This is a genomic window from Gemmatimonadota bacterium, from assembly GCA_016719105.1.
Lineage (GTDB): Bacteria > Gemmatimonadota > Gemmatimonadetes > Gemmatimonadales > Gemmatimonadaceae > SCN-70-22.
The window spans coordinates 461,372-692,057 of record JADKAQ010000001.1; the positions used below are offsets into that span (position 1 = coordinate 461,372).

The 230,686-nt window shown below is 69.0% G+C and carries 205 protein-coding genes, 4 tRNA genes, 1 other RNA gene and 3 pseudogenes (2 of these 213 cut by a window edge); 174 read left to right on the top strand and 39 right to left on the bottom strand.

The genetic code is table 11. The features are described from left to right. From secA to tatA, 27 genes are all read left to right on the top strand, one after another. Nucleotides 1-26, top strand: partial view of a preprotein translocase subunit SecA gene (secA, locus tag IPN47_01955; protein ID MBK9406812.1) — the 3' end only. It extends 3,298 nt beyond the left edge of the window; the window shows 26 of its 3,324 coding nt (coding positions 3,299-3,324); the start codon falls outside the window, past its left edge; its stop codon occupies nt 24-26. 321 nt (nt 27-347) lie between these two features. Then, nucleotides 348-956, top strand: coding sequence for a DNA repair protein RadC (gene radC / locus IPN47_01960; GenBank protein MBK9406813.1), 609 nt, complete (start codon nt 348-350; stop codon nt 954-956). After that, complete coding sequence (locus tag IPN47_01965) at nt 953-3,133, top strand: bifunctional (p)ppGpp synthetase/guanosine-3',5'-bis(diphosphate) 3'-pyrophosphohydrolase (GenBank protein MBK9406814.1); 2,181 nt, start codon at nt 953-955, stop codon at nt 3,131-3,133. Before radC ends, IPN47_01965 begins: the two co-directional genes overlap by 4 nt. Nucleotides 3,134-3,229: 96 nt before the next feature. Continuing rightward, nucleotides 3,230-5,287, top strand: coding sequence for an excinuclease ABC subunit UvrB (gene uvrB, locus IPN47_01970; GenBank protein MBK9406815.1), 2,058 nt, complete (start codon nt 3,230-3,232; stop codon nt 5,285-5,287). A 2-nt stretch (nt 5,288-5,289) separates the two neighbouring features. Beyond that, complete coding sequence (gene tsaE, locus IPN47_01975) at nt 5,290-5,703, top strand: tRNA (adenosine(37)-N6)-threonylcarbamoyltransferase complex ATPase subunit type 1 TsaE (GenBank protein MBK9406816.1); 414 nt, start codon at nt 5,290-5,292, stop codon at nt 5,701-5,703. Further along, the gene (gene tsaB, locus IPN47_01980) at nt 5,696-6,172 is read left to right on the top strand and encodes a tRNA (adenosine(37)-N6)-threonylcarbamoyltransferase complex dimerization subunit type 1 TsaB (protein MBK9406817.1); all 477 of its coding nucleotides are present in this window, start codon (nt 5,696-5,698) and stop codon (nt 6,170-6,172) included. The genes tsaE and tsaB overlap by 8 nt, the downstream gene beginning before the upstream one ends. Before the next feature lie 17 nt (nt 6,173-6,189). Next, on the top strand, nt 6,190-6,444 hold the full coding sequence (locus tag IPN47_01985) for a hypothetical protein (GenBank protein MBK9406818.1): 255 nt from the start codon (nt 6,190-6,192) through the stop codon (nt 6,442-6,444). Next, entirely contained in the window at nt 6,441-6,911 is a 471-nt protein-coding gene (gene rimI, locus IPN47_01990) for a ribosomal protein S18-alanine N-acetyltransferase (protein MBK9406819.1), read from the top strand. The genes IPN47_01985 and rimI overlap by 4 nt, the downstream gene beginning before the upstream one ends. 100 nt (nt 6,912-7,011) lie before the next feature. After that, complete coding sequence (locus IPN47_01995; GenBank protein ID MBK9406820.1) at nt 7,012-7,542, top strand: single-stranded DNA-binding protein; 531 nt, start codon at nt 7,012-7,014, stop codon at nt 7,540-7,542. Beyond that, nucleotides 7,505-8,986: a LysM peptidoglycan-binding domain-containing protein gene (locus tag IPN47_02000; GenBank protein ID MBK9406821.1), complete on the top strand. Its 1,482-nt coding sequence runs from the start codon at nt 7,505-7,507 to the stop codon at nt 8,984-8,986. The genes IPN47_01995 and IPN47_02000 overlap by 38 nt, the downstream gene beginning before the upstream one ends. A 125-nt stretch (nt 8,987-9,111) precedes the next feature. Further along, the gene (locus tag IPN47_02005; protein MBK9406822.1) at nt 9,112-10,077 is read left to right on the top strand and encodes a GDP-mannose 4,6-dehydratase; all 966 of its coding nucleotides are present in this window, start codon (nt 9,112-9,114) and stop codon (nt 10,075-10,077) included. Next, nucleotides 10,074-10,793, top strand: coding sequence for a MotA/TolQ/ExbB proton channel family protein (locus tag IPN47_02010; GenBank protein ID MBK9406823.1), 720 nt, complete (start codon nt 10,074-10,076; stop codon nt 10,791-10,793). The genes IPN47_02005 and IPN47_02010 overlap by 4 nt, the downstream gene beginning before the upstream one ends. A 6-nt stretch (nt 10,794-10,799) precedes the next feature. Beyond that, nucleotides 10,800-11,207, top strand: coding sequence for a biopolymer transporter ExbD (locus IPN47_02015; GenBank protein MBK9406824.1), 408 nt, complete (start codon nt 10,800-10,802; stop codon nt 11,205-11,207). A gap of 46 nt (nt 11,208-11,253) precedes the next feature. Then, nucleotides 11,254-11,958 (top strand): TonB C-terminal domain-containing protein, encoded by a 705-nt coding sequence (locus IPN47_02020; protein ID MBK9406825.1) that lies wholly within the window; start codon nt 11,254-11,256, stop codon nt 11,956-11,958. Beyond that, entirely contained in the window at nt 11,958-13,295 is a 1,338-nt protein-coding gene (locus IPN47_02025) for a PD40 domain-containing protein (GenBank protein ID MBK9406826.1), read from the top strand. Before IPN47_02020 ends, IPN47_02025 begins: the two co-directional genes overlap by 1 nt. Before the next feature lie 43 nt (nt 13,296-13,338). Continuing rightward, the gene (locus IPN47_02030; protein MBK9406827.1) at nt 13,339-13,941 is read left to right on the top strand and encodes an OmpA family protein; all 603 of its coding nucleotides are present in this window, start codon (nt 13,339-13,341) and stop codon (nt 13,939-13,941) included. Then, a complete protein-coding gene (gene ybgF, locus IPN47_02035) occupies nt 13,941-14,735 on the top strand; it encodes a tol-pal system protein YbgF (GenBank protein ID MBK9406828.1) in 795 nt (264 codons plus the stop codon). Before IPN47_02030 ends, ybgF begins: the two co-directional genes overlap by 1 nt. A 17-nt stretch (nt 14,736-14,752) precedes the next feature. Then, the gene (gene tatC / locus IPN47_02040; protein MBK9406829.1) at nt 14,753-15,544 is read left to right on the top strand and encodes a twin-arginine translocase subunit TatC; all 792 of its coding nucleotides are present in this window, start codon (nt 14,753-14,755) and stop codon (nt 15,542-15,544) included. Beyond that, complete coding sequence (locus IPN47_02045; GenBank protein ID MBK9406830.1) at nt 15,541-18,918, top strand: LPS-assembly protein LptD; 3,378 nt, start codon at nt 15,541-15,543, stop codon at nt 18,916-18,918. The genes tatC and IPN47_02045 overlap by 4 nt, the downstream gene beginning before the upstream one ends. A gap of 99 nt (nt 18,919-19,017) precedes the next feature. Next, nucleotides 19,018-20,547 carry a histidine ammonia-lyase gene (hutH, locus tag IPN47_02050; GenBank protein ID MBK9406831.1) on the top strand — a complete coding sequence of 510 codons (1,530 nt, stop codon included), beginning with the start codon at nt 19,018-19,020 and terminating at the stop codon, nt 20,545-20,547. Between the two features lie 34 nt (nt 20,548-20,581). After that, a complete protein-coding gene (gene hutU, locus IPN47_02055) occupies nt 20,582-22,264 on the top strand; it encodes a urocanate hydratase (GenBank protein ID MBK9406832.1) in 1,683 nt (560 codons plus the stop codon). Nucleotides 22,265-22,271: 7 nt separating this feature from the next. Continuing rightward, nucleotides 22,272-23,243, top strand: coding sequence for a radical SAM protein (locus IPN47_02060; protein MBK9406833.1), 972 nt, complete (start codon nt 22,272-22,274; stop codon nt 23,241-23,243). Between the two features lie 103 nt (nt 23,244-23,346). After that, on the top strand, nt 23,347-24,600 hold the full coding sequence (locus tag IPN47_02065; GenBank protein ID MBK9406834.1) for an imidazolonepropionase: 1,254 nt from the start codon (nt 23,347-23,349) through the stop codon (nt 24,598-24,600). A 4,005-nt stretch (nt 24,601-28,605) separates the two neighbouring features. After that, on the top strand, nt 28,606-29,988 hold the full coding sequence (locus tag IPN47_02070; GenBank protein MBK9406835.1) for a tetratricopeptide repeat protein: 1,383 nt from the start codon (nt 28,606-28,608) through the stop codon (nt 29,986-29,988). Continuing rightward, on the top strand, nt 29,985-30,989 hold the full coding sequence (locus tag IPN47_02075; GenBank protein ID MBK9406836.1) for a polyprenyl synthetase family protein: 1,005 nt from the start codon (nt 29,985-29,987) through the stop codon (nt 30,987-30,989). The genes IPN47_02070 and IPN47_02075 overlap by 4 nt, the downstream gene beginning before the upstream one ends. Beyond that, on the top strand, nt 30,989-31,270 hold the full coding sequence (locus tag IPN47_02080; GenBank protein MBK9406837.1) for a DUF4321 domain-containing protein: 282 nt from the start codon (nt 30,989-30,991) through the stop codon (nt 31,268-31,270). Before IPN47_02075 ends, IPN47_02080 begins: the two co-directional genes overlap by 1 nt. A gap of 8 nt (nt 31,271-31,278) precedes the next feature. Beyond that, entirely contained in the window at nt 31,279-31,539 is a 261-nt protein-coding gene (tatA, locus tag IPN47_02085) for a twin-arginine translocase TatA/TatE family subunit (GenBank protein ID MBK9406838.1), read from the top strand. A 112-nt stretch (nt 31,540-31,651) separates the two neighbouring features. On the opposite strand, the gene IPN47_02090 is transcribed toward tatA, so the two are convergent. Next, nucleotides 31,652-33,478, bottom strand: a complete 1,827-nt coding sequence (locus tag IPN47_02090; GenBank protein MBK9406839.1) for a peptidyl-prolyl cis-trans isomerase — start codon at nt 33,476-33,478, stop codon at nt 31,652-31,654. Nucleotides 33,479-33,678: 200 nt separating this feature from the next. Here IPN47_02090 and IPN47_02095 point away from each other — a divergent pair, with 200 nt between their 5' ends. The 23 genes from IPN47_02095 (at nt 33,679) to gmd (ending at nt 60,038) form a co-directional block, all read left to right on the top strand. Further along, nucleotides 33,679-36,537 carry a tetratricopeptide repeat protein gene (locus IPN47_02095; GenBank protein ID MBK9406840.1) on the top strand — a complete coding sequence of 953 codons (2,859 nt, stop codon included), beginning with the start codon at nt 33,679-33,681 and terminating at the stop codon, nt 36,535-36,537. Beyond that, the gene (gene aroQ, locus IPN47_02100) at nt 36,534-36,974 is read left to right on the top strand and encodes a type II 3-dehydroquinate dehydratase (GenBank protein MBK9406841.1); all 441 of its coding nucleotides are present in this window, start codon (nt 36,534-36,536) and stop codon (nt 36,972-36,974) included. Before IPN47_02095 ends, aroQ begins: the two co-directional genes overlap by 4 nt. Beyond that, on the top strand, nt 36,916-38,055 hold the full coding sequence (locus IPN47_02105; protein MBK9406842.1) for an aminopeptidase P family protein: 1,140 nt from the start codon (nt 36,916-36,918) through the stop codon (nt 38,053-38,055). The genes aroQ and IPN47_02105 overlap by 59 nt, the downstream gene beginning before the upstream one ends. Before the next feature lie 34 nt (nt 38,056-38,089). Then, nucleotides 38,090-38,593, top strand: coding sequence for an acetyl-CoA carboxylase biotin carboxyl carrier protein (accB, locus tag IPN47_02110; GenBank protein ID MBK9406843.1), 504 nt, complete (start codon nt 38,090-38,092; stop codon nt 38,591-38,593). After that, nucleotides 38,586-39,773, top strand: a complete 1,188-nt coding sequence (locus IPN47_02115; protein MBK9406844.1) for a type IV pilus twitching motility protein PilT — start codon at nt 38,586-38,588, stop codon at nt 39,771-39,773. The genes accB and IPN47_02115 overlap by 8 nt, the downstream gene beginning before the upstream one ends. Nucleotides 39,774-39,798: 25 nt before the next feature. Then, nucleotides 39,799-41,157 (top strand): acetyl-CoA carboxylase biotin carboxylase subunit, encoded by a 1,359-nt coding sequence (accC, locus tag IPN47_02120; protein ID MBK9406845.1) that lies wholly within the window; start codon nt 39,799-39,801, stop codon nt 41,155-41,157. Nucleotide 41,158: 1 nt separating this feature from the next. Continuing rightward, nucleotides 41,159-41,905, top strand: a complete 747-nt coding sequence (locus IPN47_02125; GenBank protein MBK9406846.1) for a 2-phosphosulfolactate phosphatase — start codon at nt 41,159-41,161, stop codon at nt 41,903-41,905. A gap of 1 nt (nt 41,906) precedes the next feature. Further along, nucleotides 41,907-44,246, top strand: coding sequence for a DNA translocase FtsK (locus tag IPN47_02130; protein ID MBK9406847.1), 2,340 nt, complete (start codon nt 41,907-41,909; stop codon nt 44,244-44,246). Between the two features lie 311 nt (nt 44,247-44,557). Then, nucleotides 44,558-44,932 (top strand): YraN family protein, encoded by a 375-nt coding sequence (locus tag IPN47_02135; GenBank protein MBK9406848.1) that lies wholly within the window; start codon nt 44,558-44,560, stop codon nt 44,930-44,932. A 107-nt stretch (nt 44,933-45,039) separates the two neighbouring features. Further along, on the top strand, nt 45,040-46,083 hold the full coding sequence (gene recA, locus IPN47_02140; GenBank protein ID MBK9406849.1) for a recombinase RecA: 1,044 nt from the start codon (nt 45,040-45,042) through the stop codon (nt 46,081-46,083). Between the two features lie 418 nt (nt 46,084-46,501). Continuing rightward, entirely contained in the window at nt 46,502-47,140 is a 639-nt protein-coding gene (locus IPN47_02145; protein MBK9406850.1) for a regulatory protein RecX, read from the top strand. 119 nt (nt 47,141-47,259) lie between these two features. Continuing rightward, nucleotides 47,260-50,025 (top strand): alanine--tRNA ligase, encoded by a 2,766-nt coding sequence (gene alaS, locus IPN47_02150; GenBank protein MBK9406851.1) that lies wholly within the window; start codon nt 47,260-47,262, stop codon nt 50,023-50,025. Next, on the top strand, nt 50,022-50,426 hold the full coding sequence (locus IPN47_02155) for a hypothetical protein (protein MBK9406852.1): 405 nt from the start codon (nt 50,022-50,024) through the stop codon (nt 50,424-50,426). Before alaS ends, IPN47_02155 begins: the two co-directional genes overlap by 4 nt. Further along, nucleotides 50,423-51,175, top strand: coding sequence for a hypothetical protein (locus IPN47_02160; GenBank protein MBK9406853.1), 753 nt, complete (start codon nt 50,423-50,425; stop codon nt 51,173-51,175). The genes IPN47_02155 and IPN47_02160 overlap by 4 nt, the downstream gene beginning before the upstream one ends. Before the next feature lie 38 nt (nt 51,176-51,213). After that, nucleotides 51,214-51,810: an SIS domain-containing protein gene (locus IPN47_02165; protein MBK9406854.1), complete on the top strand. Its 597-nt coding sequence runs from the start codon at nt 51,214-51,216 to the stop codon at nt 51,808-51,810. A gap of 173 nt (nt 51,811-51,983) precedes the next feature. Beyond that, nucleotides 51,984-52,739: an SDR family oxidoreductase gene (locus IPN47_02170; GenBank protein ID MBK9406855.1), complete on the top strand. Its 756-nt coding sequence runs from the start codon at nt 51,984-51,986 to the stop codon at nt 52,737-52,739. A gap of 32 nt (nt 52,740-52,771) precedes the next feature. Beyond that, nucleotides 52,772-53,704 carry an asparaginase gene (locus IPN47_02175; protein MBK9406856.1) on the top strand — a complete coding sequence of 311 codons (933 nt, stop codon included), beginning with the start codon at nt 52,772-52,774 and terminating at the stop codon, nt 53,702-53,704. Between the two features lie 10 nt (nt 53,705-53,714). After that, nucleotides 53,715-55,118 (top strand): CCA tRNA nucleotidyltransferase, encoded by a 1,404-nt coding sequence (locus IPN47_02180; GenBank protein ID MBK9406857.1) that lies wholly within the window; start codon nt 53,715-53,717, stop codon nt 55,116-55,118. Between the two features lies 1 nt (nt 55,119). Further along, nucleotides 55,120-55,677: a hypothetical protein gene (locus tag IPN47_02185; GenBank protein ID MBK9406858.1), complete on the top strand. Its 558-nt coding sequence runs from the start codon at nt 55,120-55,122 to the stop codon at nt 55,675-55,677. Beyond that, on the top strand, nt 55,674-57,044 hold the full coding sequence (locus IPN47_02190; GenBank protein ID MBK9406859.1) for a replication-associated recombination protein A: 1,371 nt from the start codon (nt 55,674-55,676) through the stop codon (nt 57,042-57,044). The genes IPN47_02185 and IPN47_02190 overlap by 4 nt, the downstream gene beginning before the upstream one ends. A gap of 1 nt (nt 57,045) precedes the next feature. Beyond that, nucleotides 57,046-57,525 carry an LEA type 2 family protein gene (locus IPN47_02195; protein ID MBK9406860.1) on the top strand — a complete coding sequence of 160 codons (480 nt, stop codon included), beginning with the start codon at nt 57,046-57,048 and terminating at the stop codon, nt 57,523-57,525. A 161-nt stretch (nt 57,526-57,686) separates the two neighbouring features. After that, the gene (hflX, locus tag IPN47_02200; protein ID MBK9406861.1) at nt 57,687-58,988 is read left to right on the top strand and encodes a GTPase HflX; all 1,302 of its coding nucleotides are present in this window, start codon (nt 57,687-57,689) and stop codon (nt 58,986-58,988) included. A gap of 42 nt (nt 58,989-59,030) precedes the next feature. Next, complete coding sequence (gmd, locus tag IPN47_02205; protein MBK9406862.1) at nt 59,031-60,038, top strand: GDP-mannose 4,6-dehydratase; 1,008 nt, start codon at nt 59,031-59,033, stop codon at nt 60,036-60,038. 88 nt (nt 60,039-60,126) lie between these two features. On the opposite strand, the gene IPN47_02210 is transcribed toward gmd, so the two are convergent. Next, nucleotides 60,127-60,200 (bottom strand) — tRNA-Val (locus IPN47_02210). Nucleotides 60,201-60,431: 231 nt separating this feature from the next. Here IPN47_02210 and IPN47_02215 point away from each other — a divergent pair. Beyond that, on the top strand, nt 60,432-61,829 hold the full coding sequence (locus tag IPN47_02215; protein ID MBK9406863.1) for an OFA family MFS transporter: 1,398 nt from the start codon (nt 60,432-60,434) through the stop codon (nt 61,827-61,829). A gap of 241 nt (nt 61,830-62,070) precedes the next feature. On the opposite strand, the gene IPN47_02220 is transcribed toward IPN47_02215, so the two are convergent. Then, a tRNA-Ile gene (locus tag IPN47_02220) sits at nt 62,071-62,144 on the bottom strand. 114 nt (nt 62,145-62,258) lie between these two features. Further along, complete coding sequence (locus IPN47_02225; protein MBK9406864.1) at nt 62,259-63,278, bottom strand: D-glycero-beta-D-manno-heptose-7-phosphate kinase; 1,020 nt, start codon at nt 63,276-63,278, stop codon at nt 62,259-62,261. 142 nt (nt 63,279-63,420) lie between these two features. Here IPN47_02225 and IPN47_02230 point away from each other — a divergent pair, with 142 nt between their 5' ends. The 24 genes from IPN47_02230 (at nt 63,421) to rsmA (ending at nt 85,700) form a co-directional block, all read left to right on the top strand. Beyond that, nucleotides 63,421-64,113 (top strand): asparaginase, encoded by a 693-nt coding sequence (locus tag IPN47_02230; protein MBK9406865.1) that lies wholly within the window; start codon nt 63,421-63,423, stop codon nt 64,111-64,113. Continuing rightward, complete coding sequence (locus IPN47_02235) at nt 64,020-64,412, top strand: asparaginase (GenBank protein MBK9406866.1); 393 nt, start codon at nt 64,020-64,022, stop codon at nt 64,410-64,412. The genes IPN47_02230 and IPN47_02235 overlap by 94 nt, the downstream gene beginning before the upstream one ends. Beyond that, nucleotides 64,409-65,098: a carboxymuconolactone decarboxylase family protein gene (locus tag IPN47_02240; GenBank protein ID MBK9406867.1), complete on the top strand. Its 690-nt coding sequence runs from the start codon at nt 64,409-64,411 to the stop codon at nt 65,096-65,098. Before IPN47_02235 ends, IPN47_02240 begins: the two co-directional genes overlap by 4 nt. Next, nucleotides 65,088-66,191 carry a GTPase ObgE gene (gene obgE / locus IPN47_02245; protein MBK9406868.1) on the top strand — a complete coding sequence of 368 codons (1,104 nt, stop codon included), beginning with the start codon at nt 65,088-65,090 and terminating at the stop codon, nt 66,189-66,191. The genes IPN47_02240 and obgE overlap by 11 nt, the downstream gene beginning before the upstream one ends. Then, entirely contained in the window at nt 66,100-67,380 is a 1,281-nt protein-coding gene (gene dprA / locus IPN47_02250) for a DNA-protecting protein DprA (protein ID MBK9406869.1), read from the top strand. The genes obgE and dprA overlap by 92 nt, the downstream gene beginning before the upstream one ends. A gap of 23 nt (nt 67,381-67,403) precedes the next feature. Next, on the top strand, nt 67,404-68,537 hold the full coding sequence (hemW, locus tag IPN47_02255; protein ID MBK9406870.1) for a radical SAM family heme chaperone HemW: 1,134 nt from the start codon (nt 67,404-67,406) through the stop codon (nt 68,535-68,537). Between the two features lie 10 nt (nt 68,538-68,547). Then, nucleotides 68,548-69,594: a heat-inducible transcription repressor HrcA gene (gene hrcA, locus IPN47_02260; protein MBK9406871.1), complete on the top strand. Its 1,047-nt coding sequence runs from the start codon at nt 68,548-68,550 to the stop codon at nt 69,592-69,594. Nucleotides 69,595-69,608: 14 nt separating this feature from the next. Continuing rightward, a complete protein-coding gene (gene dnaJ / locus IPN47_02265; protein ID MBK9406872.1) occupies nt 69,609-70,754 on the top strand; it encodes a molecular chaperone DnaJ in 1,146 nt (381 codons plus the stop codon). After that, entirely contained in the window at nt 70,751-71,572 is an 822-nt protein-coding gene (locus IPN47_02270; GenBank protein ID MBK9406873.1) for a 50S ribosomal protein L11 methyltransferase, read from the top strand. The genes dnaJ and IPN47_02270 overlap by 4 nt, the downstream gene beginning before the upstream one ends. Continuing rightward, the gene (locus tag IPN47_02275) at nt 71,545-72,297 is read left to right on the top strand and encodes an RsmE family RNA methyltransferase (GenBank protein ID MBK9406874.1); all 753 of its coding nucleotides are present in this window, start codon (nt 71,545-71,547) and stop codon (nt 72,295-72,297) included. The genes IPN47_02270 and IPN47_02275 overlap by 28 nt, the downstream gene beginning before the upstream one ends. Then, nucleotides 72,287-72,628 (top strand): histidine triad nucleotide-binding protein, encoded by a 342-nt coding sequence (locus tag IPN47_02280; GenBank protein MBK9406875.1) that lies wholly within the window; start codon nt 72,287-72,289, stop codon nt 72,626-72,628. Before IPN47_02275 ends, IPN47_02280 begins: the two co-directional genes overlap by 11 nt. Nucleotides 72,629-72,663: 35 nt before the next feature. Next, nucleotides 72,664-73,107, top strand: a complete 444-nt coding sequence (locus IPN47_02285) for a GatB/YqeY domain-containing protein (protein ID MBK9406876.1) — start codon at nt 72,664-72,666, stop codon at nt 73,105-73,107. A 61-nt stretch (nt 73,108-73,168) separates the two neighbouring features. Then, nucleotides 73,169-75,562, top strand: coding sequence for an endonuclease MutS2 (locus IPN47_02290; GenBank protein MBK9406877.1), 2,394 nt, complete (start codon nt 73,169-73,171; stop codon nt 75,560-75,562). A 40-nt stretch (nt 75,563-75,602) separates the two neighbouring features. Beyond that, nucleotides 75,603-77,261, top strand: a complete 1,659-nt coding sequence (gene dnaG, locus IPN47_02295) for a DNA primase (GenBank protein ID MBK9406878.1) — start codon at nt 75,603-75,605, stop codon at nt 77,259-77,261. After that, a complete protein-coding gene (locus tag IPN47_02300) occupies nt 77,146-77,532 on the top strand; it encodes a hypothetical protein (GenBank protein ID MBK9406879.1) in 387 nt (128 codons plus the stop codon). Before dnaG ends, IPN47_02300 begins: the two co-directional genes overlap by 116 nt. Before the next feature lie 166 nt (nt 77,533-77,698). Then, nucleotides 77,699-78,403, top strand: a complete 705-nt coding sequence (locus tag IPN47_02305) for a hypothetical protein (GenBank protein ID MBK9406880.1) — start codon at nt 77,699-77,701, stop codon at nt 78,401-78,403. Between the two features lie 36 nt (nt 78,404-78,439). Further along, entirely contained in the window at nt 78,440-80,161 is a 1,722-nt protein-coding gene (recJ, locus tag IPN47_02310; GenBank protein ID MBK9406881.1) for a single-stranded-DNA-specific exonuclease RecJ, read from the top strand. Between the two features lie 2 nt (nt 80,162-80,163). Next, nucleotides 80,164-80,793: an RsmD family RNA methyltransferase gene (locus tag IPN47_02315; GenBank protein ID MBK9406882.1), complete on the top strand. Its 630-nt coding sequence runs from the start codon at nt 80,164-80,166 to the stop codon at nt 80,791-80,793. Nucleotides 80,794-80,832: 39 nt separating this feature from the next. Continuing rightward, complete coding sequence (coaD, locus tag IPN47_02320) at nt 80,833-81,318, top strand: pantetheine-phosphate adenylyltransferase (GenBank protein ID MBK9406883.1); 486 nt, start codon at nt 80,833-80,835, stop codon at nt 81,316-81,318. Between the two features lie 2 nt (nt 81,319-81,320). Next, nucleotides 81,321-82,352 (top strand): phosphate acetyltransferase, encoded by a 1,032-nt coding sequence (gene pta / locus IPN47_02325; GenBank protein ID MBK9406884.1) that lies wholly within the window; start codon nt 81,321-81,323, stop codon nt 82,350-82,352. Then, nucleotides 82,349-82,681, top strand: a complete 333-nt coding sequence (locus IPN47_02330) for an STAS domain-containing protein (GenBank protein MBK9406885.1) — start codon at nt 82,349-82,351, stop codon at nt 82,679-82,681. The genes pta and IPN47_02330 overlap by 4 nt, the downstream gene beginning before the upstream one ends. 106 nt (nt 82,682-82,787) lie before the next feature. Beyond that, a complete protein-coding gene (locus IPN47_02335) occupies nt 82,788-83,249 on the top strand; it encodes an ATP-binding protein (protein ID MBK9406886.1) in 462 nt (153 codons plus the stop codon). After that, complete coding sequence (locus IPN47_02340; protein MBK9406887.1) at nt 83,246-84,847, top strand: SpoIIE family protein phosphatase; 1,602 nt, start codon at nt 83,246-83,248, stop codon at nt 84,845-84,847. Before IPN47_02335 ends, IPN47_02340 begins: the two co-directional genes overlap by 4 nt. A 22-nt stretch (nt 84,848-84,869) precedes the next feature. After that, nucleotides 84,870-85,700: a ribosomal RNA small subunit methyltransferase A gene (gene rsmA / locus IPN47_02345; GenBank protein ID MBK9406888.1), complete on the top strand. Its 831-nt coding sequence runs from the start codon at nt 84,870-84,872 to the stop codon at nt 85,698-85,700. Nucleotides 85,701-85,754: 54 nt separating this feature from the next. Here rsmA and IPN47_02350 read toward each other — a convergent pair whose 3' ends face one another. Next, nucleotides 85,755-86,432, bottom strand: a complete 678-nt coding sequence (locus tag IPN47_02350) for a redox-sensing transcriptional repressor Rex (protein MBK9406889.1) — start codon at nt 86,430-86,432, stop codon at nt 85,755-85,757. Nucleotides 86,433-86,811: 379 nt separating this feature from the next. On the opposite strand from IPN47_02350, the gene IPN47_02355 reads away from it, so the two are divergent. The 16 genes from IPN47_02355 to recN all read left to right on the top strand — a co-directional run bounded on the left by IPN47_02355 (nt 86,812) and on the right by recN (nt 103,642). Continuing rightward, nucleotides 86,812-87,780: a 3'-5' exonuclease gene (locus IPN47_02355; GenBank protein MBK9406890.1), complete on the top strand. Its 969-nt coding sequence runs from the start codon at nt 86,812-86,814 to the stop codon at nt 87,778-87,780. Nucleotides 87,781-88,329: 549 nt separating this feature from the next. After that, nucleotides 88,330-88,845, top strand: coding sequence for a translation initiation factor IF-3 (locus IPN47_02360; protein ID MBK9406891.1), 516 nt, complete (start codon nt 88,330-88,332; stop codon nt 88,843-88,845). A gap of 7 nt (nt 88,846-88,852) precedes the next feature. Next, nucleotides 88,853-89,050, top strand: a complete 198-nt coding sequence (gene rpmI / locus IPN47_02365) for a 50S ribosomal protein L35 (GenBank protein ID MBK9406892.1) — start codon at nt 88,853-88,855, stop codon at nt 89,048-89,050. A gap of 12 nt (nt 89,051-89,062) precedes the next feature. Then, nucleotides 89,063-89,425, top strand: a complete 363-nt coding sequence (gene rplT / locus IPN47_02370) for a 50S ribosomal protein L20 (protein MBK9406893.1) — start codon at nt 89,063-89,065, stop codon at nt 89,423-89,425. 250 nt (nt 89,426-89,675) lie between these two features. Beyond that, nucleotides 89,676-90,680, top strand: coding sequence for a phenylalanine--tRNA ligase subunit alpha (gene pheS / locus IPN47_02375; protein MBK9406894.1), 1,005 nt, complete (start codon nt 89,676-89,678; stop codon nt 90,678-90,680). 10 nt (nt 90,681-90,690) lie between these two features. Beyond that, nucleotides 90,691-93,204: a phenylalanine--tRNA ligase subunit beta gene (locus tag IPN47_02380; GenBank protein MBK9406895.1), complete on the top strand. Its 2,514-nt coding sequence runs from the start codon at nt 90,691-90,693 to the stop codon at nt 93,202-93,204. Further along, a complete protein-coding gene (locus tag IPN47_02385; protein ID MBK9406896.1) occupies nt 93,182-93,526 on the top strand; it encodes a hypothetical protein in 345 nt (114 codons plus the stop codon). Before IPN47_02380 ends, IPN47_02385 begins: the two co-directional genes overlap by 23 nt. Then, nucleotides 93,523-93,840: a cell division protein ZapA gene (locus IPN47_02390; protein ID MBK9406897.1), complete on the top strand. Its 318-nt coding sequence runs from the start codon at nt 93,523-93,525 to the stop codon at nt 93,838-93,840. The genes IPN47_02385 and IPN47_02390 overlap by 4 nt, the downstream gene beginning before the upstream one ends. Before the next feature lie 286 nt (nt 93,841-94,126). After that, on the top strand, nt 94,127-95,713 hold the full coding sequence (gene rny / locus IPN47_02395; GenBank protein MBK9406898.1) for a ribonuclease Y: 1,587 nt from the start codon (nt 94,127-94,129) through the stop codon (nt 95,711-95,713). A 13-nt stretch (nt 95,714-95,726) separates the two neighbouring features. Then, on the top strand, nt 95,727-96,614 hold the full coding sequence (locus tag IPN47_02400; protein ID MBK9406899.1) for a bifunctional 5,10-methylenetetrahydrofolate dehydrogenase/5,10-methenyltetrahydrofolate cyclohydrolase: 888 nt from the start codon (nt 95,727-95,729) through the stop codon (nt 96,612-96,614). Next, nucleotides 96,611-97,906: an exodeoxyribonuclease VII large subunit gene (gene xseA, locus IPN47_02405; protein ID MBK9406900.1), complete on the top strand. Its 1,296-nt coding sequence runs from the start codon at nt 96,611-96,613 to the stop codon at nt 97,904-97,906. Before IPN47_02400 ends, xseA begins: the two co-directional genes overlap by 4 nt. Next, nucleotides 97,903-98,121 carry an exodeoxyribonuclease VII small subunit gene (gene xseB / locus IPN47_02410; protein MBK9406901.1) on the top strand — a complete coding sequence of 73 codons (219 nt, stop codon included), beginning with the start codon at nt 97,903-97,905 and terminating at the stop codon, nt 98,119-98,121. Before xseA ends, xseB begins: the two co-directional genes overlap by 4 nt. 13 nt (nt 98,122-98,134) lie before the next feature. Continuing rightward, nucleotides 98,135-99,019, top strand: a complete 885-nt coding sequence (locus tag IPN47_02415; protein ID MBK9406902.1) for a polyprenyl synthetase family protein — start codon at nt 98,135-98,137, stop codon at nt 99,017-99,019. A gap of 140 nt (nt 99,020-99,159) precedes the next feature. Then, nucleotides 99,160-101,043: a 1-deoxy-D-xylulose-5-phosphate synthase gene (locus IPN47_02420; protein MBK9406903.1), complete on the top strand. Its 1,884-nt coding sequence runs from the start codon at nt 99,160-99,162 to the stop codon at nt 101,041-101,043. Next, the gene (locus IPN47_02425; GenBank protein ID MBK9406904.1) at nt 101,043-101,897 is read left to right on the top strand and encodes an NAD(+)/NADH kinase; all 855 of its coding nucleotides are present in this window, start codon (nt 101,043-101,045) and stop codon (nt 101,895-101,897) included. Before IPN47_02420 ends, IPN47_02425 begins: the two co-directional genes overlap by 1 nt. 11 nt (nt 101,898-101,908) lie before the next feature. Further along, nucleotides 101,909-103,642, top strand: a complete 1,734-nt coding sequence (gene recN, locus IPN47_02430; GenBank protein ID MBK9406905.1) for a DNA repair protein RecN — start codon at nt 101,909-101,911, stop codon at nt 103,640-103,642. Between the two features lie 21 nt (nt 103,643-103,663). Here recN and IPN47_02435 read toward each other — a convergent pair whose 3' ends face one another. Continuing rightward, complete coding sequence (locus IPN47_02435) at nt 103,664-105,391, bottom strand: hypothetical protein (GenBank protein ID MBK9406906.1); 1,728 nt, start codon at nt 105,389-105,391, stop codon at nt 103,664-103,666. 127 nt (nt 105,392-105,518) lie between these two features. Here IPN47_02435 and IPN47_02440 point away from each other — a divergent pair, with 127 nt between their 5' ends. The 30 genes and pseudogenes from IPN47_02440 to IPN47_02585 all read left to right on the top strand — a co-directional run bounded on the left by IPN47_02440 (nt 105,519) and on the right by IPN47_02585 (nt 136,713). Further along, the gene (locus tag IPN47_02440) at nt 105,519-107,297 is read left to right on the top strand and encodes a hypothetical protein (GenBank protein MBK9406907.1); all 1,779 of its coding nucleotides are present in this window, start codon (nt 105,519-105,521) and stop codon (nt 107,295-107,297) included. Next, nucleotides 107,294-108,463 carry a galactokinase gene (gene galK / locus IPN47_02445; GenBank protein ID MBK9406908.1) on the top strand — a complete coding sequence of 390 codons (1,170 nt, stop codon included), beginning with the start codon at nt 107,294-107,296 and terminating at the stop codon, nt 108,461-108,463. Before IPN47_02440 ends, galK begins: the two co-directional genes overlap by 4 nt. A 74-nt stretch (nt 108,464-108,537) precedes the next feature. After that, nucleotides 108,538-108,610 (top strand) — tRNA-Gly (locus IPN47_02450). Between the two features lie 121 nt (nt 108,611-108,731). Continuing rightward, nucleotides 108,732-108,814, top strand: a tRNA-Leu gene (locus IPN47_02455). A gap of 45 nt (nt 108,815-108,859) precedes the next feature. Further along, complete coding sequence (locus IPN47_02460; protein MBK9406909.1) at nt 108,860-109,855, top strand: M20/M25/M40 family metallo-hydrolase; 996 nt, start codon at nt 108,860-108,862, stop codon at nt 109,853-109,855. Continuing rightward, nucleotides 109,855-110,940: an aspartate-semialdehyde dehydrogenase gene (gene asd / locus IPN47_02465; GenBank protein MBK9406910.1), complete on the top strand. Its 1,086-nt coding sequence runs from the start codon at nt 109,855-109,857 to the stop codon at nt 110,938-110,940. Before IPN47_02460 ends, asd begins: the two co-directional genes overlap by 1 nt. Continuing rightward, a complete protein-coding gene (gene lysC / locus IPN47_02470; protein MBK9406911.1) occupies nt 110,937-112,295 on the top strand; it encodes a lysine-sensitive aspartokinase 3 in 1,359 nt (452 codons plus the stop codon). Before asd ends, lysC begins: the two co-directional genes overlap by 4 nt. Nucleotides 112,296-112,300: 5 nt before the next feature. Then, nucleotides 112,301-113,041: a 4-hydroxy-tetrahydrodipicolinate reductase gene (locus IPN47_02475; GenBank protein MBK9406912.1), complete on the top strand. Its 741-nt coding sequence runs from the start codon at nt 112,301-112,303 to the stop codon at nt 113,039-113,041. Further along, nucleotides 113,038-113,931, top strand: coding sequence for a 4-hydroxy-tetrahydrodipicolinate synthase (locus IPN47_02480; protein ID MBK9406913.1), 894 nt, complete (start codon nt 113,038-113,040; stop codon nt 113,929-113,931). Before IPN47_02475 ends, IPN47_02480 begins: the two co-directional genes overlap by 4 nt. Then, complete coding sequence (locus IPN47_02485) at nt 113,928-114,788, top strand: 2,3,4,5-tetrahydropyridine-2,6-dicarboxylate N-succinyltransferase (protein ID MBK9406914.1); 861 nt, start codon at nt 113,928-113,930, stop codon at nt 114,786-114,788. The genes IPN47_02480 and IPN47_02485 overlap by 4 nt, the downstream gene beginning before the upstream one ends. 2 nt (nt 114,789-114,790) lie before the next feature. Then, nucleotides 114,791-116,071: a 3-phosphoshikimate 1-carboxyvinyltransferase gene (gene aroA / locus IPN47_02490; GenBank protein ID MBK9406915.1), complete on the top strand. Its 1,281-nt coding sequence runs from the start codon at nt 114,791-114,793 to the stop codon at nt 116,069-116,071. Continuing rightward, nucleotides 116,058-116,822 (top strand): (d)CMP kinase, encoded by a 765-nt coding sequence (gene cmk / locus IPN47_02495; protein ID MBK9406916.1) that lies wholly within the window; start codon nt 116,058-116,060, stop codon nt 116,820-116,822. The genes aroA and cmk overlap by 14 nt, the downstream gene beginning before the upstream one ends. A gap of 266 nt (nt 116,823-117,088) precedes the next feature. Continuing rightward, on the top strand, nt 117,089-118,867 hold the full coding sequence (locus tag IPN47_02500; protein ID MBK9406917.1) for a 30S ribosomal protein S1: 1,779 nt from the start codon (nt 117,089-117,091) through the stop codon (nt 118,865-118,867). Nucleotides 118,868-119,101: 234 nt separating this feature from the next. Beyond that, nucleotides 119,102-120,646, top strand: coding sequence for an acyl-CoA carboxylase subunit beta (locus IPN47_02505; GenBank protein MBK9406918.1), 1,545 nt, complete (start codon nt 119,102-119,104; stop codon nt 120,644-120,646). Nucleotides 120,647-120,728: 82 nt separating this feature from the next. Further along, nucleotides 120,729-122,295: pseudogene (gene accC, locus IPN47_02510) on the top strand (acetyl-CoA carboxylase biotin carboxylase subunit). Further along, entirely contained in the window at nt 122,296-123,525 is a 1,230-nt protein-coding gene (locus IPN47_02515; GenBank protein MBK9406919.1) for a class I SAM-dependent RNA methyltransferase, read from the top strand. Beyond that, on the top strand, nt 123,526-124,026 hold the full coding sequence (locus tag IPN47_02520) for an acetyl-CoA carboxylase biotin carboxyl carrier protein subunit (GenBank protein ID MBK9406920.1): 501 nt from the start codon (nt 123,526-123,528) through the stop codon (nt 124,024-124,026). Between the two features lie 173 nt (nt 124,027-124,199). Continuing rightward, nucleotides 124,200-125,684: a TonB-dependent receptor plug domain-containing protein gene (locus IPN47_02525; protein MBK9406921.1), complete on the top strand. Its 1,485-nt coding sequence runs from the start codon at nt 124,200-124,202 to the stop codon at nt 125,682-125,684. Further along, nucleotides 125,665-127,242: a TonB-dependent receptor gene (locus IPN47_02530; protein MBK9406922.1), complete on the top strand. Its 1,578-nt coding sequence runs from the start codon at nt 125,665-125,667 to the stop codon at nt 127,240-127,242. Before IPN47_02525 ends, IPN47_02530 begins: the two co-directional genes overlap by 20 nt. A 12-nt stretch (nt 127,243-127,254) precedes the next feature. Then, complete coding sequence (locus IPN47_02535; protein MBK9406923.1) at nt 127,255-128,502, top strand: hypothetical protein; 1,248 nt, start codon at nt 127,255-127,257, stop codon at nt 128,500-128,502. Nucleotides 128,503-128,847: 345 nt separating this feature from the next. Next, nucleotides 128,848-129,294 (top strand): 50S ribosomal protein L13, encoded by a 447-nt coding sequence (rplM, locus tag IPN47_02540; GenBank protein ID MBK9406924.1) that lies wholly within the window; start codon nt 128,848-128,850, stop codon nt 129,292-129,294. Between the two features lie 2 nt (nt 129,295-129,296). After that, nucleotides 129,297-129,692 (top strand): 30S ribosomal protein S9, encoded by a 396-nt coding sequence (gene rpsI / locus IPN47_02545; GenBank protein MBK9406925.1) that lies wholly within the window; start codon nt 129,297-129,299, stop codon nt 129,690-129,692. Between the two features lie 144 nt (nt 129,693-129,836). Then, nucleotides 129,837-130,766: a 30S ribosomal protein S2 gene (gene rpsB, locus IPN47_02550; protein MBK9406926.1), complete on the top strand. Its 930-nt coding sequence runs from the start codon at nt 129,837-129,839 to the stop codon at nt 130,764-130,766. Between the two features lie 156 nt (nt 130,767-130,922). After that, entirely contained in the window at nt 130,923-131,819 is an 897-nt protein-coding gene (gene tsf / locus IPN47_02555) for a translation elongation factor Ts (protein ID MBK9406927.1), read from the top strand. Between the two features lie 6 nt (nt 131,820-131,825). After that, complete coding sequence (locus tag IPN47_02560) at nt 131,826-132,545, top strand: UMP kinase (GenBank protein MBK9406928.1); 720 nt, start codon at nt 131,826-131,828, stop codon at nt 132,543-132,545. Then, nucleotides 132,542-133,096, top strand: coding sequence for a ribosome recycling factor (frr, locus tag IPN47_02565; GenBank protein ID MBK9406929.1), 555 nt, complete (start codon nt 132,542-132,544; stop codon nt 133,094-133,096). Before IPN47_02560 ends, frr begins: the two co-directional genes overlap by 4 nt. Before the next feature lie 83 nt (nt 133,097-133,179). Continuing rightward, nucleotides 133,180-133,989 (top strand): phosphatidate cytidylyltransferase, encoded by an 810-nt coding sequence (locus tag IPN47_02570; GenBank protein MBK9406930.1) that lies wholly within the window; start codon nt 133,180-133,182, stop codon nt 133,987-133,989. Beyond that, nucleotides 133,986-135,125 carry a 1-deoxy-D-xylulose-5-phosphate reductoisomerase gene (locus tag IPN47_02575; GenBank protein ID MBK9406931.1) on the top strand — a complete coding sequence of 380 codons (1,140 nt, stop codon included), beginning with the start codon at nt 133,986-133,988 and terminating at the stop codon, nt 135,123-135,125. The genes IPN47_02570 and IPN47_02575 overlap by 4 nt, the downstream gene beginning before the upstream one ends. Beyond that, nucleotides 135,119-136,321 (top strand): site-2 protease family protein, encoded by a 1,203-nt coding sequence (locus IPN47_02580; protein MBK9406932.1) that lies wholly within the window; start codon nt 135,119-135,121, stop codon nt 136,319-136,321. Before IPN47_02575 ends, IPN47_02580 begins: the two co-directional genes overlap by 7 nt. After that, on the top strand, nt 136,318-136,713 hold the full coding sequence (locus IPN47_02585; GenBank protein ID MBK9406933.1) for a hypothetical protein: 396 nt from the start codon (nt 136,318-136,320) through the stop codon (nt 136,711-136,713). The genes IPN47_02580 and IPN47_02585 overlap by 4 nt, the downstream gene beginning before the upstream one ends. 132 nt (nt 136,714-136,845) lie before the next feature. On the opposite strand, the gene IPN47_02590 is transcribed toward IPN47_02585, so the two are convergent. Beyond that, the gene (locus IPN47_02590; GenBank protein MBK9406934.1) at nt 136,846-138,489 is read right to left on the bottom strand and encodes a serine/threonine protein kinase; all 1,644 of its coding nucleotides are present in this window, start codon (nt 138,487-138,489) and stop codon (nt 136,846-136,848) included. Between the two features lie 99 nt (nt 138,490-138,588). Here IPN47_02590 and rpsO point away from each other — a divergent pair, with 99 nt between their 5' ends. The 20 genes from rpsO to IPN47_02690 all read left to right on the top strand — a co-directional run bounded on the left by rpsO (nt 138,589) and on the right by IPN47_02690 (nt 161,539). Beyond that, the gene (rpsO, locus tag IPN47_02595) at nt 138,589-138,849 is read left to right on the top strand and encodes a 30S ribosomal protein S15 (GenBank protein ID MBK9406935.1); all 261 of its coding nucleotides are present in this window, start codon (nt 138,589-138,591) and stop codon (nt 138,847-138,849) included. 85 nt (nt 138,850-138,934) lie between these two features. After that, nucleotides 138,935-141,145: a polyribonucleotide nucleotidyltransferase gene (locus IPN47_02600; GenBank protein MBK9406936.1), complete on the top strand. Its 2,211-nt coding sequence runs from the start codon at nt 138,935-138,937 to the stop codon at nt 141,143-141,145. 33 nt (nt 141,146-141,178) lie between these two features. Beyond that, nucleotides 141,179-142,435: an insulinase family protein gene (locus IPN47_02605; GenBank protein ID MBK9406937.1), complete on the top strand. Its 1,257-nt coding sequence runs from the start codon at nt 141,179-141,181 to the stop codon at nt 142,433-142,435. Nucleotides 142,436-142,466: 31 nt separating this feature from the next. Further along, nucleotides 142,467-143,582, top strand: coding sequence for an alanine dehydrogenase (gene ald, locus IPN47_02610; GenBank protein MBK9406938.1), 1,116 nt, complete (start codon nt 142,467-142,469; stop codon nt 143,580-143,582). 149 nt (nt 143,583-143,731) lie between these two features. After that, complete coding sequence (dut, locus tag IPN47_02615; GenBank protein ID MBK9406939.1) at nt 143,732-144,265, top strand: dUTP diphosphatase; 534 nt, start codon at nt 143,732-143,734, stop codon at nt 144,263-144,265. 352 nt (nt 144,266-144,617) lie between these two features. Further along, nucleotides 144,618-145,655 (top strand): rod shape-determining protein, encoded by a 1,038-nt coding sequence (locus IPN47_02620; protein MBK9406940.1) that lies wholly within the window; start codon nt 144,618-144,620, stop codon nt 145,653-145,655. Nucleotides 145,656-145,665: 10 nt separating this feature from the next. Further along, a complete protein-coding gene (locus IPN47_02625) occupies nt 145,666-146,790 on the top strand; it encodes a rod shape-determining protein MreC (GenBank protein ID MBK9406941.1) in 1,125 nt (374 codons plus the stop codon). Between the two features lie 2 nt (nt 146,791-146,792). After that, nucleotides 146,793-147,275, top strand: a complete 483-nt coding sequence (gene mreD / locus IPN47_02630) for a rod shape-determining protein MreD (protein MBK9406942.1) — start codon at nt 146,793-146,795, stop codon at nt 147,273-147,275. Continuing rightward, the gene (gene mrdA, locus IPN47_02635) at nt 147,272-149,044 is read left to right on the top strand and encodes a penicillin-binding protein 2 (GenBank protein MBK9406943.1); all 1,773 of its coding nucleotides are present in this window, start codon (nt 147,272-147,274) and stop codon (nt 149,042-149,044) included. Before mreD ends, mrdA begins: the two co-directional genes overlap by 4 nt. Next, nucleotides 149,041-150,303, top strand: coding sequence for a rod shape-determining protein RodA (gene rodA / locus IPN47_02640; GenBank protein MBK9406944.1), 1,263 nt, complete (start codon nt 149,041-149,043; stop codon nt 150,301-150,303). The genes mrdA and rodA overlap by 4 nt, the downstream gene beginning before the upstream one ends. Before the next feature lie 87 nt (nt 150,304-150,390). Next, complete coding sequence (locus IPN47_02645; protein ID MBK9406945.1) at nt 150,391-151,254, top strand: acetyl-CoA carboxylase carboxyltransferase subunit beta; 864 nt, start codon at nt 150,391-150,393, stop codon at nt 151,252-151,254. Beyond that, a complete protein-coding gene (locus tag IPN47_02650; protein MBK9406946.1) occupies nt 151,239-152,540 on the top strand; it encodes a bifunctional folylpolyglutamate synthase/dihydrofolate synthase in 1,302 nt (433 codons plus the stop codon). Before IPN47_02645 ends, IPN47_02650 begins: the two co-directional genes overlap by 16 nt. Before the next feature lie 9 nt (nt 152,541-152,549). Beyond that, nucleotides 152,550-153,863 carry a histidine--tRNA ligase gene (locus IPN47_02655; GenBank protein ID MBK9406947.1) on the top strand — a complete coding sequence of 438 codons (1,314 nt, stop codon included), beginning with the start codon at nt 152,550-152,552 and terminating at the stop codon, nt 153,861-153,863. A gap of 81 nt (nt 153,864-153,944) precedes the next feature. Beyond that, nucleotides 153,945-155,411: a proline--tRNA ligase gene (locus IPN47_02660; protein ID MBK9406948.1), complete on the top strand. Its 1,467-nt coding sequence runs from the start codon at nt 153,945-153,947 to the stop codon at nt 155,409-155,411. Then, nucleotides 155,411-156,676, top strand: a complete 1,266-nt coding sequence (gene lysA, locus IPN47_02665) for a diaminopimelate decarboxylase (protein ID MBK9406949.1) — start codon at nt 155,411-155,413, stop codon at nt 156,674-156,676. Before IPN47_02660 ends, lysA begins: the two co-directional genes overlap by 1 nt. Further along, on the top strand, nt 156,676-157,200 hold the full coding sequence (locus IPN47_02670) for a YfcE family phosphodiesterase (protein ID MBK9406950.1): 525 nt from the start codon (nt 156,676-156,678) through the stop codon (nt 157,198-157,200). Before lysA ends, IPN47_02670 begins: the two co-directional genes overlap by 1 nt. Further along, complete coding sequence (guaA, locus tag IPN47_02675) at nt 157,200-158,756, top strand: glutamine-hydrolyzing GMP synthase (GenBank protein MBK9406951.1); 1,557 nt, start codon at nt 157,200-157,202, stop codon at nt 158,754-158,756. The genes IPN47_02670 and guaA overlap by 1 nt, the downstream gene beginning before the upstream one ends. Beyond that, nucleotides 158,753-159,676, top strand: a complete 924-nt coding sequence (locus IPN47_02680) for a DUF3667 domain-containing protein (protein ID MBK9406952.1) — start codon at nt 158,753-158,755, stop codon at nt 159,674-159,676. Before guaA ends, IPN47_02680 begins: the two co-directional genes overlap by 4 nt. Continuing rightward, complete coding sequence (locus IPN47_02685) at nt 159,673-161,088, top strand: MATE family efflux transporter (protein ID MBK9406953.1); 1,416 nt, start codon at nt 159,673-159,675, stop codon at nt 161,086-161,088. The genes IPN47_02680 and IPN47_02685 overlap by 4 nt, the downstream gene beginning before the upstream one ends. 88 nt (nt 161,089-161,176) lie before the next feature. Then, nucleotides 161,177-161,539, top strand: a complete 363-nt coding sequence (locus tag IPN47_02690) for a hypothetical protein (protein MBK9406954.1) — start codon at nt 161,177-161,179, stop codon at nt 161,537-161,539. 108 nt (nt 161,540-161,647) lie between these two features. Here IPN47_02690 and IPN47_02695 read toward each other — a convergent pair whose 3' ends face one another. Further along, nucleotides 161,648-162,100, bottom strand: a complete 453-nt coding sequence (locus IPN47_02695; protein ID MBK9406955.1) for a PTS sugar transporter subunit IIA — start codon at nt 162,098-162,100, stop codon at nt 161,648-161,650. Nucleotides 162,101-162,268: 168 nt separating this feature from the next. Between IPN47_02695 and dusB the strand changes: the two genes are divergently transcribed. From dusB to IPN47_02720, 5 genes are all read left to right on the top strand, one after another. After that, nucleotides 162,269-163,339: a tRNA dihydrouridine synthase DusB gene (gene dusB, locus IPN47_02700; GenBank protein MBK9406956.1), complete on the top strand. Its 1,071-nt coding sequence runs from the start codon at nt 162,269-162,271 to the stop codon at nt 163,337-163,339. Nucleotides 163,340-163,391: 52 nt separating this feature from the next. After that, nucleotides 163,392-164,090 (top strand): nickel pincer cofactor biosynthesis protein LarB, encoded by a 699-nt coding sequence (gene larB / locus IPN47_02705; protein ID MBK9406957.1) that lies wholly within the window; start codon nt 163,392-163,394, stop codon nt 164,088-164,090. 1,319 nt (nt 164,091-165,409) lie between these two features. Beyond that, nucleotides 165,410-165,772: a transfer-messenger RNA gene (ssrA, locus tag IPN47_02710) on the top strand. Nucleotides 165,773-165,985: 213 nt separating this feature from the next. Beyond that, entirely contained in the window at nt 165,986-167,164 is a 1,179-nt protein-coding gene (gene metC / locus IPN47_02715; protein MBK9406958.1) for a cystathionine beta-lyase, read from the top strand. Between the two features lie 45 nt (nt 167,165-167,209). Beyond that, nucleotides 167,210-169,330: a tetratricopeptide repeat protein gene (locus IPN47_02720; GenBank protein ID MBK9406959.1), complete on the top strand. Its 2,121-nt coding sequence runs from the start codon at nt 167,210-167,212 to the stop codon at nt 169,328-169,330. 38 nt (nt 169,331-169,368) lie between these two features. Here the strand turns inward: IPN47_02720 and IPN47_02725 are convergent, their stop codons facing one another. The 12 genes and pseudogenes from IPN47_02725 to truA all read right to left on the bottom strand — a co-directional run bounded on the left by IPN47_02725 (nt 169,369) and on the right by truA (nt 183,314). Beyond that, on the bottom strand, nt 169,369-172,041 hold the full coding sequence (locus tag IPN47_02725; protein MBK9406960.1) for a pyruvate, phosphate dikinase: 2,673 nt from the start codon (nt 172,039-172,041) through the stop codon (nt 169,369-169,371). 105 nt (nt 172,042-172,146) lie between these two features. Beyond that, nucleotides 172,147-173,541, bottom strand: coding sequence for an amidophosphoribosyltransferase (locus IPN47_02730; protein MBK9406961.1), 1,395 nt, complete (start codon nt 173,539-173,541; stop codon nt 172,147-172,149). 3 nt (nt 173,542-173,544) lie between these two features. Beyond that, nucleotides 173,545-175,850, bottom strand: a pseudogene (gene purL, locus IPN47_02735) (phosphoribosylformylglycinamidine synthase subunit PurL). Beyond that, the gene (locus IPN47_02740) at nt 175,850-176,164 is read right to left on the bottom strand and encodes a zf-TFIIB domain-containing protein (protein ID MBK9406962.1); all 315 of its coding nucleotides are present in this window, start codon (nt 176,162-176,164) and stop codon (nt 175,850-175,852) included. The pseudogene purL and the gene IPN47_02740 overlap by 1 nt, the downstream one beginning before the upstream one ends. Nucleotides 176,165-176,211: 47 nt before the next feature. Further along, a complete protein-coding gene (gene purQ, locus IPN47_02745; protein MBK9406963.1) occupies nt 176,212-176,904 on the bottom strand; it encodes a phosphoribosylformylglycinamidine synthase subunit PurQ in 693 nt (230 codons plus the stop codon). Beyond that, the gene (gene purS, locus IPN47_02750) at nt 176,901-177,158 is read right to left on the bottom strand and encodes a phosphoribosylformylglycinamidine synthase subunit PurS (protein ID MBK9406964.1); all 258 of its coding nucleotides are present in this window, start codon (nt 177,156-177,158) and stop codon (nt 176,901-176,903) included. The genes purQ and purS overlap by 4 nt, the downstream gene beginning before the upstream one ends. A gap of 5 nt (nt 177,159-177,163) precedes the next feature. Further along, a complete protein-coding gene (gene pssA, locus IPN47_02755) occupies nt 177,164-178,129 on the bottom strand; it encodes a CDP-diacylglycerol--serine O-phosphatidyltransferase (GenBank protein MBK9406965.1) in 966 nt (321 codons plus the stop codon). 2 nt (nt 178,130-178,131) lie between these two features. Then, nucleotides 178,132-178,755 (bottom strand): phosphatidylserine decarboxylase family protein, encoded by a 624-nt coding sequence (locus tag IPN47_02760; protein ID MBK9406966.1) that lies wholly within the window; start codon nt 178,753-178,755, stop codon nt 178,132-178,134. 26 nt (nt 178,756-178,781) lie between these two features. Then, nucleotides 178,782-179,711 (bottom strand): phosphoribosylaminoimidazolesuccinocarboxamide synthase, encoded by a 930-nt coding sequence (locus IPN47_02765; protein ID MBK9406967.1) that lies wholly within the window; start codon nt 179,709-179,711, stop codon nt 178,782-178,784. Continuing rightward, a complete protein-coding gene (locus tag IPN47_02770) occupies nt 179,708-181,084 on the bottom strand; it encodes an adenylosuccinate lyase (protein MBK9406968.1) in 1,377 nt (458 codons plus the stop codon). The genes IPN47_02765 and IPN47_02770 overlap by 4 nt, the downstream gene beginning before the upstream one ends. A 53-nt stretch (nt 181,085-181,137) precedes the next feature. Beyond that, nucleotides 181,138-182,547 (bottom strand): trypsin-like peptidase domain-containing protein, encoded by a 1,410-nt coding sequence (locus IPN47_02775; GenBank protein MBK9406969.1) that lies wholly within the window; start codon nt 182,545-182,547, stop codon nt 181,138-181,140. Next, nucleotides 182,544-183,314: a tRNA pseudouridine(38-40) synthase TruA gene (gene truA / locus IPN47_02780; GenBank protein ID MBK9406970.1), complete on the bottom strand. Its 771-nt coding sequence runs from the start codon at nt 183,312-183,314 to the stop codon at nt 182,544-182,546. The genes IPN47_02775 and truA overlap by 4 nt, the downstream gene beginning before the upstream one ends. Nucleotides 183,315-183,469: 155 nt before the next feature. Here truA and IPN47_02785 point away from each other — a divergent pair, with 155 nt between their 5' ends. Together IPN47_02785 and trpD are read left to right on the top strand one after the other, a co-directional pair. Continuing rightward, the gene (locus tag IPN47_02785; protein ID MBK9406971.1) at nt 183,470-184,783 is read left to right on the top strand and encodes a GAF domain-containing protein; all 1,314 of its coding nucleotides are present in this window, start codon (nt 183,470-183,472) and stop codon (nt 184,781-184,783) included. Next, nucleotides 184,773-185,810 carry an anthranilate phosphoribosyltransferase gene (trpD, locus tag IPN47_02790; protein MBK9406972.1) on the top strand — a complete coding sequence of 346 codons (1,038 nt, stop codon included), beginning with the start codon at nt 184,773-184,775 and terminating at the stop codon, nt 185,808-185,810. The genes IPN47_02785 and trpD overlap by 11 nt, the downstream gene beginning before the upstream one ends. Nucleotides 185,811-185,961: 151 nt before the next feature. Here the strand turns inward: trpD and lexA are convergent, their stop codons facing one another. Then, entirely contained in the window at nt 185,962-186,579 is a 618-nt protein-coding gene (gene lexA / locus IPN47_02795; GenBank protein ID MBK9406973.1) for a transcriptional repressor LexA, read from the bottom strand. Between the two features lie 192 nt (nt 186,580-186,771). On the opposite strand from lexA, the gene IPN47_02800 reads away from it, so the two are divergent. The 9 genes from IPN47_02800 to IPN47_02840 are packed head-to-tail and all read left to right on the top strand — an operon-like array spanning nt 186,772 to nt 196,505. Then, nucleotides 186,772-187,503: an indole-3-glycerol-phosphate synthase gene (locus tag IPN47_02800; protein ID MBK9406974.1), complete on the top strand. Its 732-nt coding sequence runs from the start codon at nt 186,772-186,774 to the stop codon at nt 187,501-187,503. Then, the gene (locus IPN47_02805) at nt 187,493-188,161 is read left to right on the top strand and encodes a phosphoribosylanthranilate isomerase (GenBank protein ID MBK9406975.1); all 669 of its coding nucleotides are present in this window, start codon (nt 187,493-187,495) and stop codon (nt 188,159-188,161) included. Before IPN47_02800 ends, IPN47_02805 begins: the two co-directional genes overlap by 11 nt. After that, nucleotides 188,158-189,372: a tryptophan synthase subunit beta gene (gene trpB, locus IPN47_02810; GenBank protein MBK9406976.1), complete on the top strand. Its 1,215-nt coding sequence runs from the start codon at nt 188,158-188,160 to the stop codon at nt 189,370-189,372. Before IPN47_02805 ends, trpB begins: the two co-directional genes overlap by 4 nt. Then, entirely contained in the window at nt 189,369-191,078 is a 1,710-nt protein-coding gene (locus IPN47_02815) for a HEAT repeat domain-containing protein (protein ID MBK9406977.1), read from the top strand. The genes trpB and IPN47_02815 overlap by 4 nt, the downstream gene beginning before the upstream one ends. Beyond that, entirely contained in the window at nt 191,075-192,595 is a 1,521-nt protein-coding gene (locus IPN47_02820) for an HD domain-containing protein (GenBank protein ID MBK9406978.1), read from the top strand. The genes IPN47_02815 and IPN47_02820 overlap by 4 nt, the downstream gene beginning before the upstream one ends. After that, the gene (locus IPN47_02825) at nt 192,573-193,364 is read left to right on the top strand and encodes a tryptophan synthase subunit alpha (protein MBK9406979.1); all 792 of its coding nucleotides are present in this window, start codon (nt 192,573-192,575) and stop codon (nt 193,362-193,364) included. Before IPN47_02820 ends, IPN47_02825 begins: the two co-directional genes overlap by 23 nt. A gap of 1 nt (nt 193,365) precedes the next feature. Continuing rightward, complete coding sequence (locus IPN47_02830) at nt 193,366-195,453, top strand: GAF domain-containing protein (protein ID MBK9406980.1); 2,088 nt, start codon at nt 193,366-193,368, stop codon at nt 195,451-195,453. A gap of 39 nt (nt 195,454-195,492) precedes the next feature. After that, nucleotides 195,493-196,068 (top strand): hypothetical protein, encoded by a 576-nt coding sequence (locus IPN47_02835; GenBank protein ID MBK9406981.1) that lies wholly within the window; start codon nt 195,493-195,495, stop codon nt 196,066-196,068. Beyond that, nucleotides 196,065-196,505 carry a LytR C-terminal domain-containing protein gene (locus IPN47_02840; GenBank protein ID MBK9406982.1) on the top strand — a complete coding sequence of 147 codons (441 nt, stop codon included), beginning with the start codon at nt 196,065-196,067 and terminating at the stop codon, nt 196,503-196,505. Before IPN47_02835 ends, IPN47_02840 begins: the two co-directional genes overlap by 4 nt. Here IPN47_02840 and rlmN read toward each other — a convergent pair. Then, on the bottom strand, nt 196,434-197,540 hold the full coding sequence (rlmN, locus tag IPN47_02845; protein MBK9406983.1) for a 23S rRNA (adenine(2503)-C(2))-methyltransferase RlmN: 1,107 nt from the start codon (nt 197,538-197,540) through the stop codon (nt 196,434-196,436). The two genes, IPN47_02840 and rlmN, sit on opposite strands and share 72 nt — an antisense overlap. Nucleotides 197,541-197,781: 241 nt before the next feature. Between rlmN and IPN47_02850 the strand changes: the two genes are divergently transcribed. From IPN47_02850 to IPN47_02915, 14 genes are all read left to right on the top strand, one after another. Then, a complete protein-coding gene (locus IPN47_02850) occupies nt 197,782-198,159 on the top strand; it encodes a VanZ family protein (GenBank protein ID MBK9406984.1) in 378 nt (125 codons plus the stop codon). A 14-nt stretch (nt 198,160-198,173) separates the two neighbouring features. Continuing rightward, the gene (gene aspS, locus IPN47_02855; protein ID MBK9406985.1) at nt 198,174-199,937 is read left to right on the top strand and encodes an aspartate--tRNA ligase; all 1,764 of its coding nucleotides are present in this window, start codon (nt 198,174-198,176) and stop codon (nt 199,935-199,937) included. 52 nt (nt 199,938-199,989) lie between these two features. Beyond that, nucleotides 199,990-200,937 carry a PhoH family protein gene (locus tag IPN47_02860; GenBank protein ID MBK9406986.1) on the top strand — a complete coding sequence of 316 codons (948 nt, stop codon included), beginning with the start codon at nt 199,990-199,992 and terminating at the stop codon, nt 200,935-200,937. Between the two features lie 80 nt (nt 200,938-201,017). Next, on the top strand, nt 201,018-201,449 hold the full coding sequence (ybeY, locus tag IPN47_02865) for an rRNA maturation RNase YbeY (GenBank protein MBK9406987.1): 432 nt from the start codon (nt 201,018-201,020) through the stop codon (nt 201,447-201,449). Beyond that, complete coding sequence (locus IPN47_02870) at nt 201,443-202,702, top strand: HlyC/CorC family transporter (GenBank protein ID MBK9406988.1); 1,260 nt, start codon at nt 201,443-201,445, stop codon at nt 202,700-202,702. Before ybeY ends, IPN47_02870 begins: the two co-directional genes overlap by 7 nt. Next, nucleotides 202,699-203,703, top strand: a complete 1,005-nt coding sequence (locus tag IPN47_02875; GenBank protein ID MBK9406989.1) for a DUF21 domain-containing protein — start codon at nt 202,699-202,701, stop codon at nt 203,701-203,703. Before IPN47_02870 ends, IPN47_02875 begins: the two co-directional genes overlap by 4 nt. A gap of 118 nt (nt 203,704-203,821) precedes the next feature. Continuing rightward, on the top strand, nt 203,822-204,817 hold the full coding sequence (gene meaB, locus IPN47_02880; GenBank protein MBK9406990.1) for a methylmalonyl Co-A mutase-associated GTPase MeaB: 996 nt from the start codon (nt 203,822-203,824) through the stop codon (nt 204,815-204,817). Further along, the gene (locus IPN47_02885) at nt 204,814-206,508 is read left to right on the top strand and encodes a methylmalonyl-CoA mutase (protein ID MBK9406991.1); all 1,695 of its coding nucleotides are present in this window, start codon (nt 204,814-204,816) and stop codon (nt 206,506-206,508) included. Before meaB ends, IPN47_02885 begins: the two co-directional genes overlap by 4 nt. Continuing rightward, a complete protein-coding gene (locus IPN47_02890) occupies nt 206,505-207,380 on the top strand; it encodes a methyltransferase domain-containing protein (protein MBK9406992.1) in 876 nt (291 codons plus the stop codon). Before IPN47_02885 ends, IPN47_02890 begins: the two co-directional genes overlap by 4 nt. Nucleotides 207,381-207,537: 157 nt before the next feature. Continuing rightward, complete coding sequence (locus IPN47_02895) at nt 207,538-207,948, top strand: cobalamin B12-binding domain-containing protein (GenBank protein ID MBK9406993.1); 411 nt, start codon at nt 207,538-207,540, stop codon at nt 207,946-207,948. After that, entirely contained in the window at nt 207,945-209,609 is a 1,665-nt protein-coding gene (locus tag IPN47_02900; GenBank protein ID MBK9406994.1) for an acyl-CoA carboxylase subunit beta, read from the top strand. The genes IPN47_02895 and IPN47_02900 overlap by 4 nt, the downstream gene beginning before the upstream one ends. Further along, nucleotides 209,606-210,967: a DUF1446 domain-containing protein gene (locus tag IPN47_02905; GenBank protein MBK9406995.1), complete on the top strand. Its 1,362-nt coding sequence runs from the start codon at nt 209,606-209,608 to the stop codon at nt 210,965-210,967. The genes IPN47_02900 and IPN47_02905 overlap by 4 nt, the downstream gene beginning before the upstream one ends. Continuing rightward, nucleotides 210,964-211,317 (top strand): hypothetical protein, encoded by a 354-nt coding sequence (locus tag IPN47_02910; protein MBK9406996.1) that lies wholly within the window; start codon nt 210,964-210,966, stop codon nt 211,315-211,317. Before IPN47_02905 ends, IPN47_02910 begins: the two co-directional genes overlap by 4 nt. A gap of 21 nt (nt 211,318-211,338) precedes the next feature. Beyond that, the gene (locus IPN47_02915; protein ID MBK9406997.1) at nt 211,339-211,515 is read left to right on the top strand and encodes a hypothetical protein; all 177 of its coding nucleotides are present in this window, start codon (nt 211,339-211,341) and stop codon (nt 211,513-211,515) included. Nucleotides 211,516-211,557: 42 nt separating this feature from the next. Here the strand turns inward: IPN47_02915 and hypE are convergent, their stop codons facing one another. The 17 genes and pseudogenes from hypE to IPN47_03000 form a co-directional block, all read right to left on the bottom strand. After that, on the bottom strand, nt 211,558-212,547 hold the full coding sequence (hypE, locus tag IPN47_02920) for a hydrogenase expression/formation protein HypE (protein ID MBK9406998.1): 990 nt from the start codon (nt 212,545-212,547) through the stop codon (nt 211,558-211,560). Nucleotides 212,548-212,714: 167 nt separating this feature from the next. Then, nucleotides 212,715-213,824 carry a hydrogenase formation protein HypD gene (hypD, locus tag IPN47_02925; GenBank protein MBK9406999.1) on the bottom strand — a complete coding sequence of 370 codons (1,110 nt, stop codon included), beginning with the start codon at nt 213,822-213,824 and terminating at the stop codon, nt 212,715-212,717. Continuing rightward, nucleotides 213,821-214,123 carry a HypC/HybG/HupF family hydrogenase formation chaperone gene (locus IPN47_02930; protein MBK9407000.1) on the bottom strand — a complete coding sequence of 101 codons (303 nt, stop codon included), beginning with the start codon at nt 214,121-214,123 and terminating at the stop codon, nt 213,821-213,823. Before IPN47_02930 ends, hypD begins: the two co-directional genes overlap by 4 nt. A 33-nt stretch (nt 214,124-214,156) precedes the next feature. After that, on the bottom strand, nt 214,157-215,311 hold the full coding sequence (locus IPN47_02935) for an NHL repeat-containing protein (protein ID MBK9407001.1): 1,155 nt from the start codon (nt 215,309-215,311) through the stop codon (nt 214,157-214,159). Between the two features lie 46 nt (nt 215,312-215,357). Further along, complete coding sequence (locus IPN47_02940; GenBank protein ID MBK9407002.1) at nt 215,358-216,236, bottom strand: NifU family protein; 879 nt, start codon at nt 216,234-216,236, stop codon at nt 215,358-215,360. 8 nt (nt 216,237-216,244) lie between these two features. Next, on the bottom strand, nt 216,245-216,622 hold the full coding sequence (locus tag IPN47_02945) for a hypothetical protein (GenBank protein MBK9407003.1): 378 nt from the start codon (nt 216,620-216,622) through the stop codon (nt 216,245-216,247). After that, nucleotides 216,622-217,869, bottom strand: a complete 1,248-nt coding sequence (locus IPN47_02950; GenBank protein MBK9407004.1) for a hypothetical protein — start codon at nt 217,867-217,869, stop codon at nt 216,622-216,624. The genes IPN47_02945 and IPN47_02950 overlap by 1 nt, the downstream gene beginning before the upstream one ends. 36 nt (nt 217,870-217,905) lie before the next feature. Continuing rightward, on the bottom strand, nt 217,906-218,136 hold the full coding sequence (locus IPN47_02955) for an AP2 domain-containing protein (protein MBK9407005.1): 231 nt from the start codon (nt 218,134-218,136) through the stop codon (nt 217,906-217,908). Nucleotides 218,137-218,146: 10 nt separating this feature from the next. Then, a complete protein-coding gene (locus IPN47_02960) occupies nt 218,147-218,455 on the bottom strand; it encodes a hydrogenase maturation protease (GenBank protein MBK9407006.1) in 309 nt (102 codons plus the stop codon). Next, a complete protein-coding gene (locus IPN47_02965) occupies nt 218,442-219,017 on the bottom strand; it encodes a hydrogenase maturation protease (GenBank protein ID MBK9407007.1) in 576 nt (191 codons plus the stop codon). The genes IPN47_02960 and IPN47_02965 overlap by 14 nt, the downstream gene beginning before the upstream one ends. A gap of 3 nt (nt 219,018-219,020) precedes the next feature. After that, a pseudogene (locus IPN47_02970) lies at nt 219,021-220,626 on the bottom strand (nickel-dependent hydrogenase large subunit). A 46-nt stretch (nt 220,627-220,672) separates the two neighbouring features. Further along, on the bottom strand, nt 220,673-221,644 hold the full coding sequence (locus IPN47_02975) for a hydrogenase (protein ID MBK9407008.1): 972 nt from the start codon (nt 221,642-221,644) through the stop codon (nt 220,673-220,675). Nucleotides 221,645-221,729: 85 nt separating this feature from the next. After that, on the bottom strand, nt 221,730-222,386 hold the full coding sequence (locus tag IPN47_02980; protein ID MBK9407009.1) for a response regulator transcription factor: 657 nt from the start codon (nt 222,384-222,386) through the stop codon (nt 221,730-221,732). Then, nucleotides 222,386-224,122 carry a GAF domain-containing sensor histidine kinase gene (locus tag IPN47_02985; protein MBK9407010.1) on the bottom strand — a complete coding sequence of 579 codons (1,737 nt, stop codon included), beginning with the start codon at nt 224,120-224,122 and terminating at the stop codon, nt 222,386-222,388. Before IPN47_02985 ends, IPN47_02980 begins: the two co-directional genes overlap by 1 nt. Next, a complete protein-coding gene (gene hypB / locus IPN47_02990; GenBank protein MBK9407011.1) occupies nt 224,119-224,814 on the bottom strand; it encodes a hydrogenase nickel incorporation protein HypB in 696 nt (231 codons plus the stop codon). The genes IPN47_02985 and hypB overlap by 4 nt, the downstream gene beginning before the upstream one ends. Then, nucleotides 224,811-225,158, bottom strand: a complete 348-nt coding sequence (gene hypA, locus IPN47_02995) for a hydrogenase maturation nickel metallochaperone HypA (protein MBK9407012.1) — start codon at nt 225,156-225,158, stop codon at nt 224,811-224,813. The genes hypB and hypA overlap by 4 nt, the downstream gene beginning before the upstream one ends. A gap of 6 nt (nt 225,159-225,164) precedes the next feature. Next, entirely contained in the window at nt 225,165-225,950 is a 786-nt protein-coding gene (locus IPN47_03000) for a DUF1641 domain-containing protein (GenBank protein ID MBK9407013.1), read from the bottom strand. A gap of 121 nt (nt 225,951-226,071) precedes the next feature. Here IPN47_03000 and hypF point away from each other — a divergent pair, with 121 nt between their 5' ends. From hypF to IPN47_03015, 3 genes are all read left to right on the top strand, one after another. Next, a complete protein-coding gene (hypF, locus tag IPN47_03005) occupies nt 226,072-228,402 on the top strand; it encodes a carbamoyltransferase HypF (protein ID MBK9407014.1) in 2,331 nt (776 codons plus the stop codon). Then, nucleotides 228,399-229,070 (top strand): sulfite exporter TauE/SafE family protein, encoded by a 672-nt coding sequence (locus IPN47_03010; GenBank protein ID MBK9407015.1) that lies wholly within the window; start codon nt 228,399-228,401, stop codon nt 229,068-229,070. The genes hypF and IPN47_03010 overlap by 4 nt, the downstream gene beginning before the upstream one ends. 156 nt (nt 229,071-229,226) lie before the next feature. Then, nucleotides 229,227-230,686 carry the 5' portion of a U32 family peptidase gene (locus tag IPN47_03015; protein ID MBK9407016.1) on the top strand. It continues 1,027 nt past the right edge of the window, so 1,460 of the gene's 2,487 nt are visible here — the first part of the coding sequence; it begins with the start codon at nt 229,227-229,229; the stop codon falls past the right edge of the window.

The following is a 230,686-nucleotide window of genomic DNA, read 5'->3' on the forward strand; positions in this document are numbered from 1 at the left end:
AGAAGTGTCACGGCGTGAACGCCTAGCCTCCACGCGTAGCGTCCACGCAGGTCGAAGGGTAGACGATGGGGGCGGCGCCGGTGGCGTCGCCCTTTTTCGCGACCGCTCACTTCGAAGCGGAGGCCGCGCCGTGCTGTGGTTCCGGTACGGGTGCAGTCCGAGGGTGACGCGGGGGGAGGCGAGACGGGCGATCGTCCGGGTCTCACGTTCCCGGAGCGGTCATGCGTGCAAAATCCCTGTCAGTCAGTCACTTACCTCGACAGTCTTCGCCGGTCGCGTTAAGTATCAAGGAGCTACCGGTCGGTGAGCGGCCACGAGAGCGGTTGGCCTCGCATGGGGCGACCCGCTTGAGTGCGATCGAGCTTCTCGCCATTGTGCTTGGGACGGGGCGAGGGGGCCACTCATCGATCGAGACGGCGCACGAGGTCTTGGCGCGCGCTGGGGGGTCGCTTCGTCGGATCGCCTCCGAACCGGTGGCGATGTTGACGGACGTCGCTGGGATCGGTCGCGCGCGGGCGGTAACGATCCATGCGGCGCTCGAACTCGGTCGACGGATGGTGCATGAGACACGTCAGGAGGGGATGGCGGTTCGCTCTCCGCGTGACGTGTACCGGCTCTTCGGGCCCCGCCTCGAGGACCTGCCGGTGGAAGAGTTCCACGTGGCGGTGCTCGATGCACAGCATCGTGTGGAGCGCGACATCACGATTACGCGCGGGATCCTGAATTCCTCGCTGGTGCATCCACGCGAGGTCTTCCGGGAGGCGATCGCTGAGCGGGCGGCGGCGCTGATCCTGGTGCACAATCATCCGAGCGGGGACCCGACACCGTCGCCGGATGATCAGATGGTGACCCAGCAGTTGGTGGCCGCCGGGCGACTGCTGGACATTCCGATTCACGACCACGTGATCGTCGGACGTGGGCGCTACACGAGCTTTGCCGAGGCAGGATTGCTGTGACGTCGACCGCCGCACCCTCCGTTCGCGAATCGCCCCAGTGGTGGCCTTCCGGTGACCCGATCCCGGAGCGCCTGGACCTGGCGCTGCTCACGCGCGCCTACGACTTCTCGGCCAAGGCGCATCAGGGGCAGTTCCGGAAGAACGGCGATCCGTACGTGTCGCACTGCATCGAGGTCGCCAAGATCCTGGCCGACCTGCAACTCGACACCGCGACGGTCGCGAGCGGGTTGATTCACGACGTGGTCGAGGACACGCCGATCACGATCGGTGAGATCGAGAAGGAGTTCGGTCGCGAGGTCTCGCAGATCGTCGACGGGCTGACGAAGATCGGCCACCTGCCGCTCAACTCGAAGGAAGACCGCCAGGTCGAGAACTACCGCAAGTTGCTGGTGTCGATCGCCAAGGACGTGCGGGTGATCATCATCAAGCTGGCCGACCGGCTGCACAACATGCGCACCCTCGACTGGTTGCCGGAGGAGAAGCGCGAGCGGATCGCCCAGGAGACGATGGACCTGTACGCCCCGCTGGCGCACCGCTTCGGGATGGCGCAGGTGAAGTGGGAGCTGGAGGACCTGGCGTTCAAGTACCTCGAGCCGGAGGCGTATCGCACGCTGGCCAAGATGGTCGCGGCCAAGCGCGGGGAGCGAGAGGCGCTCGTGCGCGCGCTCAAGGAGCCGCTGGAGCGGACGCTGGCGGCGGCGGGGATCGCCGACGTGGAAGTCACCGGGCGCCCCAAGCACCTGTGGTCGATCCACAAGAAGATGGAGAAGCGGCAGCGCCCGTACGAGGACATCTTCGACCTGCTGGCGATCCGCGTGCTGGTGAACACGGTCCCCGACTGTTACCACGCGTTAGGCGTGATCCATGACGGGTGGACGCCGGTGCAGGAGCGCATCAAGGACTACATCGCGCAGCCCAAGAGCAACGGCTACCAGTCGCTGCACACGACGATCTTCGGGCCGGGGCGTCAGCTGTACGAGGTGCAGATCCGCACGCGCGACATGCATCGCACGGCGGACTTCGGCATCGCGGCCCACTGGCGCTTCAAGGAGAGCAGCAAGTCGCAGGATGAGCTCGACCGGCACCTCGCCTGGTTCCGGCAGATCCTCGAGTTGCAGCTGGATGCCAAGGACCCGGCCGAGTTCCTGGAGTTCCTGAAGCTCGACCTGTACCAGGACGAGATCTTCGTCTTCACGCCGACGGGCGACGTGATCCAGCTCCCCAAGGGGGCGACGCCGATCGACTTCGCCTTCGGCGTGCATACCGAGATCGGGCTGCACTGCCAGGGGGCCAAGGTCAACGGCAAGATCGCCCCGCTGTCGCGCGAGCTGAAGAATTCGGAGACGGTCGAGATCATGACGTCGCCGAACGCGAAGCCCAATCGCGACTGGCTGGCCCACGTGCGCACGGGACGCGCGCGCCACAAGATCCGGCAGTGGCTGCGGCACGAGGAGGAGCAGTCGTCGGCAAAGATCGGGCAGGAGATCCTCGAGCGCGAGGTGAAGCGCCGTCGGCTGGCGAAGCTCGACGAGTCCCAGCTCGACGCCATCGCCCACACGCTCGGCCTCAACGACGCGCACCACGTGATCGCGTCGATCGGGCAGGGGGACATCAACGTCACGCAGGTCCTCAAGCTGCTCTATCCCGAGTTGGAGTCGCCGGAGCATTCGCCGCGACCCACCGCGATCGAGCGGTTGATGGACCGGGTGCGCGGGACGTCGAAGGGGGTGAAGATCCAGGGGGCCGACGGGCTCATGGTGCGGTACGCCCAGTGCTGCCAGCCCGTCCCCGGCGACCCGGTGGTAGGCTACGTGACGCGCGGGCGCGGCGTGAGCATCCATCGCGCGGACTGCCCCAACCTGTTGCAGCTGATCCACGAGCCGGAGCGCCGGCTGGAAATCGACTGGCAGGAGCAGCCCGGAGAGCGCTTCCTCGTGCGCCTGGCGATCGAGGCCAATGACCGTCGGTCGTTGTACGCCGACATCGCGGCGGCGGTGAGTTCGACCGGGACGGACATCCGTACGCTCGAGCTCAAGAGCGTCGACGGGCGGGTGACCGGCGCGGCTGTGGTCGAGGTCGAGAACCTCTCCCACCTGCAGAAGATCCTGAAGGCGGTGCGGCGGGTGAAGGGGATCAGCGACGTCGCGCGGCGGGAGCACATTCAGACGCAGGGGTAACGGCGGTCGGCCGATCGTGGCGGCGACGGGGGCGAGGCCTCTCGAGGCGCGTTTCGGGTCTTCCCGAAGACAACCCGATAGTGCTAGATTGCCCCCATGTCTTCGCGCGCCGACTTCCGCCTCGAATCGCCGTTTGCCCCCGCGGGTGACCAGCCCAGGGCGATCGCTGAACTGAATGCGGGCCTCGCACGAGGCGACCGCTTCCAGACGCTGCTCGGCGTCACCGGCTCGGGGAAGACGATGACCGTCGCCAACGTCATCGCCGCGCACGGCAAGCCGACGCTCGTCCTGTCGCACAACAAGACGCTCGCGGCGCAGCTCTACGGGGAGCTCAAGTCGTTCTTTCCCAGCAACGCGGTCGAGTACTTCATCTCGTACTACGACTACTACCAGCCCGAGGCCTACGTCCCCTCGACCGACACCTACATCGAGAAGGACGCGTCGATCAACGAGGACATCGACCGGCTGCGGCTGCGGGCCACCTCGTCGCTGATGGAGCGGGACGACGTCGTCATCGTGGCGACGGTCTCGGCGATCTACGGCTTGGGCGATCCGGTCGAGTACAAGGAGCGGATGGTGACGCTGGCCACGGGGCAGCGCATTGCCCGCGACCAGATCCTTCGCCTCCTCGTCGGGATCCTGTATTCGCGCAACGACGTCGCCTTCGAGCGGGGGACGTTTCGCGTGCGCGGCGACACGATCGAAATCCTCCCGGCCTACGAAGAACAGGGGGTGCGTGTCGAGATGTGGGGGGACGAGATCGAGCGCATCTCCAAGATCTCGGCCCTGACCGGCGAGACGATCGCGGTGCTCGACAAGGCGGCGATCTACCCGGCGAAGCACTTCATCACGAACCGCCCGACGCTGGTGAAGGCGGCCGAGTCGATTCGCGCCGAGCTGACGGATCGTTTGATGGTGCTGCGCAACGCGGGGAAGCTGCTCGAGGCGCAACGGCTGGAGTCGCGCACCAACTTCGACCTCGAGATGATGCTCGAGATCGGGACCTGCGCGGGGATCGAGAACTACTCGCGCCACCTCACGGGACGTGCCCCGGGCGAGCGCCCCGCCTGCCTCTTCGACTACTTCCCCGAGGACTTCCTCGTGGTGGTCGACGAGTCGCACGTGACGCTGCCGCAGGTGCGCGGGATGTACAACGGTGACCGGGCGCGCAAGGAAGTGCTGGTGGAGTATGGCTTCCGGCTCCCCAGCGCGCTGGACAACCGGCCGCTGGTCTTCGACGAGTTCCTGACGCTGACGCCGCGCGCCCTGTTCGTGAGCGCGACGCCGTCGGAGCTCGAGTTGCAGCTGTCGGATGGCGTCGTGGTGGAGCAGATCATCCGGCCGACCGGGCTGGTCGATCCGGAGATCGAGGTGCGCCCGGTGCGGGGGCAGGTCGACGACCTGCTCAACGAGATCCGGCTGCGCGAGCGGAAGGGGGAGCGCGTGCTGGTCACGACGCTCACCAAGCGCATGGCCGAGGACCTCACCGACTACCTGGCGCAGACCGGGGTGCGGGTGCGCTACATGCACTCCGACATCGACGCCATCGAGCGCATGGAGATCGTCCGCGGGCTGCGCCTGGGGGAGTTCGACGTGCTGATCGGGATCAACCTGCTGCGCGAGGGGCTCGACATGCCCGAAGTCTCGCTGGTGGCGATCCTCGACGCCGACCAGGAGGGCTTCCTGCGCAGCGACCGGTCGCTGATCCAGACGGTCGGGCGGGCGGCGCGCCACGTGAACGGGCGGGCGATCTTCTACGCCGACCGGATCACCGACTCGATGACGCGCTGCATGGGCGAGACGGGGCGTCGTCGACAGCTGCAAGTGGCGTTCAACACGGCCAACGGCATCGTCCCACGCGGGGTGGTGAAGTCGGTGGATGAGGTGCGCTTCATCACGCGTGTCGCCGATGCCCGCGAGGAGAAGGACGGGAAGGTGCGGAAGGTGGCGGAGGCCAAGGCCACCTATTCGGCGTCCGAGCTGGACGAGATGATCACGCGCCTGGAGCAGGACATGCGCGTGGCGGCCGAGGAGCTGGACTTCGAGGCGGCCGCGCGGCTGCGCGACGAGGTGTTCGAGCTGCGGGCGCGCCGCGACAGCGCCAACGTCTCGCGCAAGCGTGACGCGTTCGCCGACATCCGCGCGAGTCGTTAGGCGTGCTGCGCCTGTCGCTCGGCGAGCTGGAGTCGTGGGGGGAGGCGCTGGGGCGTGGGCTGCGTGCGCCGCGCGTCGTCACCCTCGGCGGCGACCTTGGGGCTGGCAAGACGACGCTCGTCCAGGCGATCTGCCGGGGATACGGCGTGACCGAGCCGGTCACCTCGCCGACCTTTGCGCTGGTGCACGAGTATCGCGGCGGGGAGACGTCGGTGTATCACCTCGACTTGTATCGCCTGCGCGACGCGCGCGACCTGCTGCAGCTGGGATGGGAGGAGATCATGGCGGCCGACGCGCTCATCCTGGTCGAATGGCCGGAGCGCGCCGGCGATGCGCTCCCGCCGGGAGCGCTCCACCTTGTGCTCGCCCACGTGGCGGGAGCGACCGATGTCCGGGACCTGCACGTCGATGGCTGACCTCGTCCTCGTCCTCGAGGCGTCTGCCGGGAGCGGTTCGCTCGCGCTGTTGCGCGGGGAGACCGTGGTGGCTGAGGCAGGGGTCCCGATGCGGGGGCACGACGGGGAGCGCCTGATGCCGACCCTCGTGCAGCTGCTGCACGACAGCGGGGCCGCGACCCACGACCTGCAGCGGATCGTCTGCGGTGCGGGGCCCGGGGGATTCACGTCGCTGCGCATCGCGGCGGCGATCGCCAAGGGACTCGCCGAGTCGTTAGGCGTGGAGTTGTGGGGCGTCTCGTCGCTGGCGCTCCTGGCCGCGGGGGAGCGGGGCGACGAAGGGGAGGCATGGCATCACGAGGCGGCGACAGGAGCGTGGCGGGGGGGCATCGCGCCGGGGCGCGTCGCCGCGACGTGCTGGCCGTGCTCGATGCGTTGCGGGGCGAGTGGTACTCGCAGCGATTCGGCTTCGGCCCGGACGGAACGGTGATGGCGGTGGATGCGCCGATGCGCCGCGATCGTGCCGCGCTGAACGCCGAGGCGGCGGCGCGCGGCGGTGCGCGCATCGTCGGCACGTGGGGCGATTCGTTCGGCGGAGGACGCCATGCGTCGCCCTTGGCGCGCGACGTCGCGCGCCTGCCCAAGGGGCCGCTGCTCCATCCCGTGGACGTCGCCCGCTGGGAGCCCGACTATGGGCGACTCGCCGAGGCACAGGTCAAGTGGGAGCAGGCGCACGGACGGCCGCTCGGGGCGCTGGGATGACGGAGGGCGCGGTCACGGTGCGCGCCGCGACGCTCGCCGATGTCGAGGGGGTCGTCGCGATCGAGCGTGCCGCGTTCTCCGATCCCTGGACGGCCAAGTCGTTTCGTGAGCTGGTGGGGCGGCCGGAGGTCCTCTTCGACGTGGCGGTTCGCCCGCTCGGCGAAGGGGAGGGGGACGAGGTGATCGGCTTCGTGATCGTGTACACCGTCGAGGGCGAAGGAGACCTCGCCAACCTCGCCATCGCAGCGTCGGCGCGCGGCCACGGGGAGGGACGTCGCCTCCTGCGGCACGCGATCCAGGGGGCGGTCGCCCGCGGGGTGCAGCTCCTGTTCCTCGAGGTGCGGGAGTCGAACGAAGCGGCGCGTGCGCTGTACGACTCGGAGGGGTTCATGGAGGTTGGGCGCCGCGCGAAGTACTATGTGCGGCCCGCGGAGGATGCGCTCATTTTGCGAAAGGAACTGCCCTAGCGCACACTTCCGGTACGACGCGGAATAGAATGGTGGCGCCCCCCTCTTGGGGCGTGCATACTGTCCATGGCGAGTCCATCACACTCGCCCAGGAGGAAATGTGAGTCGAAGCCTGAACAAGGTCATGTTGATCGGGAACCTCGGTAAGGATCCCGAGATCAAGTCGGTAGGGAGCGGCGGTCGCGTCGCGGAGTTCTCGCTGGCCACCACGCGCACGTGGAACGGTCCCGGCGGCGATCGGCAGGAGAAGACGGAGTGGCATCGCTGCGTGGCGTGGAACGCGCGCGGCCCCGGCGGCAGCGGGCTCGCCGACATCATCGAGCGCTACGTCCGCAAGGGCGATCGCCTGTACGTCGAGGGGAGCATCGAGTATCGCCAGTGGACCGACAAGGAAGGGCAGACGCGCTACACCACCGAGATCCGCGTGCGTGACATGGTCATGCTGAGCGGGAAGAGCGGTGGGGAAGGCGGCGGTGGCGGCGGTGAGTACAACGGCGGCGGGCGTTCGCGTTCCGCGGCCCCGGACCGCGCGCGGTCCTCCGCTGGGATGGCCCCGCCGTCCGGTGGCGGCGACGACTTCGAGGACTTCCCGAATGCCCTCGAGACGGATGAGGACGACCTCCCGTTCTGATCGGATGATCGGTGCGTGGCTCGCGACGGGAGCGCTCTTCGCTCCCGTCGCGCTTCACGCCCAAGCGACGCGGGGCGCGACCGATTCCGTGCGCGTTGCCTCGGCGTCCTCGCTGCAGACTCGCCCGGCGACAGGGGGAGGCGCGGCACGCACGCACGTCGTCGCCGAAGGGGAGACACTCTGGAGCCTGGCGACGCGCTATCTGGGCGACGGGCATCGATGGGAGGAGATCGCGGCGCTCAACCGCTCCGTGGTCGCGAGCGCCCGCGCCCTTCCCGCCGGAACGCGCCTCATCCTCCCCGGCGACGCGGCAGATGCGCTCCCCACCAAAGTGTCGAACGGTGTCGCCGAACTCCCCAAGGAGGGCGGAGCCTCGCTCGACGAGTTCTACGCGCGCTTCGCCGGCCGGACGGTCTTCTTCGGCGTCCAGCGCTCGACCGCGGTATTGGTTCCGCCACCCACGCTGGGGCTTCAGTCGGCAGGCGCCGGGAGCGAACCCTCGGTGGTGCGAGCGGCGCCCGCGGCTGAAGGCGTCAAGAACGCCGTCGGAGGCACTGTCGCGGGGGCAGGGGGGGCGAAGGGGGGCGCTCCTGCGCGAGCGGCTCTCCGCGCCGTGGCTCGACGACGATACGGTCGAAGAGCGCGCGGGCGCCGTGCGTCGTCGGCTCGATGTCCCGGCCGTCGCGGGGAATGCGGGGGGGCGCGAGTTGCACCTGTACGATCGCGTGTCGCTCTCGGCGCCGAGGGACGAGCCCGCGCGGGAGGGGCGCGAGTACCTCGCGATCTCGCTCGGCGACTCCATCGCGGGGGTAGGGCGGGTCGTCCTCCCCTTGGGGGTGGTGCGCGTGGTCCGAGCGGATTCGGCGGCGCGGGGGAGCGAGGGGGTGATCGTGGCCAAGTTCGGGACGATCGAGGAAGGCGTGCGCCTGGTCGTGCCGCCGGCGGAAGTGGCCGACCGTGGCGTCGGATCGGCGGATCACGACGCCGGTGCGAGCGGGGCGGTCGTCGCCGTGATCGACGGCGCGGTACTGCCCACCCTTCAGCACATGGTGCTGGTCGATGTCGGTGCGGCGCGAGGTGTTCGCGCCGGCGACCGCGTGACCTTCTACCGCGATCTCGAGGCGAGAGATCGCGAGGCGACGTCGGGCGAGGTCGCGCAGGGAATTGTGATGCGCGTCTCGTTGCGCGGCGCGAGCGCGCTGATCGTTCGGCAGTCGCAGCCGGCGCTGGGCGAGGGGACCCCCGTCCGGGTTGCCCGTCCGCTCCCCTGAGGGGTGCCCGCGAGGTTACATTGTGCGCGAAGCTCGCGTCCCATGCACGCCGACGACGAGATGTTAGGCTACGGCGCTGGGGAATCCCCGGCGCCGTTTGTCTAGCCGCCGGGTCGTCGGCGACCGATCGGAGTGTCGCTCGCCGACACACGCGTGGTGCGCCGGCTCGATAGGCCGGCCGTACATCTCTCGAACCCCATGAGGAAAGGATCGCCGTGACGCCACTCGCCCAGCTTCGCGTGCCGTGCGCCGCGGGCCGCCAGCCCGCCGCCCTCCCGCTCACTGCCGGAGCCCGCGCATGAGCCGCCGCGCCCTCGTCTCCGGCGGTGCCGGCTTCATCGGCTCGCACGTCACCGAGCTGCTCCTCAGTCGCGGCTATCACGTCGACATCGTCGACAATCTCTCGTCAGGCAAGCGCGAGAACGTCCCGGCCGGTGCCACGTTGCACGTGGCGGACATCGGGTCGGCTGACGCGGCGGCGCTGGTGCGCGGCGGGCGCTACGACGTCCTCTGCCACCTCGCGGCGCAGATCGACGTGCGCAAGAGCGTGAACGACCCGATGTACGATGCCGGGGTCAACATCGTCGGGACGCTCAACCTGCTCGAGGCGGTGCGCACATCGGGACACCAGACGCGCGTCATCTTCTCGTCGACGGGCGGGGCGATCTACGGCGACTTCGTGAGCGTGCCCACGGTGGAGTCGATGCCCAAGGATCCGCAGTCGCCGTACGGGATCGCGAAGCTGTCGGTGGAGTACTACATGGGGTATTACGCGCGCATTCACGGGCTCGACACCGTGGCGCTGCGCTACGCGAACGTCTACGGTCCGCGCCAGGATCCGCACGGCGAGGCGGGGGTCGTGGCGATCTTCTGCAACCGCATCCTGAAGGGAGAGGCGCTCACGGTGTTCGGCGAGGGGCTGCAGACGCGCGACTACGTGTATGCCGGCGACGTGGCGCGCGCCAACCTGGCCGCCGCCGAGGCGACGCTCCCCGCCGCCGCGCAGGTCGACGTGCGAGCCTACAACGTGGGAACCGGCGTCGAGACGACGGTGCTCGACCTCGCCGCGGCGCTGCAGGGGGCCGCCGGCTCCAACGTTCCGGTGCAGCACGCCCCGGCGCGCCTGGGCGAACAGCAGCGCTCCTCGGTCAACATCGACAAGGCCGCGCGCGAACTGGGCTGGCGGCCCGAGATGACGCTCGCCGAAGGGACGCGACGCACGTTCGAGTACTTCGCGGCCAAGGCGCGCGGGGGCGCGGCGTGACCTGGGCGCCCCTGGCGCAGATGGGGGGGGCGGTTCCCACCTCGGCGTGGGACCTCCTCCTCTCGACCGACCCGGTCACCAAGGCGGTCCTGGGGGTCCTCGCGGTGCTGTCGCTGGTGAGCTGGACGATCGTCCTGGCCAAGTGGCGCGAGTTCGGTCGCGTCACGCGTGCGTCGCGAATCTTCATGGACGGCTTCGACAAGGCCAAGGGGCTCTCCGACGTGGCGGCGCTCGCGCGCAAGGGCGGGGCGAGCCCGTTTGCCCATGTGCTGGATCGGGCGGAGCGCTTCATGTCCGACACGCGTCCGGCGATGGCGGCCACGACCGACCGCACGGCGCGTTTCAGCGCGTCGCAACTCGAGGCGTTGCGCCTGGTGCTCGACTCGCAGGCCGAGGCGGAGCGTGACACGCTGGCGCACTACGTCCCGTGGCTGGCGACGATCGGCTCGGCGTCGCCGCTGATCGGGCTGTTCGGGACGGTGCTCGGCATCATTCAGTCGTTTGTCGGCATCGCGACCAGTGGATCGGGCAGCGTGGCCTCGGTTGCCCCTGGTGTCGCCGCGGCCCTCACCGCCACGGCGGCGGCGCTCGCCGTCGCCATTCCCGCGGTCTTCGCGTACAACATCTTTGCCAATCGGCTGAATCGCATCGAAGGGGAACTCGAGGGATTCGGCTCGGAACTCATCGCCCTGCTGGTGCGCGAGGAGCGCATCTAGCCGTCGATGGCGCGCCGACGGGGCGAGCGCACGCCGCTCAACGCCGAGATCAACGTGGTGAGCCTCATCGACGTGATGATGCTCCTCCTGGTGATCTTCATGATCACGGCGCCCATGATGCAGGGCGGCGTCGACGTGCAGCTGCCGAAGGGTGAGGCCCGCGCGCTCGAGCCCAAGAGCGGACTCGTGGTCACGATCGACCGGAAAGGGAACGTCTTCGTCGACGAGACGAGGATGACGTTCGAGGAATTCAGCGCGGCCTACACCGCGCTGTCGGAACAGCGCGGGAAGCGCGGCGTCTACCTGCGGGCCGACGCCTCCGTGCCGTACGGCGTGGTCGCCCGTGTCCTCGGCGTGATGGTCAAGGCCGGGACGAGTGGTGTGGGGATGGTGGTGGAGCCGGAGAAGCCGTGACCGATCGCGCGAGAATGCCGACTGACCGTGCACCGGTACCGGGGGCGTGACGACGCGCACCCGACGCGCGGGGATGGGGCTTCCCGCCACGGTCTCCCTGGTCCTGCACCTCTCACTGGTGGTGCTGGCGGTCGTCGTGGCCCGGGACAAGCCGCTGGCCCTTCCGCCCGTGTACCAGGTGGACCTGATCGCCGCACCACCCGGACCGCGGGCGATCGGGCAGGTGTCGGAACAGGCGGCGGCGCCGGCGGCGGAAACGCCGCCGCCCAAGCGCGCCGAGGCGCCTGACGAGACCCCGGTGCCGATGAAGAAGGCGCCGCGCAAGCCGGCCCCGGTCAAGTCGACGCCGGTGCCTAACGCCAAGCCCGGACAGACGCGCAACACGCCGGCCCCGAAGGCGGGCGGCGGGGCCGAGGGGGGGAGGGGGACCGACGTCGCGAACGTCAGCGTGCAAGGGATCCCGTTTCCCTATCCGGGTTATCTGGAGAACATCGTCCGCCAGATCGCCCTGCGCTTCAAGCCGCGCGCCGGACAGACGCTGGTGGCCGAAGTGCTCTTCTTCATCCGACGGGACGGCAGCATGAACGGCTTCCAGTTCCGTCGTCGGTCGGGATCGTACGAGTTCGACCTCGAGGCCCAGGGGGCGGTAGAGGCCGCGGCGCGCTCCGGCGCGTTCGGTCCGCTCCCGGATGGATTCAGGGACGATGTCCTGACGGTTATTTTCAGCTTCGATCCGCAACTCATCCGCTGATGTCACTGCTGCGCCGTCGTGCGCCTTCGCTCGTCCCTCTCCTGGCCCTCGTGGCCGCGCTCGGAGCCTCGCTCTGTGCGCCGCTCACCGCGCCACTTCGCGCGCAGGACACCACTGTCGCGGGCGTGCGCATCGGGCTGGTCTACGCCGGCGCGCGTCCCGGCGTCCTCGTGCTCCCGGTCGATGGCACGGCGGGCGATTCGATTCGCGCGATCCTGCAGCGCGATTTCCAGCACGGCGATCGCATCGACGTCGTTGCCCTCGCCCCCTCGGCGATCCCGCCGTTCGGCAACGGGACGACGGCGAAGCCAAACTACGCGTTGTTCACGCGCCTGGGCGCGGCGGCCATCCTGCAGGTCACGCCGACCTCGTTCGGCATCCAGGTCGCCGTGCATAACGCGGCCAAGGGGGTCGTCGAGCGCGCGAAGGCCTTTCCGCTGCCGGCCGGAGCGCTCTCCGCCGACTGGCGCCTCGCGCTGCACGCGGTAGCGGACGAAATCGAGCAGTGGATCACGGGCGTGCGCGGCGTCGCGGCCACGCGGATCCTGTACGTGAGTGGGGGGCGCGTCTGGCAGGTCGACAGCGACGGGGCCAATGCGCTCGCAATCACCTCGGGGGGGACGGCGATGTCGCCCGTCTGGCACCCCAAGGCATCGCACATTGCGTACATGACGATGGGGCCCACGGGGCAACAGATCGTGGTCCGCGAGATTGGCGGGGCGACGCGGGTCCTGCCGACGCGCGCGGGGCTCAACATGACGCCGACCTTCGCCCCCGACGGCTACACGCTCGCCTACGCGCATGGCGGGGAGTCGGGGACCGACCTGTACGCCACGAACGCCTTCGGCACCGACCCGGCCCGACGCATCACGGTGGGACGCGGGAGCGACAACACCCAGCCGAGCTTCTCGCCCGATGGGCGTCGCCTCGCCTTCACGTCCGGAAGGCTGGGCCATCCCGAGGTGTATATTTCCGACGCCGATGGGACCAACGCCGACCTGCTGACGCGCGACTATGTCGACCAGCCGTATCGCGCCAATCCCGACTGGTCGCCCGACGGACGTCTCATCGCCTTCGAGGCGCAGCTTGGCGGCCGCATGCAGGTGATGTCGATCTCCCTTCGAGACCGTCTCGTCAAGCGGCACACGAGCGAAGGGGCGAACGAACAGCCATCGTGGGCGCCGGATTCGCGCCACGTGGTCTTCACCTCCGATCGCGGGGGCTCGCGGCAGTTGTGGGTCCTCGATGTGGAATCGAACACCGTTCGACAGTTGACGCGCGCCCCTGCCGGGGCGCGATTTGGTGCGTGGTCACCGCCGCTGCTTCGTACTCGCTGAACTCATACCCCACCTCCCCCAGCCCCAGCGAAAGGAACCTGTCATGACTCGTGGATCTCGCGTACTCGCCCTGTCGGTCTTCGCCCTCGCCGCCGTCTCCGCTTGCCGCAAGAAGCCGGAGACGACGCCGACGCCTGGCGCTGGCCCGACGCCGTCCCCGACGTGCGACCAGCGTTGCCGCGACAGCATCGCCCTGCGTGAGAAGCGCGTGGCCGACTCCATCGCCGCGGCCAATGCGGCGGCCGAGAAGGCGGCGTACGAGCGCGCCATCGCGGCGACCAAGGCGGCGCTCGCCGCCCCGGTGTACTTCGAGTATGACTCGGACGAGCTCTCGAGCGACGCACGGGCGACGCTGGACGCGAAGCTGCCGATCTTCCGTGCCAACCCGTCGCTGCGCATCCGGGTGGCGGGCCACACCGACGAGCGCGGCTCGGACGAGTACAACCTCGCGTTAGGCCAGCGGCGTGCCGCGGCGGTCAAGCGCTACCTCTCCGACCAGGGGATCGACGGCGGGCGCTTCGAGATCGTCTCGTTCGGCGAGGAACGCCCGGCGGTGACGGACGCGAACGAGGAGTCCTGGCGCATGAACCGCCGCGCCGAGTTCGAGATCATCGCCGGCGGCGACGCCCTCGTCGCGCCCAAGTGATGTCCGGGCGGCTGGTGCGTGCCGTGGCGCCGCTGGCCCTCGTGGTCACGGGGGGCTGCTTCGCCACGCGCAGCGACATGCGGGTGCTCCAGGGCGACATCCTGAACTTTCGCACCGAAGCCGCCCGCGCCGATTCGGCCCGGGCGCGCCAGGTGGCGGCGGTGGCCGCGGCGTTAGGCACGGTGGCGGACTCGGTGCGGGCGGCGAGCGACCGGCTCGCCCGCTTCCAGGGCGACACGCGTGGCGACCTGCGCAGCATCCAGCAGCAGCTGCTGCAGGTGCAGGAGCTCACCGGCCAGAGCCAGCGCCGCCTGCAGGAGTTGCGGGCGGAGATGGAGGCTCGGCCGCCGCAGGCGGTGGTGCCGCCGGTCGCCCCGGTGCCGGGGGACACGGCCGCCGCTGCCCCGGTCCAGGCCGCCCCGGGGCCGAACCAATTGTACCAGCTGGCGTATGATCAACTGCGGCGCGGGAGCTATTCCGCGGCGCGCGCCGGCTTCGAGGAACTGCTCCGGCTCTATCCCACCTCGGAACTGGCCCCGGACGCCCAGATCAACATCGCCGAGTCGTTTGCGGCGGAAGGGACGAACAGCGCGGCCGATTCCGCCTACGCGGCGGTCGTCGCCAAGTATCCCCGCTCGACGCGCGCGGCAACGGCGCTGTACAAGCTGGCGCTCTCCATGGCGCGCCAGGGGAAGCGCCCCGATGCGCGGAGCGCGATGGATCGCGTGGTGCGCGAGTATCCGCAGTCGGACGAGGCTGATCTCGCCCGCGAGTGGCTGCGCACGAATCGATAGGAGCGGACAAACTCAGGATGGCAGACGTTGGACAGCAGTCGGAGATGCCGTTCCTCGATCACCTCGAGGAGCTGCGGTGGCGCATCCTGCGCGCGCTGGTGGCGCTCATCGCCGGCGTGGTCGCCGCCTTCTCGCTCCTGCTGCGGTTCGACATCATCCTGATCCTCGAGCGGCCGATCCTCCCGTACCTGAGCGGGAACCAGCTGGTGTATACGCACCCGGCGGATCCGTTCAAGATCACGATGAGCATGGCGTTCGCCCTGGGCGCCATCTTCGCGTCGCCCGTGCTCGTCTGGCAGATATGGGGATTCCTCTCGCCGGCGCTCTACAAGCACGAGAAGCGGGTCATCATCCCCGTCCTCATCTTCGGCGCCTTGCTTTTTCTGGGTGGGGTGTCGCTGGCGTTCTTCGGGATCATCCCGATCACGCTGAAGATGTTCTACAGCATCCAGACGAATTCGCTTACCCCGATGATCACGGCGGGGGCGTACTTCGACTTCGTGGTCTCCTTGTCGCTGGTGCTGGGGGCGGTGTTCGAGCTGCCGATCGCGGTGCTCGCGCTCACCGCGCTGGGGATCGTGACGCCGGCGTTCCTCAACAAGTTCCGCCGCCACGCCACGGTGATCTGCCTCGTGACGTCGGCCTTCATCACGCCGGGGCAGGATCCGCTGTCGCTCCTGGCGATCGCCATCCCGCTCTACCTGCTGTATGAGCTGAGCGTGGTGTGCTCGGTCTTCGTCTACCGTCGCAAGCAGCGGCGTGAAGCGGCGCGCCTCGCCGAGGCCGAGGGGTCGGGAGCGGTCGCGTGACGTCGTGGCGCGGCGCGCGGGCGCCCGTGCTGGTGCGCGTGCTGACGCGCGTGCTGACGCGCGTGCTGACGCGCGTGCTGTCGCACGTACTGGCGGCACTCGCGGTGGTGCTCGGTGTGGCCGCGATGGCGGGGAGTGCCCAAGCGCAGCGGCCAGTCGTTCGCACGCCGGCGCGTAGCGAGGCCACACCCAGGTCGCGCGCCGACTCGATCAAGCAGGTGCAGCTGGAGGCGCTGGCGCGCGCGCGCGCCGACTCCATCGCCCGCACGCTCGCGGGCGGTGATACGCTCCGGGCCAGGGTGATCGCCGACTCGCTCTTTACGCTCGCCATGCGGACGGCGGGCGACACGCTGCGCGAACGCGAATCGATCGGGCGCGGCGGACTCGACTCGGCCAAGGCGCGCCTCATGGTGGAGTGGGACGCTCCCGACTCGGTGATGAGCGACCTCCTGACGCGGCGGGGCTTCAGCGTCACCCGCTACCAGGGGAAGAACGTCATCTTCAAGGCGCTCGAGCACACGATGAACCTGGTGGGGAAGCGCGCGGCGGTGCAGCGCGACTCGGCGACGCTCGTCGGCGACACCATCCAGTTCAACGACAGCACCAACATCGTCATCGCGCGTGGCGACACGCTGCTGCTGCGCGATCCGTCGCAGGGACAGGACGACATCCTCGCCCTGGGGAGCATTCGCTACGACGTGAACAACCGTCGTGGCGTGGTGCGCGACGTGACGACGTCGGTGGAGAGCGGGCAGCGCTGGATCGTCCATGGCAACGTGGCCGCCTTCAAGGGCGATTCGAGCGACACCGGACAGTCGGCGTTCTATGCGCGCGACGGGTGGCTGACCAGCTGTGAAGAGTTGGAGCCCCACTATCACTTCGCGGCGCGCGAGCTCAAGCTCGTATCGAAGAACGTGATGGTGGCGCGGCCGGCGATTCTGTACATCGCCGACGTCCCGGTCATGTGGCTCCCGTTCGTCTTCCAGGACATGCGGCCCGGGCGTCGCAGCGGGATCCTCGCCCCGCGCCTGGGCTTCAACCAGATCTTCCGGCAGAGCCCCTTCATGCGCCGGACGATCGAGGACATCGGCTACTATTTCGCGCTCAACGACTACGTCGATGCGCAGGTGTCGATGGACTGGCGCTCCGACGCGCGATCGACGGCATTCGACCCCGGCTACCTCAAGTTCACCGGGCAGATGCAGTACAAGTGGCGCGACCGCTTCATCAGCGGGACGCTGGCCTCGTCGTACCACTACCTGCGCAACGGCCAGACGAACATCCAGTACTCGCTCAACCACCAGCAGGAGTTCTCGCAGCGCACGCGGCTCAACGCCACGTTCAACTACGTCACCAACACCACGATCCAGCGCAACATCAGCTTCAACCCGCAACAGTCGTTGCAGACGATCCGCTCGTCGCTCAACTACACGACGGGACGCGGACCGGTGACGGTGAACATCGGCGGCACGCAGACGCAGTACCCGGGGCGCTCGCAGCTGGACCGCGACTTCCCGAGCCTGGGCATCACCACCAAGCCGATCCGGGTCGGGGAGAACTTCACCTGGTCGCCGGGGCTCAACATCACCAACTCGCAGAGCTTCGACATCGACCAGGTGGGCGACTTCGCCTATCGCTACCGCCGCGACTCGCTCACCGGGGTGCTGGACAGCACCAAGGTGCGACGCAACACGCGCCGCTCCACGATCAGCTTAGAGACGCCGGTGCAGATCTACGGCTTCAACTGGCGCAACTCGATCCGCATCAGCGACCAGCTCAACGACTTTCCGCAGCGCCGCACCATCTACACCAACGTCAACGACACGACGTCGCGCGTCGAGCGCGTCTTCGCCCGTGACTACGTGACGGGGCTCGACTGGGACACGGGATTCAACCTACCGTCGTTCTTCCAGGGGTCGTGGAACCTCACACCGTCCGTCTCGTTCCAGAAGGTCGATGGGCGCTCGCCGCTGGTGGTGCGCACCGAACGCACCGGGGGGAAGTTCCTTACGCAGTCGATGCGTCCCAGCTACGGCGTCTCGCTCGGTCCCAAGCTCTATCGCTTCTTCCCCGGCTTCGGCCCGGTCGCGGCCATCCGTCACTCGATCGAGCCGACGATGCAGTTCGCCTATACGCCGAAGGGGAATGTGTCGAACGAGTTCCTCGCGGCGATGGGTGACATCGCGCAGGGCTACCTCGGGAACAACGAGCAGAACACGATCTCGCTGGGGCTTTCGACCGTCTTCGAGGCCAAGCTGCGCGGGCGCGACACCGACGGCGACTCGGCGTCGGCTCGCCTTGCCGGGGGCGACTCGGCCGGCGCCCCGGGACTCCCCGGTGCGGTCGGAGGGCAGGGCTTTCCCAGCGGCACCGGCGGGTTTGGGGGGGCGGCCTCTAGTGGCGGCGTGGGGCCTGACAACGAGCGGAAGATCAAGCTCCTGTCGCTGACCTTTACCACGCTGTCGTACGACTTCGTGCGGGCGCGCAAGTCGACCGGCGGGACTGGGCTCAACAACCGCAACTTCGACTACACGGCGCGCTCGGACCTGCTGCCGGGCTTCGACTTCGGCGTGAGCTACTCGCTGTTCCAGGGTGACCCGGTCTCGGACACCGCCCGCTTCAAGCCCTATCGCGAGGGGATGCGCGGGACGCTCTCGCTCGACGGCAACTCGCCGCTGGTGCGCGGCATGGCGCGCATGTTAGGCATCCGCATGATGGACGAGGCCGAACGTCGCTCGCGCGAGACCCGCCAGGGGCAAGGGCCCGGCGGCATGCAGCAGCAGCGCGGCTCGGGTGGCATGGGGGGCGGATTGGTGGCCAACCGCCCCATTCAGGGGAGCGTGAACCAGGCGGCGCTGCAGATTCCGTCGGGGCAGGGGTGGCGCGTCAATCTCTCCTACTCGGCGTCGCGCCAGCGGCCGCCCACGGGGAGCAACGTCCAGTCGCTCGACCCCACCATCGTCTGCGAGCAGTTCCGGCTGTCGAATCCGCTGGGCTACGACGCCTGCGTGCGGCAGCAGCAGACCTCGGGCTCGGTGAGCAATCCGTACGAGAGCACCACGCGCGGGAGCACGTACTTCGTGTCGCCGCCGCAGTCCAGCGTCCAGGGCAACATGTCCTTCCACATCACCGAGAAGTGGGGCGCCCAGTGGCAGACCACCTACGACGTGCAGCGCAACGAGTTCGCCTCGCACGTCGTGAGCCTGCAACGCGAGCTGCACGACTGGGATGCGATCTTTGCCTTCTCGCGATCGCCGAACGGGAACTTCTCGTTCAACTTCTTCATCGCGCTCAAGGCACAGCCGGACATCAAGTTCAACTACGACCGCCCGCAGTTCCCGCGCGGCTACACGGGGAACCGTTCGATCCAGTAGGCGGCCCCGGAGTGTCCGGCGGCCCAGCGCATGACGCGCGCCGGGCCCGGCGTCCGTCGCGGGGTTGCGATGCCCGTTAGCCCCGTCGACATTCCGCCCATGGATTCCCCAACAGTCGTCCTCGACGGCCGCTCGCTGTCCATCGCCGACGTTGTCGCGGTCGCGCGACGCGGCGCCCGGGTCACCCTCGCCCAGGATGCGCGCGAACGCCTGGCCCGCGTCCGCGAGATCGTCGACGGGATCGTCGAGCGGAACGAAGTGGTCTACGGGATCACGACCGGCTTCGGCAAGCTCTCTGACGTGGCGATCCCGCCCGATCGACTGGCCGAGCTGCAGGTGAACCTGATCCGCTCGCATTCGTGCGGGGTGGGGCCGCGGCTGAGCGACGCGGAGACGCGCGCGATGATGCTCCTGCGCGCCAACTGCCTTGCGAAGGGATGCTCGGGGATCCGTCCCAGCGTCGTGGAGCAACTCCTCGCGATGCTCAACGCCGGGATCCATCCGCCGATTCCCGAGCAAGGGAGCGTCGGGGCGAGCGGCGACCTGGCTCCACTCTCCCATCTCGCGTTAGGGCTCATCGGCGAGGGGATGCTGGTCGAGGATGGCGTGGAACGTCCGGCCGCCGAGGTGATGGCCGCGCACGGCCTCACCCCGGTGACGCTGCAACCCAAGGAAGGGTTGGCGCTGGTCAACGGGACGCAGGCCCATACGGCGCTGGCTTCGCTCGCCCTGCACGATGCGCGCACGCTGTGGCGCGCCGCGCACGTCACGGGAGCGGCGACGCTCGAGGCGTTGTTAGGCACGCCGGTCGCCTTCGACGCGCGCATCCACGAGGTGCGCGGCCAGCCAGGGCAGCTGCGCTCGGCGGCGCTCCTTCGGGCGCTGCTCAGCGACAGCGAGATTCGCGAGTCGCACCGGCTCAACGACCCGCGCGTGCAGGATGCGTATGCACTGCGCTGCATCCCGCAGGTGCACGGCCCGATCCTCGAGGCGCTCGACTTCGCCGACGGGGTGGTGAGTCGCGAGCTCAACGCCGCGACCGACAACCCGCTCGTCTTCGAGGACGGGGAGATGATCAGCGGTGGCAACTTCCATGGGCAGTCGGTGGCGATGGTGTGCGACTTCCTGGCCATCGCCCTGACCAACCTCGCGACGATGTCGGAGCGCCGTATCGATCGCCTGGTGCATCCCGACCTCAACCAGGGACTGCCGCCATTCCTTACAAGTGACGCCGGGGTGAGCTCGGGCTTCATGATGGCCCAGGTGACGGCCGCGGCGGTGACGTCGGAGTGCAAGGTGCTGTCACACCCGGCGAGCGTCGACACGATCCCCACCGACGGTGGCAAGGAGGACGTGGTCCCGATGGCGATGGGTGCCGCGGTCAAGTTGCGTCGCATCGTGCAGAACGTGCGGCATGTGCTGGCCGTGGAGCTGCTTTGTGCGATGCAGGGGATCGACTATCGGCGCCCCCTGCGGTCGAGCGTGGCGGTGGAGCGGGCGTACTCGGCATTGCGCAGCGTGGTCCCACCGCTCGGGCGCGATCGGGTGCTTGCCACCGACATCAACGCGGCCGGCGCACTCATCGCGCAGGGCGCGCTCGACAGCTGCATGCCGGCTGTCCATGACTAGGGCAGCGGCTACCATTCTCTCTCGCGACGCCGCCATGTCCCCTACGGCCCGATCGGTCGCCGGCCCACGCCCCGTCCGCGCCCCGCGCGGGACGACGCTCTCCTGCAAGGGCTGGCAGCAGGAGGCGGCGCTGCGCATGCTGATGAACAACCTCGACCCCGACGTGGCCGAGCGCCCGGACGACCTGGTGGTGTACGGGGGGACCGGGCGCGCCGCGCGGAGCTGGGAGGCGTTCGATGCCATCGTCGCGTCGTTGCGGGCGCTGGAGCACGACGAGACGCTGATCGTGCAGAGCGGGAAGCCGGTCGCCGTCTTTCGCACGCAACCCGAGGCCCCGCGCGTGCTCATCGCCAACAGCAACCTCGTGGGGCGCTGGGCGACGTGGGATGTCTTTCGCGAGTTGGAGCGAAAGGGGCTGATGATGTACGGGCAGATGACCGCGGGCTCGTGGATCTACATCGGCTCGCAGGGGATCGTGCAGGGGACGTACGAGACCTTCGGGGCCGTGGCACGCCAGCACTTCGGTGGGTCGCTCGCGGGGCGTTTCGTCCTCACCGCGGGACTCGGCGGGATGGGCGGGGCGCAGCCGCTCGCCGCGACGATGTGCGGCGGCGCGATCCTCGGGGTCGAGGTCGACGAGTCGCGCATCGACAAGCGGCTCGCCACCGGGTACTGCGACCGCAAGACGCGCGAACTCGATGAGGCGCTGCGCTGGATCGACGAGGCGACAGCCGCCGGCACGGCGCTGTCGGTGGGACTCGTCGGCAATGCCGCCGATGTGCTTCCCGAGCTCGTGCGCCGCGGCGTGGTCCCCGATGTGGTGACCGACCAGACCAGCGCGCACGACATGCTCAACGGCTACGTCCCGGCGGGGATGTCGTTCGACGACGCGACCCGGTTGCGCCTGGCGGACCCGACGGAGTACGTGCGCAGGTCGACCGCGTCGGCGGTCGTGCACGTGCAGGCCATGCTCGACCTGCAGGCGCGCGGCGCGGTGACGTTCGACTATGGCAACAATCTGCGCACTGTCGCCTTCGATGCCGGGCTGGCAGACGCCTTCGCCTTTCCGGGCTTTGTCCCGGCGTACGTGCGTCCGCTTTTCTGCGAGGGGAAGGGGCCGTTTCGCTGGGTGGCGCTCTCGGGCGATCCGGCCGACATCCACCGCACCGACGAGCTGGCCCTCGCGCTCTTCCCCGACGACGAACACCTGCGCCGGTGGATCACGCTGGCCCGCGAGAAGATTCACTTCCAGGGGCTCCCGGCGCGCATCTGCTGGTTGGGGCAGGGGCAACGCGCGCGCTTCGGCGTGGCGCTCAACGACCTCGTCGCGTCCGGAGAGCTGTCGGCGCCGATCGCCATCGGGCGTGACCACCTCGACACCGGGAGCGTGGCTTCGCCATTCCGGGAGACCGAGTCGATGAAGGACGGGAGCGATGCCATCGCCGACTGGGCGATCCTCAATGCCATGGTGAACGTGGCGAGTGGGGCGTCGTGGGTCTCGTTTCACCACGGCGGCGGTGTCGGGATCGGCAACTCGCTGCACGCCGGGCAGGTGATCGTGGCCGACGGAACGCCGGAGATGCGCCGGCGCCTTGAGCGGGTGCTCACCAACGATCCGGGGATGGGCGTCGCGCGCCACGCCGACGCCGGCTACGAGCTCGCCATCGCCACCGCCCGACGCGAGGGACTCACGATTCCCATGCTCCCGCCGGGGTGAGCAGTCGATGTTAAGCAGCAAGTACAAGCCGTATCACATCCCGATGTTCCTCGCCAAGTACGCGTGGCTCGTGGCGCGCCGTCGCCCGGTCCTCGTGCACTTCGAGGTGACGATGCGCTGCAACGCGCGCTGTGGCTTCTGCGACTACTGGAAGACACCGGCCGACGCGCGCGAGACGGAGCTCAAGAGCTTTGCCGACGCGGCACGCTACTTCAACCCGATGCTGGTGACCTTCACGGGAGGCGAGCCCCTCCTGCGTCGCGATCTCGAGGACCTGGTCTCGACGGTGCGCGACGCCATCAAGCTCAACTACATCATGCTGATCACGCACGGCGGCATGCTCTCCGTAGAACGTGCGCGTTCGCTCTGGGAGGCCGGCGTCGATCAATTCAACATCTCGCTGGACTACCTCGATGGGCGCCACGACACGGCGCGCGGTATCCCCGGGCTCACCGAGAAGATCTTCAGCACCGTGGCCGGGATGCGGGCGGCCGGCATGCATGGGATTCGCTTCAACGCGGTGATCAAGAACGACAACCTGGACCAGCTCCTCCCGCTGGTGCATCGCGCGGCCGAGGTCGGGGCAGGGGTCAACTTCTCGGTCTACACCGACTTCAAGAACGGGAACCCCGATTTCCTGCTGCAGAACGGCTTCGCCCGGCAGGCGGCCGAGGTGATCGACGAGCTGCTGGCCTACAAGCGCAAGCGGCGCGGGATCATCACCAACTCCGACTACTATCTCGAGCAGATCCCCCGGTACCTGCGCGGGGAGCTGCGAGAGCCCTGCCAGTCGGGGATCCGGACGATCCATGTCGATCCCACCGGGCAGGTGAAGCGCTGTCCCGACTTCCCGACCGATTTCCACTGGACGGAGTTCGAGCAGTATCGCGAGATCGACTGCAACAAGTGCTATTACGCCTGCCGCGGCGAGGCCCAGGCTCCCCTGCGACTCTCGCGGGTCAAGGACGTCTTCGCCTGAACGGGGGGCTGGCGTTCGCTACCGCCGGCGGGGGCGTCCCCCTCTTTCGGGGGCTTCGGCGTTGCCTCACGTTAGGCCTACCCGTCCATCGCCGGAGCCCCCAATGCCCACACGCCTCTTCGTCAACGCCGCCCAAGTCGTCACCTGCGCCGGCCCTGCGCGCGCCCGGCGCGGGGAGGAACTCCGCGACGCCGGCGTGCTGTCCGGAGCCGCGGTGGCGGTGGAGGGGGCGAGAATTGCCGCCGTCGGGAACGAGGACGCGTTGCGTCGCACCTACAGCGACGCCGAGGTGATCGACTGCGGCCGCGGCGTCCTCCTCCCCGGCCTGGTCGATTCGCACACCCATGCGATCTTCGGAAAGGCGCGGTTCGAAGAGCAGGAAATGCGTGCCGCCGGTTACGACTACATGGACATCGCGCGGCGCGGGGGAGGGATCCACGCCTCGGTGCGCGACCTGCGCTCCCGCAGCGAAGATGAGCTGGTGGCCCTCGCGCTCCCGCGACTCCGGCGACTGGCCTCGTACGGCGCCACCACCGTCGAGGTCAAGTCGGGGTATGGGCTTACGCTCGACGACGAGCTCAAGAGCCTGCGGGCCATCCAGCGCCTGCAGGGGCTCCTTCCGCTGCGACTGGTCCCGACCTTCCTGGGGGCGCACGAAATTCCGCTCGAGTGGCGGGGGACCCCGGAAGGACGTGCCGATTACGTGGACTTGATCGTCAAGGAGATGATCCCACGGGTCGTCGAGGGTGGGCTCGCCCAGTTCGCGGACGTCTTCTGCGAGCCGGGGGTCTTCACCCTCGAGGAAACGCGGGCGGTATTGTCTGCCGCCCGTGCCGCCGGGCTGCGTCTCAAGCTGCACGCGGACGAACTGCGCCCCTCCGGGGGGGCAGAACTCGCCGCCCAGCTCGGCGCGACCTCGGCGGACCACCTCGCGGCGATCTCTGAACCGGGGGTTCGGGCGCTGGCCGCATCGGCGACCGTCGCCACGATGCTCCCGGGTACCATGCTGTTCCTCGGGAAGGAGCGACAGGCGCCTGCCCGGGCGCTCATCGACGGGGGGGCGGCCGTTGCCCTGGCAACGGACTTCAACCCCGGTACCTCCCCGACTCCGAACTTTCCGCTCATCCTCGCCCTTGCCGTGAGTCAGTTGCACCTGTCGGTATCCGAGGCCGTCATTGCCGCCACCGTGAATGGCGCGGCGGCGCTTGCGCTTGCCGAGGAGACCGGACAACTCGCCCCAGGCTACTCCGCCGACCTCGCCCTGTTCGACATCGAGGACGTGCGGGAGCTGCCGTATTGGTACGGCGACCGGCGCTGCCGGGCGACGTGGGTGCGCGGAGTGCCATGCGCGGCGTGAGCGAGCGCAGGCTGGTGAACACCGATCGAGGGCGCGCGTCCGTGCGCCCGGGGATTGTCGCGCGCTGATGGCCAATCCCAACATCGCCAAGCTGAAGAAGAAGGCGACCGACTTCGAACAGAAGAAGCAGTTCGATCGGGCGCTCTCGCTGTATATCCAGCTCCTCGAGGAAGCCGGCCGTGACCTCGACGACAGCGACCTGCAGCTCTTCAATCGCGTCGGCGACCTGCTCCAGCGGCAAGGGAACGTCAGCGAGGCGCTCGCCTACTACGAGAAGGCGGTCGACGTCTACGCCGAGCGTGGCTTCCTCAACAACGCCATCGCCCTCTGCAACAAGATCCTGCGCCAGTCACCGGCGCGGACGGCGGTCTACTACAAGCTCGGGAAGATCTCGGCGTCCAAGGGGTTCAAGAGCGACGCGAAGAAGAACTTCCTGGAGTACGCCGACCGCATGCAGAAGGCGGGGCACGTCGATGAGGCGTTCCGCGCGCTCAAGGAGTTCGCCGACCTCTGCCCGGACCAGGACGACATCCGCCTGATGCTGGCGGAATGGCTCAACAAGGAAAACCGGAAGTCCGAGGCGATCGAGCAGCTCGAGGTCCTGTACGGCAAGCTCGAGTCGGAGGGGCGTCAGGCCGAGGCGCGCGCGACCATCGATCGTATCAAGGCGATCGATCCGAACGTCACGCCGCGGCAGTCCGGGCAGTGGCATGCGCAGAAGTCGAACGACCTCGTCTTCCTCGACCTGGGGGCCAACGATCCCCCGGCCGCCAGGCGCAATGCCGAGCCGCCGCCAGAGGCAGCCCCTCCCGCCGCGCCCACCCCGCCGGCGGCGGCGCGCATTCCGGCGTTGGAGGGGTTGATCCTCACCTTCGACCCCGAGGTCGAGGAGGCAGTGCCCGCCGCGCCGATCGGCATAATCGGCTTCGAGGCCACCGCATCCGAGACGCTCGCCGCCGACGGCGACGTCGACGTCGGGGCGATCACGGGCTTCGAGGCGGGGGGAACGCCGATCGACGCGATCGTCGATCCGTCGCTCGATTCACTGATCGTCCAGCCCGTCGAATCGTGGACGACGTCGAGCGAGCCAGTTCCGCACATCACCGGGCTCGAGACACCGCGCATCTCGCTCTCCGGCGCACACCCGGTCCTCTCGCCGCTCCTCGACGAGCCGCCGCTCTCCGGGCGCGAGTTCGGGGCGCTGTCGCTCGACCCCGACGTCGAGCTCGCGCCTGCGGTCGATCGTCCCACCCACGACTTCGCCATCCCGTCGGATCTTCCGCTGCTGGACACGGACGATGCGTCGATCGACCTGCTGCGCATCATGCGCACGCCGGTCGGGATCCCGAGCTTCGTCGAGGCGAACGTCCCGGGGCTGACCCCGTCGATTGATCTCGAGGCCTTGCCGCCGCTGGGAGGGATCCTGGTGGGCGGGAGTCATACGTCGCCCCCCGTCACGGGGTCGGCCTCGCCGCTGGATCTCGACGTCCCCGAATCGCTGGAGCTGTCGCCGGCCGAAGGCTCGCTCGCGGCGTCGGAGCATCTGGTGTTGGCGGGCGATCCGGTCGACGGCATCCCGGGAGGGGGCGGCGATGACGCGACGCCGAACGGCAGGGGCGCCGAAGCCACGATCGCCGCCGCCGCGCACGACGTGCCGCCGGTCGAGGACTCGACAGCTGCAAGCAACCAGGCGCCCGCTGATCGCACGGAGCTTACGGGAGATGCGGCCGCGTCGCATCAGCGCCCGGACCGCGACACCTCCGAGTTGATCGCCCTCGACGCGACGGCGCGTGCGACCGACGAGATCCTGGTGGTCCCCTCGGAGGTCATTGACGAGGAGACCAAGCGTTCGCTGCGCCTCGAGTTCTCGCTGAACGGCGACGAGACGCCGGATGCGTGGGTCGAGGCGGCCCTCGCGGCTCCGGACGATCTCTCGCTCGACCGCTTCCTCACCCCGCTCGGCGTTCCGGCGATCCAGGAGGACGCGACGTCGTCCTCGTCCGATGACCTCGCCCCCGCGGTCGGGGAGCGAGTCGATGGCGACGCACATGACGGCGCGACGTTAGGCGGCGCCGCACCTGAGGGCGCGGCGGACGTAGCCGAGGCGCAGGAGCGCGCGGCGTACGAAGCCGAGGCGCAGTCGGGCGAGGAGCGCGAGGGCGTGGTGTCTCCGGCGCACGATGCTGGAGCGCTGAACGCCGAGAGCGTGGCGCTCGCCGCGGAGTCCGACGGTGCGCACGAAGCGCGGACGATCGAGGCAGGGGATGCCCCCCACGAGCCTGACGTCCACGACGACGCGCCGGCGGCCGTCGAGGCGCACGAGGCGCACGAGGCGCACGAGGCGCACGAGGCGCACGAGGCGCACGAGGCGCACGAGGCGCACGAGGCGCACGAGGCGCACGAGTTGTCGCTGACGGAGGCGTCCGACTTGGCGCTTCCCGCCGATGAGGTACACGTCGCCAGCGAGCAGCGGGATCCTGCGACCGAGCAGGGCGCGGACGACCTGCACACCGCGCACCACGTGTCGGCCACGCACGACGCGCCGGCCTCGGACGTTGAACGCGCGCCCGACGCGGGGCTCGCGCATGCCGAGGGTGCTGATGACCTCAGCGCTGCCGCTTCCGGCGAGCCCGAGGCCACGCCGGCCGACGCTGCGGGGCGCGATCCGATCGTCACCGCCGAGGGTGCGGCGGTTGACCCCGAGCCCGCGGTGGCCGCAGAGGAGCTGGAGCGCGTCGACGGAGAAGCGCAGCGCGATGTGGAGGCCGAAGCACCTAACGACGTGCGCAGCGAGGGCGGCTTCGGCGACGCGCCGCTCGCTCCCGACGTCCAGGACCAGGCGGCAGGCTCGGCGGAGTCTCCGTATGACATCCCGCCGCTCTCGCTCGAGTCGATCGGCGCTACCACGCCGCAGGCGGTGGGTGGCGACGTCTCGCTCGATGCCGACGACCTCGCCGCGTTAGGCGCGGCCGGGTGGGATGCGCCCAGTGGTCTGGATGAGATCGACCTCCTGGACGAGCTGACGCCGCCGTTCATGCGGCACGAGGAGGCGAGCGACGACACCGCCCTGGCGAGCGCGCTCGACGTCGAGGCGCTGCGTGCCCTCGTCGACGTGCGCGATGGGCGCGACGGTGGACCGCTCCCCCTTGATGGTCCGAACGCGGCCGAGCTCGAGGCGGCCTTCCGGGATCGCGCGGTCGACCTTCCGCTGCTCGATGTCGATGACCTCATCACGCCGAGCGTCGGGAACGCGCCCATCGAGTCGCTCGACATCGAGCCCTTCTCGGTCGACAGCCTGTTGTCGCAGGCGCCGAACTTCGACGAGACGGAGCCGCCGTCGTTCCTCCCCGAACCGCTGCTCTCTTCGGAGACGCTCGACGCACCGCACGAGACGCGGCAGTCGTCGGAGCCCGCGCCGATCGCGGACGAGACGACGCCCGCCGCGGCGACCGCTGGTGCGACCGACGAGTGGCCCGTCGACGCCGCGCCCGAGGTGCTGATCGACGGCGAGTGGCGCGACGAACACATGGGCGACCTCGTGTCGGGCGAGGTGAGCGCGATCGTCAGTCCGGGGAGCGACCGTCCGAATCGTACGGGGCCGCGTTTCGACGACCTCTCCGCCGCGCTCATGTGGCCCCCGTCCGACGACGACGCGGCGGCGCTTCCGTCCGCGCTTCACGGCACCGGCGCCTCGGATGCGTTCTTCACGCGGATGCACACGCCGCGCAGCACGCTGTCGTTTGGGGGGGCGAGGCGCAGCTGCGCCGACGCCTCGAGCTCGATCCTGGCAACCTGGTTCTGCGGCGCCAGCTCGGCGAGGCGCTGCTCGACCAGGGAGACCGGGAGGAAGGCTTGCTCGAGCTCGACCTCGCGATGCGGGGTTTCGAGCAGATCAACGACCTCGAGAGCGCGCGCGGCGTCGCTGACATCGTGCTGCGTCTCATCCCCACGTCGGTGCGCCATCACCAGAAGCGCGTCGAGTACGCCGTTCGCACCAACGATCGCTTGCGACTCGTGGAGGCGTACGTCGAGCTGGCCGACTCCCTCTTCCGTAGCGGTGAGCCCGAGAAGGCGCGCGTGGTCTACAGCCGGGTGCTGGAGCTGTCGCCGGGGAATGGGCGCGCCCGCTTCGCGCTCGGGATGCTGAGCACCGAGGAAGAAGCGGAGCGCGCGGAGACGTCACGACCGGCGGCCGGGTCGATCCCGATGTCGCCTGACTACGTGGTGACGCTCTTCGATCGGTCCGCGTCGGCCAGCGGAAGCGTCCCGGCGGCGTCTTCGTCTGATTCGCTCGCGTCGATCTCGGCGGACATCCCGGTCGTCTCCGATTCGCTGTTCATTCTGCCGCCGTCGTCGCCGGAGACGGGCGATGAACGTGGGGCGGGCGAGTCCGCGTCGACGGTCGACGTCGGCGACCTGGTGACGCAGGAGCGGGAACAGTCGGACTCGGCGGATGACGCGCGTGCGGCCGCCGATGCGAGCGGTGGCGCTGAGGCGCCCGCCGCGGTCGCGGATGTCGCCGGCACCGACGCCGACCAGGAAGAGGATGCGGGACAGGACGCGGAGGGGAGCGTGGCTCCCTTCCCGGCGCCCTCGCTCGACGACGAGATCGACGCCGCCTTCGCGACGCCCCCGGTCGTCGAGGCCGCCGTCGACGACGGCTTGCCGGGTCTCCCGGCGGCCGACTACGACTTCGCCGGGACGCCCCCGCTCGGCGCGGCGGCGCTGGCGACGCCGTTCTCCTCCGAGGAAATGCCGCTGGTCACGTCGCTCACCCCGCCGCTCGTCCCGGCGGTACCCGCGGCCTCCCGGCCGACACCGGTGGCGGCGCCGCTCGTCCAGCCGCCGTCAGGCGACGACGACTTCGTCGACCTGGGCAGCTGGCTCCGCGAGGACGAGCCGGTGCGCACCACCCGCATGGTCGCCGCCGAGGCGACCCCGACGGGCGACGAGCAGGCCGATTTCGACGAGATGCTGCGGCGCTTCAAGCAGGGCGTGGCCGCCAACGTCGACGAGGAGGACTACGACTCGCACTACGATCTTGGGGTCGCCTACAAGGAAATGGGGCTGACCGACGAGGCGATTGCCGAGTTCCAGAAGGCGCTGCGCGGCGATTCGCACCGGGTGCGGTCGTACGAGGCGCTGGGGCAGTGTTTTGTCGAGAAGGGACAGCTGCAGGTCGCGGTGACGCTCCTGCGCCGGGCGACCGAGACGACCGGCGCCGACGACCAACAGCTGGTGGGGGTGTTGTATCTCCTGGGGTACGCGAGCGAAGTTATGGCACGCCACGCCGATGCACTTGGTTATTATCAGCGTGTGTTTGCCGTCGACATCGAGTTCCGCGATGTCGCGCAGCGCGTGGCCGCCATGGAGCACGTGACCCAGTGACCGCTCGACCCCGCACATCTTCTCCCAGCCCCGCTTCGCTCAAGGACATTCAGGCCCCCGTCGAGGGCGCGCTGTCGCGCGTCCATGACGAGATGTGGCGCATCGTGGCCATCGACAGCGAGTTCTTTCGTGGCGTCAACGAGCACCTGATGCTGATGAAGGGGAAGATGGTGCGGCCGACGCTCCTCCTTCTCTCCAGCGAAATCGAGGGGGCAGGGGAAACGCGCGCCGCCGCGTACGCCGCCGTCCTCGAGCTGATTCATCTCGCCACGCTCGTGCACGACGACGCGGTCGATCACTCGGTCCTGCGTCGTGGGATGCCGACGATCAACTCGCTGTTCACGCACCAGGTGGCGGTGATCGCCGGCGATTTCCTGTACTCGCGCGCGATCCAGGAGCTGGTGCGGCTCGACGACATGGACGTGCTGCGCGTGATCTCCGACGCGGCGAACGAGCTGACCATCGGCGAGATGCGCCAGCTGGGGGCGCTGGACGCGCTGGCGTTCTCCGAGTCCGACTACGAGTTCCTGATCAAGTGCAAGACCGCCGCCCTGTTCAAGGCCGCGTGCGATGTGGGGGCGCTCTGCGGCGCCCCGCGCTTCCGCTCGCAGCTGGCGCGATTCGGCGAGCGACTGGGCATGGCCTTCCAGGTGCAGGACGACCTGCTCGACTACACCGAGGATTCCGGGACCACCGGAAAGCCAACGGGGCTCGACCTGAAGGAGCACAAGGTCACCCTCCCGCTCATCGAGGCGCTTCGACGGGTGAGCACCGATCAGCGTGCGGTCATCGAACGCCTCTTCGCCATGCCGGAGCCGAGCGACACCGACATCGCGCGCGTGGTGGAAATCGTCCGGGAGACCGGGGGACTCGACTTTGCCCGCCGGCGAGGTGAGGAGTACGCCTCGCAGGCAGAGGAGGCGCTCTACGACCTTCCGGACTCCCCGGCCCGTGCGGCGCTGAACGACGCGCTGGCCTACGTCCTCGACCGGCGCTTCTGATGGCCAAGGGAACGTCTTCGACCCGACGCCCGCTCTTTCACGGGCTCGTCCTCGCCTCCGGCTTCATCGTTGGCGGCTTCATGACCCAGTTTTCGCGACGATTTCTCCCCGTCGGCGCCGTCAAGGAATTCTTGACGACCGGGGTGACCCCGTCGCTGGGCCCCTTGCACGTTGACCTCGTTATCTTGAAGTTCGCATTGGGGCCGATCGCGCTCGATGTGTCACTTCTGAGTCTTGTCGGTGTATTGATCGCCTACCTCATCGCGCGATCGCTTTTCTAGGAGATCGTATGAACTTCGGGAACCTGGGCTTCATGGAGATCCTCCTGATCCTCGTGGTCGTGCTGCTCCTCTTTGGAGCGCGCCGACTGCCGGAGATCGGAGCGTCGTTCGGCAAGAGCATCAAGGAGTTCAAGAAGGGGATCTCCGACGTGGATCGCAGCATCCAGGAGGAGACGCGCAACGCCGCGCTTCCGCCGCGCCCCGCGGAGCCGCTGCGTCAGGACCAGGACGAGCCGGCGCGCCCTGAGCCCAAGCGCCTCATTTCCTGAGGTAGGGGAGGGACCACGACGGGAGCGAACGCACGCTCTCGGTCGGACTGCGTACTGGAACGAAAAAGGGCGCCACATCGTGGCGCCCTTTCCCTTTGCTGCTGGCGGACCGTCAGCTGGTCTGCTGGCGAGCGGCGGCGTTGATCTCCTTGCGATGATCCTCGACCTTCGCCCCCTTCCGCATCTCGTTGAGGAAGGTGCGCACGCGCAGCTGCTGGATCGAGCTGATCGCCTCGCGTCGCTGGCTGTCCTTCTGCGCTTCCCACGTCGCCTTGTTGGCGTCCACGCGGCGATCGACCCGGATCACGTAGACTCCCTGATCGGTGACGATCGGGGCGCTCACGGCGCCGAGTGGCAGGGTGAAGGCCGCACCGATCGCGGCATTGAACCGGCCGAGCCCCGCCACGAACTGCGGGCGGGCGAACGTCTCGGACTTGGTGACCGTGAGCCCCGCGGCGGCGGCCGCCGCTTCGAGGGTGGATCCTGCCGCGGCCTTGGCGAGTGCCTGAGCCTTCGGCACGAGCGTCTCGGCCTTCTTGCGCGAGATGAGCTGACGGCGAATGTCGTCTTTCGCCTGCTCGAACGTCGGAACCCCACCGTCGAAGAGCGAATCGAGGCGCGCCAGGTAGTAGGCGTCGTCCGAGTCGTACAGGTCGCTCGATTCGCCGACCTTGGGGCCGCTGAAGGCCCAGGCACTCACGCTCGGGATGCTCTTGCCGTCGTTCCCCATCAGCGGCTCGCCCTCGATGGCGACCATCGTGGTGGGGATGAGGCCCAGCACCTTGGCGGCGCTATCGAACTTCTCCTTGCGATCCTGCGACGCCCCGATGCGCGACAGCGAGTCGGCGCGCCGGTCGGAGCGAAGCGCCGACGAGTCGGACTGCTGGATGTGGACGAGGATGTGGCGCATGGTGAGAGTGTCACCCTGGCGCGCATCGACCTTGATGAGGTGATAGCCGAACTGCGTGAGGACGGGCGCTGAGATCTCGCCGACCTTCAGCGCGTACGCCGCATCCTCGAACGGCTTCACGAAGCGGTTCCGGCCCCCCGTTCCGAGCGATCCACCCTGCGCGCCGGAAATGGTGTCGGCCGACTCGCGCTTGGCCACATCCTCGAACTTGGCCCCACCGACGACCTCCGCGCGCAGCGTCTCGATGCGCTGGCGCGCCAGGGCCGAGTCGGCGGCCGTCACGGCGCGCGGAATCGACACCACGGAGAGCACGGCGCGGCCGGGACGGGTGAGCTGCTCCTTGTACCGATCGTAGAAGGCGCGCAGCTCGCTGTCCGGAATCTTGACGGATGAATCGGAGATCGCCGCCGCGTCAAACGCCACGAAGCTCACCTGCGACGAGTCGTTGAGGTCGCGATAGACCCCCCACAACTTGGCGTCAGAGACGAAGGCGTCACCGGCCAGCTGATCGAACAGCTTGGCCCGCGGGATCTCCTGCCGGTAGTAGTTCTCCAGCTGGACCAGCACCCCCTGCGAGCGAGCCGCCGAGCTGCCGATGAACCGGCGGTACTTGGCGATGTCGAAGCGACCGTCGGTCTGGAACTCGGGATTCTGCATGAGTTCCTGCGGCGGGCTCTGCTGCGACGCTTCGATGATCTCCTGGTCGGACACCGCAATCCCCCGACGCTTGTACTCCTGCTCCAGCAGGATGTTGGAGACCAGCTGCTCGAAGGCCTGATCCTCGACACGGCGCCGCTCATCGAGCGACAGTCCGCGCCCGCTATTCTGCTCTTCCTGCTGCGCCAACTGGTTCGATAGGTTGGCCCAGGTGAGGTAGGGCACTTCCACGCCGTTGACTTCGGCGACGGCGGTGGCGGTGGTGATCTGGGAACCGCCGATACCTAGAAGGCCCGAGGTTTCGGCGAAAAGGAAAACTCCCACGAAGCAGATGACGATGAACAGCCAAATCCACTTCGCGGAGCTCCGCATCTGTTGGAGCACGGGGCGGTTACTCCTGCTGGAACACGGGGTGTGGCGGGGGGGGATCGAGAGCCGCGAAAGCTATTTGTGATCTGCGCCTAAAATCAAGTTAGAGTGTCACTTCTGATCGACTCGCTCGTCTCAGACACTGAGTACCAAACTGTTCATCTTGAGCGCCACATCTGGCGCGACGACTTCGAGGGCTAGGCATGGCCACGTCCGCCCGACTCGACGAGCTGAAAAAGAAGTTTGACGAGAACCCGCGTCGGTATTTCGCGCCTCTCGCCAACGAGTACCGGAAGCTGGGGGATCTCACCCAGGCGATCGCGCTCTGTCGCGCGCACCTGCCCAACCAGCCCGGTCACATCAGCGGTCACATCGTCCTTGCGCAGGCGCTCTACGAGGCGCGTGAGCTTGGGGAAGCGCGCTCGTTCTTCGAGGCGGCGCTCGACCTCGATCCCGAGAACCTGATCGCCCTTCGCTTCCTCGGCGACATCGCCCGGGAACAGGGCGAGCCGCAGAACGCGCGCATCTGGTACGAGCGCGTCCTCGAGGCCGATCCGCGCAACGACGAGATCGCGCAGCTGCTCAAGACGATCGATGAGACCCCGGTCGCCGTCGCGGAGGCGCCAGCCGCGCCGGACTTCCTCCCCGCGATCGAACCCACCAGCTACGAGCTTCCGGCCACCGGCAGCGATGCCGCATCTGACGCGCCGGGCGACCTGGCCTCCGTTGGGCACGCGGACGTGCATGCCGACCTGCAGGGCGATCTACAGGGCAACCTGCAGGCGGACGTTCACGCCGACGTGCAGGAGAACTTCTCGACTGACTTCTCCTTTGCCAGCCATGGCGAGGTTTCGCTCGACAGCCCGGTGGAGCCCCCTCGGGGCGTGTCCGCCGAGTATGCGGCGATCACCGCCGATCCGGCCGAGCAGGACGTGTTGGCGTACGGCGTTCCCGGCGAGGACGTCTTCCCGGAGCCGGAGGCGATCGCCGCCGGTCACAGCGACATCGACGACCCGTTCTTCGGCTCCACGTCGCACGACGCGCCGATGGCGCTCGGCGAGCTCGAGGCCGTAGCCGAGCCGTCGGTTGACGACTGGTTCGGGGTTCCGGCGGCGGAGCCTGAGACCGCCATCGCCAGCAGCAACGATCCCGCGGCCGCCGAAGCGTTCGACGATTCGTTCTTCCCCGACCTGGCGTCGGCGACCCCCGTCGCGGTCCCCGCCGTCGCCGAGGCGGCGACCTTCTCGATCGAGCTCCCGGAAGCGATCGACGCCAAGGCGCCGCCGCCGCCATATGTGCGCGCCGACGAAGGGCGACCCGGGTCGATTCCCACCCCGCCGTTCCTCGCCGCGCTCGACGCCAACGACCCGATGCCGGCGGCCACGCTCGACACGTCCCTCCTGGCCGAGTCGGCCCCGGAGCCGACGCCGGCGTTCTCGTTCAGCGCGGCACCGACCCCCGTCGACTCCCCCGCGATTCTGTCGGCCAACGTCGTCGCTGATGAGGCAGAGGTGGCGGCACCCGTCGCCGAAGTGCGCGAGGAGGGAGAGGTCGCTCCCGAGTGGAGCGCCGGAGCAGATGCGTTCGACCTCGTCGAGACCAGCGCGCCGGCCGTTGCCAGCGCCGTTGTGGCCGAGGACGATTTGGCACCCGCGATCGCGTCTCAAGGCGAAGCGTTCGCGCCCGTCGCCGAGGCCGTCGCTGCGCCGGAGGAGGCGCTGGCGGCGATCGATGAGGCCTTCTCACCGTTCGACGAGATCGAGACCTCCGACCTCGCGACGGTCGAGGCGGTGGCCCCGGCCCCGATCGCCGACGAGGTCGAGGATCCCACGCTCGAAGTGGAGGCGATCGAGGAACCCGTGAGCGCCGTCGCCGAGGCTGTGGTGAGCGACCTCGAGGCCCCCGAGCCGATCGTCGCCGACGCGGCGCCCGCGTTAGGCATGCTCGACGGGATCGTGACGGAGGATCGCCTGGCCGACTACGCGCAGGAACTCGCCGCCGCCCCGGTTGCCGATGGGTTGGTCGTCGAGTACGGCGAGTTCGTCCCCCCCGCCATCGACGAGACGCCGTTCATCGCCAGCAGCATCTCCGTTCCGCTCGATGCGCCCGACGCCTACAGCGCGGGAGCGCCTACGCTGAGCGCGCACGAACCGTTCCCGATGGAGGCCGATGTCGTCCTCGGGGCGTCACCGACTCCGACGTGGAGCGCGCCCGTCTCGGCCGATCCGCTCGTCGTCGAACCGATTGCCGGGTTCGTCGCGCACGAAGTGCAGCAGGACCGTCTCGAAGCCCCGGTCGCGTCGGTCGATGACGCGCGAGCCGAAGACGTTCCAGCGGAGTCGCCGGCCTTTGTCACCGAGACGATGGCCGAGCTGTACCTGCAGCAGGGCTTCCACGACGAGGCGCTGTCGATCTACCGCCAGCTGCTCGCACAGCAGCCCGACGATCGTGCGCTGCGCGACCGGGTCGCCGCGCTGGAACGCGGCGCCTCGTCGACCGTCGTTGACGGGCTCGTCCCGCGCGACGCGGTCGACCGGGCCGGGCAGTCGGTGCGCGGCTTCTTCGCGCACTTCGCGCGGCGTGAGCCCCGACGGCAGGCGGCGCAGCAGCGCGGGAGCGACGATGACGCGGAGCCGGGTGAACCTGCCCCGTCGGCAACGATCGGGCGCGAATCGAGCTTTTCGGGGGTCGCGACACGCGAGGAGGCGCTGACCGTCCCCGATGCGCCGTCAGGGATGCCGACGCTGACGCAGCTCTTTGCGTCCGGCGCCGTGTCGGGGGCCGATGAGCACGCCGCATCGATGCTGGCCTCCGCTTTCGGCGGTGGTGAGCCGTCGCCGGTGGGGCCGGCGGGCGGGAGTGGCGAACGGGAGTTGTCACTTGAGCATCTCTTTCGCGATGTTCCTGCACGCTCGTCCGGCGCCGTGACGCTCGATGAGTTCTACGAAGGCTCGTCGTCAGGGGAATCAGACCCCGCCTCGCAGCATACCGAGGATGCCGATGAGCGCGGCGCGGACATCGAGCAGTTCACGGCCTGGCTCGAAGGCCTCAAGAAGAAGTGAGAATCGCAGTCCTCAACGGTCCGAATCTCAACCTCCTCGGCACGCGCGAACCCGCGCTGTACGGGACGACGACCCTGGCAGAAATCGAAGCCCGGCTTCGCGCAGTTGGCGCGGAGCTGGGCGTCGACGTTTTCTGCGCCCAGCACAATGGGGAAGGGGAACTCATCACCGAGATCCAGGGGCTGCGCGGTCATGCGCAGGGCGCCCTGATCAACGCCGGGGCATACTCGCACACGAGTCTCGCCCTCCGCGACGCCTTCGCCGCGGCCGAGGTGCCGTTCGTCGAGGTGCACCTGACGAACATCTACGCGCGCGAGCCCGAGCGGCGGCATTCGATGCTCGCGCCGGGGGCCCGCGCGGTGATCTGCGGCTTCGGTGCTGAGGGGTACGAGTGGGGGCTGCGCGGGCTGGTGGCGCTCCTCAAGGGCCGTGAGTAGCGCGCGCGAAGGCCGGCTCGCCGCCCTCGTCGATCGCCTGGTCGCCAATCACCTCGATGGGGTGCTGATCACGTCGCTCCCCAACATCCGGTACCTCACGGGCTTTTCGGGGTCGAACGCGCTCCTCTTCGTGTCGGCGCGCGACGTGTACCTGGTGACCGACTTCCGCTACGAGACGCAGGCGGCGGACGAGGCGGGTGACGTGGCGGACGTGCGCGTGGAGGCGAGCTCGCTCTGGTCGGGGCTCTGGACGCTCCTGGCCCCCCTGCCCGGGTTGCAGGCGCTCGGATTCGAGTCGGCCCACCTGATCCATCGCGATTTTCAGCGCCTTCTCGAACAGGGGGAACGCTACCATTGGCGCCCCTCCACCGAGCTGGTGGAGGAGCTCCGGGCACGCAAGGACGCGGACGAGGTGGCCCTCATCCGAACGGCCGGAGCGATGGCGATGGAGGCGTTGCGCGAGACGCTTGACGGGGTGCGCCCCGGGATGACCGAGCTGGCGGTCTGCGGGGCGCTGGAGCGCGCGCTCCGCCGCGCCGGCAGCGACGCCCATCCCTTCCCGCCGATCATCGCCTCGGGGCCGCGATCGGCACTTCCGCATGCACGGGCATCGGACCGGGCTATTGCGCCCGGAGAGTTTCTGTTGTTGGATTTCGGGGCGTCTGCGGGCGGCTATTGTTCGGACGTGACGCGGACCGTGGTGGTTGGACGGGCCGACGAGCGGCAGCGTGCGACGTACGAGGCGGTGCAGGAAGCGAACGCGGTGGCGCGGGAGGGTGTCCGGGCCGGTATGCGCGGGCGCGAAGCAGACGCGCTGGCGCGTGGCGTCTTGGAGGCTCGTGGGCTCGGAGAGCGGTTTGGCCACGGCTTGGGGCACGGGATCGGGCTGCAGGTGCATGAAGCGCCCCGGCTCTCGCGTTTGGCGGAGGAGGTGCTTCCGCTCGGCTCAGTGGTTACCATCGAGCCGGGGGTGTACGTGCCGGAGTGGGGGGGAGTACGAATCGAAGATGACGTTCATCTGAGCGCCGACGGGGCCGAGCTACTCACGCATTTCACGCGGGAGCTTCTCGAGCTGACCTGAGCGCTCGAGCCGGCGGACCTCAATGGCTGATATGATCGACTTACGCTATGTGAAGAAACTGATCGAGATGCTCGACGGCTCGTCCGTCGACTCCGTGGAGATCTCCTCGGACAAGGGGATGAAGATCCGCATCTCGAAGACGCCCCAGCAGCGCGGGGCGATGCAGATCCCGACGCCGGTGGCGATGCCGGCCCTCATGCCCGCGGCTCCGGTCGGTCGCCCCACGCCGACCGAGGCGATGCCGGCGATTGGTGACGCGGAGGCGGCCCCGCGTGCCGAGCCACCCAAGGCCAACCTGCTCGAGGTGAAGTCGCCGATGGTGGGGACGTACTACGCGCAGCCCGAGCCGGGGTCGAAGCCGTATGTCTCGGTTGGGCAGCGCATCGAGAAGGGGCAGACGCTGTGCATCATCGAGGCGATGAAGATCATGAACGAGATCGAATCCGAGTTCTCGGGCGTGGTCAAGGAAGTCGTGGCCTCGGACTCGCAGCCCGTGGAGTACGGCCAGGTCCTGATCCGCATCGATCCGAATGGGTAATCCGGTTCCGGCGCCCGAGTCCGCCCCCGCTGCCGCGTCGGCCGCCGGGGCGCCGCGCGCGCCGTTCAACTTCAAGGCGATCCTGCAGCAGATGGTGCAGCGGAGCGCGTCCGACTTGCACCTCAAGGTCGGGCGCCCGCCCACGCTGCGTATCAACGGGGATCTCTCGCCGCTTCCGCTCCCGGCTCTCCGACCGGAGGACCTGAGCACGCTGGCGAAGGAGATCATGACGCCGAAGCAGGTGAAGGAGTTCGCCGAGTTTCGCGAGGCCGACTTCGCCACCGGCGTGCCGGGGATTGGCCGCTTCCGGGTCAACGCGTACCAGCAGCGCGGGACGATCGCCTTCGCGATCCGGACCGTGCCGCACCAGGCGAAGTCGATCCAGGAACTGAACCTGCCGCAGATCGTCGACGATATCGCGATGCTCCCGCGCGGGCTGGTCCTGGTAACCGGGGTGACGGGGTCGGGGAAGTCGACCGCGCTCGCCTCGATGCTGCAGGTCATCAACGAGAAGCGGTACGCGAACATCATCACGATCGAGGATCCGATCGAGTTCCTCCATCGCGACATCAAGTGCCACATCAACCAGCGCGAAGTGGGGACCGATACGGGCTCCTTCGCGCAGGCGTTGCGGCGCGTGCTGCGTCAGGACCCCGACGTCATTCTCATCGGCGAAATCCGCGACCTCGATACGCTGGACACCGCGCTCAAGGCGGCGGACACGGGGCACCTGGTCTTCTCGACGCTGCACACGACCGACGCGACGCAGACGATCAACCGCATCCTGTCGTTCTACCCGCCGCACCAGCAGAACGAGGTGCGCTTTGCGCTCTCGAACGCGCTGGCGGCGGTGGTCTCCCTCCGCCTGGTGCCGCGCGCCGACAAGCCGGGGCGTGTGCCGGCGTGCGAAGTGCTCATCAACACGGCGGCGGTGCGCGAGCAGATCCGCGACGTCTCCAAGACGCTCAACATCCCCGACCTGATCAAGGAAGGGACGGTGCAGTACGGGATGCAGAGCTTCGATCAATCGCTCATGTCGTGGTACTCGCGCGGGACGATCTCGTACGAGAACGCCCTCTTCCACGCGACCAATCCCAACGAGCTGGCGCTGCGGGTACAGGGCGTGGCGGGATCGAGCGACACCTCCTGGGACGAGTTCCAGACCGACGAGACCGCGTAGTTCACGCCGGGCCCCGAGAATCTCCATGTTCAAGAAAGTCCTCGTCGCGAATCGCGGAGAGATTGCCCTCCGCGTGATTCGCGCCTGTCGAGAGTTAGGGATCCAGACGGTCGCCGTGTATTCCGAGGCCGACCGTGAGTCCCTGCACGTCCGCTTTGCCGATGACGACGTCTGCATCGGCCCCGCCCCCGCGCGTGATTCGTACCTCAAGATTCCGCGCATCATCGCCGCCGCCGAGATCACCGGCGCCGACGCCATCCATCCCGGCTACGGCTTCCTGGCCGAGAACGCCGAGTTCGCCGAGACGTGCGCGGCGTCGAACATCACCTTCATCGGCCCCACCGCGGAACAGATCCGCGTCATGGGCGACAAGGCGGCGGCGCGCAAGGCGATGATGGATGTCGGCGTCCCCATCGTCCCGGGAACTCCCGGGCCGGTCGACGATCCCGACGCCGCGCTCGAGTTCGCGAAGGAGATGGGCTTCCCGGTCATCATCAAGGCTGCCGCCGGCGGTGGTGGGAAGGGGATGCGCGTGGCGAAGGATGCCGACGAGTTCCTGCGCTCCTTCTCGCTGGCGCGCTCCGAGGCGCTGTCGGCCTTTGGCAACGGCGAGGTGTACGTCGAGAAGTACCTGGCCAGGCCGCGGCACATCGAGTTCCAGATCCTGGGGGACAAGCACGGCAACGTGATTCACCTGGGAGAGCGCGACTGCTCGGTGCAGCGGCGCCACCAGAAGCTCATCGAGGAAGCGCCGAGCCCCGCGATGACGCCGGAATTGCGCGCCCGCATGGGCGAGGCCGCCGTGCGCGGCGCCAAGGCGATCGACTACGTGGGCGCCGGGACGATCGAGATGCTGCTGGACGAGGACGGGTCGTTCTTCTTCATGGAGATGAACACCCGGATCCAGGTGGAGCATCCGGTCACCGAGCAGCTGACGGGGGTCGACCTCGTGAAGGAGCAGATTCGCGTTGCGGCTGGCGAGCCGCTGTCGGTGCTCGAGCTGCCGCCGCTGCGCGGCCATGTCATCGAGTGTCGCGTGAACGCGGAGGACCCGTCGCGCGGCTTCCAGCCGTCGCCCGGGCGCATCGACGTCTTCCATCCGCCCGGAGGCCCCGGGGTACGACTCGATACGCACGTGTATGCCGGCTACACGGTGCCGCCGTACTACGACTCGCTCCTGGCCAAGCTCATCGTGCAGGGACGCGACCGCGCCGAGGCGCTGCGCCGCATGCAGCTCGCTCTCGAGAGCTTCATCATCGAGGGCGTCACGACGACGGCACCGTTCCTGGCGCGGGTGATGGTGAACAAGGGATTCCAGGCGGGGCAGGTCGACACGAAGTGGTTGGAGCGCGAGATCGGCGGGATCCTCAAGGAAGGGGGCTGAGGTGCGGCTGGATGTCTTCTTCGGCGCCCACGGACTGACGAGCGCCGACGTGCAGGGACGGGTGGTGGTGGTGATCGACGTGCTGCGGGCGTCCACGACGATCGCGGTCGCCCTGGCCCATGGGGCGCGCACGGTCATCCCTTTCGAGAGCGCCGAGGAGGCCATCACGCGCTCCAAGTCGTTCGAGCGCGGCCAGTACAAGCTGGCCGGCGAGCGCAAGAACCTCATCATCCCGGGCTTCGACCTGGGGAACTCGCCGCGCGAGTACACGCGCGAGGCGATCGAGGGGAAGACGATCCTCTTCACCACCACCAACGGGACCGTGGCGCTCATCGCCGTACAGTCCGCGCGTGAGGTGCTCGTCGGCTCGTTCGTGAACTTCACGGCCGTGAGCGCGATGGTGCGCGCCGCCGCGCGCGCCCGGAGCGACATCGCGATCGTGGCCGCCGGGAGCGAGCGCCACCTGTCGTTGGAGGACACCGTCTGCGCCGGGCGCTACGTGCGGGCCATTCGGCGCGGGCTGTCGGACATCACCATGAACGATGGCGCGCACGCGGCGTTGCAGCTGGAGAAGAAGTACGGGAACGACCTGCCGCGACTGTTCGTGGATGCCTCGCATGGCCGGACGCTCACCGAGGCAGGCTTCGCCGATGACCTGGCGCTCTGCGCCACCCTCGATGCGCACCCGGTCGTCCCCGTGTACCAGGATCGGCAGGTGACCAAGCTGGGGCCCGACCGGGAGCGCTAGCGTGCCGCACAACCTCAAGCGCGAACTCGCGGGGATCGCGCTGATCGCCCTGGCGCTCTTCATTGGCGGGGCACTGCTGCTGCAGGACCTCCCGATCGAGGGGGGCTGCCTCGCCGCGCGTGGCGTCTTCGGTCCCGTGGGTGGGTGCCTCAAGGGGGCGCTGCTGTCCGTTGTTGGGGAGCCAGCCGCGTGGCTGCTCGCGCTGCTCCCGCTCGTCCACGGCCTGCGCCTGCTGGGGCGCATGCAGTGGGAGACCGACCGCCGCTGGCTGCTCTTTCTCGCCGGACTCGTCCTCCTCCTCCCGATCATGGTCGGGCTCGCGACCGGAACCGAGCGCCGCACCGACGGACCGGCGGGGCTCTGGGGCGGCTTCATCGCCTTCTACCTGGGCCAGACGTTAGGCACCGGTGGGGCGTGGCTGGCCGTGGCCGTGCTGGCCAGCGCGCTGACGGCCTGGTCGCTCCGCTGGAATCCGGTCACAGCGGCCATGCGCGCCCCGGGAGGAAAAGCGGCGCGCAGCGACCTGACGCCGGCGGCGCTGGCCATGGAGCCGCCCCCAGAAGAGATGCCGGCGATGGTGGATGGGAGACGGGAGACGGGAGAGGGGCGGCGTCGCGCGAAGCGCGCCGACGTGGTCGCGCTCCCCGAGCCGGCGGAGCCGGAACCGCTCCCCACCGTCGTGGCAACAAAGAAGGCGAGCGGCAAGGGCAAGGCCGAGACGCCGGCGATCGTCGAGGCACCGGTCCCGCCGTCCCCACTCGTCATCCCGGAGGCCGACGCGCTGGAGGATCGCATCCCGTCGCCCGAGTTGCTCACCCCCCCGCCTCCCGGCAACGTCGATGTGGGGCGGAAGGAGATCGAGGCGATGGGGGTCAAGCTCATGGAGGCGCTGCGCACCTTCAAGGTTGACGGGAGGCTGGCCGGGCAGACGATCGGGCCGGTTGTGACGCAGTTCGAGGTGGAGCCGGCGTCGGGCGTGAAGGTCCGGCAGTTCGCCAACCTCGCCAATGACCTTGCACTGGCGATGCGCGCCCCCAGCATCCGGGTCGTCGCGCCGATCCCAGGACGTGGGGCGGTCGGGGTGGAGGTGCCGAATCCGGTGCCGCAGATCGTCTCGTTCCGCGAGTTGATCGAGGCCCGCGAGTTTCAGCAGGCACGGATGGCGCTCCCCATCGCGTTAGGCAAGGACCTGGAGGGGAAGGTGGTCGTTGCCGACCTGGCCAAGATGCCGCACCTCCTCATCGCCGGCGCGACGGGATCGGGCAAGTCGGTCTGCGTGAACACGATCATCACGTCGCTGGTGTACCGGCACAAGCCGGACACCCTCAAGTTCCTGATGGTCGACCCCAAGATGGTCGAACTCTCGGCGTACAACGATCTCCCGCACTTGCTGCACAAGGTCATCACGGACAACCGCGATGCCGCGTATGTGCTCAAGTGGGCAGTCATCGAGATGCAGCGTCGTTACGAGATCCTCGCCGCCAACGGGGCGCGCAACATCCAGGACTTCAACAAGCGTGTGCTCGACGGCGCGTCGCTGGTGTTGCCCAAGCGCCCCGAGGTCGCCTTCGAGCGGCGCGAGTACACCGAGGGGATCCTGCCGTACGTCGTGGTCGTCATCGACGAACTCGCCGACCTCATGATGACGGTGCAGGCGGAGGTGGAAACGCCGCTGGCGATGCTCGCGCAGAAGGCGCGTGCCATCGGGATCCACATCATCCTGGCCACGCAGCGTCCGAGCGTGAACGTCATCACGGGGCTCATCAAGGCGAACTTTCCCAGCCGCATCGCGTTCCGGGTCGCGTCGCAAGTCGACTCGCGCACGATCATCGACGGCATGGGGGCCGAGTCGCTGTTGGGCAACGGCGACATGCTGTTCATTCCGCCCGGCAAGTCGGAGCCGCAGCGTCTGCAGGGGGCGTTCATCCCGGGTGATGACACCGAACGCCTGATGCACTGGTTCGACGCGCGCAAGATTGCGAAGCGCGCGGCGCTGGCGGCGAAGGGGTTGCCCGACGACGAACTCTCGCGCCCCGACATCATCGCCGAGGTGAAGGCGCAGGAGGCGATCGACAACGATGAGGAGGGCGAGGGGGGAGGGACCGGTCATGAGGACCGCGATCCGCTCTTCCGAAAGGCCGCCGAGACCTGCATTCAGCACCAACTCGGCTCCACGTCGCTGCTGCAGCGCCGACTCAACGTGGGATACGGACGGGCGGCGCGCATCATCGATCAGTTGCACGCGGCGGGTATCCTCGGGCCGTCGCGAGGGTCGAAGCCGCGCGACATCCTCGTGGGGCTCGAGGATCTCGATCGCCTCGCGGGTCCCGACGGGGCCTAGCGCACGCACCGTGGGTGGACGGGGCGAGCGCCGTGGCCCGCCGCCGCTGTCGTGACACCTAACAATCTGAAGCGATGTCTGGTCGCGCCGTCCCCCTGGGGGCGGCGCCTGCGACGCTGAGGCGATGTCGCGCGCCGGTGTCTGCGGCGCTGTCGTGCGCCGGTGTGGGCGGCGCTGTCTTGCGCCGGTGTGTGCGGCGCTGTCTTGTGCCGGTGCCTGCGGCGCTGCCGAGCGCCGGCGCCCGCAATGGAACGGTACGATGCGCGTGGAAATGGTGATGCGGCGGGCGCGAGGGGGGGTAGGTTCGCGGTGTGACGACGGAACGGCAGCGGTTCGGGGCGCTGGGGGAGACGATCGCCGAGCGATGGCTTCGGGGGCGCGGCTGGCGCGTGCTGCAACGGCGCTTCCGGAGTGGGCACCGTGACATCGACCTGATCGCGGAGCGCGAGGGGACGGTGGCGTTCGTGGAGGTGAAGGCTCGGCAGGGTGGGTGGTTCGGCGGACCGCTGGAGGCGGTCAACTGGCGTAAGCGCAGGGAGTTAGTGCGTTCAGCCTCGATCTGGATCGACCGGCATGGGCGGGTGGGGGAGAGCTATCGGTTCGACGTCATCGGGGTGATCCTGGACGAGCGGGGCGTGCGTGTACGCCATGTGGAAAACGCCTTCGGTGTTTCATCTCGTGCTTGAAAGCAAGCGTGGGGTTTCGTATTTTGTTCGGGGTATCGAATTGTTCACGCCACCCGGTACATTGCCCGCGTGGCCAGGGCCTCAACGACTCACCAACAGGGTGAATCATGGCGGTTTCGGCAGTGCAAGACGATCGTAGGAAGGCACTGGGTCTGGCCATCTCGCAGATCGAGAAGAACTGCGGCAAGGGATCGATCATGCGCATGGGGGCGGAGAATCGCGTCCGTGTGGAGTGCATCCCCACGGGGGCGATCAACCTCGATGCGGCGATCGGCATCGGTGGAATCCCTCGGGGCCGCATTACGGAGATCTACGGGCCGGAGTCGAGCGGCAAGACGACGCTCTGCTTGCACGTGGTGGCCAATGCGCAGCGGGCGGGTGGGGTAGCAGCGTTTATCGACGCCGAGCATGCGCTCGACATCGACTACGCCAAGAAGCTGGGCGTGGACGTGGACAACCTCCTCGTCTCGCAGCCGGACACCGGCGAGCAGGCGCTCGAGATCTGCGAGATTCTCGTGCGCTCTGGCGCGGTGGACGTGGTAGTGGTGGACTCGGTGGCCGCGCTCGTCCCCAAGGCGGAAATCGAGGGGGACATGGGTGATTCGCACGTGGGGTTGCAGGCGCGCTTGATGTCGCAGGCGCTCCGCAAGCTCACCGGTGCCATCGCTCGCTCGCGGACCTCGGTGGTGTTCATCAACCAGCTGCGCGAGAAGATCGGGGTGATGTTCGGGAATCCGGAGACGACCACCGGCGGCAAGGCGCTCAAGTTCTACGCCTCGCTCCGGCTCGATATCCGCCGCATCGGCCCGGTGAAGGACAAGGAAGAGGTGATCGGCTCGCAGGTGCGCGTGAAGGTGGTGAAGAACAAGGTCGCGCCTCCGTTCAAGCAGGCCGAGTTCGACATCATGTATGCCGAGGGGATCAGCCTCACCTCGCTGCTCGTCGACATCGGGTCGGAGTCGGGGATCATCGAGAAGTCCGGCGCCTGGTACAGCTACGGCGGCCAGCGCATCGGACAGGGGCGTGAGAACGCCAAGATGTTCCTCAAGGACAACGTGGCGATGATGAAGGAAATCGAGGAAAAGGTGAAGGTCGTGCTCGGCATCACGAAGGTTGAGGTGCCGGCCGAGATCGAGACCACCGAGGAATAGCAGGGCGTAGGATCGAAGGACGCAGGACACATCAGACGCCGGCAGGATATTGGGGCCGGAGGGTTGTCTTCTGAGGATGCTGGGGCCCGGTACCCCACGTTGCTCAGCGGGCCTCTCTCCGGCCTCTCCTCGTTTCAGGTCGAAAGTCGGAGGGGACGAAGACAGAAGGGGCCGGTGAGCAGGTCCCCGCGAACGCTGGGTCGAGGATCTCGGAGTGTGCGCCAACGTTTGGCTGGAGGCTGAAATGGGCGTCTGGGAAGACGACGAGGCGGCCGCAGAAGATCGCGCTGAACTCCACGAGGAGGGCGACGAAAGCCAGGCGCCCTCCGCACCGGCACGGCGAGGGCGGGCCGCCTCGTCCGCGAGTGGCGCGAGGACGGAACGGGGGCCTCGCAAGAAGCTCGGGGATGTCGAGGAGGTGCCCGCGGGGCGGGTGACGGCGATCCATGAGCGGCGCTCGGGGAGCGTGCGATACCTGGTCGCGATCGATGGGCGACCCGTGGCGACCGTGTCGGCGGAGCTGATCGCCGAACTCGGTCTGCGGGTCGGCGGTTCGGTCGACGTGGTGCTGGCCCAGCGGCTCCGCGCGGAATCGTCGCGGCTCGCGGTCTTCGACAAGGCGATCGACCTGCTCGCCGTGCGCGCGCGCAGTACGCGGGACCTGCAGATGCGCCTGCGTCGGGCGGGGGCGGTCGACGCGTCCATCGCGGCGGCGATCGAACGGCTGCAGCAGCTGGGATTTCTCGACGACGACGCGTACGCGCGCAATCTCGCGCGTTCGCGGGTCTTGAGCGGCGGCGTCTCGCGCCGACGCATCGGGCAGGAGCTGCAACGACGCGGTGTCTCGCGCGAAGTGGCGGACGGGGCGATCGCCGAGACGCTCGAGGAGGTGGAACTGGACGAGGAGGGGGCGGCGCGACTCGCGGGCGAGAAGCGGCTGCGTGCCCTGCGATCCTACGATGCCGCCACGCAGAAGCAGCGGCTCTATGCCTTCCTGGCTCGGCGCGGCTATGCGCCGGATGTCATCGCGCGAGTCGTCCGTGACTTGATGCGATAGGGCCTCCGTCACCGCTCCCCGAGTTCAGGGGGCGCGGGGTCGGAGGGGGCGCGGGGAGGGAGCGATGGTAGGACAGGGGCGCGCTCCAGAATCCGCGTCGAGGTCCGCTATATTGGGGGATGCGCGCATCCGACATCCGCTCCCGATTCCTGGCCTACTTCCAGCGCAACGCGCACGCCGTGTTGCCGAGTTCGTCCCTCGTTCCGGGCGACGACCCCACGTTGCTCTTCACCAACGCGGGGATGGTCCAGTTCAAGAAGGTCTTCCTTGGCCTCGAGGTCCCTGAGACGGGACGTCGCGCCACCACCTCGCAGAAGTGCGTTCGCGCCGGCGGCAAGCACAACGACCTCGAGCAGGTCGGGCACACGGCGCGACATCACACCTTCTTCGAGATGCTGGGGAATTTCTCCTTCGGCGACTACTTCAAGCGCGACGCGATTCGCTTCGCCTGGGAGTTCGTCACCGGTCCGCAGTCGGAGGGGAATCTCGGGATCGACGCGCGTCACGTGCGCGTCTCCGTGTTCCACGAGGACGATGAGGCGCGCGCGCTGTGGCGCGAGATTGCCGGGATCTCCGACGCCCGCATCTACGGGCTCGGCGCGAAGGACAACTTCTGGCAGATGGCGGATACGGGGCCGTGCGGCCCATGCTCCGAGCTCTACATCGACCTTGCCCACCTGACCAAGGACTGGGCTTTTCCGGCAGGGGCGAGTGGCGAGTGGACAGATCTCGAACGAACCGAGTTCTCCACCGAGGCCTTCGTGGAGGGGGCCGAGGCGGGGCGCTTCCTGGAGATCTGGAACCTCGTCTTCATGCAGTTCGACCGGCAGCCCGACGGGGCGCTCGTGCCGTTGCCGAAGCCGTCGGTGGACACGGGCGCGGGACTGGAGCGCATCGCGGCGGTGATGCAGGGGGTCACGAACAACTTCCATACCGACGTCTTTGCCCCGATGATGGCGGCGATCGAGGCGACGGTGCAGCGGCCGTACGCCGGCGTTGCGCCTGACGGATCGCGCCTCCTCGATGCCCATAGCGCGTCGTATCGCGTGCTGGCGGACCACGCGCGCGCGGTCTCGTTCCTCCTCGCCGACGGGGTCTTCCCATCCAACGACGGGCGCGGCTACGTGCTGCGACGCATCCTTCGCCGGGCGGTGCGCCATGCGTACCTGCTCGGGCGGCGGGAGCCCACGCTGGTGCACGTGGTGCAGGCGGTGATCGACAGCATGTCCGACGTCTTTCCCGAGCTTCGCCAACGGGCGACGCACGTCCTCGAGACGACGCGCGCCGAGGAGGAACGCTTCCTGGCGACGATCGAGGGCGGGATGTCGCGCTTCGAACAGCTCGCGCCCGCGGTGGGATCGACGCAGGGGTCGACGCACCTGCGCGGGTTGATCAGCGGCGAGGACGCGTTCAAGCTCTACGACACCTACGGCTTCCCGATCGACCTGACCGAACTGATGGCGCGCGAGCGCGGCTACGCGGTCGATATCGCCGGCTTCGAGGCGGCGTTAGGCGCGCAGCGCGTGCAGTCGCAGGAGGAGCGCAAGTCGAAGAAGCTGGGCGTGGTGGCCGACGAACTGTCCGACGCGGCACGGTGGGAGCGGACGAGCGGGACGTCCGACGAGGCGCCGGCCTTCGGCGAGTCGGAGTTCGTGGGGTACGAGGCGGTGGAGATCGAGTCGCAGGTAACCGCGGTGCGCCGCCTGGACGACAACCGCGTGGCGGTGATGCTGCGCGAGACGCCGTTCTATGCCGAATCGGGCGGTCAGGTGTCAGATCACGGCGAGATCGTCGGGCAGGGGTGGCGCGTGGACGTGGACGACGTGAAGAAGATCGAGGGGCGCGTCGCCGCGATCGGAAAGCTCAGCGGGACGATCGCCTTCGGGACGGCCACGGCCAGGGTCCCCGGCGATCGCCGCCGCGACACGGAGCGCAATCACACGGCGACCCACCTCTTGCATGCGGCGTTGCGGGAGGCGTTAGGCGATCACGTGCACCAGGCCGGGTCGCTGGTGGCCCCCGATCGCCTGCGCTTCGACTTCACGCACCATGGCCCCATCAAGCCGGAGGTGCTGGACGCGATCGAGCTGACCGTGAATCGCGGCATCTGGGCGTCGGTCGACGTGCGCACGGAGCAGAAGGGGTACAAGGACGCGGTGGCCGAGGGGGCGATGGCGCTCTTCGGCGAGAAGTACGGCGATGTCGTGCGTGTGGTGAAGATCCCGGGGCTCTCGGTCGAGCTCTGCGGCGGGACGCACGTGCGCAACACGGGGCAGATCTCGCTCTTCAAGATCCTGAGCGAAACCGGGGTCGCCGCGGGGGTGCGACGCATCGAGGCGGTGACGGGGCCGCGTGCCTTCGAGGTGATGCGCGAACGGGAGCGCACGCTTTCCCGCGTGGGGGAGCTGCTCAAGGCGACGCCCGACACGGCGATCAAGCGGGTGCAGGGGCTGCTGGACGAACGAAAGGCGCTGGAGAAGCGCCTCGACGAGGCGATGAAGGGCGGTGGCGACCAGGTGAAGGCGCTGGTGGCGTCGGCGCCGACGGTCGAGGGGCTCCGGCTGGTGGCCTCGATGATGACCGCGCCGGACGTCAAGACGCTGCAGGCGCTCGGCGACGCGCTGCGCGAACAGCTCGGCAGTGGAGTCGCGGCGTTAGGCGCCACCTTCGAGGATGGCAAGAGCGCGCTGCTGGTGGTGGCCACCGACGACGCGCGTGACCGCGGGGTGCGTGCCGATGCCGTCATCAAGGAACTGGCGCAGCTGGCGGGCGGGCGTGGCGGTGGCAAGCCGCACATGGCGCAGGCGGGGATCCCCGACGCCGCGCGCCTCCCGGACGCCCTCGCGTCGCTCGAGCGCACGGTGCGTGCGCTCCTGGGCGCGTGACGCACGAGGGAGTCGCGGCGCTGGAACGCTGGCTCGCCACCCGCGAGCCCGCGCCGCCGGCCGCCTTGGCGGCCCGGTTGCGCGAGCTGGCGCGCGCCGCCGAGGACGAGGACTGCGCTCCCGGCGTCGCGTCGTCCGGTGCATCGGATGCCGGGGCGTCGTCCGGCGATGGAACGCCCGCGGCGGCTACGCATGCGGCGACGCTGGTGCAGGCGACCGGTCGCGTGCTGGAGCGTCTGCTGCGCGCTCACGAAACGGCGCGGGGGAGTGCGCTGGAGTTGCTGGCCGCCGATGCGCTGGCGACGTATGCGATGGAGGCGCTGGGCGACGCCCCCGACGCGCTCGAGCATCGCTGCGAGTGGGCGATGCGCTACTTCGCCGGGATTGCGGATTCGGCGTGATCGACCTGCACACGCACCTCCTCCCGGGGGTCGACGATGGCTCACGCACGATGGACAACTCGGTGCGTGTGCTGGAGCGGCTCCTGGTGGAGGGGGTGCGGGAGGTGGCCTGCACGCCGCACCTGACGGCGTCGCGCGCGCACGAGGCGCCGGTGGACGAGTATGCCGCGCTGCGAGCCGAGTTGCAGCGATTGGCTCCGGAGGGGATGCGCCTGGCGGCCGGGTTCGAGATCATGCTCGATCGTCCGGGGTGCGACCTCACGAAGCGGGGGCTGACGCTCGGGACGTCGCGCGCAGTGCTGGTCGAGTTTCCACGATCGGGGCTGCCGGCGGGGGCCACGGCGGAGCTGATGCGCATTCGCACGAGTGGACTGGTGCCGGTGATCGCCCACCCCGAACGGTATCGTGGCATCACGCTCGCTGACGTCGAGGCGTGGCGCGAGGTCGGGGTGGTGATTCAGGGGGATGCGCTGATGCTGCTTTCGGCTGGGGAGATGGCACAGCTGGCGCGCGCGATGCTCGCGGGTGGGCTGTACGATATCCTGGCGAGCGACAATCACGGGGATCGTCGGTCGCTGGCGACGGTGCGGGAGTGGCTGCGTGAGGCGGGTGAGGACGGGCAGGGGGCGCTGCTCACCGAGGAGAATCCGCGCCGCGTGTTGGCCGATGAGGCCCTGCTCCCGGTGCCGCCGCTGCGGCGGGAGCGGTCGCTGTGGCAGCGGTTGCGCGCGATGATCGGTGGTCGTTAGGCATTCCACGTCACCACGAGCCAGGCGAGGGCGAACGGATGGACGGATTCGAGCGGGACGCGGGAGAGCGGGCGGTCACTCGGCTGCGCGACCTGGCGGCGTTGGCGACGCGGACGGCGGAGGTCCTCGCCCCCGAGATCGCCCGGGCGGCGGCGCTGGTGCAGCGCACGCTGGCCGGTGGCGGCACGCTCTTCTTCTGTGGCAATGGCGGCTCGGCGGCCGACGCGCAGCACATGGCCACCGAGTATGTCGTGCGATACATGCGCAACCGGCGCGCGCTGCCGGCGATCGCCCTGACCACCGACACGTCGCTGCTGACCGCGGCGGGGAATGACTTCGGCTTCGATGAGATCTTCGCGCGTCAGGTGGAGGCCCTCGTTCGTCCCGGCGACCTGCTCATCATCCACTCCACGAGCGGGAACTCGCCTAACGTTCTGCGCGCTGCCGACGTGGCCCGCGCCAAGGGGGCGCCGGTGCTCTCGCTCTCCGCCCGCGACGGCGGGGCGTTGCGGGCGCGGTCCGACATCGCGCTGGTGATTCCCACCGAGCGCACCGACCGCGCCCAGGAGATTCACCTGTGCGTGCAGCACCTGATCTGCGAGGTGGTCGAGGAGGCGTTAGGCGGCGACTCGTAGCGGTCGCCGCCGCTCGGCACCGTCCGCAATGACGGCGCCGGTGCGGCGCCGATGCGGCGCGAAGCGGTCGCACGCTCGGCTCCGGCACATGCATGCACGCACGCCCGTCTCGTCCCTCGCTCACCGTCAGTCCGCCCGTCTCGTTCGCCGTCTCCTCTCCCTCGCCCCCACACATGTTCTCCCTGATTGGCACGCGCGCACTCGTCACTGGTGGATCCCGCGGAATCGGCGGGGCGACCTCCCGGCTCCTGGCCCGGTGCGGCGCTGATGTGGTGGTGCACTATCGATCGCGCGCGTCCGAGGCGCAGGCGATGGTGGCCGAGATCGAGGGGATGGGGCGCCGGGCACTGGCGATCGCCGCGGAACTCTCCGATCGGGGGGCCGTGGATGCGATGTTCGCCCGCGTGCAGGAGGCGTGGGGTGGACTGGACGTCTTTGTCGCGAACGCCGGGATCTGGCCCGAGGAAGACGTCGCCGTTGCCGACATGCCTGACGCGCGCTGGGGACGCACGGTGGCGGAGAACATCGACGGGATGTTCTACTCGACGCGCGGCGCGTTGCAGCTGATGGGGGACGGGGGGCGCATCGTCCTCGTGAGCAGCACGGCCGGGCAGCGCGGCGAGGCGATGCATGCCGACTACGCGGCCTCCAAGGGGGCGATGATCGCCTTCACCAAGTCGGTCGCGATCGAGGTGGCGCGACGCGGCATCACCGTCAATTCGGTGGCGCCGGGGTGGGTGGATACCGAGATGTGCGAGGGGGCGTTTGCCGGGGACGGGCGGGCGCGGGTCGCCGCCGGGATCCCCGTCGGGCGCATCGCTACGCCGGCCGACATCGCCGCTCCCATCGTCATGCTGTGCATGCCCGAGTTGCGCCACGTGACCGGCGAGATCGTCAACGTCAATGGCGGCAGCGTCCTGTGCGGGTAGTCGCGCTGGTCTTCACGGGGGGGACGATCTCCATGCGTTTCGACACGGGGATCGGGGGGGCCGTCCCCTCGTTAGGGGCGGACGAGATCGTGGCGGCAGCGCGCGGCATCGAGCACGTGGCGTCGTTGCGGGTCGAGGAGTGGGGGCGCTTTCCCGGGCCACATATGACGGTGGAGCGCCAGTGGGCGCTACGCGCGCGCCTGCTCGACCTGGTCAACGATCCGCAGATCGATGGCGTCGTCGTCACGCACGGAACCGACACCATCGAGGAGTCGGCGTATCTCGCCACCCGGTCCATCGCTACGGAGAAGCCGATCGTCTTCACGGGGGCGATGCGCAACGCGAGCGAACTGTCGTGGGACGGGCCGGCGAACCTGTCCGACTCGGTGCGTGTGGCCGCGTCGGACGATGCGCGCGGCCATGGGGCGCTGGTCATGCTCAACGGTCGCGTCTTCTCGGCTCTCGACGTGACCAAGGCCCATACGCACTTGTTGGACGCCTTCGAGAGCCCGGGACTCGGGCCCATCGGTGTCGTCGACGATGGCGAGGTCGTCTTCCGGCGGTCGCTGCCGCCCTTTGGGCCGATCCTGGCGCCCCCGTCGCTGGGGACGCCGGTGGACATCATCACCGCGTACGCCGGTGCCGACGCGCGCTTCGTCGACGTGTCGCGCCAGACGGCGAAGGGGGTCGTCGTCGCCGCGTTGGGGCGCGGCAACGTTCCGATTGCCATGGCCGACGGACTGGGGCGCTGCCTGGCCGATGGCGTCCCCGTCGTCGTGGCGTCGCGCGCGCCGCGCGGGCGCGTGGGGACGACCTACGGATACGCCGGCGGTGGGCGACAACTGGCCAACCTCGGTGCCATCTTCACGGGCGCGAGGCGTCCGCAGCAGGCGCGCATCGACTTGATGCTGGCGCTGGGGGCCGGGCTTACCGGCGACGCGCTGCGCGCCGTCTTCGACTCCTGAGGGCATGGCCGTGACGTCCACGCGTGCGCGACTGGAACAATCGCCGGTCCTCGATCCGCCGCGCGAGGTGCGCGAGATCGCGCACGCGCTGGAGCAGGCGGGGTTCGAGACGTGGTGCGTGGGAGGCGCGGTGCGCGATGCACTCCTCGGCTTGCCTCACCTCGATTGGGACCTCGCCACGTCGGCGACGCCGCCGCAGGTCAAGCGGACCTTTCGCCGGACGATCCCGGTCGGCGAGCAGTTCGGGACGATCGGCGTGCTCGACCGGCACGGACGCCTGCACGAGGTGACGACCTTTCGTCGTGACGTGCAGACCGACGGCCGACATGCCGTGGTGGAGTTCGGGGCCTCGCTCGACGAGGACCTGGCTCGGCGCGACTTCACGATCAACGCGATAGCGTACTCGCCCTCGACCGAGCGGCTGCACGATCCGTTCAAGGGGCGAGACGACCTCTCGCATGGCGTGGTGCGCGCGGTGGGGCAGGCGCGAGAGCGCATGGTCGAGGATCGCTTGCGCGCCCTGCGCGCGCTGCGCTTCGCCGGCCGCTTCGGCTTTCGTATCGAGCCGGCGACCTGGGCGGCGATCGTCGAGAGTGCGCCGTTCCTGTCACGCCTCTCGCGCGAGCGAGTGAAGCAGGAGCTGGAAAAGTCGATGGAACAGGTCGCCGTGCCGAGCCGCACCACGACGCTCTGGCATGGGGCCGGTGCCCTGCGCGCATTGATCCCGGCCCTCGAGGCGCAGCCCGCGTGGGTGTTGTACGCGGCCGACTTCGTGGCCCACCCCGAAGCGACGCGCAGCGCGGGACGCAAGCGGCGGCGCACGCTGTTGCGGCTGGCGACACTGTTCGTGGGACTGTCGCACGACGTCGTGGTGCGCACGCTGCGCGACCTGCGCTTCTCCAATCGCGACGTCGATTGGCTGGCTGCCCTGGCGGTGCACGCCACAGCGCTCCGCGCTTCGGTCCGGGCGGCCATCATCAACCCCACACCGCCGGGTGACGCCGTCCTTCGACGCTGGGCGGCCGAGGCCGGTCGCACGCGCGTGCCCGATGCATTGCGCGTGGTGCTGGCCACGCTGAGTGCCGAGCTGGCCCATGGTCCGCGGGACGGCGAGGAGGATCCCTGGGGAGACGGCGGTGCGGTGGCGATGCGTGGCGCGGCACCGTCGCGCGCGGCGTCTCTCTACCGCCGGACATTGCGCGTGGCCTATCGGGACCCGGTCGAGGTGGCCGACCTTGCCGTGGACGGCGAGGACCTGATGCGCGAGGGTGGCGTGTCGCGGGGGCCGGCGTTAGGCACCGCGTTGCGGCGCTTGCGCGACGTCGTGGTCGAGGATCCAACGCGCAACGATCGGGCGACGCTCCTGGCGCTGGCGCGCGCGTGGAGTGCCGGCGCCGATGCCGGAGGCTCCTGAGATGGTCTTCATTCGCGGACCGCATCCCGAGGCGAGCATCTGGCGCCACTTCCGGGGCGAGGGCGACGGCTTCACCTTCGGCGAGCGCGAGGGGGTGAGCGAGGCGATGGTCATGGCCAACGCCGACCGGATTGTCGAGCTCTTCCTGGCGCTGGCCGAGCACCTGCCCCCGGCGGTGACGGTCGAGCTGCACGACGTGCGCGCGCAGCTGCACTGGCGCGGCGACGACACCGCGCTCGTCGATGCCCGCGATACCATCGCACGCATCAAGGGGACGCTGGCCATGCACGCGGGGGTGGAGCTCACGCTCGTGGGGGCCGACGACCAGCTGACCCTCACGCCGAACCTCGAGATCTTCGTGTACGCGCGCACCGATCGGTGGCTCTACCTGCTGCAGGGGAAGGGGCTTCGCCGACGGAAGCAGCTGCGCCCCCGCAGCTGGCGCCTGGCGCCGGGCGAGTTCGCGCCGGCCGCGGCGATGAGTGTGGCCGTGCGGGACGCCGCCGAACGGCTTGCGCTGCAGCAGGTGCAACGCGTAGCACCGGGCACGGCGTCATGAAGCCCAAACGCCCCTCGCGCGCCGAGGCGTCGCTCTTTGCCCCACCCGCGTCGGCGCAGCCGCTGGCGGCGCGCATGCGCCCGCGCACGCTCGAGGAGTACGTCGGACAGCAGCACCTGCTGGCCCCGGGGAAGCCGCTGCGTGAGGCGATCGAGCAGGGGACGGTCACGTCCATGATCTTCTGGGGACCGCCCGGCACGGGGAAGACGACGCTGGGCTTCCTCATCGCGCGTTACACCGATCGGGAGTTCGTCCCGTTTTCGGCGGTCACGGAGGGAGTGCCTCGCGTGCGGGAAATCATTGCCGAGGCCGAGGAACGGCTGGCGATGGGGCGGGGAACGGTGCTGTTCGTCGACGAGATCCATCGCTTCAACCGCGCACAGCAGGACGCCTTCCTCCCCGCGGTGGAGCGGGGCGTGGTGACGCTGGTCGGGGCGACGACGGAGAACCCGTCGTTCGAACTCAATGGGGCGCTGCTGTCGCGAGCGCGGGTCGTGGTGCTCCAACCGTTGGGAGAGGAGGCGCTGGAGCGGCTGCTGGCGGAGGCGGTGTCCGATCGCGAACGGGGGCTGGGCGCGTTGCAGCTCACGGCCGGCGACGGGGCGTTGGCGTGGCTGGCGCGCGAGGCCGACGGCGATGCGCGACGCGCGCTGAACGTGCTCGAGGCGGCGGCGGCGTTTGCCGGCGTCGGGGGGACGCTGACGGTCGAGGGGCTGCGCGAGGCGATGCAGCTGCGCGTGGCGCGCTACGACAAGTCCGGCGAGGAGCACTACAACCTCATCTCGGCGTATCACAAGGCGCTGCGCGGGAGCGATCCGCAGGGGGCGCTGTACTGGCTGGCCCGCATGATCACCGGGGGCGAGGATCCGATGTACATCGCCCGCCGGACGATCCGCTTTGCGGCCGAGGATGTCGGCCTGGCCGATCCGCAGGCGCTGACCGTCGCGCTCGCGGCGCGCGACACCTATCACATGCTCGGATCTCCCGAGGGGGAGCTGGCGCTGGCCGAGGCGGCCGTGTATCTCGCGACGGCGCCCAAGAGCAACCGTGTGTATGAGGCGTGGAAGGCGGCACTCGACCTGGCGCGCGAGCATCCCGCGGAGCAGGTCCCGTTGCACATCCGCAATGCGCCCACCCGGCTCATGAAGGAACTGGGCTATGGGAAGGGGTACCAGTACGCGCACGCCGTCCCGCACGCGTATGCGCCGCAGGAGTACCTTCCGGATCGGCTGAAGGATGTCGTGCTGTACGAACCCGGCCCCTTCGGGTTCGAGAAGGACATCGGAAAGCGCATGCAATGGTGGGCAGACCTCAAGACCCGGATGGGGGGCGGCGGCGATGCCGGTGCCGCTCCCGCGGAGGAATGACATGAGAGCCAGGTGGTCAGCTGCAATCGCCGGTGTGGTGCTGGTCGCGACCGCGGCCTGCGCGTCGTTGGGGCGCGCGAGCTTCAAGGATCCGGTGGTCACGTTCAAGGATGCCCGCATCACCGGGCTCGGCGTGGCGGGCGGGTCGATCGAGATCGTCCTCGACGTCTACAATCCCAACCGGTTCCGCCTGGAGGGGACGCGCCTGACGTACAAGGTGCTCGTCGACTCCACCGAGTTTGGCGACGGCGCCTACACCACCAAGTTCGGGGTGGATGAGGGACAGACCAATGAAGTGCGCCTCCCGCTCTCCTTCACGTACCGCGGAGTGGGGGCGGCCGGGCGCGCGCTCACGCAGACCGGAACCGTGCAGTACCGGGTGATCGGCGACTTCTCGGTTGCCACGCCGATCGGCAACTTCACCCGGCCGTACGACCAGACCGGGCGCTTTTCGACGCTGCAGGGGAACGCGCGCGACTAGCTCGCGCCCTTGTGCGCGTGCGGGGCGATCCCCGAGCTTGAACACGACGCGGGCACGACGCCCGCATACCGTCGCCAACCGGCGATGGCGCCCCATCGCCGACCGGCGACGGTACACCCTCGTCTTCCATCACCCGTCCTATCAGCCGCGACATCATCTCCCTGACTCCCCCTGTCGAGCGCGCGATCCTGGTCGGCGCGCCGCGCAAGGGAACGCAGGCCCGTCATCACGTCGATGAGCACCTCGAGGAACTCGAGCGGCTCGCCGACACCGCGGGCGCCCAGGTGATCGGGAGGCTGACCCAGCAGATCGATCGCCCGCACCCTGGGACGTACCTCGGGAAGGGGAAGATCGACGAGCTGCGCCAGCGCGTCTCGGACGAGGCGGCGACGCTGGTGATCTTCGACGACGAGCTGTCGCCGGCCCAGGGGAAGAACATCGAGGAGCTGGTCGGGAAGCGCGTGATGGATCGCGCCGAGTTGATCCTCGACATCTTCGCCACGCGTGCGCGCTCGCGCGAGGCGAAGATGCAGGTCGAGCTGGCGCAGCTCACCTACATGCTCCCGCGCCTCACGCGCATGTGGACCCACCTGGAGAAGTTCCGCGGCGGTATCGGCATGCGCGGCCCTGGTGAAACGCAGCTGGAGACCGACCGCCGTCTCATCGGCCACCGGATTCGCGTACTCAAGGAGCGATTGGCCGAGGTGCAGCGCACCCGTGAGGTGCAACGCCATGGGCGGCGCGGGGAGTTCCGCGCGGCCCTCGTGGGCTACACCAACGCCGGAAAGTCCTCGATCCTGCGCGCGATGTCGGGGAGCGACGACATCTTCGTCGAGGATCGCCTCTTCGCGACGCTCGACCCGCTCTCGCGCGAGGTCGATCTCGGGGAAGGGCAGCGTGTCGTGCTCACCGACACGGTCGGGTTCATCCGCAAGCTCCCGCACCACCTGGTGGCGTCGTTCCGCGCAACGCTCGAAGAATTGCACGAGGCCGACCTGCTGCTGCACGTGATCGACGCGTCGCACCCCTCGTGGGAGGAACAGCGCGAGGTGGTCGACGACGTCATCGCTGACCTCGGCGCGCACGAGAAGCCGATGCTGTACGTCTTCAACAAGAGCGACAACCTCACGCCGGGCGAGGTCGAGGGGCTGGGGACGCGCGTGCAGCATCTCTTCCCCCACTCCGTCGTGGTGTCGTCGGTCGCACCGGGGGGGCTCGATCCGCTGCGCGAGGTGCTGCGCGAACGCGTGCGTCGATTCAAGCCGATGGTCGAGCTGCGCCTTGGTCATGGCGACGGAAAGCTGCTCGCCGAGCTGCACCGGACGGGCGAGGTCCTGGCGCAGCGCCACACGGAAGAGGGGATGTTCGTCCAGGTTCGACTGGACGAGGCGGCGCTCGGCCGGGCGCTGCGGGCCGGGGCGTCGGTGGTCGGCGCTGGAACAACCGCTGGCGCCAGCGCCTGAGCCGACTGACCTCGGCCCGGGCGTCGCACTTACTTTTCGCACATGCCAAGAGCACTCATCACCGGGATCACCGGGCAGGACGGCTCGTACCTTGCCGAACTCCTGCTCGAGAAGGGGTACGAGGTCCACGGACTCGTGCGACGCGCGTCCACGTTCAACCGCGGGCGCATCGACCACCTCGCGGTGGGGCCGTCGCACACCACGGGACGGTTGCACCTGCACTACGGCGACATGGCCGACGGCTCGTCGATGCGTCGCGTCGTCGAGTCCACCATGCCCGATGAGGTCTACAACCTGGCGGCGCAGTCGCACGTCCGCGTCTCGTTCGACCAGCCGGAGTACACCGCGGACATCGTGGCCACCGGGACGTTGCGCCTGTTGGAGGCCGTGCGGGAGCACATCGACCGCACCGGACGCCAGGTGAAGTTCTATCAGGCGGGATCGTCGGAGATGTTCGGGGCGACCGCGCCGCCGCAGCGGGAAACCACGCCGTTCCACCCGCGCTCGCCCTACGCGGTGAGCAAGCTCGCCGCGCACTGGTTCTCGGTGAACCACCGCGAGGCGTTCGGGATGTTCTGCTGCAACGGGATCCTGTTCAATCACGAGTCGCCGCGGCGCGGCGAGTCGTTCGTCACGCGGAAGATCTCGCTGGCCGTGGCCCGCATCGCCACCGGGACGCAGCAGAAGCTGGCGTTAGGCAACCTGGATGCACGGCGCGACTGGGGCTTTGCGGGCGACTACGTAGACGCCATGTGGCGGATGCTGCAGCAACCGTGGCCCGACGACTACGTGGTGGCGACCGGCGAGTCCCATTCGGTAAAGGAATTCGTGCAGGCCGCCTTCGCCCACGTGAACCTCGAATGGGAACGCTACGTCTCGCTGGATGAGAAGTACCTGCGCCCGTCGGAAGTCGACCACCTGCTGGGCGACGCGTCGAAGGCGCGCGAGAAGCTGGGGTGGAGTCCGACTGTGAGCTTCGAGGGGCTGGTGTCGATGATGGTCGACGCCGACCTCAAGGTCGCCGAGCGGGAGGCGCGGGTCGGGCGCTGACCCGCGCCGGCGAGGGATTCACCCCGCCGGCGGCCGACGGATAAACGAAACGCCCCTCGAAGCCGAGGGGCGTTTGACGTATCGAGAGTGGTCGCACAGGGACTCGAACCCCGGACCTCTGGTATGTGAGACCAGCGCTCTAACCAGCTGAGCTATGCGACCGGAACCTCGCGCCGACCCGCCGCGCGAGGGATCGGTACGTTAATGGGTCATCGGGGAGGGTGGTAGTAGGGGCCGGCGCTTTCGTCTGCGGCGGTGGCCTCGGTGCGCCGGCGCACTCGGTGGGTCCTTCGTGCGTGTTGGCGGCGCAGGTCGGCGTGCGCCCTTTCGCACCACCTCGCGGCGGGGGAGATTGCCGCTCCCCGATGCCGTGTGCCCCGCGTATCACCCCCGATGGCGCTCCTCTCCTTCCTCGATCGCGACCGTACCATCGCGCCCGCCGGCTTCTCGCGGTGGCGCGTCCCCCCGGCGGCGCTGGCGATCCACCTCGCCATCGGGCAGGCGTACGCGTTCAGCGTCTTCAACCTTCCGCTGTCGACGCTCAAGGGGATCACGTCGCGCGCGCCCGGCGACTGGGCGTTGACGACCATCGGCTGGATCTTCTCCGTCGCGATCGTCTTCCTCGGGCTCTCGGCCTTCACCTTCGGGCGATGGTTGGAGCAGGCCGGGCCGCGCAAAGCGATGTTTGCGTCGGCGGCGTGCTTCGGCGGCGGTTTCCTCGTCGCGGCGCTCGGCGTGCAGCTGCACGAGTTCTGGCTCGTGGTGCTGGGCTACGGCGTGATTGGCGGGATCGGGCTGGGGCTTGGCTACATCTCCCCGGTGTCGACGCTGATCAAGTGGTTCCCCGACCGGCCGGGAATGGCGACCGGGATGGCGATCATGGGATTCGGTGGTGGGGCGATGATCGGCTCGCCGCTGGCGGTGGCGCTGATGGAGCGATTCAGGACCCCGACGTCGATGGGGGTGACCGAGACCTTCGTGGTGATGGGGATCGCCTACTTCGTCTTCATGATGTTCGGGGCCTTCACCGTGCGGCTCCCCGCACCGGGGTGGGCGCCGTCCCTTCCGCGGGGCGAGGGGGCGCTCCGGCGCGCGCCGGTTGCGGCTGGCGGTGACGTGCACGTCGATCGCGCGATCCGCACGCCGCAGTTCTGGTTGTTGTGGGCGGTGCTCTGCCTGAACGTCACTGCGGGGATCGGCGTGTTGGGGCAGGCCTCGCCGATGATTCAGGAGATGTTCCCGGGGACAATCGGCGCCGGGGCTGCTGCTGGTTTCGTGGGGCTGTTGTCACTGGCGAACATGGCGGGACGCTTCGCCTGGTCCTCGGCGTCCGACCACCTGGGGCGCAAGCGGACGTACATGATCTACTTCGCCCTCGGCGCGGTGCTGTATGCGAGCGTTCCGGCGACCGGGCGCGCGGGATCGGTCGTCCTCTTCGTCGGCTTCTATGCGGTGATCATGAGCATGTACGGGGGCGGCTTCGCCACCATTCCGGCGTACTTGCGCGACGAGTTCGGGACGATGCACGTGGGGGCGATTCACGGTCGCTTGCTGACCGCGTGGTCGCTGGCGGGGGTGGCCGGGCCGGTGCTCGTGAACTACCTCCGCGAGTACCAGATCGGGCGTGGCGTGGCCCCCCGCGACGCGTACTCGGTCACGATGTACCTGATGGCGGCGCTGCTCGTGCTCGGCTTCGCGGCCAACTGGTTCGTGCGCCCCGTGGGGGCCGAGCATCACTTTGCGCGGGGGGCAGGGCGCGATCCTGTCCCGCTCCGTGAAGGGAGGCACTAAGCGATGGCGCCCGGTGAACGCTGGAAGCTGGTGGCCGCCTGGTTGGTGGTGGGCATCCCCGCCGCGTGGGGGGTGGCGCAGGTCATCGCCAAGTCCATGGCGCTCTTTCGTTAGGCGCGGAGGCGCTACGAACACGCTTGGGTGGCGCGGGATCGGTCGCCGCACGCTGAATGCGTGGCCGAAAACGCCGCGCCCCGCCGCCCGAACGTCCGGGCAGCGGGGCGCGTCCTGACCAACGGCATGGGCCCTCTGGGGCTCGAACCCAGGACCGACGGATTATGAGTCCGCTGCTCTAACCGGCTGAGCTAAGGGCCCGTCTGTGCAACGATACTCGCCGGCTCGCCGCGCCGCAAAGGCGCCCCGTGCGCCCGGTCCTCCTCGCCGCGTCGGCGCCCCGCAGCGCCCGGCGCCGCAGGCCCGCGCTCGACGCTACCCCTCGTTGGCGTGCGCGTCGTACGCCTCGACGATTTCCTCGGGAGTGACGGTCGCCGCCCCCAGCTTCCCGACTTCCACCCCGGCGGCGAAGTTGGCCACCACCGCCGCCTCCATCGGCGTGGCCCCCGCGGCCAGTGCGGTCGCGAGGTAGGCGGTGACGGTGTCGCCCGCCCCCACCACGTCGTAGACCTCGCGCGCGGTGGTCGGAATGCGTTGCACCTGGCCGTCCGGCGAGACGAGCGCCATGCCGCGCTCGCCCAGGGTGAGCAGCAGGTGGCGCGCGCCGAGCCGCTCGAGCGTGGCGGGGAGCGCGCCGGCATCGTCGAGGTGGACCGTCGCGCCTAACGCCGACTCCAGTTCGCGCCGGTTTGGCTTGAAGATCGTCGCCCCGCGATACGCGAAGAAGTTGCGGAACTTGGGGTCGACGACGATGGGGATGTCGCGCGCCAGCGCCCGGGCGATCGCGTGCGCGATCACGTCGGGGACCAGCACGCCCTTGTTGTAGTCCTCGAGCACGAGGGCGTCGGCGGTCGCCAGCACGCGGTCCAGGGCGGCGAGCACCTGCGCGACGTCGTCTCCGCTCAGGTCCCGGTCGTCCTCCTCGTCGAAGCGCACCACCTGCTGGGCGCGGGCGACCAGTCTCGTCTTGGTCGTCGTCGGGCGCTCCACCGGGATCAGGGCGCCGTCCTCCGACCCGATCTCCCGCAGCATCCGCCGCAGGCGCTCTCCGCCCTCGTCGCGCCCCACGGCGGCGACCAGCGTTCCGACCGCCCCGGCCGCGGCGACATTCTGGGCCACGTTGGCCGCCCCGCCAAGGGCGTACTTCCGGTCGCGCACCCGCACAACGGGGACCGGCGCCTCGGGTGAGATGCGCTCGACGTCGCCGCGCAGGTAGACGTCGAGCATCGCATCGCCCACCACGGCAACGTGCCGCCGGCGCATCTGCTCGAGGAGGGTGATCAGGCGCGCACGCGACACGTGCGAGGCCGGCGAGCTGGGACGGGGAGTCGACATGGCGACGGAAGCTAGGAGGACGCGTCCCGCAGGGTCAACCAATGTCGGCGAGATCTCCCCAGCACCCCTGATCGGTTCACGCCCCGATTATCTTCCCTGCGACCAGTCCAACCGGGCCGGCGATTCTCCAACCGGCGCTCGCATGCACTCCTACCAACTCGACGTCATCGTCAGCCGAGGGAACGCGATCGAATCGCGTCACCGGGTGCACGCGGCGGTGTGGGATGCGTCCGCCGGGCTCGTGGGGAGCGCGCGGGATCCCTTTCTCGTCTCGCCGTGGCGTTCCTGCGCCAAGCCGTTCCAGGTCCTGCCGTTTCTCGAGACCGGCGGTTTCGACGAGTTGGTCTGGGGCGATGACGAACTCGCCCTGGCGTGTGCCTCGCACGGCGGTGAACCGGAGCACGTGGCAATTGCCGGTCGCATGCTGCAGACGATTGGCATGGAAGAAGGGGACCTCGCCTGCGGGCCGCACGAACCGCTGTCGCGCCGCGGTGCGCGTATCGTGCGCGAGGCCGGCTACTCTCCGACGCGCCTGCACAACAACTGCTCGGGGAAGCACGCCGCGATGCTCGCTCGGGCGCACGTCTCGGGGTGGTCGACCCACGGCTACGAGCGCGACGGGCATCCGGTGCAAGGCTCGGCCCTGGAATCGGTGGCGCGCTGGACGGGGTCCCCTCGGACAAGATCGAGCGAGCCATCGACGGCTGCGGGGTCGTCGTGTTCGGCCTGCCGTTGGCCAACATGGCGCGCGCCTACGCCATGCTCGCGGCGAGCGCCACACGTGGCGACGAGCTGCCGTCGCGCATCGCCCGCGCGATTCGCACCCGCCCCATGATCTTCGGCGGAACCGATCGGTTCGACAGTACCCTGGTGGAGGAGACGTCGGGGCGCGTCATCGCCAAGATCGGCGCCGAGGGGATCCACTCGGCGGCGCTGCTCGACCTGGGGATCGGGGCGGTGGTGAAGGTCGAGGACGGGTCGATGCGCGCGCAGTTCCCGGCGCTCCTGCGCCTGCTGCAGCTGCATGGCGCGCTCCCCGATCCGTTGCCGGCGCGCCTGCAGGACTTCGCGCGCACGCGCGTGAAGAACACGCGCGGCGAGGTGGTGGGCGAGGTTCGCGTCGTCGACGGATGACGCAATCGGATGGTACGACCGGGAACGGAATGATGACGCCCGGGGCGGGCACGCTGCCTAACGTTGCGGGACTCGACGCCGCGCACGTCGCGATGGTGCGGCTGGCGGCGGCCATCGCCGGGGCCGGCGAGCCGGCCGTGCGCGACGCGCTGGCACAGGCGCTCGAGGCGGTCCCTCACGAGTGGGTGGAGGAAGTGATCCTGCAGTCGTACTTGTTCGCGGGGTTCCCCCGTGCGCTCAATGCCGCGCGCGAATGGCGCCGGTTGTCGGGACGTGCGGCACCGGTCACCGACGAGGGCGAGCGCTTCGACCAGGCGGCGCAGTGGAGCGCGGCGGGGGAGGCAACGTGTCGCGTGGTGTACGGTGCCACCTACGAACGCCTGCGGCACAACATCCGGGCGCTGCACCCGGCGCTGGATGCGTGGATGATCGTCGAGGGTTACGGGAAGGTGCTGTCACGGCCGCAGCTCGACCTGCGGCGCCGCGAACTCTGCATCGTCGCGGCGTGCGCGGCCGCGGGGCAGGACCGTCAGCTGCACGCCCACCTTCACGGGGCGCTCCATGCGGGCGCCAGCGTGGAGGAGGTGACCGGCACGCTGGCCGCCGTCACCGATTACATGGCGCCGGGGAATCCCGCGCGCTACCGCCTACTTCTCGAGCGCGTGGTGCACCAGGATGTTCATTGATCTCGTCGTCGTTCGCGTCGCTGCCGGCACCGGCGGGTCGGGGTGCGTCTCCTTCCGCCGGGAGAAGTTCTACCCGATGGGGGGGCCAGACGGTGGCGACGGAGGGCGCGGGGGCGACGTCATCGTCCGCGCCGATCGCAACCTGGCCACGCTGCTCGACTACACGTATCGCGACCAGTGGATCGCCGAGCGCGGGCAGCACGGCAGCGGGAACAACAAGACCGGGCGCTCCGCCGACAATCTCGTCCTCCCGGTCCCGCCCGGGACCGTCATTCGCGATCACGACTCGGGCGAGCGCGTCGGCGAGGTGGTCGAGCACGGCCAGGAACTCGTCGTCGCCAAGGGGGGACGCGGTGGGAAGGGGAACGCCTTCTTCGCCACCGCCACCCATCAGTCGCCGCGCGAGTGGCAGCCGGGTGAGGAGGGCATCGCCCGCACGCTCGAGTTGGAGCTCAAGCTCATCGCCGACGTCGGGCTGGTAGGAAAGCCCAACGCGGGAAAGTCGACGCTGCTCTCGGTCATCTCGGCGGCCCGCCCGAAGATCGCGGACTACCCGTTCACCACGCTGCAGCCCAATCTCGGCGTCGTGGCCCTGACCGATCATCGCACGTTCGTCGTGGCCGATATCCCGGGGATCATCGAGGGGGCACATGAGGGGAAGGGGCTCGGACTCCAGTTCCTCCGCCACATCGAGCGGACGCGACTCCTCGCCTTCCTGATTCCCATCGACGCCGAGGACTGGCAGGCCGAGTACGATCAGCTCCGTCACGAGGTCGAGCAGTACTCGCCCGAACTGGCGGCCAAGCCGCATTGCGTCGTCTTCACCAAGCACGACTTGCTGGGGGAGGAGTACATCCCCGAGATCGAGACGCCGGGAGCGTTCGGCCGCTACTCGATCAGCGCGGCGGCGCGCCAGGGGCTGGATACGCTCAAGGCCGAGTGGTGGTCGCAGCTGCTCGAGATGCGCAAGGCGAATGAGCGCGCGACGGAGAAGGCGGGCGATGCGGCACCGTCGTCGCTCGACCGCCCGGACGAGGCCGACCACACCGACGCGCATTCCTCTGACGCCGCCGACGACGCTGTCGACGCCTGACGAGCGCGCCGCACGCGCGGCGCCTGACGAGCGCGCCGCCGGGGCGGCGCCCGACGAGCGCGCCGCCGGGGCGGCGCAGGACGAGCGCGTGGCGGCGCTGGCGATCGCCGGCATCGCCGGGCTGGGGCCGGTGCGGATCACGCGGCTCGTCGCCGACGCTGGAGACGTCGCATCGGCGCTCAGCCGGGCCGTGCCCGACGCGCGCGAGCGAGAAGCGCTGCTCGCGCGGGCGCGCGCGGAGCTCGCCGACTTCGCACGGCGCGGCATCGACGTCGTCGGCATTGCCGAGTCGCGCTATCCGGCGCCGGTGCGCGACCTGGAGGATGCGCCCCCGGTCCTGTATGCGTTAGGCGCGCTCGCGCACACGGTGCCACCGGCGGTGGCGCTGGTGGGGTCGCGCCAGGCGACGGCGTATGGGCGGCAGGTGGCGCGTGACTTTGCCCGCCGCCTCGCATCCCGCGGGATCTGTGTGGTCAGCGGGTTGGCGGCGGGGATCGACGCCGAGGCACACGCCGCGGCCCTATCGGCCGGTGGACCAACCGTCGCGGTGCAGGGGACGGGGGTGGACGTTGCGTATCCGCGCAGCAACACCGCCCTGCATGCGCGCATCGCCCGCGAGGGACTCGTGCTCTCCGAGCTCGCACCGGGACGGCCGGCCCATGCCGGCGCCTTTCCTCGACGCAACCGCATCATCGCGGCACTCGCCGACGTGGTGGTCGTCGTGGAGGCCGGGGTGCGCTCGGGGGCGTTGATCACCGCGCAGTTAGGCGGGGAACTCGGACGCACGGTCGCGGCCGTGCCCGGGCCGATCGATGCGGAGGCGTCGCGCGGGGCCAACCAGCTTCTCCGCGACGGTGCGCAGGTCATCGCCTCGTTCGACGATCTGCTCGGACTGCTGGCGCTCACGCGGCGTGGGCGCGAGGGTGCCGCCTTCGCCACGCCAACCGCCGTCGACGACGAGGTGGCGTGCCGGTTGCCGCCCGATGTGCGGCCCGACTCGCCGGAGGGACGCGTGCTCGCCGTCCTTGCCCGCGGCGCGCAGGGCACCGACGACCTCGTGCGCGCGTGCGCCCTCTCGCCGCGCGACGTGGCCACGGCGCTGTGTCATCTCGAGGTGCATGGCGAGATCGCCTTCGACCCCTCCGGCATGGTGCGGATCGTCTCGCGAACGGCAATGGCGGGACGATGAGCGGATTGGTCGATGCACGCGGGGTGACGTTTCGTCACGTGTATGTGCACGTCCCGTTTTGTGCGCGGCGCTGTTCGTATTGCGACTTCTCCATCGCCGTGCGACGCGTTGTCCCGGTCGAGGACTTCGTGCAGGCCCTGGCCGGTGAACTGGCGGCGCGCTTTGGCGAGCCGCCGGCCCTTTCGCATGAACGCACGCGGATCGACACGCTCTACCTGGGTGGAGGGACGCCGTCCCGACTGGGGGGCGACGGGGTCGTCGACGCCATCGCCGCGGTTCGGCGCTACGCAAGCGTCGACGAGTCGACCGAAGTGACGATCGAGGCGAATCCCGAGGATGTCACCGCCGCGATCGTCGCCCAGTGGGTTGGGGCCGGCGTGAACCGTGTCTCGCTCGGCGTGCAGAGCTTCGATCCGCAGGTGCTCGCGTGGATGCACCGCACGCACGACGTGGCGGCGGTGCACGCCGCCGTGGACGCGCTCGCGGCCGGCGGGATCGCCAATTGGTCGCTCGACCTCATCTACGCGCTTCCGGGCGAAGTGCCGCGCGATTGGGCACGCGATCTGGACGCGGCGATCGCGCTCGAGCCTACACATCTCTCGGCGTACGGACTGACCGTGGAGAGTGGAACCCCGCTCGCGCGCTGGCGGGAGCGGGGGGCGATTCATGACGCCGACGAGGAACGGTACGAACGCGACTTCCTGCTGGCGCACGAGCGTCTGGCGGCGGCGGGGTTCGATCACTACGAGGTCTCGAATTGGGGGCGCCCTTCGCTCGAGTCGCGCCACAATTCGTGCTACTGGCGTGGTGTCCCGTATCTCGGCCTCGGACCGGCGGCCCACGGCTTCGACGGCGACACACGGCGATGGAACGAGCGCGAGTACGTGCGCTGGCTGGAGCGAACCCGCACGGGGAGTGACCCGATGGGCGGCTCGGAACAGCTCACGGAGAGCCAGCGCGCGCTCGAGGCGGTCTACGTCGGCCTCCGCACATCACAGGGAGTGATGATCGCCCTGTCGGACGCGCTCGTGGTCGATCGATGGATCGCGGAGGGGTGGGGCTCCGTCGCCGAGGGGCGACTTCGGCTGACCCCGCGCGGCTGGCTTCGTCTCGATGCGCTCGTTGCTGCCTTGACTGAGCATCGAAGTCGTTACTAGGTTTGGACTTATGGCGTCCCCTGAGCTGTCCGACCGCGAGCGGCGGGTCCTCGAAGCGGTAATCCAGAGCTACGTCGAAACGGCGGAGCCTGCAGGGTCGCGCACGATTTCGAAGCGCTTCGGACTCGGCGTGTCTCCGGCGACGATCCGGAACACGATGAGCGACCTCGAGGAAAAGGGGTATCTCTATCACCCGCATACCTCTGCCGGGCGCATCCCGACGGACATCGCCTATCGCCTGTACGTCGACACGCTGATGCGCGCGCAGGTGGTCCCGCGTGCCGACGCCGACCGCATCTCCGAGCACCTGTCGCAGAGCGGGGCGTCGGCGATCGAGGCGATCCTGCGCAAGGCCGCGCAGTCGCTGTCGATCGTTACGCAGGAGTTGGGGGTCGCACTCGGGCCGCGTCTCGACAATGCGGTGCTGCAGCGCCTGGAGCTCATTCGCGTGTCCAACGAGCGCCTGCTCCTCATGCTCACGCTGGGAGGGGGGGCGGTGCGGACGATCTTCGTCGAGGTCGACGGGCAGATCGCCGAGAGCGCGGTCGCCGAGGTGATGGTAGTGCTCAACGAGCGCCTGGCGGGGCTGTCGTTGCGGACGATCCGCGCCACGCTGGGTGAGCGCCTGCGCGACTCGAGCACGACGGCGGGGGTGAGCGAGCTGCTCAACGTCTTCGTGCAGGAAGGGGAGACGCTGTTCGACGTCGCGGGCGCCGGGGATGACGACGGCGTCGTGCTCGGGCAGGCGTCAGTGCTCGCCGAGCAGCCTGAGTTCAGCAGCGGCGACGGGATGCGTCGCCTCCTCGCGCTGACCGAGACGCGCGCGCAACTTGGGCAACTCCTGCGCGGACGTTCGGCGTCGCCCGGGATCTCGATCACGATCGGCAACGAGCATGGCGATCCGCGGCTCGAAAGCTTCACGATCGTAACCGCCGAGTATCGGGTTGGGTCGCTGAACGGTGTGATCGGGGTCATCGGCCCGACGCGCATGCCGTACGACAAGGTGATCGCTTTGGTGCGGCATACGTCGCTCCTGGTCTCCGACATTCTTCACTAGCAGAGCCGAGGCCCATGGCCGATTTCTATACGACGCTCGGCGTCGCGCGTGGCGCGTCCGACGACGAGATCAAGCAGGCCTACCGGAAGCTGGCCACCAAGTGGCATCCGGACCGGAACAACGGCTCGAAGGATGCCGAGGAGAAGTTCAAGGAGATCACCGAGGCGTATGACGTGCTGCGCGATGCCGACAAGCGCGCCGCGTACGATCGTTATGGCGAGGCGGGGCTGCGTGGGGCCGCAGGCGGGGCCAACTACCACCACGTCGACCTCTCCGAGGCGCTCAACATCTTCATGAAGGACTTCGGGGCGTTCTCCGGGCTGGGCGAGTTCTTCCAGCAAGGAGGGCGGCAGCAGCGCGGTGGCCCGCGCACGGGCCAGGACGTGAAGATCACCGTGGAGCTGACGCTGGCCGAGGTGGCCGCCGGCGTGACGAAGACCTTCACCGTCAAGCTGCTCGACGCGTGCGACAAGTGCGCGGGGAGCGGGGCCGAGCCCGGGACCAAGCCGCAGACGTGCCACACCTGCGCGGGGTCGGGCGAGGTGCGTCGGGCACAGCGATCGTTCTTCGGACAGTTTGTCTCGGTCGTCCCGTGCCCGATGTGTTCCGGTGAGGGAGTCGTCGTGACGGCGCCGTGCAAGAAGTGTCGGGGCGAGGGGCGCGTGCGCGGCGAGCACACGATCCCGGTGCAGATCCCGGCCGGTGTGTCGTCGGGGCAGTACATGACGTTGCGCGGGCTCGGCAATGCCGGGCCGCGTGGCGGCGGTCGTGGCGACATCCTCGTCGTGTTCGAGGTGGCTGAGGACCAGCGGTTCGAGCGCGATGGCGAGGACCTGTACACCGAGGTCCTGGTCTCCTATCCGCAGCTGGTGCTTGGCGCCGACGTCGACGTCCCGACGGTGACGGCGACGATGTCGGTGCGCATCCCGGCCGGGACGCAGAGCGGGCACGTCTTGCACCTGCGCGGACGGGGACTGCCGCGCGTGAACTCCTCGGGCGTGGGCGACCTGCACGTGCGGGTGCAGCTCTGGACGCCCGACGGCGTGTCGCGCGAGGAAGAAGAGCTGCTCAAGAAGCTGCAGACGCTCGCGGCGGCGCCGCCGGAGCAGGGGCGCTCGAAGGGGTTCTGGACCAAGATGAAGGAAGCGTTAGGCGCGTGACGTGGACCTCGCTGCGGGTCCATGCCCCTGGGCGGCTGGCGGACGCGTCGACCGCGATGTTCGCCGCCGGTGCGCAGGGGGTGCACGAGGACGGCGCCTCACTGGTCACGCACTTCCCGCCGGAGACGGACATCGCCGCGGTGATCCGGCAGGTGCAAGCGGCCGTCCCCGACGCGGTCTGCGAGACGTCGGCGACCGAGGCCATCGACTGGTCGGTGCACTGGCGCGACAAGCTGCACGCCCAGCAGGTCGGGCGCCTCACGATCGCCCCCACCTGGCAGGCGGATGGGTTGGACCCGGCCACCACCGTCGTGATCGATCCGGGGATGGCCTTCGGCACGGGGGACCATCCGACAACCCGCGGCGCGACGCGCCTCATGCAGGAGGTCGTGCACCCCGGGCTCGTCGTCGCCGACCTGGGCGCCGGGAGCGCGGTACTGTCGATTGCGGCCGCCAAGCTCGGTGCCTCGCGCGTTTTCGCGGTGGAGTACGACGCCGACGCGATCTCGAACGCCGAGGAGAACGTCGAGCGCAACGCCGTCGAGGGCATCGTCCACGTCTTCGAGGGCGATGCGACGGTCTTCCTCCCGCTGGTCGCCCCCGTCGACGTCGTGGTCGCCAACATCATCTCGTCGGTGCTCGTCGAACTGCTCCCCGCGATGCACGCTGCCCTTCGGCCAGGCGGGCACGCGGTGCTGGCGGGGATCCTGCTCGAGGAGAAGGAGTTCATGCTCGAGGCGCTGCACTCCGATGGCTGGCGACTGGAACGCGAGGACGTGGAGGACGTCTGGTGGAGCATCACGATCGCGAAGGCGTAGCCGCCTTCTACGTCCCCGACGAGTCGTTTGCCCCCGGGGTCTCGGCGTCGTTAGGCGAAGGAGTGCTGCACCACGTGCGCGTGCGCCGGCTCGGGATCGGGTCGCGCGTCGCGCTGCTCGACGGGCAGGGGCATCGCGCCGAGGGGACGCTGGTGCGACTGTCGAAGGCAGCGGCCATCGTTGAGGTGGAGCGCGTCGAGAGCCTCCCGTCGCTCCCGCCCGTCCACCTCCTCGTCCCCATCGCCGACCGCGACCGGATGTTGTGGCTGGCGGAGAAGTGCGCCGAACTGGGCGCCACCAGCTGGCGCCCCATCCTGTACCGGCGCTCGCGCAGCGTGAAGCCACGTGGCGAGGGGCCCACCTTCGTCGGCAAGATCAAGGCGCGCATGGCGGCGGCGCTCGAACAGAGCGGGGGAGGCTGGCTCCCTGCGATGTACCCGGAGGCGACCTTGTCGCGCGCGCTGGGCGCGCTCCCCGAAGGGCCTCGCCTCGTCCTCGATGCCGCGGGGAGCGCCATCCTCGGTCAACGACTCGCCCCCCCGGTGACGGTCGCGGTGGGGCCTGAGGGTGGGCTGGAGGACGAGGAGTTGGAAGAGTTCGAGCGCGCGGGATTCACCCGCGTGGCGCTGGGGGGACACATCCTGCGTTTCGAGACGGCAGCCATCGCTGGCCTCGCCATCGCCCGAAGCGCGATCGCAACCGTGGAGGGCGCACATGGCGACTGATTGCCTGTTCTGCCGCATCGTGAGCGGCGAAATCCCGGCCGGCCGGGTGGCGGAGAACGCCCACTGCATCGCCTTTCGCGACATCAGCCCCAAGGCGCCGACGCACATCCTCGTCATCCCGCGGGCCCACGTCCCGTCGCTCAATCAGGTGGAGTCGGCGTCGCTCGCTGGGGAACTCCTCCTGATGGCCGCCGCCGTCGCCAGGGCGGAAGGAATCGCCGAATCCGGCTATCGCGTGATCCTGAATACCAACGCGGACGGCGGGCAGACGGTGTATCATCTTCATGCGCATGTGATGGGGGGCCGCGCGATGGATTGGCCCCCCGGGTGACCACCCCCGGCGCTCCCTCCTCCGAGACTCTTCTCATGTCCTCGCTGCTCGACCGCGTCCAGTCTGAACTCAACGCCGCCCGCAAGGCGCAGGACAAGCCGCTCCTCCTGCTGCTGGGGACGATTCTGTCGGACATCAAGAACCGGGAGATCGAGCTCAAGCGGGCGGTGACCGACGACGACGCCCTCGAGGTCGTCCGGCGCGGGATCAAGCGTCGGCGTGAGTCGATCGAGATGTACACGACCGGGGCGCGCCTCGACCTGGCGGAGAAGGAATCCGCAGAGGTCGCGATGCTCGAGCGCTATCTTCCCCCGCAGGTCGATCCCGAAGAGATCCGCGCCGCCGTCCGTGCGGCGATGGCTGGCGGGGCGGCCAACGTGGGCGCGATCATGGGAAAGGTGATGCCGGCCTTCAAGGGACGCGCCGAGGGCGGGCAGATCAGCGCCATTGCGCGCGAGGAGCTCGCCGTACGCGGGTGACCCGAGTCCCTGGATCCCCGGGAGGCCCCATGCCCGGCGCCCCGCCTGGAGTGATTGGCTGATGAACGCGCACGCCCTTGCCGTCCTGCAGTTCGCCTCGGTCCTCGACGTCGTGGCTGGATACGCCTCGTCATCGTTAGGTGCCGCGCGCGTGCGTGCCCTGGCGCCGGCGACCTCGCGCGAACGGGTGGAGCGCGAGCTGGGCCGCGTGGCGGCGATGCGGGCGATCGTGAGCTGCGACGAAGGGTGGATCCCCGCCCCGATCCCCGACGTCGATCGTGCGCTCGCCCGCCTGCGCATCGAGGGGACACGGCTCGACGGTCGCGAGCTGCAACAGGCCGGTGTCCTCCTCCGCTCGTCGCGCATGACCGCCGAGGCGCTCCGCAGCACGAAGCGACCGGCGATCGCCCTCTCGGTCCTCGCCCCGCTGCGCGAGCGCCTGCACACCAATCGCAAGGCCGAGGACGAGATAGCACGGGCCCTCGACGACGACGGATCGGTGCGCGACGACGCCTCGCCGGCGCTGCGCCGGGTCCGGCGCGAGCTGCGCGGCGCCCAGGGGGAGCTGGTCTCGCTGCTGGAGCGGATCATGCACCGCCTGGAGCCGCACCTGCAGGTCACCGATGGCTCGGTGACGGTGCGCAACGGGCGCTTTGTCATTCCCGTGCGACGCGAGGGGCGTGGGGCCGTGGGCGGGATCGTGCACGACGCGTCGGGGACGGGGGCGACGCTCTTCGTCGAACCGCCGGCCGCCATCGAGGCGTGCAACCGCATTCGCGAGTTGGAGGCCGAGGAGATGCGCGAGGTCGATCGCATCCTCCTGGCGCTCACCGACGCCATTCGTCCCGACCAGCCGCTCCTGCGCGATGCGCTCGAGGCGCTCGTCCTGCTCGATGCGCTGTATGCGCGGGCGCGCTACGCCGTCGCCGCCGCCTGCGGGCAGGCGCGCCTGCGCGAGGCCGGGAGCGGCTTCCGGATCCTCGACGGTCGGCACCCGCTCCTGCTGGCCCAGGGGGTCCCCGTCGTGCCGTTCACCCTGGCCATGGAGCCGGCGGAAAAGACGCTCCTCATCTCCGGCCCCAACACCGGCGGCAAGACGGTCCTGCTCAAGGCGCTCGGCCTCATGTCGCTGATGCTGCAGTCGGGGATCCCGGCGCCGGTCGGCGACGAGAGCGAGGTGGCGCTCTATGACGACGTCTTTGCCGACATCGGCGACGAGCAGTCGATCGAGGCGTCGCTGTCCACCTTCAGTGCGCACGTGAAGAACCTGGGCGAGATCCTGCGCTCGGCCACCGCGCAGTCGCTGGTCCTCGTCGACGAGCTGGGGTCGGGGACCGACCCGCTGGAGGGGGCGGCGTTAGGCGGGGCGATCCTCGAGGCGCTGACCACGCGCGGGGCGATGACCGTGGCCACCACGCACCTCGGCGCGCTCAAGGAACTCGCCACCGAGGTCCCCGGCGTCATCAACGCCTCGCTGCAGTTCGACGCCGTGGCGCTGGCGCCCACGTATCACCTCATCAAGGGGATCCCCGGGCGTTCGTACGGCATCAGCATCGCGCGTCGGCTCGCCCTCCCCGATGATGTGCTCGCCCGCGCCGAGGAGCGCATCCCGACGGTCGAGCGCGACGTGAACGCGCTGCTGCAGTCGCTCGAGGCACGCGACAAGCTCCTCGCCGAACGCGAGCGCGACGTGACAGCATCGCTGGCCAGCGCACAGGAGCGCGCGCATCGCCTGGCGGAGCGCGAGAAGGCGGTGCGCGAACGCGAACGATCGGTGGAGCGCGAATCGCGCAAGGACGCCCGCAAGTACCTGCTCGAGGCGCGCAGCACGATCGAGAAGACGATCCGCGACCTCAAGAAGTCGAAGGACGATGCCGTGCTCGAGGAGGCGGCGCGCACCGCCCGGCAGAAGGTCGAAGCGATGGCGACCAAGCAGGGCGAACGGCTCGAGCAGCTCGAACGCGAGTCGACGAACCAGCAGCGCCGCGCCCCTCGACCGCGCGACGACACGCCGATCGTCGCCGGCGATTATGTGCAGGTTCTTCCGCTCGACGGCCGGATTGCGCGCGTGCTGGAGGCGCGTCCCGGCGATGTGCTCGTGGCGATGGGGTCGATCAAGCTCACCTACCCGCGCGATGTGGTGCGTCGCGCGGCCCCCGAGCAACGCCCCGCGGCGACCGCCGTCGCCTTCACGGGAGACCTTCCCGAGGAGCACGTTCCGACGGAGATCGACCTGCGCGGCCAGCGCATGTTCGACATCGACGACCTCCTGCTGACGGCGCTCGACGCGGCGATTCGCGCCGACCTGCGATCGGTGCGCATCATCCACGGCAAGGGAACGGGGGCGCTGCGCGACCGCGTGTCGGAGATGCTGCGCAAGGATACGCGCGTGAAGAGCTTTCGCCTGGGGTTGTGGAACGAGGGAGGATCGGGCGTGACGATCGCCGAGCTGTGACGGTACCGCGCCTAACGCCGACGTCCCACGTGAGCGCCACGTGATCCCCGACGAGGAAGTCGAGCGGGTTCGCGAGGCCGCGGACATCGTCGCCATCATCGGCGAGTATGTCCCGCTCAAGGGGCGCGGGGGCAACTACCGCGGCCCGTGCCCGTTTCACCAGGGCGTCAACCGCAACTTCTCGGTCTCGACCACCAAGGGGAAGTTCTACCACTGCTTCGTCTGCAAGGAGTCGGGTGACGTCTTCTCGTTCCTGCAGAAGCGGCTTGGGGTAGACTGGCCGACCGCGGTGCGCATGGTGGCGGAGAAGAGCGGAATCGAACTGCACGAGACGAAGGCGCGGCGCGAGGGGCCCGACCCACGCGAACCGCTCTGGGAAGCGAACGCCGCCGCGCAGCAGTACTTCCAGCGGATCCTGTGGGAAGACGACCTGGGGGCCGCGGCGCGCGAGTATCTCGCCTCACGCGACATCAGCCGCGCCGTCGCCGATCGTTTCGGCCTGGGCTTCGCGCCGCGCGAGATCGGGCTGATGCGCGCCTACCTCGCCTCCATCGGCATCGAGGACGCGCGCATGCTGGAGGCCGGGCTCCTGGTCAAGCGCGACGAAACAGAAGAGCCGCGCCCGCGCTTCCGTGCCCGCCTCATCTTCCCGATCCACGACGTCTCGGGACGCATCGTCGGCTTCGGGGGGCGCCTCATCGGCCCAGGGGAACCCAAGTACCTCAACTCCGCCGAGTCGACGATCTACTCCAAGGGGCGGCAGCTGTACCACCTGCACCAGGCGCGCAACGCCATCCGCAAGGCCGACCGCGCCATCGTCGTTGAGGGGTACTTCGATGCGGTGCGGCTGGCGGCCGCGGGGGTCGAATCGGTCGTGGCGCCGTTAGGCACGGCGATGACGGCGGAGCAAGCGCAGCTGCTCGTACGCTACTCGAAGAACATCTACCTGCTCTACGACTCGGACCAGGCCGGGCTCAAGGCCACCTTCCGCTCGGGCGACGAGCTGCTGGCCGAGGGGGCGACGGTGCGCGTCGTCTCCCTCCCCGACGGCGACGACCCCGATTCCTTCGTGCAGAAGCGGGGGGGCGACGCGCTGGAACGGCAGGTCAAGGACGCCATCGACGTCTTCGAGCGAAAGATCCAGCTCCTGGAGCGCGGCGGCTGGTTTGCCGACCTCACGCGCCGCCGCTCGGCGGTCGATCGGCTGTTGCCGACCATCCGGGCGACCCGCGACCCGGTCATGCGCGACATCTACCTCGCACGGGCGAGCGAGGTCTCGCACGTGGGGCGCGACGTGCTGCAGCGGGAAGTGGAGGAGGGGGGAAGTGGAAGCGACGTTAGGCGGAGCTCCGCGCCGTCACGCGGCGCGCGTCCTCCGTTGCGGTCGTCCGGGCCCGATGACCGCGAGGGGCCGCCACCGCGCGAGGCGGAGGACGAGCCGCCGGCGGAATGGTCGGGCCCCGAGCCGCTCCGGTGGCGACCGCCGGGGACCCTCGCGCGGAAACGCCCCATCCGAGCGTCCGCCGCGCGTGACGGAGCGACGCATCGTCGCCGTCGCCGCCGAGCGCTACCTCGTGACGGCCATGCTGCGGTCGGCGGCGGCGCTGGAGCGGATCCTGGAACGACTGGGGGCGGAGTCGTTCTACGAGCCGCGCCTGCGGGAGATCGTCGAGACATTGCGCGACTTGGGGTCCAATGAGCACGTTGACCAGGTGGCCGAACGCCTGAGTGCCCCCGCGGTCGCCCTGATGGACGAACTCCTGTCCGTGCCCGACAACATCCTCAACCTCGATCGCACCGTGGAAGATTCGCTCGCGCGAATCGAGGAGCGGCGGCTGCAGGAGCGGAACAGCGAGATCGACCGGTTGATGACGCTGGCGACGGACGAGGAGAAGACCGCGCTCATGACCGAGAAGCGCGAGAATGCGCGCCAGGTCCGGGAGCTGTCGGCGTTCCGAACGAATGCCTAGCGAACGAATGTGGGAACGGTCGAGTGCACGCCACAGGCCCGGCGTCGGTCCGGTTGAGGCATGCAGAACGGAGTGGAGGAGCGTGGCGAAGGCGTAGCAACCGCAAGTCGAGTGCGACGTGTCCGCGTCGCGCGCGACTGGCGAGTGCCCCAACCCAGGAGGAGCTGTGCACGCGGAGCTGGTAGCCCTGTTGCAGTTGCAGACCGAGGATGACGTCGTGGACGGGATCGTCACGCGGATCGAGGCGATCGCCCCTCGCATCGCGGCGCTGGATGCGGCGCGCGCGAAGGCCGCCCGCCAGCTCGAAGTCACGCTGGCCCAGCTGGGCGAGGCGGAGCGCAAGCAACGCGAGGTGGCGAACCTCGTCGCCGAGCACCGCCAGCGGGTGGAGCGCAACGCCGCGCAGTTCGACCTCGTGAAGAACATGCGCGAGGCCACCGCCGCCGAGCAGCAGGTCGAGGCGGGGAAGCGCATGCTCAGCGAGGGTGAGGCCGGGCTTCGCGACATCGAGCAGACGGTCACTTCCATCCGCAACGCCGCCGAGGCGCATCGCGCCGCCCTGGCCGAGTTCGATGCGACGCAGGAGGAGAAGCGTGCGGTGATCGACGGCGAGAAGGCGGCGCTCGATGCTCAACTCGTGACGGCGCGCGCCCGGCGCGAATCCGCCGCCACCCAGGTCCCCGCGTCGATGCGCTCGACGTATGACCGCATTCGTTCTCGGCGCCACGGAAAGGTCGTCTTCGCCGTCACGTACGGTGCGTGCGGGTCGTGCGACACCTCGATCCCCGTCCAGCGCGGCAAGCAGATGCAGGCCAAGGGGACGATCGAACTGTGCGAAGGGTGCGGGATGCTCCTCTACGCAACGGAATGATGCGGCAGGCCGCGTAGCGCGCGTTACGTTTCGGCGATGACCGCCCCCGCCACCCGCGCCCGAATCGCCCCGCGCTGGCATCGTCCGGAGCCGCCCGACGGGCAGCTCGTGGCGGCGCTCGCCGACGCCCTCAAGCTCCCGCCCATGGTCTGCGAGCTGCTCGTGGCCCGTGGCCACGCCGACGCGGAGGAGGCGAAGCGATTCCTGCGCCCGCGGCTCGAGCAGTTGCACCCGCCGGGCGCGATGCTGGGGATGGACGCGGCGGTCGATCGGCTCGCACGCGCCATCACGGGCGGAGAGACGATCCTGGTGCATGGCGACTACGACGTCGATGGCATCTGTTCGACGACGATCATGGTGCGCGTGATTCGCCACCTGGGGGGCACGGCGATCCCGTTCCTCCCGCACCGCCTGCACGACGGCTACGACCTGGGGGACGCCGGGGTGAAGGCCGCCCGCGACGCCGGCGCGCGCGTCGTCCTCACCTGCGACTGCGGGACGAGTGCGCACGACGCGATCGACGCGCTCACCGCGAGCGGCATCGATGTCATCGTCTCCGACCATCACCTCCCCAGCCGGCCGGTGCCGACGTGCCTCGCGGTCCTCAACCCGCAGCAGCCGGGGTGCGCGTACCCCGACAAGGGACTGTGTGCCGCCGGTGTCGCCTACAAGCTCGCCGTGGCGCTGCTGGCCGCGTTAGGCGGCCACGAGCACGTGGCGTTGCACCTGCTGGACCTCGTGGCGCTGGCCACCATCGCCGACGTGGCGCCGTTGCGCGGCGAGAACCGGATCCTCGTCCGCTTCGGCCTCAAGCTCATGGCCGAGACGCGGCACGCCGGGCTGCGCGCCCTCATGGAGGCGTCGGGGCTCGAGGGCAAGGCGCTCACCGCCGGGCGGGTCGGATTCATCCTCGCCCCACGCCTCAACGCCGCCGGCCGCGTCGGGCACGCGATGCGCGGCGTGGAACTCCTGCTTGCGACCGACCAGGGCGAGGCCAACCGCATCGCCCGCGAACTCGAGGAGATGAACCGGGCGCGCCAGGAGCTCGATCGCGCGACGCTCGATGCCGCGCGCGCCATGGCCGATCGCCTCGACCTCGACGAGACCTGGGGGGTCGTCCTCGGCGCCGACGGGTGGCACCCGGGGGTCATCGGGATCGTGGCGTCTCGCCTCGTCGAGGAACTCGCGCGTCCGGTCTTCATGGTGGCCCTCGACCGTGGGGTGGGGAAAGGATCGGGGCGATCGATCAGCGCCTTCGACCTGCACGGCGCCCTCACCGCGTGCCGCGACCTGTTGGTGCGCTACGGCGGACATCGCGCGGCGGCCGGCATCACCATCGATGCCGAGCGCATGCCGGCCTTTGCCGAGCGCTTCAACGCCGTGGCGCGAGAACGGCTGACGCTCGACGACCTCGTCCCGCGTGTCCGCGTCGACCTCGAGCTCCCGCTCGAATCCATCACCGGCGACCTCGAGACGCTGCTCAAGCACTTCGAACCGTTTGGCGTGGGGAATCCCGCCCCGGTCCTTTCGTCGCGCGGCGTGAGGCTCGCCACGACGCCGCGCGTGGTGGGGCAGGGGGGGCTCAAGTTGCAACTGGCGAGAAGCGGGGGGACGCTCGAGGCGATCGGCTGGGGGATGGGAGAGCTGGCTCGCGACCTGTCGCCGGCGTCGCCGGTCGACGTCGCCTATCGCCTGGAGCGCGATACATACGGTGGCACGTCGCGCCTCGTGGCGCGTCTGGCCGACGTGCGCGCCTAACGGTGCGGATCATCGCCGGCCGCTGGCGCGGTCGCACGATCAAGGCTCCCCGCGACGCACGCGTGCGTCCCACCGGCGATCGCGCGCGCGAGGCGTGGATGAGCATCCTGCACCCGGAACTCCCGGGGGCGCGCGTCATCGACTTCTTCGCCGGCTCGGGGGCGCTTGGCCTCGAGGCGCTCTCGCGCGGCGCCGCGTCCTGTGATTTCGTCGAGATCGCCCTTCCGTCGCTGCGCGCCATTCGGGAGAACGCCGAAACCCTCGGTGCCTCGCCCGCCGAGATGGCGGTGCACCGCACGGATGCCATCCGCTTCGCGCAGAAGCTCCCGCCGCACGCCTACGACATCGCCTTCGCCGATCCCCCGTACAACCTGGGGCTCGCCCCGCGTCTCGCCGAGGTTTGGCTGGCGACGCCGTTTTCCGAGGTGCTCGGCGTCGAGCATGACGTCCACGAGGCGATGCCGGCGGGTGCGGTGATGCGCAGCTACGGTGGGACGGCGGTCAGCATCTATCGCGCGCCAGCCGGTGCCTCCGGCGCGACGGTGTCCGAAGCGGGCGTCGAGGGCTCCGACGGCGCGAACGACCGCGCCGCCCCCGCTGTCGCCGATGGCGAGATCGTCGCCCCCGGTTAGAATTCCCCGCGAGTCGCCCCTCCCTCACTTCGCCCTCGCATGCCCCGCATCGCGATCTACGCCGGTTCCTTCGATCCCCTCACGCGCGGGCACGAAGACCTGATTCGCCGCAGCCTGAGCTTCGTCGACCAACTCATCGTCGCGATCGCGGTCAATCCGGCCAAGCAGCCGCTGTTCACCTTCGAGGAGCGCGCCACCTTCATTCGCGACGCGGTCGGCGACGACCCGCGGGTCGAGGTTCACCAGTTCCAGGGGTTGCTCGTCGACTTCGCGCACCAGATGGGGGCGCGCCTCTTCATTCGCGGCCTTCGCGCCGTGAGCGACTTCGAGTACGAGTACCAGATGGCGTTGATGAATCGCCACCTGTCGTCCGACCAGGAGACCGTCTTCATGGTCCCCTCCCTCGACACGACCTACATCAGCGCGTCGCTGGTGCGTGAGGTGGCGCGATTCGGCGGGAAGCTCGAAGGGCTGGTGCATCCGAGCGTCGCCGAGGCGCTGCGGCAGAAGTTCGAGACGCGTTAGGCATGTCCGGCGTGCAGGGGTTCGTCGGCGCCCTTCGTCGCCGGGCGGCGGAGCGGCCGGTACGCATCGCCTTTCCCGAGTCGCACGACCCGCGTGTCCTGGCAGCGGTGGAGGTCCTGCGCCGCGAACGCATCGTCGAGCCGGTGTTGATCGCCTCGCCTGACGCCGATCGCGCGGCGCTCGCCGCGCTTGGCGTGGAGGTCCTCGACCCGGTCACCGACGTCAGGCGCGAGCGGACGACGGCCTCGCTCGTCGAACGGCGCCGCGGGCGACCGCTCCCGTCCGGCGAGGCCGAGCGGCTGGCGCAATCGCCGCTGCTCTTCGCCGACGACCTCGTCAGGCACGGTGAGGTGGAGGGGTGCGTGGCCGGCTGTGTGCACACCACCGCCGAGGTACTCCGCGCCGCCCTCTGGCTCGTGGGGGCGGCCGATGGCGTGAAGACCGTCTCCAGCGCCTTCTACATGGACGTCGCCCCGTTCCGCGGCGACGAACGCGAGGTGCTCACGTTCACCGATTGCGCGGTGATCCCGGCGCCGACCGCGGAACAGCTGGCCGACATCGCCCTGGCCGCCGCCGGCGATCGCGCCCGCATCGTCGGTGATACGCCGCGGGTGGCCTTCCTCTCGTTCAGCACCATGGGGAGCGCGTCCGCCCCGTCGGTTGAGCGCGTGCGCGAGGCGCTGGCGCTCGTGCGCGCGCGTGATCCGGGGCTGGCCGTCGATGGCGAACTTCAGGGCGACGCGGCGCTCATCGCCGAGGTCGGCGCTCGTAAGGCACCCGGGAGCCGCGTCGCCGGGGGGGCCAACGTCCTGGTCTTTCCGTCGCTGGACGCCGGCAACATCGCCTACAAGTTGGTCGAACGGCTGGCGGGAGCCGCGGCCATCGGCCCGATCCTGCAGGGGCTCGCTCGTCCGTGCAACGACCTGTCGCGCGGCGCGTCAGCCGACGACATTATCAACGTTGCCGCGGTCACGGCCCTACAGGCGCGTCATCCCGCCTCCGGCCGCGGCGGACCTTTGGGAGGAATCGCATGAGCTTCGCCATCAAGAAGCAGGGAGCTGTTTGCATCGTCGACGTCGAGGGGCAGCTCATCGTGGGGAATCGCCAGGAGCTGAAGCAGAAGGTGCTGGACGAGTTGGAGCGCGGCGAGCGGAAGTTCCTCGTCGACTTCAGCCAGACCGGGTACATCGATAGCTCCGGCCTCGGCGTCCTCGTCTCCCTGTCGAAGAAGATCCGCGAGGCGGGGGGCGAGTTGCGTCTGGCGAATCTCAACGACGACCTCAAGACGCTCTTCGAACTGACCAAGCTCGACACCCTGTTCCAGATCTCGGGGAACCGCGACGAGGCCCTGCGCACGCTCTGAGCGACCGGTGCCCATTCACCGACCTGCGCCCGGGCCGTCGGGGCAGCTCCCGGCGCCAGGGTGCGCGCGCGTGACGTCGAGGGGTGCCGCGCGCGTTTGTCATGTGATGAACGACCCCGCTGATCGTTTCCCGATCGATGCCGTCCTGGCGGATGCCGGCTTTCCGCTGGACGTCCGCATCCCTTCCGACCTGCGCTACATCGAGCGGGTGGTCGGGGTCGTGTCGCGTACCTGCGCCGCGCTCGACTTCCCGGCGCGCGCCTGCAACCTGCAGGTCCCGGTGGCCCTCACCGAGGCCATCTCCAACGCGATCATCTACGGCAATCGCGAGGACGTGAGCAAGCGGGTCCGCGTCCGCGCCCTGGTCAACGATCGGGCGCTCGTCATGGAGGTCTCGGACGAGGGGGTGGGCTTCGACATCGCGATGTGCATGCACGACCCGTCCGACGCGGGTTACCTCGAACGCGAGGACGGGCGCGGGCTCTTCCTGATGACCCGCCTGATGGATCGTGTGGAGCGGTACAACGACGGCGGCAACGTCGTGCGCCTCACCTTGCACCGGCCGTGAGGGAACTCGTCTCGGTCCTCGAGCGATTCGAGGACGTCACCGGGGTGAAGGCCGTCGTCTGGACACAGGCGAACGATCGCTCGCCGATCGTCCCCGAGTACGGCGAGTGGCACGAACCGGTGCCGCGGGTCCTCGACCTGCTCGCTCCGGGGGCCCCACCGGCCGAGATCGAGACGGAGGACGGGGTCCTGCTGGCGGGCGCCGTCCCGGGGCCGCGTCGCGCCTGGGTCAGCGTGGGACCGTGCACGGGGCAGCGCACCGAGCCCGCCGCCTGCCTCGAGTTCCTGCTCCCGATCGTTGGACACTTCTTCCAGTCGGCACTCGAGGTCGAACACGCCGCCTACGAACTCGCCGAGCGGTACGAGGAGATCAACCTCCTCTACACCACCAGCGAGATCCTTGGCCGCACCGTCTCCCTCGAGGAGGCGGCGGCCCGCATCCTGGAGGAGATCTGCGAGACCGTCGGCGCTCGCCGCGCGGCGATCCTCGTTCACGATCGCGTGACCGATACGCTGCAGGTCGTGACGGCGCTCGGCTTCGAGGCCGCCGACGCGCCGCCGATCGGAACGCAGGATCCGGCCGCCGTGTCGGCCAAGGTCTTCCGTGACCAGCGGGCCCTCATCCTCGAGCCCGGGGAGTACCCGTGTGACGCCGAGTCGCAATTCCGGAAGGGGGCGCTCCTCTCGGTCCCCATCCTCTGGACCAACCCCAATCCGCATGGGGCGATCCCGTTAGGCGTGGTGAACTTGTCGGAGCGGCGGAGCGGGGAACCGTTCAGCGCCGGCGACGAGAAGCTCGTCACCGCCATCGCCACGCAGATCGGCACGGCCATCCAGAACGCCCGCCTCGTGCGCTCGTCGCTCGCGCAGCAGCGCCTGCAGCAGGAGATGCAGCTGGCGAATGACCTGCAGATGAAGCTCCTCCCGGATACGCGGCTCTTCGCCCCCGAGGCGCTCGTCTCGGCACGGGTCGTCCCCGCGGACAGCGTCGGCGGCGACTTCTATCATCTCTTTCGGCTTGGCGGCGGGCGCATCGGCGTGATGATCGGCGACGTGTCGAGCCACGGCTATCGGGCGGCGCTCATCATGGCGCTCGTCATGAGCGCCTCGTCGATCCACGCACAGGCGACCGTCGACCCGGCGGAGATGCTCGACGCGCTTCTCGCCACGCTCCGTGAGGAGCTGGAGAGCACGGAGATGTTCATCTCGGCCTTCTACGCCGTCCTCGACCCGGCGCACGGCACGATGCGCTATGCCAACGCCGGGCATCCGCACGCCTTCGTCATCGACGGCGAGGGCAACCTCGAGCGGCTCGCGGCGCTCGACCCGCCGTTAGGCATGAGCCCGCAGCATCCCTCGGTGCGCGAACGCGCGTGGGCGCCGGGGACGGACGTGTTGCTGCTGTTCACCGACGGCATCTCGGACGCCCGCAACCGGCTGGACGTGCGTCTCGGGGAAAAGCGGGTGCTCGATACGGTGCGGGCGTCGCGGCGCGAGCATCCCGACGTCATCGTGGAGCGGGTCTTCGCGGCATTGCGGGCCCACGCGGGCGAAGCGATCCGCCGGGACGACCTCACGCTCCTCGTGGCGCGCACGTAGCGCGCATCGCGCGCGCCGTGGCATGAGCCAGCCTCCGCGTCCCTCGCTCCCGCCAGCGCGCAAGCGACTGGGGCAGCACTTCCTCACCGACCGCTCGGCGCTCGAGCGCATCGTGCAGGCCATCGACCCGCGCCCGGGCGAGACGATCGTCGAGATCGGCCCCGGGCGCGGCGCGCTCACCGATCTCCTCGCCGCGCGTGCCGAGCGACTCGTTTGCGTCGAGGTCGATCCGTTGCTCGTCCCGATCCTCACGGCGCGATATGCCGATCGTCCCCACGTGACGATCGTCGAGGGCGACGTGCTCGAAGTCTCGCTTCCTTCGCTCGTGGAGGGGAGCTGGGCCCTGGTCGGCAACGTGCCGTACTACATCACGACGCCGATCATCTTCCAAGCGCTTCGAACGCCGCGCCCGTCGCGCATGGTCTTCCTCGTGCAGCGAGAGGTCGCGGAGCGTGTCGCCGCCGCCCCCGGTGACGACGCCTACGGCGCCCTCTCGGCCAATGTGCAAGCATTGGCGCACGCCGAGGTGGTGGCCCGGGTACCCGCCGGGGCTTTCTATCCGCGCCCCAAGGTCGACTCGGCGATCCTGCGCCTGACGCCGCGCGCCGATCCGGTCGTGACGCCCGAGGAGGAGGTCGCCTTCTCGCGCATGGTGCAGGGGGCGTTTGGCCAGCGCCGCAAGCAGATGCGTCGCGTGGTGCGCGAGCTCTTTGGCCTTGGGGCCGAGGCGGCCGAAGCGCTGCTCGCGCGCTGCGGTATCGACGTCGCGCTGCGCCCGGAGACGCTGTCGCCCGAGGCCTTCGCCCGGATCCTGCGCGCCGCGCCGACGGCGCCGCGCGACCCCTCACGTTAGGCCGACAGGCGCACGAGCGGCTCCGTTGTCAGGGCGTCGTGCGGCCGCCCGTGGTCAGCGCTCGTGCTCGCCGCCGATCGGATGGTCGTTTGCGCCACTCGCATGGTCGCGCTCGCGGCTGGTCAGCGCGTAGCTCAACCCCTCGAGCTCCATCGCCATGTTCACGTTGCGCACCGTGATGTGGGCGGGGAGGTGCAGCTGCACCGGGGCGAAGTTGAGAATGGCGCGCAGCCCCGCCGCCACCAGGCGTTCCGCAATGCGCTGCGCCTCGTCGTCGGGGACGGTGAGGACGGCGATGTCGGGGTGTTCCGCGACGAGATCCTGTTCGAGATGGGCGATGTCGCGCACCGTGTGCTCTTCCCATCGACTCCCGACCTTGCGCGGGTCGGAATCATAGACGGCCTCGACGTGGAAGCCGCGCTGCCGAAAGCCGCGGTACTGCGCGAGCGCCGTCCCGATCTTGCCTGCGCCGATGATGATCACGCGCCATTGACGATCGAGCCCGAGAATGTCGCGGAGCGCCGCGGTGAGCTCGAGCGCAGGATAGCCCAGCCCGCGTTTGCCGAACGAACCGAAGAACGAGAGGTCCTTTCGAACCTGCGCCGACGTCGTACCGCCGCGCCGCGCCAACTCCTCGCTGGAGATGGTGCGTACGCCGCGACTCACCGAATCCTCGAGGAAGCGGAGATAGACGGAGAGACGGCGGACGGTGCTATCGGCGATGCGTTTCACGGCGGTCGGCGCGGCTTGTGAATTCATTCACAAGGTAAACGCTCCTGAGGATCGTCACCAGACGCGCGTTGCATCCGGCGCCACTGCAACAGGTTACCGCGGCCCTTTTGCGTGTCGTCGAGGGCGGGGGGCCGGCGCGAGCCGACTGTCGGACGTGCGCTTAGTTTGTGCGCATGTCCGCTCACCTCCTGCCCGTCCCCCGGTACTGGCCATCGTCCGCGCCGCGTGCCGCACGGCATACATCGCCGCGCGCACCCTCGCGTGCATGCCTGCGGGAGCACGGCGGGGAGCTCGCACTCCGCGTGGGCGTGTCGCGTCGGAGGCGGCACCATGAGCGTGTCGGAGCCGGCGTGCCGCTGCTTGGGGGAGAGTCATGGCGGTGAGGGGAATCGACGCGGTGACGCCGGATTCGCTACTCCTGATGCGCGCCCGCGAGGTGCTCTCGAGTGGCCCGGTGGACGCCGTCTCCTTGATGGAGCGCGTCTGTTCGCTCCCCAGCGCCCCGCCGCGCGTGGCCGAGCGTCTCGCCGAGGCGCTCTTCGGTCGTCATGCCGACTTCGTGCGCGAGGCCGATGGGCGGTGGGCGTTGCGGCCCGACGAGAATGGAATCCGCTCCATAGTGGCGCCACCGGCGTCCGGGGTGGAGGGGCCGGCGCGTACGGTGCGCGAGCGGCGCGAGGCCGCCGCGAACGCGGCTCGTGCCGCGGATGACGTCGCGCTGCGCGACCTGCGGTTCGCCGTCGTCGACGTCGAGACGACCGGGACCTCGCCGTCGCAGCGGGACCGGGTGACCGAGATCGCGATCGTGCAGGTGGCTGGACTCGAGGTGTCCGACTGCTACGAGACGCTGGTGAACCCCGAGCGCGCCATTCCGCCGGCAATCATCGCGCTGACCCGGATCACCGAGGAGATGGTGCGGCACGCCCCGCGGTTTGCGCAGGTGGCGCCCGACGTGGTCGGGCGGTTGCGCGAGCGCGTCTTCGTGGCGCACAACGCCTCCTTCGACTGGCGCTTCGTGTCGCACGAAGTGCAGCGCGCGGCCGGTGTGGCCCTGACCGGTGAGCAGCTGTGCACGGTGCGACTGTCGCGCCTCCTGCTCCCGCAGCTGCCGCGTCGATCACTCGATGCGGTAACGCACTACTTCGGGATCGATATCGGTGCGCGACACCGTGCCGCTGGCGATGCGATCGCCACGGCGCACGTCCTCGTGCGGCTGTTGCGGCTCGCGGAGGATCAGGGCGCGAGCACCTGGCGCGGACTGTTGACGCTGATGCAGGGGGGGCGCGCGAAGGGATCGCGTCGCCGTTCGGCGATGCCACGCGGTGTCGACATCGATCCCACGCTGTGATCGGCGCGGCGCTGTCCTCATTCGTGCCGTGGAGCGCGACGACGATCCTCGGCCGCGTCCGGCCGCACGAGATCGAGGCCGGCGGCTAACGGACGAGCGCTCGCTGCCGATCGTCCACCACGACGTCGAACCCATGCGGGGGAGGCGGTGCGCGACCGGGAGGGCCGTTCAGTTTGAGGGGGAGGCCGCGGGAGGGACGAGCCGCGTCGAGTGACTCAACCCGTGCACGGGCTTGCGGTTAGCGTTGGGCCGCCGGGGGGAGGGGGCGCACACGGGGGGAGGAGATCCGGCGAATGTTGGCGTGCCGGTTGACCGCATAACCCCATGTCGTTTAAGTTTTTCCGCACAATACGGCAAGCAGAGCAAATCGGCTCTCACCCTCTGGCGCTCGGCAACGAGCAGCTGCAGGAGTCTCGTCAACGGCGCCGCCCCACAGAATGGGGGCGGATGGTCGTGTATGGCGGACTCCGAGTGGGGTCCGCATTTGTTTTTCAGGCAGGGGGTCGTCGTTAGGCGCCCGGCCAACACCCTCGCGGAGGATTCGGACCTATTCAGGACAACACGAAGCGCATTCGCGTCAACCGTCAGATTCGCATCAGCCCGGTCCGTGTGATCGGGGCCGATGGCAGCCAGTTGGGAATCATGGAGGTTGACCGGGCCCTGGCCCTCGCAGAGGAGTCGGGACTCGACCTGGTGGAAGTTGCGGCCACCGCTCGCCCGCCCGTCGTCCGCGTCATGGACTACGGCAAGTTCAAGTTTGAGCAGGCGAAGCAGGCGCGCGTTGCGAAAAAGAAGCAGCACGTGATCGAGCTCAAGGAAGTCAAATTCCGGCCGGGCATCGAGGATCACGATTTCGACACCAAGGTTCGACATGCGCGCCGGTTCCTTGGCGAGGGGAACAAGGTCAAGGTGACGCTGATGTTCCGTGGGCGGCAGATCGCCCACCCGGAACTCGGGTTCGCCGTGGTCGAGCGGGTCTCGCAGCAGCTCGCCGATGTGGCGAAGACCGAGAGTTCGGCGAAAATGGAAGGGAAGTCCCTAACGATGATCCTGGCACCGAAGTGAGCTGACGATGCCCAAAATGAAGACCCACAAGGGCGCGAAGAAGCGCTTCTCCGTGACCGCCACGGGGAAGGTTCGCCGCCTGAAGGCCAACAAGAGCCACATCCTGACCAAGAAGGACGCCCGTCGGAAGCGCCGGCTGCGCCGTCCCACCACGATCGCCACCAATGGCGAGGCGAAGGTGATCAAGCGCCTCATTCAGGCGTAAGGAGAGAGAGCGATGCCTCGCGTCAAATCCAATGTGGTGCGCCTGAAGCGCAAGAAGCAGGTGATGAAGGCCGCGCGCGGCTACTTCGGCGCGCGTTCCAAGCTGTGGCGTCCGGCGAAGGAGTCGGTCGAGCGCGGCTGGCGCTATGCGTACCGCGATCGGCGCAACAAGAAGCGCGACTTCCGTCGCCTGTGGATCGTGCGTATCAACGCCGCGGCCCACATGAACGGCATGAACTACAGCACGTTCATGAACGGCCTCATGAAGGCGGGGATCGAGGTCGATCGCAAGATCCTCTCCGACCTGGCGATTCACGGCGCGGCCGCCTTTACCGTGCTGGCCGACAAGGCGCGCGCGGCGCTGGCGGTCGCCTAACGGCGACCAGCGGCACGACCAGCGGGGCAATCGATCGCCCCGACGGACCCGACCGATCTCCGGCGGCAGCGCGACCCACGGTCGACTGCCGCCGAGCTGTTTTCGGGAGGGGCGTGCGGCGGCGGATGCGGTGCTCGGACGGGGGGCCCCCCCCGAACACCACGCTACCACCGCACCTCCCACCCGACGTCACCATTCGATTCCCGCTCGTACCGTTTCCACGCCTCCCACGGATCGCCATCCCGTGACGCTGCTCGAACTCCAGCAGGCCTGTGCCGCCCTGCGTGACGAGGCGCCCCCGCGCATCGCCGCCGCCGACTCGCTCGATGCCTGGCACGAGCTCCGCAATGCCCTCCTCGGCCGCAAGGCGGGGAAGGTCACCGAGCTCATGTCGCTCCTCCCCACGCTCCCCAAGGAGGAGCGCCGCGACGCCGGCGCGGCCGTCAACGCCCTCAAGGTCTCCCTCGAGGCAGCGCTCGACGCCCGCAAGACCGAGTTGGAATCGGCCGCCCCGCGCGGCACGCAGCTCGACCTCACCATGCCCGGGCGCGCCGCCTGGCGTGGCGCGGTGCATCCCGTCTCGCTCGTCATCGACGAGATCTGTGACATCTTTCGCGAGTTGGGCTTCACCGTCGCGTTAGGCCCCGAGGCCGAGTCGCCGTGGTACAACTTCACCGCGCTCAACTTCCCGGATAACCATCCGGCGATGGACATGCACGACACGCTCTACCTGGCGGACGGCGGCGTGCTGCGCACGCACACCTCGCCGGTGCAGGTGCGCACGCTGCAGTCCTACGCGCCGCCAGTGCGCGTCCTGGCGCCGGGCAACGTGTACCGTCGCGACTTCTTCGACGCCACGCACGCTCCAGCCTTTGCGCAGTTGGAGGGGCTGGCGATCGACGAGGGGATCACCTTCGCCGACCTCAAGGCGACGCTCGCGCACTTTGCGCGCGCCTTCTACGGCCAGCGCACGCCGACGCGCCTCGTCCCGTCGTACTTCCCGTTCACCGAACCGTCGGGACAGATGGAAGTCTTCTTCGACGTCGGGGACGGACGCGGTGCGCGTTGGATCGAGATCATGGGGTGCGGCCTTGTGCACCCGGCGGTGCTCGAGGCGGCCGGGCTCGACAGCGAGAAGTACTCGGGGTGGGCCTTCGGCATGGGACCGGCGCGCATCGCGATGTCGCGCTTTTCGCTCACCGACATCCGCCTGCTCTACGATTCCGACGTCCGCTTCCTCGAACAGTTCGCCTGACGCCAACCAGATGCTGATCTCGCATGAATGGCTGCGGGCCTTCGTCCCGCACACGCTCTCCCCCGACGCGCTGCGCGCGCTCATCACCGCGCACGTGGCCACCGTCGACGGGATGGAGCGGCTGCGCGCCGACCTCGCGAGCATCGTCGTGGCGCGCGTGATCACCGCCGGGCGCCACCCCAACTCCGACCACCTCTGGGTCACCAAGGTGGATGACGGGAGCGGGGAGCTGGTGGATGTCGTGTGCGGCGCGCCTAACGTGATCGAGGGGGCGATGTATCCCTTTGCCCGCGTCGGCACCGTGATGCCCACCGGCAACAAGGGGGGGATCCTCATCGAGCGCCGCAAGATTCGCGGCGAGGTCTCGTGCGGGATGCTCTGCTCGGCGCGCGAACTCGGCCTCGGCGAGGATCATGACGGCATTCTCGCCCTCGACATCGATGTCCCCACCGGGACGCCGTTCCTCGAGGCGGTCGCCGTCGGCGACGTGCAGTACGACATCGACGTGCTCGCGAATCGCCCCGACCTGCTCTCGCACTACGGCATGGCGCGCGAGGTCGCGGCGCTCCACGGGGGGCCCGTCCGCGACCCCGACGAGGTGTTCACTGTAGACAGCGAGACGGGGACGATCCGCTTCGGCGATGGGGTCCACGGGCGCGTCCCCTCGGCCGGTGGTACCGTCGCGCACGATCTCCAGCGCGCCGGCTCCGGCGGGGCACAGGTGCAACTCGACGACCCCGATGGCTGCCCACGCTACATGGGCGTCGTCATTCGCGGCGTGGCGGTGGGGCCCAGTCCGGAGTGGCTCGTGCGGCGCCTCGCCGCGCTCGGATTGCGCTCGATCTCCAACGTGGTCGACGTGACCAACTACATGCTGCATGGCTACGGGCAGCCGATGCACGCCTTCGACCTCAGCCGGCTCGCCGGGCAAACGGTGGTCGTGCGCCGCGCGCATCCCGGCGAGGTTCTGGTGACGCTCGACGGGGTGTCGCGGACGCTCGAGCCGCGCATGACGGTGATTGCCGATGCCGAGCGGGCGGTGGCGGTGGCGGGGGTGATGGGGGGGCTCGACAGCGAGGTGACCGCGTCGACGACCGACCTCTTCCTGGAGGTCGCGTACTTCACGCCACGCCACGTGCGCGAGACGCGGCGCGCGCTGGGGCTGAGCACCGACGCCTCGTACCGATTCGAGCGCGGGATCGACCCGGCCATCGCGCCGCACGCCCTGTCGATCGCGGCCCAGCTCATCACGATGCTCGCCGGTGGGGCCGTCGACGGTCAGGCCATCGACGTGGGACGCGTCCCCGAGGCGGGGGCGCCCGTGGCGATCACCCCGAAGCACGTGGCGCGCTTGTTAGGCGCGTCGGTCAGCGCCGAGGAGATCGGGTCGCGCCTCGCGTCGATCGGCTTTGGGGTCACCCCCCGCGGCGACGGCGACGAGACGCTCGACGTCGTGGCCCCCTCCTGGCGCCACGACGTGTCGCGCGACGTCGACCTCATCGAGGAGATCGCCCGGCTCCGCGGCTACGACGCACTGCCGGATGACGTGCTCCCGTTCCGGCCGGGCAACGTTCCCGATCACCCGTTGCACGTGACGGGGCGGCGGGTGCGTGACGCGCTCGTCGGGATGGGGCTGTTCGAAGTGCGGCCGCTGCCGTTCGTGGCGGGGGCCGACGACACGCACGCCCGCGTGCAGAACCCGCTCGCCGACGACGAGCCGCACCTGCGCACCTCGATCCTCGAGACGCTGGCCCGGCGCGCCGAGTACAACCTGAGCCGCATGCAGGGCAACGTGCGCCTCTTCGAGATCGGGTCGACCTTCGCCCCGCGCCCCGGACAGCTTCCGGTGGAGAAGGTGCGCGTCGGCCTCGTCCTCATGGGGCTCCGGCGCCCCGGCCACTTCACCGACGCGTCCCGGGAGGTCTTCGATGCCTGGGACGCCAAGGCGTTAGGCGAGCGCGTGGCCGAGGTCGCCTATCCCGGCATGCGCATCGCCCTCGAGGCTGGCGATGGCGCGCCCGTGCTGTGGCGCATCTCGGCCAAGGGGGGCGAGATCGGAACGATCGAGGTCGTGGCGCTCGACAAGCCGGTCTGGGCGTCCGAGGCCTTCGGTATCGAGATCACGCTCGGCCGACTCGCCAATGCCGCCGTGTCCGCGCCGGGGAGCCACGACTACGGCGCCGGCGTGAGTGGGCGGCTGCCGGCCAAGGGGCACGTCACCTACCAGCCTCTCCCGACGACGCCACCTGCGGAGTTCGACCTGGCGTTGCTCGTCCCGGACGGCGTCTCGGCCGCGCAAGTCGAGCACCTGCTGCGCAAGAGTGCCGGGGAACTGCTGGAGCGGCTGGAACTGTTCGACGAGTTCCGCGGTACGGGGGTCCCAGCCGGGCATAGAAGCGTGGCGTGGCGATTGACCTTCCGGGACGCCACGCGCACACTTCGCGACAAGGAAGTCGACGGCCGTCGGCAGAAGATCCTTCGCACCTTGGAGACCGAGCTCGGTGTCCGTCCACGAACCGCCTGAGTCCCCCGCATTCGTCCAGCTCGAGCAGCTCGTCCGCCACCTCGGGGAAGAGCTGGCGGGGTTCCGCCGTCGTGCGCTTGCGGCCGAGTCGCGCGTGCGAGCGCTCGAGGCGGCGGTCCAGCACGGGGGCGATTCCGCGAGTCTCGAACGGTTGAAGACGCTCGAAGCGGAGAATGCCGATCTCAAGGCGCGCGTCGTGTTCGCCACCGAGCGCACGCGTCAGCTACTGGCGCGCGTCCACTTCCTGCGGCAGCAGCAGGGGCGCCCGATCCCGGGCACCCCGGCGTCGGGGAGTGGGGCCGGAGGGGGAGGGCGGTCATGAGCGACAAGAAGCACCTCGTGAAGGTCGTGATCGTGGGCGAGGAGTACACGATCCGCTCGGACGCCTCGCCCGAGCACACGCGCGCGGTCGCGCAGTACGTCGACCAATCGATCAAGCGCGTCCTCAACACCTCGCTGGTGGTCGAGAACCACAAGGCGGCGATCCTGGCCGCGCTGCAGATCACCGACGAGCTCTTTCGCGCCCGCTCGTCCGCCTCGTCGATGGACGAGGCGATGGACTCACTCTCCAACGAGATCCGTCGCTGGCTCCCGCCCGCGAAGCGCGGAGAGTCGGGCGACCACGCCGCGATCTAGGCGAGACGGCCGTTCGCCGGGTGGCGAGCTGCGCGCGCCGGGGCTGTGCCGCAGGCTAGGGGACCCTACCCGCTCGGCTGATTGCCAATTGCAGGACTCGCACGTAGCTTGACGGCGAGTGACCCGCTGAGGCGTAGGTTGAAGCTCCTGCACGACTTAGCGCCTCCCATCCCGTGCCCTTCGTCGGCGCCGGATCGGAGGCTCATCGTGATGGAGCTCCATGCGCTCTCGGCCGCGGTTTCCCTTCGACTTCGCGGCTCGCTGCTGCGGTGGAGCATAGATGGACATGAATTCGACGATTCTCGTCGCTGCGCTTGGCGCGCTCTGCGTTGTCGCCTCCGCAGCGTTTTTTGTTTTCGGCCGACGATCCGGCCAGAGCGCCGAGCGCGACACACAGCGCGCCGCGAAGAGCACCGCCGAGGAACTGACCAAGCGCATCATCGGCGACGCCGAGCGTGAAGCCGAGTCGACGCGGAAGAGCGCGGTCCTCGCCGGTAAGGAAGAGCTGATCAAGCTGCGCGAGGCGTGGGAAGTCGAAGCGCGCCATCGTCGCGAGGAAGTGGAGCGCGAGGAGCGTCGCGTCGACGATCGGGAGACGCAGCTCGAGAAGAAGGTCGACCTGCTCGATCAGCGCGAACGCGACCTCGGGCGGCGCGCCAGCGACCTCGGGCGGAAGGAGAAGTCGATCGCCGAGCGCGAGTCGGAGTTGGACAAGCTCATCGCCGATGAGCGCCGGCGACTCGAAACGCTGGCGGGAATGTCGGCGACCGAAGCCAAGACCGAGTTGATCGCGCGTCTCGAGCGCGAGGCCGAAGCCGACGCGGCCAACCGGCTGCGCGAGATTCGCGAGTCGGCCAAGAAGAACGCCGAGCGCGAGGCCAAGAAGATCGTCGCGCTCGCCGTGCAGCGCATTGCGTCGGAGCACACGAGCGAGATCTCGGTGTCGTCGGTGGCGCTTCCGAACGACGAGATGAAGGGGCGCATCATCGGACGTGAAGGGCGGAACATCCGCGCCTTCGAGCTGGCGACCGGGGTCGACGTGGTCATCGACGACACGCCGGATACGGTCGTGGTCTCCTGTTTCGATCCCATTCGCCGCGAGATTGCCCGCCTATCGCTCGAGAAGCTGGTGACCGACGGGCGCATCCATCCGGGGCGCATCGAAGAGGTCGTCGCCAAGTCGCGCAAGGAAGTCGAGACGCAGATCGTCGAACTCGGCGAGCAGGCGGCGTACGAGACGGGGACGCACGGGCTGCACCCGGAGATCATCAAGCTCATCGGGCGCATGAAGTGGCGCACGAGCTACGGACAGAACATCCTCGACCATTCCAAGGAAGTCGCGCACCTGGCCGGGATCATGGCCGCCGAGTTGGGGTTGGACGTCGCGATGGCCAAGCGTGGCGCGCTCCTGCACGACATCGGCAAGGTCCTCACGCACGAGCACGAGGGGACGCACGTGCAGCTCGGGGTGGAGGTCGCGACCAAGTACGGCGAGCACCCGCTCGTGATCAACGCGATCGCGGCGCACCACGACGACGTGCCGCACGAGAGCGAGATTTCGGTGCTCGTGCAGGCGGCGGATGCGATCTCCGGGTCGCGCCCTGGTGCGCGCCGAGAGGCGTTCGAGACCTACGTGAAACGACTCGAAGGGCTCGAGAAGATCGCCTCCAGCTACAAGGGCGTGGACAAGGTCTTCGCCATTCAGGCGGGACGCGAGTTGCGCGTGCTGGTCACGCCGGAAGGGGTCGACGACCCGCGCATGGCGGCGCTGGCCGACGAGATCGCGCGTCGCATCGAGGCCGAGCTGCAGTACCCGGGACAGATCAAGGTGGTCATCATCCGCGAGACGAGGGCGGTCGATGTCGCTCGTTAGCGAGGCCGGTCCCATGTCGGTCGGGGAGAAGATCGACGGGACGGCGGTCGCCAAGTCCGTACGCGAGGACGTGGCACGCGAGGTCGCGGAGCTCAAGGCGCGGGGGATCACGCCGGGGCTGACGGTGGTGATCGTCGGTGAGGATCCGGCGAGCCAGACGTACGTCGCGGCCAAGGAGAAGGCGAGCGTCGAGGCTGGGATGAAAGGCGAGACGATTCGTCTCCCCGCCGACACGCCGCAGCCCGAGCTCGAAGCGCTCATCGACCGCCTCAACGCCGATGCCACGGTGCACGGGATTCTCGTCCAGAGTCCGCTCCCCCGGCACATGGACGCCAACACCGTCGTGCGACGCATCCTCCCCGAGAAGGACGTGGATGGCTTTCACCCGGTGAACGTGGGCAAGCTGCTCATCGGCGAGACGGACGGTTTCGCGCCGTGCACACCGGCTGGGGTGCAGGAGTTGCTCGTGCGCTACGGCGTGGAGACCAAGGGGAAGGAGGTCGTCATCGTCGGGCGCAGCAACATCGTCGGCAAGCCGATGGCCGCGCTGCTCATGCAGCAGGGGGCCGGTGCCGACTGCACGGTGACGGTCTGCCACTCGCGCACGAAGGATCTCCGCTTCCACACGCGCCGCGCCGACATCGTGATCGCGGCGTTAGGCAAGCCGGAGATGATCACTGGCGACATGATTCGTCCGGGCGCGGTGGTGATCGACGTGGGGATCTCGCGCGTCGACGATGCGACGCGTGCGCGGGGCTATCGCCTGGCCGGTGACGTGCACTTCGAGAGCGCGTCGAAGGTGGCGTCGCTCATCACGCCGGTCCCGGGTGGCGTCGGGCCCATGACCATCGCCATGCTGCTCAAGAACACGGTACGGGCGGCGCGACAGGCCGGCACGTGACACCGGCGCGTCGCTCGCGAGGCGCGTCGACGCCACCGCGCGAGGCGCCCGACCTGTTTGCCTTCGGCGACGACGGCGGGATGATGATGGCTCCCGAGCGACTGCCGGAGCCCGAACTGCAAGCGGCGCCTGGCGAGAGTCCGGCGGCTGCCATCTCGGTCGCGACGCTCACGCGCACGGTGAAGGACGTCCTGGAAGGGGCGTTCCCGCCGCTCTGGGTGCGCGGCGAGGTGAGCGACTTCAAGCAGCATCGCAACGGGCACTGGTATTTCTCGCTTCGCGACGAGGAGGCCTCGTTGCGCTGCGTGGTCTGGTCGCGCGACACGCGGCGCATCCCGGCGCCACCGGACGAGGGGATGACCGTCGTCGCGCTGGGGCAGGTCTCGCTGTATGCCGCACGCGGGGACCTGCAGTTCACCGTGAAGACGATGGACGCGGTGGGGGACGGCCTCTGGCGCAAGGCGTTCGAGCTCACGCGCGCGCGGCTGGAGCGCGACGGGCTGCTCGATCCGGCGCGCAAGCGCGCGCTCCCGTTCTTCCCGCGGCGCATCGCCGTGATCACCAGCGCCGACGGCGCCGCGTTGCACGACATCATCGCGGTGACGCGGCGGCGCAATCGCCTGGTGGAGCTCGTGCTGATCCCGGCGGCGGTGCAGGGCGAGGGGGCGCCCGCCTCGTTATGCGCGGCGCTCGATCGCCTGGCGTCGTGGGGCGGGGCCGACCTGGCGATCATCGGGCGCGGCGGCGGCTCGCGCGAGGATCTGTGGGCGTTCAACGACGAGCAGCTGGCGCGCAAGGTCGCCTCCTGCCCGATCCCCATCATTTCGGCGGTGGGGCATGAGGTCGACATCTCGATCTGCGACCTGGTGGCCGACTGGCGGGCCCCCACCCCGTCGGTCGCGGCCGAGCACGCCGTCCCGGTCCTGGCCGACCTGCAACGCACGGTGGCGTCCCTCGGCCGACAGCTGCAAAGTGGTGCCGCCGATGCGATCCGCGGCGGACGACGGCGACTGGAGCAGGCGGCGCGGCAGGGGAGCCAGGGGGCCCGTCGCCTGGTGGAACGCCGCCGGCTGCAACTGGGGCGCCTGAGCGGACAGCTGCACGCGCTCTCACCGCTGGCGACCATGGCGCGCGGGTACGTGGTGGCGACGTCGCCCGCGGGGCGCGTGGTGACCTCCGTGGCGGCGATCGCGCCGGGCGATCCCCTTCACCTGCGGTTGCGCGATGGGGCGGCCGAGACACGCGTGGAGACGGTGCGACGAATCGAGGACCCGACCGATGGGCAGGGATGATGGCAACGTTTGAACAGGCGCTCGAGCGACTCGAGGCGATCGTCGACGAGATGAACGGGGCGGAGATTCCGCTCGAACGCGCGCTCGCGCTGTTCGAGGAGGGGATCTCCCACCTGCGCGCCGCGAGCGAGGAACTGGGGCGCGCCGAGGCGGCGGTGAAGGTGCTCACCGAGAAGGCCGACGGCGTGCTGGCGGCGACCGACCTCGGTGGCTGACCCCATGTCGCAGGTGATGCAGGCCATCGCCGCCCAACGGTCGGCGATCGATGCGGCGCTGGTGCGCCTCTGCGACGAGACGACCGGCGCCTTCACGCCGCGCGTGGCCGAGGCCGTGCGCTACTCGCTGTTAGGCGAGGGGAAGCGCCTGCGCGGCTTCCTCGTGATCCACGGCTACCAGGCGTGTGGCGGAGGCGGGGATGTCACGGCCCTCGCCGCGGCGGTCGAGGTGGTGCACGCCTACTCGCTCGTACACGACGACCTCCCCTGCATGGACGACGATGACATGCGGCGCGGGCGGCCGACGGTGCATCGCGCCTTCGACGTCCCGGTCGCGACTGCGACGGGGTTGGCCATGGTCCCGCTAGCCGCGTGGGCCGGCTATCGTGCCGGGCGCCTTCTCGGGCTCACCCCTCGCGAGGCGGGCGCCATCGTGCGCGAGCTCATGAAGGCGGCCGGTGGCGGCGGAATGATCGGCGGCCAACTGCTCGACCTGGAGGCCGAGGGGCGCACGATGGGGCTCGAGGAACTCGAGCGCATTCACCGGGGCAAGACGGGGGCGCTCATCGAGGTCTCGGTGCGCATGGGAGCGATGGCCGCGCGCGCCGACGCCGAGCGTGTGGCGGCGCTGGGGCGCTACGGCGCGGCCATCGGACTCGCCTTCCAGATCGCCGACGACGTCCTGGACGTCACGGCGACGACCGACCAGCTCGGGAAGACCGCGGGGCGCGACATCGCGCTCAACAAGAGCACGTACCCCGCGCTGCTGGGCATCGAGGGAGCGAAGTCTCGTGCCTCCGCGTTGGTCGACGACGCCCTCGCGTCGCTGCGTGGAGCGGGGATCGCCTCGCCCGCGCTGGAAGCGCTCGCGCGCTACGCGATCGAGCGTCGCTCGTGAGCGCGCACATGAAGGGGCGCGCGTGCCAGCGCGCGTGTCGGCGTATGTGTCGGCGCTTGTGCGGGTACGAGACCGCCCGGCCCCGGCGCTGAGTCGTGCGGGAGCTTCCCTCGACGACACCTTCCGCACACCTTCCGTCCATGTCTATCCTCGATCGCGTCAACTCCCCGGCCGACCTGCGGCGCCTCTCGCGCGATGAACTGCGCACGCTGGCGGCGGAGATGCGCGCGCGACTGATCGACGTCTGCTCGCGCACCGGGGGACACATCGGGGCCGGGCTCGGCGTCGTCGAGCTCTCGATCGCGTTGCACTACGTCTTCGAGACGCCGCACGACCAGCTGGTGTGGGACGTCGGGCACCAGGGATACCCGCACAAGCTCCTCACCGGGCGCAACAGCCGGATGGAGACGCTGCGCCAGGAGGGGGGACTCTCGGGCTTCCTCAAGCGGTCGGAGAGCGAGTACGACGCCTTTGGCGCCGGCCACGCGGCCACGTCGATCTCGGCAGCGTTAGGCATCGCGGCCGCACGCGACCTGCAGGGCGACGACTACAAGGTGGTGGCCATCATCGGCGACGGCTCGCTCACCAGCGGGCTCGCCTACGAGGCCCTCAACAACGCCGGGCATTCGGACCGCGACTTCGTGGTCGTCCTCAACGACAACGAGATGTCGATCGCGCCCAACGTCGGGGCGATGTCGCGCTATCTCACGCAGGTGCAACGCAACCCGCTGTACAACCGGGTGCGCGACAAGATCGGCGAGTTCGTCGAGACGCACGGCGCGCTCAACACGCTCGTGCGCAAGTGGGAGGAGAGCGTCAAGTCGTTCCTCACCCCCGGCGTCCTCTTCGAGGAGTTGGGCTTCCGCTACTTTGGCCCCATCGACGGACACGACCTCGACGTCCTGCTGGACACCTTCGAACTGGTGCGCCAGCGCGGCGGGCCCCGCCTCGTGCACGTGATCACGCAGAAGGGGCGCGGCTTCCCCGCCGGCGAGCACGGTGAGAAGTGGCACGCGCTGCCGCCGGGACACGACCCGGCAACCGGCAAGCAGCTCAAGGTGTCAACCGCCAACCCGGCGTACACCGCCGTCTTCGGCAAGGGGCTCGGCGAGCTGATGAACGAGCGCGCCGACGTCGTGGCCATCACCGCCGCGATGCCGAGCGGCACCGGGGTGGGCGGCGCGGCCAAGGCGCACCCCACCCGCGTCTTCGACGTGGGGATCGCTGAGGGGCACGGCGTGACCTTCGCCGCGGGGATGGCGACACGTGGAGTGCGCCCTGTCGTCGCGATCTATTCCTCGTTCCTGCAGCGCGCATACGACAACGTCATCCACGACGTGGCGTTGCAGTCGCTCCCCGTCGTCTTCGCGATGGATCGCGCCGGACTCGTGGGTGAGGACGGTGAGACGCACATGGGGCTGTACGACATCGCCTACATGCTCGCCGTCCCCAACATGATCGTGACCGCCCCCAAGGACGGGACGGAGCTGCTCGCGCTGCTGCGAGCGGGGCTGGAGCAGACCGGGGGACCGTTCTGCGTTCGGTACCCGCGCGACGCGGCCCCCGAACTGGTGCCCGCCATGAGCGCGATTCAGGCCACACGTCACGCGACCTGGGAAGTACTGCGGCGCGGGACCGACGGTGTGGCGATCCTGGCGGTGGGGACGATGGTGCAGGAGTCGCTGGCCGCCGCGGAGGCGTTAGGCGCGGAAGGGATCCGCGTGACGGTCGTCAATTGCCGCTACCTCAAGCCGCATGACGAAGTGACCCTCGCGGCGCTGCTCGCCAGCCACAAGACGTTGCTGGTGGTCGAGGAAGGGACGGTGGTGAACGGCTTCGGCGCGTACCTCGCGCGTCTCGTGGAGCAGCAGGACGCGGGCGTGCGGGTCATCGCGCACGGGGTCCCGGACCGGATCATCGTCTCTGCGTCGCGCACGCGGCAGCTGGCGCTGTGCGGGCTCGACGCGACGGGGATTGCGGCGCGCGTGCGCGCGCTGCACGAGAGCGAGGCGCTCGCCGGGTGATGCGCCTCGGCGTCGTGGGGCATCGCGGGTACGACGACCTTCTCCCGCTCCTGGGCACCCTGCAGCGTCTGGCCCCCACGCTCGGTGCCACCCTCGTCCCCGAGCCCGAGCTCGCGGCGCTCGTGCCCGGCGTCCCGGTCCTGCAGGACCTGGGATCGCTCGATGCCCTCATCTCGCTCGGGGGCGATGGCACCCTGCTGCGCGCCGCCCGCATGCTCGCCGGCCGCGAGATCCCGATTCTCGGGATCAACCTCGGCCGCCTGGGCTTCCTCACCGCGTGCGGACGCGAGGACGTCGAGACCGCGCTGCGGCGTTTCGTGGCCGGTGACTACGTCTCCGATGCGCGCATGGCGCTCGAGGCGGTCGTCTCCAACGGAGGAGAGCCGGAGGCCAGCTGGCACGCCCTCAACGACGTCGTCCTCAAGCAGGGGGGCAAGGCGCGCGTGATGCGCCTGCACATCGAGGTCAACGGCGAGGCCATCGCGCAGTACGCCGCCGATGGCGTGGTGGTCGCGACCCCGACGGGTTCCACCGCGTACTCGCTCTCGGCGGGGGGGCCGGTCGTCGATCCCGCGCTCGAGTCGATCCTCCTGTGCCCGATCTCTGCCCACTCGCTCTCCATCCGTCCACTCGTCCTGCCGCCGTCGGCGGAGATCGTGATGCGCGTGGAGGATGATGACAGCGATCAATTGGTAACGATCGACGGGCAGATCGGGACAACGTTCGGGAGTCAACAGCGACTCACGGTGCGGCGCGCCGGTCGCGTCGTGCTCCTCGTGCGCTTCCCGGAAATGACCTTCTTCTCGCGCATGCGACGCAAGCTGGGGTGGAGCGCGGGCGGCGACCCCCGGTAGCCGGCCAACGCATGCTCACCGAACTCCGCATTCGCAACGTGGCCATCCTCGAGTCGGTGGCGCTCCCGCTGCGCCCCGGCTTCAACGTCCTGTCGGGCGAGACCGGGGCGGGGAAGTCGATCATCGTCGAGGCGCTCGGATTGTTGTTAGGCGAGCGGGGGAGCGCCGACCTCGTACGGGCCGGCGCCGACAAGGCGAGCGTCGAGGGGGTGTTCGATGCCGGGGCACGTCCCGACCTGCTCCGTACGCTCGACGAGCGCGGCGTCGAGGTCGAGGATGGCGTCGTCGTCCTGCGGCGCGAGATCGGGAGCGCCGGTCGCAGCCGCGCCTGGATCAACGGGTCGACCGTCACCACGGCGACGCTCGCCGAGGTGGGGCGCGCGCTCGTCAACATCCACGGGCAACACGAGTCGCAGACGCTCCTCAATCCCGAGGTGCAGCGCGCGGTGCTCGATGCCTTCGGCGGCGCCACGTCGCAGGCGGCGCGAGTGGTCGAGGCCTTCGACGCCGTGACCGCCGTGCGCGAGCAGATCGCCTCGCTGGCCTCGCGCCGCGCCGCCGCCGAGAAGCGCGCTGACTACCTCCGGCACGTGGCGAAGGAACTCGAGGAGGCCCGGCTGGTCGCGGGGGAGGAGGCGAAGCTCGAGGACGAGGTGCGCCGCCTGTCGCATGTGGCCGAGTTGCGCACGCACGCCGCGCACCTGCGCGAGGCGATCGACGGCGAAGATGAATCGGCGCTGCGCCTGCTGGGGGCGGCGCAACGCGCGTTAGGCTCTGCGGCGCGCCTCGATCCCGCCCTCGCGCGGCTTCAGGAGATGCTCGACTCGGCCTTCGTGCAGCTCGAGGAACTGTCGCGCGAGGTGCAGGACTACGAAGGGGCGCTCGACACCGACCCCGGTCGCCTCGTCGAGCTCGAACGGCGTCGCGACGTCGTCTTCCGGCTGACGCGCAAGTACGGGGGGAGCGTCGAGTCGGCGCTCGAGACGCTGCGCGAGGCGCGCGAGGAACTCGAGCTCGTCGATACCGCCGGGCTCGACCTCGGGACGCTCAGTCAACGGGAGACGGAGCTGGCCGCGAGCCTCGCGCGCGAGGCGCAGGCGCTCAGCGCCGCCCGGGTGCGCGCCGCCCGCGCGCTGCAGCGCGACGTCGATGCGGTCTTTCCCGACCTGGGGCTCGCCGACGGCCATCTCACGGTCTCGCTCGCGGCACGCGCCGAGGTGGGGCGGAGCGGCGCCGAGGACGTCGAGTATCGCGTCGCGCTCAACGTGGGGCACGAGGCGCGCTCGCTGGCGCGCGTTGCGTCTGGCGGGGAACTCGCCCGTGTGATGCTGGCCCTCAAGACGATCCTCGCGCGGCTCGATGGCGTCCCCACGCTCGTCTTCGACGAGGTCGATGCCGGCATCGGCGGGCGCGTCGGGCTCTGCGTGGGCGACACGATGCGGCGCGTCGCCGAGCACCATCAGGTCTTCGCCATCACGCACCTCCCGCAGATCGCCGCGCGCGCGCACCATCACATCGTGGTGAGCAAGGGAGCGCGCGGCGGCGTCACGACCGCCGACCTCCGCGTGGTGGACGGCGAGGCACGCGTCACCGAGGTCGCGCGCATGCTGGGCGGCGACCCCGAGAGCGATGCCAGTCGCGCGCACGCCCGCGAGCTGCTGGAGAGTGCGGCGCACGCGTTGCGCGAGGCGCCGAAGAAGCGGGCGCGGGGGAAACGGGCGGCCGACGACAGCCGAGGGGAGTGAGCGGCCTCCCCTCGGGGTTGCCTAACGCAGCGCGCGACGCGGGGGACGGGCGGGGCGATTCTCCGGAGTCCCGAAGAGGCGGGAGTACAGGCGAATGCCGATCGCCTGCGTGAAGGTCTTCATCGCCTGACCGCTTCCGCTCATCGACTGTCCCACCATGTAGCTGACTTCGAGCGGAAGCTTCGAGCGGCCGCGGTAGTACGCGGCCATCGACGAGTAGGTGAAGCCTGCCACCAGGCGCTGCTCCGTGCGCTCCGTCCCGGCGTTGAGCACCGAGGCGTCGAGGGTCACCTGCTCCCCCGCCAGGTTCGTCACCGGAAAGCTCCCGGTGTAGGCATCCTCGCCCTTGTGTGCCACGCTGTAGGTGGCGCTCATCATCAGCGCATCCGTCAGCGTCAGGCGCGGTGAGACCTCGGCCACGTAGTAGTCGCCCAGGTCGCGCGTGACGAATTGCCTGCGATAGAGGGCGGGGAACGGGGCGTTCGGCACGTCGGGAATGCGCATGAACTGCTCGTCGACCTGCTGCACGCCGTAGCGTCCCACGACGGAGGTCCAGAAGCGGCGGCCGAAGAGGAAGTCGGCGAAGACGCGTCCCTCGATGTCGTTGGTCCGGTCGCCGGTGCCGACGTCGGCGAAGTCGTCGGGCGAGTGCAGCTGGCCAGTTCCCAATCGGTAGGCTCCGCCAACCGCGAGTCGGAACCGGAACCCGCTCCAATCGACGCGCTGCGGCGGGCGCGTCCCGAGCCCGTCATAGAGCAGGACCTTGGCGCCGAACTCCACGTCGCCGATGTGCGAGCGTTCCACCGTCTCGATGGGGACGGCGGCGATGCCGAAGGCGGAGTCGCGCACGATGGTGTTGAAGTCGGCGAGCCCCATCAGCGGCGCCCCGACGGGGCGCGACTCGATCCAGCCCGGGCGTCCCGTCGGCGCACCGAGGAAAGTCGCAAAGTCGCTGGAGAGCGTCGCGAGGCGCGCGGCGATCTCCTTCTGCAGCGTCGAACCCTCCACCGGAGCGTAGGGCGAGCCCTCGCCCGCCTTGGTGCCGTAGATGCTCGTGACGGCGGCGGCCACCGCGCTCCCGGTCGCGGCCAGCTGCGCCGCCTTCGCCCGATCGGCATTGATGGCGGCGCACGCCGGGGCGGTGCTCCCCACGCAGGCGGTAAGCTGCGCCTGCAGCTGCGACACGGCCTGCCCGATCTGGGTGAACAGCACGAGGTTCTGTGCCAGCGCCGCCGCCTTCGTCCGCGACGGGTTGATCCCCATCGTCCCTTCGTTGCGGCCGGGATTGGGATTCAGCGAGACCTCGGTGCGCGTCTTCACGTAGGGGACCAGCACGCCTAACGTGATACGGCGCGTGAGCCCGTACTCGAGCGAGATGGGCGTGGTGACGGCCGAGTAGTCGAAGTCGACCCGCAACCGGCCGAGCGAGCTCGCGATGCCGCTCTTTCCCGCCAGCGTCTGCAGCGCCGCGGTGAGCGGCCGGAGTGGCTCGAAGCGCGAAGGACCGAGGGAGTCGACGTCGTAGTCGACCCCCAGGCGTTCGGCGGCACCGCGCGTGCGGCCGTTCAGGCCATCGCTGAAGCGCTCGTTGGAGCGCCCCCAGGTGGGCTGGACGCCAAACCGGAAGAGCCCCTTCGGCACGACCGTCGCGTCGTCGGATGGGCCGAGGGCGCGCTGGGCGCTGGCGCTCCCCGGCCAGACGGCGAGCGCCGCAGCGAGCACCGCCCCCCAGGTCGCGGTCCTCGGCATCGGCCGGTGGCGTCGTTTGAGGTGTAGGGTCGACAAGGTAAGTTGTGACGTCCGTAGGCGGCCCCGCGCGTCCTCCGCCATCGCGGCGGTCTGGAGCAGGGGCCGGGTCATCGAAAGTAATCCAGCCGTGAACGATACACCGATCCCTCCCATCCCGTGGCAGATCACCGGCAACCACTGGATCGCGCTCCCCTGCATCCACCCGGGTGACGGATCGATCCACGCCGTCGGCACCCTGCATTGCGGGGCCCGCGCTGCCGTCGAACTCGCCGGTGGCGAGGACTTCGCCAGCGGACGCGAGGCGCCGATCGCGCGCCCCGTGCTGGCGATCGATGGCGTGCCGGTCGACTGGTCTGATACCACGCTGGCGTGGGAGCGTGCCCTCAATTGGCTCCCGACCTTCACCGCCACCATCGGGAACATCGTCGTGCGGGCGACGGTCTTCGCGCCGTACGGGCGCGACGCCGATACCGCCGGCGCCGTGTACGCCTTCGCCTTCGAGAACCGCTCGACGCAGGGGATCAGGGTCACCGTCGGGCTCGAAGGGGAACTCGGGCATCGCCAGCTGCGGGTGAAGTCGGCGCGCGCCTTCGTCGATCGCCATGCGGTGCGGCGCGGCGCGACCGACGCGGTCATCCTCGCGGGGGATGCCGTCCCGGGACTGATGGCGCTCGCCATCGGCGCCGACGGCGCCGCGACGATCGACGTCCCTAACGAGCGGTCCTACGCCATCCGACGTGAGATCCGCGTCCCCCCCACCGGGGTGGCTGAGGCGGCCTTCTTCCTCGCGGTCGGCCCCGAGGGGGATGGCGCCGAGGCGACGGTCGCCGTCATGCGCCGCCGCGGGTGGCGCTACCTGCTCTCGGCCACGCGCGACGCGCTGCGCGCCCTCGAGCAGACGACCGGACACGAGGGGATCGATGCCATCATCAATCGCAATCTCCTCTTTGCCTACTTCTACGGCGTGGGGCGGGCGCTCGACGACGCTCACTTCTACCTCGTGCGCTCGCGCGTCCCCTGGCATTCGCGCGGCGTGACGGTGCGTGAGTGGGAAGCCCTGATGTGGACCATCCCAGCGGTGCAGCTGGCGGACGCCCCCCTGGCGCGCGAACTCATCCTGCGCGCCTGCGAACTGCATGGCTACTCACCCGGAACCGGGGTGCGCTACTTCGACGGGACGCTCTTCGAGCCCGGCTTCTCCCTCGAGGGCGCGGGGGCGTACGCCATCGCGATCGACCGCTACATCCGCGACACCGGCGACGACCAGATCGTCGAGGAACCGGTCATCGCCGACACGCTCTACGGCTCGCACGAGGACATCTCCGCGCGCCGGCACGAGACGATCCCGCTGTACACCACCGAGGTCACCCCCGCGGGGCGTCCGGCCGCCTTCCCCTACACGCTGCACGGCAACGCCGTCGCCGCACAGGCGCTCGACGTCTTCCGTCGCACCCTCGACGAGGAGACGGCGCGTGCCATCGAGGACCCCGACGCGGTGCGCGCCGCACTCCAACGCCACTTTGCCGGCGAGCGTGAGGGCAAGGCGATCCTGATGTCGGCCGTCAACCTCGCCGGGGAGGCCGTCGCCGACGACGAGCCGGCGGCGTCGGTCGTCTGGCTCCCGCTCTACGAAACGCTCGATCGTCGCGACTCGGCGTACCGCCGCACGGTGCGCACGATCGACGTGCAGCCGCGCGTGCTGGCCCAGCAGATTGCCCGACTCCTCGGCCCTGACGCCAAGGATGTCATGCGCTGGCTGCGCCGCGCCCCCCTGCACGACGGGCTGGCCGCCGAGGAAGTGGATGTCGACGGGAAGGCGACCGCCAACGGCGGCGACGCGTCGCTCGCCGGTCTGCTGGCGTACACGCTCTGGTATGCGGTACACGCCCTCGGGGTCACGCCATGAGCCGCGAGGCGGTCGAGTCGCTCTTTACCATGGCCTACGGGTACCGCCCCTCCGTCGTCACCTCCGCACCGGGGCGGGTCAACCTCATCGGCGAACACACCGACTACAACGGTGGCGAGGTCCTCCCCATCGCCATCGCCCAGCGCACGTGGGTCGCCATCGCGCCGGCGCGCACGGCGATGTCGCGTGCCGTGTCGCGCGAGCGAGGCGAGGTCGGCACCTGGGACTCCGCGTACGGTGCGGCGACCGGGACCTGGTGGGATTACGTGGCCGGCGCGCTCGCCGAGGCGGCCTCGTTAGGTTCCCGCCCCCACGGACACGACGTGGCGGTCGTGAGCGATGTCCCCATGGGGGCGGGGCTCTCGTCCTCCGCGGCACTGCAAGTGGCCACCGTGCTCGCCGCGCTCGCACTGGACGGGATTCGCGTGGATGCGGAGGGGGAAGGGGGACGCGCCCCGTCGATGCGCGACGTCGCCCTGGCGGCGCACCGTGCCGAAACCGGATTCGTGGGGGTCGCCTGCGGGATCATGGACCAGTTCGCGAGCGCGCTCTGTCGCCGCGGGCACGCGCTGCACTTGCACTGCGACACCGGGGTGTCGCACGCCGTCCCCTTCGACCGAGGGGTGCTCATCGTCGACACCATGACGCCGCGGGCGCTGCGCGACTCGGATTTCAATGCGCGACGTGCCGAATGCACCGCGGCGCTGGAGATCCTCCGCCGAATCGATCCCACGCTCGACGCGCTCGCCCACGCGTCGCCGGCCCTGCTCGATCGCGCGGCGCTCCCCGATCCCGAGGGGAAGCGCGCGCGTCACGTGGTGAGCGAGACGCATCGCGTGCGCGACTTCGTGGCCCTGTGCGGGACGGCCGATGCGCACGACCGGCAGGGGCATCTCCTCAACGCGTCGCATCGCTCGCTGCGTCTCGACTACGAGTGCTCGACTCCCGAACTCGATTGGGTCGTCGAGCATTGCGTCGCACGTGTGGGGATCGACGGGGCGCGTCTCACAGGCGCGGGGTGGGGCGGCTGCGCGATCGTGATGGGTGACGAGGCCACCCTTGGCGACTTCGCCAGCGGATTGGCTGCCGCATTCCACCTCGCCTGGATGCGGACCCCGCGCACGTGGGTCACGACGCCGCACGATGGGGCGCGCATCGAACGGTAGCGCGGGATCGAGGACGGCAATCGACGGGGATTGCCTTGTTCGTGTGGGCGCGTGGCCGCTATACTTCGCGCGTCGCGGGAATAGCTCAGTTGGTAGAGCACAACCTTGCCAAGGTTGGGGTCGCGGGTTCGAGTCCCGTTTCCCGCTCTCAGAAAATCCGAAGACGGGAAGACGAGAAGACGAGTGGTGCGGCGGCACGCCCAACATCTCGTCTTCTCGTCTTCTCATGTCCCGGTCAGGCCGGGACCTCCGGTCATTCCCAGAGCAGGCGCGGGTGGCGAAATGGTAGACGCGGGGGACTTAAAATCCCCTTCGGGCAACCGAGTGCGGGTTCGAGTCCCGCCCCGCGCATGACCCACTGCCACGCATGCGGCGCCCAAGGATACACTTCGCGATATGATTGACGTCGTCTCGCTCGCCGCCGAGCTGCTGGCCATCGAGTCGCCCACTGCGGGCGAAGGCAAGGTCGTGGATTTCGTCTCCCGTTGGCTGGTCGCCCGCGGGTGGAACGTCACCGTGCAGGAAGTCACGCCGGGGCGCGGCAACGTGTGGGCCTCTCGCGCTGGGGGCGGCGTGACGCTCTCGACGCACCTCGACACCGTACCGCCCTATGTCCCGCCGCGCCTCGAAGGCGATCGCCTCGTCGGGCGCGGTGCGTGCGACGCCAAGGGGATCGCCGCGGCCATGCTCGCCGCCGCCGATGCCCTCGCCATCGCCGGCGAGGATCGGGTCGACCTGCTCTTCGTGGTCGGCGAGGAAAAGGGGTCCGATGGTGCGCGCGCCGCGAATCGACTGCCGGCCACGTCGCGATTCCTGGTCAACGGCGAGCCGACGGAGAGCAAGCTGGCCATCGGCTGCAAGGGCTCGCTGCGCGTGCACCTGCGCACGCGCGGGCGCGAGGCGCACTCGGCGTATCCGCACCTCGGGGCATCGGCCATCGAGCCCATGCTCGCGCTTCTGCCGACGCTGAAGGAGATCGCCTGGCCCACCGACGAGAAGCTCGGCCCCACGACGGTCAACATCGGGACGATTCGCGGCGGCACCGAGGCCAACATCATCCCGGGCGCCTGCGAAGTGGAGCTGATGTTCCGCCTTGTTGGGCCGGTCGAGGTGGTCAAGGAGGAGCTCGAGCGCTGGGTCGCGGGGCGCGCCGAGATCACGTACGGCTCGCACATCCCCGCACAGTACTTCCACACGATCGACGGTTTCGAGACGTCGCCGGTGGCCTACACCTCGGACATCCCGCTCCTCGATCGTTGGGGAACGCCCCTCCTGTTCGGGCCGGGCTCCATCCACGTCGCGCACACGCCTGACGAGTTCATCGACATCGGCGAGCTGCGCGCCGCGGTCGAGGGCTACCAGCGGATCGTGCGCGCCCTACTCGACGCATGATGTCGCAGACCTCGACGAAGCCGGCCCGCAAGTGGCCGGTCGCCGTGCTGGGCGCCACTGGCGCGGTCGGCCAGACCTTCATCCGCCTGCTGCAAGGGCATCCGTGGTTCACGATCGCTGAAGTCGCGGCGTCGGAACGCTCCGCCGGGAAGTCGTACGCCGACGCGACCAAGTGGATCGAGGGCGCGATGCCGGCCGACGTGGCGGCGCTCACGGTGAAGAACTGCGACCCGTCGGAGGTCTCGTCCCGGATCGTCTTTTCCGCGCTCGACTCCAACGTCGCCGGCGAAGTGGAAGGGGCCTTCGCCCGCGCCGGAGCGCTGGTGCTGTCGAATGCGAAGAACTATCGGATGGAGGCGGATGTCCCGCTCGTGATCCCCGAAGTGAACGCGTCGCATCTCGCGCTGCTTGCGGTGCAGCGTCGCCAGCGCGGCTTTGCGCCTGGCGGCGGCATCGTGACCAACGCGAACTGTGCGGCCACCGTCGCCGCGATGGCGCTCGCCCCGCTGCACGAAGCGTTCGGGCTGGACAAGGTCTTCGTCACGACCATGCAGGCCATCTCGGGTGCCGGATACCCCGGCGTGCCCTCGCTCGACATCCTCGGCAACGTCATCCCGTACATCGGCGACGAAGAGCCCAAGATCGAGCGCGAGATGAACAAGATGCTCGGCGCGCTCAAGGGCGAGGCGATCGAGGATGCACCGTTCGCGGTGAGCGCGCACGCCAATCGCGTGGCGACCGAGAACGGCCACATGGTCTGCCTGTCGATGGCGTTCGCGCGCCGAGTGTCAGCCGAGGAGGCGCTGCAGGCGCTGCGCGCGTGGCGTGGTGCCCCCGAGGTGCACGGGCTTCCCTCCGCCCCGGAACTCCCGCTTGTGGTCACCGACGCCATCGATCGTCCGCAAACGCGGCGCGACGTCGGCGCCGGGCGCGGCATGACGGTCACGGTTGGTCGCGTGCGTCAGGACCCCATCCTCGACATCAAGCTCGTCGCGTTAGGCCACAACACCATCCGCGGCGCCGCCGGCGGTTCGATCCTCAACGCCGAAGTCCTCGCCGCGCAGGGCGCGTTCGACCCCGCATGATCGTCGTCAAGTTCGGCGGAACCTCCGTCGGTGACACCGCGGCCATCGAACGACTCGCGGAGATCGTGCGCAGCAAGCTGCCGCGGCGCCCGATCGTCGTCGTCTCCGCCATGGGGGGGGCGACCAATGCGCTGATCGCGATCGCCGAGCAGGCCTCCGACGGACAGCTCATCAGCGCCATCCGTGGTGTCGAGGCGCTGCGCGAACGGCACCTGACGACCGCCGAGCAGCTCCTTGGCAGTGGCCCCGCCACCCACGAGCTCATGGCCGAGCTCAGCGCGACATTCGATGAGCTGGCGTCGCTCGCCGAGGCCCTCTCGGTGCTCGGGCATGCGACACCGCGCTCGAAGGACGCGATCGCGGCCAAGGGCGAGATGCTCTCGTCGATCCTCGTGGCCGCCGCACTCGCATCGCGCGGCATCCCCGCCGAGCACGTCGATGCGACCACGGTGATGATCACGAACGACCAGTTCGAGAAGGCCGAACCGCGCGCCGACAAGATCGCCGAGGCGTCCCAGAAGATCCTGCGCCCGATCGTCGAGCGCGGTGGCGTGCCGGTCATGGGGGGCTACATCGGCTCGACCGAGCAGGGGATCGTCACCACGCTCGGACGCGGCGGCTCCGACTTCTCGGCGTCGCTCTTCGGCGCCGCGTTAGGCGCCGACGCCATCGAGATCTGGACCGATGTGGATGGCATGCTGACCGCCGACCCGCGCGTGGTGAAGGGGGCGCGTCTCATCGATCGGATCCGCTTCGACGAGGCCAGCGAGCTCGCCTCGTTCGGCGCCAAGGTGCTGCACCCGAGCACCATCAGCCCCGCCGTGCGGCTCGGGATCCCGGTCTACATCTACAACTCGCGCAACCCCGAGGGGACCGGCACGCTCATCACCTTCGACGCCCCCAAGCGGGCCGTCAGCGCCCTTGCGGGCAAGCAGGGGGTGACCGTGATCAAGGTCCGCAGCCCGCGCATGCTCCTGCAGCACGGCTTCCTGCGCACGCTCTTCGAGGTCTTCGACCGACACCGCACCTCGGTCGACGTGGTCGCCACCTCCGAGGTGAGCGTCAGCGTCACCATCGACGATGCGACGCATCTCGATTCGCTCGTCGTCGACCTCTCGCACTTGGGTGACGTCTCGGTCGAGCGCAATCGTGGCATCGTCGCCATTGTCGGCGCGGGCCTGACCGATTCGAGCGAGGCGATGTCGCGCGCGCTGGCGTCGCTGCGCTCGCTCCGCGTGCACATGCTCTCGCTGAGCGCGAGCGGGATCAACCTCACGATGCTGGTGGATGGCGACCAGGTGGCCGAGGCGATGCGCCGGCTGCATGCGGAGTTCTTCAGCGGCCCGGTCGCGTGACGCAGGTGAGCGCGCCGGGCCTGCGCCTCCTCATCGTGGGCGATGGGAAGATGGGGCGGGCCATCGAGCAACTGGCGCGCGAGCGTGGACACCACGTGGTCGGCGTGCTCGGCGCGGGGGACAACGCTGCGGGAGGGGGCATCCCGGCGATGGCCTCAGCGTGCGACGTCGCCATCGAGTTCACCGAGCCGACGGCAGCGCGGGCCAACGTGGCGGCGTGTCTGGCGGCGGGACTCCCGGTCGTCGCCGGGACGACGGGCTGGTACGACGCGCTCCCCGAGCTCGAGCGCGAAGTGCACGGGCGCGGTGGGGCACTGTTCTGGTCCCCGAATTTTTCGCTCGGTGTGGCACTGGTGATCGAGCTGGCGCGGCAAGCGGGGATGGTCTTCGCTCGTCAGCCGCAATTCGACGCGGTGCTGGTCGAGACGCATCACCGCGCCAAGAAGGATGCGCCCTCGGGAACTGGGGCCGCGATGGCGTCCGCAACGGCCGACGCGTTGGGGCGCGACGTGCCGATCACCAGCGTCCGCGTGGGGCACGTCCCGGGGACCCACACGCTGGTCTTCGACGGTGCGTTCGAGCAGGTGACGCTCACGCATGAGGCGCGCGATCGGCGCGTCTTCGCCGATGGAGCGCTGCGGGCGGCCGAGTGGCTGGTCGGCCGGAGCGGGGTCTTCACGATGGCGGATCTGGTGCGCTCGCACGACGGCTCGGCTTCACGGGAACGTGCACAGGAGGGATCGTGAGTATTCGCCCGGTGGTCGGATGTGGCACCGCGCTCGTGACCCCGTTCACCAGCGACGGGCAGGTCGATGAGGGCGCGCTGCGCGCCCTGGTGGAATGGCAGCTGTCGGAAGGGGTGCACTTCCTCGTGCCGTGTGGGTCGACCGGCGAAGCCGCGACGTTGTCGCTCGAGGAACACGCGCGGGTCGTGGCCATCACGGTCGAGCAGTGCGCGGGTCGCGTCCCGGTCGTGGCGGGGGCGGGGGCCAACGATACGCAGAAGGCGATCGCGCTCTCGAAGCTCGCGCGCGGGGCCGGCGCGACGCACCTGCTGCACGTCTCACCGATGTACAACAAGCCGCAGCAGCGCGGCATCGTGGCCCACTTCCGCGCGATCGCCGCGGCGGTCGACCTGCCGATCGTGGTGTACAACGTCCCCGGACGCACGGCGAGCAACATCGAGGCGCGCACGACGCTCGAGCTGGCCACCGTTCCGGGGATCGTGGCCATCAAGGAAGCCTCGGGCAACATCGGCCAGATCGCCGAGATCCTGCGCGACCGTCCGCCGACCTTCGCCGTCCTCTCCGGTGACGACGCGATGACGCTGCCGGTGATGGCCCTGGGCGGCGAGGGGGTCATCTCGGTGGTCAGCAACGCCACCCCGCGTCGGATGACCGCGCTGGTGGATGCCTGTTCGGCGGGCGACTATGCGCTTGCCCGGACGCTCTTCCGGCAGTTGCAACCCTGGATGTCGGCGGCCTTCGTGGAGTCCAACCCGGCCCCCGTGAAGGCGGCGCTGGCGATGATGGGACGCATCGAGAACGTGTTGCGCCTCCCGCTCGTCCCGATGGCCGACCACCTCACTTCCACCGTGCGGTCGGCGCTGGCCACCGCGGGAGCCCTCGGCGCATGAGTGGCGACACCCTGGCGGCGCTGGCTGCCCGCATCGCGGAGCTGGCCGCCTTTCCCCCTGGCGCGGCGCTCCCCGACAGCGCCGAGCACACGGTGGCCGAGTTGCTCGCGCGCCTCGAGGACGGTGAGGTGCGCGCGGCCCAGCGCGACCACGACGGCCGCTGGCGCGCCGTCCCGTGGGTCAAGCAGGGGATCCTGGTGGCCTTTCGCGTCGGCAAGGTCGTCGCGTTGCACCCGGCGGAGGGCGGGGCGTTCTCGTTCTTCGACAAGCACACCCTCCCCACGCGACGCCTCGCGCTGAGCGACGGCGTGCGCGTCGTTCCCGGGGGGTCCTCCATTCGTCGGGGAGCGTATGTCGCGCCAGGGGTCGTCTGCATGCCCCCGATGTACATCAACGTCGGTGCTCATGTTGGCACCGGCACGATGGTCGATTCGCACGCCCTGATCGGGTCGTGCGCGCAGGTCGGTGAACGCGTTCACGTGAGCGCCGCTGCCCAGATCGGCGGCGTCCTCGAACCGGTCAACGCCGCCCCCGTGGTCATCGAGGATGATGTCGTCGTGGGTGGGAACTGCGGCGTGTACGAAGGCACGGTCGTCCGCGCACGCGCCGTGCTTGGTGCCGGGGTGATCCTCACGCGGGGGACCCCCGTGTACGATCTCGTGCGCGAGACGGTGTATCGCGCCACGGCGGATGCGCCCCTGGAGATTCCGAACGATGCGGTCGTCGTCCCGGGCGCCCGCGCCGTGAAGGACGGATGGGGAGCCGACACGGGGCTCTCGCTCCAGACGCCGATCATCGTGAAGTACCGCGACGACAAGACGGATCTCGCCACCGCCCTCGAGGGGTGGCTGCGGTAGGCATGTCCCGCACCGCCGACGTCGTGGGGGGACGCGTGCGCGTCCCCGGTGACAAGTCCATCTCGCACCGCGCGCTGATGTTCGCGGCGTTCGCGACTGGCACGTCGCACGTGCGTGGCATCCTGCAGTCCGACGACGTGAAATCGACCGCCGCGGTCCTGCGCGCGTTAGGCTGGTCGATCCCGGACGTGCGCGAGACGATGCGCATCGAAGGCGCCGGTTTCACCTCCCGGCTCGGGGCTCCCCTCTCCCGTCTCGACTGCGGCAATAGCGGCACCACCACCCGTCTCATGGCCGGCGTGGCCGCAGCCCAGCCCTTCAGCAGCACCTTCGTGGGCGACGCCTCGCTGTCGCGACGCCCCATGCGCCGGGTCGCCGCGCCGCTCGAGGCCATGGGGGCGCGTGTCGAGTTCCTCGAGGCGCACGACGGGCTCCCCATGACGGTGCACGGCGGACCGCTGCATACCATCGCGTGGGAGCTGCCGGTCGCGAGTGCGCAGCTCAAGAGTGCGGTGCTGCTTGCCGGGCTGTGCGCCGGCGTCCCCGTGCGCGTGAAGGAGCCCGCCCCCACGCGCGACCACACCGAACGCATGCTCTCCTCGCTGGGCGTGCACGTGGCGGTCGTCGATGGCTGGGTCACGTTGCAGCCGGCGGAGCGGCTCGCGCCGCTCGACCTCGACGTTCCCGGCGATCCGTCGTCGGCGGCGTTCTTCGTGGCCCGCGCCCTGCTCTCCGGCGCGGGGAGCCTCCGCGTGGAGAACGTCCTGCGGAGCCCGTACCGCGACGGCTTCCTGCGCGCCGTACGGCGCATGGGGGGCACCGTCGAGGAGCGGCGCGACGGTGAGCGCGACGCCGACGCCCAGGGTGATCTCGTGGCCCACGGCGGGGCCACCTTGCGCGGCATCAGCGTCGGGCGCGACGAGGTCACCGCGATGATCGACGAGATTCCGATGCTCGCCGTCCTCGCCGCACGCGCCGACGGGACGACCGAGGTGCGCGGGGCCGAGGAACTGCGCGTCAAGGAGAGCGATCGCATCGCCGCCGTCGTGCAGAACCTGCGTGCGGTCGGCGTGGAGGCGCACGAGCTCCCCGATGGGCTTGTGGTGCAGGGAACGCGTGCGCCGCTCGCCGGTCGGGTGCACACGCATGGCGATCACCGCATTGCCATGGCCTTCGCCGTCCTCGGGGCGACCCCGGACTGCTCCATCACCGTTGATGATCCCGACTGCGTGTCGGTGTCGTATCCCGGCTTCTGGCAGGACCTCGCGCATGTCGCCCGATAGCATCCCGCACCCGAATTGGCGCGGTGGCCACCTCGTCGTGGCGATCGACGGCCCTGCCGCCTCGGGCAAGTCGTCGACGGCGCAGTGGGTCGCCGCCGAGCTCGGATTTCGCCACGTCGACTCGGGGGCGCTCTACCGGGCCGCCGCCGCCGCCGCGCTGCGGAGCGATGTCCCCGCCTCCGAGTGGACACCCAGCTGGGTCCTCGATCAGGCGCGGCACGTCTCGCTCGTCCCCACCGAGACCTCGTTTGCCCCGCACATCGACGGCGCCCCCGTCGACGAGGAGATCAGGGGGGCGGAGGTGACGCGGCACGTGTCGCTGGTGGCGCAAATGCAGCTGGTGCGGGGATGGGTGAACGCGCAGGTGCGCGAGGTGGCGACGGCTTTCGACGTGGTCTGTGATGGGCGCGACATGGGAACGGCGGTCTTCCCCGACGCCGAACTCAAGGTCTTTCTCGTCGCCGATCCGTGGGAGCGGGCGCGCCGCCGCCTCGTGCAACGCCTCGGTCGCCGCCCCTCGGACGCCGAGATCGCCGAGGAGACGGATCGCCTGGTGCAGCGCGACGCCGCCGACGCCACACAGACGGTGCAGGCCAAGGACGCCGTCCTCATCGACACGACGTACCTGACGCAGCCCGAGCAGGTGGAGCGTATCGTGGCCCTCGCGCGCGCGACCCGGAGCCGTCGCCCTCTGACCCCCATGGAAGGGTCGCCGGCCATCCTCCCCCCGGAGTCGGGGCCGGTCGGCTAGTCGGGCCGTCGGTCGAGCGCGCGGTTCGACGACGGACTACCGGTCGGACCCGAGTGGTTCACCGGCAACGCAAGTTGGCGCGGGAGCGTCACTTCCACGGTTGACTGGGCGACGCGGGTCCGGCTAAGTTACGCATTCCCCAAAATCGCCTTCGGCTTCGATCACGGACCGCGCACGCGCTCGTGACCAGCGGGGGGTGGTTCGTCCCCTTCCATCAACCTCGTCGCGGCGAGCCTAAACATCCGCAATTAGGAGCCACCCTCACTATGTCCGAGCTCGACACCACAGGCATGTCGGTCGTGGAGAAGCGCAAGGCCCAGAAGGCTGAGCTGCGTCCGCTGGCCAATCGCCGCCCCGAACTGTACGACGAAGACGAATACTCATCTGCCGAGTACGAGCAGATGATGGAGATGTATAACGGTACGCTCGCGTCGATCGACGAGGGCGAGATCGTGAAGTCGCGCGTGCTTGAGATTCGCGAGAACATGGTCGTCCTGGATATCGGCTTCAAGTCCGAAGGGACGATCCCGCTCGAAGAGTTCAAGGACATGCCCGACCTCAAGCCGGGCGACGAAGTGGAAGTCCTGCTCGAGCACCTCGAAGACCAGGAAGGGTCGGTCGTGCTTTCGAAGAAGAAAGCCGACTTCATGCGCGTCTGGGAGAAGATCCGCGTCGCGTACGAGACCGACCAGCCGGTGGAAGGGACGCTCGTCAAGAAGATCAAGGGTGGCGTGGTCGTCGACCTCATGGGCGTCGACGCCTTCCTCCCGGGTTCGCAGATCGCGCTCCGTCGCGTCCCGAACATCGACGAGCTGCTCGGCCAGAAGTACGAGTTCAAGATCATCAAGCTCAACAAGCGCCGCCGCAACATCGTCGTCTCGCGCCGTGTGATCCTCGAGGCCGAGCGCGCGGGCAAGCGCGAGAAGCTGATGAAGGAGCTCCAGAAGGACCAGGTGCGGAAGGGCGTCGTCAAGAACATCACCGACTTCGGGGCGTTCATCGACCTCGGCGGCGTCGACGGCCTGCTCCACATCACCGACATGTCGTGGGGCCGCATCTCGCACCCGACCGAGATGGTGCACATCGGCGACGAGCTCGAGGTCAAGGTGCTCGACATCGACTGGGAGCGCGAGCGCATCTCGTTAGGCCTCAAGCAGCTGCAGCCGTATCCGTGGAAGGACGTCATCGAGAAGTACCCGGTCGGCACGCGCGTCGCCGGCAAGGTCGTCTCGATCACCAACTACGGCGCCTTCATCGAGCTCGAGCCCGGCATCGAAGGGCTCGTGCACATCAGCGAGATGTCGTGGACCCGCAACGTCCGCCATCCGTCGAAGATCGTCTCCATCGGCGAGACCATCGAGGCCGTGGTCCTCAAGGTCGACCCGAACGAGGAGAAGATCTCGCTCGGCATGAAGCAGACGGAGCAGGATCCGTGGATGGTGCTGCCGCTCAAGTACCCGGTCGGCACGCGCCTCTCCGGCAAGGTCCGCAACCTCACCTCGTTCGGCGCCTTCGTCGAGATCGAGCCCGGCATCGATGGGCTCATCCACATCTCCGACATGTCCTGGACCAAGCGCGTCCAGCACCCGTCGGAAGTCGTGAAGAAGGGTGACACGGTCGACGTCGTGATCCTCAACATCGACGCCGAGAACAAGCGCATCTCGTTAGGCCTCAAGCAGGCCAGCGAGGATCCGTGGCTCCGCATCGGCGAGACCTATCCGGTCGGCACCGAGCTCCGCGGCCGCGTCGTGCGCCTCATGGAGAAGGGCGTCGTCGTCGACATCGGCAACGATATCGAAGGCTTCGTCCCGCTCTCGCACCTCCCGGCCGACAAGGCCATCTCCTCCCCGGCCGACGTCTGCTGGGAAGGGATGAACCTCGACCTGCGCGTGGTCGAAGTCGATCCGATCCACCGTCGCATCGTCCTCACCGTCACGGCCATTCCGGAAGAGCAGCCGCCCAAGCCGGAGACGCCGTCCAAGATCCACACCGAAGACGGCGACGTCGTCGGCGAGATCCCGGCGGAGATTCCGACCGAGGAGTAAGCGCACGCGGCGTCGATGTCCGACGCGCAGCAGCAACGGGCCCCGGCTTTCGAGTCGGGGCCCGTTGTCCCGCCGCGGCGTCCGTTCGGCCGCCCGTGCGACGTCCCGTTCAGCGACCGGTTGGTACGCTTGGGCGGCGCCGCCGTAGCCTCGCGTGCGGGGCGAGTGAAACCGGGCCCTGCACGCGGGTTTGGCTCGCGCCCCCATCCACCGCTACCTTATGCGCCCATGAGCATGCGTGAACAACTCGACCTCCTCGCGCGCCGTCGCGCCGAGTCGGAGCAGGGCGGCGGGCCTGCCCGCATCAAGGCCCAGCACGACAAGGGGAAGCTCTCGGCGCGCGAGCGCCTCGACATCCTGCTCGACGACGGATCGTTCGTCGAGTACGACCGCTTCGTCACCCACCGCTCCACCGACTTCGGCCTCGACGCCCAGCGGATCTATGGCGACGGCGTCGTCACCGGTCACGGGCGCATCGACGGGCGCCTCGTCTACGTCTTCTCCCAGGACTTCACGGTGTTCGGCGGCTCGCTCTCCGAGACCTTCGCCGAGAAGATCTGCAAGGTGATGGACCTCGCGGTGCGCAACGGCGCACCGGTGGTCGGGCTCAACGATTCCGGCGGTGCGCGCATCCAGGAAGGGGTCGTCTCGTTAGGGGGATACGCCGACATCTTCCTGCGCAACACGATGGCGTCGGGCGTCGTCCCTCAGATCTCGGCGATCCTCGGTCCCTGCGCGGGTGGGGCGGTCTACTCGCCGGCGATCACCGACTTCGTGTACATGGTGCGCGGCTCCTCGTACATGTTCGTCACCGGCCCCAATGTCGTGAAGACGGTCACGCACGAGGACGTGACGATGGAGCAGCTCGGCGGCGCCGACACGCACGCCGCCACCTCGGGCGTTGCGCACTTCGCCCATGACTCCGAGCTGCAGTCGCTGCAGGCGATTCGTGAGCTGTTCCGCTACATCCCGCAGAACAACCTCGCCGATCCGCCGCGGGGCAGTGCGCGGGATCCGCGCGACCGTCGCGATGAGGCGCTACTCGACGTCCTCCCCGGGAATCCCCACAAGCCGTACGACATCCACGATGTGATTCGGCGCGTCGTCGACGACGGCGAGTTCTATGAGGTGCATCGGGACTTCGCGGCCAACATCGTGTGCGGCTTCGCGCACCTCGGCGGCTTCAGCGTCGGGATCGTCGCCAACCAGCCGGCGGTCCTGGCCGGGGTGCTCGACATCAACGCCTCGGTAAAGGGCGCGCGCTTCGTCCGCTTCTGCGATGCGTTCAACATCCCGATCGTGACCTTCGAGGACGTCCCCGGCTTCCTCCCCGGCGTCGCGCAGGAACACGGCGGGATCATCCGGCACGGCGCCAAGCTCCTCTACGCCTACTGCGAGGCGACGGTTCCGAAACTCACCGTCATCACCCGCAAGGCCTACGGCGGCGCGTACGACGTGATGAGCTCCAAGCACATTCGCGGCGACTTCAACGTCGCGTGGCCCACCGCCGAAATCGCGGTCATGGGTCCCAAGGGCGCCGTCGAGATCCTCTTCCGGAAGGAAATCGCCGAGTCCAACGATCCGCAGAAGGCGATGGATGAACGCGTGGCCGAGTACACGTACAAGTTCGCCAATCCGTACGTGGCCGCGTCGCGCGGCTTCCTCGACGACATCATCGACCCGCGCGACACGCGCCCCCGCCTGATCGATGCGCTGGAGACCCTACAGGGCAAACGCGACAAGAATCCCCCGCGCAAGCACGGCAACCTCCCCCTGTGATGACGTCCTTGACCCGTTCGTGGTGCGCCGGGCCCCAGCGTTCGCTGGCGTGCCCGCCGCGCGCTCACCTGCACGCTCCGTGATGTTCAACAAGGTGCTGGTCGCCAACCGCGGCGAGATCGCCCTGCGCATCATTCGCGCGTGCCAGGAGCTGGGCATAAGGTCCGTCGCCGTGTATTCCGATGCCGACGCGCAGGCGCCGCATGTGCGCGAGGCCGACGAGGCGGTGAACATCGGGCCGGCGCCGTCGAGCGAGAGCTACCTCAAGGGCGATCGCATCGTCGAGGTCGCGAAGGCGGTGGGCGCAGAGGCGATTCACCCCGGCTACGGCTTCCTCTCCGAGCGCGAGTGGTTCGCGCGACTGGTGCGCGACTCCGGGCCTCGTCTTCATCGGCCCACCGGCCGAGGCCATCGCTGCGATGGGGAGCAAGACGTCGGCGCGACAGTTGGCCATCAAGGCCGGGGTCCCGGTGGTGCCGGGGACGACCGAGGCGCTCCGCGACGCCGAGGAGGCCGCCGAGGTGGCGGCGTCGTTCGGCTACCCGGTGTTGCTGAAGGCGGCGGCTGGTGGCGGCGGGAAGGGGATGCGCGTGGTGCGGGAGGCGAAGGAGCTGGCCGCCGCGCTCGACTCGGCCAGGCGCGAGGCCAAGAACGCCTTCGGCGACGATGCGGTCTACGTGGAGAAGTACATCGAGGGGCCGCGCCACGTCGAGATCCAGGTGCTCGCCGACCAGCATGGAACGGTGCTGTCGTTAGGTGAACGCGAATGCTCGGTGCAGCGACGGCACCAGAAGATGATCGAGGAGGCCCCGTCGGTGGCCGTCTCACCGGAGCTGCGGCGCCGCATGGGAGCGACCGCGGTGGCGGCGGCACGCGCCGCCGGCTACGTCAACGCCGGCACGTGCGAGTTCCTGCTCGACCGGAACGGCGACTTCTACTTCCTGGAGATGAACACGCGCCTCCAGGTGGAGCACCCGGTGACCGAGCTGGTCACTGGCGTCGACATCGTGCAGTGGCAGATCCGCATTGCGGCTGGCGAACGGCTCCCGTTCCCGGCCGAGCTGTCCCCGCGCGGCTGGGCGATCGAGTGCCGCATCACCAGCGAGGACCCGGCCAACGGCTTCCTCCCCAGCACCGGTCGCATCGAGCATCTGCACCTTCCGGGTGGCCCCGGGGTGCGCTGGGACGGCGGGATCGAATTGGGCTCCACGGTCGGGCTGCACTACGACCCGATGCTGGCCAAGCTCATCGTCTGGGGAGCCACGCGCGAGCAGGCCGTCGCGCGCATGCATCGCGCCTTGCGCGAGCTCACCATCGTCGGGATCGAGACGTCGCGCGAATTTCACCTGCGCGTGATGGAAGACGCCGAGTTCCAGCGCGGCGACATCGAGATCCAGTGGCTGGAGCGCCGGCTGCCGGACCTGGTCGCTCCGAGGGCGCCGCGCGCCGGCATCCGCGCCGCAGCCATCGCCGCTGCACTGCTCGCCGATCGCGACCGGCACACGCGACGCACGGGCCCAAGCGCCACGAACGGCGCCGGCGTCTTCGCCGCGCAGGGCGGCTCAGGGGCGCCGGACGCGAGCGCCTCACCTGGCGCGCCGTCGGCCAATCCCTGGGTGCTCGCCGCCCGACGCGAAGGACTTCGTTAGGTGCTGCAGGCCATCGCGCCCATTGAGTCGATTGCGGCTGGCGGCGCCGGCGTCGCCCGGGTCGACGGGCTCGTCGTCTTCGTCCCACGCACCGCCCCGGGCGACCTCGCCGAGTTCTCGTACGTCAAGAAGGACCGGCTGGGGCACGGGCGCCTGCGGCGACTCGAGGTCTCATCGCCGGCCCGCGTCGCCCCGCGATGCCGCCATTACGAGCGCGATCGCTGTGGCGGGTGCCAGCTGCAGCACATCACAGGCGAGGCCCAGCGCGACGCCAAGCGGCAAGTCGTCGCCGACGCCTTCGCGCGTATTGCCCGGCGCCCCGTCGCGGTCCCGGCGGTCATCGCCTCCCCTGCCGAGTGGGCGTACCGCAACAAGCTCACGCTCACCATGCGCCGCCAGGGAGAGCATTGGACCGCCGGGATGCACCGGTGGGACGACGTCGATCGCGTCTTCGCCCTCGAGGAGTGCCCCATCACACATCCCCGGGTGGTTGCTGGCTGGCACGAAGTGATGGCCGGGCAGTCGCTCCTCCCTCGCGCCCCCGAGCTGCGCGGCGCCGTGCGACTCGCCGGCGACTCGCTCGCCTTCGTCCTCGAGGGCGTCTCCGGCTGGCCGCGGGCGCACGCATTCGCCGAGCGCCTGCCGTCGTTCTCGGGGGTGCGGTGGATCGATCTCGACGGTCGTCCCCACGACGTGATCGAGGCGCCGACGGCACGCCCCACGGCGTCGTTCGAGCAGGTGAACCCGGCCATGGCCGAGCGACTGCACGCCGACGTTGTGGCGCTCGTGCGTGGGCTCGCCCCGTCGGTGGTGGTCGATGCGTATGCCGGGGCGGGGGACACGGCGGTCGCGCTGGCGGGCGCTGGGGTGCGGGTCACGGCGATCGAGCTCGACCGGGAGGCGGCCACGCATGCGGCGCGGCGCCTGGCCCCCCCGTCGACCGCCGTGTGCGCCCGCGTCGAGGATGTGCTCGCGTTGCACCTGCCGGCGGACGTGGTCATTCTCAATCCGCCGCGGGGGGGCGTCGACCCGCGCGTGTGCGACGCCCTCGAGTCACCCCCCGACGGTGCGCGACCCGCCGCGGTCGTCTACGTCAGCTGCAATCCCGCGACGCTGGCCCGCGACGTTGCGCGCCTGCCGTCGTATGGCGTGGCGCAGGTGCAACCGTATGACATGTTTCCCCAGACGGCGCACGTCGAAACCGTGTGCCTCCTCGTCCCGGAGAACTGAGTGAAGTACATCGTCGACGTGAATGGCGAACGCCTCGAGGTGGAGCTCGACGCCGACGGGGTGCGCGTCGAAGGCGAACACGTGCGGGCACACCTCGCCGACGTGAGCGGGACGCCGATTCATCTCGTCACCATCGGCAACGAACAGCATCGCGTCGCGGCGCGACGGGGCGAGGCGCGGGGAGAGTACGTGCTGTGGATGGACGGGTACCGCTACACGGTCGAGGCGCTCGACGAGCGCATGCGCACCATCCGTGACCTCACGAACGCCAGCGCCGCGGTCGGCGGCCCCCGGCCCCTCGTTGCCCCCATGCCTGGGCTCATCGTGCGCGTCACCGCGGTCGTCGGCGATTCGGTCGACGCGGGGCAAGGGCTCGTCGTGATGGAAGCGATGAAAATGGAGAACGAGCTACGAACGACGACTGCAGGAGTCGTGAAAACGGTCCACGTTCAGCCCGGGGTGGCTGTCGAGAAGGGCGCCCTGCTTATAGAGTTCGTGTAGGGACAGGACCCTCGCCTCACCCCCGCGACGGACGTCCAGCCCCTCGTACGTCGTCAGGCGCGTCGGCCCTCCGACTGAACGAATCGCCGGAGTGACGCGTTTGGCTACCGTTCCGCGCACGCGCGGCATCCGCGCCGTGAGCGGAGATTTTCCTTTCTCCCCAGGAGAGGTCCATGCAACAAATATCTCGTTGGCGCAGGAGGCTCTACGTCGCGCTGGCTGGCGTCGTGAGCCTGACGAGTGCCGTCTCGGCCCAGCAGGCCGGTACGGGCTCGGTGAGTGGTGTCATCACCGATCGTGAGTCGAATCTCCCGATCGAAGGCGCACGCATCGTCGTCACGGGCACCACGCTCGAGACGCAGAGCAACGTGCGCGGCGAGTATCGCCTCGTCGGCGTGCGCCCGGGTGTGGTGCAGGTCGGTGTCCTTCGCATCGGCTTTCGCGCCGGCGCCGATACGGTGCGCGTGGCCGCGAATGGCACCGCGACGCTGAACTTCGCGCTCGCGAAGACGGTCACGACGCTGCAAGAACTCGTCGTCACCGGCACGGTCGGGAACCAGGAGCGCCGCGCGCAACCCGCGCAGGTGGCGTCTGTCTCCGCGGCCGAAATCAAGGAGAACGCGGTCGTCAACAACGTGAGCGACATGCTCCAGTCGCGCGCGCCCGGGATCGCGGTCAATTCCGCGTCGGGAACCGCCGGGACGAACCGTACGATCCGCATCCGGGGCGCCTCGTCGATCTCGCTGTCGAACAATCCGATCATCTTCATCGACGGCGTGCGATTCAACGAGGGCACGGTGAACCTCGGCCTCAACGGCCAGCTGACCGATCGCCTCAATGACCTCAACCCAGACGACATCGAGAACATCGAGGTCGTGAAGGGACCGGCGGCCGCCACGCTCTATGGCGCCGACGCCTCGGCCGGTGTCATCCAGATCATCACCAAGAAGGGACGCGCCGGCTCGAGCTCGTTCCAGCAGACGGTGCGGGCCGAGTACGGCCAGGTGGACCTCAACTGGGCTCCGCCGGCCAACTACGGCAACTGCACCGCGGCGCTGGTCGCGGCGACCAGCGCCAATCCGCTCTGTCGCGGCAAGGCGGTCGGGGCGCTCGTGAGCGACAACCCGCTCGTCCGCGAGGGCGGAATCCGGAATGGCTCGGACCAGCTCCTCGGCTGGACGGGACGTGGCGGCGGCCAGAACTACGGTTACTTCCTCTCGGTGGGCGCTGACCGCAGCATCGGTACGCTGCCGAGCAACGACTTCAGCCGCTATTCGTGGCGCTCCAACTTCAACTGGATCCCGAACGCCAAGGTCACGCTCGAAGCCGGCGTCGCGTCGATCCTGTCGCAGGCGATCCTCCCCGACAACGACAACAACATCTACGGGTATCTGGGCGGCTCGATGCTCGGCTCGCCGACGACGCGTCGTGATGATGGCGTCGCCTCGCAGAACGGCTGGTTCGGTTTCAACCGCGGTGTCGGTGCGATCGCGGCGATCCAGAACCAGCTCGAGACGCGCCGCAACATCCTCAACGCGTCCGCCACCTATCTCCCCACGTCGTGGCTCAAGAGCCGCTTCACGCTGGGTGGTGACCTCCTGAACGACGAAGGGACCCGCTTCTTCCCGAAGAACTCCGGTGACGAACTACGGCGGTGACCTCAACCTGGGGAACAACACCCAGACCCGCATCGGGATCCAGCGTTTCACGATCGACTGGATCAACGACGCCAACAAGTCGTTCGGCAGCGAGAACCAGCTCCAGGTGAACGCATCGGCCGGCTTCCAGGCCATCGCCACCCGCACCGACAACGTCGGCGCGACGGGGCAGGGCTTCGTCACCAACTCGGCCAACGTCATCACCAACGCCTCGACCACGTCGGCGAACCAGCAGCGGAGTGACGTGCGCCAGTACGGCTGGCTGTCGCAGGTGCAGTTAGGCTTCCGCGATCGCATCTTCTTGCAGGCGGGCGCTCGACTCGACGACTTCTCGGCGTTCGGTCAGGCGACCGATGCCATCCTGCTCCCCAAGGTCGGGCTGTCGTGGGTCGTGTCCGAAGAGAAGTGGTTCCCGCAGACGAGCCTCCTGTCGTCGTTCCGCTTCCGCACGGCTTACGGCACCACGGGCCGTGCGCCTGGCGCGGGCGCAGCCTTGCAGACGCTGCAGGCGGCACCGTACGCCTCGCAGGTTGGAACCGCGATCGCCACCGAGGCTGGCGCCGTGCCGCTCAACCCGGGCAACAAGCTTCTCAAGCCCGAGCGCGGAGTGGAGTACGAAGTGGGCTTCGACGCGTCGCTCCTAAGCGATCGTGCGCGCGTGGAGTTCACCTATTTCCATAAGACGTCGCTTGACCTGATCCTGCAGCCGCAGCTCTCGCCCTCGCTCGGCTTCCAGGCCAATCCGTTCAAGAACATCGGCGAGGTGCTCAACAGCGGCATCGAAGTCGGCATCACGGCCGACATGCTCCGCATGAAGAACTTCCAGTGGGAAACGCGTGTGAACTTCAACACGCTCAACAACGAGCTGGTCGACCTGGGCGAAGTGGCGCCGTTCGGGACGCTGAACCGGTTCACCGAAGGGTTCCAGATGGGATCGTTCGTGTCCAAGCGCATCAAGAACATCAACACGGCGACCAAGGTCGTGACGGTGGCCGACACGTTCGAGGTCGTCGGGAACGCGTTGCCGACGTTCGAGTTGTCGTGGAGCAACACCTTCACGCTCTTCCGCAACTTCCGCGTCGCGACGCTGATCGACACCAAGCAGGACTTCTACATCTACAACCTCACGGACTACTTCCGCGAGACGCAGCTGGTGCGATCGAACCGTCGCCTCGACCCCACGGTCCTGCCGGAGATCGAACGCCTGCGCCGCTACGGCAACCCGACCGCTGGCCAGCCGGCGTTCGTCCAGCTCAACGGCACGGGAACGACCGTCGACCAGGCGCGTGATGGCTTCCTGCAGGCCGGCGACTTCGTGCGTTTCCGCGAGTTAGGCGTCACGTACAATGTGCCGCCTCGCCTGCTCACCAAGTTCTTCGGCACGCGCACGGCGTCCATCGGCTTCGCGATGCAGAACATCGCGCTGTGGACCGACTACGAAGGGGCCGACCCCGAGGTCGTCTCGAACCCGACCGAGGCGTTCGGCGTGGGGCGTACGGACTTCCTGACGCTGCCCAATCCCAAGCGTGCGCTCCTCCGTCTCAATCTCTCCTTCTAACGCGAGATCATCATGACGACAAACACGCGCGCCTTCGGGCGCCTGATGGGTGCCGCCGCGATCCTCGCGAGCGTAGGCTGCACCGAATTCCTCGCCGTCGACAACCCGAACGTCGTGGACGTCTCGGCGCTTGACCCGGTCAAGGATGCGACCACGCTCGCCATGTCGGCGCAGCAGAACTTTGCCGTGGCCCACGGCTGGTCAGTGATGTACTCCTCGTGGTTCAACGGGGAGAGCATCGTCGCCGAGACGTTCCCAACGCGGAACGAGTTCGGGCGACGCGACACGAACGAGTCCAACGGATCGCTGGCGGGCGACGTGTGGGCGCCGATCTCGTTGGCCGCCGCGTCGACCAAGATCGTGCTCGACCTGACGCTGCCGTCGCCCACCACGAACATCAACCTCGTGCGGGCGTCGCTGTGGCGTGGCTTCTCGCTGGTGTTCATGGCGCAGGATTTCTGCACCGGCGTCGTGGACGGCGGGCCGGAGCTCACCACGGCCAACATGCTTGACTCGGCGGTGGTGCACTTCACCAACGCCATCACCATCGGGACGGCCAACGGAACGGCTGAAGCGGTGGCGCTCGCCAATGCCGCCAAGGTCGGGCGTGCACGTGCGCACCTCCAGGCCGGTCGTGGTGCGCAGGCGGCGGCCGATGCCGCCAGCGTCCCGGCGGGCTTCACCTTCACGCTGCCGATGGTCGACAACCTCGCGCAGCGGACCCGCCTCGGAAATCGCTTCTGGCAGTTCACGTCCGATCGTGGCTCGATCGGCGTCTCGGACGCGTTCCGCGTGCGCCCGGACTCGCGCGTGCAGTACAAGACGCCGACCGAGCACACCCTGGCGCCGCAGGATGCCTCGACCGGGGCGTTCTTCATTCAGGACAAGTACCCGGCGTTCAACAGCCCTGTGCGTATCGCGTCCAAGCTCGAGGCCGATTATATCGCGGCCGAAGTGGCGGGAACCAGCGCACAGCTGGCGCTCATCGCGGCTCGTCGCACGGCGGGTGGTGTCGGGGCCTACACCGGCGCGACCGACGCCGCCTCAGTGCTGAAGGAGCTCCTGTGGCAGAAGTCGCTCGACTTCTACCTCGAGGGGCAGCGCCAGGGTGACTGGCGCCGTCAGCCGGCGGCCATGACCGGAATTCCGGTCCCCGGCGCCGCGTACTTCAAGCCGGGCTTCCCGGCTATCGGCAACAAGACGTGTTACCCGCTCCCGATCACGGAGCGCGACAACAACCCCAACCTCAAGGGGAAGTAGGCTTCCCGAGAGGTCCCGTCCCGATGGGGCGGGGCACGGGGTGAAGACGGGCGCGCCGTCGGATCCGAGGATCCGGCGGCGCGTTCCCGTTGTGCGGCCGCGGCGCGCGAGCGCGGGGCGTCATATCCGACTCCGGACGGTATGCGGGGAAGGGAAGCGGGCGACCGGGGGCCGTCGCGTCCGATCGGGGGGCGTTCGGCGGGCAACGTGAGGTGCCACTACGGTTTGTCCGTTGACATGGCGTAAGTGCCTGTCTACGTTGCATGTCTGCCAAAAAAGCGCCTTCCGGCGCCACGTCAGGCCGTGAGTTGGCCCGTGCGTCGTACTCGTCATTCGTTTCCGATCATGAAGACTTTTTCCGCGACTCCCAAGGACATCGACCGGCAGTGGTTCATCGTCGATGCCGACGGCATGGTGCTTGGGCGTCTCGCCTCCGAGATCGCGAAGATCCTTCGCGGGAAGCACAAGCCGATCTACACGCCGCACATGGACACCGGTGACAACGTGATTGTCATCAACGCGTCCAAGGTGAAGGTGACGGGGCGCAAGGCCGAGCAGAAGCAGTACTTCCGTCACACCGGCTACATGGGTCACGAGAAGTACACGCCGTTCAGCAAGATGATCGCGACCCATCCGGAGCGCGTCATCGAGAAGGCGGTGCACGGCATGCTCCCCAAGTCGGCGCTGGCGCGCCAGGTGCTGCGCCTCAAGCTCCGTGTGTACGCTGATGCGAACCACCCGCACGTCGCGCAGAAGCCGACGGCGTTGACCTTCAACAGCAAGAGTGAGTAGGGATGGCTGAGAACGCGCAGATTCACGCCGTCGGCCGCCGCAAGGAAGCGGTCTGCCGTGTGTACGTGAAGCCCGGCTCGGGCAAGTGGGACATCAACGGTCGCACGTTAGGCGACTACTTCCCGCGTCCGACGCTGGTGTCGTCCATCCAGCAGCCGTTCACGGCGACCGACATGCTCGGCCGCTTTGACGTCAAGGCGCACGTGGAAGGTGGTGGTCAGACGGGACAGGCCGGGGCGCTCCGCCTCGCCGTGGCCCGCGCGCTCGTCGAAATGGACGAGTCGCACCGCCGCAAGCTCCGTGACCTGGGCCTGCTCACGCGCGATGCCCGCGCGGTCGAGCGCAAGAAGCCGGGTCGCCCTGGCGCCCGCAAGCGCTTCCAGTTCTCCAAGCGCTAGTCGTACCCGCTGGGAGGCGGCACGACCGTCTCCCAGCGTCCCACATCGCACTTCTTCTGAGCTCCCGCGGGTGCCGGCCTTGCCGGTCGTAGGGAGTGGCGACGAAGAAGGTCGAACAACCCAAACGCTTCGCAACGGCAACACATGTCCTCCCCGACCCTCGAACAGCTGCTTGAAGCCGGCGTCCACTTCGGCCACCAGACCCGTCGGTGGAACCCGAAGATGCGCCGGTTCATCTTTGCCGAGCGCAACGGCATCCACATCATCGACCTGCAGAAGACCCTTCGGCAGATCGAACTCGCGCAGAAGCTCGTGCGTGATGTGATCCTTCGCGGCGACAACGTCCTCTTCGTCTGCACCAAGCGCCAGCTCTCCGCCATCGTCAAGGGCGAGGCCGAACGTTGCGGCGCGATGCACGTCACCGAGCGCTGGCTCGGCGGCCTCCTGACCAACTTCCAGACGGTCAAGAAGCAGACGCGTCGACTCAAGGAGCTCGAGGCAGGGTCCGAGGCCGGCGGCGACTTCGAGAACTATACCAAGAAGGAACAGCTCCTCCTCACGCGTCAGCGCGACAAGCTCTCGAAGAACCTGTCGGGCATCAAGAACATGGCGCGCGTCCCGGGGCTCATCTTCATCGTCGACTCCAAGAAGGAGCGCATCGCGGTCTCCGAAGCCAACAAGCTCGGGATCCCGATGGTCGCCATCTGCGATACCAACTCCGATCCCGACCAGATCACGGTCCCGATCGCCGGCAATGACGACGCCATTCGTTCGGTCGAGCTGATCACGCGCATGATCGCCGAGACGATCGCCGAAGCGCGTCGTGAAGCCCCGGTTCGCTCGCAGGAAGAGGACGCCGAGGAGAGCACCTACAGTTCCGATCGCGGTCTCGAGCCGGCCGCCGCGCCGGGAAGCGAGGAGGAGCGCCGCCGCCGCCGCCGTCCGCGGCGCCGTCGCGCCAAGCCCGAAGCGATCGCCGCCCGCCTCAAGACCGGCGAAGCCGGCGCTGAGGGTGGTGACGCCGGAGAGGCCGCAGATGCCGGCGAGGCTGGCGGAGACGACGCGGCAGAGTAGCGAATCCAAACGGTTCGGGGGCCCCTGCCGGCGCACCTGAACCGACCGGGTGCGAGTCGACTCGACTCGCCCATCCCCACGCAGCATTGACCAGCGCCGCCGGCACCCCAGCCGGCGGCGTTCTCACGATCCGATGGAATCGGGAAGGACACGACCATGAGCATGCCGATCACGGCGAAGGACATCGCCGAACTCCGCAGCCGCACCGGCGCGGGCATGATGGACTGCAAGAAGGCGCTCGAAGAGGCCCAGGGTGACATGGACAAGGCGATCGCCATCCTCCGCACCAAGGGGATCGCCAAGGCCGAGAAGCGCGCCGGGCGCGCCGCCTCCGAAGGGCGCATCGTCGCCGTCACCGCCGCCGATGGCACGAGTGTCGCCCTCGTCGAGGTCAACTCCGAGACCGACTTCGTCTCCCGCAACGACGAGTTTGGGGCGCTGGCCCAGCAGCTCGCCGTGCAGGTGCACCAGGACGAGTCGCTCGACGAGGCCGTGCACGTGGCTGGCGAAGGGAAGCTGCTCGCGCAGCCGTTCCACGCCGACACGAGCAAGACGGTCGAGGAAGCGGTCAAGGCGGCCTCCGCCAAGACCGGCGAGAACGTCGTGCTCCGCCGCTACGCGCGCTTCAAGACGGAAGGAGCGTTAGGCACGTACGTGCACTTCAACCACAAGGTGGCCTCGCTCGTCGAGATCACCGGCGCCAGCGGCGCGGAGGTTGAGGCACTCGCGCGCGAGATCGCCGAACACGTGACCGCGGGTGTCCCGCGCGTTCCCGTCGCCGCCAGCCGCGAGGACGTCCCCGCGGCCTTCGTCGCCAGCGAGCGCGCCATCTTCGAGGCGCAGGCCAAGGAGAGCGGCAAGCCCGAGGCGATCGTGCAGAAGATGGTGGACGGCCGTGTGGCCAAGCTCTACGGGGAGATCGTCCTCGTCGAGCAGCCGTGGGTTCGCGACGACTCCAAGACGATCCAGCAGCGGGTCGACGAAGTCGCCAAGAGCGTCGGGGCCAAGCTCACGGTCCGTCGCTTCGTCCGCTTCCAGATGGGTGAGGAGTAATCGCCGGTGACTGAGACCCGTTCTCCCTATCGCCGTATCCTGCTCAAGCTCTCCGGCGAGGCCCTCGCCGGAGACAAGGGATCCGGCTTCGACTTCGTCCGCGTCAACCAGTTCGCCGACGAGATCAAGGGAGTGGTCGAGACCGGTGTGGGGGTGGGTCTCGTCATTGGTGGCGGCAACATGGTGCGCGGCACGCAGCTCGCCGCGCTCGGCATGGATCGGGTGGCCGCCGACTACATGGGGATGCTCGGCACCGTCATCAACGCGCTGGCGCTGCAGGACGTCCTGGAGAAGAAGGGGCTCGACACGCGCGTGATGACGGCCATCCGCATGGAAGAACTCGCGGAGCCGTATATCCGTCGTCGCGCGCTGCGGCACCTCGAGAACGGGCGCATCGTCATCTTTGCCGCCGGCACGGGCAATCCCTACTTTAGCACCGATACCGCAGCAGCACTGCGGGCAATCCAGATCAAGGCCGAAGTCATCATCAAGGCGACGAGCGTCGATGGTGTGTATTCGGCCGATCCCAAGAAGGATCCCAGCGCCAAGCGCTACGAGCAGATCTCTTACCGCGACGTGATGCTCGAGGAACTGGGAGTGATGGACCAGACGGCCGTGACGCTCTGCAAGGAGAACAAGCTGCCGCTCATTGTCCTCAACATTCACGAGCAAGGCGCCGTCGCGCGCGCGGTGCGCGGCGAGCGCGTGGGGACCATCGTCAAATGAGCACGATCCAGAACATCCTGAAGGACTCGCGCGCGCACATGGAAAAGGCGCTCGAAGCGGCCAAGCACGAATTCACCACGGTGCGTTCGGGCAAGGCCAATCCGACCATGCTCGACACGGTGCGCGTGGAGATGTACGGCTCGCACATGACGATGAACCAGGTCGCCAACGTGTCGAGCCCGGAGCCGCGACTCCTCGTCGTGACCCCGTTCGACAAGGGGCAGATCAAGGCGGTCGAGAAGGCGATTCGCGAGTCGGATCTCGGCCTCGATCCGGCCATCCAGGGGGCGATCATCCGCATCCCGCTCCCCGCGATGAACGAGCAGCGTCGCAAGGACCTGGTCAAGGTCGTGCACAAGCTCGCCGAGGAAGTGCGCGTCGGCATTCGTCACTGGCGCACCGATGCGCGCGATCGCTTCAAGAAGCTCGATGGCGTGTCGGAGGACGACGTGAAGCATGCGGAGAAGGACCTGCAGAAGCTGCACGACGACTTCATCGCCAAGGTCGACGGCCTGGTGAAGGCGAAGGAAGCCGAGATCATGGAAGTGTGATCGTCCGAGCGCGCGGCCTTCCCCGAGGCACCCGGCATGGGTGAACTCGCGCGCCGCGTCCTCGTGGCGCTCATTGCGGCCCCGTGGCCATCGGGATGGTCTGGCTGGGGGAACTCCCCTTTGCGGCCTTTCTCGGAGTGGCCGGGGGGATCGGGGCGTGGGAGCTGTACCGCATGGCGCGACAGGGCGGCGTCGACGCGCTCGACGCGTTAGGCATCCCGCTCGCGGCCGCGTTGCCGCTCCTCGCACACGCCGATCGTCTCCAGGTGCTTCGCAGCCCGGCGGCGATCGGCGGCGTCGTCTTCGTGGCGCTGCTCGGCGCCTCCATCTGGGCGCGCGGCGTGGGCGGGCGGCCCCTCGAGTCGGTCGCCGTGACCGTGTTCGGGGCCTTGTACACCGGCGGGATGCTCGCCTTCGGGTATTCGCTGCGGCACCATCGCTTCGTGATCGGGGCGGCCGCCGGCACGGCGCTCGTGCTCTTCCCCGTGATCCTGACCTGGGCCTCCGACATCGGGGCCTACTTCGTCGGTCGCGCGTTAGGCAAGGCCAAGCTCATCCCCTCCGTCAGCCCCGGGAAGACGCGCGCAGGGGCGATCGGTGCGCTCGTGGTCACGATGGCGGTGGCCTACGCGTACAATGCCTTTGTGCTGCGCCCCTGGTCGCAACTTGCGCTCGCCCCGTGGACCGCGATCATCTTCGGCCTGGTCATCAGCGTCGCGGCGCAGGTGGGAGACCTCGCCGAGTCGCTCCTCAAGCGTGAGGCTGGGGTAAAGGACTCCTCGCACCTCCTGCCGGGGCATGGCGGGATCCTCGACCGACTCGATTCGCTCTTTTTCGCCCTCCCGGTGGCCTACCTGATCCTCGGTCGTCTCCTCATCGCCGCGCCGTTGTGAGCCGCTCCGTTCAGCGAATCGCCGTCCTCGGATCCACCGGCTCCATCGGTCGGTCGGCACTGCGCGTGATCGCGCGGCACCCCGATCGTTTCCGCGTCGTCGCGCTCACCGCCCACTCGAGCGCGCACGATCTGGCCGCGCAGGTCGAGGCGACCGCACCGGAGTACATCGGCCTGGTGCAGGATGGGGCAGGAGTGCCACCGGGATGGAGAGTAGGGCGGGAGGCGCTCGTCGAGGCGGCGTCGCACGCCCGCGTTGACACCGTGATCAATGCCATCGTCGGTGCCGCGGGCCTCGACGCGACGCTTGCAGCGCTCGAAGCCGGGAAGCGCGTTGCGCTGGCCAACAAGGAATCGCTCGTCGTGGCCGGGGCCCTCGTGGGCGCGGCGGCGGCGCGTGGCGGCGGGAGCATCGTCCCGGTCGACAGCGAACATTCGGCGATCCTGCAGTGTCTCGCCACGCGACCGGCGCACGAGGTCAGTCGTCTGGTGATCACCGCGTCGGGCGGCCCCTTTCGCACCTGGCCGTCCGATCGATTGCGCGAGGCGACGCTGGCCGATGCCCTCAAGCACCCGACGTGGAGCATGGGGAAGAAGATCACCGTCGACAGCGCGACCCTGGCCAACAAGGCCTTGGAAGTGATCGAGGCGCACTTCCTCTTCGGCATCCCGTTCGACAGGATCGAGGTGGTGGTACACCCCCAGAGCATCGTGCACTCGATGGTCGAATTCGTCGATGGGAGCGTCGTGGCGCAACTTGGCGTACCTTCCATGGAGTTGCCGATCCTCTACGCCTTGACGCATCCGGAGCGAATCGTCGACGATGGGGTACCTCGGCTCGATCCCGTGACGGCCTCGCCGCTCACGTTTGAGCCGGTCCGGCACGAGGACTTCCCCGCGCTCCGGCTCGGCGTCGGGGCCGGTCGGGATGGTGGGGCGGCGCCGGCGATCTTCAACGCGGCCAATGAGCAGGCGGTCGCGCTGTTCCTCGCTGGCGTCATCAGGTTCCAGGACATTTCCTCGGCCATCGAGTCGGCGCTCCGGGTCTTGCGCGGTGCGCCTGGCGGGGACAAGGAAGCGCTGCTCGCCGCCGACGCGGCCGCACGCCAACACGTGAAGGATCGCTTCGCATGCTGAAGTTCGTTGCGCCACTCCTGGTGTTCGGGATCGTCGTCTTCGTCCACGAACTCGGGCACTTCCTCGCGGCCAAGCTGACGGGGGTCTACGCCCCTGTCTTCGCCTTTGGCTGGGGGCCTCGCCTCTTCGGGATCAAGTGGGGAGAGACCGACTACCGCTGGTCGTGGTTTCCCATCGGCGGCTTCGTCGCCATGGCCACGAAGGACAGCGAGGGGGGCTCTGCGATCGAGGGGAGTACGGACCTGAGCGCCCCGGGGAGTGAGCCGTCGGAAGAGGCTCCGGGGCACCAGCGCGGGCTCAATCCCATCCCATTCGATCCCAACGCCCTGCGCCCGTTCGGCCCGCATCCGGTGCCCAGCGATCGCTGGATCGAGTCGAAGGGGCTTCCGGCCAAGGTCTTCATCCTCTCGGCGGGCGTCCTGATGAACGTCGTGCTCGCCCTGGTGGTCTCGACGGGAACGATCATGAGCTTCGGGCGACCGTACGCGCCGGCGGTCATCGACTCGGTGCTTCCCGGGCGTCCGGCCATGGCTGCCGGCTTCCAAGCCGGAGACAGTATCGCCACCCTCGCCGGCGTGCCGATTCGCCGCTGGAGCGATGTGCTGGAAAAGGTGACCGCCTCCGCAGGCGAGCCGTTGACCGTGGAGGTTGTGCGCGCCACCGGCGAGCGCGCGACGCTTCAGGTGACGCCAGTTCTCTCGGACGACGTGGATCCCGCGACCGGGGCGCCGACCAAGGTCGGGCGCATCGGCGCCGCGGCTCGCGCTTCCGGTCTGCGCGAGAAGCTCGCATTCGGTGAGGCGGTGGGCGCCGGTTGGGACGCTACCTGGGGGATGGGAGGGGCCGTCGTGAAGGTCGTGCGCGGGCTCTTCGTCGGCGACGTGTCCGTCAAGCAGCTCGGCGGGCCGATCGCCATCGCGCGGACCTCGTTTCAGGCGGCCAAGAACGGATGGGAGGACCTGCTTGGCCTGCTCGCCTTTCTCAGCATCAACGTAGCCGTCCTCAACATGCTTCCGGTCCCGCTGCTGGATGGCGGGCAGATTCTCGTACGAGTCATCGAGAGCGTGAAGGGGAGCGAGTTCAGCATGCGCACCCAGGAGATGATCGCGCGTGTCGGCGTGCTGGCCATCGCGCTTCTGTTTGCGCTCGTGATGTTCAACGACATCAAGGGACTGGTCCAGACGTTCTTCCGATGATGCGTCGCACCCTGTGGATCCTGGCGATCGCGCTGGGGCTGAGCGCCGCGCCGGCGCACGCCCAGCTCAAGGGCGTGCGCTTCGAGATTGCCGCGGTCGGCGATACCACGCTCGCATTCCGGTCGGGGACCGAGCGATGGCTCCGCCGCGGTCTCACGGGGATTGCCATCGACCCGCGCAAGCGCGACGTCCTGGTCGCGCGGTTGCGCGTCCTCTCGGTCGACAAGGCGGGGAATGTGTCGGCGCTGGTGACGGGGCAGACGACCGCGGTGACCACCAGCCACGTGGTGCTGATGCAGGAGGAGCCTCCCGCCTGGTTCAAGCGTCGCACCTTCTGGGGGGGGATGGTGCTGGGCGTCGCGTTAGGCGCGGCGGCCGGGAGCCAGTTCTAGTCGCCCGCTCGAAAACGTTCGACGGCTCCGGACCGGGCAGGTCGCGGCACCTCGGCGGCCGTCGTTATGTAGGGGGGCAATCCCTGCACGATGCGACGGCGGAGGGACACCCCACGCGGCCTCGCGGAGGTACTATCCGCGCTCGCAGATGACGCGGAAGGTGAGGCGAGTGGCGCGGTCGGCGACGACGGTGACGCTCTCGTTGGAGTAGGGGGCGCAGAGCGGCTGCTGGGCCGTCACGCGATACTCGCCGGTGGGGACGACGATCCCGCCGTCACGCGGGAGCGCCCCTTCGACCTTGACCCCGCCGTCGGTCGACACCACGGAGAATCTCGCGCCGTTGGCGACGTTGAGCATGTTGATCGTGATCGTGCCGCAGGGACGGGGGGACAACGTGAGCGCGTGCGAGCCCCCGGCGCGCACTCGCACCTTCTCCTCGACGGTGGCCCAGTCGCACCCGCTGCTGGCGGGGATCGAGGCGCTGACCGTGTACTCGCCCGGCTTGAGCGAATCGTTTCGCCACGCGCCGTCGCTCACTGCTTGGCCATTCACGCTGACTCGGGCGGTGCCTGGGGCGGCAATCGACAGTCGCCCCACGGTGGGGGCGACGACCGGCTTCGGCCGCACGGTGTCCCGGCGGGCGACGACGGAATCGGCGCGAGCGGTGGAGTCGGCGAGGCGAAGCGAGTCGACCGGGTTGGAGTCCGCCGGCGAGACGACGACTGGAACGGAGTCGCGGCGCGCCGAATCGGCGGCGGCGGCGCCGGCCAGTTGCTGCTCTTCTCGGCGAGTGGAGAGAACGATCGCGGTGGCGACGAGTGCGATGAGGACGACCGTGGCCGGGGCGGCTCGCCGCCAGACCTTGGGCGATCGCACCAGCTCGAGCGGGGTCACCAGCGTCGGCGTGTCCGACGGCGACATGTAGACGCCGCGCGCTCCCGCGTCGTGGGGGGCGCTGAGGACCGCCGCGAGCTCGTCGGCTAGCTGTTCGCCGGTCGCGGGGCGATCGTCCGGGTGCTTGGCCATGCACCGCACGAGCACCCGTTCGAATGCCGGGGAGATCGCGGGGTTGATGCTCCGGGGGGAGGGCGGGGGATCCTCGACGTGCTGGCGCGCGATCTCGTACCAGTCGTCCCCCTCGAACGGGAGCCGGCCGGTCGCGGCGCGATAGAGGGAGACGCCCAGCGAGTAGATGTCGGCGCGCCCGTCGAGCGGCTTGGCGCGGGCTTGCTCGGGGGCGAAGTACTGCGGCGTCCCCACCACCATGTTGGTGCCGGTCTGGTTCGTGTAACCGGAGACGGCCCGGGCGATGCCAAAGTCCGCCACCACGGCGTTCCCGTGGGAGTCGAACAGGATGTTGTCGACCTTGATGTCGCGGTGCACGACCCCTTCCCGGTGGGCGAAGCCGAGGGCGCGGGCGACGTCGATTCCCACGCGGACCACGAATTCTTCGGGAAGGAACGGGGTGGCTTCGAGCTTGTCGGCCAGCCCGGTGGGGAGGAAATCCATCGCGAAGTAGACCGCGTCGCCGTCGCGGCCTACGGCGTAGATCTTCACGATATTGGGGTGGCGGAGCTTGGCGGCGGTGGACGCCTCGCGTCGGAACCGCTCCTCGAAGGTGGGATCGCCGGCGAATTGCGGCTTGAGGACCTTGAGGGCGACAGGGATTTCCAGTTCGGGATCGAATCCGCGGTACACCCACGCGAATCCGCCGGAGCCTACGAGCTCTTCGACCCGGTACTTTCCCAGCGACTTTCCAAGATAGCGCTCAGGCACTCAGGGGACGCCTTTACAGTGATGGGCGCTTCGAGTAAGTTGCGTGTCTCCAAAAGACTTAGCGAACGATTGTAGTTGTCCGCGCCGGGAATATATCACATGGCCTTTGAAAAAGCAGCGACGATCGCGAAGTACCAGACGAGCGAGGGAGACACGGGCTCCACTCGCGTGCAGGTAGCTGTGCTCACGGAGCGCATCAACTACCTCACCGATCACTTCAAGACGCACAAGAAGGATCATCACGGCCGCCGTGGGCTGCTGAAGATGGTCGGACAGCGCCGGAGACTTCTCGAGTACCTCAAGCGGCAGGATGTTGAGGGGTACCGGAAGGTTCTCGGTGAGCTCGGACTTCGCCACTAGCACTCGTCGCTCATCACGCAATCGCGCGGCCGCCCCTTTCGGGCCCGCGCGTTTTGTGTTCTAACGAGACCCAGTCACACACATGATGCAACGCATCGAAAAGACCTTCGCGGGCCGCCGCCTCGTCATCGAGACCGGTCGCATGGCCAAGCAGGCCGCCGGTTCGGCCGTCGTGACCTTTGGCGAGACGATGGTGCTCGCCGCCGTCACCGTCAGCGACAACAAGTCGCCGCTCCCCTTCTTCCCACTCACGGTCGAGTACAAGGAGAAGACCTACGCGGCGGGCAAGATCCCCGGCGGCTTCATCAAGCGCGAAGGGCGCCCGCACGACCACGAGATCCTGGCGTGCCGGATCATCGACCGGTCCATCCGGCCGCTCTTCCCGGAAGGCTTCCAGAACGAAGTGCAGGTCTTCGTCTACGTCATCTCCGCCGACCAGGAGAACGACGCCGAAGTCCTCGGCCTCCTCGCCGTCTCCTACGCGCTCGCCGCGTCCAAGATCCCGTGGAACGGCCCGATCGCTGGCGTGCGCGTCGGCCGCGTCCAGGACAAGTGGATCCTCAACCCCACCTACCAGCAGCTCGAGTACTCTGACCTCGAGATCGTCGTCGCCGGCTCGGCTGACTCGATCGTCATGGTCGAAGGGGGGGCCAACGAAGTGAGCGAGGCCGATGCCCTCGACGCGCTCACCGTCGGGCACAAGGGGATCAAGGAACTCATCGGCTACCAGCACGAGCTGCTCGCGACGGGACGCGCCGACAAGATGGCGTGGGTCAAGACCGAGGTGCCGGCTGAAGTGATGGCCGCGGTCAAGAAGGAAGCCGAGAAGCGCATCGGCGACGCGATCAACCAGAAGGAAAAGCACACGCGCATCCAGGCCGTCGAGGCCATCAAGAAGGAAGCGAAGGAGAAGCTCGTCGCCGAGAAGCCCGAATGGGCGCCGTTCGTCGGCAACGTCCTGGGCGATCTCGAGTACAACGCCCTGCGCGGGCAGGTGCTCTCCAGCGGACGTCGCGTCGACGGCCGCAAGCCGACCGAAGTGCGCGACATTTCCATCGACACGTCGGTCCTGCCCCGGGCCCACGGCTCGGCGCTCTTCACGCGTGGCCAGACGCAGGCGCTCGTCGCCTGCACGTTAGGCACCGCCGACGACGTGCAGCGCCTCGACTCGCTCAAGGACAAGAGCGAGACCACGAAGTCGTTCATGCTGCACTACAACTTCCCGCCGTTCTCGACGGGTGAAGTGCGCATGCTGCGCGGCACCTCGCGTCGCGAGATCGGTCACGGCAACCTGGCCGAGCGTGCGTTGCAGGCGGTCCTCCCGCCGTTCGAGGAGTTCCCGTACACGCTGCGCATCGTCTCCGACATCATGGAGTCCAACGGCTCCTCGTCGATGGCCTCGGTCTGCGGTGGCTCGCTGGCGCTCTTCGATGCCGGCGTCCCGACTCGTGCCGCCGTCGCCGGCGTCGCGATGGGGCTCATCAAGGAAGGGGACAAGTACGCGATCCTGACCGACATCCTCGGCACCGAGGATCACCTGGGCGACATGGACTTCAAGGTCGCGGGCACCGAGGCCGGCATCACGTCGATCCAGATGGACATCAAGATCGAGGGGCTCTCGCTCAAGATCATGAAGGAAGCGCTCGCGCAGGCCCGCGAGGGTCGCCTGCACATCCTCGGCGAGATGAACAAGGCGCTCAGCGCGCATCGCGAGGACCTCTCGCCATACGCGCCGCGCATCATCACGCTCTCGATCAACCCCGAGAAGATCGGCGACCTGATCGGGCCCAAGGGGAAGACGATCCGCGGCATCCAGGAGGAGACGGGGGCCGAGATCACGGTCGACGACTCCGGGCTGGTCACCATTGCGGCTGTCGGTGGCGAGTCGATGGATCGCGCCCGCCAGATGGTCATGGCGATCACCGCCGAGCCGATCGTCGGCGAGACGTACGAAGGGACGGTCAAGACGGTCACGGCCTTCGGTGCCTTCATCGAGATCATGCCGGGCTCCGAGGGGCTCCTGCACGTCTCCGAGATGAAGCACACGCGCGTCGAGAAGCCGGAGGATGTGGTCAAGAAGGGCGACCGCGTCACGGTGAAGCTCATCGACCGCGACGAGCGCGGACGCCTGCGCCTGTCGATGAAGGCGCTCCTCCCCAAGCCGGAAGGGATGGAAGAACAGCCGGCGTCGGAGGGTGGCGAGGGCGGCGGTGACGAGGGCGGTGATCGCGGCGAGCGTCGTGATCGCGGTCCGCGCCGCAGCGGTGGTGGTGACCGCGGCCGTCGTGGTCGTTGAGGCGGTGATCGGTCGCCCGTGAACGGTCGCGCCATGACCGAGCCGACGGGAGTCCAGCGCACCGTTCTGGGCAACGGCCTTACCGTAGTGTCGGAGTTCATGCCAGGCGTTCGATCGGTTTCGATCGGCGCCTGGGTTCGTATTGCGTCGGTGCACGAGCCGCGGCCGCTGATGGGGGTGTCGCACCTCCTCGAGCACATGGTGTTCAAGGGGACGCGCCGGCGCAGTGCGAAGGACATCGCGATGTCGCTGGAGAACCTCGGCGGGTCGCTCGACGCGTATACGTCGCGGGAGCACACGGCCTTCCAGGCGCGCGTGCTCGATGAGCACCTGGTGCAGGCGGCGGACGTGCTGGGGGACCTGATCTTCTCGCCGGCGCTCCGCGAGAGCGACCTGCAGCTCGAGCGCAAGGTCGTACTGGAGGAGATCGCGATGGTGGATGACACCCCCGACGACCTCGTGTTCGAGCTGCATAACGAGTTGCTGTGGGGCGAGCATCCGTACGGCTATTCGATCCTCGGGACCCGCGACACCGTGGCGTCGTTAGGCGTGGCCGACCTGAGGGCGCTCCACGGGCGCGGGTACCAGCCGCGCCACATCGTGGTGGCGGCGGCCGGCAACGTGGAACACGAGCGCCTGCTCGAGGCGCTGCGCCTGACCGGGTGGGAGGATGTCGCGCGCGGTGACGACGACCCCGCGGTCCCGCCGGCTCCCGTCGCGGCCCCGCCGGGGGTGCGCCATGTGGAGCGCGACGGGGCACAGACGCAGATCGTCTTCGGCGTCCCCACGGTGCGCTATGGCGACCCGCGGCGCTACGCCGTCTCGCTGGCCTCCACGCTGCTCGGCGGGGGGATGAGTTCGCGCCTCTTCCAGCGCGTGCGTGAGGAGATGGGGTTGGCGTACTCGGTCTCGTCGTTCCACAGTTACCACACCGACTCCGGGACGCACGGCGTGTATCTCGCCACGTCGCCCGAGACCGCGAAACTCGCCACTGATGCGGTCCACGAGGAGATGCGCGCCGTGGCGGAGCAGGGATTCACCGCCGAGGAAGTGGCGGCGGGACGGGGGCAACTGAAGGGGCAGATCACGCTGTCGCTCGAGAGCTCGTCCTCGCGGATGTACCGCGCGGCGGCGACGGAGCTGTACGGCGAGCCGTATCGTCCGATCGACGACGTGTTGTCGCAGATCGACGCCATCCGGGACGAGGAGGTCGCTGCGATGGCGGCCGCCTACTTCGTGCCCGAACTGCAAACCGTGCTGAGCCTCGGCCCCGGGCCGGGGACGGCCTGAGATCCACCAATTCGACGCGAGCCTAACGACCATGCTCATTGGCGTTCCGAAGGAAATCAAGACGAACGAGAACCGCATTGCCCTCGTCCCCGCCGGCGCCGAAGCGCTGGTCGCGGCCGGGCACCAGGTGTTCATCGAGAAGGGGGCCGGCGAAGGGAGCGGCTTCGACGACAGCGACTACACGGGCGTCGGCGCCCAGATCGCCCCGGACGCGGCCACCACGTGGGCCAAGGCCGAGATGATCATGAAGGTGAAGGAGCCGATCGAGCGCGAGTGGCCCCACATGAAGAAGGGGCAGACCATCTTCACGTACTTCCACTTTGCGGCTGACGAGAAGCTCACCAAGGCGCACCTCGACTCCGGCGCGACCTGCATCGCGTACGAGACCGTCGAGCTCCCGAGTCGCGAGCTCCCGCTCCTCACGCCGATGTCCGAAGTGGCCGGGCGCATGGCGGTGCAGGAAGGGGCCAAGTACCTCGAGAAGCTCTACGGCGGGCGCGGCGTCCTTCTGGGCGGCGTCCCGGGCGTGGCGCCGGCCAAGGTCGTGATCCTCGGCGGGGGCATCGTCGGCATCAACGCCGCGAAGATGGCGGCGGGGATGGGGGCCAAGGTCGTGATCCTCGACATCTCGCTCGAGCGCCTGCGCTACCTGTCGGACGTGATGCCCGCCAACGTGCAGCTCATCCACTCGAACCGGCACAACGTGCTCGAGCAGATCTCGACGGCCGACCTCGTGGTTGGTGGCGTCCTGATCCCCGGCGCCAAGGCGCCCAAGCTCATCCGCAAGGACGACCTCAAGCGCATGCGTCCCGGGTCGGTCATCGTGGACGTGGCGATCGACCAGGGCGGGTGCGTGGAGACGATCCACGCCACGACGCACGAGAACCCGACCTACGTCGTGGACGGCGTGATTCACTATGGCGTGGCCAACATGCCCGGGGGCGTTCCGCGCACCTCGACGCTGGCGCTGACCAATGCCACGCTCCCGTACGCGCTCCAGCTCGCGAACAAGGGGTGGAAGCAGGCCCTGCGAGACAACGGCGCCCTGCTCAAGGGGTTGAACGTGACCGAGGGGAAGGTCACCTACGCCGGGGTCGCCGAGGCGTTCGGAATGGCGTTCCACGAGCCGGCGCAGTTCATCGCCTGATGGGGGCGGCTGGCTCGACGGGATGGGGGACGGGGGCGCGATGCCCGCGTCCCCCATCAGCGTTTCGCCCCCCTGCGCGTGGTCCGAGGCGAGCCACGCGGTCCCTTCTCACCGCACCTCCGGGTGCTTCCACGACACCTGCCACGACCATGAGCACCCCGCCACTTTCCGTGCGCATTCAGCGGCTCGCGCACAACCCCGACTTGCCGCTGCCGGCCAGACAAACGAGCGAAAGCGCCGGCTACGATGTGTGTTCCTGCGAGGCGGACTTCGTGCTTGCACCTGGCGAGAGGCGCGCCCTGGCGACCGGCTTTGCCTTCGCGCTGCCGCCGGGCGTGGAGATGCAGGTGCGGCCGCGCTCCGGGTTGGCACTCAAGCACGGCATCACGCTCCCAAACTCTCCGGGGACGATTGATCCCGACTATCGCGGGGAGCTCAAGGTGATCGTCCTGCACGCCGGGACGGAGCCGTTGCGCATCGCGCGCGGGGATCGCATCGCGCAGCTGATCTTTGCCCGGTTCGAGTCGCCGGTGTTGCTGGAGTCCGCGTCGCTCGAGTCGACGGCGCGCGGTGCCGGCGGCTTCGGGAGCACGGGGGTCAGCATCGGCGGGACGGGGGGCTCGACGGGCAGCGGCACGAGCGACGCGTCGCAGGGCGGGGCGAGCGAGCGCGCGAGCGGCTGAACGAACGGAAGAGCGGGCGCTCGGCGCGCGTCGCGTGCCGGGTGCGTGCGTCCGTCAGGTGCATCGTTGCGGTCGATTCTGCCGGGCCGCGAATGGCGGACCCTGGGGGGCAGGGTTTGCCGCTCCGTGGTGGCGCGGGGGCTCGGGAGGGGAGGGGTGAGCCAGCGCCCCGAGGGAGGGCGGGGGGGAAATCGAGGAGTCCCGGCGGGTCGGCGCCGTGTCCGGGCGCCCGCGTAGGTTGTGATCTGGCAATGCCTTGCACCCCCTTACGTGCACCGCTAGCTTATCCTTCCAAGCGCGTCGCCCCTCCTGACTACCGGCGCCCCCTTGGGGCGTCAGGATTTCCACATACATGCGTTGGCCCTCCCTCTCGGCGGGTAAGCTTTTCCCCGCCAATGCAATTGCCGTTGACCTTGGCACGGCGAACACGCTGGTGTACGTCAAGGGTGAAGGGATCGTCCTGAACGAGCCCTCGGTGGTCGCGATCGACCGCGAGACCAAGCGGGTCAAGGGCGTGGGGTTGGAGGCCAAGCGCATGCTCGGGCGCACGCCGGACGGGATCATCGCCGTCCGGCCGATGAAGGACGGCGTGATCGCCGACTTCGACGTGACCGAGAAGATGCTCCGGTATTTCCTGGAGCTGATCATCAAGAACCGGATGTTCAAGATCAAGCCGCGCGTCATCGTGTGCGTCCCGTCGGGGATCACCGAGGTCGAGCGGCGTGCCGTGCGCGATTCCGCGTTAGGCGCCGGGGCCAAGGAAGTCTTCATGGTCGCGGAGCCGATGGCGGCCGCGATCGGGGTCGGGCTCCCGATCGAGACGCCGACGGGGAACATGGTGATCGACATCGGCGGCGGGACGACCGAGATCGCCGTCATCGCGCTCAGCGGCATCGTGAGCGATACGTCGATTCGCACGGCGGGCGATGAACTCGACACGGCCATCGTGCAATTCATGCGCAAGAACTACAATCTCCTGATCGGCGAACCGACGGCGGAGCAGATCAAGATCACGATCGGCTCGGCGGCCCCCGTGGGGGATGAGCGCGAGATGGACGTGAAGGGGCGCGACCTGGTCAGCGGGATCCCGAAGACGGTGCGGGTGCACTCGTCGGAGATCCGCGAGGCGATCCAGGAGCCGATCCAGCAGATCGTCGACGCGGTGCGTCGTGCGCTGGAAATCACTCCGCCCGAGCTCTCGAGCGACATCGTCGACCGCGGCATCGTGATGACCGGGGGCGGGGCGCTGATCCGCGGGCTCGACGTCGTCCTGAGCCAGGAAACGGGGCTCCCGATCCACGTCGACGAGGACCCGCTGACCTGCGTGGTGCGCGGCGTGGGCCGCATCCTCGACGACGAGGAGAAGTACTGGTCGGTCCTTTCGTCGTAGGAGGGGAGTGATGGCTCGCGCTGCGCGCTCGGGCTCGCGCGCGGACACCGCGCTCGTGGCGACGTGCGCCCTCCTGGCGCTGTTGGCCACCGTGCTGCCGCTCCCCATCCGCGACGCCATTGCGTCGTCGCTCCGGCGCACGCTGGTGGCGCCGCTGCTCGCCCTGCAGGAACGGGCGGAGCGCGCGCGCACCGCCTTTGCCGAGCGCGATGCGGTGGCCGCGCGACTGGACTCCCTCGTGCTGCGCAACGCCGAGTTGGGGAAGATGGCGCAGGAGAACGTGCAGCTGCGTGGACTCCTCTCGCTCGCCCGACAGCTGCAGTGGGGCTTTGTCCCCGCCGAGGCGCTGCACGGACAGGGGCTCGGCGACGAGCACGTCCTCCTCCTCACCAAGGGCGAGAACGCGGGGGTGCGCATGCGGAGCGGGGTCGTTGCGCCTGACGGTTTGGTCGGGCAGGTCACGACCGTCGATCCGCGCTCGAGCCTGGCGATCCTCTGGACCCATCCCGACTTTCGCGCCAGCGCGATGTCGGCCGATGGCAGCGCCTTCGGCATCGTGCGTCCGCACCTGGGCGAGGAGTCGGGGCGCTCGCTCCTCGAGCTGCGCGGCGTGGCCTTTCGCGATGCCCTCGAGCCCGGGACGCTGATCACCACGTCGGGGCTTGGTGGGGTGTACCCACGCGGGATCCCGATCGGGATCGTGCTCAAGGACATCAAGACGAACGAGGTCTGGTCGCGCGCGTACCTCCTCCGCCCCGCGGTGTACCCGCCCGATGTCAGCAACGTGATGATCCTGTCGCCGCAACGCGTCGCCGAGGGGGCGATGGACAGCGTCTGGATCGACGTGAGCCGTGCGGAAGGGGCTGCACGCCGGTTGGCCGCGTCGGGCGATTCGCTGGCGCGCCTGCAGGCCGCCGCGTCCGCATTCCGGCAGCGACAGATGGATTCGCTCAAGGCGGTGCTCGGAATCCCCACGGCGGGGGACAGCGCGGCCAGCGATTCGCTCTCGCCGCGCCCTGACACCCTGGCCGCTCGTGGCGACAGCGTGCGTGCGACCGGTCGTCCGGCCGCTGGCGGTGCGGGGACCGCGGCCGGTCGCGTACCACGTCGCGACTCCACCCTGAGGCGTCGCTGACGATGCAGCGCGGCATTCGCACCGCTCTCCTGTTCGTCGCGCTCGTCGCGGCCCACTACTTCCTGCGGCCGTTGCTCGGATGGCGCGTGTCGATGGACTTCCTCGTCATCGCCGTGCTCCTGGTGGCGGTGCGCGTTCGCCCCGGAGTGGCGGCGCTCATCGGCTTCACGCTCGGCCTCATCGGCGACTCGCTCGCGCCGGCGACGTTCGGGGCTGGCGCGCTGGCGATGTCGATCGTGGGCTTCAGCGCCTCATGGCTCAAGGCGGTCTTCTTCTCCGATAACGTCTTCCTGCACGCCTTCTTCTTCTTCGTGGGGAAGTGGGCCTTCGACGTGCTGTTCGTGGTGGCCGGTCGACAGGGCGGGGTGTATGACATGGCGACCCAGATGGTCCTCTGGTCGCCACTGGCGGCGGCGTTGACGGCGGTGACCGGGGTGCTCGTCCTGCTCCTGTTCCGCGGGATGCTCGAGGCGCCGTCGTCATGAGCCTACATCCGAACGACATCCAGCGCCGCGGCCGCTTCGCGGGGGCACTGGTCACGCTGTCGCTCGTGCTGTTGGCCAGCGGCTTCTTCCGGGCGCAGGTGCTCGAGAGCGCGCGCTACCAGTTGTCGTCGGAGAAGAACCGGTTGCGCGAGGTGCCGATCCCGGCGGCGCGCGGGACCATCTACGATCGCCACGGCGACATCATCGCCGAGAACGTGCCGGGCTACGCGGTGTCGATCCTGGCGGCGGGAGCCGATTCGTTGCGGGCGACGTTGCAGCGACTGTCGGCGATCATCGAGCTTGCACCTGGCGACATCGAGTCCGCGGTGCGTCGCTTGCGGCGCGACCCCAATCGCCCGACGGTGGTGCTGGCGGATGCCTCGTTCGACCAGGTGTCGGTGCTCGAGGAGCATCGCACCGAGTTTCCGAGCCTCATCATCGAGGCCACGCCCAAGCGGCGCTATCCTGACGGTCCCGCGGTCTCGGCCTTCGTGGGCTACACGGCCGAGATCAGCGAGTCGGAGCTCAACTCGACCGAGTACACGTCGTACAAGTCCGGACAGCAGATCGGGCGCTCCGGCCTGGAACAGCAGTATGAGAAAGAGCTGCGCGGGACCGAGGGGTCGCGCTACGTCGAGGTCGACGCGCGCGGGCGCGTGGTGCGCGATGCCGGGTCACGCCCGGACCGCGAGGCGACGGCGGCGCCCGCGCTCCAGACCAACATCGACCTGGACCTGCAGCGCTTCGTCGCGTCGTACCTGGCGGATTCGCTGGTCGGAGGGGTGGTGGCGATCGAGCCGCAATCGGGGGCCGTGCTCGCGATCCATAGCTCGCCCGCGTACGATCCCAATCGCTTCATCGGCGGGATTCCCGCGCCGTATTACCGGGAGCTCCTGAACAATCCGGGGCGTCCGTTGCTCAACAAGGCGATTCAGGGACGCTATCCGCCGGCGTCGACCTTCAAGCTGGCGACGGCGGCGATGGCGCTCGAGGAAGGGCTGGTCGACTTCGACTCGCGCATGCCTGTCCCGTGCACGGGGGGCTATACCTACGGGAGCCGCTATTTCCGCTGCTGGGACAAGAAGGGGCATGGCTCGGTGACGCTGTCGCAGGCGATCGCCAAGTCGTGCGATTCGTTCTTCTACCAGCTCGGGCTGCGCATGACGCTGTCCAAGATGCTGGCGGGCGGCGTGCAGCTGAAGTTCCGCGAGAAGAGCGGCATCGACCTCCCCAACGAGACGACGCCGCAGTGGCCGTATGCCGTGGAGTACTTCAACAAGCGGTATGGTCCCAAGGGGTGGACCAACGCGGTGACGCTGAACCTGTCCATCGGCCAGGGCGAGAATACACAAACCATCCTGAACATGGCGCGCTTCTACACGGCGCTGGCGACGGATGGGTCGGCGGCGCGTCCCGAAGTGGTGCGGCGCTCGCCAGACCGCACGAAGATCCTCAACCTCACGCCGGCGCAGCTCGCGGGGTTACGCGACGCCATGGCGGACGTGGTCTCGGGACGCGGGACGGCGGGGAGTGCGGCGATTCAGGGGGTCGTGCTGGCGGGGAAGACCGGGACGGCGCAGAACGAGACGGGGAAGGACCATGCCTGGTTCGTCGGCTTCGCCCCCAAGGATGATCCCAAGATCGTGGTGGCGGTGATGCTCTGGCAGGGCGAGCACGGCTACGCGGCGGCGCGCATCGCCTCCAAGGTCGTCGAGCACTACCTCAAGCGCCCGGCCATCCAGCCGGTGGATGTCGAGGGGGACGATTGATCAAGCGCGTCTTCGCCGACTACCCGCTGGTGATCATTGCGCTGCTGCTCTCGGCGTACGGCATCGCCGTCGTCTATTCGGCCGGGCAGACCGACGTGGTCCAGACCTCGGTGGCCACCGCCTATCAGCGCCAACTCGGCTGGTTCGTCGTGGCGCTCGTGGGCGCGTGGGTGCTAAGCCGAGTCTCGGTGCGCCTTCTGGAATGGGCCAGCTGGCCGGTATACCTGTTCGCCATCTTCCTGTTGATCGTGACACTCGTCTTCGGCTCCGGCGCCGGGACGGCGGCGAGCATGAAGGGGTGGCTGACGATCGGCGGGGTGCGCCTGGGGCAACCGGCGGAAGTGGCGAAGGTGACCGTGGTCCTGATGCTGGCCAAGGTGCTCGCCGTGCGTCGCGACGCTCCGCGCTCGCTGCTCGAGCTATGGAAGCCCGCGGCCGTCGTACTCGTCCCCTGGGTCCTGGTGATGGCGCAGCCCGACCTGGGGACCGGGATGGTCTTCGTCGGGATCTTCTTCGCCATGCTCTTCTGGGCCGGCGTGTCGGGGCCGTTGCTGCTGCTGGCGGCCTCGCCGGCGATCTCGCTGCTGCTCTCGTTCAGCACCGTGTACTGGGGGGCCTGGTTCCTGATCCTCATCGCCGTCGTGCTGTGGTACAAGCCGTACGTCGTCGAAGGGGTCGTGCTGATCGTGACGAACGTGGCGATGGGGGTGCTGGCCCCGATCGTGTGGGAGAAGCTCGCCCCGCACCAGAAGTCGCGCCTGCTCGTCTTCCTCGACCCGTCGGAAGACCCCAAGGCGTCTGGCTATCACGTCATCCAGTCGAAGATCGCCATCGGCTCGGGGGGATGGCTCGGCAAGGGGTTCACGCTCGGAACGCAGAAGCGTGGCTCATTCCTCCCCGCGCAGCATACCGACTTCATCTTCGCGGTCGTGGGCGAGGAATTGGGCTTCCTCGGGGTGTGCATCGCGCTCGCGCTCTTCCTGCTGCTCTTCCTGCGGGTGATTCGCGTGGCGTCGCGCGCCAACGACGGCTTCAGCTCGCTGGTGGCGTTCGGCTTGTTAGGCAGCTGGTTGGTGCACGTGATCGAAAACGTCGGGATGACGCTCAACCTCATGCCCATCACCGGCATTCCGCTGCCGTTCTTTTCCTACGGCGGGTCGTTCATGCTCGCGTGCTGGCTGGCGATCGGGATCCTGGTGCGCATCTCCTCCGAGGGGCGCGGCGAGGCCGACGCCCTCCCGATCGGGCTGCGACGCTAGCCGTCGGTCGCGCCCCACTGGTTCGCCTCTCCCGTCGCGCGGAGCCGCCCCCTACCCGCGCCCCCAACCGCCCTCCATTTTTCCCCCATGGCCTGGTTCCGGAAGGACAAAAAACCGAGACAGCCGCGACGCGAGCGGCTGGAGATCCCGGCGGACGTCTGGGAGAAGTGCGAGGCGTGCGGGCACACGGACATTCACGACAAGTTCGCCCGCAACCTCAACGTCTGCCCCAACTGCGACTACCACCGGCGCATTCGGGCGGTCGAGTACGTCACGATCCTCCTGGATGACGACAAGTGGGAGGAGACGGAGACCGACCTCAAGTCGATCGACGCGCTGGGCTTTCCGGACTACGAAGGGCGTCTCAAGAAGGCGCGGACCAACGCCGGTGACACCGACGCCATTCTCACCGTGGCGGGGACGATCGGCGACATGCCGGTGAACCTGGGCGTCATGGACTTCGCCTTCATGGGCGGGTCGATGGGCTCGGTCGTGGGCGAGAAGATCGCCCGCCTCGCGCAGCGGTCGCTGGAGCGGAAGCATCCGCTCATCGTCATCTCGGCCTCGGGCGGCGCCCGCATGCAGGAGGGGGTCCTCTCCCTGATGCAGATGGCCAAGGTGTCGGCCGTGCTGTCGCAGCTGGCGGACCGCCGCATCCCGTACGTCTCGATCCTGACCAACCCGACCACCGGTGGCGTGAGCGCGAGCTACGCCATGCTTGGCGACGCGATCCTCGCCGAGCCGGGGGCGGTGATCGGCTTCGCGGGGCCGCGCGTCATCAAGCAGACGCTCGGGCAGGACCTCCCGGAGGGGTTCCAGACGGCCGAGTTCCTCCTGGATCACGGCATGCTCGACTGCGTGGTGCATCGCCGGGATCTCCGGCAGACGGTGGGGCGCCTGTTGCGCCACATGAGCGGCAAGCCGGCGGCGGCCGCGTGGGCCACGACCTGAGCGGGCACCGGTCCCGGTACCAGGACGCCCTCCAGTACCTGTTCGCGCGCACCACCGGCAAGAGCAAGTTTGGTCTGGAGCGGACGCGGGCGCTGCTGGCCGCGCTCGGGAATCCGCAGGACGGGCTCAAGACGTTGCACGTGGCGGGGACCAACGGCAAGGGAAGCGTCTGCGCCACGCTCGACGCGCTGCTGCGCGCGCGCGGCCTGCGCACGGCGAAGTACACCTCACCGCACCTCGTCGACTTCACCGAGCGCTTCGTCATCGACGGGGCGGCGGTCGACGCGCGCTACGTCGTCGAGTTCATCGAGCGGTGGACGCCAGAGGTCGAGCGGCTGGGGGCCACCTTTTTCGAGGCGACGACGGCGATGGCGTTTCACTACTTCGCCGAGTCGGGGGTCGATGTCGCCGTGGTCGAGACGGGGCTGGGGGGACGCCTCGACTCGACCAACGTCGTTAGGCCGCTGGTGGCGGGGGTCACCTCGATCGGGATCGACCACGTCGAGTATCTCGGCGACACGCGAGAAGCGATTGCCGCCGAGAAGGCGGGGATCTTCAAGGCGGGGGTCCCGGCGGCGTCGGGTGAACCCGATCCGGCGATCGATGCGCTTCTGGCCACGCTCGCCCGCGATCGCGGCGCCTCGCGCATGGCGAGCGTCTGGCGCGACGCCCCGCCGCGGGACATCGAGGTCGGGGCGACGGGGACGACGTTCGTGCTGGACGTCGACGGAAGGCGCCGCAGCTTCCACACCCCGCTGGCGGGGGCGCACCAGGCGTCCAACGCGGCGCTCGCCCTCCTGATGGTGCGCGAGGCAGGGGCGCCGTACTGGGACGGATGGGACGGGGCAGCAGCGGCGCTCGAGCGCGTGCGCCTTCCGGGGCGCTTTCATCTGGCGGCGCCCTACATTTTCGACGTGGCGCACAACCCGGCAGGGGCCGCGGTGCTCGCGCGGACGGTGCAGCATGTGGCGCCCGCGGCGCCGGTGACGGCGCTCCTGTGCGTGCTCGAGGACAAGGATTGGCGCGGGGTGATGACGGCGTTGGCACCGGTGGTTTCGCACTTCGTCCTCACCGATGCCCCTACGGCGCCTCGCAGCCGATCGTGGCACCTTGCCGACGCGCGCGCCTTCGCGATGGCGCACGGGTGGTCGGCGACGGCCGAGCACGACTTCGAAGTGGCACTCGCCGAGGCGCGCGCGCGCGGCGCGACCGTGCTGGTGACGGGGTCGTTTCACACGGTGGGAGATGCAATGGCTCGCTTGCAGGTCGATCCGCTCGCCGGGTAGCTTTCCCCAATGTCGACCGGAGCGCTTCCAGGATTTCGCGATTTCTATCCCGAGCAGTTCGCCCAGCGCGCCTGGCTCTTTGAGCGGTGGCGCGACGTGGCGCGGCGATTCGGGTTCGTCGAGTACGACGGCCCCCCGCTCGAGCCGCTCGAGCTGTACACCAAGAAGAGCGGCGACGAGATCGTCGGGCAGCTCTACAACTTCGAGGACAAGGGGGGGCGACAGATCTCCCTCCGTCCCGAGATGACCCCCACCGTGGCGCGCATGGTGGCGGCGCGGGCCAACGCGTTGCGCAAGCCGGTGCGGTGGTTCTCGGTCCCCCAGCTCTTTCGCTACGAGCGCCAGCAGAAGGGGCGGCTCCGCGAGCACTTCCAGCTCAACGTCGACATCTTCGGCGAGAGCGACGTGGCCGCCGATGCGGAACTGCTGGCGGTGGCGTGCGAGATCATGCGCTCCTGCGGGCTTGGTCCCGACGATGTCGTCGCGCGCGTTTCCGACCGTCGCCTGCTCACCGCCTTGGTGAAGGGAGTGGGGGTGCCTGACGCGGCGATCGGCGCCGTCTTTGGCGCCGTCGACAAGATCGAGCGTGAGCCCGCCGACGCACTGGTCAAGAAGATGACCGACGCCGGCGTCTCGGCCGATGCGGCGGGGCGCGTGCTGGCGCTGGTGAAGGCCTCGGACTTCGACGCGTTGCGCGTCGAGTTCGCCGCCGATCCCGAGGTGACGGCGGCGCTGGAGCGCTTCGATGCCTATCGCGCGCTGCTCGACGCGCATGGCGTGCGCGAGTACCTCAAGCTCGACCTCACCATCGTGCGCGGCCTGGCGTACTACACGGGGATCGTCTTCGAGCTGTTCGACGCCAAGGGCGAGTTTCGCGCCGTCTGTGGCGGCGGGCGCTACGACAACCTGCTGGCCGCGCTCGGTGGCGTCGACATGCCCGCGTTAGGCTTCGGGATGGGCGACGTGGTGCTGGGCGAGCTGCTCAAGGCGCGCGGCAAGATGCCATCGGGCTCCCCCGCGATCGACTACTGGGTTGCCCCCGTCGACGCCACACATCGCCTGGCGGTCGCCGGCCTCTCCGCGCAGCTGCGCGGGGTTGGGGCGAGCGTGGAGTATCCCCTGAAGGACCAGGCGTTAGGCAAGCAGTTCAAGGCCGCCAACAACGCCGGCGCGCGCGCGGTGGTCATCGTGGGTGATCGCTATCGCGACGCGCAGGAAGTGGAGTTCAAGGACCTCGGGAGCGGCGAGCAGACCGTGCGCCCGGTGTCCTGGCTGCTCGACCACGCGCGCACCCGCTTCACCGGCGCCAACGACCGACCGTGACGAGACGAGAGCACGCCACCGACTCTCACCTCGGGGGAGACCGTCTCTCCCGCCTCCCGTCTCCCGTCTCCCGTCTCCTCCATGTCTGACAAGAAACTGACCACCCGCGCCGCCGACTTCAGCGCGTGGTACAACGAGACCGTCCTGCGCGCCGAGTTGGCCGACTACTCGCCCGTGCGCGGCTGCATGGTGATTCGTCCCAACGGCTACGGCATCTGGGAACGCATGCAGCGCGCCCTGGACGACATGTTCAAGGCCACCGGGCACCGCAACGCGTACTTCCCCCTCTTCATCCCCGAGAGCTTCCTGCACAAGGAAGCCGAGCACGTCGAGGGCTTCGCCCCCGAGGCAGCCGTCGTCACCCACGGCGGGGGGAAGAAGCTCGAGGAGCCGCTCGTCGTCCGCCCCACGTCGGAGACGATCATCTACTCGATGTATGCCAAGTGGGTGCAGAGCTATCGCGACCTCCCGATCCTCATCAACCAGTGGGCCAACGTCGTACGCTGGGAAATGCGCACGCGCCTCTTCCTGCGCACGCTCGAGTTCCTCTGGCAGGAAGGGCACACGGCGCACGCGACGCACGACGAGGCGGAGACCGAGACGCGCCTCATCCTCGGCGTGTACCGCAAGTTCATGGAAGACTGGATGGCGATGCCGGTGGTGACAGGGCTCAAGACGCAGAGCGAGAAGTTCGCCGGCGCGTTGCGCACGTACTCGTGCGAAGCCATGATGCAGGACAACAAGGCGCTGCAGGCGGGCACCTCGCACAACCTCGGCCAGAACTTCGCCAAGGCGTTCGAGCTCAAGTTCCAGAGCGAGTCGGGGTCGACGGAGTACGCGTGGAACACCAGTTGGGGCGTGTCGACGCGCATGATCGGCGGGCTCGTGATGACGCACGGCGATGACAACGGGGTACGCACGCCCCCGCGCCTCGCCCCCATCGAGGTCGTGATCGTCCCGATCTGGAAGAGCGACGAGGAGCGCGCCCGCCTGCTCGAGGCGGCGTACCAGGTCAAGCAGGAGCTGTCGACGTGGAACGGGCGTGGCGATGACCGCATCCGAGTGCACGTGGACGCGCGCGAGGGGATGAAGCCCGGGGCGAAGTACTACGAGTGGGAGCTGCAGGGCGTCCCGCTGCGGCTGGAGATCGGCCCCCGCGACCTCGCGAGCGGCGCGTGCATGTCGGCCCGCCGCGACACGCGCGCCAAGGCGTCGCTCTCCTTCGTTGGGCTCCCCGAGACGATCGCGACGTTGCTCACCACCATCCAGGGTGACATGCTGCACGCGGCCCGGGAGCGGCGTGAGGCCAACAGCATTCGAGAGCCCATCAGCTACGATCGCTTCCGGGAGCTCATGGAAGGGGAGGGGGCGTTCGTCTACGCCGGGTGGAACGGTGATCCGGCGATCGAGGCGAAGGTCAAGGAGGAGACCAAGGCCACGATCCGCTGCATCCCGGAATCCGAGTTCCTCACGCAGGGGGCCGCGACGACGTGCATGGTGACGGGGGAACCGGCGAAGCACACCGTCATTTGGGCGCGGTCGTACTGATGGCGCCCTTCTCCCGTCTCGACGGCACGCTGCACTGCGAAGGAGTCTCCCTCGAGCCACTCGCCGAGTCGGTCGGGACCCCGGCGTACGTGTACAGCGCGTCGTCGATTCGCGGGCAGTTCGAGCGACTGGACCGCGCGCTCGCGCCGGTGCCACATCGGATCCACTACGCCTGCAAGGCCAACTCGTCGCTGGGGCTGCTCGGGCTGATGCGGAGCATCGGCGCGCGCATCGACGTCGTGTCCGGCGGCGAGCTGTTCCGGGCGCGCGCGGCGGGCTTTGCGCCTGACGACATCATCTTCGGTGGGGTCGGGAAGTCGCCGCACGAGCTGCGCGAGGCGGTGGCCGCCCGCGTGCACCTGATCTCGATCGAGTCGGAGGCGGAGCTGCGCCTGCTCAACCAGGTGGCCGGAGAAGGTGGGGCGGTGGCGCGCATCGGGATCCGCGTGAACCCCGAGATCACGGTCGAGACGTTCCACGAGTACATCAAGACGGGGCAGAAGGGGGACAAGTTCGGCGTCCCCTTCGACGACGCGCATGCCGTCGCGCGCATCGCGCACGCACTCCCCCACGTGCGCCTGGTCGCGATCGGGATGCACATCGGCTCGCAACTCACCGACCTCGCGGCGTACGCGCACGGCATCGAGCGCCTGGAGGCGCTCATCGCCGCGCTGCGTGCCGAGGGCGTGTCGACGCTGGAGCATGTCGACATCGGCGGCGGGTTGTTCGTGCCCTACGATGGCGAGGCCCCGGCCGACCTCGCGGGTTACACGTCGATCGTCGTGCCGGCTGTCCAGCGTTTGGGGCTGGGGCTCATCGTGGAACCCGGGCGCTTCCTGGTGGCTGAAGCCGGCGTGCTGCTCGCGCGCGTCCTGTATCGCAAGCGCAGTGGCGGGCGCGACATCCTCATCACCGACACGGGGATGAACGACCTGCTGCGTCCGTCCCACTACGACGCCTATCACCGCATCGAGGCGGTGCGACGCGTCGAGGCGCGGGGCCGGTTCGACGTCGTCGGCCCGATCTGCGAGAGCGGCGACTTTCTTGCCCTCGACCGCGAGCTCGAGTCGGTGGAGCCGGGGGCGCTCCTGTGCCTGTTCACCGCCGGCGCCTACGGCATCAGCATGGCGTCGAACTACAATGCGCGCCCGCGCCCGGTGGAGGTGCTCGTCGACGGCGATCGATGGGGCATCATCACCGCGCGCGAATCGTACGATGACCTGATCCGCCGCGAGACGCTCTCCCCAGCCTGGAGGAACTCCTGATGCTCGTCGGGCTGCTCTCCGACACCCACGATCGCCTGCCGGCGATCCGGGCGTTGTTGCAGTACATGCAGGAGCGTGGGGTCGGCATCGTGCTGCATGCCGGCGACTACTGCGCCCCGTTCTCGCTCAAGCCGTTCATCGAGCTGAACATGCCGATGGTCGGTGTGTTCGGGCGAAATGACGGCGACCGGGAGGGCATTCGCGCCTATGCCCAGCAAGGGATGGGGATCGAACTGTTCGAGTCGCCCCATTCATTCGAACTTGGGGGCCAGCGGATGCTCCTGGTGCACGACCTGGTCGACGCGTCGCCGCGTTCGCTCGAATCGCATGGCGTCGTGGTGCACGGGTTCACGCATCGCGAAGAGATGATGATTCGAGGCGAGACCCTGATCGTGAATCCCGGGGAAGGGTGTGGCTGGCTGCACGGCGAGCCCGGCGGCGCCATCCTCGACACCGACACGAAGGACGTGCACTTCTTCAAGCTCAAGGACGTCCACCGCCTCGAGGCCTCGACCGAGCCGTGATGCATCAACACATCGGAAGCCGCATTCTCATCCTCGACTGCGGGTCGCAGTTCACGCAGCTCATCGCGCGGCGCGTGCGTGAGGCACGCGTCTTCTCCGAGATCCATCCGCCGACGCGTTCGCTGGAGTGGATTCGCGAGTGGGGACCGACGGGGATCATCCTCTCCGGGGGGCCCTCGTCGGTGACCGACGAGGGAGCCCCGAGCTTCGATCCCGCCATCCTCGACATCGCCCCCGTCCTGGGGGTGTGCTACGGGATGCAGTGGATGGCGCTTGCATCTGGCGGCAAGGTCGCGGGGGGCGGCCGTCGCGAGTACGGGCGCGCCGAGATCACGGTGCTCGAAACCGCCGGACTCTTCGCGGGGTTCGACGCGGGCGAGCGGTCACAGGTGTGGATGAGCCACGGCGACCATGTCGACGAGGTGCCGCCGGGCTTCGTCCTCACGGCCTCGAGCGCCGACAACCCGGTCGTGGCGATGCGGCACGAATCCAAGCCGATCCACGCGATCCAGTTCCATGCCGAGGTGCATCATACGGTGCGCGGCCCCGACATCATCTCGAACTTCCTCTTCGAGGTCTGTCATTGCCAGCCGGGATGGACCCCCGGGCACTTCATCGAGGAGGAGGTCGCGAAGATTCGCGCACTCGTCGGCGACAAGCAGGTGATCTGCGGCCTCTCCGGCGGCGTGGACTCGTCGGTGGCGGCCGCACTCGTGCACCGGGCGATCGGCGACCAGCTCACCTGCATCTTCGTCGACACCGGGCTGCTGCGGCTGCACGAGCGCGAACAGGTGGAGCGCACCTTCAAGGCGCACCACGGGATCAAGCTCGTCACGGTCCGCGCCGAGGATCGCTTTCTCGACGCGCTCGCCGGTGAGGGGGAGCCCGAAAAGAAGCGCCGCATCATCGGCCACACCTTTATCGACGTCTTCGAGGACGCGTCCGCCGAAGCGGGGAAGGACGCCGAGTTCCTGGTGCAGGGGACGCTGTACCCCGACGTGATCGAGAGCGTGAGCGCCAAGGGGGGACCGAGCGCGACGATCAAGACGCACCACAACGTGGGCGGCCTCAAGCCGGACATGAAATTCAAGCTCATCGAACCGCTGCGCGAGCTGTTCAAGGACGAAGTGCGCAATGTGGGGCGCGAGCTGGGGCTGCCGGAGGAGATGGTCGGACGCCACCCGTTCCCGGGACCGGGGCTGGCAATCCGCATTTTGGGTGACGTGAGCGCCGAGAAGGTCACCGTGCTGCAGAAGGCCGACGCGATCTACCTCGAGGAGATTCGCGCCGCCGGGTTGTACAACGACATCTGGCAGGCGTTCGCCGTGCTCCTTCCCGTTCGGAGCGTCGGCGTGATGGGCGACTACCGCACGTATGAAAACGTCGTGGCGCTGCGCGCGGTGACCAGCACCGACGGGATGACCGCCGACTGGTACCCCTTCCCGTATGACGTGCTTGGGCGCATCTCGTCGCGTATCATCAACGAGGTGAAGGGGGTGAACCGCGTCGTGTACGACGTCAGTTCCAAGCCGCCGGCCACGATCGAGTGGGAATGAGCGCACCGGGGTCGTCTGAGCCGGTCCTCCACGCGGGACCGGAGTGGGCGACCTCGTGCCTCAATTGCGGCACGCGGCTTGGCGGGGTGTACTGTCCCTCCTGCGGCCAGCAGGCGTCGGACCCTAACCCGACGATGCGAGATCTTGGCGCGGAGTTCGTCGGCGAGCTCACCTCGTTCGATGGCAAGCTTTGGCGGACGTTGCGCACGCTCTTTCTGCACCCGGGCGAGCTGACCGTCGCCTTCTTCGCCGGGCGTCGCGTGTCGTACATCTCGCCGGTGAAGCTCTACCTCACCTGCTCGCTCCTCGGGTTCCTGTCGGGACCGCTGGTCGACACGGTGCGGGAGCGACTCGGGCTCGCCCCGGTCGTCACCACCGTGAAGGGGAAGCGTGGCGGCAATGGGAGCGGCGTGCACATCTCTGCCCCGGACAGCACCGCGCTCGACTCGTTGCTGAAAGACCCGACCGCGTCATTGGCGGAGAAGCTGGCGTTGCGCGCGGCGAGGAACGGAACCGATTCAGGCAAGGAAGCCCGCTTTGCCGATCAGTTCAAGGAGAATCTTCCGCGACTCCTCTTCGTCCTCCTTCCCGTCTTCGCCACGCTGCTGGCCGTACTCAATCGTGGCCGGGGGTATCGCTTTCCTCGACACCTCTACGTGGCCATTCACCTCCACGCCGCGTTCTTCCTCGCGCTCGCCCTTCAGATCGTGCTCGGTCAGCTCCCCGTGGTTGGGGGGTGGATGCCGATGGTGTGTCTGGCCTATCTGGCCTGGTACGCCACGGCGATGATGCAGCGCGTGTACGGCGGGTCCCGACGCCGCGCCATCGTCATCACGTCGGTCGCCCTGTCGACGTACCTCCTCATCGTCGCCGCCGCGTTGATCGGGCTCGTGGTCGTGGTGGCGCTCGTGCTGCCGTGAGCGCTCCCGGCGCGCTGCGCATCCCCACGCGCCGCGAGCTCCGGGATGTGGCGCGCCTCGCCCTCCCCATCGTGTTCGTACAGGTCGGCCTCAACTTCATGGGGACGATCGACGCCGCGATGGTCGGGCGCGTCTCGGCCGTTGACCTCGCCGCCGTGGCGCTCGGCAACTTCTGGTGGATCACGATCGCCCTGTTTGGCGCCGGGGTCGTGATGGCCATTGACCCGGTCGTCTCGCAAGCCGTGGGGGCAGGGGACGAGGAGGATGTAGCGTTAGGCGTGCAGCGCGGGGTCGTCCTGGGACTCGGCGTCGCCGCCTTTGCGTCGCTCTGCTTCCTGCCCACCGAGCCGCTGCTGCGTCTCCTGCGGCAACCGCCGGAGGTGATTCCCCTCGCCGCGCAGTGGGTCAGGATCCAGATCCCCTCCACGCTGCCGTACTTCATCTTCGTCGCGTTCCGACAGAGCTTGCAGGCGTTTCACGCCACGCGTCCGGTCGTCATCGCGGTGCTGGTCGGGAACCTGGTGAACGTGGCATTGAACTGGGTGTTCATCTACGGCAACCTTGGCGTCCAGCCGTTAGGCGCCGTCGGGTCGGCGATCTCGACGACGCTCGGTCGCTTCGTCATGACGGGAACGCTGATCGCCCTGGGCTGGCCGTCGATTCGCGGGGCGCTGCGCCCGTGGCGCGCGCAGACGCTGCGCTGGGCGCCGATCGGCCGCATGCTGCGTGTGGGGCTCCCCATCGGCGTGCACCAGTTCTTCGAGGTGCTCGCGTTCGGCGGCGCGCTGGCGCTCATCGGGTTGCTGGGGACGATCCCGCTGGCCGGCCACGAGATCACGATCAGCCTCGCGTCGCTGACCTACATGGTGCCGTTAGGCATCAACGCCGCTGCCTCGGTCCTGGTGGGACGCGCGATCGGGCGCGGCGACATGGACGGGGCGCGACGCGAGGCGAGCGCAGCCCTGGTTTGCGGCGTGGGCTTCATGGCGTGCACCGCGGTGACGTTACTGGCGATCCCGGTCCCGCTCGCGCACCTGTTTACGCGCGACGCCGCGGTCGTGGGCGTGGCCGCCGCGTTGATCCCGATCGCCGGTATCTTCCAGATGTTCGATGGGGTGCAGGGGGTCTCCAGCGGCATCCTGCGCGGGGCGGGGGACACGCGCGTCCCGATGTTGCTGAACGTGCTCGCCTACGCGGTGGTCGGACTTCCGCTGGGCGCGTGGCTCTGCTTCGCGGCCGGCTACGGCGCCGAGGGGATGTGGTGGGGGCTCGTGGCGGCGCTCGTGGTCGCCGCCGCGGCGTTGGGCTGGCGGGTCCACACACATCTCGGGCGCCAGCTCACGCGATTGGAGATCGACGCGCCCGCGTTGGACGGCGTCTCGAACCACTTCGACCGCGCCGTAGCGTCCTGACGCGCCGTAGCGTCCTGATGCACGACCGAAGAATCGTTTGTGCCGCACGCTCTCGACGCCGCGAGATTCCGGCGGTATCGTCTGGCCCATGTCCCCATCCTCTCGTCTGGTCCTGCGCGGGTCGAAGTTCGTGGCGTTGGGGGCGCTCACGGGCGCGTTCCTTGGGCTGATCACCTTCCTCCCGGGCGAGCTGGTGGCCACCGCTGATCAACCAGGCGGAGCGACCTTCTCGCTGCCGCTTGCGTGGGGCGTCTCGTGGGCGTGCGGCCGCGTGGGAGGGGTCGTGGGGCTGATCTTCTTTCTGATTCGGCGCACGCTCATGGGCGAAGTCGCCGATCCACGCGTCGTCTCTGATTCGGCGGAGCGTTCGGTCGACGTGCCGTCGGCAGCCCCGTTGCCGATTCCGTCGATCGCGCCGGCGGCGCTGCAGCCTGAGGCGTCCGGCCCCTGAGGCCAGCGGTCAGCGACTCGGGGAAACGCAGAGGGGCGACCAGTACACCGGTCGCCCCTTCATGTTATCACGGCGGCGGCCGCCGCCACTGGCGATGCGGCTCTCCCGCTAGACGCCCTTCTCCTCGAGCAGCGCCATGAACTCGGCGGGTGTCGTGATCGCCAAGAGCCGGTCGGGCACGTCGGCTTCCTTGCTGAACTGGGCGATTTTGCCGAGGACCGGGAGGTACTGGTTGGAGACCTCGAGCGGAGGCGCGACGATGAGAAAGAAGAACTTCACCGGCTTCTCGTCGATCGCCTTGAAGTCCAACCCGGACGACTTCCGCCCGAAGGCGACGCGCAGCTTGTTGACCACGAGCGAGCGGCAGTGCGGGATGGCGATGCTGCGCCCGATCCCGGTCGAGCCGAGGTTCTCGCGCCGCTTCAGCATCTTGAAGAGCATCGCTTCCGACTTGTCGTCCAGCCTGAGCAGCCCGATGAGCTCCTTGAGAATCTCGTCCTTCGTGTTCCCTTCGAGATCCAGCTTGATCGCATCTTCGGAGAAGAACTCGCGCAGCTCCATCGAACCCTCGAATCGTCCACGTGCCACGTAGCCGCCGCCTGGGGCGGCGCAATTCGCGCAGCTGATGAGTCAGCCCCGCGCCGGAAGACCGGGCAAGTTATCCCGTGCTGCAAGTCGTGTCAAAGCTTCACGTTGAATCGTTTCAGGGGCACCGCTAGCTTCCCGTGCATGGTGTTCCCGTATCCCGTCGCCCACGATGTTCCGCTGATCCTCGCCCCCATGGCCGGCGTATCGGAGTCGCCCTTTCGGCGACTCTGCCGACTGCACGGGGCCGACGTCGTGGTCACCGAATTCCTCTCGGCCGAAGGGATCCGGCGGGAGAACCGCGCGACGATCTCGAAGCTGCGGTTTGGCGCTGACGAGCGCACGATCGGCGTACAGATCTTCGGCGCCGATCCCGACGCGATGCGCGAGGCCGCCGCGCTGGTGACGGACGTCTTTCAGCCCGAGTACATCGACATCAATTTCGGATGCCCGGTCAAGAAGGTCGTCCGGCGCAACGGCGGATCGGGATGCCTTCGCGACCTCGATCTGGTCCAGTCCGTGATTCGGGCGGTCATCAGCGGGACAAAGCTCCCCGTGACCGTGAAGATTCGCTCGGGATGGAACGAGGAGATGCGCGACCCGGTGAAGATTGCGTTGGCGTGTCAGGCGGCAGGGGCGACCGTGATCGCGCTTCATCCGCGAACTCGCACACAGATGTACACGGGGCACGCGCACTGGGACGAGATCGCTCGCGTGAAGGAGGCGGTGGAGGTCCCCGTGATCGGCAACGGCGACATCAAGACTCCGTTCGACGCGCTGCGGATGCGTCAGGAGACCGGCTGCGATGGGGTGATGATCGCGCGCGGGTCGTTCGGGCAACCGTGGATCTTTCACCAGGCGCGAGCGCTGCTGGAAGGTCGCGAAATGCCCGCGACACCCGGCGTCGAGGAGCGATTCGCTATCGCGTTGTCACACGCGAAGATGGTGCAATCATATGAAGTGGATCCTCAGGGGGCGGCCATCGAGTTTCGCAAGCACCTCGGGTGGTATGTGAAGGGGCTCCCGAGCTCCGCGGATCTTCGCAAGCGACTGCACGCGGTGAATTCGTTCGACGAAGTCGAAGGGATCTTCGAGGAGTACCTGCGCGATCGTGATGCGCGGATTGCCGCTCGCGACGGGAGCGACGGGAGCGAGGGGAGCGAGGAGGGCGACATTCTCCCCGACGATCCGTCGCTGCAGGCGGCGGAAGCGTGACGTGAGCAGTCACCGCATTCTCGATCTCCTGGCCCTGGTCGCGGCGGGGGAGATGACTCCGTCGGCGGCCCTCGAGCGGCTGGCCCTCGCGCCGTACGAGACGCTCCCGTTCGCGACGATCGATCACCATCGAGCCCTTCGGCAGGGGTTTCCCGAGGTGGTGTTCGGCAGTGGCAAGACGACCGCGCAGATCGTGGCCATCGCGGAGCGACTGGCGGCGACGGGCGACGGCTTTCTGGTGACGCGTGCCGATGACGAAGCGCGAGCTGCCTTGGCTGCGCGTTTTCCGGAGGCGATCACCCATGCGTCGGCACGCACGGTGCGACTCCCTGGAGAGGTGCTGCCGCCCGCGGGCGTCGGCACGATTCTGATCGTTACGGCGGGGACGAGCGACCTTCCGGTTGCCGACGAGGCGGCGGAGACGGCGCTGGCGATGGGGAACACCGTCGCCCGATTGACGGACGTAGGGGTCGCGGGAATTCATCGTCTGCTGGCGCGCGGCGAGGAGCTTCGCGAGGCGCGCGTGGTGATCGTCGTCGCGGGAATGGACGGCGCGCTTCCTTCGGTGATTGGGGGATTGGTGAAGGGTCCGGTGATCGCGGTGCCGACCAGTGTGGGCTACGGAGTGGCCTTCAATGGCGTGGCCCCGCTGCTCACGGCGCTGAACTCGTGCGCCGCTGGGGTGACGGTGGTGAACATTGACAACGGTTTTGGGGCGGCGGTGGCGGCGTCCAGGATAACTCACGGGTAGGCAGAGTTTTCAACAAGGCGTACACGACGGCGCATCCCGTAGTTAGGGGTGCGCCATTTTCGTGCGCGTCATGTGGGAAAGGCACCGATGATCATAACTGGCAAATGGCAGAATTGACGGTGCCCATTTTCTCAACATAGCGTGACTTTGATGTTGCTTGGTGACATGTAATGACTCATGACCCCAAATCAGCTACTGCATCTGTACGCGATCCTCGCAATTCGGGCCATCGCAAGTGCCACAAGCACATAAGCTTGCATATCGTTCTCAAAAAGAAGATTTATCCACACAGTGAGCATTGGCTAAGCGAGTGAAGATTCGTGGCGGGTCCAAAGCGATGTAGGTGTGGCGTTAACGGAGTGTCTGCAAGAGAGAGTCTGCGGTGGCGCGAGCTGCGTGGTCGATGAGCCGACCAGGGACGTGACTCATTCGCCGGCGCTGTGCTGCAGGTGAGCGTCGGCGTCTAATCGCTGCCGGCGAATGAGGAGGTTCTCGTGACGAGCCGAATGGCGCAGGTGCCACCCGCCGAGTGATGGCGCGCGCCAGGCCACCGTGGGCTGCACACCGCGGCCCGCGTTCCGTGCGGCCCACGCCCCCTCGTCCCACGCCCCTCGTCCCACGCCCCACGGCCCACGTACCTCGTTACACGAACTGCGTGACACGCACCGCGCGCCAGGCGCCGCGCGACAGGCACCGTACACCCGACACCGTGCGCCCGACGCCGTGCGCGATCTATCGCGCTTCAGTCACCGCTCGCGGGAGCCCGGCGTTTATAGGTGGCCCACGTGACCGGCAACCCGAAGCCGGGCGGCGCAGGCGAGCGGCGCAGGCGAGCGGCGCAGGCGAGCGGCGCAGGCGGGCAACCCGGCGGGCGGCGCAGGCAGTCGGCGCAGGCAGTCGGCGCAGGCAGTCGGCGCAGGCGGGTGACAGGACCCAAACAGGGACGCGAGACGCGAGGTCGCCAGTCGAAGGAGGTGGCGCCGCCCAACATCCGACCTGCCTGCCGCGACCAAAGAAGGACGAGGGTCACTCCGTCACGGCGACCTCGCGGGAGCTGGTGAGAATGCCAGAGAGACGTGGTGGTGGAGACGCGGACAGGGGCCCTGAGGCCGCGAAGCGTCGAGCGCCTCTCGCTCGGGTCCATGCGGCAGGGCACAGCAACCAGTCGGTGCTGACGACGCTGGAAAGAAGTTGCTCGTGAGCTGTGCAATAAGTTCCACTGCACCAATGCATTGTGCGTCCAAGCTTACGTTGTACGCGAACTATCTCTGTTGACGCGACGCGGGCCACTCCATAGCTTCACCTCCGTAGCACACAACGGGGGCGACCTGGATTCGACGGGGTCGGTGACGCTGTGGCTGCGTGCCCAGCTGCTGAGCGCTGGTAAAACACTCGGCAAAATCATAACTGCCAACACTGAACTGGCCCTCGCCGCGTAACTCTTAGGAGTTGCTGCTGGCGTTGCTCCTGATGAAGCCTGCCCGAGGCGGCGTCTGGAGTATCGAAATATCGGGATAGCCCGGCGTCGCGCCTCTTGGCGCTGGGCGAACTCTTAAGGAGGCTTGTGCAGCAATGGGCCGCTCGCTGGCCAGTGGCTGCAGACCTTAATCGGCGAGCTACGCACGTAGATGCTGCGGTAGATCTTATCTCGGACCGGGGTTCGACTCCCCGCGCCTCCACTTCGGAAAACCCCAGCCGCTTGCGGTTGGGGTTTTCTGTTGCGACCATGCGAACCTGTCGTACGGGCGCCGCCTGCCCCGGCCCGAAGCCATCGAATGGGGCGGCATCTTCCTCTTTCTGAGCAACGCCGCATGACCTCCGGTCACAATACCGGTGCTGAGTCCGGGTCCGCCTCCGATGCCGGCGCCCACCTGGACTCCGGTGCGCACTCCGGGATGAACGCCGGGCGATTCCGAATCCCCAACCCGGCGCTCCACCGAACGTCGACGGTCCTGTTCGATAGCCTCGCGCACCTCCATGAGGTGCAGCGAACGGAAGCCGGAGGGGGCGCAGCGAGCCAGTATGCGACCTTCGGGACCCCGACCACCGCGGCGTTGGCGACGCTGGTCGCGGAGCGGGAGCAAGGGGTCGGTACGGTGTTCGCCCCGAGCGGACTGGGCGCGGTCTCGTTAGGGCTGCTCGCGGTGCTGCGAAGCGGTGACCATCTGCTCATGGTCGACAGCTGCTATGGGCCGACGCGCGGGCTCTGCGACGGGCTGCTGCGAGGCTTCGGGATCGAGACGGAGTTCTACGACCCGCTCATCGGCGGAGCGATCGCCAACCTCGTGCGACCGAACACCCGGGCGATCTTCATGGAGAGTCCGGGGAGCTTCACCTTCGAGGTCCAGGACGTTCCGGCGATCGTGGCGGCGGCCCGGGTAGCGGAGTCGGCGCGGGGAGCGCCGCTCTACACGCTCATCGACAATGCCTGGGGATCCCCCGGCCTCTTCACTCCGCTCGCGCACGGCGTCGATCTCTCGATCGTCCCACTCACCAAGTACTGGGGTGGGCACGCCGATCTGGTGCTTGGGGCCGTCATCGGAAACGAGCGCGCCTGGCCCATCGTGCGCGGCGCAGCCTACGACCTCGGGCTCTGTACCAATGCCGACGATGCGTGGCTCACGCTGCGCGGCGCCCGATCGGTGGATGTGCGGCTGCGACAGCACGCCGAGAGCGCGCTCGTGGTGGCGAAGTGGCTCGAGGCACACCGACGCGTTGGCGCCGTGCTGCATCCCGCGCTCCCCGGAGCACCGGGGCACGAACTCTGGTGTCGCGACTTCTCCGGGAGCAACGGACTGCTGTCGTTCGAGCTACTCACTCCAGCCGGCCTGCCCGGTACCCCCAAAGACGCCGGCGTGGTGGCCGAGGCGTTGTCGTCAGGCGGTGCCTTTGGCCTGGGATACTCGTGGGGCGGATTCGAGTCGCTGGTCATGCCAGGCATCCTTCCGACGGGCGGCTCGCATCAGCCGCGGCGCGTGCGCGCGTGGACCGGCGGGACGCTCATTCGACTCAGCATCGGGCTCGAGCCGGTCGAGACGCTGATCTCCGCACTCGATGGGGCGTTGGCGGGGTGACGCGTGCTGGTCGATGACCTCTCGCGGTGCACCGCGGTTCGACGGGTGAAGCGTCGCCTCTTCGCGCGGCTCCTCCCGCTCATGACCGCACTCGCGTGCGTCGACGGGGATCGACGGATCGCCGGGGATGGCAGCGTGCCGGAGTTCGTCGGCTCGGTGCGGTGCGGCGAGTGCCACTCGCAGCAGTACGTCGCGTGGCGAGGGTCGCAACACGCGGCCGCGATGCAGCACGCGACGGATTCGACGGTGCTCGGCGACTTCAACGACGCGACCTTCACCGAGGAGGGGACGACCTCGCGCTTCTTCAGGCGCGACGGGCGCTTCTTCGTGAACACGCTCGGGGGAGATGGCGTCGCGCACGACTACGAAGTGCGCTTCACCTTCGGGGTGGCGCCGCTCCAGCAGTACCTCGTGCCGTTTCCAGGTGGACGGCTGCAACCGCTTGCCCTGGCTTGGGATACGCGCCCCAGTTCATCTGGAGGACAACGGTGGTTCGCGCTCGACGCCGTCGCGCCGCTCGGCCCCGCTGACGATGGGCACTGGAGCGGTCGGGGGTTGAACTGGAACTACATGTGCGCCGATTGCCACGCCACCGCGGTGCGGAAGGGCTACGTGGCATCGACCGACTCGTTCGATACGCGCTACTCCGAGTTGGGCGTCGGATGCGAAGCGTGTCATGGTCCGGGGGCGGCGCACGCCCGCTGGGGGAGCCGCCCGTCGTGGCTGCGGGCGACGATCTGGCGCGACACCGGGCTGGTGGCCCGCCTGGACGAGCGCCGCGGCGTGCGGTGGGCGATCGACTCCGCCAGCGGCAATGCATGGCGCAGCGCCCCAAGGACGAGTGCGCGCGAGATCGAGGGGTGTGCCCCGTGTCATGCTCGACGCGTGCACATCGCCGATGGCTACGCGGCGGGGATGCCGCTGATGGACGCGTACGATCCGATCGTCCTCCTCCCCACGCTCCATCACGCCGACGGGCAGCAGCTCGACGAGGTGTACGATCATGCGTCGTTCCTCCAGAGCCGGATGTTCGCCTTCGGCGTGACCTGTGCCGACTGCCATGACCCCCACAGCCAGAAGCTGCGGTTGCCGGGGCGCCAGGTCTGTCTGCAGTGCCACCGGGCCGCTGCGTACGACACCGCGGCGCACCACGGACATCAATCCACGAGTGCCGGGAGCGACTGCGCGGCGTGCCACATGCCGGCGGCGACGTATCTGGAGATCGACCCACGGCACGACCACAGCATCCGGATCCCTCGTCCGGATCGCACCGTGGCGCTCGGGGTGCCGAACGCCTGCGCCTCGTGTCACGCCGCGAAAGGGGCGGCGTGGGCGGCCGATGCGGTACAAGCATGGCGCAGGCGCGGGACGGGGGGCTTCCAGTCATTCGCCGAGTCGTTCGATGCCGACGACCGTGCGGCGGCGGACGCCCTGTCGCGGCTTCTGGCGATCGCCCGCGACGCCTCGCAGCCAGCGGTGGTGCGCGCTTCGGCGCTCGGACGGCTGTCACGCTACCGCGATCCGGCCATCGCCGAGGTGGTGCGAGACGCGGTGCGTGACAGCGTGGCACTCGTCAGGCGCTGGGCGCTGGAGGCGCTCGAAGGGGGAGCGGTCGGCGATCGACTGTCGATCGTGCCGCCGTTGCTCTCTGATCCGAGGCGCGCGGTGCGGCAGAAGGCGGCGTGGCTCCTGGCGCCGACTGTCGACTCGTTGAGGACGCCCGAGCTTCGCGCGGCGTTTGCCAGGGCGCGCGACGAGTTCATCGCGTCCCAGCGCTACAACGCCGACCGCGCCGACCATCGCGTGGCGCTCGGCGTCTTTCTGCTGGCCCTCGGCGACACGGCGCAGGCACTCGGTGAGTTCCGGACGGCCGCGACGCAGTGGCCTCGCCACCTCGATGCGGTCGTGAACCTCGCCGGCGTCTTGAGCCTGCAGGGCAAGGACGGGGAGGGGGAGCGTGTGTTGCGCGAGGCGCTGCGGCTCCTGCCTGACGAGGCGGAGTTGCATCATGCGCTGGGGCTCGCGCTCGCGCGGCAGTCGCGTCTGCCGGAGGCTATCGCCGAGGTTCAGGAGGCGCTCCGGTTGGCGCCGGGGCATGCGGGGTACGAACGCACGCTGGGGGCGCTGCGCGCGTTGCGCGTGGCGCCCCCAGGTGCTGCTCGGTAGTTCCTCCGTCGGCGCTTGGCGCGCCGCCTTGGCGCTCGTCAGCCCTGATTGAGCATGGCCTGCGCCGCGGCGAGGCGGGCGATGGGGACGCGGAAGGGGGAGCACGAGACGTAGTCCAATCCGGCGTCGTGACAGAAGGCCACCGAGCGGGGCTCTCCACCGTGCTCGCCGCAGATCCCGGTCTTGAGCTTGGGGCGTGAGGCGCGCCCGTCGTGCACGGCGAGTTGGATCAGCTTCCCGACGCCCGTGACATCGAGCGTCTGGAAGGGATCGTCGGGGAGGATGCCGCGTTCGACGTACAGCGGGAGGAAACGTCCCGCATCGTCGCGGCTCAGTCCCAGCGTGGTCTGCGTGAGGTCGTTGGTCCCGAAGGAGAAGAACTCGGCCGACTTCGCGATCTCGCCAGCCGTCAGCGCCGCGCGCGGCAGCTCGATCATCGTCCCGATCTGGTAGTCGATCTGCTCGCCCATGGCGCGCACGACCTGCGAGTGACACTCCTCGAGGATGCGACGCTGGTGATCGAACTCCTTCACGGTGGCGACGAGCGGGATCATGATCTCGACGTGTACGTCGATGCCGCGCCGCTTGGCGCGCACCGCCGCCTCGAAGATCGCGCGCCCCTGCATCTCGGTGATCTCGGGGAAGGTGATGCCCAGTCGGCAGCCGCGATGTCCGAGCATCGGGTTGGTTTCGCGCAGGCCGTCGACGATGCGCATCAGCTCCTGACGCGTGAGCTTGAGCTGACGGGCGAGCAGCTTGCTCTCCTCGCCGCCATGCGGGAGGAACTCGTGGAGCGGCGGATCGAGGAGGCGGATGTTGACGGGGTACCCGTTCATCGCCTCGAAGATTGCCTCGAAGTCTGCGCGCTGCATCGGCAGCAGCTTGGCGAGGGCGCGCCGGCGTCCCCCTTCGTCGCGGGCGACGATCATCTCGCGCATCGTCTGAATGCGGTCGCCCTCGAAGAACATGTGCTCGGTGCGACAGAGCCCGATCCCCTCCGCGCCGAAGCCGCGCGCGACGCGTGCATCGCGCGGGGTGTCGGCGTTGGCGCGCACACGCAGGCGTCGCGTCTCGTCCGCCCAGTCCAACAGACGGGAGAAGGCGCGATACAGCGGAGCAGCCGCGGCGCTCATCTGCCCCGACGTTACGCGAACCACCTCGGATGGAATGGTGGGGAGGTCGCCGTGAAAGACGCGCCCGGTCCCGCCGTCGAGGGTGATCCAATCGCCTTCGGCTACGGTGTGGCCGTCGACGGTGAACTGCCGGTTGCGCACATCGACGACGACATCCTTGCAGCCGACGACGGCGCACTTGCCCATGCCGCGTGCCACGACGGCGGCGTGCGATGTCATGCCGCCGCGCGAGGTCAGGACGGCCTTGGCCGCGACGATGCCGTGGAAATCCTCGGGCGTCGTTTCGTCGCGCACGAGGATTACGCTCTGTCCGGTCGCCGCCTTCTGCTCGGCGACATCGGGGTCGAAGACGGCGATGCCGGAGGCGGCGCCCGGGCTGGCCGGGAGTCCGACCGCGATCGGCTTGGCGTGTGCCGACGGATCAATGACCGGATGCAGGAGCTGGTCGAGGTGCGCGGGATTGACGCGCTGGATCGCCTCGGCGCTCGTGATCAGTCCCTCATCGACCATCTCGCCGGCGATGCGGATGGCGGCGGCGGCGGTGCGCTTGCCGGTTCGCGTCTGCAGGAGATAGAGCGTCCCGCGCTCGACCGTGAACTCCAGGTCCTGCATGTCACGGAAGTGGCGTTCGAGCAAGTCCTGCACGCGCAGGAGGTCGGCGTACGCGCCGGGGATCTTCTGTTCGAGTTCGTCGATGTGCAGCGGCGTGCGAATGCCGGCGACGACATCCTCACCCTGCGCGTTGATCAGGCACTCGCCGTAGAACTTGCGCTCGCCGGTCGATGGATCGCGCGTGAAGGCGACGCCGGTACCGGAGTCGTCGCCCATGTTGCCGTAGACCATCGCGACGATGTTCACGGCGGTCCCCGAGTCCTCGGGGATGGCGTTCACCCTGCGATAGTCGACGGCCTTCTTGAGCGTCCACGACTTCCAGACGGCCTCGATTGCTCCCCACAGCTGCGCCTGCACATCCATGGGGAAGTCGCTCCCCGTAGTGTTGCGAATGAGGGCCTTGTACTCCTCGACCAGGTTGCGGAGCGTCTCCTCGTCGAGCTCCGCATCCGTCTGGGAGCCCGTCATCAGCCGCTTGGCCTTGAGCAGGTGCTCGAAGTCGTGCACGGGGACGCCGAGGACGACATCGCCGTACATCTGCAAGAAGCGCCGATACGAGTCGAAGGCAAAGCGCGGATTGCCGCTCTGCTGCGCGAGCCCCTGGACGGTGCGGTCGTTGAGGCCGAGGTTGAGGATGGTCTCCATCATCCCGGGCATCGAGACGGCGCCGCCCGAACGGACCGAGACGAGGAGCGGGTTCCGCGCATCGCCGAAGCCGCGCCCTGTGGTCTCCTCGAGCTTCGTGATGTTCTGCGCGACCTCGTCCTCGAGTCCCGTCGCGCGCGTTCCGGCGGCGAGAAACTCCATGCAGGTCGCGCAGGTGATCGTGAACCCCGGGGGGACCGGCACACCGAGATTGGTCATCTCGGCGAGGTTCGCCCCCTTGCCGCCCAGCACGGCCTTCATGTCCCGGGTGCCGTCGGCTTTTCCGTTGCCGAAGAAGTAAGCGTGGCGCTGAGCGGTCATGCGTGGAGACGGGAAACGGGAAACGAGAGGGTGGCGTGGCGCGGGGGACCACTTCACAGGACTGTCGCCCGCGCGTTCGCGCAACGCGACGAAGATCGGCGCGCGCTAGACGCCGACGACCTCACGGCGACCGTAGCGAAGCTTCACCGGGACGCTGGGCGCGGGTGTCGGGTATTCACCGGAGAAGCAGGCGTGACAGAAGCCATCCGGCCCGCCCGGAACGGCTTGCAGCATGCCGTCCAGCGACAGGTAGCCGAGCGAATCGACGCCAATGAGCTTCGCGATCTCGTCGATCGAGTTGTTGGCGGCGATCAGTTCTTCCCGATTGGGCGTGTCGATGCCGTAGTAGCACGGTCCGATGATGGGCGGCGAGGAGACGCGCATGTGCACCTCACGGGCCCCGGCGCCGCGCACCAGGGCCACGAGGCCGCGGGTGGTGGTGCCGCGCACGATCGAGTCGTCGACCATTACGACGCTCTTGCCGGCGAGCACCTCGCGCACCGGGTTGAACTTCACCTTCACCTTGGCGTCGCGTCCTGCCTGCGTCGGCTGGATGAAGGTGCGTCCGACGTAGTGGTTGCGGATGAGCGCCAGTTCGAGCGGGAGTCCCGACTGCTCGGCGAAGCCGAGCGCTGCGGCGTTGGATGAGTCGGGGACGGCGAAGACCAGGTCGGCGGTGGGCGCCGGTTGTTCCTTGGCCAGTTGGTGGCCGAGGGCGCGTCGTGCCCGGTCGACCGATCCGCCAAAGACGTAGGAATCGGGGCGAGCGAAGTAGACGTGCTCGAAGACGCAGCGATGCAGCTGACGGGATGGTTCGGCCTGGAACGAGCGCATCCCGTCGGAATCGACGGCGATGATCTCCCCGGGCAGCACCTCGCGGATGAGCTGCGCACCGACGATGTCGAGCGCACAGGTCTCCGAGGCAAAGACGTAGCCGTCGCCGAGCGATCCCACCACGAGCGGTCGCCAGCCGCGCGGGTCGCGCGCCGCCAGCAGCGTCTCGCCGATGGCCACCACGAGGCAGTACGCGCCATCGATGCCGCGCAGGGCCTCGGCCAACATGTGCTCCGGCAGTCCTTCGGTGGCCCTGGCCAGTCGATGGACGATCACCTCCGAGTCCATGGTCGACGCGAAGATCGACCCGGAGTCCTCGAGCTTGGCGCGGATCTCGAGGGCGTTGGTGAGGTTGCCGTTATGCGCGAGGGCGATGTGTCCGCCCTTGAAGCGCGCCAGGACGGGCTGCGCGTTCTCGATGGTGGAGGAGCCCGCGGTGCTGTACCGCGTGTGGCCAATCGCGATGCGTCCGGCGAGCGACTCCATCTCCTTGGCCGACAATCCCTCACCGACCAGTCCCATCTTGCGCGTACCGCGCGCGACCGAATCGCCATCGACGGCGACGATGCCGGCCGATTCCTGCCCGCGGTGTTGCAGCGAGTAGAGTCCGAGGTGCGTGATTTCCGCTGCACGCTCCGGGCCGAACACTCCAAAGATGCCGCACATGTGTCAGTCCTCCTGCGCGCCGACGGGTGCGGTCTCGGCGGTCGCCGAGGCCACGCGCGTCATGATGCGCGGGATGGCTTCGTGGAAGCACTCGGCGAGCGATCCGATCGTCGCGTCGAGCTGGCCGCCTGCGAAGGTGATGCGGAAGGTACCCTGCGCCGCACCCACGTGCCCGATGACTGTCGCGGGGACGCCGTGCCGCGCGGCGACCTCGAGTACCGCCGCAGCCGACCGGGTGGAGACGACGATGCGTCCCTGCGCCTCGCCGAAGAGCAGGGCACGGGGCGGCGTCTTCGCCCAGGCGCTCAGGTCCACGTCGACGCCGAACGACTGATCGCGATCCATCATCGCGCACTCGGCCAGCGCCACGGCGAGGCCGCCGTCGGAGCAGTCGTGCGCGGAGCGCACATGACCACCGTGGATGCCCTCGAGGAGGGCATCGATGAGGCGCTTCTCCCCGTCGAGATCGACCTGCGGTGGTGCCCCGATCGTGAGGTTGTGGATGCGCGAGAGGTACTCACTCGCCCCCAACTCGTCGGTGCAGTTGCCCAGCAGGACGATGGCGTCGCCTTCGGCGGCGAAGGTCGCGCGGGTCACCCACGCCAGGTGCTCGATGAGGCCCACCATCCCGATGGTCGGTGTCGGGAAGACCGCGGAGATCGGGCTCTCGTTGTAGAACGAGACGTTGCCACCGGTGACCGGCGTGCCTAACGCGGTGCAGGCATCGCCCATCCCCCCGACCGCCTCGCGGAACTGGAAGAAGACCTCGGGTCGCTTGGGATTGCCGAAGTTGAGGCAGTTGGTGATGGCCATCGGGCGGGCGCCGGTGCAGGCCACGTTGCGCGCCGCCTCGGCGACGGCGATGCGGCCGCCGGTGCGCGGCTCGAGGTAGACGTAGCGCCCGTTGCAGTCGGTCTTGACTGCGATGGCCTTGTCGGTCCCGGGGATCCGCACCACGGCGGCGTCGGCGGGGCCGGGGCCCACGATGGTGCTGGCGCGCACCGTCGAGTCATACTGCCGGTAGACCCACGTCTTGCTGGCGATCGTTGGGCTCGAGAGCAGCTCGCGCAGCGTCCAGGCGGGGTCGGCCTCCTCCGGTCGTGGTGCGACGCCGTGGGGATCGCGCGCGCGCAGCGCCTGGATCTCGGTGCTTTCCTTCGCGTCCGGATAGTAGACGGGACATTCCGTGACGAGCTTGGACCCCGGGAACTCGGCGACCACGTGATCGCCCTCCGTCACCCGATACACCGGTTCGGCGATGACCTCGCCGATGACCTCGGCGGTGAGGTCCCACTTTTCCAGAATCGCCTTGACCTGCTGCTCGTGTCCCTTGATGGCGACGACGAGCATGCGCTCCTGCGATTCGGAGAGGAGGATTTCGTACGGGGTCATCCCCGTCTCACGCACCGGACACTTGGACGTGTCGATGGTGACGCCGACGTCGCCGCGCGCGGCCATCTCGGCCGACGAGCTGGTGAGGCCGGCCGCCCCCATGTCCTGGATGGCGACGATGTGCCCGCTCTTGATCAGTTCGAGCGAGGCCTCGAGGAGGAGCTTCTCCGTGAACGGGTCGCCGACCTGCACGCGCGGGCGCTTGGATTCGCTCGCCTCGGAGAGATCCTCGGAGGCAAACGAGGCGCCGTGGATCCCGTCGCGCCCGGTGCGGGCGCCAACCGCGATGATCGGGTTGCCGACCCCTCGGCCTTGGCGCGGATCAGTTCTTCCTCGCGCAACAGGCCGACGCACATGGCGTTCACGAGCGGATTCCCCTCGTACGCGGGGTCGAAGACCACCTCGCCCGCGACCGTGGGGACGCCGACGCAGTTGCCGTAGTCGCCCACGCCCTTCACGACGCCGGCGAACAGCCAGCGGACGCGCGGGGAATCCAACGACCCGAAGCGCAGGGAGTTGAGCATCGCGATGGGGCGCGCTCCCATCGTGAAGACGTCGCGCAGGATGCCACCGACACCGGTGGCTGCCCCCTGGTAGGGTTCGACCGCCGACGGGTGGTTGTGCGATTCGATCTTGAAGGCGACGGCGAGACCATCGCCCACGGCGATCACGCCGGCGTTCTCACCTGGTCCCTGCAGCACCCACGGTGCCTGCGTGGGGAGCGTGCGGAGCACCGGCTTGGAGTGCTTGTACGAGCAGTGTTCGTTCCACAGGGCGCTGACCACGCCGAGTTCGGTGAAGGTCGGCGTGCGCCCCAGCAGCTTCACGAGGCGCTCGTACTCGTCAGGCGTGAGTCCGTGCTCGGCGACGAGCGCCGGGGTGATGGCCGGGTCGCCGGCGCGCGGAGTAGCGCCCATTACCACTTGAGCCCGAACATGGAGCGTACGAAGCTGCGCACCTGGCTCTGGTCGACGTGCTCGAGCATTTCGACCTCACCGTGATCGAACCAGACGCCCTTGCACTCGGGGCAGCGGTCGATCTTGATGTGGTGAAAGTCGGTCTCGACGAGCCCGGCGCCGCACTTGGGGCACTTCCCGTAGTGCGACTGGCGCTCGGCCTTGGCGCGTTCGGCGTCGAGGCGGGCGCGCTGCTCCTTGATCAACTCGGCGTCCTGCTTGACGAAGTACTCGTCCTCGGCGCGGTTCGGCGTGGGGGTCTTCCGGTGATCCATATGGATATCGCGTCGGTCGTTAGGGGGTGATCGGCGGTCGGGTCAGGTCAGGCCGCAACGGCGGCGAGCATGCTCTCGAAGAGGGCGAGTCCATCGGCGCTTCCGAGGCGCGCATCCACGGCGCGCTCGGGGTGCGGCATCATCCCGAGCACGTTGCCGCGCGCATTGATGATTCCCGCGATGTTGTCGAGCGAGGCGTTCGGATTGGCCGCGGTGGTGATGGCCCCGGAGGCGTCGGCGTAGCGGAAGACGACCTGTCCGGCGTCTTCGAGCGCCTTGAGGCCATCCTCGGCGATGGTGAAGCGTCCGTCGCCGTGCGCGACCGGGATGCGGAGGAGCTGTCCCGGCTGGTAGCGGTTGGTGAAGCGCGTGCTCGATGATTCGACGCGCAGCGTCACCATCTCGCTCACGAACTGGAGCGAGGCGTTGCGCAGCAGCGCCCCTGGGAGCAGGTGCGCTTCGCAGGCGATCTGGAAGCCGTTGCAGATACCGAGCACGGGGCCACCACGATCGGCGTGGGCAATCACTTCACGCATGATGGGCGAGAAGCGGGCGATGGCGCCGGCGCGCAGGTAGTCGCCATAGCTGAAGCCGCCCGGGAGGATGATGACGTCGCTCCCCTGCAGGTCGTGATCCTTGTGCCACAGGCGCACGGCATCCTCGCCTAACGCCTGAGTCACGGCGACGTAGGCGTCGTCGTCGCAGTTGGAGCCTGGGAAGGTGACGATGCCGAACTTCACGCGGGGGTCACTCCGGCAATTTCGTAGTCCTCCGTGACCGGGTTGGCCAGGAGCTTGTCACACATGGTACGCACCTGCTCGCCCGCACCGGCGGCGTCGGCCGCATCGATATCGAGCACGAGATGTCGTCCGACGTGGACGTCGCCCACGCCGGCGAAGCCGAGGGAGTGCAGGGCATCGGAGACCGCCTTGCCCTGGGGATCGAGAATGCCCCGTCGGGGGACGATGTGCACGGCAACGCGAAAGCGGGACATTCCCGTTATTCCTCGGTAGGGTTGGAAGGCGGAGGTACGTCGGACGACGGGCCTGGCGACGAGCCGGGACGCGGGCCGCGCGGGCGGCGCCGCCGACGGCGACGGCGCGCCTCGGTGGCACCGGCATCATCCGGAGCGGGGCGCGGCGTGGCGGCGACCGCATACTCGTCGTGCTCGTCGGGCTCTTCATGCGCCGCGAAGTCTGCCTCGTCCTCCTCGTGCGCCGCGTCCTCGCGGCCGGGGAGGCGATCGAGCAGCCCGATGAAGACGGTGGCCACCAGTCCGTACAGCACGTAGGCCATCGCCGCAGGGAAGAAGAACTGCTTGGGGAGGAAGATGACCCCGAAGATGGTGCCGATGACGAGGAGCGAGCCGAGGATCTGGCGGATGCTGCGATACCCGATGGTCGGCATGGCCGCATACTGCACGTTGCTGATCATCAGGAAGCTCAGGCCGAGCATGATGAAGCGCAGCATCTGGTGCCAGGGGAGGTCGGCGATCATCGTCTGCGTATACAGGTCGGTCTGGCTGAACCAGTAGTACGTGGCGAGGGTCCCTCCGGCCGCGGGCGAGGGGAGGCCGGTGAAGTGCGTCTTCTTGCGCCCCGCCTGCTCGACGTTGAAGCGCGCCAGGCGAATCACGGCGCACATCGTGAACATGAAGCAGAAGATCCAATCCCACCCCGCCTGATTGAAGACGGCGAAGTAGATGATCATCGTGGGCGCGAAGCCGAACGAGATCGCGTCGACCAGGGAGTCGAGCTCCTCGCCGAAGCGACTCCCGCTGTTGGTGGCGCGAGCGATGCGCCCGTCGAGGGCATCGGCCACACCCCCGAAGACGATGTACGACACCGCCCGCGAGAAGTCGCCGCGCGACGCGGCGACGATCGCGAAGACGCCGAAGAACAGGTTCGCGAGCGTGAACCCGTTCGGGAGGAGGACGACCGCGCGGCGAGGCTGCGGACGGCGCACCGTCACCGGCCTCCCAGTCGGGCGATGAGCGTGGTTCCGGCGAAGGTGGTCTGCCCGACCTTCACGTTCGGCGTGGCCGTCGTGGGGAGGAAGACGTCGACGCGTGAGCCGAAGCGGATGATCCCCATGCGCTCGGCCTGTTCGACCGCTTCGCCCTCACGGCTGTAGGTCACGATACGGCGGGCGATGAGGCCGGCGATCTGCCGCACCAGGATGCGCGTGCCGTTGTGCTCGAGCCCCACCGACATCTGCTCGTTCTCGAGGCTCGATTTCTCGGTGGCGGCGTTGAGGAACTTCCCGGGGTTGTAGTGCACAAACTTCACCGTGCCGGAGACCGGATAGCGGTTCACGTGCACGTTGAAGACATTCATGAAGATGGAGATGCGCAGCGCGCGCCCGTGCAGGAAGGCGGGTTCGTCGACCTCGGTGATCATGACGACGCGCCCGTCGGCTGGCGAGATGACGAGGTCCTGCCCGCGCTCGCCGGTGCGTTCGGGGTCGCGGAAGAAGTAGGCGACCCAGATGGCGAGCAGGGTGAGGACGAGGGCCAGCAGCCAGAGCGGCCACGAGCGGCGTCCGAGAGCGGCGGCGTAACCGACGGCCGCAAGGGCCGCCGCGATGAGCATGAAGGGATACCCTTCGCGGGCAAAGTTCACGGGAGCGTGGTCACGTCGAGGGGGGCGCCGGTGATTCGGCGGAAAGCATCGAGGTATCGGGCACTCGTCGCAGCGACGACGGCCTCGGGGAGGTCTGGCGGCGGGGAGTCGCCGTTCCAGCGCCCCGCCTTGCGTTCGCCGTCGAGATAGTCGCGCAGTGGCTGCTTGTCGTAGCTGGGCTGCGGGCGTCCCGGCGCGTACTGGTCGGCGGGCCAGAAGCGCGAACTGTCGGGCGTGAGCACTTCATCGATGAGGATCGTCTTTCCCCCCACCCGACCGAACTCGAACTTGGTGTCGGCGATGATGATCCCGCGCGGCTCGGCGGTGCGACAGGCGAAGTCGTAGATCGCCCGGGAGAGGCGCTCGAGCTCGGCTGCCTCGCGCGCGCCAACGACGGAGGCCATCTGGCCGATGGTGATGTTCTCGTCGTGTCCGCTCTCGGCCTTGGTCGCCGGCGAGAAGATCGACGGGTCGAGGCGTGAACTCTCGAGCAGCCCGGCCGGGAGGGCTTCGCCGGCCAGCGTTCCCGCGGCCAGGTATTCCTTCCATGCCGACCCCGAGAGGTAGCCACGCATCACGCACTCGACCGGGAAGACGTCGGTGCGCCGGGAGACCATGATGCGTCCGCGCAGGATCTCGCGGTGCGGGCCTAACGCCGGGTACTCGTCGACGATCGGGTCAATCGCGGTGCCCAGCATGTGGTGCGGGACCATCGGCTCGAGCTGCCTGAGCCACCACGCCGTGAGCTGCGTCAGGACGATCCCCTTGAACGGGACCGTCTCGCGCATCACCACGTCGAAGGCGGACACGCGGTCGGTGGCGACGATGAGCAAGCGGTCGTCGTCGAGTTCATACACGTCGCGCACCTTCCCGCGCCGATGCGGGCGCAGCGGGAGCGTCGTAGTGGCGATAACGGCGCCAATCATACACGTACCTCCTCCCGCTTGGCGGGAGCATCGAGTCCGGCGAGGAGGGGATCGACCACCTCGGCGAGGAAGTCGTCGACCTGTTGGGGGGCACGACCCACGAAGCGACTGGCGTCGAGGGCGGCGGTGATGTCGTCCATGGCGACGCCGAATGCCGGGTCGCGGGTGAGCCGCTCGAGCATGTCGTTGGCCACGCCCTCGTCCTTCATGGCGCGGGCGGCGGCGATGCTGTGGACGCGGATCACTTCGTGCGCGTCCTGGCGACTCTTCCCCGCGCGCACGGCGCGCACGATGAGCTCCTCGGTCGCCATGAAGGGGAGTTCGTCACGTACCCGTGCGGTGATGCGCGCCGGGTGGACCTCGAGGCCGCCGGCCACGTTGGTGAGCAGGACAAGGATCGCGTCGGTGGCGAGGAAGCTCTCGGGGATGACCAGGCGCCGGTTGGCCGAGTCGTCGAGCGTGCGCTCGAAGTACTGCACGGCGTGCGTCTGGTTGGCGTTCGGCTCCAGGGAGGCGACGAAGCGGGCCAGCGAGTTGATGCGTTCGCAGCGCATGGGATTGCGCTTGTAGGCCATCGCCGACGACCCGATCTGCTCCTTCTCGAACGGTTCCTCGATTTCCCCAAACGCCTGCAGCATGCGCAGGTCAGAGGCGAACTTGGCGGCGCTGGCGGCGATGCCGGCAACCACCCCGAGCACCTGCGCGTCGATCTTCCGTGTGTAGGTCTGCCCGCTCACCGGGATCGACGTGGCAAACCCCATCGCGGCGCAGACGCGCCGGTCGAGTTCGCGCACCTTGGCGTGATCGCCGCCGAAGATCTCGAGGAAGGAGGCCTGCGTGCCGGTCGTTCCCTTCACGCCGCGGAAGGGAAGGGTCGACACGCGATGATCGAGTTCGGCGAGGTCGAGGACGAGGTCCTGCATCCAGAGGGCAGCGCGCTTGCCCACGGTCGTGAGCTGGGCCGGCTGCAGGTGCGTGTACCCCAGCGTGGGTTGGTCGCGCCAGGTGCGCGCGAAGCCGGCGAGTTCCCGCAACGCATCGACGACCTTGGCGCGGAGCAAGGCGAGCCCCTCGCGCATCAGGATCAGTTCAGCGTTGTCGGTGACGTAACACGACGTCGCGCCGTAGTGGATGAAGCCGCGGGCGGCGGGGGCCACGTCGCCAAAGGCGTGCACGTGGGCCATCACGTCGTGGCGAAAGCGCTTCTCGTACGACGCCACGGCCGTGAAGTCGATGTCGTCGAGGTGCGCGCGCATCTGCGAGATCGCCTCGTCGGGAATCGGCACGCCTAACGACCGCTCGGCCTCGGCGAGCGCGAGCCAGAGTCGGCGCCAGAGCCCGTGGCGCCGCTGCGGCGACCAGAGGGCGAGCATGTCGCGGGACGCGTAGCGCTCCGCCAGCGGGGTGGAATACTGCGCGGGCGACGTCACTGGATCACGAAGTCGGTGGTGTAGAAGTAGCCACGCCGTTCGAAGACCAGGCGGATGCCGGCGCGGCCTCCCTGGGCGTCGAAGGCGCGCGAGACGTCGGCGGCCTGCTCGATGGTCGTGCGGTTGATCTGGACGATGAGGTCGCCCTCCTGCAGCCCGATCTCGTTCTGGATGCGATCGCTCGTGCGCACGACCAGCGCCCCCCGGCTGCTGCGCAGCCCGCGCTCGGCGCGAATGGACGGCGTGAGGGTGACGAGTTCGAGTTCGCGCAGCACCGTCACGCGGGGCGCGCTGACCTCGGGGAGGTCGGCGACGGTGACGGTGAGTGTGACCTCGCGCCCGCCTCGCCGCACCACCAGCGGCACCGCTTCGCCCACGCGCATGTCGAGGCGCTCGGCCTCCCAGTCGAAGACGTTGCGCAGGGCGCGGCCACGCGTTCGCACGATCTGGTCCCCCGGCTGCAACCCGGCGCGCGCCGCTGGCGACCCGGGGATGATCGATTGTACGATGACGCCCGCCGTGACGATGTCGCGCGGGTTGTCGCTGGGAGAGTTGCGCAGCTTCTCCCCGATCCAGGGGCGTCGCACGCTGCCATGGTCCAGCAGGTCGTCGACGATCCGTCGCGCGCGATTGATCGGGATGGCGAAGCCCAGCCCGATCGATCCGCCGCTGGGCGTGTAGATCGACGTGTTGACGCCGATCACCTCGCCCACCGCATTGACGAGCGGCCCCCCGGAGTTGCCCGGGTTGATCGAGGCGTCGGTCTGGATCATCCCGAGATAGATGCCGTTCCCCTCGGAGCGGCCCAGCAGATTGCGTCCCGTCGCGCTCACCACCCCAGCGGTCACGCTTGGCTCGGTGTTGCCGAGCACGAAGCCGAACGGATTCCCGATGGCGATGGCCCACTCGCCGATGAGGAGCTGTTCAGACGTGCCTAACGTCGCGACCGGGAGGTTGCGGGCGGTGATGCGGATGACGGCGAGGTCGTTGGCCTCGTCCATCCCGACCAGCGTCGCCTGGTAGGTGGTGCCGTCGCGCAGCATCACCGAGATCCGGCTGGCGCCGGCGACCACGTGGGCGTTGGTGACGATGACGCCGTCGGGGCGAATGATGAAGCCGGAGCCAAGCCCCGGTTGCACCTGCTGTCCGGAGCGCCCGCCGAAGAACTGCTCGAAGACGTCGACCGGGACGCGTTCGACGGTTTCGGTCTGGACGGTGACGACGGCGGGGGCGACCCGCGCCACGGCGTCGACGATGGCGGTGCGCCGCGAGGCGCTGATCTGCTGGTTGGCGGCGGCGACCTGCGCGGGGGCGGCGATCGCCGCGGGGGTCGAGGCGGGTGCGCCGCCTTCACAGGCGGAGCCGACGGCGATGGCCAAGGCGGCGAGCGTGTCGCGGAGGCTCATGTGCTGGCGAGGTACAACTCGGGCGGATAGGTCACGCGCTCGAGGAAGAGCGCGTGGGCCGGTGCGGGGGCAGAGACGGCGTCGTTGGTCGTGTCGGCGAGCAGGGTGGCCACGTCCGACGCCGGGCGCCGCCCGGCGGCGATGTCGACCATGGTCGCCATGAGGAACCGCACCATGTGGTGCAGGAAGCGATTCGCCTCGACGTGAAACGTGAGGCCCCCCGGGCGGTCGCTCCAGCAGGCGTCGGTCACGATGCAGCGATGGTGATCGTGGTCAGGGGCGGTTCCGCGAACGGCGAAGGCGATGAAGCAGTGGTCGCCCACGATCTCCCTGGCGGCGGCGTCGAGCGCACCGCGGTCGAGCGGGTGTCGCATCGCCCATTCGGTGCGACGCCGGAACGGTGAATGCACGTCATCGTCCGTTCCGACAAAGTACGCATACCGACGGGACATGGCGCTGTGTCGTGCATGGAATTCGGGGCGCATTTCATGCGCCGCCGCTACCCACACGTCGTCGGGGAGGAGTGCGTTCATGGCGCGGCGCAGCTCGGGCGCGCTCCACTTGTCCGGCACTCGTACACCGACCGCCTGCCCGCGCGCGTGAACGCCCGCGTCGGTACGACCGGCCCCCTGGGCCACGATTCGATCGCCGCACAACCTGGCGAGCACCCGCTCGACTTCCCCCTGGACAGTCCGCCGTGAGGGCTGGACTTGCCACCCGGAAAAGGCGGTTCCGTCGTAGTGCAGCACAAGCTGCAGGGTGCGCACCAACATCGAGCCGAAACTTAGCCTTGAGCCCCCTCAAGTCAAGCAAACCGACGCGCGGTGAACGACGGCATCCAACCGATTGACTTCGCTCGTTCTACCGGATCACTTTGCACCTCCGCGCGGCCTCGGATCGAGGGCGCGTCGCCTTCTCCGACATGTCGATCAAAAGCCTACCTTCGCTCGCGCACGCGCTGAGTGTCGCCCCCGACCTGGACGCGGCACTTGTCGCGCTCGGGGAGGCGCTCGCCGAGTCCGATCGGTCGGCCATCGTCTCCGTCTTTCGGTACGACGGACGGCGCGACATGCTCCGCGAACGCCTGACGCCGGTCGCCGAGCGCGTCGTCCGCTCGACGGTCGACACCACGGTCGACCACCTCCCCCCGGCGGCCCGGGCGATGGTTACGAACGGTGGCCAGTTCGTCGACCTCGGCGACCGGTCGGTCGAGTACGCACGGCTGCTTGGCCTCACTCCCTTCGCCGACGGCGGCATCCTGTCGCTGCGCGGCCTAACGACCGACGGCGAACTCTCGGGGATGCTGGGGCTGTATGAGCAGCGGCGCATGTTCGGGACGCGGACGAGCGAGCGATTCGCCCCCGCGGTCGCCCTCTTCGAGCTAGCCTACGCGCGGTACGGCGAGCGTGAGGCGCGGGACGAGGCGGTGCGAACGCTCGAGGACGTGACGCAGCGCGTGCACGGCGAGTACATCCGGAAGTTGGGCGTGCTCGAGTCGGAATTGGGGAAGGCGCGTGGGGCGGCGTCGCAGCTCAATGCCGCGGACGCCGAACGCCTGTTGCACCTGGAGCGCGACATCGCCGCCGCGCAGGAGGAGGGACGGCGCGCGGTGCGCAAGTCGTCGTCGCTCGAGCAGCAGCTCACGGCCGCCGTCGCGCAGCTCGAGCAGGCGCACATCGAACTGCATCGACGCAACGAGTCGCTGCGGCAGAAAACGCGGACGCTCTACCTCATCGAGCGGTCCCTGCGCATCGACAACACCACCAAGGACGACCCGCGGGGCCTCGTCGACGGCCTCCTCGCGCTGGTGGGCGACGACATGCAGGCGCAGCGCTGCTCGCTCATGCTGCGCGCCCCCGAACCCGACACGCTCTACCTGGCCGCCGCGCGCGGGCTCGCCCCCAACATCGTCCTCGGCCAGCGCATCCCGAACGGCAAGGGGGTGGCCGGGATCGTGGCCATGTCGCGCGAACCGCTCCTCGTGCAGGACGCGGCCGAAGCCGACCGTCACCCGCTCCTCCGCGACCAGTATCTCACGACGGGGTCGTTCATCTCGTTCCCGCTCATCTACTGCGATGAGCTGATCGGCGTCGTGAACCTCACCAACCGCGCCAAGCGCGGCGTCTTCGTGGAAGAAGACGTGGAGCGCGTCTCGCTTCTCGCGCTGGTGATCGCCCTCATCGCGGCCAACGCCAACCTCCCGGAGCGACTGCTGGGGGAGATCGGTGGCGAGTAACGCGCTCCAACAGGCGATCCGTCGCCTGGCCTTCGGAGAGTCGCTCGATGCCGCCAGTGCGGCCGACGCATTTGGCGTGATCATGCGTGGAGAGGCGACGCCGGCGCAGGTGGCGGCGCTCCTCATGGCGCTGCGAGTGAAGGGGGAGACCGTCGACGAGGTGGCGGGCGCGGCCAGCGCACTCCGCGAGGCGATGGTGCGCCTTCCATCCGAACGCCCCGACGATCTCGTCGACACCTGCGGAACGGGCGGCGGGACGATCACCACGTTCAATATCTCGACCGCGGCCGGTCTCCTCGCGGCGGGGTTGGGTGTTCGCGTCGCCAAGCATGGCAATCGCTCGTTCACCTCGCAGTGCGGAAGCGCGGATGTGCTGGAGGCGCTTGGAGTGCCGCTGGACGCGCCGCCGGCCGTGATGGAGCGCTCGCTGCGCGAGGCGGGGATCGTCTTCATGTTCGCTCCCAGCATGCACCCGGCGATGCGCCACGTGGGACCGGTCCGGCGTGAACTGGCGGTTCCCACGGTGATGAACATCGTGGGGCCGCTCGCCAATCCGGCGTCGGCGGGACGTCAGGTGCTGGGCGTCGCCGAGACCCAGCGCATGGGGCTCCTGGCCGGCGCGCTGGCCGCGCTCGGGACTCGGCACGCGCTCATCGTTCACGGCGCGCCCGGGATGGACGAGTTCTCCCCGCTCGGACCGACACGGGTGATGGAAGTCCGCGGCGCCGAGACGCGCGAATGGACGGTGGAGCCCTCGGCCTACGGCTTTGGTCCGTTCGCGCCTGAAGCGCTGGCGGGGGGAACGCCGGCGGAGAACGCCCGCATCGTACGCGACGTGTTGGGCGGTGCGGGGAACTCGGCTTCGACGGCGGCGGTGATCCTGAATGCCGCGGCGGCGCTCCTGGTGGGCGGCGTCGTGGAGGACTTCGGCGACGGAGTGGAACTCGCGCGTCGCGGAATACGCGAGGGAGCAGGGCTTTCGGCGCTGGAGCGACTCAAGCTGGCGTACGCCCAGGGCGCCCCGTAAGGCCAGCGAGCACGCGGCGCGGCAGCTGACGGTGGGACGCTGGTCGCCGGGAGACGCCGCGTGCCGCTGGCTGGGGACGCGAAACGGGGCGCCCGAAGTCGGGGCGCCCCGTCGCCTTCACCGCGTGGGATGCTGCCGCGAGCGGCCGTCGCTAGTACTTGCGAATGACTCCCACGACGATCCCCTGGATCGCGATGTCGTTCTCGTGGACGTACAGCGGCGAGAGCGTCTCGTTGGCCGGCTGCAGGCGAATGCGCCCGTCGCGCTCGCGGTAGAACTTCTTGCAGGTGGCGCCGCTGTCGTTGTGCATGTTGACGAGGGCGATGACCATCTCGCCGTTGTCGGCGCTGCGGCGCTCGTTCACGATGACGAAGTCGCCGTCGCGAATCTGCTCGTCGATCATGGAGTTGCCGCGCACCTTGAGCACGTAGTGGCTCCCGCTGCGGGAGACCAACTCCTGCGGAACGGCGATCGACTCGTTATGCGTGTAGGCCTCGATCGGCATCCCGGCGGCGACCGTCCCGAGGAGGGGGAGGTCGACGGCGCGCGCGAACATGTCGGACGGGAGGATCTCGATGGCCCGACTCTCGTTGTAGCTGCGCCGGATGTAGCCCTTGCGCTCGAGGTTGGTGAGGTGCTCGTGGACGGTGGCCAGCGAGTTATAGTTGAAGTGCGCGGCGATCTCCTCGAAGCTGGGTGCATAGCCCCGATCGTCGGCGTACTCCTGCAGGTAGGTCAGGATCTCTCGTTGCCGTTTTGTGAGCGGCATGGGCTGGCTCCCTCGCGAAGGTGCATCGACGGGGCGCCCGAGCGTGCGCGAGAGCCCCCGAACAACTGCCGAAGAAACACTAGCCGAACAAGCCCCGAAGTGCAAGAGAATTTCCGTTGGTCCCCGCCCGGAGGCCCGCTGGGCCGTCTGACCCGGGCCGCCGAGGAGCGCGCCGCCACGCTCAGGCGGTCGATGCCCGAACTCCGCGCCCGCGCGCTCGACACCGGGGCGCCGCCGCCGTTCGCCTCGTCTCTGCGTGATGGCGCCACGGTGGCCGTGATCGCGGAGATCAAGCGGAGATCTCCCTCCAAGGGGGCGATCAACGAGGGGATCCGGGCTGGGGACCGGGCGGCGCTGTACGCCGATGCCGGCGCTCGCGCGCTGTCGATCCTGACGGAACCCTTGGAGTTTGGCGGGACGACCGAGGACCTGCTCGAGGTGCGCGCTCGCGTCGGACTCCCGCTCCTCAAGAAGGACTTTCACGTCGACGAGGCGCAGGTGTGGGAGGCTCGCGCCCTCGGAGCGTCGGCCATCCTCTTCATCGCCCGTGCCCTTGCCCCGCACCGACTGGACGTGCTGGTGGAGACGGCCCTCATGGCAGGACTCGAGGCGCTGGTCGAGATCCGCTCCGAGGCGGAGTTGGCCCGCGCGGTGGCGACGCCGGCGACGGTGATCGGGGTCAACGCCCGCGACCTGGAGACGCTGATCATCGAACCGTGGGTGACGGAGCGCCTGCTCCCGGCGATTCCCGGCGATCGGGTTCGGGTGGCCGAGAGCGGGATGTCCAGCGCCGAAGACGTGCGGCGCGCGGCGGCCCTTGGCGCACACGCCGTGCTGGTGGGGTCGTCGCTGTCGGCAGCCGACGATCCGTCAGCTGCACTTCGCGCGCTTGCCGCGGTGTCCCGAGGGGCCCATGGCGGTTGAGGTCAAGGTGTGCGGCCTGACGCGCGCCGCCGACGCCGCGCTCGCGACGGCGTTAGGCGCGGCGTACCTGGGCTTCATCTTCGCGCCCAGCCCGCGACGGCTGACGGTCGACGCCGCCGCGCAGCTGCTCGCCACCCTCGACACCGCGGACGAGGCGACGGTGCGACCGCGGCGCGTCGGCGTGTTTGCCGGGGCGGGCGTGGGGGAGATCGCGGCGGCGGTGCATCGCCTCGGCCTCGACATCGTGCAGCTGCACGGCGCGGAGGATGCGCGTCTCGTGGCGGCGTTGCGGGATACGGTTCCCTCGGCGCTGTGGAGCGTGGTTCACGTCGGGGAAGAGGGGATCGATCGTGCCCAGCTCGAGTGGGCGACGCGCGGGGATGGCATCCTCCTCGATGCCAAGGTGGACGGGATGCTCGGGGGGACCGGGCGCGCCTTCGACTGGGAGCGCGAGCGAGCGGTGGTGGCGCCCCTTCGGGCGGGACGTTCCATTATTCTTGCGGGAGGGCTCACCGCCGAGAACGTGGCGCGCGCCATTGCGGTGTTTTCGCCCGATATCGTCGATGTGTCGTCCGGGGTCGAAGCGTCCCCTGGGTGCAAGGATCCGGCGCGCTTGCGCGCGTTCGTTCACGCTGTCCACGGAGTTGGTGCTGCATGACCGCCCCTGTTGTCCCCGCGGGTTCGACCCCGATCTCCGAACGCGATCGGTTTGGCGCGTATGGTGGGCGCTACGTCCCCGAGACGCTGATTCCGGCGCTCGAGGAGCTCGACGCCGCCTTCGACACGGCCATGGCCGATCCCGCGTTCGTGGCCGAGTGGATGGACCTGCTGACGCATTACGTCGGCCGGCCCTCGCCGCTGAGCGATGCGCCTAGACTCTCGGCGCTCGTGGGGGCGCCGATCTGGCTCAAGCGCGAAGACCTGAATCACACGGGGGCGCACAAGATCAACAACACCGTCGGCCAGGCGCTGCTCGCCCGGCGGATGGGGAAGACGCGCATCATCGCCGAGACCGGGGCGGGGCAGCACGGGGTGGCCACGGCGACGATCTGTGCCCGCTTCGGGCTGGGGTGCGTCGTGTACATGGGCGAGGAGGACATGCGGCGGCAATCGCTCAACGTGTACCGCATGCGCCTGATGGGCGCGGAAGTGATCCCCGTCACGTCGGGGACGCGCACGTTGAAGGACGCGACGACTGAGGCGATCCGCGATTGGGTCACGACCGTCCGTGATTCGCACTACATCATCGGCTCGGTGGTAGGGCCGGCGCCGTATCCGCGGATGGTGCGGGCCTTCCAGTCGGTGATCGGCCGGGAGGCGCGCGCGCAGATGCTGGCGCGCGCCGGGGCCCTGCCGAAGAGCGTGGTGGCCTGCGTGGGGGGCGGGTCCAACGCGATGGGAATCTTTGCCGGATTCGTTGACGACGCGGGGGTGGAACTCGTCGGTGTGGAGGCGGCCGGAGAGGGGCTCGATTCCGGCCGCCACTCGGCGTCGCTGACGTGCGGGACGCCGGGGGTGCTGCATGGCTCCCTGAGCTACCTGCTGCAGGATGCGCGCGGTCAGGTGCACCCGGCGCATTCGATCTCGGCGGGGCTGGACTATCCTGGGGTGGGGCCGGAGCACTCGTACCTAAAGGACAGTGGCCGGGCTACGTACGTGGCGGTGGACGATGCGCAGGCACTGGAGGGCTTCGCGATGCTGAGTCGGCTGGAAGGGATCATCCCGGCCCTGGAGACGGCGCACGCGGTGGCGTGGATCGCCGCGCAGCGTGGTCGGTGGGCGCCTGACGAGGGCGTCCTGCTGTGCGTGAGCGGGCGCGGGGACAAGGACGTGGCGCAGGTTCGCGAAATGGGTATCTTGGCCCCGTGACCCTGCAGTCGGCGCCCACCTCGACCCACAGCGCGGAGGATCGCCCCGAGCCCCCATTTCCGGTGGCGCTCGTGGAGGAGATGCTCCGCATGTTTGGTCGTGCGGTTCGCGCCCACCAGCTGTACCTCCACAACAACCCGACCTACCTGCGCGCCCTCGACAGCGCGCGTGCGGCGTTCGCGCCGATCTGGGGGCACACGGACGAGTTGGTGATCGAAGTCACCGACACGCAGCTCCGGTGGGAAGGGCACGCGGTCATCAACGAACCGGACAAGACCACCGACGCGCTGCCGTGGATCCTCTACAAGGACGGGATCCGCGAGCTGCGGCTCATGCGCGACGTGGAGCAGCAGGAGCTCGTGGCGTTGATCGACATCCTGACGCGCGTGCGCAAGGCGTCGCCCGACGAGGATGACCTGCTGACGCTGCTGTGGGAGCAGGAGTTCGCCTTCGTGCGGTATCGCTACGTCGACATGACGCTCGAGGGGGTGGCGCCGCTCGACGCGTCGGAGCTGGCCAAGCAGGAGCGGCTGGTCGACCCGCAGGCGATCCAGGAGCCGCCGCAGGAGAACGTGCTCCCATCGGGGGTGGTCAACCTCGACGACTTCGACGCGACGCTGTACTTCCTGGACGAGCGCGAAGTGGAGTACCTGCGCGACGCGGTGGCGACGGAGTACGCCTCGGACCTGCGGGGCAACGTCGTGGCGATCCTCCTGGACGTCTTCGAGGTGCAGGTCGATCCCGCCATCCGCGACGAGATCGTCGGGGTGCTCGACAACCTGCTCGTGCACCTGCTCACGGCCGGACAGCTGCGCACGGTCGCGCACCTGCTGCGCGAGGTGAACATCGCGGCCAATCGGGCGCGCGACCTCACGCCGCAGCAGCGGGAGACGATCCTCTCGCTCCCCAACCGGATGAGCGAGCCCGAGGCACTGTCGCAGCTCCTGCAATCGCTGGACGAGCGCACCGACATGGCGGAGCAGTCGGAGCTCAACGAGCTGTTCGATCAGCTGCGCGTGTCGGCGCTGGGGACGATCTTCTCGTGGCTGGGGCGGCTGCAGACGCCGCGGGTGCGCACGCAGCTCGAGGCCGCGGCGCAGCGGCTGGCGGCGGCGAACACCGGGGAGCTGGTGCGCCTGATCGGTGCGCCGGAGCGAGAGGTCTCGCTCGAGGCGATTCGCCGGTCGGGGGCGATGCGCGCGGCGGCCGCGGTTCCCGCGCTCGCCCGGCTCATGACCCAGCAGGATGGCGACGTGCGCCTGGCGGCGGTGCAGGCGCTCGCCGAGATCGGGACGCCGGGGGCGCTGCAGCAGCTGGAGCGCAGCATCGACGATCCGTCGCGCGAGGTGCGGGTGGCGACGGCGCGCGCGTTCGCGGCGCGCGTCCATCGACCGGCGCTCGCCAAGATCGAGGCGGCGATCAAGGGGAAGCGGGTCTCCGAGGCCGACCTCACGGAGAAGATGGCGCTCTTCGAGGCGTTCGGCGCGATGTGTGGCGAGGGGGGGGTGACGCTGCTCGACGGCCTGCTGAACACCAAGAGCTTCTTCGGACGTCGTGAGGACCCGGAGCTGCGGGCCTGCGCGGCGATGGCGTTGGGCCGGGTGGCGACGCCTAACGCGATCGCGGTGTTGCGCCGGGCGGCGTCGGACAAGGAGATCCTGGTGCGCAATGCGGTGAACCGGGCGCTGCGCGGCGGGACGGCATGACGACGCCGCGGCACACGCCGGTTGGGGGGCTGGTGCGCTCCAGCGGTCGGACGCCGGCCGGCGGCGCGCGCGCCCAGGTGCCGCTCAGCGACCTCACGGGCGACACCTACATCCGGCGCGCCGGCCGACAGCTCATCGTGAGCATCTACGGCGCGATGCGCGTGATTCGGCTGTATCCGCCCGAGAACGAGGCGGTGCGGAACGCGCTGAGCGACCTGGCGCAGTCAGCGCAGGACCTGCTCGAGCGCGAGCACGAAGTCGAGCTACGCGCCTCGAACGAGTTCATCTTCGTGAACTCGACGCGCTTGCGTCTCGACCTCGACAACTACGCCAGCTTCTCGCAGATCCTGTCGGTGCTGCGCGCCGTCGGTGTGGGGTCGGTACGCCTCAGCGACACGGCGCAGGCGCGCGACTGGCTCGTCTTCCTGTCGCTCTTGCTGAGCCAGAGCAAGGCCGGCGATGACGTCACCGCCTTCGACCTCACCGAGAAGTTGGCGGCCGCCGGGGTGACGTGCTTCGAACTCGGCGCCCCGCTCGTCACCGAGGACGACACCGACTTTCGCCAGCGCGCCAAGGAAGCGGCCAAGCGGACCTACTCGCAGTCGGTGGCCGTGACCAAGGAAGTGATGAACTCGGTGCGCATGGGGGCGTCACCGAACATCAAGAAGATCAAGCGCGTGGTGCAGACCATCGTCGACCAGATCCTCAACGAGGAGACGTCGCTGGTGGGGCTCACCACCATCCGCGACTACGACGAGTACACGTTCACGCACTCGGTGAACGTCTGCATCTTCTCGGTGGCGCTGGGCCGACGACTGGGGCTGAGCAAGATGCAGCTCTACGACCTGGGGCTGGCGGCGCTGTTCCACGACATCGGCAAGTCGCGCGTCCCGCTCTCGGTGCTGAACAAGACCGACGGGCTCTCCGACGACGACTGGCGCTGGCTGGCGGCGCACCCGTGGCTCGGGGTGCTGGCGCTGTTCCACATGCGCGGGCAACAGGAGTTGCCCTATCGCGCGATGGTGGTGGCGTACGAGCATCACATGAAGCAGGACCTGACGGGATACCCCAAGACGATCCGGCCGCGCGCGCAGAGCATCTTCAGCCGCATCGTGGCGGTCGCCGACGGCTTCGACGCCGCCACCACGCGGCGCGCCTACCAGACGGTCCCGATGTCGCCGGCGGCGGTGCTGGCCGGGATGCGCGACAACCCGCGCCGCGGGATGGACCCGGTGGTGGTGAAGGGGTTCATCAACTTGTTAGGCGTCTTCCCGGTGGGGACGCTCGTCGTGCTCGACACCTTCGAGCTCGCCGTCGTGCACGCCGTGAATCCCAACCCGTCGGCGATCTCGCGCCCGGTCGTACGCATCGTGAGCGACGATCGCGGCAACGTCCTCTTCCCGGGGAACCTGGCCGACCTGACCGAGCAGAAGCCCGACGGGACGTACCTCCGCACCATCATCAAGACCGAGAATCCGGATCGCTACGGCATCAATGTCGGTGACTACTTCGTCTGACGCGCTGTCCCTTCGTTTCGCTTCGCTGGCCCGCGAGGGACGGCGGGCGCTCGTGACGTACATGACGGCGGGGCACCCCGATCCGGCGCAATCGGTCGCGCTCATGCGCGCGCTCGAGGCCGGCGGCGCCGACATCATCGAGGTCGGGGTCCCGTTCTCCGATCCGATGGCCGATGGACCGGTGATCCAGCGCAGCTCCCAGGTCGCGCTCGAGCACGGCACCGGGCTTACCCAGGTCTTGGACCTCGTGCGCGAGGCCGGGCTCTCCGTCCCGGTCGTCCTGTTCAGCTACCTCAACCCGATCATGGCGGCGGGGCAGGACGTGCTCGAGCGCGCCGCGCAGGCGGGCGTGCACGGGTTGCTGCTGACGGATCTCCCGGTGGGGGCCGACCCGGTGCGCGAGGCGTGGGTCGGTGCGGGACCGCTCGCCTTCGTGCGACTTGTCGCGCCGACGACGCCGGCTGACCGCATGCGCGAGATCGCCCACCACGGACGCGGCTTCGTGTACCTCATTTCGCGGTTAGGGGTGACCGGGATGCAACACGACGTCGCCAGCGACCTCCCGGAGACCATCGCCCGCCTGCGCGGGGCCACCGACCTCCCGATCTGCGTCGGCTTCGGCGTCTCGACCGGCGCGCAGGCGCAGGCCATCGGGCGCCTGGCCGATGGCATCGTCGTCGGGAGCGCGATCGTGAAGGCGGCCGAAGCGGGGGTGGACGCGGCGCACGCCCTTACCGTCGAATTGCGCCGGGCACTCGACTCCATCTGACGTGCGACTGCGCGTCGACCTGATCACGCGCGGCGTCGCCGTCGCTGGCACGGCGTCGGTCGCCGCGCTCGTCGTGGTCGATCCCCGGTGGGCGGCGCACCCGATCGGATTGGCGATCGCCTTCATCGCCACGATCCTGCTGCGCGCCCGACCGATCGCGCTGACGAAGTACTCCACGCTCACCGGGTTGCCGGTGTCGGCGATGGCCGGGGCGCTGATCCTCGGCGCCAGCGGGGCGGCGATGGCCGTCTTTGCGGGAGTGCTGGTCGCCGACTGGCTGCTGCAGCGCAAGGCGCTGGCGTGGGCCTGGGTCAACGCCGGGCGCGAGTCGCTCGCGCTGGTGGCCGCGTGCGGCGCCTACGCCGCCGCCGCGGCGGTGCTCAATGTGCAGCTGACGGGGACGCTCTCGGCCGAGGGGGTCCCGGCGATGTCGACGCTCGTCTTCGCCTACTTCATCGCCTCGCGGGCGCTGCAGTACTTCTCGCTCCTCGTCCGCGACAAGCTCCTCCCCGACGAACGGTCGCTGATCCTCCGCTACGAGGTCATTGCGTTCGGCGCCTCCTCCGCCGCGGTGCTCCTGGTCGTGCTCACCGTGACCAACGTCGGCCTGGCCGGATGGGTGGTGGTCACGGTGGCGTTAGGCTTCGGGGCGCTCCTCTTCCAGCGCATCATCGAGGAGGCGATCGCCGCCGAGGAGCTGAACAAGATCCACCAGATGGAGCTGGTCGTGGCGAGCGACGCCTCGCTCGCCGATGCCTTCCAGCGCATCGCCGGACTGGCCAATCGCCTCGTCGACTGGCGTGACTTCCGGATCCATCGCCTGCAGGAGGGGGAGCCGCGCCTGCTCTTCACCGGGCGTGATGGGCTCATCGAACCGCCGATCGTCCCGCCAGACGAAGGGCGCCAGCTGCGCGACGAGGCGCTGGTCACCGGGCGTCCGGTGGTCGTCGTCGACGCGCTGACCGACCCTCGCCTCGCCGGCGCACGCGACACCGTGCGCAGCGCTGTCGTCGTTCCGCTGCGTTTCGGCGAACGCACGGTGGGGTTGCTGGAGCTGGAGCACCACAAGCGCGGAACCTACGGGGCCAAGCAGCTCGGCGTGGTGCAGCGCTTCGCCTCGCAGCTGGCGACGACGATCCACATCCAGGATCTGCGGCGCCCGCTCGCCGAGTCGGTGTCGCGACTCGAACGGCAGGTGGAGACGATGAGCGAGTCGGCGCACCAGCTGCGCAGCGGTGCCGAGACGGTCGCGCGACTGGCCGCTGAGATCTCGCGCTCGGTGGCCGAGGCGAGCGATCAGGCCGCACGAGGACACGATGCGGCGGCCGAGGTGCACGCGACGACGTCGTCCATCGCCCGCGACGCGCGCGAGGCGGCGTCGGCCAGCGATCGCGCGGTGCAGATCGCCACCGAGCATCGCGGCACGATCGGGACCGCGATCGAACGGCTGGTGAGCGCGAAGGGGTTCGTCGGTGAGAGCGGGATGATCATGGGCGATCTGGGCGACGAAACGCGCCGCGTGACGTCGTTCATCGGCGTGATCAAGGACCTGGCGGAGCAAACCAACCTCCTGGCGCTCAACGCCGCGATCGAAGCGGCACGGGCTGGCGAGGAGGGACGCGGCTTCGCGGTCGTGGCGGAAGAGATCCGCAAACTGGCCGAACAGAGCGGGAAAGCGTCGGAGGAGGCGTCGGTGCTGGTGGCCACGCTGGCCGGGCAGATGGAACGGGCCACGCGCCAGATGGATCGCGGGCGCTCAATGGTGGCCGACGTGGAAGGGCTCTCGGAGTCGGCGCGGGATGCGATGGCGCAGGTCGTCGACTCGTCGCGTTCGGCCGCGACCTGGGCCAAGCGCATCGCGGAGGTCTCGCGCGCGCAGGAAGACGCGGTGGGCGGCGTGCGCGACCGCATCGCCCGCATCGCCGAGATCTCGGGGCGCAACCGGGAGGGGGCGGCCCAGGTGGCGGGAACGGCCGAGTCGCAGGCGCGCTCGGTGCACGAAGTGGAAGAGTCGACGCGGGAGTTGCGCGAACTCGCCACCTATCTCGCCGACCTGGCCCGGCGCCTCACGCGACTCACGCAGGGCTGAAATTGACCGCCTTTCACGCCACCGGTAGGTTGCGACGTCGTGCCTACTGCCGCTGATCCCACCTCACGCGAGGTCGCGCCGAGCGACCCGTTGCTTCCGCCCTGGGCCCAGGTCGGTGAGCGACGTCGCGCGCACATCGCGCGGGTGACGTCGCTGCTCGATCGCTGGAGCGATGCGCTGCACCTGACGCCCGCCGAGCGGCAGGTGTGGCACGATGCGGGGCGGTACCACGATGCGCTGCGCGACGCCCCGCTCGAGCAGTTGCGGCTGGCGGTTCCCGATCCCTCGCTCCCCGACAGCGTGCTGCACGGGCCGGCGGCGGCGCTGCGGCTGGCGGCTGAGGGGGAGTCGCGTCCCGAGCTGCTCGAGGCGATTCGCTGGCACACGCTCGGCAATCCCGAGTGGGGGCGCGTGGGGCGGGCGCTCTTCATGGCCGACTATCTCGAACCGGGGCGCCCGTTCTCGCAGGCCGATCGCGCCTTCCTGGCGTCGCACGTGCCGCTCGACTTCGATGGGGTCTTTCGGCAGGTCGTGCGGCAGCGCATCGAGTGGACGCTGCGCGAGGGGAAGACGATCTTCCCCGAGACCGCCGCCCTGTGGAATCGCGTGCGATGAAGCGCGGCCCCGTGGTGCTGGGAGGGGTGGCCCTCGTGGCAGTGGCTGCCGGTGCCTGGTGGATGTTCGCGCGAGGACCCGCGGGCGGCGAGGCGACGCGCCCCGTGCAGGGGGCCCCGGTCCAGCGCCTCGTCCCGGTGGAGACGCGGATCCGCGTGGAAGTGCTCAACACGACCAGCACGCGCGGCGTGGCGCGACGCGTCTCGCTGTACCTGCGTGATGCGGGTTTCGACGTGGTCCGCTATGCGGGCGAGGGGCCGGCGCGCGACTCCACCCTCGTACTGGATCGCACCGGGCACCCCGAATGGGCGCAGCTCGTGAGCAAGGCGTTAGGCGGGGCCGCGATCGAGGCGCGCCCCGACAGCTCACGCTACGTCGACATCACCGTGCTGGTCGGCCGCGTGGTGCGCACGCCGCCGGAGGCGTTCTACCCGTAGCTGTCCGCACGCCGCGGCGATGTCCTTCCCGCGGCTCTTGCGAATGGCGACCTCCACCTGGTGGCGCTTGAGCTGTGCGGCAAACGCCCGAATGCCGGCCGCGGTGGTGGGGGTGAAGTCGCCGGCCCCTCCCGGGTGCAGCGGGATCAGGTTGACGAAGGCACCGCAGCGCCGCGCCAGCGCCGCCAGCAGGTCGGCGTGCTGCGGTGCGTCGTTGACCCCGCCGAGCATCACGTACTCGAAGGTCACGCGCCGGTCGAAATCCGCGGCGGCCTTCACCACGTCGTCGAGCGGGTACTTCACGTTGATCGGCATGAGCGATCGGCGGAGCGCGTCGCTCGGGGCGTGGATGGAGATCGCGAGGCGGAACTGCTCGGGGCGCTGCGAGAGGGCGATGATCCCGGGGAGGACGCCAACCGTGGAGACGGTGATGTGGCGCGCCCCGATCCCGAACCCGTCCGGGGCGTTGAGGATGGTGAGCGTCTTGTCGACCGCCTCCCAGTTCATCAGCGGCTCCCCCATCCCCATGAAGACGATGTTCGTGGGGCGAATGGGGGGATCGAGGAGCGCCAGTTCGCGCACCTGCCCGGCGATCTCGTGAACCGCCAGGTTGCGGGCAAAGCCCATCACCCCGGTCGCGCAGAAGGCGCACTGCAGCGCGCAGCCGGCCTGCGACGAGATGCAGAAGGTCATGCGATCGCCGTCGGGGATGGCGACCGTCTCGATCGACTGCCCGTCGGTGAGCGTGAAGAGAAACTTCTCCGTCCCATCGCTCGACGACTGGCGCGTGGACAGCGTGAGGCCGGGAAGCACGAACGCCTCGTCCAGCGCGGTGCGCAGCGCCTGTGGGAGGGTGGTGACCTCCTGAAACGAGCGAACGGGGGCCTGCCACAGCACCGGGACGAGCTGCTTGAGGCGATACGCCGGCTCGCCGCGGGCGGCCAGGAAGGCGGCCAAGGCGTCGGCGGACTGCGCGGGGGTGAGGTCGAGGAGGTTGATCCGCCCCTCCGCGTTGTCCAAGACAAGGTGTGACATGTGGTTGAGCTTATCGGGTCGAGGGTGGCCGGGTCAACTCGTCGCCTACCACGGTGGCGGGCCGAAACGTAGATTCCGCCTGCACTTCCGACGTCCAGCCGCCGTCTCGTTCCGTCGAGACGAGGGCGCGTCCGCTTTCGCCCATGCCACCCTCTCGCGTCCATCAGTCCGTGACCTCGTGCCGTCGTCGTTGTGCCGCGCGTCGCGGTGGGCGCCGGACGTCACGCTGGGCACACCCGGAATGAGCGATGCCCGCCGCTGGGCGCCGAGCGCGGTCTGGGGGATGGTCATCCTCATCGCCACGTCGATCCCAGGCAGTGCGATTCCCGAGGGGCCGAGCATTCCCGGCATCGACAAGGTGGTGCACGGGCTGCTGTACGGCGTCTTGGGGTGGGTGGTGGGGCGCGCGTTGACCGAGGGGCGCGGTCGTCGGTCGTGGCAGGTGTGGGGGCGGGCGGTGGTAGTGATGACGGGTTTGGCGGCGGCAGACGAGTGGCATCAGCAGTGGATTCCCGGTCGCGGCGCCGATGCGCTGGACTGGGTGGCCGACGTGGCAGGGGTCACGCTCGGCGCCTCACTTTCGCGAGCGGCGCAGGTGCGCCGGGAGACCAGGTCGTGACGAGTTCGAACCCGATGGCCACTGCCTTACGGACCCACCTGTGCGGCGCCCTTCGTGAGGCGCACGTGGGGCAACGCGTGCGCGTTGGAGGGTGGGTGCACCGCACGCGCAATCTCGGGGGACTCGTCTTCGTGGACCTGCGCGACCGCGCCGGACTGTTGCAGGTCTCGTTCGCGCCGGGGACGGCGACCGCCGACGCGTTGCAGGTGGCGGAGCGCCTGACGCCGGAGACGGTCGTGCTCATCGAGGGGGAGGTCGTCGCGCGTCCGCCGGAAGGACACAATCCGGAGCTCGAGACGGGGGCCGTCGAACTGCGCGCCACGTCAGCGCGCGTGGTGGGGCCGGCGCTGACGCCGCAGATCCCGGTGGCGCGCGGCAAGGGCGAGAAGCTCGCCGCCGAGGAGTTGCGCCTGAAGTATCGTGTGCTCGACCTGCGGCGCCCGGAGCTGCAGGCCAACCTGGTCATGCGCCACCGCCTGCTGCAGACGTCGCGGCGGGTCATGAGCGACCTGGGCTTCCTCGAAATCGAGACGCCGATCCTCACCAAGCCGACGCCCGAAGGGGCACGCGACTTCCTGGTGCCGAGCCGCGTGCATCGTGGCGAGTTCTACGCACTGCCGCAGTCGCCGCAGATCTACAAGCAGCTGCTGATGGTGGCCGGGTATGATCGCTACTTCCAGATCGCCCGCTGCTTCCGCGACGAGGACCTGCGCGCCGATCGCCAGCTCGAATTCACGCAGATCGACCTCGAGGCGAGCTTCGTGAGTGCGCAGGACGTGCAGGACGTGGTGGAGGAGGTGCTGGTGGCGCTCTGGCAGGACGGCGGGCACGCGATCGCGCGTCCCTTCCCGCGCCTGACGTGGAAGGAGGCGATGGAGCGTTTCGGCGTCGACAAGCCGGACCTTCGCTTTGCCCTGGAGATCGAGGACCTGACGTCGCACGTGGGGAGCGACGCGGCCCCCTTCGTCACGGAGGCGTTAGGCGCCGGCGGTCGCGTGCGCGGGTTGCGCGTGGCGGCGGGCGCGGACGCGTCGCGCAAGGAGATCGACGGCTTCGCGGCGGCGGCCAAGGACGCCAAGGCGGGGGGGCTCATCTGGGCCAAGCGCACCGAGGCGGGGTGGGAAGGGCAGGGTGTCAAGGCGATCGGCGCCAGTGCGCTGGAGAAGCTCGGCGGGGCGGTTGGCGACTTGCTGCTGGCGGTCGTGGGCCAGGACGAGGTGACGTCGCCCGCGCTGCACGCGGTGCGCTCGGCGGTGGTCAAGCGCCCCGGCGTTCCGATGCTCACGGCGCATGCGTTCTGCTGGGTCGTCGACTTCCCGCTGTTCGAGCACGATGCCGAGACGGGACAGCACGTCCCGGCGCACCATCCGTTCACTTCGCCGCACGCCGACGACTTCGCCTTCCTCGAGAGCGATCCGGGGCGGTGTCGCGCGCAGCACTACGACGCGGTGTACAACGGCAACGAACTGGGCAGCGGCTCGATCCGCATCACCGACCCGGCCATCCAGGCGCTCATCTTCCGCCTGCTGGGGATTGGGGAAGAGGAGCAGGCGCGCCGATTCGGCTTCCTGCTCGACGGGCTGGCGGCCGGCGCGCCGCCGCACGGCGGCTTCGCGTTGGGTTTCGACCGCATCGCCATGCTGCTGGCCGGGGCGCCGTCGCTGCGCGACGTGATCGCCTTCCCCAAGACGACGGCGGCGCGTGCGCTGTTCGAGGGGGCGCCGACGCAGGTCAAGCCGGAAGACCTGACGGCGCTGCACCTGTCGATCACCGACTGACGCCGCCGCCACATCGCCCCCGCCTCACCTCACCGACTGACCGCGACGATTCGTGCCTGACGAGACGATCACGCACCGCCTCAATGCCGAAGGGGCCGACCCGCTCACGCTGGCCGGCGTCAACGACGTCAACCTCGTGGAGCTGCAACGGGTCACCGGCGCGCGCGTGGCCATGCGCGGGGACATCCTGACCATCAGCGGGGGGGCCGACACGGTGGAGCGTGCCGTCGCGGTCGCCACGCGGATGATCGACACGGCGCGCCAGCGCGGGACGCTCGACGCCGACGACGTGCTGCGCATGACGCTGGATGCGTCGCGCGACGGGGAGGAGGCGGACGTTCGCATCGCCCTGCCCGGCGTGCGCCGCCTCATCCAGCCCAAGACGCCGGGACAGGCGGCGTACCTCAAGGCGATCGCCGAGAACGACATCGTCATCGGGATCGGACCGGCGGGGACGGGGAAGACCTACCTCGCCGTTGCCGCGGCCGTCGACGCCCTCTCGCGCAAGCGGGTCAAGCGCATCATCCTTGCCCGGCCGGCCGTGGAGGCGGGGGAGAGCCTCGGCTTCCTGCCGGGCGACCTGCAGGCCAAGGTCGATCCGTACCTGCGACCGCTGTACGACGCGCTCGAGGACATGATGCCGATGGAGCGCATGCAGAAGGCGCTGGAGACGCGCGTCATCGAGATCGCCCCGCTGGCGTACATGCGCGGGCGCACGCTCAACGACGCCTTCGTCATCCTCGACGAGTCACAGAACGCCACCAACGCGCAGATGAAGATGTTCCTCACGCGCCTGGGAGCGAATTCCAAGACAGTCATCACCGGCGACAAGACGCAGATCGACCTGCCCAAGCGGGAGGAGTCGGGGCTGCTGCAGATCGAACGCATCCTGTCTCACATCGACGGGATCGCGATGCACTACCTGACCGACGTGGACGTGGTGCGGCATCGCCTGGTGCGCGAGATCATCCGGGCGTACGCCGAAGACTTGGGCGCCTGAGGCGCATGGACGACGACCCTTCTCCTGCAGCAACGGCCGGACGGGCGCGTGCGCCGCGACACGCGGGGCGCGATGTCCGCGTGTCGAGCACGATCGGGCGGCTGCCGCTGTCCCGTGACCGGGTGGCGGCGATCGCCAACGAGGTGTTGCGGGGCGAGCGCACGCGTCACGCCTTGCTCACCGTCACCTTCGTGAGCGACCGGGAGATGGCGCGGCTCAACCAGCGCCACCTCGGGCACCGCGGGACGACCGACATCATCACCTTCCAGCACGCGGCCGTGGCCCCCGGGGCGCCGGTGGTGGGAGACGTCTACATCTCCGCAGCGGTGGCACGGCAGAATGCCGCCGACGCCGGCTGCCCGTGGCGCGAGGAAGTGGCGCGGCTGGTCGTGCACGGCGTGCTGCACACGCTTGGATGGGACCACCCCGCGGGTGAGGAGCGGCTGCGCGCCCCGATGTGGCGCCGTCAGGAGCAATGGGTGGCGCGCCTCAGGCGGGGCGGCGCATGGTGACGCTCGTCGCCTGGGGGACCGCGTTCCTGGCGGCGCTGGTCGCGGCGCTGTGCGCGGCGGCGGACGGGGCGATGCTCGCCCTCGACCCGGAGTCGTCGCTGTCGCCCGCCTTGCGCGCGCTGTACGACCGCCGCGAACGCACGCACCGGGCGGTGGCGTTCGCGCGCGTGATGGCGCAGCTCACGGGGGGCGTGAGCGTCGCCATCGCCCTCGACCTAGCCGCGCGCTCGCGACGCGACGCGCTGCTGCTCGGGTTGCTGGCCGCGCTCCTTCTCGTGGGTCTCACCGAGTCGCTGGCGCGCAGTACGGGGAGTGTGGGGGGCGAGCGAACGGCGGCCCGCCTCCATGGCTTCATTCGCACCGTTGAGCGGCTGTTGCAGCCGATTGCCGCGCTCGGCGGGTGGATCGACGCGACGTTGCACCGCCTCTTGCCGCCACCGCACGACGCCGACGAGGAACGCGAGGCGACCGCCGAGCAGTTCATGCAGGTCGTGGCGGCGGAGGCGGAGGTCACCAAGGAGGAACGCGGGCTCCTCAACAGCGTCTTTCGCCTGGGCGAGACCGAAGTGCACGAACTCATGGTCCCGCGCGTCGACATGGTGGGGCTCGACCGGGAGACGCCGTGGTCGGAGGTGGTGGACCGCGTGCGCAGCTCGGAGCACGCGCGCATCCCCGTGTACCGCGAGACGATCGACGACGTGATCGGCATCCTCTTCGCCAAGGACCTCCTTCCGGCCATCCTGGCCGACGACGTCCCGGACGACTGGACGACATTGCTGCGCCCTCCCGTCTTCATCCCGGGGGCCAAGAAGGCCGATGCGCAGCTGCGCGACTTCCAGTCGAGTGGCATGCACATCGCCATCGTCGCCGACGAGTTCGGGGGGACGGCGGGGCTCATCACGATCGAGGACGTGCTCGAGGAGATCGTCGGTGACATTCGCGACGAATCGGACGAGGAGGAGCCGCCGATCGAGCGCGACGGTGGCACACGCTTCTGGATGTCGGCACGCCTGACGCTCGACGAGGTGTCGGAGGTGCTGGGCGCCGACCTGCGGCACGAGCAGGTGTCGACGTTAGGCGGGCTGGTATACGAGGTGCTGGGGCGCGTGCCGCGCGCTGGCGAGCAGCTGACGCTGCCGGGCTTTCGCGTGGTGGTCGAGCGCGTGGTGCGCCGTCGCGTGCAACGGGTCTACCTGGAACGCCTGACGGAGGCCGAGCCGGCCGAGTGGACGGGCGAGGACGCGGACGCATGAGCAACGCCTCGCTCCTGATCGTGACGATCGGCATCGTGGCGTGCCTCACCGCGGCGGCCACCGCGGTGCGCTCGGTGAGCCGCATCTGGCTCCGGCACTGGGTGGAGCGCCGCCTGAGCGGCGCGCAGACGGCCGCACTCTACCTCGAGCGCCCCCAGCGCTTGCTCCTGGCGGCGTCCACCGGGGTGGCGATGGTCGTGTTCGTGGCCGGCACCTTCATCGCCACGGCGGTGCAGGGAGGCGTGCTGGCCCATGCGCGAGCCATCGTGCTCTACGCGCTCGCCTTGCTCCTGCTCGGGCAGCTCGTCCCGCGCGCGGTCGCTCGGCGCTGGTCGAGCGTCCTCATCCCGGTGCTCCTGCCGCTGCTGCGCGTGGCGGAGTTCGTCTTCATGCCGCTCCTGCTGCTCGCCCGGACGCTGACCGGCGAGTCGCGCCGCGATGCGTCGGAACAGCAGCATACCGACGCCGAGGCGCTCGAGGAGTTGCTACGCGAGGGGGAGCTGGAGGGGGTCGGGGAGCACACCGAGATCGCCATCATCGAAGGGGTCGTGCAGTTTGGTGAGAAGACGCTGCGAGAGGTGATGACGCCGCGAAAGGACGTCTTCGCGCTCAGCGTCGCGACGCCGGCGATCGAGGTGGCGCGACAGGTCGCGCAGTCGCGGTACTCGCGCGTCCCGATGTACGGGGAGTCGCTTGACGACGTGAAGGGGATGCTGCACGCCTTCTCCCTGCTCGAGATGGAGGGTGACATCCTGCCGCCCTTGCGCCCGGTGACCTTCGCGACCGACGGGATGCCGTGCAACGACTTCCTCTTCACGATGATTCGCGGGCGATCGCACCTGGCGGTGGTGCGCGACGACAGTGGCGCGACGGTCGGGATCGTGACGCTCGAGGACCTGCTGGAAGAACTCGTGGGTGACATTCGCGACGAGCATGACGAGCCCGTGACGCCGGCCGTGCCGCTCCCGTCTCCTGAACAGCCGCGCGCGCCGCGCGCCTGACGACCTGCCTCCCGCCTTCCTCGTGCCCCCCGTCGCGCCTCCCCTCACTCCCGTACTCGAACGGCTCCTGGCCGATTTCGACGCGCGCAAGCCGGCGGCGCTCGCGCGCGTCGTCAGCATGGTCGAGAACCAGCGCGACGGCTTCGACGCGCTGCTCGCCGCGCTGCATCCGCGCATCGGGCGCGCCCGTCGCATCGGGATCACCGGTCCCCCGGGGGCCGGGAAGAGCACGCTCACGACGCGGCTCACGCGCGCCTATCGCGAGGCTGGACTGACGGTCGGGATCGTGGCCGTCGACCCCACGTCGCCCTTCACGGGCGGGGCGCTGCTCGGCGACCGCATTCGCATGGAAGAGGTGGCGCTCGACCCCGGGGTCTTCATCCGATCGCTGGCCACCCGGGGGTCGTTAGGCGGCCTGTCGTCGTCCACGCGCGTCGTGGCCGACGTGCTCGACGCCTTCGGCTTCGATCGCATCCTCCTCGAGACCGTGGGGGTCGGCCAGAGTGAACTCGACATCGCGCGCGCCGCGGAGAGCACGCTGGTGGTCCTGGTCCCCGAATCGGGCGACTCGATCCAGACGCTCAAGGCGGGGCTGATGGAGATCGCCGACCTGTTCGCGGTGAACAAGGCCGACCGTCCCGGGGCCGATCGGGTGCGAAACGACATCGAGCTGATGCTGGGCATGCGCTCGGGGCTCGCGCTCACGCACGCCACCGCGCATCACGGCGTCGACCTGGGCGCGATCAACAACCCCGGGCGTGCGGCACGCGCCGCGGCCACCGGTGAGCAGGAGGAGCACTGGGTGCCGCCGGTCCTGCGGACGGTGGCGTCGAAGGGCGAGGGGATCGCCGAGCTGATCGACGCGCTCGACCGGCACTTCCGCTATCTTGGGGCCAGCGGGGAGTTGACGAGGCGACGTCGCGCGCGGTGGCGGGAGCAGATCCTCGAAGTCGCGGAGCAGCGGCTTCGTCGTCGTGTATGGGGCGACGCGGGCATCCAGGCGTTCATCGAGGCGGCGCTCCCGGACGTCGAGGCAGGAACCAGCACGCCGTTTGGCATCGCCGACGAGCTGTTGCGGCGCGGTGCCGGCATCCTAACGAGGACGGTCACATGACATCGACGCGCGACCTGACGGAAACGGTACGCGAGCAGCAGGACGAGCTCGATCGCCTGCGCGCCGAGGTAGAACGCTGGCGAGCGCGCTATGAGAAGGGCGAGAAGCGCGAGCTCGCGTTCGTGAACTCGGACAAGGAAGTCGACCCGGTCTATACCCTGCTCGACGTCCTGCCCGGCGACCCCCTGGCGCTCCCGCTGCCGGGCGACTTTCCGTACACGCGTGGCATCCATCCGACCGGCTACCGCGGGCGACTCTGGACGATGCGCCAGTTCGCGGGCTTCGGGACCGCGAAGGAGACCAACCAGCGCTTCAAGTTCCTCCTCGAGCACGGGCAGACGGGGCTCTCCACCGCCTTCGACTTCCCGACGTTGATGGGGTACGACTCCGACCACGCGCGGTCGGAGGGCGAAGTGGGGAAGACCGGGGTCGCGATCTCGTCGCTCGCCGACATGGAGACGCTGTTCGAGGGGATCCCGCTCGACCAGGTCTCGACGTCGATGACGATCAACGGCCCGGCGGTGATCCTCTTCTGCTTCTACGTGGCGGCGGCGGAGAAGCAGGGGGTGCGCCCCGACCAGATCATGGGGACGGTCCAGAACGACATCCTCAAGGAGTACATGGCGCAGCACGCGTGGGTCTATCCCATCGAGCCGGCGTTGCGCCTGATCGTCGACCTGTTCGAGTGGGGCGCCACCAACACCCCCAAGTGGAACACCGTCTCCATCAGCGGCTACCACATCCGTGAGGCGGGGGCGACGGCGGCGCAGGAGCTGGCGTTCACGCTGGCCAACGGCTTCACGTATGTGGAGCGCGGGATGGCGCGCGGGCTGGACGTCGATGCCTTCGCCCCGCGGTTGTCGTTCTTCTTCGACATCCACAACGACTTCTTCGAGGAGATCGCCAAGCTGCGTGCGGCGCGCCGCATCTGGGCCAAGCGCCTCAAGCAGCAGTACGGCGCGAAGGACCCGCGCTCGTGGATGCTGCGCTTCCACAGCCAGACCGCGGGGGTGACGCTCACGGCCCAGCAACCGATGAACAACGTCGTGCGCGTGGCCTACCAGGCCATGGCCGCGGTGCTGGGCGGGACGCAGTCGCTGCACACCAACTCGATGGATGAGACGCTGGCGCTCCCGACCGAGGAGGCGGTGCAGGTGGCGCTGCGCACGCAGCAGGTGCTGGCCTACGAGACGGGCGTGCCTAACGTGAGCGACCCGCTGGGCGGCTCCTACTACGTCGAGGCGTTGACCGACCAGCTGGAGCAGGCGGCGGAGGCGATCTTCGCCGAGATCGAGAGCCAAGGCGGGGTGGTGAAGGGGATCGAGCAGGGGTGGTTCCAGCGCAAGATCGCCGAGAGCGCGATGCGCCAGCAGTGGGAGATCGAGCAGCATCGGCGCCTCGTGGTCGGCGTCAACGAGTTCGTCACCCAGGAACCCGAGCTGTCGATCCCGGTGCTGCGCGTGGGGAAGGAAGCCGACGAGACGCAGCGCGTGCGACTGGCCGAGCTGCGCGCCAGGCGCGACAACGCCCTGGTCGAGTCGCGGCTCACCGCACTGCGCGAGGCTGCGCGATCGAACGCCAACATGATTCCGTACATCCTGGACTGCGCGCGCGCGTACTGCACGCTGTACGAGATTCGCGCCGCGATGGAAGAGGTCTTCGGGGCGTATCGCGAGCCGGTGTTCTTTTGAGCGACCGCGGAAGACGGGAAGACGGGAAGACGAGAAGACGAGATAACGGTCAGTCGGGGGCCGAAGGACGGCGTGGAGGCGAGCGACGCGGTTCCATCTCGTCTTCCCGTCTTCCCGTCCCCCCGTCTTCGCAAGAGTGGTGGGCGTCGTACTTCGATGCGCAGTACCTGCTCGAGTACGAGCCGATCTTCACGTTGCAGAAGGACCGGCAGGAGGTCGCGCGATTGGTGGACGTGTTGCAGCTGCCGGTGGGCGCGCGCATCCTCGACGTGCCATGCGGGCAGGGGCGACACGCGCACCTGCTGGCCGAGGCGGGCTACAACGTGGACGGACTCGACTACTCGGCGCACCTGCTCGACCGTGCCAAGGCTCGAGGGACCGGCAAGACGCTGCGCTACACCCGCGGCGACATGCGCGCGCTTCCGGCGCGCTGGAGCGGGCGCTTCGACGCGGTGCTCAACCTGTTCACCTCGTTTGGCTTCTTCACCGATCCTAACGACGACGCCGCGGTCATCCGGGAGTTCGCGCGGGTGCTCACGCCTGGCGGGGTGCTGATCTGGCACGGAGGGAGCCGCGACGGCGTGATGGCGCGTTTCCTGTCCAAGGACTGGTGGATGTCGAACGATGGAACGATGGTCGCGCACGAACGGTCGTTCGACGCGCTCTCGGGCATCCTCTCCATTCGGTCGACCTTTCGTGGCCCCAAGGTGAAGGGCGAACGCGAGCACCGGATCCGCCTGTACACGGCGACACGACTGGCCGAGTTGTGTGCCGCCGCCGGGTTGATCGTGGAGCAGGCGTTCGACGCGTTCTCGGAGCGCCCGCTGCGGCGCCGGTCGAGCGAGATGCTCCTGGTCGCGCGGAAGGAATGAGCGGCACACGCACGCCCTGCCGGGGCTCCAACGCGACGGCTAGCTTACCCGTTGCGTCGCGGGGCGTCCTTTCCGAGTGGTCATCCCTGCGGCGCGGCGAGTGGTCGCGCGCCTTTCGTCCCCTTCACGCGCCTGCGCCCTGCGCGGCGTTTCCGACATGTCCCGACCCATTCGCGTCCTGATTGCCAAGCCGGGCCTCGACGGCCACGATCGCGGTGCCAAGGTGGTGGCCGCCTCGCTCCGTGACGCTGGCATGGAAGTGATCTACACCGGACTGCACCAGACGCCGGAGATGATCTCCACCGCTGCCATCCAGGAAGACGTCGACGTGGTGGGACTGTCGATCCTGAGTGGCGCCCACATGACGCTCTTCCCGCGCGTGCGCCAACTGCTCGTCGATGCGGGGCGCGAGGACATCCTGATCACGGGCGGCGGGATCATCCCGAAGGAAGACATGGAGTCGCTGCGCGCGCTCGGCATCGGGGAGCTGTTCGGGCCCGGGACGCCGACGTCGGCGCTGGTGGAGTACATCCGGCGGTGGTTCCAGGCCAAGCAGCCGGTCGCATGACGTCTCGACTTCGCGCGCTGAGTGCGCAGGTCCGCGAGCTCGAGGCGACGTTGCGAGCGGGCGGCGGCGCCGACAAGGTCGCCAGGCAGCACAAACAGGGAAAGCTGACGGCGCGGGAGCGCATCGCGCTGCTGTGCGACGAGGGGGCGCCCTTCGTCGAGATCGGGTTGCTGGTCGCGTACGACGACTACGAGGGGCAGGCTCCGGGGGCAGGGGTCGTGACGGGGATCGGGATCGTGCACGGCCGCGAAGTGGTGATCATTGCCAACGATGCGACGGTGAAGGCCGGCTCGTGGTGGCCGGAAACGATCAAGAAGATGCTGCGTGCGCAGGAGATCGCGATGCGCTGCCGCATCCCGATCATCTATCTCGTCGACTCGGCGGGGGTGAACCTGCCGTACCAGGGAGGCGTCTTCCCCGGTCAGTATGGCGCGGCGCGCCTGTTCCACTACAACTCGATCATGCGCCGGTACCTCCGCGTGCCGCAGATCGCCGCGGTGATGGGGCCATGCATTGCGGGCGGGGCGTATCTGCCGGCGCTGAGTGACGTGATCCTGATGGTGAAGGGGACGTCGTTCATGGGGCTGGGCGGGCCGAACCTGGTCAAGGGGGCGACGGGGCAGACGATCGACGGGGAGACGTTAGGCGGCGCGACGGCGCACACGGAAGTGAGCGGCGTGGCGCATTATGCGCTGGACGATGATGCGGCGTGCCTGGCGAAGATCCGGGAGTTGGTGGAGCGGTTGCCGAGGGGGGGCGCGGGGGGCCCCCCCCAACAACACGATGTCACCGCCTCCGCGGCCGACCGTCATCATTCCGTTGCCGCCCGTACCGAATCCGCGGCACAGGGACACGCGCTCTACGACCTCCTCCCCGCCGACCACCGCATGTCGTACGACATGCACACGGTCCTGCGGGCCATCCTCGACGACGGGGAACTCGACGAGTTCCAGCCCAACCTCGCCAAGGAGATGATCTGCGGCGACGGACGCATCGAGGGGATCCAGGTCGCGATCATCGCCAACCAGCGCGGCCTCATCAAGGGACGCCCCGGCGAGAAGCCGCGCTTCGGCGGAATCGTCTACGCCGAGAGCGCGGAGAAGGTGGCGTACTTCATCGATCGCTGCGATCGGCAGGGGATCCCCATCCTCTTCGTTCAGGACGTCTCCGGCTTCATGGTGGGGGCCGAGGCCGAACACGAGGGGATCATTCGGGCCGGCGCGCGGTTCGTGGAAGCGATGGCCTGCGCCCGCGTCCCCAAGTTGGTGCTGACGGTCAATCACGCCTCGGGCGCCGGCTACTACGCCATGGCGGGTCAGGGCTTCGATCCCGACTTCATCTTTTCATGGCCCACCGGGCGCATGGGGGTGATGGAAGGGGAAGCGGCGATCCAGGCCGTCCACGGGAATGCGCTCGACGCGGCCAAGAAGGCGGGGGCGCCCGTATCGCCCGAGGTGCAGGCCTCGGTCGACGAGATGCGTGCCGACTACGAACACCAGCTCGATGCGCGATACGCCGCTGCCCGCGGCTTTGTCGATGCCATCGTCCACCCCGAGGAGACGCGTCAAGTGCTCGGCGTCGCCCTTCGCGCGTCGTTGCACAACCCCGGGCCGCACATCGGGGCCTTTGTGCTCCCGCCTCAACCGGAGATTGCACGGTGAAACAGCTCGTACGAGTCGCCTCGGGACAGGGCTTCTGGGGTGACTGGCTAGAGGCTCCGCGCCGCCAGGTCGAAGGCGGTCAGGTCGACTACCTCATGCTCGACTATCTGGCCGAAGTCACGATGTCGATTCTCCAGAAGCAGAAGGAGCGCGACCCGAAGATGGGGTATGCGCGCGACTTCATCGGGGCGATCGAGTCGGTGCTGCCGGGCATCGTGGAGCGCGGGGTGAAGGTGATCGCCAACGCCGGCGGGGTGAATCCGCGGTCCTGTGCCGACGCGCTCCTCGAGCTCGCCGATCGGAAGGGGGTGCGCGGGAAGCTGGCGTTAGGCGTCGTGACCGGTGACGACCTGCTCCCACGCCTGGACGAACTCATGGCACAGGGGCACGCGCTGGCCAACATGGACACCGGCGAGCCACTCGCGCTCGTCCGCGACCGCGTCCTCTCGGCCAACGCCTACATCGGCTCCACGCCCATCATCGAGGCGTTAGGCAAGGGGGCCAACATCGTCATCACCGGTCGCTCGACCGATACCGCGTTGACGATGGCGCCGCTGCGCTACGAGTTCGGCTGGGGCCCCACGGAGTGGGACAAGCTGGCCGCGGGGATCATCGCCGGCCACATCATCGAATGTGGCGCCCAGTGCTCGGGGGGCAACTGCCTCAAGGACTGGGACACGATCCCCGACGTCTGGAACGTCGGCTACCCGATCGTGGATGCCCGTCCCGACGGCACCTTCGAGATCTGCAAGCACGACAACACCGGCGGGCGCATCGACGTCTCCACCGTCACCGAACAGTTGGTGTACGAGATGGGCGATCCGCACGCCTACATCACCCCCGACGTCGTGGCCGATTTCACCTCGATCCACCTCGAGCCGGCCGGCGAGAACCGCGTGCGCGTCTTCGGGATCACGGGACGCGAAGCCACCGACAAGCTCAAGGTGTCGATCGCCTATCGCGCCGGCTACAAGGCCGTCGGGACGCTCGTCTACGCCTGGCCCGACGCGCTGCGCAAGGCGGAGGCAGCCGACCAGATCCTGCGCCGCCGCCTGGAGTACCTCGGCCTCTCGTTCGACACGATCGTCACCGAGTTCGTCGGGGTGAGCGCCACGCACGGTCCGCTCTCGGGCGATCATCGCGACGCCCCCGAGGTGCAACTCCGGGTTGGGGTGCGCGGACAGGACAAGGCGATGGTCGAGCGCTTTACGCGCGAACTCATCCCCATGGTGCTCAACGGGCCGCCGAGCGTGACGGGCTTTGCCGCCGGGCGCCCCAAGGTAGAGGAGATCGTCGCCTACTGGCCGGCGCTCATCGACAAGTCCGTCGTCACGACGCAGGTGGAGGTGGTGCGATGAAGGTCCGACTGCTCGACCTCGCCCATGCCCGTTCCGGCGACAAGGGGGACACGGCCAACGTCGGCGTGATCGCCCTCAAGCCGGAGTGGTTCCCGTTGCTCGCGCGCGAACTCAGCGTGGCGCGCGTGACGGAGCACTTTCGCGGCGTCATCACCGGCGGCGTGCAGCGCTACGAACTGCCCAACCTCAAGGCGATCAACTTCCTGTTGCACGGTGCGCTGGACGGCGGGGGCACGCTCTCGCTCAAGACCGACGCGCAAGGGAAGGTCTTCTCCACGGCCATGCTGCGCATGGTGCTCGACATTCCTGACGCCGAGGCCAAGGCGTTGGGGCTGCCGGCCGCACCGTAGGCGACCGTGGAGTCCGCGACGATGAGCACGCTGACCAAGGTGAAGCTCGGGCTCACGCTCATCGGGCTCATTCTGTTTGCGTACGGCGCCCGGATGGACGTTGCGACCATCCGTTCGATCGGCATCGGCTTCGTGGCGGTGGCGTGGGCAATGCGCTTCGTGCGGCGCGTGCACCCTCCACAGAGCCCGACGGAATAGGACGCCGGGGGGAGCGGGGCGCGTAGGCGCTCCCCCCGCGGTTCAGCAGATGCGCGGGAGTTGTTCCCCGATCTGCATCGTGATCACGCGACTCGCGCCGATCCCGGTGCGCCCGATCAACATCCCCGGATGCTGGTCGGTCACCTCGCCGATGATCGCCGCATCGGCACCGAGCGGATGCGCGCGCAACGCCTGGAGTGCCGCCTGCGCGGTGTTCCCCGGGACGATGGCCAGCAGCTTTCCCTCATTGGCCACGAAGTAGGGGTCGAGGCCGAGCAGTTCGCACGCCGAGCGGACCTGCGGCTTGACGGGGACGTCATCCTCTCGCACGACCATCCCCACCTTGGCTTCGCTGGCGATCTCGTTGAGCGCCGAGGCAAGGCCGCCCCGCGTGGGGTCACGCAACACGTGCACGTCAGGGACGGCGGCCAGGAGGGCCGCGACCAGCGTGTGCAGCGACGCACAGTCGCTCTCGATGGTCGTCTCGAACTCCAGCCCCTCACGCACGCTCATGATGGCCATGCCATGGTCGCCTAACGTCCCGCTCAACAGGATCGCATCACCCGGGCGGGCGCGCTGCGGGGCGATGTGCACCCCCTCGGCAATGAGGCCGATGCCCGATGTATTGATGTAGACACCGTCACCACGCCCGCGCTCGACCACCTTGGTGTCGCCGGTCACGATGGTGACCCCGGCGGCGCGTGCCGCCGCCGCCATGTCGGTCACGATGCGACCCAGCGACTCCATCGGGAACCCTTCCTCGAGGATGAAGCCGGCCGACAGGTGCAAAGGCGTCGCCCCGCTCATCGCCAGGTCGTTCACCGTCCCGTGGACCGCCAGGGCACCGATGCTCCCGCCCGGGAAGAAGAGCGGCCGGACGACAAACGAATCGGTGGAGTAGGCCAGGCGCCCCGCCGGGACCTGGACGACCGCCGAGTCGCTCATGCGGTCGAGCGCTGCATTGGAGAAGGCCGGCTTGAAGATGTGCTCCACCAGCTCCGCGGAGAGCGTCCCGCCGCCACCATGCCCCATCACGATGGCGGGGTAGTCCCGGAGCGGGAGCGGGCAGGACCAGGCACTGACGTCGAGGGGGGCAGACACGAAATGCGGGACGGGAGAGGGGAGGGGGGAGGGGGGACACGAAAGACGGGAGGGGCGTCTACGGCGCCGGGCGCGCCACGTATCCGGCGAGGGCCGTCCTACGCGTTGGCCCGTTCCAGGGTGACGAAGCGGCCGTAATTGTAGTACGCGGCACAGGCCCCCTCCGTCGACACCATGGTGGCGCCTAACGGGTTGCGTGGCGTGCACTCCTTGCCGAACGCCTCGCACTGGTTGGGCTTGATCGCCCCCTGCAGCACCTCGCCCGCGCGACACAACGTCGACTCCACGGTATTGATGTGCCCCACGTCGAAGCGCGGCTCGGCGTCGAAGTCGCGATAGGCCGCCGAGAGGCGCCAGCCGCTCTGCGGGATCGTCCCGATGCCACGCCACGCACGATCGGAGACCTCGAACACCTCCTCCAGCAGCGCCTGCGCCGGCCGGTTGCCATCGAAGGTCACCACGCGCTCGTAGGCGTTCTCCACGCGCGCCTCCCCGCTCTCGAGCTGGCGGACCGTGCGGCGAATCCCGTCCAGCACATCCAGCGGCTCGAATCCGGTGATCACGATGGGGACGTGATGCGTGCTGGCGAGGGGCGGGTACTGCCAGAAGCCCATCACGCTGCACACATGCCCCGCGGCAAGGAAGCCCTGCACCCGGTTGCTGGGGGCGCGCATGATGGCATCGATCGCCGGCGGCACGAGGACGTGCGACACGAGCATCGAGAAGTTCTGCAAGCCCTCCCTCTTCGCCAGGTGCACGGCCATCGCATTGGCCGGGGCCGTCGTCTCGAAGCCGATCCCGAAGAAGACCACCTGCTTATCGGGATTGGTCCTCGCCAGCTGCACCGCATCGAGCGGCGAGTACACGACGCGTACGTCGCCCCCCTCGCTCTTGACGCGGAACAGGTCGCGGTCGCTCCCGGGGACGCGGAGCATGTCCCCAAACGAGGTGAAGATGACCCCCGGCCTGGCGGCGATGGCCAGCGCCTTGTCGATCACCTCGAGCGGCGTGACGCACACCGGACACCCGGGGCCGTGGATCAGCTCGATCTCGGATGGGAGGAGCTGGTCGATCCCGTTGCGCAGGATGCTGTGCGTCTGCCCACCGCACACCTCCATGATCGCCCACGGCCGCGTGGTCATCGCCCGGATCTCGGCGGCCAGCCGCTGGGCAATGGCGCCGTCGCGAAACTCCGTGAGGTACTTCATGTGAGCGACGGTGGCACCGGGCACGCGTCGGGGGCCGCATACGCCTCGTCAGGCACTTCGCCGAGCTCTTCCTCCAGGATCCCCAACTCGCGGAAGTGGCGTAGCGTCTCTTGCGCCGACGCTTCGTCGATGCGCGAGATGGCGAAGCCCACATGGACGATGGCGTAGTCGCCGACGACGGCATCGGGGAGGTAGGCCAGGCAGACCTGCTTGTGGATGCCGCCGAAGTCCATGCGGCCCATGCGGGTACCACCAGTCTCGGTGATGTCGACGATGCGTCCAGGGACGGCGAGGCACATGGGAACGATCCTGAAGGAGGGGTGACGTGAAAGCTATGGCGTCGCAGCGAAACTGGCCGGCGGCGCACCCGTCGTTACCGGGGCTGGCGCGTCGTCGAGTGACCAGAGCACGACCCGGTTGTTCCCCGAGTCGGCAATCGCGAGGCGGTCGCCGTGCATCGCGATGCCATAGGGCCAGCAGAGTGTGTCGGAGGCGACCGCCTTCCAGCGATTCTCGCCGGCCGCGTCGAAGTCGACCTGCCCGAGGACTGCGGCCGCCGGCAGCTGGACTCCCTTACGCGGTAGCGAGGGCCAGACGAGGACGCGGTTGTTCGCGGTGTCGGCCACCACCAGGCGCTCGCTCCCCGAAGCGATGGCGTACGGGAAGCGCAGGCGGTGCGCCCCCTGCTTGCGATGCGGCAATTCCTCATTGGAGGAGAAGTCCTGCTGCCCCAGCACCAGCGAGGCCGCGACGTCGGCACGAGGGGATGGGGTCCACCCGAGGATGCGGTGATTGCCCGCATCGGCGATGTACAGCGTGTCTGCGTCGCCGGCCACGGCATGCGGCCACCGGAACGATCGCGCGTCGGGAGCCCCCCCGCGATTCTCGCTGTTGTCCGTGGCGCTCGGCTGTCCGAGGATCACGTGCGGGGCCTCGCCCTCGAGGGGAAGCGTCGGCCACCCCAACACGCGGCGATTCCCGGTGTCGGCGATCCAGAACCAGCCGCCCCCCATTCCCACGCCGTACGGCCAGTAGAGCGTCGTCGCGCTCACGGACTCGCCACGATTGGGCTCGCAGTCCTCGAGCGACGGCTGGCCGATGACGACATCGGCGGGCACGTACGAGGTGGTGGGCAGCGTGTGCCACACCAGCACCCGATGATGCCACGCGTCGGCCACGACCAGCTTCCCATCGATCATGGTGACGGCGGTCGGCAGGTGCAATCCGCGCGCCTTGCTGCGCCCGCCCGCCGCGGCCCCCTCGCTCTCGAAGTCCGGCTGCCCGAGCACCACGTCGGCCGGCGCGCCATCGTGCTCCGGCATGCGATGCCAGATGAGAATACGATGGTTGCCGCTGTCGGCGACGACGAGCCGCGTACCGTCGAGCCACACACCGCGCGGCGCATACATCTGCGACGCCGTCGGCGTGGCCGAGGGGAGGGCGAGTCCGAACGCCGAGTCGGCGCCGAGTCGGACGAGGGGTCTCATGCGGGGCGCAGACGAGGGGCGAGAAGCACGGCGGGGGCGGGCACGCTCACGACGGTCGCACGTGCACGATCCCGTGCTCCACGCGCAGGGGAACCGGTTCGAGCTGGGCCTGCGGTGCGGTGAGGCACTCGCCACTCAGGCAGTCGAAGCGGAAACCGTGCCACGGGCAGGTGATCGTGCGCGCCTCGCGATCGATCGTCCCACCGTCGATGGGGAGCCCGAGATGCGCGCACTCGTTGCGAAACGCCTGCACGTGCGCGTCGAGCCGGATGATCACGAGGCTCTTGCCGTCGGCGAGTTCCATGCGCACCGGCGTCCCCTCGGGCAGCGACTCGAGCGATGGTCCGGCGATCCACCCCGCATCGCGCCCCGAGCGCTGCAGCGAAACGAGCGGCATCACTTCCGGCGTCGGATCGTTGGGGACGACCTCGATCTTCGTGATCTCGGGCACCTGCTCGCGCAAGGCATCCTCGACTCCCGTGCGCAGCGTCACCGCCGACATCGAACAGCCGTTGCAGGCGCCGGAGAGGCGCACGAAGACCGTGTCGTCACGCACGTCCACCAGCTCCACGTCGCCGCCGTGCGACTGCGTGTACGTGCGCAGGCGCTCCACCACCTGCGAGACGCGCGCGCGCACGTCGGCCTTGATGATGCCGTGCATCGAGAAGAGCGCGTAGACCGCGGGGTCCTCCACCAGCGCCATCAGCACGTCGCGCGCGGCGGGATGATCCTTCATGGCCCGCACGATCTGTACGAGTCCCGCCTTGTGGAACGCCTCGACCGCTTCCTTGAGCGCGAGGGCGCGCTTGCGGTGGTCGATCGGCATGCCGCGCACGTCGGTGAGCGCGGTCTCGACGGCGCGCGCCAACTCGGCGAGATCGGGCGGCGGACTGGTCACCGCCGAACGGGGGGCGTCGGACGCCATGGCCGGGTTCACTCCGTCACCTGGAAGGCCTGTCGCTGCTCGAGCGATTCTTCAGTCTTGATGCGCAACACGACCCCGAACGCCTCGCGTGCGAGGCGTCCCAGGTAGTGTTCGATGGTCTCGCCCGTCTCACTGCCGCCGCGCGGGGCGGGGCGACGCCCCAGCGCCTGCAGGACGAAGGCCGAACCCGCCAGGTTGTCGAGCAGGAAATCGCCAAACAGTGCGACGACGAACTCGTCGAGCCAGACCCCTTCGGCGTTGGGATCCTCGCGCAAACGCGCCAATGCAGGGACGGGCCCTCCGCATCGTTGCTCGACACGATCGACGAAGCGCTCGATGGCCGCGTTGAAGAAGAAGTCGAACTGCTGCCGCGAGTGGAGCTCCATCACCCCTCCTGGGCGGCGCTCGCGTCGCGCTCATCGCTCGCGCCGACACCAGCCGCCATCTGCGCGTTGATGCGCTCCACCTGCTCGAGCAGCGCCGACGCGGCATCGTCCTCCCCGTGCCAGCTCAGGAGCTTGCGGGCTTCCGTGAGCTTCTCGATCGACGGCCCGAACATCCCCAGGTGGGCCAGCGCATTCGCCTGGTTGGCGAGCAGTCGGGCATACCCCACCGGGTCGAGCGCCTTGTTGCGTACCTCGAGCAGCGCCTCGTAGCCGTTCACCGCTTCGATCAGGTTTTCCTGCGGATGCGACGACGGGAGGTACTGCAGCGCGTTGGCCATGTTCAGCATCGCGCTGCTCCACTGGTCGGGATAGGCTTCGCGCGTGTAGACCTTGAGCGCTTCGCGAAACGACTGCACGGCGACGGCCAGACGAATCTTGTCGCCCGCCGACGTCATCGGCATCGAGATGTAGGCCAGCCCCAGGTTGTTCTGCACCATGGCGAACGTCTCGGGGCGCGCTTCGATCGTGATCCCGGCGTGCAGCGCTTCCTGGTACCAGTTGACCGCTTCCACCAGGCGCTGCCGATGCGCCCCCGCGCTCTCGTGCAACGCAAGCGCGAGGTTGAGCGCGAGATCGGCGCGCAACTCCGGGAGGAGGGCCCCTTCCGACAGCGCGACCGCCTCGCGCCACGCGGCGATCGCCAGATCCGCACTCGGCAGCACCTGCGCGCGTTGCGCCGCCAGCTGCGACGCGAGCACCGGTGAAGCGGTGCGTGCCTGCGTCGTCCCTTCGGCAAGCAGTTCGGCCGCCTGCGGTAGCTCCTCGCGTTCGAGGTGCCACGCCGCCTGGGCGAGGCGCGCGACCGCCGCCAGCTCGCCGTCGAGGGAGGCCATGGGGGGCGGTGTATCGATCGCCCCCTGCACGAAGGCGGCGAGTTCGGCGAGCGCGGCCAAGGCGCCGTCACCAGAGGCGCGAGCCGTCTCGAGCGCCTTGGCGTCGCCGTCGACCACGAATCGGTTGTAGGCGGTCACCTCGGTATCGGACGGGCCGAGCGCTGCCAGCGCCCCGTCTCGGTCACCCATGAGCGCACGCTCGAAGAAGCGCCACTCAGCGGGCCACTCGTCGGGGAGCGCTCCCGTGAGGAGCGACGCGCGCGCGGCATCGGCACACCCGGCGTCGGTCTCGGGGAGCAGGAGAAGGCCGGCGGGGAACGGAAAGATGCCGATCGGTTGCGGACGCGTCAGCATGCGGCGTTGGCGAGGGAAAGGAGGGGAACCACGAGGTTAGAAGCCGAGCGGCGGGCGCGGAAGGTCGCGTGATGCGGCGCCGACGATCCAGCGCGCGGCGATCCTGGCGTGGCGTTCGGTCGGATAGTCGGCGATGCGGTGCCGCACGACATAGTCGTCGCGATCCGGAATCATCGTGACCACGAGGTAGACCACCCACCGTCCGCCTTCGGGTTCGACGTCGGCATGGGCCGCGAGCGCCTGGTCGGGGAAGTGGGCGTCGGACACGCGCGCACCGTCACGCGGCCCCGATCAGCGCGACGCGCAGGACGCCCTGACGTGCATCCCAGATGGCGGCACGCGTCCCAACCACGGGGGCGTCTTCGAGCACCTCGCGCACCAGGACCGAGCGATCGCCCTCGAGGTTGCGTTGCTTGAGCACGAGGCCGCCGGCCGCCGCCCCGCGGGTGGGGAGGAGCCACAGTTCGCGGTCGCGCTTGAGGGCGAGGATGGTGTCGCCCGGGAAGTACGTGCGCGCCACGTCGGCCTGCAGGACGAGGTAGCCGTGGCTCGTGAAGAGGACCTCGGGCACGTCAGGCGACGGCATCGGCCGGCTCGTGCAGCTGACGGAGAAGGAGGTCGGCCAGCGCGTGCATGGTGCGCTCCACCGGTGGCGACAACGGATCGCCCACCGTGAGGCTCTGCGCTTCGATGAGGTAGACGTCGATGCGCGACGGATAGTCGTCCTTGAGCGCCCATCGCGCGAAGGCGAGGGCGTGGTCCCACCGGAAGGCGTGCAAGTTGACGCCCGCGAGCGGGGGAAGGTGCTCCACATCGCTCCCTTGCAGCTTGAAGAGCGCGCCCGGTTCGGAGCCACTGGTGCAGGCGTCGACGAGAATGACGTGCGCGACGCCGCGCATCTGGAAGGCGACGTCCATACCGCCCGTCCCGCCATCGGCGCAGCGCACGCCAGGGGGCAACCCGCGCTCCCACAGGTGGCGGATGAGGATTGGCCCCACCGCGTCGTCGCCGCGCAGCAGGTTTCCGCAGCCGATGATGAGGGTCTGCGTCGTGGTGTGCTCTGGAGTGCGAGCGGGCCCGGTGGAATCCACCGGACCCGTCGCGTCGTGATCTGTCACCGAAATGACCGGCTCACGGGACCGCTCCATCGATCAACCTAACTCGCCGATACGGAAGCGCGAGAGTTCCTTGCCGCTCTTCTCGTCGTACGCGTGCACCGTGCACACGAGGCACGAGTCGAACGACCGGGCGACGTGTCCCATCTCCACCGGATCGCTGGGATCGGTGATCTGCGCGCCGATGAACGCCTGCTCCATCGGGCCCAGCGTCCCCGTACGATCGCGCGGGCCGATGTTCCACGCGGTCGGCGTGATGACCTGGTAGTTCTCGATTCGGCCGTTGCTCAACACGAGCCAATCGGCGAGCGCCCCGCGGGCCGCTTCGGTCGCGCCAAAGCCGCGCCCCTGCTCATGCTCCACCGGCTTGTTGTAGAAGCGGTCGTGCAGGTCGATCTGGTCGAGCCACTGGCGGGTGTACTTGAAGTACTTCGGCGCCTCGTGCATGCGTGCCATCACGCGGGTGAAGATGCTGGGCCCGTGCTGCTGGACGATGTCGCGGAAGAGCGGATCGAAGTCCTGGTGCGCGGCAGCGTTCGGCTTGCCGGCGATCACCTGACGCGCGAGCGGCCCCACCTCGAGCGGCTTGGCACCCTGCCCGGGGAACGTCGTAACGCGGCGACTTGGCCCACGAGTACTTGTCCTGCTTCTTCCCCTCGAGCGGATCGATCGGGTCGGTCTCACCCTGCCACGGGTGCAACGACTTGTCGCCGCGGTAGAACGAGTGCGCCGTGTCCTCGCGCACGTTGAGGTGATCGAAGTCGTGATACCCCTTGCCGTCGTAGATGCCGGAGCGCGTGATGAGCGCGTCGTTGCGCCCGTCGACGGTGGGATGGTCGTACAGGTCGGGCTTGAAGAACGTCCCCGTCGCGAGGTACGAGCCCACACCGCCGCCATACTTGTGCAGCCCGGCCGCCAAGGCGAAACGGATGAACAGGGCGCAGTCGGACTTGCGCTGTGACTCGTTCTCGTCGGCCCACGCCAGCATCTCGTCCCAGCTCTTGATCTCCAGCCAGCGCTCGATGGAGCAGCCCAGCCACTGCTTCTCCAGCCACTCGCGCTTCCACATGTCGAGGATGGCGATCGAGCGCGTCACGTCCGACAGCGACGGGGCGCACATCACGCCCCCCGGGATCATGAACGACGAGTGCGGCCACTGCCCGCCGAAGATGGCGTACACTTCGCACGGCTTGGCCGACAGCGTGACGCCCGGCTCGAAGCTCGTCCCGACAAACGGGGCAAAGCGACGCACCACTTCGTCGTACTCGGGGAGCTTCGCGTAGTTCTTGTTGGTCAGGTCGATCGCGAACAGGGCGTAGAACCAGCGCGGAATCGACAGCAGCGTCTCGCAGGCCTGCGCGATGTTGCGGATGAGCGTCGCGTTGTGCGGCACGTGCGTCTTCCACGCCGTGTCCAGCGCGTAGACCGCCTTGGTGAGGTGGCTCCCGCCGCAGATGCCGCAGATGCGCGGCGTCACGATCAGCCCCGCCTGCGGATCCTTCCCGCGCAGGATGATCTCGAAGCCGCGAAACATGCTCGCTTCGGTCCAGGCGCTGGTGACGACACCGTCACGCAGCGAGATCTTCAGGTCCAGGTCGCCCTCGACACGTCCGAGCGGGGAGATCCGCATGTCGGACGGCATGGGCATGGTCGTCGTGGCCATTACGTATGCTCTGTGTCGAGGGTGATCAGACGACGAACATGTCTTCTTTCGCCCACTTGGGCGCCGCGATGCGCGCCGCCGCTGCATGGGCCATGTACGACACATGGTCGGTCCCGCTCGGGACTTCCTTCGGGATCGTGCCGCTGATCTTCTGCGTCTTGAAGACCGTTCCCGGCTTGAGGTCGTGGAACGGGAACTCCGGCTCGGTGCACCCGGTGCAGGGCATCCCGGCGCGCGTCTTGGACGACTGGCGATTCCAGAGGATGCGGTTGCACGGCGAGTGCGTCATCGGGCCGCGGCAGCCGAGTTCGTAGAACAGGCACCCCTGACGGGTCCCCTGGCCGAACTCCATCGTCGACTGCTTGTACTCGAAGTACTGCACGCGCGTGCAGCCGGTCTGCGTGAACGTCTTGAAGAACGTCACCGGGCGCTGCAGTTCGTCGAGCGCGATGTCGCCGGCGCGACCGGCCGCGATGGCCACCAGGATCTGCGTGACCCAGTCCGGATGCGCGGGGCATCCCGGGATGTTGACCACCGGCAGTCCCCACTTGGACTTGAAATCCGCGCCCAGGAAGCCGCCGTGGTTCCGCTTGAGGTACTGGAGCCCGACGTTGTCGACCGGGTTCGGCTCCGTGGCGGGGATCCCGCCCCAGCACGCGCAGTCGCCCAGCGCGACCACCGCCCCGGCCTGCGCCGCGAGTTCGCGAACCCAGTCCTTCATCGGACGGTCGGCGAACATGTTGAAGCGTCCCGTTCCGTTGGGCCCGAGGATCACCGTCCCCTCAAAGACGAACAGGTCGAGCTGCTTCCGCCCAGCGGCGAGATCGTGCAGCAACCGCTGCGCGTTCTCGCCCATTTCCATGCCCAGCGAGGGATGCCACAGCAGGTCGATGCCGAAGTCGGTCACCAAGTCGCACGCACTCGGTTCCTCGGCGTTGAGGAACGACATCGTGTTTCCGGAACACGCGCCGCCCTGCAGCCACAACACGGTTGCCATTACGAGTCTCCTTCCCCATGTAAAGGATGGGTCAATCGAACGGCGCCACGTTGTCGCCGAGCCAGCAGGGCGACAATAGCAAGAACTAGGTAGCGCCCCCGCCAGCGGCCGTGCGCGGCAGCAGGATCAGCCCGCGCTGCGACGCCACGCGGATCAGCTCCACCTGATTGTGCACCCCCAGCTTCTGCATCAGGTTCGCCCGGTGCCGGGTCGCCGTGTGCGGCGAGATGTTGAGCTGTTCCGCCACCTCCTGTGTCGTGTGCCCGTTGGCGATGAGCTGCAGGACCTCGCGTTCCCGCGTCGTGAGCTGCGAGGGATTCGTCGCCGCCGCGTGCACCTGCGACCGATCGATCGTCGACGCCACGTAGCGCTGCCCGCGCATCACGGCCTCCAGCGCGTGGAACAGCTCGTCGTCCATCGCGTCCTTGAGCAGGTAGCCATCGGCTCCGTCGTTCATCGCCTGCGCCACGAAGTGCGCCTCGTCATACATCGAGAGGATCAGCACCCTCGGGCGGATGGGAAGGGTGCGCAGGCGACGCAACGTCTCCAGCCCGTCCATGCGCGGCATCGACATGTCGAGGATGACGACGTCGGGCTTCTCCTGCATGGCGCTCACGATCGCCGCCTCCCCGGACCCCGCCTCCGCGACGACGCGAAAGCGCCCGTCGGTGTGGAGGAGCGCCGCGAGCCCGCGCCGAACGAGGGCGTGGTCATCGACCAGGAGAATGCGATGCGGGGCCATCAGCGGGGGGGAACCTTGACCAGGAGCGTCGCACCGTGCCCAGCGCTGCTCGTCACGGCGAATTCGCCACCCAGCATCCCCACCCGCTCGCGAATGCCGAGCAACCCCAATCCGCCGCTGGTGGCCGTGGGATCGAAGCCGCAGCCGTCGTCGTGGATGCGCAAGTAGAGCATCCGGTCGCAGAGCCCTAACGAGATGTCGACCTGCGCGGCGTCGGCATGGTTGGCGACGTTGGTCAACGCCTCCTGCGTGATGCGGAAGAGCGCGGTCTCCATGTCCGGTGCCAGGCGCGACGGGAGGCTCGCGAGGTCGAGCGAGACGACGAGGCCCGAGCGGTCGCCCGCTTCCTGCGCCAACTGCTGCAACGCGGCGTGCAGGCCGAGCTGGTCCAGCGTGGGAGGGCGCAGGCGGCGCGCCAGCGTGCGCAGTCGCGCCGTCGCCTGGTTCACCTCGTTGCGCAGCTGTGCCAGCGGCTCCTTGATGGCCGGGAGGCTGTCGGGCACCGAGTGCGCCATCGCCTGCAGGGCGAGCTTGACCCCGACCAGCGCCTGTCCCGCCTCGTCGTGGAGTTCGCGGGCAATGTGCTGGCGTTCCGCCTCGAGGCGGTTCACGTGGTGCGCCGACAAGGCGCGGACCTCGTCGTTCTTGGCGGCGAGCGCCCCCACGAGTCGCGCGTTCTCGATGGCGACGGCCGTCGTGTTGGCCAACGATTCGAGGAAGGCGGCGTCGTGCCACGTGAACGGCTGGCCGCCGTCGCCGCGATGCAGCTCGAAGAAGCCCAGCACCTGATGCTCGCTGTTCTTGATCGGAACGCAGAGCGCGTACCGCACCTCGCCTCGCAGCTCCTCATCGGCCAGGCGGTCGTCGGGATAGTCGGCCGCGAGATACGGGAACTCGTTCTCGAGCACGTAGCCCGGAAGCCCCGCCTGACGCGTCCATCGACGCGGCGCCTCACACCACGCCCCGTGCCGCCAGCGTGCCTGTGAGACCATCACCAGGTCGTCGCTCGACTCGTCGCGCTCGGCGAGTCCTGCGCGCCCCCCGTCGGCGTTGAGAAAGCGTGCCGTGTGTTCGACCATGTCACGCACCAGCGTCGACGGGTCGCGCTGCTGGTTGACCGCCGCGCTGAACGCCAGCAGCGCCTCCATGCCGCGCGTCCATTCGCCGAGCTGGTCGAGCAGGATGGCGCGATCGAAGCCCACGACCGCCTGCTGGGCGATCGTCTCGAGGAGGCGAACGTCGAGGGGGCCGAACCCGGTCCCGACCCGCCGGTCGGCCGCCAGGAGCACGGCCACCGCCTGTCCCTGGTGATGCAGGGCAGGGACGACCACGGCCTGCCGAGCCCCCATTTCGTCCAGGGCGATCCCCGCCCCGGCAATCAGCGACGTCGCATCGTGCCCCACGAACAGCTGCCGGCGCTGGGCCACCCACTCCAGCAGCGCCCGCTGCGAATCGTTGGGCTGATCGTGCGTGATGCCCACGCCGTGCCGGGCGGTCGCCGATACCGTGACCTGATCGTTCACGACCATGGCCACGGTCGCCCACTCGCAGCGCATGGTCAGCACCACCTGCTGCGCCAGCGCCTGCGTGAGTTCGCGCGCATCGGGCTCCTGCGCCACCGCGCGCGCCGCGGCGTGCAGCGAGTCGACGGCTCCTCGCGCGCGGTCCATCCCGTCGCCGCCCACCGGCGGCGTGACTCCTCCCCCCGAAACTGTCGCTCCGGGGGGCGCGGTCATGCCGGGGCGGTCGCGCCGCGCTGCGCGACCCACGCCGCGCGCCGTTCCTGCAGCAGCGTCATCCACGCCGCCATCCCGGTCCCGCGCTTCGACGACACTTCGAGGATCGTCATCCCCGGCCGTACCTCGCGAATGGCCGTGTGCGCCGCCTCGCGATCGAACTCGCACGCCTCGGCCAGGTCCATCTTGGTGATGAGCGCGACGTCGGCCGAGTTGAACATCGTGGGATACTTGAGCGGCTTGTCCTCGCCCTCCGTCACCGACAACAGCGCCACGCGCAACGCTTCGCCGAGATCGTAGCTCGCCGGGCACACCAGGTTGCCGACGTTCTCGATGAAGAGGAAGTCGAGCGACGCCAGGTCCCAGTCGCCCAGGAATTCCCCGATCATCTCCGCCTCGAGATGGCAGCGCCCATGCGTGTTGATCTGTCGCGCGGGGGCACCGCTCCGCGCCAGTCGTTTGGCGTCGTTGTCGGTCTCGAGGTCGCCCACGAGCGCCGCGGCCTTGATCCCCGACGACACCAGGTCGGTGAGCGTGCGCTCAAGGAACTGCGTCTTTCCCGTCCCTGGACTCGACACGAGGTTCACCACGTACACCCCCGCCTGCTCGAACCGGCTCCGGAGCGCGCGCGCGAGTTCGTCGTTCTTCTTGAGGATCCCCGCGCGAACTTCGACGATGCGCGTCTGGCTCATGGCTCAATCTCCAACGAGGCAATCTCCATCTCGCGCCCCTGCCGGATCTCCCCGCATGGGGTGTCGCACGTGGGACAGCGAAAGCGCTGCACCCCGGGCAACTCGACTTCCATCAGGCAATGCGCGCACCACACGATCAATGGTAGCTCGACAATCTCGAGGCGCGAGCCTTCCAGCGGCGTTCCCTGCGTCGCAAGGTCATAACAGAAGAGCAGGGCGCCTGGCTCCACTCCGGCCAGGCGCCCCACCTTGAGCTGCACCGACACCACCCGTTGTGCGTTGGCCCGCTGGGCCGCCTCCGACGCTTGCTCGACGATTCCGTGGGCCAGTGACAGCTCGTGCATCGACCTCTACTTGAGGGACTGCCCGTAGGCCTTGGCCACGCGCAGCAGGAAGTCCAGGGCCCGATTCACATCCGGATCCTTAAGCTCGCGCATGAGCGCGAACACGCCAAGCTGCCTCGGCGCATGTTTGTGCGACTTCGCCTCGTCGTACGACTGTGCCGCCGATCGGCCGATGGAGCCGAGCACCGCGACGGTCTTCGTCTCCAGCATTCCGGAGGCGATCAGCGTCTTGCCCGCGTCCACCAGTGGCGGCAACGCCGTGAGGACCTCACGCACCTTCTGCACGTCGATGTTCGGCACGACGCCACGGAGGTCGTCCGCTCCCTGGGCCAGCGCCTGCGCGATGTCGTCACCACGCCGCAGCCAGCCGTCCAGCGCTTCGAGCGTGAAGACGGCCAGCTCGAGTCGCTCGATGAGCGCCTTGATGGAGCCGATCGTCTTCTCGTCGCCCAGCTTCTCCAGGATCCCCGACTCCATCAGGCGCGCGAACGCGGGGTTGTCGGTGGCGTCGGCCAGCTTGACCCCCGCCTTGGCGAGCTTCGGCAGCTTCTCCACCACTTCCGCCGTCCCCGCCTCTCCTGCCAGCTTGCGCAGATCGGCCATGCTCGAGGCGACCGAATCGGCCACTACGTTGGCGCGTCCGAGGAAGCCGTCGAGCGCTTCGGCGACGAAGGCGATGACGTCCAATCGGTCCAGGAGGCGGTTGAGCGCCTCCACGGTCTTCTCCTCGGAGAGGCGGGCCAGCAACTGCTCTTGAGCTGTAGTGCTCGGCGGGGGGAGGGTGATCCCCATTGTGGTCCTCCGGTAGCGGGGTTCGGGCGATGCCGGGACACAGTATGGCCCGCCGCCCTCACGCGTTATGGCATGAACATGCTATTCCGACCACCCGGGCTTCGGCCACAACGTGGCGATCATGACCGCCGGCCCCGTGCTGCCCCCCATGGCGATCGTTAGGCGCCACGTGCACGTGCGCGGGGTCGTGCAGGGGGTCGGCTTCCGACCCTTCGCCCATGCCCTCGCCGGCCGCTTCGGCGTCGGCGGACACGTCGGCAACGACGGCGCCGGGGTCTTCCTCGAACTCGAGGGAGAAGAATCGCGGGTGGACGCCTTTCTCGAGGCCCTGCGGGTCGAAGCACCCCCCCTCGCCCGCATCGAGTCAGTGCACGCCGTCGCCCTCGCCCCTCGTGGGGAGACGGCCTTCCGCATCCTCGCCAGCGCGGCGACCCCGGGCGCCGTGACCCCCGTCGCCGCCGACGTGGCGCCGTGCGCCGACTGCCTGCGGGAACTCGAGGATCCCGCCGACCGGCGCTATCGCTACCCGTTCATCAATTGCACCAACTGCGGTCCGCGGTACTCCATCGTGCGTGACGTGCCGTACGATCGGCCGAACACGACGATGGCGGGCTTCGTCATGTGCGAGGCGTGCCAACGTGAGTACGACGCCCCGGACAACCGACGCTTTCACGCGCAGCCGAATGCCTGCCCCACGTGCGGTCCGACGCTCGCCTGGCACCGGATCGACGTCCCGGACGCCGCGCCTGAGGTGGGCGAGGCGGCGATGCGGGAAGCGCTCGCCATGCTTACGCGCGGCGGCACCGTGGCGGTGAAGGGGGTGGGGGGCTTTCACCTCGCGTGCGATGCGACGCGTGAGGACGCCGTGGCGCGGTTGCGCGCGCGCAAGCAACGGGCGGAGAAGCCGCTCGCCCTGCTCGTCGCCGATGTCGCGACGGCCCGTCGGTTCGCGACCGTCTCCCCTGCCGAGGCGACGCTCCTGCAGGCCCCGGAGCGTCCCATCGTCCTGCTCGCGCGCCGCACGGCGCCCGACCACCCCCTCGCCTCCAGCGTCGCCCCCGGCCAATCGACGCTCGGCGTGATGCTGCCGCCGTCGCCGCTGCATCACCTGCTTGCCGCCTTTGGGCCCCTCGTGCTCACGTCGGGGAACCTCAGCGAGGAGCCGATCGCCCGCGACAACGATGAGGCGCTCACGCGCCTCGCCCCGATCGTCGACGGCTTCCTGACGCACGATCGTCCGATCCATGTGGTGTGCGACGATTCTGTAGTGCGCGTCCACGAGGAAGGCGAGCTTCCGATACGCCGGTCGCGCGGCTACGCCCCGTATCCGGTTCGCCTGCCGCATGCGGTGCCGTCTATCCTCGCGGTCGGCGCGGAACTCAAGGCGACCGCGTGCCTCACGCGCGACCGGTACGCCTTCCTCACGCCGCACATCGGTGACCTGGGGAACCTCGAGACGATGGAAGCGATGGAGCGCGCCTGCCATCATCTGGAGCGCCTCTTTCGCGTGCGCCCCGCGCGCATCGCCTGCGACCTGCATCCGGGCTATCGCTCGACGCAGTGGGCGCGCACCATCGCCGCCGAGCGTGGGCTCCCCGTGGTCGCGGTCCAGCATCATCACGCGCATCTGGCCGCCCTGTTCACCGAACACGCCCTTGCGCCTGACGAGCCCCTCCTCGCCTTTGTCTTCGACGGCACCGGCTACGGGACCGATGGAACGATCTGGGGGGGGGAAGTCTTGCTCGGCGACGTGCGAGGCGTCGACCGGGTCGCGCACCTCGCCACGACCCCCCTTCCGGGAGGCGATGCCGCCGTCCGCCATCCCGCGCGTGTCGCGCTGGCCCAACTGTGGGCAGCAGGCTACGACTGGGATGGCACGGCCTCCGCGGCTGCCCTCGGCGTCACGGAGCGCCGCATCCTCCGCACCCAACTCGAGCGTCGGATCAACTGCGCCACGACCTCCTCGATGGGTCGGTTCCTCGACGCGGCCGCCTCGCTCGCCGGCGTGCGCCAGGCCGTGAGTTACGAGGGGCAGGCGGCGATTGAGTTCGAGGCCCTCGCCCTCGCGGGCGCCGACGGCGATGGCGATTATCACTTCCCGCTGAGCGGTGGGGACAGCGTCCCCGTCGTCTTCGACGGCGCCCACGTCCTGCAGCGGGTCGCGACCGACCGAGCGCGCGGCCGGTCGCCGCGCGATATTGCACGGGCGGTCCATGACGCGCTGGCGGCGTGCATCGTCGCCGTGGCCGATGCTGTGCGGGCGGCACGCGGCGTCAACCGCGTCGGGCTGACCGGCGGTGTGTTCCAGAACGTGCTCCTCCTCTCGCTCGCGACCGCGCGCCTGCGCGCCGCGGGATTCACTGTGTATACGCACCACCGGGTGCCACCTAACGACGGCGGGCTCGCGCTCGGACAGGCGATGGTCGCCGCCGCGACGGAGGACGTGTCATGAACGTGGGGATGCTGACGTTCGTCGGCGTGGGGTTCCTCGTCGGCTTCCGTCATGCCTTCGAGCCCGATCACCTCGCCGCCGTCACCACGCTGGCCACGCGTGGCCGCGGGCTGGGGCACGCCGCGCGGCTCGGCGTCGCGTGGGGGATCGGACACACGGCCAGCGTCGCCATCGTCGCCGTCGCCCTCATCGTGCTTGGCGTCCACGTCCCCGACCGCTTCTATCGCATCGCCGAGATGGGCGTCGCCCTCCTGCTCGTCCTGCTCGGCGTCTCCACGCTCTGGGGCGAAGCGCGACGGCACCGTCGTGGGCTCGGCCTCCCGCACGCGCACGCCCACGACGCGCACGCTCCGCATTCGCACGACCCCGGCATCCGGACGGTGACACGCTCCCTCTGGTTTGGGGTCGCCCACGGCATGGCCGGAAGCGGCGCCGTCGTCGTGCTGCTCGTCGCCGCGGCCTCGTCCATCCAGGCGCAGTTTGGCTACCTCGCCGCGTTCGGGCTCGGCACGGTGGCGGGCATGTCGACCGTCTCTTTCCTGACCGGCGCCGTCTCCGGCCTCGCCGCTGCGCGGAGCGACCGCGTCGCGAGCCGCATCCGCGTTGGCGCAGCGCTCGCCTCGTCGCTCGTTGGGGTGATGCTCGGGTGGCGGACCTTTCTCGGCTAGTGCCGAGCGCGCGTCGCCACGGGCTCCAGCTCCATTCGTTCGGCCAGCGCCGCTGAGGGGACGGCGCGCCGGCCACTCCCGGTGAATCCCCGGGAGGCGCATGACGGGAGTGAGATGTTCGGGATCGGAGGGCGTCGCGGTTAGATTCCTCCCCCTATGTCCAAGCGCCCCATCCCCGAACTCCTCGCACCGGCCGGCTCCATCGACGCCGTGCGGGCCGCCGTGGCCAACGGCGCCAATGCCGTCTACCTGGGCGCGGAGCGATTCAACGCGCGGGACGAGGGGGCACAGCTGTCGCTCGACGAGCTCGAGCAGGCCTGTGTTATCGCCCACGCGGGCGGGGCGCGCGTCTATCTCACGCTCAACATCCTGGTCAAGCCCGCAGAGCTGACCGACGCCCTCTCCCTCCTGGGCGAGGCGATCGACCGCGGAATCGATGCGGCGATCGTGCAGGACCTCGGGCTCGTGCGCCTCATCCAGCGCGTCTATCCCGGCTTCGAAATCCACGGCTCCACGCAGATGACCGTGCATGATGCCGACGGGGCGCGCCTCATGCGCGACGTTGGCATCGAGCGCGTGGTGCTGTCGCGCGAGAACACGCTCGACGACGTGCGCGCCATTCGCGCCGCCGTCCCCGACCTCGGGCTCGAGACCTTCGTCCACGGCGCGCTCTGCATCTCGTACTCCGGGCAGTGCTTCATGTCGGGGATGATCTCCGAGCGGAGCGCCAACCGCGGCTCGTGTGCGCAGTCGTGCCGCAAGGACTACGTGCTCACCGACACCACGACGGGCGCGGAACTCGATCGTGGCTACCTCATCTCGGCCAAGGACCTGGCGGCGCACGACCAGATCGCCCAACTCGCCGAGATCGGCGTCGGCTGCCTCAAGGTCGAAGGTCGCAAGAAGAAGCCCGAGTACGTCGCCACGGTCACCCGCACGTATCGCGACTTCCTCGACCGCGTTGCGGCTGGCGAGCCCGTCACGGCGACGGCGGACGAGGTGCGGCCGCTCGTGCAGATCTTCTCGCGCGGCTTCACGAGCGGGATGTTCACCGGGCGCGCGGGGCGCACGTACATCACGCGCTCCCAGCCTGACAATCGAGGGCACGAGCTCGGCGTCGTCGTCGGGCGCGACGGGCAGGAGCTGCTCATCGACGTCACGCATCCGGTCTGTCCGGGTGACGGGCTCGGCTTCGAACCCCCCGAGGGGGCCGCCGGCCAGCCGACGGGCTTTTCCATCACCAAGGTACGTACCGTCAGCGAGCGTGCCGGGGTGATTCGGCAGGCCATCGCCACGCGCGAGTGGGTGAACGCGGGGTGGCGCGTGGTGCGTAGTGCCGAGGCGGCGCTGCTCGAGCGCGCGCGCGCCTCGTTTGCCGCGCTCCCGGTTCCGGTGCGTGGGCGCCGGCAGCGACTCGACGTGCGCCTGTTCGGCAGCGCCGGTTCGCCGCTCAAGGCGATCTTCACCGCCGGCGACGAGGTGGTGGAGCGCCGGAGTGAGACGGCGCTCGCCCCGGCCGCGCAGCGCGCCCTCGACTACGCCAAGCTGCGCGAACAGCTCGGGCGCCTGGGCGAGACACCGTTCACGTTAGGCGCGCTCGACGTGACGGCGCTCGC

What these genes read in the sequence shown, in the direction of transcription:
- uvrB (MBK9406815.1), top strand. Translation starts at nt 3,230, where the DNA reads ATGTCTTCGCGCGCCGACTTCCGCCTCGAATCGCCGTTTGCCCCCGCG.
- tsaB (MBK9406817.1), top strand. Translation starts at nt 5,696, where the DNA reads ATGGCTGACCTCGTCCTCGTCCTCGAGGCGTCTGCCGGGAGCGGTTCG.
- IPN47_01985 (MBK9406818.1), top strand. Translation starts at nt 6,190, where the DNA reads ATGCGCCGCGATCGTGCCGCGCTGAACGCCGAGGCGGCGGCGCGCGGC.
- rimI (MBK9406819.1), top strand. Translation starts at nt 6,441, where the DNA reads ATGACGGAGGGCGCGGTCACGGTGCGCGCCGCGACGCTCGCCGATGTC.
- IPN47_02000 (MBK9406821.1), top strand. Translation starts at nt 7,505, where the DNA reads ATGCCCTCGAGACGGATGAGGACGACCTCCCGTTCTGATCGGATGATC.
- IPN47_02005 (MBK9406822.1), top strand. Translation starts at nt 9,112, where the DNA reads ATGAGCCGCCGCGCCCTCGTCTCCGGCGGTGCCGGCTTCATCGGCTCG.
- IPN47_02015 (MBK9406824.1), top strand. Translation starts at nt 10,800, where the DNA reads ATGGCGCGCCGACGGGGCGAGCGCACGCCGCTCAACGCCGAGATCAAC.
- IPN47_02025 (MBK9406826.1), top strand. Translation starts at nt 11,958, where the DNA reads ATGTCACTGCTGCGCCGTCGTGCGCCTTCGCTCGTCCCTCTCCTGGCC.
- IPN47_02030 (MBK9406827.1), top strand. Translation starts at nt 13,339, where the DNA reads ATGACTCGTGGATCTCGCGTACTCGCCCTGTCGGTCTTCGCCCTCGCC.
- ybgF (MBK9406828.1), top strand. Translation starts at nt 13,941, where the DNA reads ATGTCCGGGCGGCTGGTGCGTGCCGTGGCGCCGCTGGCCCTCGTGGTC.
- tatC (MBK9406829.1), top strand. Translation starts at nt 14,753, where the DNA reads ATGGCAGACGTTGGACAGCAGTCGGAGATGCCGTTCCTCGATCACCTC.
- hutH (MBK9406831.1), top strand. Translation starts at nt 19,018, where the DNA reads ATGGATTCCCCAACAGTCGTCCTCGACGGCCGCTCGCTGTCCATCGCC.
- hutU (MBK9406832.1), top strand. Translation starts at nt 20,582, where the DNA reads ATGTCCCCTACGGCCCGATCGGTCGCCGGCCCACGCCCCGTCCGCGCC.
- IPN47_02060 (MBK9406833.1), top strand. Translation starts at nt 22,272, where the DNA reads ATGTTAAGCAGCAAGTACAAGCCGTATCACATCCCGATGTTCCTCGCC.
- IPN47_02065 (MBK9406834.1), top strand. Translation starts at nt 23,347, where the DNA reads ATGCCCACACGCCTCTTCGTCAACGCCGCCCAAGTCGTCACCTGCGCC.
- IPN47_02080 (MBK9406837.1), top strand. Translation starts at nt 30,989, where the DNA reads ATGGCCAAGGGAACGTCTTCGACCCGACGCCCGCTCTTTCACGGGCTC.
- tatA (MBK9406838.1), top strand. Translation starts at nt 31,279, where the DNA reads ATGAACTTCGGGAACCTGGGCTTCATGGAGATCCTCCTGATCCTCGTG.
- IPN47_02090 (MBK9406839.1), bottom strand. Translation starts at nt 33,478, where the DNA reads ATGCGGAGCTCCGCGAAGTGGATTTGGCTGTTCATCGTCATCTGCTTC.
- IPN47_02095 (MBK9406840.1), top strand. Translation starts at nt 33,679, where the DNA reads ATGGCCACGTCCGCCCGACTCGACGAGCTGAAAAAGAAGTTTGACGAG.
- IPN47_02115 (MBK9406844.1), top strand. Translation starts at nt 38,586, where the DNA reads ATGGGTAATCCGGTTCCGGCGCCCGAGTCCGCCCCCGCTGCCGCGTCG.
- accC (MBK9406845.1), top strand. Translation starts at nt 39,799, where the DNA reads ATGTTCAAGAAAGTCCTCGTCGCGAATCGCGGAGAGATTGCCCTCCGC.
- recA (MBK9406849.1), top strand. Translation starts at nt 45,040, where the DNA reads ATGGCGGTTTCGGCAGTGCAAGACGATCGTAGGAAGGCACTGGGTCTG.
- alaS (MBK9406851.1), top strand. Translation starts at nt 47,260, where the DNA reads ATGCGCGCATCCGACATCCGCTCCCGATTCCTGGCCTACTTCCAGCGC.
- IPN47_02165 (MBK9406854.1), top strand. Translation starts at nt 51,214, where the DNA reads ATGGACGGATTCGAGCGGGACGCGGGAGAGCGGGCGGTCACTCGGCTG.
- IPN47_02170 (MBK9406855.1), top strand. Translation starts at nt 51,984, where the DNA reads ATGTTCTCCCTGATTGGCACGCGCGCACTCGTCACTGGTGGATCCCGC.
- IPN47_02175 (MBK9406856.1), top strand. Translation starts at nt 52,772, where the DNA reads ATGCGTTTCGACACGGGGATCGGGGGGGCCGTCCCCTCGTTAGGGGCG.
- IPN47_02185 (MBK9406858.1), top strand. Translation starts at nt 55,120, where the DNA reads ATGGTCTTCATTCGCGGACCGCATCCCGAGGCGAGCATCTGGCGCCAC.
- IPN47_02190 (MBK9406859.1), top strand. Translation starts at nt 55,674, where the DNA reads ATGAAGCCCAAACGCCCCTCGCGCGCCGAGGCGTCGCTCTTTGCCCCA.
- IPN47_02195 (MBK9406860.1), top strand. Translation starts at nt 57,046, where the DNA reads ATGAGAGCCAGGTGGTCAGCTGCAATCGCCGGTGTGGTGCTGGTCGCG.
- gmd (MBK9406862.1), top strand. Translation starts at nt 59,031, where the DNA reads ATGCCAAGAGCACTCATCACCGGGATCACCGGGCAGGACGGCTCGTAC.
- IPN47_02215 (MBK9406863.1), top strand. Translation starts at nt 60,432, where the DNA reads ATGGCGCTCCTCTCCTTCCTCGATCGCGACCGTACCATCGCGCCCGCC.
- IPN47_02225 (MBK9406864.1), bottom strand. Translation starts at nt 63,278, where the DNA reads ATGTCGACTCCCCGTCCCAGCTCGCCGGCCTCGCACGTGTCGCGTGCG.
- IPN47_02230 (MBK9406865.1), top strand. Translation starts at nt 63,421, where the DNA reads ATGCACTCCTACCAACTCGACGTCATCGTCAGCCGAGGGAACGCGATC.
- IPN47_02235 (MBK9406866.1), top strand. Translation starts at nt 64,020, where the DNA reads ATGGCGCGCGCCTACGCCATGCTCGCGGCGAGCGCCACACGTGGCGAC.
- IPN47_02240 (MBK9406867.1), top strand. Translation starts at nt 64,409, where the DNA reads ATGACGCAATCGGATGGTACGACCGGGAACGGAATGATGACGCCCGGG.
- obgE (MBK9406868.1), top strand. Translation starts at nt 65,088, where the DNA reads ATGTTCATTGATCTCGTCGTCGTTCGCGTCGCTGCCGGCACCGGCGGG.
- dprA (MBK9406869.1), top strand. Translation starts at nt 66,100, where the DNA reads ATGCGGCACCGTCGTCGCTCGACCGCCCGGACGAGGCCGACCACACCG.
- hrcA (MBK9406871.1), top strand. Translation starts at nt 68,548, where the DNA reads ATGGCGTCCCCTGAGCTGTCCGACCGCGAGCGGCGGGTCCTCGAAGCG.
- dnaJ (MBK9406872.1), top strand. Translation starts at nt 69,609, where the DNA reads ATGGCCGATTTCTATACGACGCTCGGCGTCGCGCGTGGCGCGTCCGAC.
- IPN47_02280 (MBK9406875.1), top strand. Translation starts at nt 72,287, where the DNA reads ATGGCGACTGATTGCCTGTTCTGCCGCATCGTGAGCGGCGAAATCCCG.
- IPN47_02285 (MBK9406876.1), top strand. Translation starts at nt 72,664, where the DNA reads ATGTCCTCGCTGCTCGACCGCGTCCAGTCTGAACTCAACGCCGCCCGC.
- IPN47_02290 (MBK9406877.1), top strand. Translation starts at nt 73,169, where the DNA reads ATGAACGCGCACGCCCTTGCCGTCCTGCAGTTCGCCTCGGTCCTCGAC.
- IPN47_02300 (MBK9406879.1), top strand. Translation starts at nt 77,146, where the DNA reads ATGCTGCGGTCGGCGGCGGCGCTGGAGCGGATCCTGGAACGACTGGGG.
- recJ (MBK9406881.1), top strand. Translation starts at nt 78,440, where the DNA reads ATGACCGCCCCCGCCACCCGCGCCCGAATCGCCCCGCGCTGGCATCGT.
- coaD (MBK9406883.1), top strand. Translation starts at nt 80,833, where the DNA reads ATGCCCCGCATCGCGATCTACGCCGGTTCCTTCGATCCCCTCACGCGC.
- pta (MBK9406884.1), top strand. Translation starts at nt 81,321, where the DNA reads ATGTCCGGCGTGCAGGGGTTCGTCGGCGCCCTTCGTCGCCGGGCGGCG.
- IPN47_02330 (MBK9406885.1), top strand. Translation starts at nt 82,349, where the DNA reads ATGAGCTTCGCCATCAAGAAGCAGGGAGCTGTTTGCATCGTCGACGTC.
- IPN47_02335 (MBK9406886.1), top strand. Translation starts at nt 82,788, where the DNA reads ATGAACGACCCCGCTGATCGTTTCCCGATCGATGCCGTCCTGGCGGAT.
- rsmA (MBK9406888.1), top strand. Translation starts at nt 84,870, where the DNA reads ATGAGCCAGCCTCCGCGTCCCTCGCTCCCGCCAGCGCGCAAGCGACTG.
- rpmI (MBK9406892.1), top strand. Translation starts at nt 88,853, where the DNA reads ATGCCCAAAATGAAGACCCACAAGGGCGCGAAGAAGCGCTTCTCCGTG.
- rplT (MBK9406893.1), top strand. Translation starts at nt 89,063, where the DNA reads ATGCCTCGCGTCAAATCCAATGTGGTGCGCCTGAAGCGCAAGAAGCAG.
- IPN47_02380 (MBK9406895.1), top strand. Translation starts at nt 90,691, where the DNA reads ATGCTGATCTCGCATGAATGGCTGCGGGCCTTCGTCCCGCACACGCTC.
- IPN47_02390 (MBK9406897.1), top strand. Translation starts at nt 93,523, where the DNA reads ATGAGCGACAAGAAGCACCTCGTGAAGGTCGTGATCGTGGGCGAGGAG.
- rny (MBK9406898.1), top strand. Translation starts at nt 94,127, where the DNA reads ATGAATTCGACGATTCTCGTCGCTGCGCTTGGCGCGCTCTGCGTTGTC.
- IPN47_02400 (MBK9406899.1), top strand. Translation starts at nt 95,727, where the DNA reads ATGTCGGTCGGGGAGAAGATCGACGGGACGGCGGTCGCCAAGTCCGTA.
- xseB (MBK9406901.1), top strand. Translation starts at nt 97,903, where the DNA reads ATGATGGCAACGTTTGAACAGGCGCTCGAGCGACTCGAGGCGATCGTC.
- IPN47_02420 (MBK9406903.1), top strand. Translation starts at nt 99,160, where the DNA reads ATGTCTATCCTCGATCGCGTCAACTCCCCGGCCGACCTGCGGCGCCTC.
- IPN47_02425 (MBK9406904.1), top strand. Translation starts at nt 101,043, where the DNA reads ATGCGCCTCGGCGTCGTGGGGCATCGCGGGTACGACGACCTTCTCCCG.
- recN (MBK9406905.1), top strand. Translation starts at nt 101,909, where the DNA reads ATGCTCACCGAACTCCGCATTCGCAACGTGGCCATCCTCGAGTCGGTG.
- IPN47_02435 (MBK9406906.1), bottom strand. Translation starts at nt 105,391, where the DNA reads ATGCCGAGGACCGCGACCTGGGGGGCGGTGCTCGCTGCGGCGCTCGCC.
- galK (MBK9406908.1), top strand. Translation starts at nt 107,294, where the DNA reads ATGAGCCGCGAGGCGGTCGAGTCGCTCTTTACCATGGCCTACGGGTAC.
- IPN47_02460 (MBK9406909.1), top strand. Translation starts at nt 108,860, where the DNA reads ATGATTGACGTCGTCTCGCTCGCCGCCGAGCTGCTGGCCATCGAGTCG.
- asd (MBK9406910.1), top strand. Translation starts at nt 109,855, where the DNA reads ATGTCGCAGACCTCGACGAAGCCGGCCCGCAAGTGGCCGGTCGCCGTG.
- lysC (MBK9406911.1), top strand. Translation starts at nt 110,937, where the DNA reads ATGATCGTCGTCAAGTTCGGCGGAACCTCCGTCGGTGACACCGCGGCC.
- IPN47_02485 (MBK9406914.1), top strand. Translation starts at nt 113,928, where the DNA reads ATGAGTGGCGACACCCTGGCGGCGCTGGCTGCCCGCATCGCGGAGCTG.
- aroA (MBK9406915.1), top strand. Translation starts at nt 114,791, where the DNA reads ATGTCCCGCACCGCCGACGTCGTGGGGGGACGCGTGCGCGTCCCCGGT.
- cmk (MBK9406916.1), top strand. Translation starts at nt 116,058, where the DNA reads ATGTCGCCCGATAGCATCCCGCACCCGAATTGGCGCGGTGGCCACCTC.
- IPN47_02500 (MBK9406917.1), top strand. Translation starts at nt 117,089, where the DNA reads ATGTCCGAGCTCGACACCACAGGCATGTCGGTCGTGGAGAAGCGCAAG.
- IPN47_02505 (MBK9406918.1), top strand. Translation starts at nt 119,102, where the DNA reads ATGCGTGAACAACTCGACCTCCTCGCGCGCCGTCGCGCCGAGTCGGAG.
- IPN47_02525 (MBK9406921.1), top strand. Translation starts at nt 124,200, where the DNA reads ATGCAACAAATATCTCGTTGGCGCAGGAGGCTCTACGTCGCGCTGGCT.
- IPN47_02535 (MBK9406923.1), top strand. Translation starts at nt 127,255, where the DNA reads ATGACGACAAACACGCGCGCCTTCGGGCGCCTGATGGGTGCCGCCGCG.
- rplM (MBK9406924.1), top strand. Translation starts at nt 128,848, where the DNA reads ATGAAGACTTTTTCCGCGACTCCCAAGGACATCGACCGGCAGTGGTTC.
- rpsI (MBK9406925.1), top strand. Translation starts at nt 129,297, where the DNA reads ATGGCTGAGAACGCGCAGATTCACGCCGTCGGCCGCCGCAAGGAAGCG.
- rpsB (MBK9406926.1), top strand. Translation starts at nt 129,837, where the DNA reads ATGTCCTCCCCGACCCTCGAACAGCTGCTTGAAGCCGGCGTCCACTTC.
- tsf (MBK9406927.1), top strand. Translation starts at nt 130,923, where the DNA reads ATGAGCATGCCGATCACGGCGAAGGACATCGCCGAACTCCGCAGCCGC.
- frr (MBK9406929.1), top strand. Translation starts at nt 132,542, where the DNA reads ATGAGCACGATCCAGAACATCCTGAAGGACTCGCGCGCGCACATGGAA.
- IPN47_02580 (MBK9406932.1), top strand. Translation starts at nt 135,119, where the DNA reads ATGCTGAAGTTCGTTGCGCCACTCCTGGTGTTCGGGATCGTCGTCTTC.
- IPN47_02585 (MBK9406933.1), top strand. Translation starts at nt 136,318, where the DNA reads ATGATGCGTCGCACCCTGTGGATCCTGGCGATCGCGCTGGGGCTGAGC.
- rpsO (MBK9406935.1), top strand. Translation starts at nt 138,589, where the DNA reads ATGGCCTTTGAAAAAGCAGCGACGATCGCGAAGTACCAGACGAGCGAG.
- IPN47_02600 (MBK9406936.1), top strand. Translation starts at nt 138,935, where the DNA reads ATGCAACGCATCGAAAAGACCTTCGCGGGCCGCCGCCTCGTCATCGAG.
- IPN47_02605 (MBK9406937.1), top strand. Translation starts at nt 141,179, where the DNA reads ATGACCGAGCCGACGGGAGTCCAGCGCACCGTTCTGGGCAACGGCCTT.
- ald (MBK9406938.1), top strand. Translation starts at nt 142,467, where the DNA reads ATGCTCATTGGCGTTCCGAAGGAAATCAAGACGAACGAGAACCGCATT.
- dut (MBK9406939.1), top strand. Translation starts at nt 143,732, where the DNA reads ATGAGCACCCCGCCACTTTCCGTGCGCATTCAGCGGCTCGCGCACAAC.
- IPN47_02620 (MBK9406940.1), top strand. Translation starts at nt 144,618, where the DNA reads ATGCGTTGGCCCTCCCTCTCGGCGGGTAAGCTTTTCCCCGCCAATGCA.
- IPN47_02625 (MBK9406941.1), top strand. Translation starts at nt 145,666, where the DNA reads ATGGCTCGCGCTGCGCGCTCGGGCTCGCGCGCGGACACCGCGCTCGTG.
- mreD (MBK9406942.1), top strand. Translation starts at nt 146,793, where the DNA reads ATGCAGCGCGGCATTCGCACCGCTCTCCTGTTCGTCGCGCTCGTCGCG.
- mrdA (MBK9406943.1), top strand. Translation starts at nt 147,272, where the DNA reads ATGAGCCTACATCCGAACGACATCCAGCGCCGCGGCCGCTTCGCGGGG.
- IPN47_02645 (MBK9406945.1), top strand. Translation starts at nt 150,391, where the DNA reads ATGGCCTGGTTCCGGAAGGACAAAAAACCGAGACAGCCGCGACGCGAG.
- IPN47_02655 (MBK9406947.1), top strand. Translation starts at nt 152,550, where the DNA reads ATGTCGACCGGAGCGCTTCCAGGATTTCGCGATTTCTATCCCGAGCAG.
- IPN47_02660 (MBK9406948.1), top strand. Translation starts at nt 153,945, where the DNA reads ATGTCTGACAAGAAACTGACCACCCGCGCCGCCGACTTCAGCGCGTGG.
- lysA (MBK9406949.1), top strand. Translation starts at nt 155,411, where the DNA reads ATGGCGCCCTTCTCCCGTCTCGACGGCACGCTGCACTGCGAAGGAGTC.
- IPN47_02670 (MBK9406950.1), top strand. Translation starts at nt 156,676, where the DNA reads ATGCTCGTCGGGCTGCTCTCCGACACCCACGATCGCCTGCCGGCGATC.
- guaA (MBK9406951.1), top strand. Translation starts at nt 157,200, where the DNA reads ATGCATCAACACATCGGAAGCCGCATTCTCATCCTCGACTGCGGGTCG.
- IPN47_02680 (MBK9406952.1), top strand. Translation starts at nt 158,753, where the DNA reads ATGAGCGCACCGGGGTCGTCTGAGCCGGTCCTCCACGCGGGACCGGAG.
- IPN47_02690 (MBK9406954.1), top strand. Translation starts at nt 161,177, where the DNA reads ATGTCCCCATCCTCTCGTCTGGTCCTGCGCGGGTCGAAGTTCGTGGCG.
- IPN47_02695 (MBK9406955.1), bottom strand. Translation starts at nt 162,100, where the DNA reads ATGGAGCTGCGCGAGTTCTTCTCCGAAGATGCGATCAAGCTGGATCTC.
- dusB (MBK9406956.1), top strand. Translation starts at nt 162,269, where the DNA reads ATGGTGTTCCCGTATCCCGTCGCCCACGATGTTCCGCTGATCCTCGCC.
- larB (MBK9406957.1), top strand. Translation starts at nt 163,392, where the DNA reads ATGACTCCGTCGGCGGCCCTCGAGCGGCTGGCCCTCGCGCCGTACGAG.
- metC (MBK9406958.1), top strand. Translation starts at nt 165,986, where the DNA reads ATGAACGCCGGGCGATTCCGAATCCCCAACCCGGCGCTCCACCGAACG.
- IPN47_02725 (MBK9406960.1), bottom strand. Translation starts at nt 172,041, where the DNA reads ATGACCGCTCAGCGCCACGCTTACTTCTTCGGCAACGGAAAAGCCGAC.
- IPN47_02730 (MBK9406961.1), bottom strand. Translation starts at nt 173,541, where the DNA reads ATGTGCGGCATCTTTGGAGTGTTCGGCCCGGAGCGTGCAGCGGAAATC.
- IPN47_02740 (MBK9406962.1), bottom strand. Translation starts at nt 176,164, where the DNA reads ATGGATCACCGGAAGACCCCCACGCCGAACCGCGCCGAGGACGAGTAC.
- purS (MBK9406964.1), bottom strand. Translation starts at nt 177,158, where the DNA reads ATGTCCCGCTTTCGCGTTGCCGTGCACATCGTCCCCCGACGGGGCATT.
- IPN47_02760 (MBK9406966.1), bottom strand. Translation starts at nt 178,755, where the DNA reads ATGCTCATCGCGGCGGCCCTTGCGGCCGTCGGTTACGCCGCCGCTCTC.
- IPN47_02765 (MBK9406967.1), bottom strand. Translation starts at nt 179,711, where the DNA reads ATGATTGGCGCCGTTATCGCCACTACGACGCTCCCGCTGCGCCCGCAT.
- IPN47_02770 (MBK9406968.1), bottom strand. Translation starts at nt 181,084, where the DNA reads ATGCTCGCCCTCTGGTCGCCGCAGCGGCGCCACGGGCTCTGGCGCCGA.
- IPN47_02775 (MBK9406969.1), bottom strand. Translation starts at nt 182,547, where the DNA reads ATGAGCCTCCGCGACACGCTCGCCGCCTTGGCCATCGCCGTCGGCTCC.
- IPN47_02785 (MBK9406971.1), top strand. Translation starts at nt 183,470, where the DNA reads ATGTCGATCAAAAGCCTACCTTCGCTCGCGCACGCGCTGAGTGTCGCC.
- lexA (MBK9406973.1), bottom strand. Translation starts at nt 186,579, where the DNA reads ATGCCGCTCACAAAACGGCAACGAGAGATCCTGACCTACCTGCAGGAG.
- IPN47_02800 (MBK9406974.1), top strand. Translation starts at nt 186,772, where the DNA reads ATGCCCGAACTCCGCGCCCGCGCGCTCGACACCGGGGCGCCGCCGCCG.
- IPN47_02805 (MBK9406975.1), top strand. Translation starts at nt 187,493, where the DNA reads ATGGCGGTTGAGGTCAAGGTGTGCGGCCTGACGCGCGCCGCCGACGCC.
- trpB (MBK9406976.1), top strand. Translation starts at nt 188,158, where the DNA reads ATGACCGCCCCTGTTGTCCCCGCGGGTTCGACCCCGATCTCCGAACGC.
- IPN47_02820 (MBK9406978.1), top strand. Translation starts at nt 191,075, where the DNA reads ATGACGACGCCGCGGCACACGCCGGTTGGGGGGCTGGTGCGCTCCAGC.
- IPN47_02825 (MBK9406979.1), top strand. Translation starts at nt 192,573, where the DNA reads ATGTCGGTGACTACTTCGTCTGACGCGCTGTCCCTTCGTTTCGCTTCG.
- IPN47_02840 (MBK9406982.1), top strand. Translation starts at nt 196,065, where the DNA reads ATGAAGCGCGGCCCCGTGGTGCTGGGAGGGGTGGCCCTCGTGGCAGTG.
- rlmN (MBK9406983.1), bottom strand. Translation starts at nt 197,540, where the DNA reads ATGTCACACCTTGTCTTGGACAACGCGGAGGGGCGGATCAACCTCCTC.
- IPN47_02850 (MBK9406984.1), top strand. Translation starts at nt 197,782, where the DNA reads ATGAGCGATGCCCGCCGCTGGGCGCCGAGCGCGGTCTGGGGGATGGTC.
- aspS (MBK9406985.1), top strand. Translation starts at nt 198,174, where the DNA reads ATGGCCACTGCCTTACGGACCCACCTGTGCGGCGCCCTTCGTGAGGCG.
- IPN47_02870 (MBK9406988.1), top strand. Translation starts at nt 201,443, where the DNA reads ATGGTGACGCTCGTCGCCTGGGGGACCGCGTTCCTGGCGGCGCTGGTC.
- IPN47_02875 (MBK9406989.1), top strand. Translation starts at nt 202,699, where the DNA reads ATGAGCAACGCCTCGCTCCTGATCGTGACGATCGGCATCGTGGCGTGC.
- meaB (MBK9406990.1), top strand. Translation starts at nt 203,822, where the DNA reads ATGGTCGAGAACCAGCGCGACGGCTTCGACGCGCTGCTCGCCGCGCTG.
- IPN47_02885 (MBK9406991.1), top strand. Translation starts at nt 204,814, where the DNA reads ATGACATCGACGCGCGACCTGACGGAAACGGTACGCGAGCAGCAGGAC.
- IPN47_02895 (MBK9406993.1), top strand. Translation starts at nt 207,538, where the DNA reads ATGTCCCGACCCATTCGCGTCCTGATTGCCAAGCCGGGCCTCGACGGC.
- IPN47_02900 (MBK9406994.1), top strand. Translation starts at nt 207,945, where the DNA reads ATGACGTCTCGACTTCGCGCGCTGAGTGCGCAGGTCCGCGAGCTCGAG.
- IPN47_02910 (MBK9406996.1), top strand. Translation starts at nt 210,964, where the DNA reads ATGAAGGTCCGACTGCTCGACCTCGCCCATGCCCGTTCCGGCGACAAG.
- IPN47_02915 (MBK9406997.1), top strand. Translation starts at nt 211,339, where the DNA reads ATGAGCACGCTGACCAAGGTGAAGCTCGGGCTCACGCTCATCGGGCTC.
- hypE (MBK9406998.1), bottom strand. Translation starts at nt 212,547, where the DNA reads ATGGGGCATGGTGGCGGCGGGACGCTCTCCGCGGAGCTGGTGGAGCAC.
- hypD (MBK9406999.1), bottom strand. Translation starts at nt 213,824, where the DNA reads ATGAAGTACCTCACGGAGTTTCGCGACGGCGCCATTGCCCAGCGGCTG.
- IPN47_02930 (MBK9407000.1), bottom strand. Translation starts at nt 214,123, where the DNA reads ATGTGCCTCGCCGTCCCTGGACGCATCGTCGACATCACCGAGACTGGT.
- IPN47_02935 (MBK9407001.1), bottom strand. Translation starts at nt 215,311, where the DNA reads ATGAGACCCCTCGTCCGACTCGGCGCCGACTCGGCGTTCGGACTCGCC.
- IPN47_02940 (MBK9407002.1), bottom strand. Translation starts at nt 216,236, where the DNA reads ATGGCGTCCGACGCCCCCCGTTCGGCGGTGACCAGTCCGCCGCCCGAT.
- IPN47_02945 (MBK9407003.1), bottom strand. Translation starts at nt 216,622, where the DNA reads ATGGAGCTCCACTCGCGGCAGCAGTTCGACTTCTTCTTCAACGCGGCC.
- IPN47_02950 (MBK9407004.1), bottom strand. Translation starts at nt 217,869, where the DNA reads ATGCTGACGCGTCCGCAACCGATCGGCATCTTTCCGTTCCCCGCCGGC.
- IPN47_02960 (MBK9407006.1), bottom strand. Translation starts at nt 218,455, where the DNA reads ATGCCGTCGCCTGACGTGCCCGAGGTCCTCTTCACGAGCCACGGCTAC.
- IPN47_02965 (MBK9407007.1), bottom strand. Translation starts at nt 219,017, where the DNA reads ATGGAGCGGTCCCGTGAGCCGGTCATTTCGGTGACAGATCACGACGCG.
- IPN47_02975 (MBK9407008.1), bottom strand. Translation starts at nt 221,644, where the DNA reads ATGGCAACCGTGTTGTGGCTGCAGGGCGGCGCGTGTTCCGGAAACACG.
- IPN47_02980 (MBK9407009.1), bottom strand. Translation starts at nt 222,386, where the DNA reads ATGGCCCCGCATCGCATTCTCCTGGTCGATGACCACGCCCTCGTTCGG.
- IPN47_02985 (MBK9407010.1), bottom strand. Translation starts at nt 224,122, where the DNA reads ATGACCGCGCCCCCCGGAGCGACAGTTTCGGGGGGAGGAGTCACGCCG.
- hypB (MBK9407011.1), bottom strand. Translation starts at nt 224,814, where the DNA reads ATGAGCCAGACGCGCATCGTCGAAGTTCGCGCGGGGATCCTCAAGAAG.
- hypA (MBK9407012.1), bottom strand. Translation starts at nt 225,158, where the DNA reads ATGCACGAGCTGTCACTGGCCCACGGAATCGTCGAGCAAGCGTCGGAG.
- IPN47_03000 (MBK9407013.1), bottom strand. Translation starts at nt 225,950, where the DNA reads ATGGGGATCACCCTCCCCCCGCCGAGCACTACAGCTCAAGAGCAGTTG.
- hypF (MBK9407014.1), top strand. Translation starts at nt 226,072, where the DNA reads ATGACCGCCGGCCCCGTGCTGCCCCCCATGGCGATCGTTAGGCGCCAC.
- IPN47_03010 (MBK9407015.1), top strand. Translation starts at nt 228,399, where the DNA reads ATGAACGTGGGGATGCTGACGTTCGTCGGCGTGGGGTTCCTCGTCGGC.